The organism is Pseudomonas sp. G2-4 (assembly GCF_030064125.1).
In the GTDB taxonomy this organism is placed as follows: Bacteria; Pseudomonadota; Gammaproteobacteria; order Pseudomonadales; family Pseudomonadaceae; genus Aquipseudomonas.
In genome coordinates, this window is the sequence record NZ_CP125957.1 from 2,111,643 (window position 1) to 2,336,437 (window position 224,795).

A 224,795-nucleotide genomic window follows, 5' to 3' on the forward strand; every position below is an offset into this window, starting at 1 on the left:
GGAAGCCAGTCACTGCGGTACTGCTTGGCGTCGCGCTGGATGTGCATCGCGATCGACTTTTGCAACGTCTTCAGGCGCAGCTTGCCGAATTCGAAAAAGTCTTCTTTGTTGACCTGGCTGATTACGCCATTGCGCACTGCGAGGTCGCCGAACACGTAGGCGCCGTGTTCTTTGCTGTAGCCCACGTAGTCGATTGTCTCCACGGTTTTGAGGCCGTAGAGCTGGTCTTTCATGATTTTGTCGAGCTGCTGGCCGCTACCGGTGAACACCGCACCAGCCGCCATGCTGAGCAAGCGTTTCTTGAACTCGCTGGCCGCTGCGACCTGACCACCGGTGAAGGTGTTTTTGACGCTGCAGCCGTCATGCGGGAAGTCCACCCGGAAGTAGTACCAGGATTCATCGGTCACTTCGTTGCGCTGAAAGTACAGAGCCTGTGGGTAGCAGTTGGCAATTTCGACCACGCCGCCGCACTGCCGCAGAGCCTTGTCTCTACGCTGTTTATCGTTGAGCAACTGGTCTTCTTGGCGTTCGGACGATTCCAGTGACTGCATGGCCTTGTGGAATTTCTCCAGGTCCATTTTGAACCAGTACATCCGGCTTTCGAACCCGAAGAAAAATTCGTGGCGCTCGCTCCAGTCGTACATCAGGACGCCTTTTTCCGAGGCGCTTTCGGCCAGCAGCAGGTCGCCGTGATAGCGGGCTGTTTTGAGGTCTTTTTCGATTTGCTGGGCGCGTTGCTCTTCGCCTTCGACAAACTGCCAGCGCTGATGGAGGTCGTTCCAGTCAACCTTGCGGCTGTCGGGCTGAGGGATTTGCGCCGCTTCGCAGACGTAACCCAGGGCTCGTGCCTGACGCACCCAGCGCTTTGTATAGCGGTGAGCACCTGGCTCGTTGTCCAGGGCCCAAATCAGCTTGGGCAGTTTGCCGCCTCGCTGGCGGGCCAGCTCTTTAAGCGATTCCTCGGGATAGGCCCCGGATGACATCGCAGACACCGCCGCAATGCCGTTGTGCACCAGAGCGATGGCGTCAAAGATACCCTCGACAATCCACAGCTCTTTGACATCCAGCAGCTCGACGCACGGCGGGCACCACCAAACGCCACGGGGGCTGCCACCAGGTTTGAAGCGGGCTTTCATCTTGCCGAAGCGGTGCGGGCGGTCAATCAACCGCTCCCAGTAGCCACCTTTATCGAGTGCAAACCGCACCGTGGCGCTGCCTTCGTTCAGATCATTGGAAAAGTAGGAGTCCTGGGTAAACCAGCCTTGAATAACATCGAAACGAAAGCCCCGTGCGAACTCTAGGTACGCGCGGGCAGTGGCGTTCGGGTGCAGCTCAGTGGCCGGTGCGCGAGTGCTCCAGTCGTTGAAAAGATCCTCGTAGAGTTCTTTTACGTGCCAGGTTTGGCCGCATTTACCACGGCCACATCGGATGACCCAGGGATCATCGTGGAAAGCGAATAGCTCCTTTTTATTGCAGGCAGGGCACTTGCCTTCCCGCATGTATTTGCCGGCCTTGTGCTTGAAACCGTAATCGGACTTCAGGCGGTCAAGAATGTCGGCGCGTAACTCGTATTCCATTTTCATCGGGGCTTACTTCACTTCGCCGAGACTGTGTTTAAGGGCGCCAATCAGGCGTTTTTGCGCGGCCATAACCGGGAAGGCCGCGAGCAACGAGCCATGCCGCAACCCCTCGGGGATCATGCGAAAGCGGTCGTCGTACCAATGCTCGTTGAACTGCTGGGCGTACTGGCTCCGTAGCGCTTGCAGCAGCGCTTCGGCCTCTTCGCGTGGCAGTTTTGCGGTGATGGCGACGTCGATTTGCATGGTCCACCTCGGATTTCGGGCAAAGCTCACCCAAACCCACGGGAAGCGGGGCAGGGCGGGTTGTTTAAACGGGGGTTACTGAGGGTGTTGCTTCAGCGCGTCATCGCGCTGGGCGAGCAGGGTCTGCGGCAGCAGCCTTGCCGGAACCGGGTACCGAAGGTCGGCCCGGGTATCGATCAAGTGGACGACAGTGCTGCCTGGGCTGTTGCCCCAGTCCACGCCGATCCACTTGCGCTGGTTGATGACCTGCAATTCAGTCCAAGCGTTGTGCACCAGCTTCTGCGCCATGAACACCGGCACTTCCAGCGCGGTGGTCATGTGCCGAACGCAGTTCTCGTACAGCAGGTCTGAGCCCACCAGGTGCTGCGCTTCGTGCCGTTGCAGGTAGGCGAATGCCACCCGCTGCATGCTGCTGCGGTAGTCGTGGTCAAGCTCTTCATGGTTCATTGCGCACACTCCATTTCCATTTGGTCGAGCAGGTCGGGTTGATCGTTGGCGGATTTCATCGCGGCACGGCGCAGGGCAATGTCGGCGATGGGCAACTTGACGGAGGGGTTAGCCATACCGCTGGGGCTCATTTCATGAGTCATTTCGAACTCAGCCCGCACCGACCAGCCGCAGGCCTCGTTGGTGCATTGCAGGTAGGCCACCCGCAGAAAAATGTGTGTGCCTTCGCTGGTACGGATACGCATGCGGTCTTGGCAGTGAGGGCAGACCAGCTTGTAAGTGCTCAATGCTTGCGCTCCTTGCTGTGCAACTGGATGGTGGCCAGCACTTCGGAGTGGCGCGCAGCCATGTAGCGATTGTGAGCACCGAGAATTGCCGCAGCCTCGCCTGGCTCAACTACCCCGTCCTCTAGCGCCTTCGCGATGATCTGATCGACATAACCACGCTTCGCAGCGGCATGTACTGACCGGCTGTACAGGTCGATGTTGTCCAGAGTCTCGGGTTTAGCAAGTGGCACGAACATGCCGCCGTACATGGCTGCGATGTATTCAGGCAAGTGAGTTGTGCCAGCATCCTGCTCGAGCAAATGAATCTGCTCATCACTGAGAGGGCGGCTGCCTGCGTTCTCGTAAACATGGTTGTCGAACTTCTTGAGTTCATAGCCGAGCCGGGCAGCGGCACACTCGCGCCCGCCGGGGTAAGCGCAAATGACTGCGCTCATGACTTGGCGCTTGGTCGCTAGTATTGGGCGTTTCATCTTCTGGTTTTCTCCCAGAGCCCAAGGCCCTAATTTGTAGGCTCAGAAGCTTTAATGCCCAGCAGGACCGCTGCCCTATGAGCTGCTCCGCGCAGACATTTCTTCTGTCCATTCAGCACCGCGTAAACGGTCGAAGGATGAAGGCCGTTCTCAATGGCGAAGTCCTTTACGGAAATGCCTCGAAGCTCCAGGCGCTTTCTAGCGGCCTGGCAGGCTTGCTCGGGTGCGTAGGTGGCGTGCATAGTTCAGATTCGTGTGATTTCGCGTAATGGTGCGAAGATATTGGTTCAGATATTTGAACCTGTCAATGCTTGAGGTTCAAAAAATATGACCATTGGCGAGCGGCTGAAGGAAGAAAGGTCGCGCTTGGGACTTAGCCAGACTGATTTAGGCGCTGCTGGTGGCGTCGGCAAAACCACTCAAATCAATTACGAAAAGGGCGCGGGAACACCGGATGCCAAGTATTTGGCTGCTGTTGAGGGATTGGGTGTGGATGTTCTCTATGTGGTGACCGGCCAACGTTCGTCTATGGGCGAAAATCAGCTGTCGAACGATGACTTGGAAATCGTGAAGCACGTACGCAACCTGGGCGATGAGGATAAGGGGGCGGTGATGCGCCTTCTCAGGGCTTTTACAGTTAACAAATAAGGAGTTTTGGCATGAAAAGGATAACGTTATCGGTAGTGGCGCTGGCAATGCTCGCTTCGGGTGTGTGTGGTGCCAAGGAAAGGACTCAGGAGGTTTCGAGTAAGGACTACGGAGACGCTTGGCCGTTTACGGTTGATAGCGTTGACCTGTTGTGCTTTGGACCCTCGCCCAAGGCGTTGGCCCGAACGTCAGATGGGACCGTCTATGCCTTGAGTGGTAGTGCACGGAGTCAGGCAAAAGATCGCGGTTGGTCGGACGGCCAGGACATCACCAAGCCCAATCCTACGATGCCATCCATCAAGATGGACTATAGCGATATTGTCCAACGTGCTCAGGCGCTCTGCGATGGGGCGTAATTTGCAATAAAATTTTTTGCGATGGGCTGGTGACACACCCAAACATGCTGAGAATGACTCACTCCCCGGGCGCTTTGGTTGGTACCGATGTTGGTGCCGGGCGCCCGAACGTGTTGAATGGAGTGACACATGTCGGTGATGAAAAAGGTAGATGTCGATCAATCTGAAGCAATTGGATGGTCTGAGTTGAATGAGCGTGAACGGAAATTTGTTCAGCTATTCAGGCTGCTCGACGAGGTTAGTCAGAAAGACTTAATTCGCTTTCTCGATGTGCTCCTAGCCTCCCAGTAAAATGAACCCGGCCATGTGCCGGGTTTTGTTTTTTTAGTCAAACACTCAAGAAAATTATCCCTTTGTCGACAGATACACGGAGGAGGTTTTTCCGAGACAGGGTTGTTTCGCCCGCCATATGGCAGACGTTTCGAATCAGATCGGCTAGGCCTTCATTATCTGTCAGGCTCAGTTAAGGGTGAAATGTTTGGACGTCGATAAAGAAACAAAATCTGCTAAAAAATTGTGGCTTTGGGGCCTCATTATCATGGCTGTAAGCGGCGTGATCATTTTGGTCTCGCTGCTCCTTTCGATATACGGTTACGCTGACTATCAAGGGTGGGATCGGGTAAAACACCTTGTGGGCGTTATCTATTCAAGTACGCAGCTCCCTGTTCTGAGCACCATCTGGAAACTCGCGGCTCAAATGGATTTCAATGACCCATTGAAACTGCAGAACCTTGGTTTCTTTGGTGAGGTCATTGTTTTCATGGTTGGCGCTGCGATGATGGGCACTGCGAATAGAACCCTTACTGATATCGCCAAGGCGTCTCACGAAGCTACGCAGGAACGCCGGAAGGAACAGTTAAAAAAGCAGCAGGAACAGCAAAGTGAACAGCAGCGCATGAAGCAGAAAGAAAAAGATCTTTCTTGATGGCTTCCAAAGCCTAAACCCAGTTCCGTAAAGGGTTTAGGCTTTATCTGCTTGCATTCGCTTCCACTCCCGATCCACCGCCCGCTTGGCCGTCTTCTCGGTCGCATACAACCACCGCAACCGCTTCGGCTTGCTCTGATCCCCAGCCGTTACCGTCTTTTCCTTCCCGGTTTTCTTGTCGCGGTAGTACGCGATGATCCCGGTGTAATCGCCTTTGTTTTCCTCCGCCAGATCCTCAACCGTATCCTCGGGCAGCTTGCTTTCCAGCTCCAGGCTCACGGTGTACCCATTATCCGGGCTCAGGGTGTGCTGCACGTTACCGCCGTACCAGATGATTTCGTCGATTTCCGGCTTCACGCCCTGGAGCGTGTAGGTCAGTTCGGGAATCAGGTCAGGCCTGCCCCGGGCGAGGGTGTAGCTAAGCGTTGCGCTGCCACGCTGCAATCGATTGAGTTCCGCCCGGGCAGCGCGCAGGGCGGACTGGCGGTCGCTGAAGGTATGACGCAGATCTTTCAGATTTTCACCGCCGCCGGCAATGGCCTCCTGTTTCTTTGCGCTGTTCACGTCGTAGAAATAGGCACGCACACCGTCGTAGCTGTCGCGGTCGGCTTGCAGGTATCGGTGTTGGTCACCGTCGCCTCGGGTGAGCGTGATATGCGGCAGCTCGGCGCCGGTGGCCGTCTTGCCGCCGCCGGCCGGCAGACACAGCAGGCACCCGGCCTTGACGGTGACCACCGCGTCGAATTCTTCCCCCATGCGGCTGATCAGGTTGGCGTCGGATTCGTTGGCCTGATCGAGCTGGAGGATGGGTAGACCGTCCAGGGCGCCGGCGATGGTGGCGGTGAGGCCGTTGCCCAGGGCGATGTCGCCCAGGACGTCGCCGAGGGTGGTGTTGCTCCAGCTGCGTTCGCGTTTGGTCTTGAGGCCCTTGCGCAGGTCCGCAGAGCGAGCGCGGATGCTTAGCACGTCCGGCGCGCCGCTGTGCTCGGTTTCGTCGACGGTATAGCTACCTTTGTCCACCAGGCCGGTGTCACTCCAGCCCAGCCATAGACGGATGACTGCCCCCTTAGGTGGGATGGCCAGCAGCCCGTCGTGGTCGCTGAGGGTGATGCTGAGTTGGTCGGCCTCAATGCCGCGATTGTCGGCCAGGTCCAGGCTCATCAGCCGCGGGCTGATCAACTGGGCGATGTCGTTGCCGTCGACTGTGATTCGGAATGCTGGCACAGGGTAGGCGGCGTCGCGGCGGTAGCGTTCGGCCAAGTCATCCAGATAACCGGTGACGCGGGAGAGGACTGCGTCGATCACAACAGCGTCCTCATGATGTTGACTCCGGCGCTGGTACCCGCGCCGAGCAGGTCGATACGGTCATCATCGATACGCTTGAGGCTGAGGGAGAACTCAATCCGTCGTGGCGTGCCGTCACGGAAGAAGATCGTTTTGGTTTCGCTCAGGCTCTCAATGATCCAGAGGCCGTAGATTCGGCCGCTGCCTTCGACCATCGGCCAGGCTTTGCCGGTGTTGGCCATCAGGCGCAGGGCGTCAAGGCTCAGGGAGCTGCCGGCCAGCTCCGGTAGGATGACGCCGGGCAGTGTGATGGAATCGTCACCACGTCCGACAAACTGCCGCGCCGGGGCTGCGCCGACGCGGCTGTTGCTCGCGTGGCGCCATTCGGTTTGGCGTTGCAGTTCCTGGTATGCGGCGGTAGATAGGCTAAACACGAACATGCCCAAGGCAAGCATCATGGGGGTTACTCCAGATCGGACAGTTTGCTGCGCTGGCGGGCGCCTTTTTCACTGGCAATGCGTGCCAGCTCGGCACGCACGGCACGGCTGATCGCCTGCGCGTCCATCCCCGGCGTGGTGTGGATGTTGATTTCGTAGTTGTCATGGCTGTCGTAGGTCGATGCCGGGGTAGGGCTGAGAGGCGCACGGTCATCGATGGCGAAGGACGGTAGAGACATCGAGCCGAACGCCAATGCCCCGGCAGCCAGTTGCTTGCCTAGATTGATGATGCTCGGCAGTAGACTGCTGCCTTCGTTCATCGCTGGTCGTTGTTCGGCGATAGGTCCAAGTGCGGCCGCTCGGGTTTCTTTGGTCTGTGCGGCTGACGTAAATGGTTCAGCCAGCGCCGTACTGTCAAATAGTGGGGCGGGTACCGCCGGAGCGCCAAGAGCGAAGGCCCCGGCCTCAGTGATTTGCTTGCTGAGCTGGTTCACCGCCTGGAGTGGTCCTTTCTGGCCACCTTCCAACCCCTGCGCCAAGCCTGCCATGGTAAAGCCGCCCAGCTCCGCGAACACCCGCGAGGGGCTGTGAATATCGAGCTTTTCCTTGAACCACCCAATCACTGCATCACCAGCCCCGGTGATGGACTCTTTGGCTACCGTCAAGCTGTTGGTGATGCCATTTGCCAGGCCTTGGATCATCTGCGAACCCAGTTCGGCGAAACGTGCAGGTAGGCCTAGCAAAAGGCTGAGCGTGCCGCCGATGACGGAACCAAAACGTTGCCCCATGGATTGAGCGGCGCCGCCGACGTCTTCGACGGGCGCAAGTAGCTGACCAAACCAATTGATCAAGCTGCTGACGCCGTTCGCGATCAGGCTGAATAAGGGGCGTGCAATGCTGCCCAGAAGCTGTAAGGCAGTGCCGATACCTGGAAGCGTCAAGACTACTTGACCCAAGCTCAGCAGAGATTGGCCCAGGCCCGCGAAACTATCGAGTACGGGTTGTAGCGCGCCGACAAGGCCTTGCCAGAAACCGAGGAAAAACCCTTTGATGGGGTTCCAATACTTGTAGACCAACACACCCGCAGCAACCAGAGCCGCGATGGCCCCCAGCAACCAGCCTATGGGTGTCGCCATGATGGCGGCACCGACCGCGCTGATCGCACCGCCGAGCATTGGCAGCACGCTCGCTGCTGCCAGGCGGGCGCTGCTGACGAAAGCAGGTAAGGCACTGAACAAACCGCCAGCCGAGCGGGTAACCACCAACGTTCGCCAGACTCGCCCGAGCCGACCAATGCTTGCCCCTGCGCCTATAGCTGCGGTGCGGGTACCAATCAATTGGGCTCGTACCGCGCCCAAGCGTATGCCGAACATCGCCATACCGTAGCGCACCACCGCAAATGGGCCGATCAGACCCGCAAGGGTTAACGCCAGGCCACCGAACGCGAAGGACAAGCCGGCGACCAGCGCCACGACTTTGACCAGGCCGCCCGCCAGCTTGGGATTCTCGCGAGCCCAGGCGCCGACGTTGTTGGCGACCTCTCCCAAGGTTTGGATCACCTCTTTCAGCTCAGGCGCCACGGCGGCGCCAAACTCAGCCATGGCATTGGTCCAGCTGCCTTGAGCGGCCTCCATGACATTGGTGAGGGTACCGAGTTGTTCGTTGACGCGCTTGCGCAGGTCGGCCTGGTTTTGCAGCTTCTGCTGTACCTCCTGATAACCTGCGAGCCCCTTGTTCATCATGGTGTTCAAGGTGGTCATGGTTTCGGAGTCGTCACCAAACAGATCCTTGATGGTGGCGGTGCGGTCTTCGTCGTTCAGGGTCTTGAGTTTTTCGACCTGGGCGAACAGGTTTTCCAGGCCGGCGAAGTTGCCCTTGTCGTCGGTAAATTTGAAGCGGATGGGCTTGCCTTCCAGCTCCATGATTTTGTTAACGTCCTTGACCCCGTCTTTGTCCAGGCCAGCCTGGAAGATTTTCCGGTAGGCGTTGCCGGCCGCACCGCCCTCCATGCCTGCCTGGTCCATCATGACCAGCAGCGGGGCCAGTTCAGCAGCGGCGTCGATACCGGATTTTTTGATGGTGTCCATCACCGGCGCGATCTTGCTAAAGCCCTGGAGCATGTTGGTCGGGTCTACACCTGCGTAGAAGCCACGCTGGATCGTGTCCATCAGCGACATCATGTCTTTTTCGGAAGTGCGGGTAGCGTCCTGCATCTTGGCCGCAAATTCGGCCGCCTCGGCCACCGGCATTTTCAGCTGTACGCCCAGGTACGCGGCCGCCTCACCAGTACCGCCGAGAATGCTCTGCGCGCTGAGGCCTTGACGCCGCAGCATGGTCATCATTTCCTGAAAATCAGCCGTGGTGCCGGGCAGGCGGTCGCCCAGCCGGGTCGCCAGATCGGTGATTTTCTGGAAGTCCTCAGACACCTTGCCGGTGCCGTCCATCATTGAGACCTTGAGTTGTGTGGCCGAATCTTCATTCGGTGCAAAGGCGCCCAGAGCCTTGGCCACGGGGCGGCTCGCCGCATAGCCCACGCCCAGGCCGGCGGCGCCGTTCGTGGCCAGGTTGCCGGCGAGATTCTGGGTTTTCTCCATCTTGGAGCGCTCGATAGCGAAACGCTTCTGCTGGGCATTCAACGCGACCAGGCGTTTGCCCTGCTCGCTGATGCTGGCGTTGGTGGCGCCGATCTGCTCGCGTAGCTGACGTTCGTGGCTGCTCAGATTTTTGGTGCTGATCCCAGCGCCGTGCAGCTTGCTCCGTAGCGCCTGGAGCTGTTCGCCCTGCTGCTGGTGTTGTTCCTTGAGCTTTTGCGCTTCACGCACGGCAGCCCGGAAGTCCTTGGCCATAGACTTGGTTGGCACACCGGTAGCAGCAAACTGTTGGGACAGCGCCCGAACCTTGTCGCGGGCGGCGCCTAAGGCTTTTTCGGTTTGTTCGGCGGCAGCGCGCTGGGTGCGCCAGGCACTGATGTCTTTCTGTTGGGTGTTGAGTTCCTTGAGGCGGTCGCGGGCTTCCTTGAGGGCGCGGGCGGCACCGATGCTGTTGTTGTTGATGGCCTTCAGTGGGCCGCTCGCCTTGTCGATGGCGTTGAGCAACACCTGAAGTTTTAAGTCATTCGCCATCGGTGGAACTCCGCACCCGGGCGCGCTCGCGCCACTCCATCAGTTCAAGCAGGCCCAACTGGTCCATGTCAGTCGGTGCCCAATGAAAAACCACGGCCAGATCGGCCATGGCTTCTTCTACGCAACGAGGGATGCGTCCGTCTTCACCGACTTCTGCAACAAAAAACCGGAAATCTTGCTGCCACAGGCGAGGAGGTCGGCCGGGTCCATGCATGCGGCTTCGGGTGCGGTGATGCCTGGGTTGCTGATACGCGGCAGGATCTTGATGAGGGTGGCCACGTCCATGTTCAGCAGTTCGACCAGTTGCACACCGCGCAGCTCACCGGACTGCGGTTTACGCAAGGTAATGCTGTCGATGACGGACTTGCCTCGGATAATCGGGGTGTCGAGGATGACGGTGTTGTCATCCACTGGGGGCAGGGCTTCAAGGGTGTCGTCAGTTTTCATGTAAGGCTCCAGTTCGCGGGGTTAATCGCCCAATAGGGCAGGAATGATCAGATGCCAAGGGCTTGGCGCTGTTCGGCCAGCATGTCCACGCCATTGACGATTTCGATGAAGTTGAGCAGGTCGATTTCGATGATTTCTTCGTTGTCGACGATCAATTTGTAATAGGTGCAGGTGGTGGTGATGCTGTGTTCAGTGTCTTCGCCTGCCTGCCCGTCACCCATTTCAATGGTCTCGTGGCGGCCGCGCATGACAACCTCAACGGCGGTGATTTCTTCAGTGTCGTCTTGCTGGAACGAACCGGTGAAGCGCAGGGCAACACCTGAGGCGTTGATGGCGCCGAACTGCTTCAGGGCAATCAGATCCAGTCCGCCGGTTTTCCATTCGAATTGGATACCGTCGTCCGAGAAGCCGAGGTCGACCTTGACCGGGCCGTTCATGCCGCCGCCGCGATAGGCTTCCATCTTGCGGCCGAGCGGGGGCAGGGTGACGGTCTTGACTACGCCCAAATAGCTGTTGGCGTCGTTGAAGAGGTTGAGGTTTTTAAGTTTGCGGGGCATGGCCATGGCGGTGTTCTCCGTTGCGCAGGCGCGGGGTCAGCTCCCCTTGCGGGGAGGCCCGGTTTAACTGTTGATCTTGCTGGCGAAGTCGATCAGGTAGCGGTCGGTGATGCGTTGGCGCAGCGTGAGGTCTTCCAGCGGTGGCACGGGCGTGTAGTCGTAATCGAGGAACAGCTTGCCGGCCTTGAGGGTGTCCTTATCGTTGGCGTCATCCGGGTACCAGCACTTACCGCCGATCAGGTACCCCGCCGAAACCATCTCGCGGAACTTGGCGTTCACCCCTTCGATGATGTCCCGCACCAGGGACGCATGCAGGGGCTTGTCCACGGCCCACATGTGCGCCTCGGCCATGGTGTCAGCGAGAATCTGCGCGGTGCGGGTGTAGTTCTCGAAGGCAAACAGTGGATCGGCACTGGTCGTGCGGCTACCCCAGAAGCGGAAGCCGCCTTCATTGATAAGCGTGGTGACTTCGTTGCTGTTGAGGTAGTTGGCGTCCGTGGCCGGGTTTTGCAGATCCCAGAACACATCGGCGCTGATGCCCGTAACGCCATTCACCGGGACGTTGGAGAGCGTTTTGTGCCAGCCAACCTCCTGGTCGATCTTGGCGCGCAGGCCCAGGGCGCGTGCCACGGCCGAGGCGGTGTCGGTCTGGCTGGTGACGGTGTTCCAGCTTTGGAACTCCGGCCAGATAACCATCGTCTCACGGGCACCGAAGTTATCCCGGTACGCGACCACTTCTTCCTTGGTTTTGCAGCCCCAAGCGCTGACATAGGCGAAGCCGCGCAGCTGCTGGGCGGTGGACACCAGAGCGGTGGCCACCGGAAGGCTGTCGAGGCCTGGCACGCCCAAGATGCGCGGCACCATGCCAACGCGAGCCTTGGCGGCGAGCAGGGCTTTCATGCCGGTGTATTTGCCCTCGGCCGTGGTGGTGCCGATCAGGGCGCTGGTGGTTTCTGCCTCGGTCTCGCCTTCTTTCACCCGCACGACGATGGTGTAGGGCTTGGTCTGGTCGGCGATGGCCTGAAGGCTCTTCGCCAGGGTGCCTGTGGTGCCGGCCTTGCCGATGGCGGTTTGTACGTTGGTCAACAGTATCGGTATGTCGAATGGAAAGACGGTGGCATCAGCGTCGTCGGCCGTGCAGACCATGCCGATAACAGCGGTGGGGATGGTGCGAATGGGGCGGGTGCCGTCGTTGAGTTCGATGACCCGCACGCCGTGAAGATAATCGGCCATGGGTTTGCCTGCGCAGTGATTGGGATGACAGTGCACAGGCTGCCGCGCGCGCGCCGGTTGGGCGAGCGCGGGGGCTTGTAGGGGAGGGGGTTACAGGAGGAGGTAACGTGAGGTGTTCACTGAACCTGTTCGGCAATCCATGACGGCGCCACTGGTCGGGACTCAATATTTGGGAAGGTATCGGTTTGAGGCCATTCCCTCAACGACTGGCGATAGGTGAGCAGCTCTGCAAACTGCTCAGTCGCCAGCGTAGGAACCAACGCCAAATCCTGTTCATCACGATGGCGCGTGACAAGCCATTCAGTTGCTTGCAATTCTAGGTTGCGCCATACCCGCTCGGCATTCACCTGTTCGGAGGCGTCCCCTGCCGGTGGCGGGGAGAAGTTGCCATCCACTACGGTCCAGTCTGGCCGCGTATCCGTAGGACAAGCTTGCCACAACAGATCCGGGTGGAAGCGTTCCGTTGGATCAACGTCGGTAGTTTCGACTACCGTCCCGTTTTCGATTCTTGCCCACATGCTGATCACCACTGAATAATTACGTTGCCGGCGGCACCTGCACCACCGTTGTACCCGTAGAACGCACCTGACCCGCCGCCGCCAGGCCCAACACCGGTATTACCTGGGACCTGCCCTTGCGTGGATCGACTACCGGGGCCACCACCTGAACCACCGTATGGCCCATAACTGGGATGTCCGACCCCAAGTGACGTGTTGAAGTCCCCGCCAGTGCCGAGCCCACCACTCCCCGGGCCATTTGCATAACCGGACGAGGCGTTACCAAAGCCCCCGGCCCCGCCAGTAGCAGATAGATAGGTCCCAAATGAAGACGTCGCACCGGTTTCGCCAACACCCGCTTCTACGGTAGCGCCAGCGCCACCAGCGCCAACGGTCACCGTGACACTGGTCACGCCTGAGAGATCAACTAGCTCTTGTGCCAAGCCACCGCCACCACCGCCACCTGATCCTGCCCCGGAGACGCCTGCACGACCGCCGCCGCCTCCCCCCCCGATAACCGTAACCCAAGCCTTCTTCACGCCAACAGGCACCGCCCAGGTGAAGACACCTGCGGTTTTGAATACTTGGGTACCGCGAAAAGGCGCTTGCTCACTGGTGATGCCGAACTGCCAAGGCGTCCATTCGCCTTCGCTTTGCATGGTGCGCGAGGCAAAAACCGGCGTGCGACCGCTCGCTAAGCCACCGGTGATTCGCTGCACCAGATAGTTGGTGCTCATGTAGCCTTCAACAACAAGGCTGTAACGGGCCGCCGGAGGCCAGTCGGGCGGGAGGTTTAGCAGACCGGCAGCAGGGGTCAGATAATTACCGGGTACCCGATAATTGTTCATGTCCACTTCGGTGCTTAAGATGGCTCGCCCAGCCCCGAAAGCGCCTACCGCCAACATCGCCCCAGTGGTCAGATCCAGCGGGGTTGCCTGTTTTGGCGTGTTGAGTTCATCCCACAACTGCGCCCAAGCGGTCCATACACCGTTACTCAAGCGAGAGCGCTTAAACGTCAGAGCAACACCGGCATTGACCGATTCCCACATCTGTAGCGCCGAGAGCGTGTTATCACGCTCCATGTGAAAGAACACACCCCTCGGAATATCAGCCCCGGTCGTAGGATTCTTGGGTCGCGTTCCAGATGAGCCGTCGCTGAAGGTGTAAACCCCCGTTTCGTTAATCAGGTCGATGTTGCCATTCCACACATAGCCATAGCTGGCTATGCCATAGCGGGCCAAAACGTTTCTAACAAACGCGGTCGTCGCAATGGACGTATCGTTATCCGTAACGACCGGCGTCGGGGCCGTTGGGTTTCCCTGGAAGGCCGGGGAATTGATCGCCGCGAATCCCTGTGTCACGTTCTGTAAAGTCAGAGCCGTGGTGCCCAGCACAATCGCCCCGTCCGTGATCAGTTGCCAGCGGGTGTCGGCCTGGGCGGCGCCTTGCTCGACCGACAGGATCATCGCCGAAGTCACTTCAGCATTGGTGTCGGCATCAGGCGCACGCTTCCATGCAGCACTTGCGGCAATGTAGATGCCGTTGTCCTTGGCCGCCGTCTGGTTCTTTACCAGCACTCGGTCGCCCGCGAGCAGCGTCACTCCGTCGATGACCTGAAGGCCCGACAGCACAATGTTGGCCGTGGTCGCTACGCGTACCGATTGCTTATTGTCGAGCTTGTACAACTCCTCAAGGATTTTCGAATCAACGTACTGACGGGTTGCCAACACAATTGACGGATCAATCTTCAATTCGACATTGGCAGTGTTGGCGATAATGAGGTTCATCCGTACCACTTGGGTGCGGCCCGAACCCTGGGTTAGAAGCGGCTTGTAACTGGGGGCGCAGTTGGCCACCGCCACCAGGTCGCCGTCGGCGTCATACAGACCCACTTCACGAATCCACCACCCACCGACGTTCTCGGGGATAACCTGTTCGGCAATGATGATGTTGGGGTTGGTTGGGTCAACCTTCAGCTGGTTCAGTGGGGCACGTCGACGTTCATTGATCAACTGCGTTTGCTGTTCGCCGGGGATCGGATCGGTGTCGTTGGCATCACCGACACCCATTTGCGCGAACGTCCAAGGAACGCCCAAGGCGTCCGCGTTGGCCTGCTTGGCCTTGCCGACGGCGGTGAGGATGGCAAAAAACTGGCTGTTTTGGTCTGTCATGGGTAGATGTCCATGGTGTCGATCTGGTGTTCACGGCCACCCTGGTGGATGAAGCCCGTGACCTCGATGTCCCGCTGTGTGGGTGGGTAGATATCAATCTCGTCGCCTTCGGTGATGCAGGCGCCGATATGAACAAGGCCGGTGGTTTCCAGGCTGATGGCAAGCCCGGTGAGGTGCCGTGTCAGAGGCCTGGCGTCGTCGATCAGCCAGGTCAGCTCCTGATACATCTCTTCGGTGATACCGGTGTCCAGCACGCCGACCTTGAGCCTGAAAGTGGCACGGGGCCCCACCGGAACGGTCTGCCACCACTCAATGATTTCAATCAGGTAGCCGAGCGGTTCAACAACGCGGCGCAGTGAGCCGATAGTGCCCTTGCGCGAGTGGATGTAGTACGCACTGCGGATGGCGGCGCGCTTGGCCGCTTCGGTCCACTTGCTGTCCCAGCGATCCACGGAGAAGGCCCAGGCCAGGTAGGGCAAAAGGGGCAGCGGGCACAGGTCTGGGCTGTACAGCGTGCGCAATGGAATCGGCACACGCTGGATCTGAGCCAGCGCCTGCGCCGCTTGGCGCTCCAGCGGCGTCGAATTGCTTGGAAGAAGGGGCGCGTCTGCCATCACTCGACCCCCAGAGCCAAATCGACGGCCGTGCAGTACGGGGCCTGGTATTTCGTGGCAACGATGTCTGCCCAGTTCTCCAGCACGACCTTGCGCACACCCTCGACGTGCAGTGAGGCGTGGATAATCGATTCCGAGACCTCCAGGCCCAGGCGACGTCGTTGGTGCAGGAAGGCCAGCAACTGCGCATTGGCCGCCGCGAGAATCAACTCGCTCTCAGGGCCGGACGTCGAAAGAAACAGCTTGGCCTTGACCTGGTAGTTGATGATCTGCGCGCTTTGTACGGTGAGCCGATCCGCGACAGGACGGCGGTCGTCGTCGCTGAGGTAGGCCTTGACCTTTGCCAGCAGCGCGGGCGAGGCGGTGCCGTCTCCCAGGATCGATTGCACAGTCACCACCGCCTCGGCCGGGGCGGGACTCTCGGCAGTGGCGTCGGCAACCTGGCCGTCAGCCGAGCGCGCATGAAAGATGTAGCTGTTACGCGGGCCGGCGGTGCTCAGGCCTTCCCACGCCATCTGCGCACGTTCTCGCAGGCTGTCGTCGCTTTCCATCAGCAGCGGAATGGGCGGAACGGCAGAGGGTTTGGCGGCCTGAATGACCAGGCGTTTGACGTTGTAGTTGGCGGCGAGGTTTTCCAGGTCGGTGCCCTTGGCCAGGGCCAGCATGTTGGCGACGGAGGCCTCATTGACGCGCTGACGCCAGACCGTTTCGCGGTAGGCGTTTTCCTGGAGCAGCTTGGTCAGCGGCTCCGACTCAAGTTCGAGACGAGCGGCGATTTCGGCTTGCTCCTCGGCGGGCCAAAGGCTGATGGCGTAGGCCTTGCGCTCGGTGAGAATCTGCTCGTAATCGAGCTGTTCAACGACCTGCGGCGCCGGGAGCTGGCCCAGGTCGATGGCGACAAACGAATTCATGCGCTAGCCCCCAAGTGCAGGGGCACACTTAGGCTCAGCGGCTCGTTGTTGTCCACGATGCTGCCCTCAATGTCCAGGAACGACTGGCCTTGCAAGTTGGCGCCGAGAAACTGCACGCGGCTGAGGCTGACTCGAGTCTCCCAGCGCATCAGCGCCATGACGGTGGCCGCATACACCTGCAAGCGGGTAATGTCATTGAACGGATGGTCCACCAGCTCGGGCAACAGGCTGCCGTATTCGCGACGCATGACCCGGGTACCGAGGCGCGTGCTCAGGATGTCGCTCATTGACTGGGCAATACTTTCCACTGTGGTGATGGCGGCGCCGGTGTGTCGGTTCATTCCGGTTTCCCCGTCTTGCCGCTGCCAGGCATAACGCCGCCGTGCAGGTGTTTGACCAGGCTGATGCCTGCCGCGACCACATCCACCGAGACGGTGACCTTACCGGTGACGTTCTGGTCGCCAGTCTGGGTGTAATTGCCCTTGTGCGTGATGTTGCCGACGATGTTGATGCCGCCGGTGCTGATCAGGTTGGTGGTCCCGCCATCGGCGAGCGTGGCGTTGAGATGGTGGGCGACGCTGTCGTACTCGATCACCGTGCCGTCGCGGTAGGTGACGCGGTGCAGGCCTTCGCGGTCGCCGTTGGCGGGGATCTGGTCGCTGAAAAGGCCGGTCAGGGCGACACCGTTGCCGAGCTGGCCCGAGGGGCTGAACAGCAAAACCTGTTCGTTGACGGTCGGCGGGTTCCACTCCCGGTCTGCACCTGCGCGCAGGGCGATCCACGGCAGCCAGGCAGTGGTCAGAGTTCCGGTTTTGACCTGCACACGCGGGGGCTGCATCTGGACGGCAGCGACGGTGCCGAAGCGGATGAGGTTTTCGATCAGGCGGGCAAGGGTGGCTAAGTCGTTCATGGCGCCGATGGTGGCGCCACGCGTGCGGGAGTGCAGCTTCGCAGAGTTGTGTGTTGACGCGCTACAAGCCTAAGGCTGCTCGTTTGGTTTCGGCTTGGGTTTTGGTATTTTTGGAGGTCGCTTGGGAATGGTGTTTGCTATTTCCAAGGCCGATTTGCCACTCACAACTGTGCGACGGATAAACTGTTCGAGTGTAGTTAACAATATTTGAAATCCATCAAGAGTTGGACTCCATGCACGGTGTGCGGCGGCACTACCAGCATCTGTTACTACTTCAAGTGTTTTTGACTCTGTTTCGCCTATATAGCCTTCATCTAGGAGTAGGGCGACCTTTTGTTTTAATGTAAGCTCTGGGTCGATCTTAAGTACTGTGGTGGTACGATCAAAAGCGGTTCTCAAACCGACCGCCGCAAGAATTAACGCGCCATGCTCATATGCTTGGTACATTTCCTCTAGAATATGAAATAGCTGAGGGTCGATTTTCGCTATAGCCCAAACCCAATCCGGTTTTTCACTTTTCTTTTCAGGCGCTGGAAAAGTAATAACAGTTACCGGGTTCGTGATGATTTCCTCTCTTGTGACCGGGTCGTAACTAATGTCCCAATCTTCTGAGTCCCAGCCACTTTTGTGGAAGAACACCACCTCGCATCCACAGCATTCCGCTATTTTGTAATCATTCTGTCCGTGCTGTGAATTATACCCATCGTGCCAACTCCATGGTTCCTCATGTTCACCATGTATAAAACAAGTTCTTTCGCCGTCGCAGCGAGGACAGTGCGCCTTAAAAGTTTTAGACATGACCCACTTGCTCCTATCGGATCCATCCTTGTTTAGATTGCATCTGGGTAAGCTTTTACCTGTTATTTGTTGAAATGGAAACCCATCGGTAAAGCTACGTTCGGGTGGTGAAGTAAGTGAGCATCGAATCCCGAATCAGATCCAAGTCGGTATCCGTTAGCCCAAGGACCTTCCTCTGCTCATATCTCACATCAGGAGCCCCACGTTCGGCGCGATCTTTCAATCCGTACTGGTGCACCCGGGCAATGCGTGCAATTCGTCCTGTGAACCCGACGCTTATGGCATTTCCATCACCTTGAACCTTCAAAAAGCTCGCCGTGCGCAGCTTCTGAAACATCTGCACCTTTCGCTTCACTCGACCTTGCTTCCCCCGCAGGTTGCGTTGCTTTCGGGGCGCGTATTTGCTCCCGTCCGGGTTACGCTGGGCGATGATCCGCTGTTGCTGGCTGCGCCGTAGGGCCTGGCCGATGCTGCGGGCCAGTTTGTTGCGCGATGCCGGTTCCAGTTGTCCCAGCAGGCCGGCGGCCCAATCCTCCAGCGTTTCCAATCGGTTGGTCATTTCGGCACGACCCATTCACTGCCGGTGCCTTGGGTACCAGGTATCCACGCCGGGTCAAGGAATGCAGCCACCTGCTTAGGTTCGCCAGGATGGTGGATGGTGGTATTGCCGTCGGCGTCTTTCCCCACAACCACACGCTCGGTTAACGGCAGTGTCAGGCTCAGGTCCACCTTGCTGTTGTCCAGGATGTCGGCCTCGAACTGGATGCCCTGGGCCGACTTGTTCAGGTTCTCCAGCAGCTCGGATTGGTTCACGCTCAGCCAGCCCAGCAACGGCAACATGACGCTGTCGGGGTGACCGGCGTAATCGGTGAGGATGACCTGTAAATCAAAGCTGTATTCGAACGACAGCGAGGCAGCCGCGGTGCAGCGGATTTTGCCGTTGTCGATGAAGATCAGCAGCCGGTCGGGGTTGTGCTTAAGTTCTGCCACGGTCGCCAGCAGGTGGGCGCGCAGGCTTTCGGGTTTGTTCATGGGGCCGCCTGTTGATGGTTGAACACCATGTCTACCTGGCCGGCGCATTCAGCCCATGCGGCCTCGACGCGGTCCTGGTCGGTGAGCTGATCGCCGTTATTGAGTGGGCTTGTCGCCGGCAGGGTGCAGGGCACCACGGCCGGACAACCACTGATGATAAGCGTCGGCGCCGGTGAGGGCGGGGCGCTCGCGCAGCCGGCGAGCAAGCTCAGGCAAAGGCTGGACAGCCCAGTTGCGAAGGTCTTCGTTCTCACGTTTCAGCGCCTCGATGGTTTGCTCGCGCTTTGCCAGGCCCTGGCGCAGTTGAGCCTGCTGGGTTCGCAGGGCAGCCTGGGCGATGCGCTCGTCGTTCAGAGTGTTTTGCAGGGTGCTGAGATTGGCGCGTAGCCTGTCAGCTTCATCGCGGGCGATTTTGATGTCCTTCCCCGCCAGTTCGGTGTTCTTCTCGGCCACGGTGATGCGTTGTTCCTGGCCCCAGATGAGCAGTGCCAGGGCACCCAGCAGGGCGATGCCGTACAGGGCCTGGCGCAGGGTACTCATGCGCGGTACCAACCCAGTTTGTTCATGGCTCCGACGTCCAACTGCTCGACGGGGCCGCGAACGATGACAACCCGGCAACCGGGCGTCATGTAGGCAAGGGCTTCGCACAGCAGCTCCATATCGACTTGCTCGGTATTTTCGGGCACCACCAGCAAGTTGCCGTCCTGCACGTTCAACTGTTGCACGCGTTCAAGGTCGATCATTTTAGGAACTCTCCAAGGTAGAGCAGCCGGAATTCTTCCGGGCTGTGCGAAGCTCGGGCCTCTTCGAGAATGTCGGGCATATGGATCGGCCAGGTGTATCGGCAGAAGTGCCGGTTATTGGCTTCGATCAGGCGTAACAGCAGATCGTTTTCTGCGGTATGTACGCCCGCCGTCCGCTGGAATCTCGGTGTGGTTGCGTAAAAGGCGTCGGGCCGAATTCTGGTCGAGTTGAGCCAATCGAACTCGTCGTAAAACCAAATAGCGTCTCCATCGCACGGCACGTCTTCGCCATCTTCCAGAATCACCGCATCAGGCAAGCGGCGGCGCATGTCTTCGACCAGCCCCTTCAAGGTAACGAAACAAACCTTCCTTCCCGCTACAAGGTAGGGTTTCGCACGTTGAATCAGCCGTTCGGTTTTCCCGGTTTGTCTCGGACTGATCTCAAGATGAGCAATTCGAGGAGGAATCATGCCGCCACCGCCTGGCCGCAGCCGCACTCAGCGTGCCGCTCGTAGGCGCGCTGGAGCTTGATGTCGTACAGGTTCCGCTGGTAGTCCGGGCCGTTGTAGAGCTTGGCGAATTCGGCCCATTTACGGCCTTTCAACGCTTTGTGCAGCACCGGGTCGGTCTGGATGAAACGCATGAAGGCGGCAAACTGTTGAGACTCGCCTGCGCTCATGTCCTCGACGAACGCCTGCACGCTGGCATAGCCCAGGCGCTGCCAGTGGAAGCCCATGATCTGGAACGCGCCCCAGGAAGCGGATTCCAGCGCGGCGGTGTCGTCGATCAGGCGCGCATGGCCCAGGCGTTGATGCTCAGCAGTGCCGCCGGCATAGCCCCCGGACTTCGGATTGACGATGGCCGGATTGGCGGCGGCCAGCTGGTCGGCGTGGCGCTTGAGTTCGTCGGGGTTGTCGCCTTCGTGGCGCGGTGTGGCGAGCTGGCGGTACATGATGTGCCGCTCGAACAGAATCACCGGCTTGCCATTCGCCAAGAAGCCCTTGCCCTTGGATTCAACCTCGTTGACGGCGTAGACGCTCGCCAGCGGTACGTCGAGGATCTGTGCGGCCTGCACCAGGTCTTCGTTTTTCAGCAGGGACAGGCAGTCACCGTCGGCCAGGCTGGCCTGGGTCTTTTCGCCGGCAACGCCATCGGCGACCAATCCGACTTTCAACTGATACGCCCGTACAACCGCTTCAGTGGAATCGCCATAGTCGCCGTCCACCACCAGCCCGGCGCCGTGGTCGTTCAGGTTTTTTTGCAGGATGCGCACCGCTTGTGAGCGGTCGCCGTGACGAAGCGTCGTCATAGCTGTTCTACCTTGCGAGTGAAAAACTTCTTGGCAGCGGCGCGAGTCCCCTCGACCCCGAGCAAGCCGATCACCCCACCGAAGAACGGTGCGGTTGAGGCGGGGATACCGAGCAGCGCCAAACCATGGCTGGCGGCCAACGCCAGGGCACCGCAAAGGGGGGCCTCGACGGCCATCCGCCTCAAGGTGCCACCGCCATACATGATCCGTAGGGCTGCGATGGCCACGGCGAGAATCCCCGCGTACAGGGCAGGCCAGTTCTGTTCGAGCCAGGCGACGAGCCAGGCCCAGGTGTCGGGACGTTCAGGCATGCGCTTCATTCCGTAATCCAGGGTGGGTGGGTTCGTGGGATCGCTGCAGGTTGATCAGTCCCATAGGTTCACCATCTGCCGCTGTGGCGCGGCCGTCTGGGCTTCGGGCATTTGCACGGCCAGGCCTTGGGGCAGGATCGGCCCGTAGTCGGCCAGGCCGGGGTTGGCTTCGAGTACCGCTTCGGTTACGCCGGCGGTGCGGCCGTAGTGACGCCAGCACAACGCGTCAACGGTGTCGTTCTGGAAGGCGCGGACGGTGACGGGCATCAGATCAGCTCCACGGTGGTGCGGTTGATACCGAGGAAGTCACGCACGGTCCAGCGCAAGTCGCGGCGGTAGTCGTCGATGTTTGGCGTGAGGTCTTCGGCGTTCTGGTTGCCGCTGTTGGTGGTGTCGTAGGATCGGTAGCGCTCACACACTTCGGCTCCGGTGGCGGCTTCGATGGCCCGGCGGTAGAGGTGCACCAGGACCGGAACGTCGTTGATCCTTTCGCTGGGCACGTCGGCCAGTTCGGCATGGCCAGCGGCTTGTTGAGCGGTGCGCCATTTGCCCAGCTCGCGGTTGACGCTGATGGCTGCTGCAATGGCGGCAGTCTCCAAGCGCGGCGCGGTGACGCTGGCGTCAATCCTCAGTGTTGCGCGCAACTGATCCAGGTCGATCGAGGGCCAGAAGACGTCGGTGTTGATATGGCCGCTGGCGACGGTGCCGCTGGCTACGAATCCGCTCATGAAACAGCACTCAGAAATGGGTCGCCGGTGGTCGGGGCTTCACGTTCAGGAGGAGCGGCCTGGCCGATCCGCCCCGAGCCGGCGGGGTGCGTGGGGACGCTCGGTCAGCTGCTTGGAGCAGCGAATTTCTTGAGGAGGCGTTCGACGCGCTCCAGATCCTTCTTGCCGCCGCAGCTGGTGTTCAGCTCAATAGCGCGGGCCAGATGTTTCTTCGCGGAGTCCAGGTAGCCGAGGACGATCACCTGATTTTCGGAGGTGTCATCGTCAGCAACCTTTTCGGCGAATGCCTTGCCCAACGCCAGGTGCAGCTTGGCTTTAGCCTGGTCGGGCATGTCTTCTTCACCCGCGATCTGCTCGGTGCGCAGCAGCAGATCCAGATCAAAGGTGCCACCAGCCTTTTGCGCCTTCAGGGCCACTTCGGCGATTTCTTCCGCGACGATGGTGCCGGTGGTGCGTTCGAAGCGGTCAGGCATCAGTAGCGCGTGGTGGATCACGTATTCGGCAATATCAAGGGCGCCGGCAAAGTCCGTGGCGTCCATCCGCCAAACCATCAGCGTGGTCAGCACCTGGTCCTGGGCGCCTTTGCCTTCGGCAAGAACACCCTCCACATAGGGAACATACTCAGGCAGCAGTTGCCGTTTCAGCTCCGCTTTGCCTTCGGTCGACTGCACCTGTTTCAGGCGCAGGTAGTCCTGTTGGAGCTTGGCGAGGTGCAGCTCGTAAACGGTTGAACCTTCCATGGTCATGGCAGGACCGGCCACGGCAGCCGCTGCAACGGCTGCTGTGACGCGCTGGAAGTGACGACGGCAAGGGTTGGTCATGATTGCCGGCCTCAGCTCAGGGTGATGTTTTCGGCCATGGCAGCGCAGCCCAGGTCTTCAATCACGTAGCTTTCATTGACCGATTCGAAGTTCTCGATGCGGTCGCGTTTGGCGTTGTCGACGACGGTGCGGCGGCGGGTGTTTTCCTGCCAGTAGATCGACAGGTTGTCGAGGCGGGTCACCAGCAGCCCGTTGGCCGGAAAGTGCGGCACACGTACGGCTGGCAGGTTGCCGATGCGCTTTTGGCTGGTGACGATATCGGCCGCAAGCATTTCGGTGGGAGCCTGGGTTTTGTTAATGATCGGGAAGTACTTGTCGGCCAGCAGTTGGCGACCGCAGATCACGACCAGGTCGGTGTCCTCCTGGTACCAGGGTTCGATGAACTCGTTGACCATGCTCACGACCAGGGCGTCGATGTTTTCGAAGTCCTTGCCGGCGCCGATCTGGATTTTTCCGCTGCCGTCGACCACTTCCTTCATCACACGGGCGGGGTTTTCCAGACGCATTTTTTCCAGCCAGCCGACGTTGACGTCCTGCAACAGTTGGTTGATTGCCGGGTTGGAGGTTGCTGCACGGCTGGTACCGTTCCAACCGATCATGATCCGGTTGAGCGCCTGGGCCTTGATGATGGCGTCACGAATTCGTGCCTGGAAGTCCTTGAACTTGGCCCACTGGTCCAGCTTCTGGTAACGAATGCCCGTGTCGAAGTTGGTCTGTGTGCAGACGTACCCTCGGTTATCCAGGCCGCTTGGGTCGCGGGGTTCACGGTCTTTGACGGTGGTGTCGGTAGTACTGGCAATGGTGCCGTCGATACCAATGCCGATTTTTTCACCCGACTGCTCGGAGACGCCAAACACGTTGATGGCGCTGAGGAACGCGCTGGATTCCTGAATTCGGGTTTCCAGAGTCTGCGCGACGCTTGGGGCGGCGGTAAATTTGGTGGTGACGTCGCCCACCCCGTGCAATTGCGCGAGTTGTTGCAGGTAGGCGTTGAAAAGGACGCGAGTATCGTTACGCATGGTGTTCTCCGATGTTCCTTGGCTGGGTGTTGTCCGTGATGTGGATCAGCAGTCGGTGACGAGCTTCCCGTCACCGCCCGTAGCAGCAGGGCGAGCGGCGAACTGCGTTTTCGTGCCGGTGTTGTCCGGGGTGTTTTCGAGCTTTTTGACCAGGTCGCTGAAGTCAGCAGACAGCTTTTCGTGGGCTGCCTGCAGCTTCTCGCGAGCGGATTTTTCAGCGGCAAAGGCTTCGCCTTGGCTGGCAACATGCTCGGCCATGGCCTCAACGGATTCGCCGAGTTCCGCAAAAATGGCGGCGTCCTTGCCTTCCTTGTCCTTGCTTTTGCCGAGGGCTTCGAGAACGCGGCTGAAAATGCCTGCAACTTTGCTGCTTTCGTCCTCAACGTCTTCGAATTCAAGTGCGACCTCGATAGCCTCGGAAAAAAGGTTGTCGGGGTTGCTTTTGCGACTTGCCAGCGGGTTTTTGTCCGGGTGCTGGGAACTGAAGGCAAGCATTTCAGTACCCAAGCTCGCTGGGCTGTCGGTGACCGCGATACCGTCCAGATAGGCGCGGCCGGTGTCAGCGAACTTCGGGCGAATCTCGATGCTGGTAAACATTTTCTGCCGGGCCTTGTTCATGGTGATCAGGTCGGCAGTCGGTTCGATTTGGGCAAACAGCGCCAGCTTTTTAGCCCCGGCGATTTCGATTTCTTCAGTCTTCAGCGCAACCACATCGCCGTAAGCACGGAAGGGGCTGTCGGGCAGCATGCTGCGCATGTGCTCGATCCAGACTCGTGCCCCGTAGGTGTTTTGGCTGTAGGTCTCGGCAGCATCGACCAGCCATTGCCGTTCGATCTGGCGACCGTCAGTGGTGGCGCCTTCAACGGCGACGCGGAAAAACTTGGAGCGTTGTTTCTTGGCTGGGGTGTCGGTTTTGCCGGCCATGCGTGAATCCTCAGTGCGGTGGCTGTGTGCCTTGGCGATGAGCGCATGTTGTTGAGCGCGAGCGTGACGGGCAACGACGTGCTCTTGTAGAACGGGCTGTTACAAGGACGGGCGCGGGTACTGTACGCGCGCGGGCGGCAGCATCTGCGCCATGAATGCCATCGTCGAATTACCCACCGATCACCGCCGCCATGCCAAGCACCTGTATTGGCAGGGCTATCGCGTGTGCGAGATCGCCGAACTGATCGGGGAGAAGGAAAAAACCCTGCACAGCTGGAAGGCCCGTGACGAATGGGACCGGGCCACGCCTCTGGAGCGTATTCAGGCCGCGACCGAAGCGCGGTTGGTGCAGTTGATCCTCAAAGACCCCAAGTCAGGATCGGACTACAAGGAAATTGACCTGCTGCACCGCCAGCTTGAGCGGCAGGCGCGCATTCAGCGCTTCAACGAGGGCGGTACCGAAACCGAACTGAATCCGAACCTGGCCAAGCGCAACGAAGGGCCGAAGAAGGCGCCGAAACGCAACGAGTTCGACGAAGAACATATCGAAAAGCTGACCGAGGCCTTCATTGATGGTTGTTTCGGCTACCAGCTCGATTGGTACAAGGCCGGCAACCAACGCACCCGCGCAATCCTCAAATCCCGACAGATCGGCGCCACTTACTATTTTGCTCGCGAGGCACTGATTGATGCGCTGACCACGGGGCGCAACCAGATTTTCCTGTCGGCTTCGAAGAATCAGGCGCACATCTTCAAAGCCTACATCCAGGCGTTTGCCCGTGAGGTGGTCGGTGTTGAACTGACTGGCGATCCGATCATCCTGAGCAACGGCGCCGAGCTGCACTTTTTGGGCACCAACGCCCGCACGGCCCAGGGTTACCACGGCAATTTCTACTTCGACGAATTCTTCTGGACGTTCAAGTTCAAGGAACTGAACAAGGTCGCCAGCGGCATGGCGATGCAGAAGCAGTACCGCCGAACCTACTTTTCGACGCCTTCCAGCATGGCGCACGAAGCCTATACGTTCTGGACGGGGGAGCGCTTCAACAAGGGCAAGCCAGCGGCGCAGCGCGTCAAAATCGACGTTTCCCACGACTCGCTGCAACAGGGCCGGCTTTGCGAGGACCGTGTCTGGCGGCAGATCGTCACCATTCTGGATGCGGAGGACCGTGGCTGCGACCTGTTCGACCTCGACGAACTCCGCCAGGAGTACGACGCCGAGGCCTTCCAGAACCTGCTGATGTGTCAGTTCATCGACGACGGCGCCAGTATTTTCCCGTTGGCAATGTTGCAGCCGTGCATGGTCGACAGTTGGGACCTGTGGGCAGAGGACTACAAACCGTTTGCCGCTCGGCCGTTCGGGGATCGTCAGGTCTGGGTCGGTTACGACCCCGCCGAGAATGGCGACAGCGCGGGGCTGGTGGTAATCGGCCCGCCCACGGTGCCTGGCGGCAAATTCAGGGTGCTGGAAAAACACCAGTTCCGGGGCATGGACTTTGCGGCCCAGGCCGAAGCCATCCGCCAGGTCACCAGGCGCTATTGGGTGACATACATCGGGATCGACATCACTGGCATGGGCTCCGGCGTGGCGCAGTTGGTGAAGCAGTTCTTCCCTAACATCACCACTTTCAGCTATTCGCCCGAAGTCAAAACCCGCCTGGTGCTGAAGGCTTACGACGTCATCAAAAACGGCCGCCTGGAGTTCGATGCCGGCTGGACGGACATGGCGCAGTCACTGATGGCTATCCGCAAAACAATCACCGCCTCCGGGCGCATGTTCACTTACACGGCCGGTCGCACAGACGAGACGGGCCATGCCGACTTGGCATGGGCGCTGTTCCACGCATTGCACAACGAACCCCTTGAAGGGCAGACCACGGCGAATACCGGATTTATGGAGTCTTACTGATGAGCAGACGCAAGCGCGCAACCCAATTAGCCAATGCCAAGCCGCCAATTGAGGGGGAGCTGCTGCCGCCCGAGGCTGGACCCGTTGAGGCGTTCACCTTTGGCGACCCGACGCCGGTACTCGATGGCAGGGAAGTCCTGGACTATCTGGAGTGCTGGGCCAATGGGCGTTGGTTCGAAACCCCCATGTCCATGGATGGCCTGGCGAAGACGACGCGGGCCAGCGTGTACCTTCAATCGGGGCTGAACTTCAAACGCAACATGCTGGCCCGCACGTTCGTTCCGCATCGGTTGTTGAGTCGCCAGGCCTTTGAGCAATTCGCCCTGGATTGGCTGTGGTGCGGCAACTGCTACCTGGAGAAGCGCAGCAACATGCTGCGCAGCACCATGGGCCTGCTGCCACCGCTGGCGAAGTACATGCGCCGGGGCGTCGACTTGGAGACCTATTACCAGGTGCGTGGATGGAAAGATGAGCATGAGTTTGCTCCGGGTTCGATCTGCCACTTGCGGGAAGCTGATATCAATCAGGAGATCTACGGCTTGCCAGAGTGGCTAGCTGCGCTGCAAAGCGCGCTGCTCAACGAGAGCGCCACGCTGTTCCGCCGCAAGTACTACAACAACGGCAGCCATGCCGGTTTCATCCTGTACATGACCGACGCGGCGCAAAAAGAGGAAGACATCGACTCACTGCGCACCGCGCTGAAGAACTCCAAAGGGCCTGGTAACTTTCGCAACCTGTTTGTCTACGCGCCGGCCGGGAAGAAGGACGGCATCCAGCTCATTCCTGTCAGCGAGGTGGCTGCCAAGGACGAGTTCAGCTCAATCAAGAACATCAGCCGCGACGATCTGCTCGCGGCGTTGCGCATTCCGCCACAGTTGATGGGCATCGTTCCGCAGAACGCTGGTGGTTTTGGGTCGTTGCGAGAGGCTGCCCAGGTCTGGACGGAGAACGAGCTTGAGCCGCTGCAGGCGCGTCTGGCCCAGGTAAATGAGTGGCTGGGTGAAGAGGTGGTGCGCTTTACACCATTCGAACCAGACTGAAGCCCTCATGAAAACAACGAAGCCGCCCGAGAGGGCGGCTTGCATCATCATTGATTGGTGAAGATTATCAGGCTTTGACTAAGCGGAGATTTGGCTTTCGCTTCGGGATGGAAACAGGCGAAGCCCCATAGTCGCCACTTATGACAACAGGTGCCATGCTGAAGAGGATTGGTATCAAATCATCCACAGACACATCCAGCTCTTTTGCGATTCCAGTGAGGGAGCGCCCAGTATCCCTAGCAAGGCCGAGAACCTTCTGAAGCACCTGAGAGGTTTCCCTCTGAGATGGCTCAGGCTCCTGAGTCCGAGCCCCCATAGAGGACAGCTCAATACACATGCTTCTGTAAACCCATTCTGACAGCACGCCTGTTTTGTGAAGGCGATAGGCCAAGGCCATAGCTGAAACGTTCCAGATCTTCTTTGCGCGGATAACGCCCTTAACCGAATTAACACTCCAGCCGTGGGCCAGGATGCTCTGATAAGGCATCAGGAAGGCGGACGCGAAAGCGTTGGCTTCGCTCTCAATCTCTTTCCCTTTGTTGCTGCCATGTCGGTGCAAAACCAAATGGCCAAGCTCATGGGCTGCGTCAAACCGGCTTGCTTCTGCAGACTTTTGTGTATTCAGAAAAACGAAAGGTGTTGTTCCCTTCCGCCAACATGAAAAGGCATTGACCTGATTGGTTTCTTCAGCAAGTGAGAAGACTCTGACTCCTTTTAGCTCAAGCAAATGGACCAGATTTTTTATGGGAAGCTGCCCAAGCCCCCATTCTACACGCACTGCCTCTGCTGCAGCTTCTGGGTCCATCCCCGAGCAGTCAGGAACTAAAGGGGCAGGCAGATGGTACTTCGAATCGATCCAGTCACTGAGCATGTACGCGATACCGCCCGCTGCAAGAGCTGCATCACGCTGACCAGCGGTCATTCGTGAAAATGATCTGAAGCTCGCATTCTCCTCGGTAGGGGCTTCCGGATCACGACCGGAAAAAAACGGAATCGGAAAACCCAAAGCCTGCGCGATGCAGGCCAAGCTCTCCTCAGTTGGCAACTGGTCTCCGTTCTCGTAGAGAGAAATCGTTTTACTGCTGAGCAATGTTGCATCCGCAAGCGATTTCTTCGTCCATCCTCGGCGTTGACGAGCTAGTACTAAACGGGCCGGATTGAAATCGCTTATGTCGTTCATGTTCTCGGTGTTACAGGAATATCGATAGATGGGCCTGCATCTGATCCACCGAAATCATCGGGGGCGTTCAGGTTCAGGGGCGGCATGATAAAGCGCGGTAGCCATCCGTCAACCTTACCGTTGTCGGCCATGTTGATCGGCCTCGAAAGCTCGTAGTGTACGACTTGGTTTTCCAGGTCAACGTAGAACAGGAGCATCCAGAAAATCTGCTCTGCCGAGGAGTCCAAAGGGAGTCGCTGCCTGTCGCTTCGGTCCACCGGGAACATGTCCATCTGACGAACGTTGTAGTGCACGCTACGGCTGGTCCTATTACCCCGCTTGTTGCGTGTCAGGGGGTCAGCGTGCGGATTGCCAGTGTTTTCGTCGCCACAGCACACAGTCACGGCATGCTTGTTGTCAGGGGAGATAATGCGAGGCTGGTTACTCGGGTCCGTTGGTTTCCATCCTTTCGGAAGGGTGAGGGCGCGAAGAGCCTCTGTCCCATAGATCCAAGCCAGGGTGCCACCTGAACCCTTTGGCTGGAGCGGACCTGCGTTAGAGGTCACACGGTAAAACTGAAGGGCTACAGTACGTAGGTCCTCAGCGGTAATCCCCAGTAGGCGTTCTACAGCCTGTTCGGGCGGTAAGCTTTCAATCTGGTTCAGAAAATCATTGGCCATTAGTGAAACTCTTCTTGTCGGGTTCCGCTTTTTATACATCATTTGATGTTAAAAAAAAAGAACTGCGTAAGAGGCCTTGGGGGTTACGTACGCCCGAGGGGGGTGCACAAGGACCATCCGGCTTCCCACCTATCAAGTCCTCCAGCCATAGTTAACGATGATCGTTATGTCCAACCCTTGTGCGGGTGATTTATTGTGGGTACAGTAATGGCATGCAGATTACTTATGACCCAGCCAAAGACGCTCGCAACGTTGAAGAACGTGGACTCCCATTTGCCCAAGTACGGGACTTTGAATGGTCTACGGCCTTGATCGTGGAAGATGATCGCTTCGACTACGGCGAGTGCCGGTATCGGGCGATGGGGTACATAGGTGATCGGCTGCATGTCGTGGTGTTCACCCCTCGGGGCGATGCGGTTCACGTCATCAGTTTTCGTAAAGCCAACAAACGGGAGGTCAAAAGCTATGACCAAGAAACTCAATCCTGAGATGGTCGATACGGCAAACCCTGAATGGTCGGCCAAGGACTTTGCCAAAGCCAAGCCAGCCAGCGACGTGTTGGCGGGGCTGTTTGGCAAGGCTCAGGCAAAGGAAATGCTCAAACCAAAGCGTGGTCGGCCAAAGTCGGCAGCCCCTAAAGAACACGTCAATGTTCGCTTTGATCCTGAGGTGCTGGAGCAATTCAGAGCCTCTGGGCCTGGCTGGCAAACGCGAATGAACGCTGCCTTAGCTGACTGGCTCAAGACACATACGCCAGATGAATTGAAGGCGTAGTCACCCGAGTTCATCGCCGAAACAATGAGCCGTCCACGTGACGGCTTTTTGCTGTCTGGGGATTGGCTTTTCCCATGGCAAAAGTCTGGCGCGGAACGATGAAGTTTTGCCTTTCAATAGCATGAAAAAACCCAGTTCAACATAGCATTTGAAGGGTGTCACGGCAAGCCTTAAGGGGCGTTCGGTCCAGTGAATACGGGGCCTTCAGGTGTGTGAGGCTCAGTCGGAGCGGGAATCTGCTGGGGCGGTCGATTGGCTTTGGGGAGTTGGCGTGCCACACATCTGGGCCAGTGACGTGCTTCAGCACCTGGCGCGCGCCGTCGTCCCCCCACCTCGCCTGCGGGCTAAATGGGTCGTTTTTTCTGCGTACCTGCGGATGCCTCGGAGCGGCCCAGGCTGGGCGCTTGCTTGGCGTTTTGGAATGGGCAAAAGCCTGCGGAACCCTGCGAGGGTAGGAGTAAAGCGGGATGGTGCCGGGGGTGGCTGTGGTTGTTTTCAGGAAAGGCGTCGGAAAAAGGTAATTAGGAAATGTGGTGCATGGCAAGTGCCTGAAGGCCCCGGTTTCATTGGCTTCCGTTGATTACTTGGGAAAGTTATTTTTAGTAATCTCTCAGGTATTTTTTTTGTAAGTCATTGATTTATAAGGGGTAGATCAATTCCATATATTACCTTTAAGAATAGTAATTACATAACCTATTTATTACTTGGATATTACCTTTCCGCTTTCGTCTCAACCCTTGGAAAATAAGGGCTGTAGCTAGTTCAGCCTCCTATATTACCTATATTACCTTCCTCCGATGCCTCACCCAAAAAAAACACTACTACTTACGCACGGTGCCGTGCGCTCGCCTCACTGCGCACTCATGACAATGATGTACGGACGCTCTCGCATACACAGTTGGGACGCGTGGATGTGCATGTCGATAGTGCTGGGATTGGAGCGACAGAATCTTGGACCAGGGGATAGGCGCGGTAGGTTGTACGGCTCGCCGGAGATGTCGTTTTAGGTGATGGGTGGTACGAAAGTGGTACGGGGTTTTATGGTCTGCTCTGTAACCACCGGATTACGTGGTCTGCGGGATTAGCCGTTCCAATCCATCATCGGGGCAACGGAGAAGCGGCGAGAGAGTGGAGCAGGTGCGACGAGGATTGGGGACATGGGCGTTTCTGAAATGGGCAAGGCTGGGAGGTGGGGAGTTTATCAGGATTGGGGGAGAGGTTGAGGCTCGTATTACGTGGATGGCATTTGGCTACTCATCGGCTACGCTTGGATTGATCCTGTGCAGGAGAATACTCATCTAGCGGTGCTGAAGTTTGCATCCAGATCACTCCAAGTGTCGAAGTCAATGAGGCTTTTATCGTACAAGCAATGAGGAGGAGGGTATGTCGTTCAATGATATTTCTTGCCATGTCTGGGCTATCGCTGGGTACTCTGATGATGACATCGCAAGGGCAGTGAACACGGCGTACACGGCGGCAATTCAGCAACTGGGTGCAGTTGCTAATAATCAAGGCGCCCGAACAGCCGCCTTGACCCATATAGTTATCACTGTTCGGGCGAATCAGAATTCCGTTATAACTGCTGACCCCTGCATCATATACGGAGGGTTTCGCCGAGGGCAGAGCGGTCCTGAACATATGTGGTTGGAATATAACGGTAGAATATATGAGACCATGCCGGGATATAGCATGTACTCTGAGCTGGCTAGTAATGCCAGTAGGAACAATCCACAGCTTGAAAATGATCATTTCACGGCAGCGCAGGTGGGTGTTGTTCGCTCCCATCTAACGGACGATCAGAGATCAATGATTGACGATTATCATATGTTGTTGGATGCGGGAGATCCGATGGAAGATGATTAGCGATAGAGAGCAACCGTTTGAATCCAAGTAGCAAAGAGTTGATGTGCAGTTGATTTTCTTGGTTTCTGGGCGTGAATTTAAGCAATGGGTCATGAGCGTTTGAGGGGTGGAAGGTGTGGGCGATCAGAAAGACATGGCCTCCTAATCAAAGGGACGATCGCCGGTTGTTTGCCTTGCGCGGGGAAAATTTTTATCAGGTGCGGAATGGGGAATGCCGCTTATCACGTACTCACCGGCTCATGCCGATGCTGGTGATGGTTTCGGTTTTGATCTCTACGAGGCTTAATGCGCCATCGGAAAATGAGCAGCCAGTGTCGATGTAGACGACGTTACCCAAGCGCATGACACTGGGTACTGTTGAGTGACCCACATAGAGTCGAGTTATTCCTCCGATGGAAGTGTGGTCTTCTCGCTCGATTTTTTCCCTGGCATACAGTGCTGTTTTCAAGGCTTGTTGTTGATTTGGTTTTCCGAGTCTTCCAGTAATAGCGTCTTTCGCTTCCGGCCAGCCATCGTTACTCTTGGTGGCAGGGGCTTCGGCATGGACTATTCCGATGACTTGATCGTTTGATAAGTTGATTTCAATGATCAATGGAAGCTCTTGCAAAACTTTTAAGAGTTCACGCTGGGCGACGGGCTGTAACTCGTAGAGCCAAGCCCCACCATTTCGAATATGCCTGGATATGTCGCCGTGGCCCGAGATGCATTCAATAAGCATATGTTCATGATTGCCGCGAACCGCATGAAACCACGGTTTTTCAAGCCAGTTCAGTACCTCTATAGAGTCGGGGCCTCGGTCGATGAGGTCTCCCACAGAAAAAATGCGGTCCACTTCGGTATTGAAGTCCAACTTATCCAGGGCTTTTGTTAGAAGCTTGAAATGCCCGTGAATGTCGCCCACCACAAAATCACGACCTGCTTTGTTGGGTGGGAATGATTTCGTCCGGTACATTTTTTGTGCTTTAGCAGATTTTAATGGGTGGCAACTTTATCACTCGGTGCAATGAACCGTAAGGCGCTGAACGTGGGAAAATCGTGTGATCAAGGTTGAATCGCCTGCCCGATACACTTCTCGAAAACCTGCTCCATCGGCGCCAGGGCGCAGTTGTAAGCCGCAATGTTGGCAAAAATCCATTCTTCCTTTTCGATCCCCCACCAGCTGATTTCAAATCCGGCATTCATGATCAGGTGTTCAAAAAGAATGCGCTGCGCCCGGCCATTGCCCTCGCGGAAGGGGGGGCGACGTTGATATCGGAATAGACTTCGGCGACAGCGACGATCAGGTCCGCACGGTTTAGCCCCTCGACCAGTTCGCCGACGCCATATTTGTCTGGCATCAGGCCTTGGTCTTGGCGAAAGTCTTCAAGACCTCTTCACGGGTCGGCATTTTTTTTCTTCGCCGTCCGCCAAGGTCATTTTGAAGCCTTCCAGGCGCAGGCTGGCCACATAGTTGGAGCGACGTGTCCGGGCTGCGTAGGCTTTTTTGGTTTCAAGGCTGATATTGCCCATGGGGCTGGACCTCAATCGCGTTGGTGTGCCGATTATAGCCCATCCCGCTGGCATGGCCTATGTCGCGCCTTGGACGGGTTGGCCGTCCTCGGTTCAGAATTGACCAATGGCGCTTGCATCGGCGTGCATCTCAAAATACTGTGTATATATCCAGTATCGAGAGCGCTCCCATGCAACTGATCGCCAAGCTCGGCATTCTCGCCGACGCTGCCAAATATGATGCCTCCTGCGCCAGCAGTGGTGCTCCCAAGCGTAGCTCCCGCGGCCGCGAGGGGCTGGGCGCCACCGATGGCATGGGGATCTGCCACAGCTACACGCCGGATGGGCGCTGTGTCTCGTTGCTGAAGGTTTTGCTGACCAATTTCTGCCTGTACGACTGCCAGTACTGTGTCAACCGGCGTTCCAGCAATGTGCCAAGGGCGCGCTTCACGCCGGAGGAGGTGGTGCGGCTGACCCTGGATTTCTATCGCCGCAACTGCATCAGCGGCCTGTTCCTGAGCTCCGGCATCATTCGTTCGGCGGATTACACCATGGAGCAGTTGATACGAGTGGCGCGGTTGCTGCGGGAAGAGCACCAGTTCCGTGGCTATATCCATCTCAAGACCATTCCCGACGCCGATCCGCTATTGATCGAGGAGGCGGGGCGTCTGGCTGATCGCTTGAGTGTGAATATTGAACTGTCCTCCGAGATCAGTCTCAAGCGCCTCGCACCCGAAAAGCAGTTGACGACGATCCGCCAAGCCATGGGCACCATCCACCTGGGTCAACAAGCGGTGGCCGGGGAGGCGAGGGCGCCTCGTTTCGCTCCGGCCGGGCAGAGCACCCAGGTGATCGTGGGGGCGGATGCCACCGATGACCACGCCATCCTGAGCAACGCCGAGTCGCTCTACCAGGGGTACGGCTTGCGGCGGGTCTACTATTCGGCATTCAGTCCGATTCCCGACAGCCCTGCCAGCGTGCCCCTGGCGGCGCCTCCATTGCTGCGCGAGCACCGGCTCTACCAGGCCGACTTTCTCATGCGCGGTTACGGTTACACGGCGGGTGAGCTTTTGAGCAAAACCAGTAACCTGGACCTGGACATCGACCCCAAGCTGGCTTGGGCGCTGGCCAACCGTGATGTTTTTCCACTGGACGTCAATCGCGCCGAGCCAGCTTTGCTGGCGCGTATTCCGGGAATTGGGTTGCGTAGCGTCCAACGTCTGGTTGTCCTGCGCCGGGAGCGGCGCGTTCGCTATGACGACTTGGTGCAGTTGCGTTGCGTGCTGGAGAAGGCACGGCCGTTCATTGTCACCAGCGACTACCGGCCACCTGAAGCACAGGTGCGAAGCGGCCTGCTGCGGGCGCGCTTGCGCGATCCCCAGAGGCCGGTGCAGATGGGGTTGTGGTGATGATCGCCTTGGCGTGTGATGACGATTTTTCTACCTGGCGCGATCAGGCACGGACGCTGCTCGGTCATGGAATAGACCCCAGCGATGTCACTTGGGCTCAAGGCCCTACAGCCGATTTGTTGGCCGAGCCAACGCCGCTACCACAAGATCCGGGACCGTTCCGCACGCGGGTGCCCGCGGCTTTGTTAGCGCTACTTGAACAGGCCGGACGCTACCAGGGTGAACAACGTTGGAACCTGCTGTACGAAGTGCTCTGGCGCGTCGCCCATGGCGACCGCACCGCGATGCTGGCTGGTGATCGCCTGGGCAGCGAATTGCAGCGCAGGATCAAGCAGGTCCAGCGTGAGGCTCATCACCTGCACGCCTTCGTGCGCTTCATCCCGTTGCCGCAGGCAATCGCCGAGTCATTACAGCTGGATCTGGTGTCCTTTCACCAGCCAGCCCATGACATCCTTGAAAGCGCGAGCGGGCATTTTGCCGATCGACTTGGCAAACAGCGCTGGCTGATCGCAACGTCTCGCGACGGCATCCGCTTCGACGGCCAGAGGTTGGACTACCAGCGCCATTGTCCGGAGCAATGGCGACAATGGGCGCGTCACGCCGAAGATCCTGGCGCCGAGCTGTGGCGGACCTATTACCGACACATTTTCAACCCGGCGCGGCTCAACCCCCAGGCGCTGCGCCAGCACATGCCCGGGCGCTTCTGGCGGCACCTGCCGGAAGGGGATCTGATTCCTCAACTGGTGGGCCAGGCGCGGCAGGGTAAGCAGCGGGATGGGCAAGCGCTGGAGGTGAGGGAGAAGAAAGGTAAGCGGATAATGAGCCCCTGAGTTTTGAGGCCCCCCTTATTCTTCTTCCTTCACAAGATTGCCATCGGCGTCATAGACCAGGTACTCGTCAGAATTGTTCGGATCCCTCACGCTGTAACGGGCTTCGTTGCCGTTATCAGGGACGGTCATGCTGGTGTAGGAGCCGAGCTTCTTGAATTGTTCGTTGCGTTGACTGATCAGCACTAGCCCAGATCCACTTCCGGCCGGGATGGCGGCGGCGTAGCGAGTCTGGAACGCGTTGATGCTGTTGTACTCCAGCGGAATCCGCAATCTACCGGTCAGGTCGATGGCCCCATAGCTCTGGTCACGGCCGACCACTGCCATACCATTGGAAAACGGCTCCACCTCGTCATAGGGCAGTTTGATGGGAAGCAGCGTGCCCTGGCGGTTGATAAACGCAAACTTCTTACTTTTAGCGTCCTGCACCAACAACGGTTGCTCGCCAAAAAAACGGCCGATCACGTTGTAACCCTGGGCGTTGATTCGCTTGCCTTCCAGGTTGAAGACGTCCTGGCGACTCTGGTCGGCTGAGTGGGTGTAGAGGTAATCACCGCTTTGCTCAATGTTGGAGAACTGCGGTGGCAGAATCTCCTTGCCGGCCAGGGTATAAGCGCCGTAGTGGCCTTCCGTGGCATAGGTTTTAGTGCCGAGACGGGCAATGAACACGTTGCCGGTGACCGTGGGATTGACGAACTTCATTGGCAGCGTGAAGCGGTGCGCCTTGGCGTCGTAGATCCCATAGGGGCCGTTGGTTTCACGCTCTACCAGCAGCAGGTCATTGTCCAATGTTTGCGATATGTATTCGAACGGCAGGTTTATGAGTTTATTGCTGCCGGCGGCGAAGTAAGCGAGTTGGCTCCGCACCTCCTGCACGTCCCGTTGCGGCTCGCTGGATTTTTCCAGCGTAAACAACGTGTAGGTATCCGCCACTCCGCCATCCTGCACTTCTGTCCAGCGCGGTTTGATCAACCACTGTCCGGCCTGATCGATGAAGCCGTAAAGACCGGATTTCCGCTCGCGGGCGATGTAACGCGTTTGCTCCGCCAGGAGGTTGTGCACCTCGTCGATAACGACTGTGTTGTCTTCCATCGGATCGAGCACATGAATGACGATACGCTGCGGCGCGGCCTCGAACTGGTAGTCGACCTCGGTGTTTTTCAGCGGCCCCGCCTGGGTGGAAAGATTGTTCGCCAGTTGCTCCACGTGTTGTTGCACAGCCTGACTGGTCTTGAACCGATCGAGATCCTCCTTGGTCTGCAGCAGGGCTTTGTAAAAAGCATGCATCGCCGCAATATCGCCGTCCGAAGGGAAGGAGCGGGAGCTGTTGCCATTGCTGTAAAGCGCCTTGCCCGAGTCGGTCAAACCCTGCACTACGAAGGTCGACATTTTGGGCGTGCTCAGCCGTATCGAGGCGCTGGCGTCACCCAGGGCCGTGAGCTGAAAGGATTGGCCGTCTTCCAGGGTCACTCGCGGATGGTCTTTGTCCAAGACCACTTTTTTGAACGCCGGGTAGCTGCGGTATGCGATCGTCAGGCTGAGGCTGGCCAAGGGTTTGTTGACCGCCAGGGTGATGGGGGCATCGAACGACTCGCTCTCATCAGGGCCTGATTTGGAGGACACCTTGATATCGGCGAACGCTTTCTCGCTGCCGTCTCGAAAACGCAAGCGTTCTGGACGGTACTGTTCGGCCGCCGGCTCATCCGGCGTGGCGGCACGCTTCCAGAGGGGGTCAAGGTTGCTGGTATCGAACCGCACTTCGGAACTGTCGGCAAACAGCCTCTGGGCAAAGCGCAGGTCCTGGCTCGCTGCCAGCGCCGTTTTCACCTGTGTGCTGGTGACAGGAACAAACAGCTCCTCGTATTGCAGGTCTTGCTTGCTGGCCGACTCGGTCTTGTCAACGGTCAGGCTAAATTCTGAGTCAATGACCACGTCCAGGATTCTTAGGGTTTCGCCGGTGTCGTGGATCAGGTAATTCAGACGCTTTTGCGCCTCAGGCAGCGTCAACGTGCCGATGTCCTCTATGCCTCCTTCGTTCATGTCCTCGGGGGTGAAGCTTTCATCTGCCCACGTAGTGCTCTGGCGAAACAGGTAGTAGGACGCAGCGCCCACCCCTAACAGGATCGCGCTCAGTATCAACAGCAATCTCAAACGAGGCTGGGTAAGGTTCATTTTTGGCTTCGGCGGCTAAAGGGCGGGGAAAGTGCCGGTAGCTAACCACACCGCATTGCGGCCTGCCAATGGTCTGGATAGCTTTAATTGCGTGATGAAATCCAGGCGTGTCGAGCCGCTAAGGTTGGACACGCGGCACAATCCATCGCCGGACACCCCCATCGGAAATTTCCCTCAAGCTGCGTCGCTCCCCGCTGACTGTTCACCCGATCGCTCCATACGCTACATTCCCTCCGTCGCTGTAATTAGCGACAGGGTGTGGAAGCCCTAAGCACCTAGGATTTGTTCAATTAATCCTGAGAACACTCAATGAAAAAAGGTTACAGCTATTGCTTTGAAACATGTGTCCGTAAGGTGCACGTCATTTCAACCTCGCTCGAATCATTCGCCATTCCATCAAGCTCCACCTCTATCTCCTGCTCACCCCCTGAGCCCCCAGCCTGGATTCGGCCCCCTAGTCAGTGGCTCCTCAGTACCGAACTCGCTACTGATCTTCCATCCCCGCAGGAGTAACCCCTCATGTCCCGCTACATGCCCATTACCGGAATCGAAAACAATTTCCACGCGCTCCTGATCGACACCGAAGCGCCCCTGGACGTGCTGCACGACACGGCCGCCTACCGCATCGCCGCTGTCACGCAATTGCTGGAAAACCTCGCAATGCGTTCAGACATCAGCACGGACGCCGTGGTACTGCATGATTTCGCCCAGGTGTTGGCGATTCCGTTGCGAGCCGGTTGTGATTTGCTGGATGTGATCGGGAGGCGATTGCAGGCACCGCTTCTGGCGTCGTAAGGGAGGTGGGCGATCCTCGGGGATCGCCTACTCAATGGCGCCGCGGCTCCCACAGGGTTTGTATCAGCCCAACAGCGGAGCAAACTCCACCACCGGCATCTGTCGCTTCATCAGCACTTCACCGTTGCGAATCGAGTAGAGCGGCAACCCCTGGCTGCGGATCACTTCGTAATCACTGTCGGCCGACAGGATCAGCAGGTTCGCCGGGCGTCCGGGTTCCAGGCCGTAGCGCTCGCCCAGGGCCATGGCCTTGGCGCTGTTGTCGGTGACCAGGTCGAGGGCGCTTTGCAGGTTGCGGTAGCCGAGCATGTGACAGATATGCAGCCCAGCTTCCAATACCCGCAGGATGTTGCCATTGCCCAGTGGATACCAAGGGTCGACGATGGAGTCCTGGCCGAAGCACACGTTCATGCCGGCTTCGAGCAGTTCATTGACCCGGGTGACGCCGCGGCGCTTGGGGAAGTTATCAAAACGCCCTTGCAGGTGGATGCTTTCGGTGGGGCACGAGACGAAGCTGATGCCCGAGTGCCCGAGCAAGCGAAACAGTTTGGCGCAGTAGGCGTTGTCGTAGGAGCCCATGGCCGTGGTGTGGCTGGCCGTGACCCGTGCGCCCATATCGCGGCTGCGGGCTTCTTCGGCGAGCACTTCGAGGAAGCGCGAATGCGGATCGTCGGTTTCGTCGCAATGCACATCCACCAGGCAACCGGTACGTTCGGCCAGGTCCATCAGGAACTTCACCGAGCTGACGCCCTGGTCGCGGGTGTATTCGAAGTGTGGGATGCCGCCCACCACGTCGGCGCCCATGCGGATCGCTTCTTCCATCAGTTCGCGGCCGTTGCGGTAGGACTCGATGCCCTCCTGGGGAAACGCGACGATCTGCATATCAACCAAGTGACGGCTTTCCTCGCGCACTTCCAGCATCGCCTTGAGGGCTGTGAGTTCAGGGTCGGTTACGTCGATATGGGTGCGCACATGCTGGATGCCATGGGCGGCGAGGGTCTGGATGGTTTTCTTGGCGCGGGTCTTGGTGTCTTCCTGGGTGATGGTGGCCTTGCGTTCACCCCAGCACTCGATGCCTTCGAACAGCGTACCGCTCATGTTCCAGCGCGGTTCGCCGGCGGTGAGGGTCGCGTCCAGGTGGATGTGTGGCTCGACGAAGGGTGGCACCACCAGGTTACCGCCGGCATCGAGGTCTTCCGGGCCCAGGCTGGGGGCCTCGGTCTGACGGGCTATGTTGGCGATCAGGCCATTTTCCAGGTGCAGTTCATGCAAGCCTTCGCGGTTGCGCAGGCGGGCGTTGATGATGTGCATCAGGCGAATCCTTTATAGGTCTTGTAGTGGTGCGTCGGCGGTGCGAGTACCCATTACGCCGATCAATAGCACATACGTTAGCGCGCCGGTGGCGATTCCTACCAGTGGCGCGACCCAAGGCGAATTGAACGCAGCGACGGTGCCGACTCCGTAAGCAAACAGCCCGGGCCAGTTGAACGCTGGCAACTGCGCTTCGGCCAGGCGGGGATAGCGACCGCGCCAGCGGAAGAAGAAATCGGCCATGATCACGCCGCCGATGGGCGGGATCACGGTGCCCAGCAGAATCAGGTACGGCACCAACAAATCGTACATGCCCAGCAGGGCCAGCAGCGTGCCGATCACGGCGCCGCCCAGGGTTACGGTTCTACGCCGACGGGTGCGCAGCAGGTTGCAACCGGCCACGGCGAAGTTGTAGATGGTGTTGTCCTGGGTGCTCCAGATGTTGAGCAGCAGCATCGCCATCGCCGCCATGGCAAAGCCCTGCAACAGCAACATTTCGACCACGTCCGGCTGTTGATAGACGATGGCCCCGTAGGCGCCGATCAGCACCATCAGGCCGTTGCCGAGGAAGAAACCGATCAGACTCGCCAGCACCGCGACTTTCGCCGAACGGGAGAAACGCGTCCAATTGGTCGCCTGGGTCGCGCCGCTGACAAAGGTGCCGAACACCAGCGTAATGGCGGTGGACCAGTCGAGGCTGCCCGTTGGCACTACCGCCAGCAAGCCGTCGAGACCACCGACCTTCACCGTCGCCACCCACATCGACAACATCAGCAGCAACATCATGGCCGGCACGGCGATGTACGACAGGATTTCCAGACCGCGATATCCGATGTAGGCCGTGGCGCAGAATCCCAGGCCGAACAGCACCATCAAGCCCAGCACGGTGCCCTGGTCCAATTCGAAATACTTGCCCAGCACCACCGCGGCAGTCGCGGTGCCCCAGGCGTACCAGCCGATCTGGGTGAAGCCCAGGATCAAGTCGCTGAGCTTGCTGCCCACCTCGCCGAAACAGAAGCGGCCCATCAGTACCGAATTGAGCCCGCTCTTGAACGCGATGTAGCCCAGGCCCGCGGCATAGAGGCCCAGCAGCAGATTGCCGATGATGATGACCGTGAGCATTTCGGCAAAACCGAACGCGACCCCCAGCTTGCCCCCGGCAAACATCGTGGCGGTGAAAAAGGTGAAACCCAGCAGCACCATGGCCGTGGACGCCAGGCCCTTGCGGGCATGCATCGGGACTTCGCTCAAGGGGTAGTCGTTGCCCGGATCGTTCTGAGTCATGTGGCGGTCCTTGCGGATGAGGGGGAGTATCGCAAGCGTGCAGCGGCCGTGCCAAACGAGTGATCGCGAGGTTATGTATAGACAATCTTTGGGATTGGGGGGACGAAGGGATCAAAAGCGGTGCGCGGGTGATTCAAGTTGGAACACAGATCTCATCGCGCATGAAGATCCCCTGTGGGAGCGAGCTTGCTCGCGAATGCGGTGAGTCCGGTAGGAATGTATTGGCTGACACACCCCTTTCGCGAGCAGGCTCGCTCCCACAGGGGAGTGCAGTGTTTTTCAGGTCGGGGAGGGCAATGCCAGAAACCGCAACAGCGCCGCCACGATGGCTTCCGGCGCGTCTTCCTGGACCAGATGCCCGGCATTCCGAACAGGGTGAAATTGCGCCTTGGGGATCAGCCGTTGCAGAGCTCGGCCGCGCTCGATGGGAATCCACTGGTCATCCTCCCCCCAAAGGATCTGGGTCGGGCAGCGCACGTTCGGATACAGGCCCTCGGCTTCACGGGTATAGCGTTCGTCCATCTGCGCGATCTGTCGATAGAACGCCGCCTGGCCCGTCTCGCCCAGCCACGGCTGCACGTAGGGCGCCAACTCTTCGTCGGGGATGTCCCGTTTGATTGCGCCGCGGATATAGGTGGGCACGATGGCCCGCTGAATGTAGTCGGGCAGGCCGCTGAAGGCCGTTTCATGCTGGCGTACATGTTGCACAAAGGGTGAGCCCCAGGGCGACAGCGCCACCGGGTCGATCAGCGTCAGGCTGCGGTAATTCTTGCCGTTGAGCAGGTGCGTACGCAGAGCGGTGGCGCCGCCAAAGTCATGGGCCACCACGTCCGGGTAGTCCAGGCCCCAGTGCTCCAGCAGTTGCGTGAGCAGCTGGTTTTGCACGCCGAGGGACACGTCGGCATCCGGTTGCGCGGATTGGCCATAACCCAGCAGGTCGAAGTAATGCACCCTGTGGGTGGCGAAGAACAGCGGGGCGATTCGGTGCCACACGTAGGAAGAGAAGGGCGTGCCGTGGACAAACACCAGCGGCGGGCCATCGCCCTGGATGGCGTAGCGAATGCGGTGCCCGTTGAAGTCGAATTGCTGATCCAGCGGCCAGTTGGTCATGATCGGCGCTCCCCTGAAAATGGCTCAGGGAATAGAGCATAGGCCAACGCAATTCACTTGGGAGAAACACAGTTGTGGCGAGGGAGCTTGCTCCCGCTGGGCTGCGAAGCGGTCCTCAAGCCTTAGATTGCGATGTATCAGGTTGAATCGAGTCGCTGCTTTTGGGGCTGCTGCGCAGCCCAGCGGGAGCAAGCTCCCTCGCCACGGGAAACTCCCTTGCCACAAGAAAAGTGGTTATTCGCCGTGATAGATGCAACCGCTGGTGCACGTTTCGTGGATACGAATGGCGCTGAGTTCCGGCAGCAACGGCTTCAACTCATTCCAGATCCACTTGGCCAGGACTTCGCTGGTGGGGTTTTCCAGGCCGGGGATGTCGTTGAGGTAGTTGTGGTCCAGACGCTCGTAGAGCGGCTTGAAGATCGCCTTGATCTCGGAGAAGTCACGAATCCAGCCGGTGTGCGGGTCGATGTCGCCGCTCAGGTGGATCGCCACCTTGAACGAGTGACCGTGCAGGCGGCCGCACTTATGGCCTTCCGGCACGTGGGGCAGGCGGTGGGCGGATTCGAAGGTGAATTCTTTGAAAATTTCCACAGGTTCGGGCTCTTTAAGGTAGCGGTCGCGAGGCAGGCGGCGGAGTTTATCAGTTTGATCCTTGCGTTGCGCGAGCGTGCTGACTAAAGGGTCAGCAAACGCTCGCCCAGCCCACCGTTGGCCGCCAGTTCGAGGAACTCGTCGCCGAGCCGGCGGCTCTCGTCCATTGCCGTGCGCCAGTATTTGCGGCGGCTCGGGTCATCGCCCATGAAGCGCTTGAAATCGTTACGGTCCGGCAGTTTGCCGAAGGGCAGGCGCGCCAGGTACTCACGAGACGGCGCCAGCAACAGCACGTCCTGCAGGCGTTCGACGTTACCGCGGCGCCACGGCAAACCTTTGTCGAACCAGCCGGGAATGACCCGGTCGGTGAAGTGCGGGTACAGCACGATGTCCTCGCCGCTGTAGGGCAGGTCCAGGTGGTAGTCCAGCAAACCGCCGTCGCGGTAGGTGCCGACACCGGCGCCCGGCAGGTCGCGCACGCCTTCCATCACCATCGGGATCGAGCCCGACGCCAACAGGGCCTGACGCAGGTTGGCGGCCGCCAGCGGAACGAAACGTGACGGAAAGTCATTCAGCGGATGCAGTGGCGGGGCCAGGCGTGGATCGTGGATGATCAACCGTTCGAAATGCCGTGCCAACCGCGCACGGCCGCGCAGGTTGTCGGCGATCACTGACGACAAGCCCAGGCCCAGCCGCCCGCGATGATCCAGGGCCAGCAGGCCGTGGCTCTTGACCACCATGATGTTGAGTCGGTAATGCGGGTTATCGAGGATTGAAGCGTCGCGACCTTCGAGCAAATCATCGAGCATGCGCTGCGAGCTTTGGCTGACCCCGGCCATGGTCACGCCTTTGGCGAAGCTCTGCTCGTTGTACAAGGTGCCCAGGCGCCTGATCCCCTCGGCGGCATCCGGCAAACAGGCGCTGGCGAAGCGCCAGGAACCCACCGAAGCGCCGATCAGCGAGCGCTCCCGGGGCGCGGCGGGCAGCCATTCACCAAACAGCGCCAGGTCCAGCCCCTGGATGCCCAAGGCCTTGGGGCCGCCAGCGGCGCCGGGCAGAATGCCGACGTCGGCAGCGTTCAGGCCGGCCTGGCGGATTCGCGCAAAGGCACGGGGGCCGGCCTTGAGGGTGAGGGCGGGGAACTTGATGTGGATGGCGGTCATACCGGTCTCGAATGCGTACAAGCGGATGATTATAGCGACACAAAACCCTGTGGGAGCGAGCTTGCTCGCGATGGCGGTGGGTCAGCTTGTAACGATGCTGGATGTGCCGTCGCTATCGCGAGCAAGCTCGCTCCCACATTGATGTGGGTTCCATGATGGCAATTCAGTTTCAGTTAAGTTCACCCCGATACAGTCACCCGGCAAAACCTATAAAAGGAGACAAACCATGAACCGCCTGACTGCCTTTTTCCTCGCGACCCTCATGGCCCTCAGCACTGGCCTGGCTCACGCCCGAGACCTCAACGATGACGAAGCCCGCAAACTGCAAGACGCTGGTACCATTCTGTCGGTTGAAAAACTCAACGCCATTGCCCTGGCCGAACACCCTGGCGCCACCTTGACCGATACCGAGCTGGAAGAAGAGTACGGTCGGTACATCTATCAGGTGGATCTGCGTGATACCCAGGGTATTGACTGGGATCTGGAAGTGGACGCCGTCACCGGCAAGGTGCTCAAGAATCATCAGGATACGTAATGAAGCTTAATCTATGCGCCCGCAGTCGATGGACGCTGGCGCTGCTGGCGTTTTGTTCGCTGGCCATGGCCCGGGACCTGGACCAGGACGAAGCGCTGCAACTGCGCCAGCAGGGTGTGATCCTGCCGCTGGAACACTTGCTGCAGCAGGCGCTGGATCTGCATCCCGGCGCCAAACTGCTGGAAGCCGAGCTGGAGGAAAAGCACGGCGTCTATATTTATGAGGTCGAGCTGCTGGACACCGACGGCGTCGTGCGCGAACTGGACCTGGAGGCCGCCACCGGCCGCTTACTCAAAGATAAGGAAGATTGATGCGCCTGCTTCTGGTGGAAGATCACGTTCCCCTGGCCGACGAACTGATGGCCGGGCTGACACGACAGGGGTACGCCGTCGATTGGCTCGCCGATGGTCGCGATGCGGTGTATCAGGGCAGCATCGAACCCTATGACCTGATCATCCTCGACCTCGGCCTGCCGGGCGTGCCGGGGCTCGACGTGCTGGCCCAATGGCGCGCTGGCGGCCTGGCGACCCCGGTGCTGATCCTGACTGCCCGCGGCTCATGGGCCGAGCGTATCGAAGGCCTCAAGGCCGGAGCCGACGATTACCTGACCAAACCGTTTCACCCTGAAGAACTGCACCTGCGGGTCCAGGCGTTGTTGCGCCGTTCCCATGGCCAGGCCAACCAACCGACACTCAAGGCGGCTGGGCTGCATCTGGATGAGGGGCGGCAATGCGTGATTCGCGACGGCACGGAGATCCAGCTGACCGCCGCTGAGTTTCGCCTGCTGCGCTATTTCATGCTGCACCCCGAGCAAATTCTTTCCAAAAGCCATCTTGCTGAACATCTGTATGACGGTGAAACCGAGCGCGATTCCAACGTGCTGGAAGTCCACGTCAATCACCTGCGGCGCAAGCTGGGACGTAGCGTGATCGAAACCCGTCGCGGCCAGGGTTACCTGTTCGGCGGGCAGGCGCCGTGATATCCATCCAGCGGCGCCTGAGCCTGGGCCTGATTGGTGTGATGGTGGTGGTCGGGCTGGTCCTGGCGCAGACCAGTTTGTGGCTGTTCGAGCTGGGCTTGCAGCGTTATCTGGAAGCCGGGCTGCGCAACGACAGCGAGAACCTGCTGGTGGCCCTGGTACGTGGCCCCCAGGGTTTGCAGCTGGATGAGCGACGCTTGTCGCCGGCCTATCAGCGGCCGTTTTCCGGGCATTACTTCCGCATTGATTTTGCCGATGTGCATTGGCGCTCCCGCTCCCTGTGGGACCAGGAACTGCCCCGGCTCGACCATCCGGGCCTGCACAGCAACCTGCAATTGGGGCCAGATGGGCAGAAACTGCTGGTGCTGCGCACTGACTATCGGCGCCTGGGCCAGGCGATTTCCATCAGCGTGGCCCAGGACTACACGCCGGTGCGTGACAGTTTCCGGCGGATGCAGCAGATCGGCCTCGGCCTCGGCTTGGCGGGGTTGCTGTTGATTCTGTTATTGCAGCGCATCACCGTACACCGCGCCTTGCGTCCCCTGGATCGGGCCCGCGAGCAAATCGCCCAGTTGCAGCGCGGCCAGCGCTCGCAGCTCGACGAGCAGGTGCCACGGGAACTGGAGCCGCTGGTAGCGCAAATCAACCATTTATTGGCCCACACCGAAGACAGCCTCAAACGCTCCCGCAATGCGCTGGGCAACCTGGGCCATGCCCTGAAAACCCCGCTGGCGGTGCTACAAAGCGTGGCTTCGAACGAAAAACTCGATCCTTATCCCGAGTTGCGCAAGCTGTTGCTCGAGCAATTGGAGCAGGTCAGGCAGCGCCTGAACCGCGAACTCAACCGTGCGCGCCTGTCCGGCGATGCGTTGCCCGGCGCGCACTTGGACTGCGACGCCGAACTGCCGGGGTTGCTGGCCACGCTGAACATGATCCACGGCGAACACCTGCACTTGAGTTACCTCGCACCGCCTGGCTTGCACCTGCCCTGGGACCGGGAAGACTTGCTGGAACTGCTGGGCAATCTGTTGGACAACGCCTGCAAATGGGCAGACGCCGAAGTGCGCCTGACGGTGAACGAGACGGCCGAGGGTTTCAGCCTGGCAGTGGAAGACGACGGCCCAGGCATTCCCGAGGATCGCCGCGAACAGGTGTTCAGCCGTGGCACGCGACTGGATGAGCAGACCGATGGACACGGCCTGGGGCTGGGCATCGTCCGGGACATCGTCGACACCTGGGGCGGGACACTGGCGCTGGCCGACAGTGAGTGGGGCGGGTTGAAGGTTGTGATTGAACTGCCTAAACGCTGAAATCTGCACCAACCTCTGTGGTGGCTGCAAATATTGCGAGACTTGAAAACCCGCCGCATGACGCTTGCAGCTTGCCGCCGCTTCCTGCAAAGTCGCGACCTTTTTGTCCGGTGGCTCTCCATCGCTGAGCTTTGAGGTAACGATGATAAATGCAGTAATTGCCGCGGTTGGCGTCATGCTGGTGCTCAGCCTGTCCCGCGTGCATGTGGTGATCGCGCTGATTGTGGGGGCGTTGGTGGGTGGTCTGGTCGGCGGCCTGGGCATCGAGGCGACGCTCAAGGCGTTCAATGCCGGCCTTGGCGGGGGCGCTACGGTGGCGTTGTCCTACGCCTTGCTCGGTGCTTTCGCAGTGGCGATCGCCAAGTCCGGCATGGCTCACGCGCTGGCCGACAAAGCCCTGGCCATGGTGGATCGCCAGGACGCCGCCGGTGGTTCGGCGGTCAAATGGGTCCTGATCGGCTTGCTGGGAACGGTCGCGGTCGCCTCCCAGAATATTTTGCCGATCCATATCGCCTTTATCCCGCTGTTGGTGCCGCCGCTTCTCTACGTGCTGACCAAGCTGCAGTTGGACCGCCGGTTGATCGCCTGCGTCATGACCTTCGGCTTGATCACGCCCTACATGTTCCTGCCGGTGGGCTTCGGCAACATTTTCCTCAACGAGATCCTGCTGGCCAACGTCGCCCGCAGTGGCGTGGACGTCAGTGGCATCAACATCACCCACGCCATGGGCATCCCGGCGCTGGGCATGGTGTTTGGCCTGGTCATGGCGTTTTTCACGTATCGCAAAAAGCGCGTCTACGACCTGAAAAAAATTGCCAGGGTCGAGCAGGTGGCCACGCGCTACAACCCTTTGAGCCTGCTGGTGGCAGGGCTGGCGATCGCGGCAGCGTTTGTCATTCAGCTACTGCTGGACTCAATGATCATTGGCGCCCTGGCCGGGTTCCTGATTTTCTCGGTATCGGGTGTGGTGCGCTGGCGCGAGACCGATGACCTATTCACCGAAGGCATGAAGATGATGGCGATGATCGGCTTCATCATGATCGCCGCCTCAGGCTTTGCCGAGGTGATGAAGGCCACTGGTGAAGTCCAGAGCCTGGTGGAGACCTCGGCGGCTTGGATCGGCCACAACAAGGGCGTCGGCGCGCTGCTGATGCTGCTGGTGGGCCTGCTGGTGACGATGGGTATCGGCTCGTCGTTTTCCACGGTACCGATCCTGGCGACGATCTTTGTGCCGCTGTGCCTGCAACTGGGTTTCAGCCCGCTGGCAATCGTCTGCATCGTCGGCACCGCCGGCGCCCTGGGCGATGCCGGTTCACCTGCGTCGGACTCGACCCTGGGCCCGACCTCCGGCCTGAACATCGACGGCCAGCACCACCACATCTGGGACACCGTGGTCCCGACCTTCATCCACTACAACCTGCCGTTGCTGGCGTTCGGTTGGGTGGCGGCGATGGTGTTGTAACTCAAGACCGAGTCGTCTGCATCGCGAGCAAGCTCGCTCCCACATTGATCTGCTGTGAACACAAAACCTGTGAACACCATCAGTCCCATGTGGGAGCGAGCTTGCTCGCGATGGGCCTTCCATTCAGCGACTCTGCTCCAGACCGTTCGCGAAAGCCTTTTCACCTTGTCCTACAGTTTTACCGCGCTGTGCCGTTAATACAGTTAACCACGCCATAAAACAGACAAGAGTGAATAGCATGCGCCTGAGCCTGAAGGCTAAAGTCCTGTCCCTGGCAATACTGCCCGTATTACTGTCCGCGGTGATCATCAGCCTGACCACGGCGTTCATTTTGAAAGAGCAGGCCAGTAAAGAGGTGCAGCAGACCCGCGAGCGTCTGCTAGCCGACGCCAAGGCCACGTTGCAGAACTACGTGGCGGTGGGGCTTACCGCCATCAAGCCGCTGTACGACGCGGCCGCTGCGGGCGATACCGAAGCACGCGCCCAGGCGATCAAGCTGCTATCGAACGTCAGCTACGGCAAGGATGGCTACTTCTTCGGCTACGACTCTGAAACCGTGCGCCTGTTCAAGGCCAACAGCCCCGACGGCGTGGGCAAAAGCTTCAAGGACAACCGTGATCCCAACGGTGTCTACGTCAACCGTGACCTGGTGAAAGTCGCCAAGGACGGAACCCACTATCTCGAATACAGCTCGCCACTGCCCAACAGCAAAGACCTGGTGCCTAAGCTCGGCTACACCGAATACCTGGCCAAGTGGGACATGGCGGTCGGCAGCTCGGTCAACCTGGACGGTATCGAAGCTCAAGTGGCGTTGGTGGAGACCAAAGTCAATGAGCGCCTGCAAGGTGTGGTGCTGAGCATTGTCGGGATCGCCGCGGTGGTGTTGCTGGTGATTGCGGTGGTGGGGATCGTGCTGGCCAATACCATTCTGCGGCCGCTGCACCTGATGAAGAACAACCTCGATGACATCGCCGCGGGCGAGGGCGACCTGACGCGTCGCCTGGCCATCACCAGCCAGGACGAACTCGGCCAACTGGCCGGCTCCTTCAATCGTTTCGTCGACAAGATCCACGGCCTGGTCCGGCAGATCACCGAGATGACTTCACAACTGACCGGGCTGGTGACGCAGGTTTCCGAGCAAGCCCAGCGCTCCGAACAAGCCATGGAGCGCCAGCGTCACGAAACCGACCAGGTCGCCACCGCGATCAACGAGATGTCTTCGGCCGCCCAGGAAGTGGCCCGCAGCGCCCAGGGCGCTGCCGTCGCGGCCCAGCAGACCGACGAAGAAGGCCAGTCCGCCAAGCGCGTGGTGGCCGGCAGCATCCAGCAGATTCATGCGTTGGTGAACGATATTCGCAGCAGCGGCGTGTCCCTGGACAGCTTGCAGCAGGACGTGGCTTCAATTGTCAGTGTGCTCGGGGTGATTCGTTCGATCGCCGAGCAGACCAACCTGCTGGCCCTCAATGCCGCCATCGAGGCTGCGCGTGCTGGGGAAGCGGGGCGAGGGTTCGCGGTGGTGGCCGATGAAGTGCGGGCCCTGGCCAGCCGGACCCAGCAAAGCACCCAGGAAATCCAAGGCATGATCGACCGCCTGCAATCGGGTACGCATGCGGCGGTAGAAGCAATGCGCCGCTCCAGTGAGGCCGGTGAGGGCACTTCGGTGCGGGCCAACGAGGCCGGCGCGTCCCTGGACACCATGGCGCAGTTGATCGGCACCATCAACTCGATGAACGCCCAGATCGCCAGCGCCGCTGAAGAGCAGACCGCTGTAGCCGAAGAAATCAACCGCAGCGTGCATCAGATCGCCGTGGCGGTGGACAGCGTCGCCGACGAAACCCAGCTCGGCGCCCAGACCTCCCGTAGCCTGGCCGACTTGGGCCAACGCCTGGGCAAACTGGTAGGGCAGTTCCGGATCTGACGTTCAGGAGCTGCCGAAGGCTGCGATCTTTCGCTCTCGATCCAGATGTTTTCACCTGGGCAACCGGGTCTTATCGGGAAAGAAGGATCGCAGCCTTCGGCAGTTCCTGCCGAGGGCTGAAAACCTGTTAGTTCGCAAATCCTCTATTCACCACAAATCTCTGTGGGAGCGAGCTTGCTCGCGATAGCGGTCGACCAGCCACCACCTGTGTTGAACATGAAGCTGCCGGTCTTACTTCTCGCCCACATCCCGCATCAACAATCCAAACCGCAAATCCACCGCATCCGGAATCGGCACGTACACCACATGCCCATCCCCCGGTGCCACGTCGATGCCCTGGCCCTTGATGTTCTGCAACTGATGCAGATCGAAGTGAAAGTTGCCCTTGGGCGTCATCAGTTCCAGGTGATCCCCCAGGCCGAAGCGGTTCTTGACCCGCACTTCGGCCAGGCGTTCGCGCCGTTCGCCGGTCAGTTCGCCGACGAACTGCTGGCGCTCCGAGACCGAGCTGCCGTTCTGGTAGTTCTGATACTCATCGTGCACATGGCGCCGTAGAAAACCTTCGGTATAGCCGCGCTGGGCCAGGGATTCCAGGTCGGTCATCAGGCTTCGGTCAAACTCGCGGCCAGCCACCGCGTCATCGATGGCCCGGCGATACACCTGGGTGGTGCGGGCGCAATAGAAGTGCGACTTGGTCCGGCCTTCGATCTTCAAGGAATGTACGCCCATGCGCGCCAGTCGCTCGACGTGCTGCACGGCGCGCAGGTCCTTGGCATTCATGATGTAGGTGCCATGCTCGTCCTCGAAGGCCGGCATCAATTCCCCAGGGCGGTTCGCTTCCTGAAGCAGGAACACCTCATCAGTGGGCGCCCCGAGGCCCAGGGTCGGCTCAGGCTGACAGGTTTGCACGATATCGCCCGCTGCGTTCTCCACAGCCGGCTGCGCTGAGTATTTCCAGCGGCAGGCGTTGGTGCAACTGCCTTGGTTGGCGTCGCGCTTGTTCAGGTAGCCCGACAGCAGGCAGCGCCCGGAGTAGGCCATGCACAGTGCGCCATGGACGAACACTTCCAGCTCCATGGCCGGCACCTGTTCGCGAATCTCGGCGATTTCCTCCAGGGATAATTCCCGGGACAGGATGATCCGGCTCAGGCCCTGTTGTTGCCAGAACTCGACGCTCGCCCAATTCACGGTGTTGGCTTGCACCGACAGGTGAATCGGCATCTGCGGGAAGTGGCGGCGTACCAGCATGATCAAGCCCGGGTCGGACATGATCAGGGCGTCCGGCGCCATGGCAATCACCGGCTCCAGATCTTTGAGGAAGGTGCGCAACTTGGCGTTGTGGGGAGCAATGTTCACCACCACATAGAACCGCTTGCCCATGGCCTGTGCCTCGCCAATACCCAGGGCCAGGTTGGCGTGGTCGAATTCATTGTTGCGCACCCGCAGGCTGTAGCGCGGCTGGCCGGCGTAGACCGCATCGGCACCGTAGGCGAAGGCGTAGCGCATGTTCTTCAGGGTGCCGGCGGGAGCGAGCAGTTCGGGGGCGGCGAGAATCATGGTGGCGTAGGGTCGCAAAAAGCGGCGAGGGTACGCCACGGTTGGCCTGGCGGTATTGATTTGGATCAACGCCGGGGGCAAACGCGAAGGCACTCTGGCGAGTCCTGGCTGACTAATGTTTATCCCGCCTTTGGACATGGAAAGCTGATGAATCGAAAGATGCTGCAAAACAAATCCCAGATGCTGCTGCTGATCCTGGTGACCATCGCCTTCATCTGGATCCTGTTGCCCTTCTACGGCGCGGTGTTCTGGGCGGTGATCCTGGGGATTGTCTTTGCGCCCATGCAGCGCCGCCTGCAATTGAAGTTCGGCTGGCATCGCAACGTCACCTCGCTGTTCACCTTGAGCATCTGCGTGGTGAGCGCGATTTTACCGGTGATCATGATCAGTGCCTTGCTGGTCCAGGAAGGCGCGGCGTTGTACAAGAGCCTGGAGAGTGGGGAGCTGGACATCGCCGATTACCTGGCCCGTTTCAAGGATGCCTTGCCACCTTATTTCCAGCACCTGCTGGATCGCTTCGGCCTGGGCGACCTGAACGGATTGCGGGACAAGATCGTCAAGAGCGCGATGCAGGGCAGCGAATTTTTCGCCACCCAGGCCTTCAGCTTTGGCCAGGGGACCTTCCAGTTCCTGATCAGCTTCTTCGTGATGCTCTACCTGCTGTTCTTCTTTCTGCGCGACGGCGCGGAGCTGGTGCGCAAAGTGCGCATGGCCATTCCTTTGGCCGAACATCAAAAACGTCGCCTGCAGTTGAAATTCAATCGGGTGGTGCGGGCCACCGTGAAAGGCAACCTGCTTGTCGCCATCAGCCAGGGCGCGCTGGGCGGGTTGATTTTCTGGATCCTGGGGATTCCGACGGTGTTGCCATGGGCGGTGCTGATGGCGTTCCTGTCGCTGTTGCCAGCTGTGGGGGCTGGGATCGTCTGGGCGCCGGTGGCCGTGTATTTCCTGCTTTCCGGGGCTATCTGGCAGGGGGTGGTGCTGACGCTGTTCGGGGTGTTCGTGATCGGCCTGGTGGACAACTTCCTGCGTCCGATCCTGGTAGGCAAAGACACGAAAATGCCCGACTACATGGTGTTGGTCTCGACGCTCGGCGGCCTCGCGGTGTTTGGCCTGAACGGGTTCGTCATCGGGCCGTTGATCGCCGCGCTGTTCATGTCGAGTTGGGCGCTGTTCGTCGAAGCCAAGCCTCGGGTGCAGCTGCCTTAGGCGCTCAGCAGGTAAGGGCCGATACGTTGCGACAGGGCCTGGGCGTCGGGCAGGGAAGTCAACGGGCCGCTGATGGTCACGCCGTCTTGCACTAGGTACCAGCAGGCCAGCAGGCCTCGTGCTCTGAGTGAAGCGGGAACGGCGCTGCCAATGACAGACATGATTTGAACTTTGGGCATGGGAACCTCCATCTATCGATGGGGTTACCTTACGACTCAGCGGTGAGGACGAAAAATCAACAGCCTCAATAGTAGGAATCGATGCCGCTCAATCGACGACCAGGTCGAGCATGTGCACCACTTCCTGCTCGTTGAGCAGGCCCTTGCGAACCAGGTTTTCCGCCAGCAGCGAAAGGAACTTGGCGCTGCGATGGCCTTCCAGGTGCCTGAGCTCCGTCAATACGTTGTACACCTTGCTGGAGGTGCACAGGCCGACAATGCGGTGAGGATTTTGCGTGGGCATAGCTTCGTCCTTGTTGTTATGAAGCTGTTGTTGACGGACCGAACCAGTTTGCGGCGAGGCCATGACACTCACGTGACAGCTTGGGTTGTAGGAAAAAGAAAGCAGGATTCAGACCATAATGCCTTTTTGGCGCCGGATTATTGTTCCGGCAGCGACCTCGACAGGCTTTTTCAACCAGCACTGCTATTTTTTGCCCACAAAAAAGCCCCTGAATCTTTCAATTCAGGGGCTTGATGTGTTGCTGTCTGGCTCCACGACCTGGACTCGAACCAGGGACCCAGTGATTAACAGTCACTTGCTCTACCAACTGAGCTATCGCGGAATGGCGCGTATGTTACTGATTGGAAAAGAGAAGTCAAGCTTCTATTGGCGATCGGTAGATCCCTGATGTCATTTGACGGTCAATCGGCGATTGGCAGTTACCGCCACGGCAGGACAGGGCTACCATGGTCGTCCGGAAGTGGCAGGACGCGCTGCCGGCCATTCGCCGACCAAGGTACGTGCCATGAACCCTCTGTTACCGCTTCACCCAGCCAACCGCACCGAGGTGTCGTTATGAGCACCGCGCAGATCAGCTTGCCCAAGGGCGTGGGACCGCACGCCGAGAAGCTTTACGACGCGATCGCCCAGGCGAGCACGGCCGAAGAATTGAACCGTGCCGGGGGCAAGGCCGAAGGCTTCGTTCTGGGGCTGGAAAGCGCCAAGGCCATCAAGAGCCAAGTCGCTGAGTCGTTGTATGTCGTGTACGACGATGCGGCGAGCCAGCGGGCGACGGAGTTGTAGGCATCGATCACATTTCCGTGGCGAGGGAGCTTGCTCCCGCTGGGCTGCGTAGCAGCCCCAAACAGTCAGCGCATTCGGCCTGGCACACCGCGCTGCTTGGTTTAGGGTCGCTTCGCGCCCCAGCGGGAGCAAGCTCCCTCGCCACGGGGCGGTGTGCACGCTCAAAAAAAACGGGAAGCTCAATGGCTTCCCGTTTTTTTCATCCCAGCGACCTTCAGATCACCTGAACAATCGCCTTGGTCACCGCATCGATGTTGTTCTGGTTCAGTGCGGCCACGCAGATGCGGCCGGTGTCCAGGGCATAGATGCCGAACTCGTTGCGCAGGCGCGTCACTTGTTCAACGGTCAGGCCGGAGTAAGAGAACATCCCGCTCTGGCGTGCGACGAAACTGAAGTCGTGTTGCGGCGCAGCCTTGGCCAGCATATCTACCATCTGGTTGCGCATGCCACGAATGCGCAGGCGCATTTCGGCCAATTCTGCTTCCCACTGGGCCCGCAGCTCAGGGCTGTTGAGCACGGCGGCGACGATGCTGGCGCCATGGGTCGGCGGGTTGGAGTAGTTGGTGCGGATCACGCGCTTGACCTGGGACAGTACGCGGGCACTTTCTTCTTTCGACTCGCTGACGATCGACAGCGCACCGACGCGCTCGCCGTACAGGGAGAACGACTTGGAGAACGAGCTGGACGCGAAGAAGGTCAGGCCCGACTCGGCGAACAGGCGCACCGCTGCGGCGTCTTCGTCGATGCCTTCGCCAAAGCCCTGGTAGGCCATGTCCAGGAAGGGTACGTGGTTCTTGGCCTTGACCACGGCCAGCACGTTTTTCCAGTCTTGCGGGCTCAGGTCCACGCCGGTCGGGTTGTGGCAGCAGGCGTGCAGCACAACGATCGAACGGTCGGGCAGGGCGTTGAGGTCTTCCAGCAGGCCGCTGCGGTTCACGTCATGGGTGGCGGCGTCGTAGTAGCGATAGTTCTGTACCGGGAAGCCGGCGGTTTCGAACAGTGCGCGGTGGTTTTCCCAGCTCGGGTCGCTGATGGCCACGACAGCATCGGGCAGTAGTTGCTTGAGGAAGTCTGCGCCGATCTTCAGTGCACCGGTGCCGCCCACCGCCTGGGTGGTGATGACGCGACCGGAAGCGATCAGTGGACTGTCCTTGCCAAACAACAAGGTCTGGACCGCTTGGTCGTAGGCGGCAATACCGTCGATTGGCAGGTAGCCACGGGAAACGTGCTGAGCCACGCGAGTCGTCTCGGCTTCGACAACGGCGCGCAGGAGTGGAATGCGCCCCTCCTCGTTGCAGTAAACACCCACGCCCAGGTTGACCTTATTGGTACGGGTGTCGGCGTTGAATGCTTCGTTGAGGCCCAGGATGGGGTCGCGTGGTGCCAATTCGACAGCGGAAAACAGGCTCATTATTGCGCGGCTCTGAATGGAGTGAGGGGGACGTGTCGCGCTCCAGCCGGATGCACTAGAGCGGTGCACAAACGGGGAGCTAGTATAGAGGCCATCACGGGGCAGGGCGACAGCCGAATCGGCTTTTACGGTAAGTATTTTCGATTTTTTTCGACCGTTAGTCCCTTCGCCGCGTCAAAGTCTTCAAGGCGTGTAGGACGTTCGTCTTGAAAGCGAAGGCATTCACCTCCACATTGTGTGCATCCCAGCTTTTTCCTCGGACGGCATCAGTCGTTTCGGTCTTTCTCGTTCCTGTCGGCTGGCCGACAGGGGTGAACCCAGAGGTTATGTTATGTCTGAATTCCAGCTAGTCACCCGATTCGAGCCCGCCGGCGACCAGCCGGAAGCCATCCGCTTGATGGTCGAAGGCATCGAGGCCGGGTTGGCGCACCAGACGCTGCTTGGTGTGACCGGCTCGGGCAAGACCTTCAGCATTGCCAATGTGATCGCCCAGATCCAGCGCCCGACCCTGGTGCTGGCGCCGAACAAGACCCTGGCAGCGCAGTTGTACGGCGAGTTCAAGGCGTTTTTTCCGAATAACGCGGTGGAGTATTTCGTCTCTTATTACGACTACTACCAGCCCGAGGCCTACGTGCCGTCGTCGGACACCTTCATCGAGAAGGACGCCTCGATCAACGATCACATCGAACAGATGCGGTTATCGGCGACCAAGGCCTTGCTCGAACGCAAGGACGCAATCATCGTCACCACCGTGTCGTGCATCTACGGCCTGGGCAGCCCGGAAACCTACCTGAAGATGGTGCTGCACGTGGATCGCGGCGACAAGCTCGACCAGCGCGCCTTGCTCAGGCGTCTGGCGGATTTGCAGTACACACGCAACGACATGGATTTCGCCCGGGCGACGTTCCGGGTGCGTGGCGATGTGATCGACATCTACCCGGCGGAATCCGACCTGGAAGCGATCCGTATCGAGCTGTTCGATGACGAGGTCGAGAGCCTTTCCGCGTTCGACCCGCTGACCGGCGAAGTCATCCGCAAGCTGCCACGCTTCACCTTCTACCCCAAAAGCCACTACGTGACGCCACGGGAAACCCTGCTGGATGCGGTTGAAGGGATCAAGGTCGAGCTTCAGGAGCGCCTGGAATACCTGCGTTCGAACAACAAGCTGGTGGAAGCCCAGCGTCTGGAGCAGCGGACCCGCTTCGACCTGGAAATGATCATGGAGCTGGGCTACTGCAACGGCATCGAAAACTACTCGCGCTACCTGTCGGGCCGCCCGTCGGGGGCGCCACCGCCCACCTTGTATGACTACCTGCCGGCCGATGCCTTGCTGGTGATCGACGAGTCCCATGTCAGCGTGCCCCAGGTCGGCGCCATGTATAAAGGCGACCGTTCGCGCAAGGAAACCCTGGTGGAGTATGGTTTCCGCCTGCCCTCGGCCCTGGACAACCGGCCGATGCGTTTCGACGAATGGGAAAGTGTGAGCCCGCAGACGATATTTGTCTCGGCCACCCCCGGCAACTATGAGGCCGAGCATGCTGGCCGGGTGATCGAGCAATTGGTGCGACCGACCGGGCTGGTGGATCCGCAGATCGAAGTGCGCCCGGCGCTGACCCAGGTGGACGACCTGCTTTCGGAAATTTCAAAGCGCGTGGCGTTGGAAGAAAGGGTGCTGGTCACCACGCTGACCAAACGCATGTCCGAGGACCTCACCGATTACCTGGCCGACCATGGCGTGCGGGTGCGTTACCTGCACTCGGACATCGATACGGTGGAGCGGGTCGAGATCATCCGCGACCTGCGCCTGGGCACCTTCGATGTGCTGGTGGGCATCAACCTGCTGCGCGAAGGCCTGGACATGCCGGAAGTGTCGCTGGTGGCAATTCTCGACGCCGACAAGGAAGGTTTCCTGCGCTCCGAGCGCTCGTTGATCCAGACCATCGGCCGTGCGGCGCGTAACCTCAATGGCCGGGCGATTCTCTACGCCGATCGCATGACCGGCTCCATGGAGCGGGCCATCGGCGAGACCGAACGCCGTCGCGACAAGCAGATTGCCTTCAACCTGGCCAACGGCATCACGCCCAAAGGGGTGTTCAAGGACGTCGCCGATATCATGGAAGGCGCCACCGTGCCCGGCTCGCGCAGTAAAAAGCGCAAGGGCATGGCCAAGGCTGCCGAAGAGAGTGCTCGCTATGAAGCCGAACTGCGCTCACCGAGCGAAATCACCAAGCGTATCCGCCAGTTGGAAGAGAAAATGTACCAACTGGCCCGGGACCTGGAGTTTGAAGCGGCGGCGCAAATGCGCGATGAGATTGGCAAGTTGCGGGAGCGGTTGCTGACTGTCTGAGGTTTTTCGGCGGCTTTAAGGGCGCCATCGCGAGCAAGCTCGCTCCCACAGGTTGATCGAGTCGCCCAATGATCCCTTGTGGGAGCGAGCTTGCTCGCGATGGGCGCGACTCGGTCTGACGACTGGCCACTCAAATCCCGCTCTCACTGGAGCCCGCCCACCATCGCCTGTTACCATTCGCCCCCTGTTTGATCTTCGCTTTTATATTCATTCCGAGACATGCCATGACCACCGTCCGCACCCGCATCGCGCCTTCGCCTACTGGCGATCCCCATGTCGGCACCGCTTACATCGCTTTGTTCAATTATTGCTTTGCCAAGCAGCACGGCGGTGAGTTCATCCTGCGGATCGAGGACACCGACCAGTTGCGCTCGACGCGTGAGTCCGAACAGCAGATTTTCGACGCCCTGCGCTGGCTGGGTATCGACTGGAGCGAAGGCCCGGATGTCGGCGGCCCCCATGGGCCATACCGCCAGAGCGAGCGCGGCGATATCTACAAGCAGTATTGCCAGCAACTGGTGGACATGGGGCATGCGTTCCCCTGCTTCTGCACCGCCGAAGAGCTGGACCAGATGCGCGCCGAGCAGATGGCCCGTGGCGAAACCCCGCGCTACGACGGCCGTGCGTTGCTGCTGTCCAAGGAAGAAGTGGCCCGTCGCCTGGCGGCTGGCGAGCCCCATGTGATCCGCATGAAGGTGCCGACCGAAGGCGTCTGCGTGGTGCCGGACATGCTGCGTGGCGATGTCGAGATCCCGTGGGATCGCATGGACATGCAAGTGCTGATGAAGACCGACGGCCTGCCGACGTACTTCCTGGCCAACGTGGTCGACGATCACCTGATGGGCATCACCCACGTATTGCGCGGTGAAGAATGGCTGCCGTCGGCGCCGAAACTGATCCTGCTCTACGAATACTTCGGCTGGGAACAACCGCAGCTGTGCTACATGCCGCTGCTGCGTAACCCGGACAAGAGCAAGCTGTCCAAGCGCAAGAACCCGACCTCGGTGACGTTCTACGAGCGCATGGGCTTCATGCCCGAAGCGATGCTCAATTACCTGGGTCGCATGGGCTGGTCGATGCCGGACGAGCGCGAGAAGTTCTCGCTGCAGGAAATGGTCGAGCACTTCGATCTGTCGCGCGTCTCCCTGGGTGGGCCGATCTTCGACGTTGAGAAACTGTCGTGGCTCAACGGCCAGTGGCTGCGGGACCTGCCGGTGGAAGAGTTCGCCGCACGGGTGCAGAAGTGGGCATTGAACCCCGAGTACATGATGAAAATCGCCCCCCATGTACAGGGCCGGGTGGAGACCTTCAGCCAGATCGCCCCGCTGGCCGGTTTCTTCTTTGCCGGTGGCGTGACGCCGGATGTGAAGCTGTTCGAATCCAAGAAGCTGTCGGGCGACCAGGTCCGCCAGTTGATGCAGTTGATCCTGTGGAAGCTTGAAAGCCTGCGCCAATGGGAAAAAGACAGCATCACCGCCACCATCCAGGCGGTTGTCGAACATCTGGAGTTGAAACTGCGTGACGCCATGCCGCTGATGTTCGCCGCCATTACCGGCCAGGCCAGCTCAGTGTCGGTGCTCGATGCCATGGAAATTCTCGGGCCGGACCTGACCCGTTTCCGCCTGCGTCAGGCCATCGACTTGCTCGGTGGCGTGTCGAAGAAGGAAAACAAAGAGTGGGAAAAACTGTTGGGCGCGATTGCCTAAGCGGTCGATGGAGCAGGGCATACCCCGGTTTTCCGGGGTTTGTCGGTAAGTGATTGTTATCCCGGCAAAAAACTTTCAAATTTGTTGAAAATAAATTTGACAGCCCTCCGATACGCCCTTAAGATTCGCCCCGTCCTCAGCGATGAGGGGCTATAGCTCAGCTGGGAGAGCGCTTGCATGGCATGCAAGAGGTCGACGGTTCGATCCCGTCTAGCTCCACCAATTTACACTTCAAGGCCTGGCCACACGGGGCTTGAAGCGATCAACACTCAGCGTTGATCAGTTGTATAGAAGGGTTTGCGTCCCCTTCGTCTAGTGGCCTAGGACACCGCCCTTTCACGGCGGTAACAGGGGTTCGAGTCCCCTAGGGGACGCCAGTTTTACAGAAGCGATGTTGCAAGATGTCGCTCCGCCGCGAGGCGAAAAATCCGGGGCTATAGCTCAGCTGGGAGAGCGCTTGCATGGCATGCAAGAGGTCGACGGTTCGATCCCGTCTAGCTCCACCAATTTACAGGTTCAAGGTCTGGCCACACCGGCCTTGAGTCGATCAGTTCTCAGCGCTGATCATGTACAGAAGGTTTGTGTCCCCTTCGTCTAGTGGCCTAGGACACCGCCCTTTCACGGCGGTAACAGGGGTTCGAGTCCCCTAGGGGACGCCACGATTACCCGCTCTGCGGGATTTTATAAGGGTCATTCAATTCTTGAATGGCCCTTTTGTTTGTCTGGCGTTCGGCCATTCTCCTATTTCTCGAAAAAATGCTTCTGATCAGCGGTCGGGATTTCCGCTTGCATAAAATTATTATGCAGATAATATTTCAATCGTAATATTCGGAGGCGACGATGAGCGATAAAAAGGCACTAACCCGTGAACGCATTCTCAAGGCCGCCAGCGATGCGCTGATCCAGCGTGGCCCGGCGGAGCCGAGCGTGGGCGAGGTGATGGGCGCAGCCGGGCTGACGGTGGGCGGCTTCTATGCCCATTTCGAAAGCAAGGATGCCTTGATGCTGGAGGCATTCAAACATTTGCTCAGCCGGCGTCGCGGCCTGATCGCCGACATGGACGCCGAACTGACCGGTGAAGAGCGGCGCGCTTTGGTCGCGGCGTTCTATCTGTCGCGCAAGCACCGCGATTCCACCGAAAATGCTTGCCCGATCCCCGCGTCGATCGGTGAGCTCGGACGGCTGCCGGATGCGTTCCGTGAGGTTCTCAATGAGCATGTCGAGCTGATGACCGCGCAGTTGGCGGCCAGCCCGGAAGACGCCGACAAAGTCTTGGCCGACATCGCCCTGATGGTGGGTGGCCTGGCTTTGGCACGGGCCTTGGGCCCGGGCGAGTTATCGGATCGTTTGCTGCGCGCCGCCAAGTCGGCGGTGCGATGAGCTAAGGCGCGAGCCTGGGAGATGAGCGATGAACAGGTTGAGCTGGATTCGTGGCGTCAATGGCACGCTTGGCCGACTGGCTCCGCGTCTGGTGGCGAAGAAGATGCGAGGGGTGTTCATGCGTCCCCGAAACCTGCCGCCGCGGGACTGGGAGTTGCCGCTGCTGGCCAGTTCTGAGCGCATCACCTTGCGTTTCGGTCTGTCCGCCTTGCGGTGGGGCAAGGGCCCGACCGTCTTGCTGATGCACGGCTGGGAAGGGCGACCCACCCAGTTCGCGGCGTTGATCACTGCGCTGGTGGACGCCGGCTACACAGTGGTGGCGCTGGACGGTCCGGCCCATGGTCGCTCTCCTGGCCACGAGGCAAATGTCTTGTTGTTCGCCAGGGCCATGCTGGAAGCCGCAGCCGAGCTGCCGCCGTTGCAGGCTGTGATCGGGCATTCCATGGGCGGTGCCAGTGCCCTGTTGGCCGTCCAGTTGGGGTTGCGTACCGAGACGCTGGTCAGTATCGCTGCGCCCGCCAGGATTCTTGGTGTCCTGCGCGGTTTCTCCCGGATGATGGGCCTGCCGCCCAAGGCGCGTTCGGCCTTCATTCGCCAGGTAGAAAGTGATGTGGGCATGCCCGCCTCGAAAATGGATGTCACGCATTATCAACTGGACGTACCGGGGTTGATCGTTCATGCCGAGGACGACACATCGGTTTCGGTCAAGGAGTCGCAACTGATCCACGAAGCCTGGTTCGACAGCCGCTTGCTGCGTTTGCCTGAGGGCGGGCACCAGCGGGTGCTGGCCGATCCCCGTGTCATTGATGGCGTGTTATCACTGCTGGCCGGGCGCAGCCTGCAAGCGCGGCAATCGGCTTGATCATCCGTTACACTGCCCCGATCCACATTCGACCGGGAGAGGGGCATGGGCTGGGATCGGGCAACGCCATTCATCATTGATCTTCAAGTCAATGCCGAAGACATCGACGGGCTGGGCCATGCCAACAACGCGGTGTACGTCACCTGGCTCGAGCGCTGTGCCTGGCGCCATTCCCAGCGACTGGGGCTGGATTTAGTGGAGTATCGGCGGCTGGACCGGGCCATGGCGGTGGTGCGACATGAAATCGATTACCTGGCGGCGGCCTACGAAGGCGACGAGCTGCAACTGGCGACCTGGATCGTCGACTGGGACCAGCGGTTGAAGATGACCCGGCATTTCCAGCTGATCCGCCCCCGTGACAACACCACTCTGCTGCGCGCCCAGACCACATTCGTCTGCATCGAGCTGTCCACCGGCAAGCCCAAGCGCATGCCGCCGGAATTCATTGAAGGCTATGGCGTGGCGCTGAATCCATCTGGCATCTTCATAGACTGACCCACCGCTATCGCGAGCAGGCTCGCTCCCACAATAGATTGCGGGACGCCGATGCTATGAGCGCCCCCAACCCCCTGTGGGAGCGAGCCTGCTCGCGAAGACGGCGGTACATTCAACATCTCCGCAAGCAGACCCAGCGCCATCGCGAGCAGGCTCGCTCCCACAATAGATTGCGGTGGACGCCGATGCTATGAGCGCCCCCAACCCCCTGTGGGAGCGAGCCTGCTCGCGATAGCGGCGGCACATCCAACATCTCCGCAAGCAGACCCAGCGCCATCGCGAGCAAGCTCGCTCCCACAAGGATTTGTGGTGAATGCCGGATATGTGGGCAAAATCCGGTAAACTGCCGCACGTTTTTTCGTTGAGTGTGTTTTTCCATGCAAATTGCCCTGGCGCCCATGGAGGGGTTGGTCGACAACATCCTGCGGGACGTCCTGACTCGTGTTGGCGGCATCGACTGGTGCGTCACCGAGTTCATCCGCATCAATGACCGCCTGCTCACGCCTGCCTATTTCCATAAGCTCGCCCCTGAGCTGCTGACCGGTGCCCGGACCGCTGCCGGGGTGCCGTTGCGGGTGCAGTTGCTGGGGTCCGATCCGGTGTGCCTGGCGGAAAACGCAGCGTTGGCTTGCGAGTTGGGCTCGGAGGTGATCGATCTGAACTTCGGTTGCCCGGCCAAGACCGTGAACAAATCCCGGGGCGGAGCGGTGTTGCTCAAGGAACCGGAGCTGCTCAACCAAATCGTCGAACACGTGCGTCGCGCGGTGCCCAGGCACATCCCCGTCACCGCCAAGATGCGCCTGGGCTTTGACAGCCCGGACGGCGCACTGGTCTGCGCCACGGCGCTGGCTGAGGGTGGTGCGGCGCACATTGTGGTGCATGCGCGGACCAAGACCGATGGCTACAAACCGCCGGCTCACTGGGAATGGATCCCCAGGGTCCAGGAAGTGGTCAAAGTGCCGGTGTTCGCCAACGGCGATATCTGGAGCGTGGAAGACTGGCGTCGTTGCCGCGAGATCAGTGGCGTCGAAGACATCATGCTTGGTCGCGGCCTCGTTTCCCGCCCTGACCTGGCCCGGCAGATCGCAGCGGCGCGGGCCGGTGAAGAAGTGGTCGAGATGTCCTGGGCCGAGCTGCAACCAATGCTCCAGGACTTCTGGGTGCAGGTGGTCGAGCAACTGACACCCCGTCAGGCGCCCGGTCGCTTGAAGCAATGGCTGGCGATGCTGACCCGCAATTACCCCGAGGCGGTGGCGCTGTTTACCGCCCTTCGGCGGGAAACCGAGCTGGATGCGGTGGGCCGTTTGCTGGGTGTACAGCGCACCGAAGCGGCCTGAAAAAATTTCAAAAAAAGCTCTTGAAAAGTATTTGGCGGACCCTAGATAGGGGTTACGCGATGCCGAATTCGGGTCGCGGAGACAAAAAAACTTGCTGAATTTTTCAGGAGATTTGAATCATGAGTACTGCATTTTCACTGGCCCCTCTGTTCCGTTCCTCGGTGGGTTTCGACCGTTTCAACGACCTGTTCGAAACTGCCCTGCGCAACGAACCGGGCAGCAGCTATCCACCCTACAACGTGGAAAAACATGGTGATGACGAATACCGAATCGTGGTCGCCGCCGCCGGGTTCCAGGAAGAAGACCTGGACCTGCAGGTGGAAAAAGGTGTGCTGACCATCAGTGGCGGTAAGCGTGAAGCCAGCAACGACAGTGTGACCTTCCTGCATCAGGGCATTGCCCAGCGTGCGTTCAAACTGTCCTTCCGGTTGGCGGATCATATCGAGATCAAGTCCGCCGGTCTGAGCAACGGTCTGTTGAGCATCGACCTGTTGCGAGTGATCCCGGAAGAGGCGAAAGCCAAGCGCATCCCGATCAATGGGGCGCAGCAGCAACCCGCGTTGCAAAACTGATGCATCGCAACTGAAGAAGGGCGCCAAATGGCGCCCTTTTTCATTGTGCAGCACCGAGAATTACTGTGGCGAGGGAGCTTGCTCCCGCTGGGTTGCGCAGCAGCCCCAAAAGCAGTCAATCGCATATCGGCAATTGATTGGGACTGCTGCGCAGTCCAGCGGGAGCAAGCTCCCTCGCCACAAAAGCCTCCTGCCTGGCTGCATAGGCTACGGCAACAACCGCTCAAACGCCTCCAACGGCAACGGCCGGCTATGCAAATACCCCTGGTACAAATGGCAATCAAGCCCTTGCAGGAATTGCAGTTGCTCCAGGGTCTCCACGCCCTCGGCAATCATCTTCAGGTTGAGGCTGCGGGCCATGGCGACGATGGCACGGATGATTTCGGCGTCGTTGGGGTCGCTGGTGGCGTCGCGTACGAATGACTGGTCGATTTTCAAGGTGTCCACCGGCAGGCGCTTGAGGTAGGTCAGCGACGAATAACCGGTGCCGAAGTCATCCATGGCGAAGCTCACTCCCAGTTTCTTGAGCCGGCGCATCTTGGCGATGGTGTCGTCCAGGTTCTGGATCACGATGCCTTCGGTGATTTCCAGCTTCAGCATGGAGCAGGGCAGGCCGTGGGTAGCGAGGCAGGTTTCAATGCGTTCGACGAAGTCGCTCTGGCGGAACTGCCGCGGGCTGATGTTCACGCACAGGCTGAATTGCTGTGGATCGACCTTGCCCCTGGCGATCAGTTGCTTGAAACCGTCGCAGGCTTCATCGAGGATCCAGGTCCCGACTTCCAGGATCAGGCCACTGTCCTCCAGCACTTTGATGAATTCGGCGGGTGACTGGGCGCCCAGGTCCGGGTGATGCCAGCGTACGAGGGCCTCGGCGCCGACGATGCGGTTGTCCCGAGCGTCGACCTGCGGCTGGAAATGCAGACTGAACTCACCGCGTGCCAGAGCCTGGCGCAGGTCGGTTTCCATGCGCAGTCGTTCGCTGGCAGCTTTCTGCATGGTGGCGTGGAACATCTGCGAGGTGTTGCGGCCCGAATCCTTGGCGCGGTACAGCGCGATGTCGGCGCGCTTGAGCAGGTCGGTCGGAGTGGAACCGTGGTCGGGAATCAGCGCCATGCCAATGCTCGGCGTGACTTGCAGGCGCTGGCCATCGAGGAACATCGGTTCCGAGAGCAAATCGCGCAGGGTATTGGCCAGGCTCTGCACTTGCTCGCTGACGGCTGCCCGGCTGCCCTCCAAGCCACTGAGCAACACGACGAATTCGTCGCCGCCCAGCCGCGCCACGGTGTCTTCCAGGCGCACGCTGGCTTCAAGGCGTGCGGTGATGATTTTCAGCACCGTGTCGCCCACCGGATGACCGAGGGAATCGTTGATGTGTTTGAAGTGGTCCAGGTCGAGAAACAGCAGCGCGCCACGCAGGTTGTGGCGCTTGAGCAGGGCGATTTGCTGGCTCAGCCGGTCCATCAGCAAGGCCCGGTTGGGCAGGTTGGTCAGCGAGTCGTGATAAGCCAGGTGGCGTATCTGGGCTTCGGCGTTGCGCAGCAGACTCACGTCCCGGGCCGTCAGTAGCAAGCAGGCTGTTTCGTTGAGTGTGATGGGCTCCACCGAGACCTCCACCGTGAGCATTTCCCCACGTTTGTTGCGTCCGAGCATCTCCAAGTGATGCACACGGCCCTTGAGCTGCAGCTCGGCCAGCAATGTCGCGCGCTGTTTTTCTTCAGCCCAGATTCCCACCTCGTAGACCGTGTGCCCGATCACCTCGTCGGCGCGGTAGCCGGTCAGGCGACAGAAGCCGTCGTTGACTTCAAGGTAACGGCCACTTTCGCGTTCGGTGATGGTGATCGCGTCCGGGCTGGAGTGAAACGCCTTGGCGAATTTTTCCTCGCTGGCCTTGAGGGCCGCTTCGGAGCGCTGTTGTTGGGTGATATCCCGCAAGGTGGTGACAATGCAGGGCTGGTTGCTGACGTTGATTTGCCGGCTGGAGATCACGCAGGTCAGTGGCTGGCCGTTTTTATGATGGACGACGATGGCGACGTTGTTCAGGGATTGCTCGCGGATCACTCGCTCGATGCGTTGCAAGCTGCTGCCCGAGGCATCCCACAGCCCGATTTCGTCGGCGCTGAGGCCGATCACATCGCTCGCCGCCCAGCCGAAGGTCTGGGTGAAACTGGAGTTGATCTCGAGGAATCGGCCGCTGTCCTGGTGAGTGACGCAGATCGGGTCGGGGCTGACCTGGAACAGCGTGGCGAATTTTTCTTCCGATGCCGCCAGGCTTTGTTCGCGCTCCACCTGATCGGTGATGTCCAGCAAGGTACCGGCCATGCGCAAGGGGCTGCCGTCGTCATTGCGATAGAGGCGGGCGCGGCTTTCCAGGTAGCGGGAGCTGCCGTCCGGCAGTTGTACACGGTAGGTCAGCTGATAGTTGCCCGCCGGGCCTTCCCGCAGACTGCGGTAGGCATTGCGCATGTTGTTGCGTTCTTCAGTGGGTACTCCGTCGAAAAACGCATCGAACGACTCATGGAAAGGCTTGGGCTCCAGGCCATGGAGCTGCGCGGCCCGCGCCGAACCATAGAGCATGCCGCTGGGAATGTGCCAATCCCAAGTGCCCAGTTGAGCCGAGTCGAGGGCCAGGTCCAAGCGTTCCTGGCTGTCCTTGAGGGCCTGTTCGGCGAGTTTGCGTGCGGTGGTGTCGAGGAAGGTGCTCAGCAGATAAGGCTGGCCTTCCAGTTCGACTTTTTGCGCGCTGAGAAGACCGCTATGGATTTGCCCATTGCTGGCCCGCAGCTCCACCTCCATGCTCACCAACTCGCCCTGTTTCTTGATCGCTTCAAGCAGTTTTGCCCGCTGTGCGGGATCGACCCACAAGCCCAGTTCCAACGTGGTCCGGCCAATCACATCGTGCAGCGGCCAGCCAAACAGGCTCTCGAAATACTGGTTGGCCTCGCTGATCATCCCGTCTTCCTGGCGGGTCAGCAGCACCATGTTCGGGCTGAGGTGAAACAGCGTGGCGAAACGCTTTTCAGAACTGCGCAGCGCCTGTTCCCGCTCGCGCTGATGGGTGATCTCGCGGATCACCCCGATCATTCGGGGCCGACCATGCTTGTCGGGCAGCACGCTGCCGTTGATTTCGAGCCAGTGCAGGCTGCCGTCAGGCCAGACGATGCGGTGGTGCATCGCCTGTTCCAGCGGCACACCGGCCACGGCGGCGTGAAAGGCACGCATGGCTTTGGCCCGATCTTCGGGGAGTAACAGGTCCAGGTAATCCACGTCCGCCGGCAACGGTTGGCGCGGATCGAAGCCGAACAGCGCCTGGGTGCCCCGGGACCAACTGATCTGTCCGGTATCGATGTCCCACGACCAGGCCCCCAGTCGCGCCCCATTCAGGGCGGCCAGCAACTGCGGTGCGCTGTCCCAGCTTTGCTCGGACCGTTTCGGGTCGAGCGCCTGGATGCGCGGCAGGGGCGGGAGGTGGTCAGCGGGTTTGGGCATTATCTAACGAGCCTTGGCAGATTGGGCGTTAGGCACGGGTGTTGCGGCTCTATAGGAGTAGCACAACCTATGCCTTTGTCCCTGGCAGATCGATTTGTGCGTCCAGTAAGGCCATGAAAGCCCGTGCAGCATTCGACAGCGTCCGTTCGGTGTGCAGGATATAGCCTAGCTGGCGACTGAGCTGTATGCCCGGCAAAGGAATGCGTGCCACTTGTTCATCGAGCATGGTGCGCGGCAGGACGCTCCAGGCCAGGCCGATGGAAACCATCATTTTTATGGTTTCCAGATAATTCGTGCTCATCGCGATGTTGGGCGTCAGGCCCTGGGCCTCGAACAAGCGTCGGACGATGTGGTGGGTAAAGGTGTTGCCGCCCGGGAACACCGCTGGATGTAAGGCAATGTCTGCCAGGCTGACCGCGCCGTTGTCCAGCAGCGCATGTTCCGGGGCCACCACGAAGTCCAGCGGGTCGTCCCACACTGGCGTGGCGCGCACCAGCGTGTGAGGCTCGGGGGCGAGGGTGATGACGGCCAGCTCTGCCCGCCCGTGGAGGATTTCCTCGTAGGCCACTTCCGAATCCAGGAACTGAATATCCAGCGCCACCTGTGGGTAGCGCCGGGTGAACTCCCTTAATAAAGGCGGCAGGCGGTGCAGGCCGATATGGTGACTGGTGGCGAGCGTCAGGCGGCCGGTCACTTCGCCGGTCAGGTTGGTCAGGGCGCGGCGGGTGTCGTCCAACACGTTGAGGATTTGGTAGGCCCGTGGCAGCAGGGCCCGGCCGGCCTCGGTCAGGCTCACTTCACGGCCCAGGCGATCGAACAGGCGCACCTTGAGTTGTTGCTCCAGGCCCGCAATGCGCTTGCTGATGGCCGGCTGGGTCAGGTGCAGGCGTTCGCCAGCGCCGGAGAAACTGCCGGTCTCGGCGATGGCAATAAAGGCATTGAGATTGGCGAGGTCCATGGCGCTTCCGGTCGGATTCCAGTTGGTTATGCAAAGTATGAAAAATATGAATTTGAGTTATTTAATGTAACCCCATAGGATCAGCCTCACAAGCCAAGGGGTTATTGATTCGCTCAGGGCCCGGGGCATAGAAACAAGCTGATGAGGAAACCGTCTGATGGCCGGCAAAACGCTCTACGACAAGCTCTGGGATTCGCATTTGGTCAAGCAGCGCGACGATGGCTCGGCGCTGATCTACATCGATCGTCACATCATCCACGAGGTGACTTCGCCGCAAGCCTTCGAAGGCCTGCGCCTGGCCGGGCGCAAGCCGTGGCGCATCGATGCCAACATCGCGACCCCGGACCACAACGTACCGACCACACCGGAGCGCAAGGGTGGCATCGAAGCCATTGCCGACGAGGTCTCGCGCCTGCAGGTCCAGACCCTCGACGATAACTGTGACGAATACGGCATCGTCGAATTCAAGATGAACGATGTGCGCCAGGGCATCGTCCACGTCATTGGCCCTGAGCAAGGCGCGACCTTGCCGGGCATGACCGTGGTCTGCGGTGACTCCCACACCTCGACCCACGGCGCTTTCGGCGCCTTGGCCCATGGTATCGGCACCTCCGAGGTCGAGCATGTGCTCGCCACCCAGTGCCTGGTCGCCAAGAAAATGAAAAACATGCTGGTGCGCGTCGAGGGCAAGTTGCCGTTCGGCGTGACCGCCAAGGACATCGTCCTGGCTGTCATCGGCAAGATCGGCACTGCCGGCGGTAACGGCCATGCCATCGAGTTTGCTGGCAGTGCGATTCGCGATTTGTCCGTCGAAGGCCGCATGACCATCTGCAACATGTCCATCGAAGCCGGTGCCCGTGTCGGGTTGGTGGCCGCCGATGAAAAAACCGTTGAGTACGTCAAGGGCCGTCCGTTCGCCCCGAAAGGCGCCGAATGGGACATGGCGGTCGAAGCCTGGAAAGACTTGGTGTCGGACGCCGACGCCAAGTTCGACACGGTGATCGAACTCGACGCGACCCAGATCAAGCCGCAAGTCAGCTGGGGCACTTCTCCGGAAATGGTCTTGGCGGTGGACCAGAACGTGCCGGATCCAGCCAAGGAAATGGACCTGGTCAAGCGCGACTCTATTGTCCGCGCCTTGAAGTACATGGGCTTGAGCGCCAACCAGGCGATCACCGACATTCAACTCGACCGCGTATTCATCGGCTCCTGCACCAACTCGCGGATCGAAGACTTGCGCGCTGCGGCGGTGATCGCCAAGGGCCGCAAGGTCGCCTCGACCATCAAGCAGGCCATCGTGGTGCCGGGTTCGGGCCTGGTGAAGGCCCAGGCTGAAGCGGAAGGGCTGGACAAGATTTTCCTCGAGGCCGGTTTCGAATGGCGCGAGCCGGGGTGCTCGATGTGCCTGGCGATGAACCCGGACCGCTTGGAGTCGGGCGAGCATTGCGCCTCCACCTCCAACCGTAACTTCGAAGGCCGTCAGGGCGCCGGTGGCCGTACGCACCTGGTGAGCCCAGCCATGGCCGCGGCGGCGGCTGTCAACGGTCGTTTCGTCGACGTCCGCGAATTGATCTGAAGGAGCGCAGCATGAAAGCTTTTACCCAGCACACTGGTCTTGTCGCGCCTTTGGATCGTGCCAACGTCGACACCGACCAGATCATTCCCAAGCAGTTCTTGAAATCCATCAAACGCACCGGCTTCGGCCCGAACCTGTTTGACGAGTGGCGCTACCTCGATGTCGGCCAGCCGTACCAGGACAACTCCAAGCGCCCGTTGAACAAGGATTTCGTGCTCAACGCCGAGCGTTACCAAGGCGCCAGCGTGTTGCTGGCGCGGGAGAACTTCGGCTGCGGTTCGAGCCGCGAACACGCGCCATGGGCGTTGGAAGAGTACGGTTTTCGCAGCATCATCGCGCCGAGCTACGCCGACATCTTCTTCAACAACAGCTTCAAGAACGGTTTGCTGCCGATCATCCTCAGCGACGCTGAAGTGGACGAGCTGTTCCAGCAGGTCGAAGCGAACCCCGGCTATCAGTTGCAGATCGACCTGGCGGCCCAGACCGTGACCCGTCCCGACGGCAAGGTGCTGAATTTCGAGATCGACGCGTTTCGCAAGCATTGCCTGCTCAACGGCCTGGACGACATCGGCTTGACCTTGCAGGACGGTGAGGCGATTGCCACGTTCGAAGCCAAGCACCGGGCGAGCCAGCCTTGGTTGTTTCGCGATGCTTGATTGATTTGAGATTGAGGTAGGCAGTACCGGCCTCATCGCGAGCAAGCTCGCTCCCACAGGTGTTTTGTGAACACCACAAATCCCCTGTGGGAGCGAGCTTGCTCGCGATGGGGACCGCTCAGGCGATACAAACTTCAAGGACATCCCATGACCAGCACCGCCCACAGTCAGGTCGTACAAAAGCAATTCGGTGAACAGGCCTCGGCCTATCTGAGCAGTGCCGTGCACGCCCAGGGCACCGAGTTCGCGCTGCTGCAGGCGGAGCTGGCAGGGCATGGCAATGCCCGGGTGCTGGACCTGGGGTGTGGCGCCGGTCACGTGAGTTTCCAGGTCGCGCCACTGGCCGGTGAAGTGGTGGCCTACGATCTGTCCCAACAGATGTTGGATGTTGTGACCGCAGCAGCGGCCGAGCGGGGCCTGGACAACATCACCACGGTGCACGGCGCCGCCGAGCGCCTGCCGTTTGCCGACGATGAGTTCGACTTCGTGTTCAGCCGTTACTCGGCGCATCATTGGAGCGACCTGGGCCTGGCATTGCGGGAAGTGCGCCGCGTGCTAAAGCCGGGCGGGGTGGTGGCGTTCATTGATGTCCTGTCCCCTGGCGCGCCCTTGCTGGACACGTACCTGCAAAGCGTCGAAGTGCTGCGTGACACCAGCCATGTACGCGATTATTCGGCCGGTGAATGGTTGCGCCAGGTCAGCGAAGCGGGGTTGCACACCCGCAGCACTTCGCGTCAGCGCCTGCGCCTGGAATACCGCTCCTGGGTCGAGCGCATGCGCACCCCCGAGGTGATGCGGGCGGCGATCCTCGAACTGCAGCGCTCGATGGGCAATGAAGTGCGTGAATATTTTGAGATTGAGGCCGATGGTTCGTTCAGTACAGATGTACTGGTGCTGTGGGCCGAGCGATAGCATTTTTCCCGGCCAGGCCCAGAGGCGTGTGCCGACAAAGCAAACGAGGAAAACATGAGCAAGCAGATTCTGATTCTCCCAGGCGACGGCATTGGCCCGGAAATCATGGCCGAAGCGGTCAAGGTCCTGGAACTGGCCAACGACAAGTACGGCCTGGGCTTTGAGCTCAGCCACGACGTGATCGGCGGCGCGGCCATCGACAAGCACGGCGTGCCCCTGGCCGATGAAACCCTGGACCGAGCCCGCGCAGCCGATGCCGTGCTGCTGGGCGCCGTGGGCGGCCCGAAATGGGACAAGATCGAACGCGACATTCGCCCCGAACGCGGCTTGCTGAAGATCCGCGCGCAATTGGGCCTGTTCGGCAACCTGCGTCCGGCGATCCTCTACCCGCAACTGGCCGACGCCTCGAGCCTGAAGCCGGAAATCGTTTCGGGCCTGGACATCCTCATCGTCCGTGAGCTGACCGGCGGTATCTACTTCGGCGCCCCACGGGGCACCCGTGAGTTGGATAATGGCGAGCGTCAGGCCTACGACACCCTGCCGTACAGCGAAAGCGAAATCCGCCGTATCGCCCGGGTCGGTTTCGACATGGCTCGCGTGCGCGGCAAGAAGCTGTGCTCGGTGGACAAGGCCAACGTATTGGCGTCCAGCCAACTGTGGCGCGAAGTGGTCGAGCAGGTGGCCAAGGATTACCCGGACATCGAACTGAGCCACATGTACGTCGATAACGCCGCCATGCAACTGGTGCGCGCGCCGAAGCAGTTCGATGTGATCGTCACCGACAATATGTTCGGCGACATCCTGTCCGACGAAGCATCGATGCTCACCGGCTCCATCGGCATGCTGCCGTCGGCCTCCCTGGATGCCAACAATAAAGGTATGTACGAGCCGTGCCACGGCTCGGCGCCGGACATTGCCGGGCAGGGCATTGCCAACCCGTTGGCAACCATCCTGTCGGTGTCGATGATGTTGCGTTACAGCTTCAACCTCCACGACGCCGCCGAGGCGATCGAGAAGGCGGTCAGCGTGGTGCTGGATCAAGGTCTGCGCACGGGCGACATCTGGTCGGCCGGTTGTACCAAAGTCGGTACGCAGCAAATGGGCGATGCAGTAGTCGCCGCGCTGCGGAATCTGTAATCTTTGCGGCCCACCGCTTCGACGGTGGCCCACTTTTGTATAGGTGTAGTTGCGATGAAACGTGTAGGTCTGATCGGTTGGCGCGGCATGGTCGGTTCCGTGCTCATGCAGCGAATGCTGGAAGAGCAGGATTTCGATCTCATTGAGCCGGTGTTTTTCACCACGTCCAACGTGGGTGGCCAAGGCCCGTCCGTGGGCAAGGACACCGGCGCGCTCAAGGATGCCTACAGCATTGACGAGCTCAAGACCCTCGACGTGATCCTGACTTGCCAGGGCGGCGACTACACCAGCGAAGTCTTCCCCAAGCTGCGTGAAGCCGGCTGGCAGGGTTACTGGATTGACGCCGCTTCCAGCCTGCGCATGCAGGATGACGCGGTGATCGTCCTCGACCCGGTGAACCGCAAGGTTATCGACCAGCAACTGGACGCGGGCACCAAGAACTACATCGGCGGCAACTGCACCGTCAGCCTGATGCTGATGGGCTTGGGCGGTCTGTTCGAAGCCGGTCTGGTGGAGTGGATGAGCGCCATGACCTATCAGGCGGCTTCCGGTGCCGGCGCGCAGAACATGCGCGAGCTGATCAAGCAGATGGGCGCGACCCACGCTGCTGTCGCCGATGACCTGGCCAACCCGGCCAGCGCCATCCTGGACATCGACCGCAAGGTCGCCGAGGCGATGCGCAGCGATGCGTACCCGACCGAAAACTTCGGTGTGCCGCTGGCCGGCAGCCTGATCCCGTGGATCGACAAAGAGCTGCCCAACGGCCAGAGCCGTGAAGAGTGGAAGGCCCAGGCCGAAACCAACAAGATCCTCGGGCGCTTCAAGAGCCCGATCCCGGTGGACGGCATCTGCGTGCGTATCGGCGCCATGCGCTGCCACAGCCAGGCGCTGACCATCAAGCTGAACAAAGATGTGCCAATTGCAGACATCGAAGGGTTGATCAGCCAGCACAACCCTTGGGTCAAGCTGGTGCCGAACAACCGCGACATCAGTATGCAGGAGCTGAGCCCGACCAAGGTCACCGGCACCCTGAACGTACCGGTGGGGCGTTTGCGCAAACTGAACATGGGCTCGCAATTCGTCGGTGCCTTCACCGTCGGCGACCAACTGCTGTGGGGCGCGGCCGAACCGCTGCGTCGCATGTTGCGGATCCTGCTCGAGCGTTGATCGATTGCTGTTGTGAAAGAGCCCGTGCCTTGTGAGAGGTACGGGTTTTTTATTGGGCGACAGTTGTGTGTCAGGGCTGGCCTCATCGCGAGCAAGCTCGTTCCCACAGGTTTTGCGGTCATTGAAGATCCCATGTGGGAGCGAGCTTGCTCGCGATGGGGCCAATCCAGGCGCTGCAAGTCCCCCAGCCAATTGCCTGCATACCCACCACCCGGTAAAGTGCCGCTCCCCACGTTTTACCCGAGGTAGACCCATGAGCCAGTCCTTTGATATTGCCGTGATCGGCGCCACCGGTACTGTCGGCGAAACCCTTGTCCAGATTCTCGAAGAGCGGGACTTCCCGGTTGGCAACTTGCATTTGCTGGCCAGCAGCGAATCGGCAGGCAGTTCGGTGATGTTTCGCGGGAAAAACGTGCGGGTGCGTGAGGTCGATGAGTTCGACTTCAGCAAAGTGCAGCTGGCGTTCTTCGCCGCCGGTCCGGCGGTGACCCTGAGTTTCGCCCCGCGCGCCACGGCTGCCGGTTGCGCGCTGATCGATCTGTCCGGTGCCCTGCCGCCGGAACAGGCGCCGCAGATCGTGCCCGAAGCCAACGCCCAGGTGCTGGTCGGCCTGGGCAAGCCCTTTCAGGTCAGCAGCCCGAGCTCGTCGGCTACCATACTGGCGGTTGCCCTGGCACCGCTGCGCGACGACCTGGATTTGCAACGCGTCAGCGTGACCGCCAGCCTCGCCGTCTCAGCCCAAGGCCGCGTTGCCGTGAGTGAATTGGCGCGTCAGACCGCCGAACTGCTCAACGCCCGCCCGGTGGAGCCGAAGTTCTTTGACCGGCAGATGGCCTTCAACCTGCTGGCCCAGGTGGGGACCCCGGACGAGCAGGGTCATACGCAACTGGAAAAGCGCCTGGTCGGCGAGTTGCGCCAGGTGCTGAATCAACCTTTATTAAAGATTTCCGTTACTTGCATTCAAGCCCCGGTGTTTTTCGGCGATAGCTTTAGCGTGACGGTGCAGTCTGCCCGCGCCATCGACCTGGCGAAAGTCAACGCTGCCTTGGAAGCGGCACCCGGTATCGAGCTGGTGGAGGCGGGGGATTACCCGACGCCGGTGGGCGATGCGGTGGGGCAGGATGTGGTTTACATCGGTCGTGTGCGCGGCGGTATCGACGATCCGGCGGAACTAAATATGTGGCTGACGTCAGATAACGTGCGCAAGGGCGCGGCGCTCAATGCAGTGCAGGTGGCGGAGTTGTTGATAAAAGACCTGCTGTAAAAGATACTTGGCAACAATTTGTCGAATGATTCTAGCTGGGCGCTATGCTTGGTCAGAGCGTTGAAGGCGAACATCCCTGCGGGGGGCTTGCCCCGGGGCATGAGTGAAACGATCGCGCGCACCGTCGCTTCGGGGCTGCGCGCAATGCCTTACGGCAGCGGCATCAACACCTTCTCGCTGGCCGAGGAATGTTCAAACAAAGGAAGAGGCTATGGTTCAAGTTCGCAAACTGGTGTTAGCAATAGCGGCCGCCTCGGCGCTGTCCTCCGGTATGGCGCAAGCGCTCGGGCTCGGGGAATTGACCCTGAAGTCGCCGCCGAACCAGCCTCTGGTCGCCGAAATCGAGCTGCTCGATGTCCAGCAACTGACCGCCGCCGAAGTGGTACCGAGCCTGGCCTCGCCCGACGACTTCGCCAAGGCAGGGATCGACCGCCAGGCCTTTCTCAATGACCTGACTTTTACCCCGGTGATCAACGCCAATGGCAAAAGCGTGCTGCGAGTGACCTCCAGCCAGCCGCTGTCTGAGCCGATGGTCAAATTCCTCGTGCAGGTGATGTGGCCCAATGGCCGTCTGCTGCGCGACTACAGCGTGTTGCTTGATCCGTCCAAATTCTCGCCGCAGGCTGCTGATGCGGCGCGGGCGAAGCCAGGCCAGGTTGTGTCCACGCCGGTCACCGGGGCTACCAAGCCTTCCCAATACACCACCACGCCGCGCGATACCCTGTGGGAAATCGCGGCCAAGGTGCGCAACGGCGGGTCGGTCCAGCAAACCATGCTGGCGATCCAGGCGTTGAACCCGCAAGCCTTTATCAATGGCAACATCAACCTGCTCAAGACTGGCCAGGTGCTGCGTCTTCCAGACCCTGTGCAAAGCACTGCGCTGCCGCAACCCCAGGCCATCGCCGAAGTGGCTGCGCAGAATGCCGCCTGGCGTCAGGGGCGTTCCGGCGGGGCGCGCAATGGGCAGCAGCAGTTGGACGCGACCAAGCGCGGTCGTGGTGAAGGTGCACCGGCACAGGCGGCCGGTCGCGATAATTTGAGCCTGGTCTCGGCCGAATCTGCGAAAGCGGGTGGCAAGGGCAAAGGCGCAGCCGGGGATGCCCAGGCCCTGAGCAACAAGCTCGCGGTCACCCAGGAAAGCCTCGACTCGGCTCGCCGGGATAACGAAGAACTGAAAAGCCGCATGGCGGATCTGCAAAGCCAGCTGGACAAGCTGCAGCGCCTGATCGAACTGAAGAACAATCAACTGGCCAAGATGCAGGCCGACGGCAGTGCTGTTCCGCCTGCCGGAGAAGCGCCCCCGGCGATGTCCGCAGAATTGACCCCGGCGCCAGCGGCACAAACCCCGGCGGCGGCTCCAACCCCTGCGCCTGAAGCGTCTTCCGAGGCGACGCCGCCTGCTGCACCCGTCGAGCCGACACCCGCTGCTTCCAACGAGCAAAAATACAATGACCTGCTGACCAACCCGATCCTGCTGGGATTGATTGGCGGCGGCGCACTGTTGCTGCTGTTGCTGCTGTTGTTGCTTGCCCGTCGTCGCAAGGCCCAGCAAGAAGCCGAGAAACACTTGCGCATGGCCCGAGCCCTCGAGGAGGAGGCCGACTTCTCCCCGGAGCTCGATCTGCCCCCGAGCAGCTTCGAGGGCATTGATGTCCCACCGCCAAGCGTAAAACTTGACCCAACACCGCCTCCAGCGCCTAAGCCCGTACCCAAGCCGGTCCCGTTGGTCGCTCCTGTGATCGTCACGCCGCCTATCGCGGCGCCATTGGTGGCGCCAGCCGCCGAGCGTTCTGACGATGTGCTGCCCCAGGCCCAGTCCCATATCGACCGCGGTCGCTTGAACCAGGCGGCGGACCTGCTTGAGCAAGGCATCAAGGCCGAGCCTCAGCGCAGCGACTTGCGCCTCAAGCTGATGGAAGTCTACGGTCACCAGGGCGACCGCGACGCTTTCGTCGCCCAGGAGCGTCAATTGGTGGCCAATGGCGACAACTACGCCCAGGTCGAACAGCTCAAAAGCCGCTTCCCGGCCATGGTGGTCGCCGCCACCGCAGGCCTGGCTGCTGCGGCCGTGGCCGCGGAACTGGACGCGCAGTACGTCAAGGACCTGCTGGAAGACAAGTCGCCGACCGATGAGGAGCTGGACAGCGCTTTCGACTTGAGCCTGGATGACATGGAGGCGACCCCCGTCGCGCCGGCCCCCGAGCCTGTCGCCGAGCTGGACGCGTTCCCGGAAGACGACGACCTGAGTTTCGAGTCGGTGCTCAAGCAGCAGACCGAAGCCAACGAAAGCCTGGACGACCTGTCGGAGTTTGATTTGGACCTGGGGGCCGATGCCCCGGCGCCAGCCCTCGACGACGAAGACTTCCTGCTGGACCTGGATGACGACCTCAAAGGCTTGGACCTGCCCGCTACCGACACACCAGCCTTGACCGACACGCCAGCCGACGACCTCGAACTGCCGGCGGATTTCGATCTGTCCCTGGCCGATGAAATGGACGCCCAGGACAAGCCAAAGGATGCTTTCGAGGCCGAACTGGATGATGTCAACGCCGAGCTGGATCGACTGTCTGACGACCTGAGCATGCCGACCTTCACCGCGGAAGACGCCTTGGTCGGCGCTGAAGACGAGCCGGACTTCGACTTCCTCAGCGGCACCGATGAAGTGGCGACCAAGCTCGATCTGGCCCAGGCCTACATCGACATGGGCGACAACGATGGTGCCCGGGACATCCTTGGTGAAGTCCTCAGCGAAGGCAATACCACGCAGAAGAGCGAAGCGCAGGAAATGTTGTCACGCCTGGTCTGAGAGGATCGGGTGAACAAAAGCGGCAGCCGATGAGGCTGCCGTTTTTGTTTGGGTCGGGAATTTGAGGGGGCTTTGCGGGCCCCATCGCGAGCAAGCTCGCTCCCACAAGGGGCTGACAAATAAATGTGGGAGCGAGCTTGCTCGCGATGGCGTCAGCCCATTCACCACTGGATCAACGGTTGCACTGGCATCCCAACCCGCCCGCCTTATAATGCCCGCCTTTGCGTACCTCAGCAGGCTGTAATTCCTTGGCAAACATAGACAACCCGGCCGCCGAAATGGCGGCCGACGGCTTTTTCCGGATCGCCCTGGGCGTTGAATACAAAGGTTCGCGTTATCGCGGCTGGCAGCGTCAGGCCTCTGGTGTACTGACGGTGCAGGAAACCCTTGAAAATGCGCTGTCCAAAGTCGCCGATTCGCCCGTGTCGCTGCATTGCGCCGGCCGTACCGATGCCGGTGTGCACGCCTGCGGCCAAGTGGTGCATTTCGACACCCAGGTCGAGCGTTCGATGAAGGCTTGGGTGATGGGCGCCAACATCAACTTGCCTCACGACGTCAGCGTCAGCTGGGCCAAGGCGATGCCGGCACATTTCCACGCCCGCTTCAAGGCCATCGCCCGGCGCTATCGCTATGTGATCTACAACGATCAGATACGCCCGGCGCACCTGAACGAAGAAATCACCTGGAACCACCGTCCGCTGGACGTCGAACGCATGGCCGAGGCCGCGCAATACCTGGTCGGCGTCCATGATTTCAGCGCCTTCCGCGCCGGCCAGTGCCAGGCCAAGTCGCCGATCAAGGAACTGCATCACTTGCGCGTGACCCGTCACGGCAAAATGATTGTGCTCGACATCCGCGCCAGCGCGTTCCTGCATCACATGGTGCGCAACATCGCCGGTGTACTGATGACCATCGGTGCCGGCGAGCGGCCGGTGGAGTGGATCAAGGAGGTGCTCGAAAGCCGTATCCGCCGTTCCGGTGGCGTGACGGCGCATCCGTTTGGCCTGTATCTGGTGCAGGTCGAATACCGCGACGAATTCGAGCTGCCGCAGCGCTATATCGGGCCACATTTCCTCACGGGCTTCTCGGAACTCGACGGCTGACGGCCTGCGCAGCATTTGCTACCATCCGGGACTTTCACGGATTTACCTGAGGTTTTAACGACATGCCGGTCGTTCGCAGCAAGATTTGCGGGATCACCCGCGTCGAGGACGCGTTGGCGGCGGTCGAGGCTGGGGCCGATGCGATCGGGCTGGTGTTTTATGCCAAGAGCCCACGAGCGGTCACGGTGCAGCAGGCGAGGGCGATCATCCAATCCCTGCCGCCGTTTGTGACCCCGGTGGGCCTGTTCGTCAACGCCAGCCGTTGCGAGCTGGGCGAAATCCTCGATGCGGTGCCACTAGCCCTGTTGCAGTTTCACGGCGACGAGACGCCGGCCGATTGCGAAGGCTGGCATCGCCCGTACATCAAGGCATTGCGGGTCAAGGCCGGGGATGACATTGCGGCCAGCTGCGAGGCCTTTGCCGGTGCCAGCGGCATTTTGCTGGACACCTACGTGGAAGGTGTTCCCGGCGGCACCGGCGAAGCGTTCGATTGGTCATTGGTGCCGCAAGGCCTGGGCAAACCGATTATCCTCGCCGGTGGCTTGACGGCGGAAAACGTGGCCGAGGCCATTCGCCAGGTTCGCCCATACGCGGTGGACGTGAGCGGCGGCGTGGAGCAGGGCAAGGGCATCAAGGATCCGGCAAAGATTCGTGCGTTCATGGCGGCTGTACGCGGCAGCCAGTCGTCAATGTGACGGCTGGCAGACTGCCGCCGTCCATACCAGCACTGTACAAAGCAGGCAGGCACCGCCTTCGGGTGGGCCGATAGCGAAGTGGTAGCCGCGCTGCAGCGGTTGTCGGGATGGCTGAGGAAGGTTGGGTTGCACGCAGGTCATGTTTCGCACTGACCGTGGTGGCCCCTCGACTCGCCGCACAATGAATTTAGCTCAAGGGCATACGCGGGGCCGCGAACCAAAGCGTTCGGGCCGCCGGTACTGGAGAAAGAAAGCATGAGCAACTGGTTGGTAGACAAACTGATCCCTTCGATCATGCGTTCCGAGGTGAAGAAAAGCTCGGTGCCTGAAGGTCTGTGGCACAAATGTCCATCCTGCGAAGCGGTGCTGTATCGCCCAGAGCTGGAAAAGACCCTGGACGTTTGCCCCAAGTGCAACCACCACATGCGCATTGGTGCGCGTGCCCGTATCGACATCTTCCTGGACGCCGAAGGCCGTGTTGAGCTGGGCGCCGACCTGGAGCCCGTGGACCGTCTGAAATTCCGCGACGGCAAGAAGTACAAGGATCGCCTGACCGCAGCCCAGAAGCAGACCGGCGAAAAAGACGCCCTGGTGTCCATAAGCGGCACCTTGCTGGGCATGCCAGTGGTGGTCTCGGCCTTCGAGTTCTCTTTCATGGGCGGTTCCATGGGTGCCATCGTCGGTGAGCGCTTCGTTCGCGCCGCCAACCATGCCCTGGAAAATCGTTGCCCAATGATCTGCTTCGCCGCTTCCGGTGGTGCGCGGATGCAGGAAGCGCTGATCTCCCTGATGCAAATGGCCAAGACCTCTGCGGTGCTGGCGCGTCTGCGTGAAGAAGGCATTCCGTTCATCTCGGTACTGACCGACCCGGTCTACGGCGGCGTTTCCGCCAGCCTGGCGATGCTGGGTGATGTGATCGTCGGCGAGCCGAAAGCCCTGATCGGTTTCGCCGGCCCGCGCGTGATCGAGCAGACCGTGCGGGAAAAACTGCCGGAAGGCTTCCAGCGCAGTGAGTTCCTGCTTGAGCACGGCGCCATCGACATGATCATTCATCGCCAGGAGCTGCGTCCGCGTCTGGGCAATCTGCTGGCTCAACTGATGGGCCTGCCGACGCCGAAATTCGTCGCCGCACCGATCGAGCCGATCGTGGTTCCGCCGGCGCCTGCTGGTCTATGACCCAACGTACCCTGGGCGACTGGCTGGCCTACCTCGAGCAGTTGCATCCATCGGCCATCGACATGGGGCTGGAGCGCTCGCAAGCGGTAGCGTCCCGCATGGGACTGGTCAAGCCGGCGCCCCGGGTCATCACCGTCACCGGCACCAACGGCAAGGGTTCGACCTGCTCCTTCGTGGCCTCGCTGTTGCGGGCCCAGGGGCTGAGCGTCGGTGTCTACAGCTCGCCGCACCTGCTGCGCTACAACGAGCGGGTGCAAGTCAATGGTGTCGAAGCCACTGACGCCGAGTTGTGCGAAGCCTTTGCCGCGGTGGAAGCCGGGCGGGGCGAGACGTCCCTCACGTATTTCGAGATGGGCACCCTGGCGGCATTCTGGCTGTTCGCCCGTAGTGGCCTGGATGCCGTGGTGCTGGAAGTCGGTCTGGGCGGACGACTGGATACGGTCAACCTGGTGGATGCCGACATCGCGCTGGTCACCAGTATCGGTGTGGACCATGCCGATTACTTGGGCGACACCCGCGAATCCGTGGCCTTCGAGAAGGCCGGCATCTTTCGCCAGGGCGCGCCTGCGCTCTGCGGCGATCTCAATCCCCCTCAACCGTTGCTGGACAAGGTCCGTGAACTGAGCTGCCCGTTCCTCCTGCGCGGTCGGGATTTCGATCTGGCGATGACCGAGCAGCACTGGCAGTGGCGGGGCAGTGATGCCCAGGGCAATCCGGTGGAATTGCACGATCTGCCGCTGCTGGACCTGCCGATGGAAAACGCTGCACTGGCGCTGCAGGCCTACCTGTTGTTGGGCTTGCCGTGGGAGGCCGGACAAATCGTCGAGGCCTTGCAAGCGACCCACGTTGTCGGGCGTCTCGATCAACGGCAGGTCGATTGGCAGGGCAAGCGCCTGAACCTGTTGCTGGATGTCGGCCACAACCCGCACGCGGCGCAGTACTTGGCCGAGCGCCTGGCACGGCGGCCGGTAGAGGGGCGGCGCCTGGCGGTGTTCGGGCTGTTGTCCGACAAGGATCTGGATGGCGTTGTCGACGCGTTGAGTGCTAGTGTCCAGCATTGGGCGGTGACGCCGCTGGATTCGCCGCGCTCGCGCCCGGCGGCTGAGTTGCAGGCAGCCTTGCAGCGTCGCGGTGCTTCGGTGCAAACCTACGACAGTGTGGCTGCCGCGCTGGAAGGTCAATGTACCCTGGCGACGTCCGAGGACGAGGTTCTGCTGTTCGGATCATTTTTTTGTGTTGCCGAGGCCCTTCAATGGGTGGCCCGGCGCGCCACGGAGGAAGCTGCAGATGGCATTGCTGGATAAAGCGTACAAGCAGCGCATGGTGGGGGCCTTGGTATTGGTGGCCCTGGCCGTGATTTTCCTGCCGATGCTGTTTTCCCGTCAGGATGAACAGCGCCAGGTAACGGTCGATGCACCGGCCGCGCCCCAGGCACCGTCCGTGTCGCCTGTGCAGGTCGAGCCTGTTGCGGTGCCCGAGCCGGAGGCGCTGCCCCAGGAGCCTGTTCCCAGCGATGAGGAGCTGGCCGAGCAGCCGGCACCTTCGATGCCGATTGCACCGGCGCCCGCAACGCCTGCCGCACCGAGCAAGCCGCCCGTCGCTCCAACTCCAGTCCCTGCCACTCCGGCGGTCAAGCCGCCCCCAAGCCAACCGATTACCGCCGCAACTACCAAGCCGGACACCACGCAAAACCGCGTGGATGCCAACGGCCTGTCGATCAGTTGGTCGGTGCAACTGGCCAGCCTGACCAGCCGTGAAAGCGCCGAAAGCCTGCAGAAAACCCTGCGCAGCCAAGGCTACAACGCCTACATTCGCTCCGTCGATGGCAAGAATCGGGTGTTTGTCGGCCCGTTGATCGAGCGTGCCGAGGCCGACCGTCTGCGCGACCTGCTCAGCCGTCAGCAAAACCTCAAGGGTTTCGTGGTGCGCTTCCAGCCAGAGCGCGGTTAACAGCGATTTACCTGATTTGAATCGTGCAGCTTACCGACAGCCCTGCGCTCTGCTAAAATGCGCCGCCTTATCCGTCTGTAGGCTGCACCGTGCCATTTACCTGGGTTGACTGGGCGATCGTTGCGATCGTCGCCATCTCCGCATTGATCAGTCTGAGCCGCGGCTTCGTCAAGGAAGCCCTCTCGCTGCTGACCTGGATCATCGCGGGAGTCGTAGCCTGGATGTTTGGTGGTTCGCTGTCCCAGTACCTCGCCGGATACATCGAAACTCCATCGGCTCGCGTGATCGCGGGCTGTGCCATCTTGTTTATCGCCACCTTGCTGGTCGGCGCAATGATCAATTATCTGATCGGCGAACTGATTCGCGTCACCGGGCTTTCCGGGACGGACCGGTTCCTGGGCATGGCCTTCGGCGCGGCGCGTGGCGCGTTGCTGGTGGTCGTGGCCGTCGGGCTCCTGAGCCTGGGGCCGGTGCAGCAGGATACGTGGTGGCAGGAGTCCCGGCTCGTGCCACAATTTCTATTGGTCGCAGACTGGTCCAAAAACCTGATCCTGGGTTGGAGCAGTCAGTGGCTTGCCAGCGGTATCAGCGTACCCGCTGAAATACCGTTCAAGGAACACCTCTTGCCGACGGCCAAAACGCCGCAGTGAGTGTTGTTCAGTTCAGATCCATTAAGTAGGGGTTGCGTCGCATGTGTGGCATCGTCGGTATCGTCGGTAAGTCGAACGTCAATCAGGCGCTGTATGACGCGCTAACCGTGCTCCAGCACCGCGGCCAGGACGCTGCCGGTATCGTGACCAGCCATGACGGCCGGTTATTCCTGCGCAAGGACAACGGCCTGGTGCGCGACGTGTTCCACCAGCGTCACATGCAGCGCCTGGTCGGCCACATGGGCATTGGCCACGTGCGCTACCCGACCGCGGGCAGCTCGACGTCGGCCGAAGCCCAGCCGTTCTACGTCAACTCGCCGTACGGCATCACCCTGGCGCACAACGGCAACTTGACCAACGTCGAGCAGCTGGCCAAGGAGATCTACGAATCGGATCTGCGCCACGTCAACACCAATTCCGACTCGGAAGTGATGCTCAACGTGTTCGCCCATGAGCTGGCCCAGCGCGGCAAGCTGCAGCCGACCGAAGAAGACGTGTTCGCTGCCGTGACCGACGTGCATAACCGTTGCGTCGGCGGCTACGCGGTGGTGGCGATGATCACCGGCTACGGGATCGTCGGTTTCCGCGATCCCCACGGCATCCGCCCGATCGTGTTCGGCCAGCGTCACACCGACGAAGGCGTCGAGTACATGATCGCCTCCGAAAGCGTATCCCTGGACGTACTGGGCTTCACCCTGATTCGCGACCTGGCTCCGGGCGAAGCGGTCTACATCACTGAAGACGGCAAGCTGTACACCCGTCAGTGCGCGACCAACCCGTCCTTGACCCCCTGCATCTTCGAACACGTCTACCTGGCGCGTCCGGATTCGATCATCGACGGTGTCTCGGTCTACAAGGCCCGCCTGCGCATGGGCGAGAAGCTGGCCGACAAGATCCTGCGCGAGCGTCCGGATCACGACATCGACGTGGTCATCCCGATTCCGGACACCAGCCGTACTTCGGCCCTGGAGCTGGCGAACCACCTGGGCGTCAAGTTCCGCGAAGGCTTCGTGAAGAACCGCTACATCGGCCGGACCTTCATCATGCCCGGCCAGGCCGCACGGAAAAAATCCGTACGCCAGAAGCTCAACGCCATCGAACTGGAATTTCGCGGCAAGAACGTGATGCTGGTGGACGACTCCATCGTGCGCGGCACCACCTGTAAGCAGATCATCCAGATGGCCCGCGAAGCCGGTGCCAAGAACGTGTATTTCTGCTCCGCGGCCCCGGCCGTGCGCTACCCGAACGTCTACGGCATCGATATGCCGAGCGCCCATGAGCTGATCGCTCATAACCGCACCACCCAGGAGGTGGCTGACCTGATCGGTGCCGACTGGTTGATCTACCAGGACCTGCCGGACCTGATCGAAGCGGTCGGTGGCGGCAAGATCAAGATCGAGCAGTTCGACTGCGCGGTGTTCGACGGCAAGTATGTTACCGGCGACATCGACGAGGCCTACCTGAACAAGATCGAGAACGCGCGTAACGATGCGTCCAAGGCCAAGACCCAGGCGGTCAGCGCGATCATCGATCTGTACAACAACTGATGAACGAACCGGCCCTGAGGGGCCGGTTTGCGTTTAAACCGATTTCAGGAGTGACAGCATGAGTCAGGATTGGGATGCCGGTCGGCTGGACAGCGACCTTGAAGGCGTAGCGTTCGATACCCTGGCGGTTCGCGCTGGTCAGCACCGCACGCCGGAAGCCGAACATGGCGATCCGATGTTCTTCACCTCCAGCTACGTGTTCCGCACCGCTGCCGATGCGGCGGCGCGGTTTGCCGGCGAAGTGCCGGGCAACGTTTACTCGCGCTATACCAACCCGACTGTGCGGGCGTTCGAAGAGCGCATCGCCGCCCTGGAGGGTGCCGAGCAAGCCGTGGCCACCGCCACCGGCATGGCGGCGATCATGGCCGTGGTGATGAGCCTGTGCAGCGCCGGCGACCATGTGCTGGTGTCCCGTAGCGTCTTCGGCTCGACCATCAGCCTGTTCGAGAAGTACTTCAAGCGCTTTGGCGTGGAAGTCGATTATGTACCCCTGGCGGACTTGTCCGGTTGGGATGCCGCGATCAAGGCCAACACCAAGCTGCTGTTCGTCGAATCGCCTTCCAACCCGTTGGCCGAGCTGGTGGATATCGCGGCGCTGGCGGAAATCGCCCACGCCAAGGGTGCCATGCTGGTGGTCGATAACTGCTTCTGCACCCCGGCGCTGCAACAGCCGCTGAAAATGGGCGCGGATGTGGTGGTGCATTCGGCGACCAAGTTCATCGACGGCCAGGGTCGTTGCATGGGCGGTGTGGTGGCCGGTCGTGGTGAACAGATGAAAGAAGTGGTGGGCTTCCTGCGTACCGCCGGGCCGACCCTCAGCCCGTTCAACGCTTGGATCTTCCTCAAGGGCCTGGAAACCCTGGGCCTGCGCATGAAGGCGCACTGCGCCAACGCCCAAGCCCTGGCCGAGTGGCTGGAGCAGCAGGACGGTATTGAGAAAGTGCATTACGCCGGCCTCAAGAGCCATCCGCAACATGACCTGGCCACGCGTCAGCAACGCGGCTTCGGTGCGGTGGTGAGCTTCGAGGTCAAGGGAGGCAAGGAGGGCGCCTGGCGCTTTATCGACGCCACCCGGTTGATCTCCATCACTGCCAACCTGGGTGATAGCAAGACCACCATCACCCATCCGAGCACCACCTCCCACGGCCGCTTGTCGCCCCAGGAGCGTGAAGCGGCGGGCATTCGTGACAGCCTGATCCGCGTCGCGGTCGGTCTGGAAGACGTAGCCGACCTGCAAGCCGACCTGGCCCGCGGGTTGGCGGCCTTGTGATCGAGCTGGCAACGCCGCCGAGCGGCACCCATGGCCGGGTTGCCCTGGTGACGGGCGCCGCACGGGGCATCGGCCTGGGCATTGCCGCCTGGTTGATCTGTGAAGGCTGGCAGGTGGTGCTGACCGACCTGGACCGCGAGCGCGGTTCCAAGGTTGCGAAGACGTTGGGCGATAACGCCTGGTTCATCGCCATGGACGTCGCGGACGAGTCGCAAGTCGCCACCTGCGTTGCTGAAGTACTCGGGCAGTTCGGGCGGCTCGACGCGCTGGTGTGCAACGCGGCCATCGCCGACCCGCACAACATCACCCTGGAAAGCTTGGACCTGGCTTACTGGAATCGCGTCCTGGCCGTGAACCTTGGCGGGCCGATGCTGCTGGCCAAGCATTGCGCGCCGTACCTGCGCGCCCACAATGGCGCCATCGTCAACCTGGCCTCGACCCGTGCCGCACAATCGGAGCCCGACTCCGAAGCCTATGCGGCGAGCAAGGGCGGCTTGCTGGCCCTGACCCATGCCCTGGCGATCAGCCTGGGGCCGGAGATCCGGGTCAATGCCGTCAGCCCTGGCTGGATCGATGCCCGCGACCCATCCCAGCGTCGTGCGCAGCCACTGACCGACGCCGATCACGCCCAGCATCCGACGGGCAGGGTTGGCACGGTAGAGGACGTGGCGGCGATGGTGGCTTGGCTGTTGTCGCGCAATGCTGGTTTCGTCACGGGCCAGGAGTTCGTGGTGGACGGCGGCATGACCAAGAAAATGATTTATGAGTGAGGAGCAGCTGCAAGTGGCGAGCTGCAAGCTGCAAGCGATTATGTGGTGTTGGCGCTTTTGACTTGCAGCTTGCGGCTCGAAGCTGTTTTTGAAAAAAATCCAACCCTGCTATTGACTTAGCTTCGGTACCTGCGTAAATTTCGCGGCCTCAACGAAGCAAAGGGTGATTAGCTCAGCTGGGAGAGCGTCTGCCTTACAAGCAGAATGTCGGCGGTTCGATCCCGTCATCACCCACCATGTTTTACGAGAGTTTTGCGAAAGCAAGACGGAAGCTGTCAAAAGCCTCCACCGACGCGCAGCGGTAGTTCAGTCGGTTAGAATACCGGCCTGTCACGCCGGGGGTCGCGGGTTCGAGTCCCGTCCGCTGCGCCATATTTTCCGAAGCAGGTTCGCCTGGTTCGAGATCCAGACCCAAGGGTTTTGATCAGACGAGTTAACTGGACGCAAGTCCATAGCGATACGCAGCGGTAGTTCAGTCGGTTAGAATACCGGCCTGTCACGCCGGGGGTCGCGGGTTCGAGTCCCGTCCGCTGCGCCATATCTGCTTCGAGGCCCACTGAACGCCTTGAAGCTAAGAAGAAGGCTGAAAAGCTATCTTCTAGTCGATAGCAAAGACCCTGGTCGAAAGACCGGGGTTTTTTGTTTTTGTGGTTTGGGTTTTCTTCCCCCCTCATTCGCACTTTGTCAGCTCTGACGGCACGTTTGACGATGCGTTCTTATTCAGTATGATTAACTTTAAATCGAATCGCCGAAGAGTTGCGTAGAATCAGGCGACCTGAACTCAAGAAGACGTAACGATTTGGAGCAATCCTGACATGGCTACCACCACGAAAACCCGATCTGTCACGGCTCACGTCCCTGAGCAACTGGCCCAAAAAGTCGATTTGATGGCGGAGCGTCTGGAACGCTCCAAAAACTGGATCGTTAAACAGGCACTGTCGGCTTGGATAGATCAGGAAGAAGAGCGTAGTCGCATGACTCATGAGGCCCTGGCTGATGTTGACGCTGGTCGGGTGATTGACCAGCAAGCTGTCCAAGCCTGGGCTGATAGCCTTAGTACCGACACTCCGTTGCCGGTGCCGCGCTGATGGAGTTGAAGTGGACGAGCAGGGCGCTCTCTGATATATCGCGGCTTTACGAATTTCTGGCGGCAGTGAATCAGCCTGCGGCGGCACGAACGGTGCAGCAGCTCACCGCTGCACCGATCACGTTGCTGACCAACCCGCGTATCGGTGAACGCCTTGAAGAGTTCGAGCCGCGGGGTGTGCGCCGAATTCAGATCGGCCACTATGAGATGCGTTACGAAATAATAGATTCCACCGTTTACCTGCTACGCCTGTGGCATACCCGCGAGAATCGATAGCAGGGTTAGCCGGCTGCGGGTGATGAACCGCGAGTCTCAAAACCCAAGCTTATCCCTCAACCCGTAGTACCAAGCCCCCATCGCCGCGAACGGTGTACGCAACAGCTGCCCGCCAGGGAAAGGGTAGTGGGGCAGGTCCGCAAACGCATCAAAACGCTCAGCCTGACCACGCAGCGCCTCGGCCAGGACCTTGCCCGCCAAGTGCGTATACGTCACGCCATGGCCGCTGCAGCCCTGGGAATAATAGATGTTATCCCCCAGGCGCCCGACCTGCGGAAGACGCGACAACGTCAGCAGGAAATTTCCGGTCCAGGCGTAATCGATCTTCACATCCTTGAGCTTCGGAAATGCCTTGAGCATCTTCGGACGGATGATTGCTTCGATATTCGCCGGATCCCTCGCGCCATACACCACGCCGCCGCCGAAGATCAGGCGCTTGTCGCCCGTCAGGCGGTAGTAATCGAGCAGGTAGTTGCAGTCTTCGACGCAATAATCCTGCGGCAGCAGACGGCGAGCCAGCTCAGCATCCAGCGGCTCAGTGGCGATGACCTGGGTGCCGCACGGCATCGACTTGGCCGCCAGCTCCGGCACCAGGTTGCCCAGGTAGGCATTGCCCGCCACGATAATGAACTTGGCCCTGACCTTGCCCTGCGGCGTGTGCACCACCGGGCTGGCGCCACGCTCGATACGCACCGCCGGCGACTGTTCATAAATCACCCCGCCAAGGGACTCCACCGCCGCCGCTTCGCCCAATGCCAGGTTGAGCGGATGAATATGCCCACCGCTCATGTCCAGCATGCCGCCCACATACTCCTCGCAAGCCACCACCTCGCGAATACGCCGCTGATCCAGCAGCTCCAGCTGGGTATGGCCGAAACGCTCCCATAAACGCTTTTGCGACTCCAGATGGCCCATCTGTTTAGCGGTGAGGGCGGCGAATACACCGCCGTCCTTCAAATCGCACTGAATCTGATACTTCGCCACCCGCTCACGAATGATCCGCCCGCCCTCAAACGCCATGTTGCCCAGCAATTGCGCCTGTTGCGGACCGACACTGCGCTCGATCACATCGATGTCGCGGCTATAACTGTTAACGATCTGCCCGCCATTACGGCCCGAAGCCCCAAAGCCCACCTTCGCCGCCTCAAGGATCGTGACCTTGAAACCGTTCTCCAGCAAAAACAGCGCAGAGGACAGGCCCGTGTAGCCAGCACCGATCACGCAAACATCCGTCTCGACGTCATCCTGCAGGGCGGGGCGCGGAGGAACCGGATTGGCCGACGCGGCGTAATAAGACTCTGGATACGGTGTGTTCGCCATTCTGGAACCTCTGTTTTATATTTTTTACGAATGCGCCGATCCTACCCGAGATAAAAATTGGCCGCCAGCCACCCCCTGAATCTTCGTCGTATTGATGAAATTAAATATTTTGCATATTCATAGGGTTAGGTGAAAAAAAGGTATTGACACCCCTTTGGAATTCCGTAGAATGCCGCCTCACAGCAGGCACGTAGCTCAGTTGGTTAGAGCACCACCTTGACATGGTGGGGGTCGTTGGTTCGAGTCCAATCGCGCCTACCAAACAAAATCCGCTCTGCTGGGCGGTCTAGAAGGGCTCACCGAAAGGTGGGCCCTTTTTTGTTGGCGCACATAAGGACATGGTCATGCGGGTTGTCATTTTCGTAACTTTTCTTTCTATAGCACTCGCTGGTTGCTCTGGAATACCTTCAGTTCCATACGAAGAGCCTACTCAATCAGAGGGAATGGCGCGTGTTCGCGTTATCACGAACTCCGATGTGTATGGAGATAGCATCGTCGGCAGTTGTGCTCCTGCTACCCGGCATAAGATGGCTGAAGCCGGACGTTTCGGGTCGGACGGTACGGCGAGCGTCAATTATCCGCAGTATCCCCTGAAGTCGGCGAGCATTGGCATACCGAAAAGAGTTTGGCCCAGCCTTATCCAGTACATCCCTGCAATTCGGATGGGGGAAGGGGCTTACAAAGAGGTCGTAACCGAGTATCGCGTTAGGGCGGATCTGCCATTCCAAATTGCAACCTGGGGCGCGACCATTGCGGGCAACGGCAGCTCTTACCGGACCTGTGGTGGCCAGGCGCTCGTTTACAAGTTGGAACCAGGGAAAGACTACGAGGCGGTGGTAGGGGTGGATAGCAGACCAAGCAAAGATGGCGAGCCAGCGCTAATTTGCATGTTGGCGGTTCTCGAACTTACCACTTTGCCTGGTACTTCGATTGTGATTCCCCAAAAGCTGACGCCTGCTGCGCCTCCGCAGGTGCTCTGCAAAAACTAATAAGCACAGCCCGCCATCGAGTGGGTTTTGCGTCTGGCAGAAACGAGAAAGCCCCGACTTAGGTCGTAATGCAGTTCACTTAAGGCAATCGAGAAACCCGTGGCGAGGGAGCTTGCTCCCGCTGGGCCGCGAAGCGGCCCCAAAACCGGCCAAATGCGGAGCATCAGACACACCGCACCCTCCGGTTTACGACTGCTTCGCAGCCGAGCGGGAGCAAGCTCCCTCGCCACAGGTCCATCATTTTTCTTAAATGAACCGCATTGCGACTTAGGTCGGGGCTTTCTTGTTGCGGCGAATAAAGAGAGGGCGACCTCAGGTTGTGCGCGACACGTCCTGAAGCCACCAGATCGCAGAACCAGCCTGCAAGCAGCCAAGGCCCCACTGCGCGAGCGAGCAGGAGGCGGTACCGTGGTTCTCCTTTCAGAAGGAAAACGGGGATAGGCCACGATTATTAGATGGGGCGATTACAAGTGAGCTCAAATCGTGGTCTCCCCCCAGTCTCTTCGGTCGGTTTTTTGTGGGAGGGGAGGTAGCCCGCAATCTTGATGCCCCTTGGGAAAACGGCTGCCTACACTGGATTAGCTCACTAATAAAAGGACATGGAATGCTCATCGTCTTCAGCGGCCTTCCCGGCACCGGAAAAACGACTATCGCCTATGATCTCGCCGCTACAACAGGCGCCGTGTACCTGCGGATCGATACGATTGAGCAGGCGATTCGAAACTCGGGCGCTCTTGCGCAAGATGTGGGAAGCAGTGGTTACCTGGTCGCCAATGAGCTTGCGCTGAGTAATCTTCGTTTGAGTCGCACGGTCATCGTTGATGGTGTCAATCCCGTCATCGAAAGCCGAATCGCGTGGAGCGGCATCGCCTCACAGGCGGGTAGTCGATTGGCAAACATCCAAGTGATTTGCTCCGATAAACATGAACATCGGCGCCGGGTGGAAGCAAGGATGGCTGATATTTCCGGGCTGACTCCACCCACCTGGCAGTCGGTACTGGATCATGAGTATGAGCAGTGGGATGAAGCTCCGTTTTGCATAGACACAGCCTTGACCTCTCCGGTGCAGGCGGTCTCGATGATAATCAACCGATTCCTGTCCAGTGAGTAAAGTTGTCGCGCCAGCGGCATCGACGCAAATTCCTACGTAAACCTCGGAAACCAGTGCATTGCAGTATCAGGATGTCCAACTTATTGTCTCTCTGTCGCCCAGATGGCGATTCGGGTTTGGCGACTCGATTGAATGAAGCGCAGAAGTCCTGCTCCTTATCAATTGAAAAGGTACTACCCATGACCCGATACATGCCCATCACCGGGATCGACTGCATCCCCGCAACCCTGCTTATCGACACCGAAGCCCCTCTAGACGTCCTCTTTGAAACGGCCGATTACCGCATCCGCACGGTGACCCAGCTCTTGGAAAATATCGCGTTTCGCTCGGACATCAGCTCAGACACGGTGGTGCTGACTGATTTTTGTAAATTGCTGACGACATCGCTGCGCGATGGATGTGATGTCATGGATGTGATTGGAAGGCGATTGCGGGCGCAGGCGGCGGAATAATTAAGACGGGCAACTTATAAGCTGTCCGTTTCAAAAGAGGAAAGCGGATACAGACTACGATTACAAGTGAGCTCAAATCGTGGTCTGTACCCGTTTTCCCGTTTTCATCAATTTTGTCCGTCATTACATCGTCGATGATACTCACAGGCGCACTTGTCCTTGCCGCTATAGCGGCAGGCCTTGAAGGAGGAGGGTTAAGGGGGGCGGAGGCAACTCAGCTATGATTTATGTGAATCAATTATGCGGTGGCGCAGATGCTCAATGAGACCGATACGGTAGGACACACTTTTAGGCGGGCCTTTTTCCGCATTGATGGCGTGACGATGTACTTTTTCTGGGCAATATGGGGAGGGCTTTTGATTTGGGCTCTGTTTGACCCGGCCAAACCAGGCGCTGAAGCGTTGGCCTTGTTCATGATTGGCATGCTGAACCCATTTCTCTACATTTTTCTGGGTGTGATGCGCTCACCTGGCCTTTTAACAGCGCTGGTTCTGATTTTCCTTAACGTTAGGTTCCTATGGGCCTTTATCTAATGGAAGGGGAGTGATTACGGGTAGTTCTGGCTGATGCGCTTGGCGATGGCTTCGAGTTGTTCGGCCATGCCGTACATGCCATTGTCGTCACGGCGGGGCACCACGGCCGCGCGGTGAACGTTGCGACCGCTCAGGATCCAGGCGACCAGCAGGATCAGCCAGGCCTTGGCCTTACGGCGAATCAAATGGGTTGCGCCGCCGGCAAGTCTAGGGACAGACCACGATTATGCAGGCTCCACCAAGCTTGGTCCTTCAAGGGGCCGCGTCCTGTTCGCTCGTTACCTTGATCCATGGCAAATTGACGCTACGTATTTTTTGCGAAGCTTAGAAAGGTTGCGCGGTAGATGCTCCGCAACCGTCTTTCTATTTCACATCGAAATCAATTTGCGGACACAAGGGAATGCATGCTAACCAACATCAAACCGGGGCCTAAGCCAGCGCGCGACGATGGTAAGGATGATAGAAGGCGCCACGTAAACCCAGAAATAAGCCGAAACATCCAACCCTGCCGGTGCACAAACCTTCTAAATAGAGAAAACCGGGGGCCGGCCATGATTGTGAGATCCAAGTAAGTTATTTTAAATCGTGGTCTGTCTCCGATTTCCCGTTGCATACGTCGATGATGGCTCTGGAAGACTGAAGAAGTTAGTCGGCCAACGGTGAGGTTCCCAGCGCAAGCAAGCAAACGCAGCCCTGTTCAAGGCACGTCCCCGCGCATTGCGGGCCAAGTCCTATAAGTTAGCGCTCTGTGAGTGATAACCTATGAGTTCTTCTATAAATGATATTGGATACAGTTATGAAAAGCGGTTTGAGGACGCTCGGAGCTAGCCTCGCTAACCGTATAGTGATCCCCGCCGCTTGGTTATCGGGGCTTGCGACGACAGGACTCTTGTGGGGCGTGATACAGTTTTGGCCCGCCGAGCTTACAGTCGAAGGACGTCAGCTCTTCGTGGCTTCTTTTTCTATTTTTTGCCTCGCCATAGGGTACTTGATATGGCGCAAGAGACGGGCAAAAGTACTTGTAGCATCCATCAACCTAAAAGAAGGTCTGAGCCTTGACGATACTCAGATGCTGGGCTATCCAAGCCCCCTATTTTTTGTCTTTGACCTCTCCAACAAGAAACTCGCTCAATGCCAAAGCGCCACCGGCGACTATCAAGTTCGAGACTTCACGTGGGTAACAGGCTGGCAGTATGAGTGGCAGCAGGTTGACAGCAGGGTGTCGGGCGGCGTTCTTCGAGTAGTCGATGGGGCAGGCATGAGCGTTCCAGCCGACGCGCTTCGGCGTAGATTCATAAACTTCTCTCTGGTTTTGACGGTTGCCGATACAAGTCATCCTCCCCTCCGTTTTCCAATGAACCGGACCGTAGCTGAAGAGTGGTGTACCCGGTGCAATGTACTTTTCAAGTGCTAAACCCGAAGGGGAAAACGGAGGCAGACCACGATTATGAGGCGGGCCGATAACAGGTGAACCCAAAAATCGTGGTCTGTCCCCGGTATCCGGCGTCTAATCCGCTCTTCAGACCGGTGAATGATTAGCTGCATGCCCAGGCTGCGCATGAAGATCAATACCTAGCGCATGAATGACCTTGAGTACGGTATCGAATCTCGGTTTTGATCCGGGTGCGAACGCCTTGTACAAGCTTTCTCGTCCCATGCCAGAGTCTTTAGCGATCTGCGCCATGCCTCGGGCCTTGGCTACATAGCCGATCGCTCGGAGAAACTCCTCGCTATCACCATCAGCCAACACCTGAGAAAGGTATTCACTGATCGCTTCATCGCTATCGAGTAGTGCCGCCATGTCAAATGTCGTCAGGTGTTGGCTCATGCTCAAATCTCCTTTGCCAATTTCTTCGCTCGCCGGATATCAGCACTCTGTGAAGACTTGTCACCACCAGCCAATAGCACGATGACCACTCCACCGCGCAGGGTGAAATAGACCCGGTAGCCAGCGCCTACATCCACACGCAATTCTGAAATACCATCACCGACAGGTTTTACATCGCTCAGGTTACCTGCTGCAGCGCGATCAATGCGGCGGGCGATAGCGATTTTTGCTCGCAGATCACGGATCGATGAATGCCAAGCAGTGAACGTCTGCGTTTGTTTTGATGAGATAGTTCATGGGTGGGCCGTATCCAGTTGGATACTGGAAGTCAAGATGCTGATGCTGCTCACCCCTCCAGTAGCATCAATTCGGGTGCTGGCTTGTGCTGTCCCGGTGTCAGGACAGTTGTTGCCAATCGAATTTTCCTGAAAACACCACTCCGGGCGAAGAGACTGCTCGTGCCGTGCTATTGACCGGAACGCAAAGCCGCATTGTCGAAGATGCGAAGCGTCCGAGCCACACCGTCTTGCAGCTCAGACCTTAATCCGTTTAAACCACTGATTCACGCGCTCGCACTCAAATGCGGTCGGATCAAAAGCATCACCATGCCATTCAACCATCGCCTCATGCTCTGAATGATTGGGGTTGGCCATCGCCTCTAGAAATTCCTCATAACCAGGCCCGCCACCCACGTCTTCCGGTGGGCAAGCATTGGCACCGTCGATGCAATACGGCACCTGAGGGCAGGCAATCGCGGGTAGCGCTTTTTCGACCTTGATGCGGTGATGCCAACTGTCACCGAAGTCATAGAGATAATTAAATGTCCGTCTTCCGTTCAGCGCCTTGATCAGCGTTTTACGGGCTTCCGGGTTCACCGTCGGCCCCCAGCCATCAGGATCAGGAATACCGTAATTCTCACCGGCAATTTCAAACTCATGCAGATGACTGTCATTCCAGCCCATCACGATCTGGATGACACCGTGCAGTTTGCCCAAGGTGATGTTTTCGGGCACCGCGAACCGACGCCAAATCGTCGGAGTGATCCACTTCAGCTCAACATACAGCAGCAACAGATCGGGGGCGGGTTTGGGTAAACGGACTGTTTTAACCATGGATCAGGCGGCCTCACGGTGTTCGGTTCAAGGAAATATTACAGGGCAGCAACCCCGGTTCGCCAACCCGAGCACAGCTGCCACCCATTCGTTTGGCGACGCTTGAGTGGTAGTCCTTATCAATTGAATGAAGGTACTACCCATGACCCGATACATGCCCATCACCGGGAGCGACTGCATCCCCGCAACCCTGCTTATCGACACCGAAGCCCCTCTAGACGTCCTCTTTGAAACGGCCGATTACCGCATCCGCACGGTGACCCAGCTCTTGGAAAATATCGCGTTTCGCTCGGACATCAGCTCAGACACGGTGGTGCTGACTGATTTTTGTAAATTGCTGACGACATCGCTGCGGGCACAGGCGGCGGAGTAATGAAGATGGGCGGCTTGTAGTCGCCCGCTTCATAAGATTTGGGAAGAGCCAGGAGAGCAAGACATCTAAGTCCCTTATCGAGTGATTAGCCCCATGCACTGGCTGCGCATCAGTATCAATGCCTAGCGCATGAATCACCTTGAGTACGTACTGCGGCGCGACCAATGGGGCGGGCGATAACGATTTTTGCTCGCGCAGATTACGGATCAAGCAGAGAACGCCTGCGTTTTTTGAATGTGATGATTCATTGGTGAGCCGCTTATCCATTGGATATAGAAAGTCAAGGCGCTAATTTCTTCTCGAAATTCCTAGATCTGTCCGAATTTCACTGCTTCAAGCCCCCGACATTCCTGGACGCATACTTTCGCACCGCAGGCGTTCGAAAGGGCGCAGTTCACCACATGATGGCAATTAAGTGGCATTATTAGGTCACACCTAAGGAGAGACGCATGCAGTTCTTACAAAAGGAAAAACGCCATTACTTGACTGACGAATTCATAGGCACGGAGGAGGGGTGCGGCATATTCATACCTGCCAACAAAGCGCTCTATGGGTTTGTGCGAGAGAATCCCAGTCATACGGATCATGCGCAGGTGGCTTCAAAGGCGCTGATCATTGGCCGCAGCCTGGCTGCATCGGTCGAGCGCCGCAAAAAGGGCGACGAGGACGACGAGGATGGTTATGAAGGCTCCACGGGGGGCTTTTATGAGCGGTTGGCTAAATCTATTTGTAGCTCGGACGTAGGTTTGGAATCGTCCTTTCTCCCGGCGGGGGAACGGCTTGCTGGATCTGTCTGTACTGCGGTGAACAAAGTGCATTCCCGGCTCTGCGAGGCCATCAGTGCCGTCACTAATAAGGACGCGAGCAGCTTCGCTTCGAAGTATCTGCACTTCCATTTTCCGACTCTGTTCCCAATGGTTGATTCGCGAGCCAGGGAAGCGCTGAAGTGGATCGCGAATGAGGAGGGGCTGGTTTTCGCTCCGACCACGGCGGGTATGTCAAAAAACTACGCGACTTACATAGACTTCTACACACGCGTTCGTAGTCTGTTCGAAGAAGAACTTGGCCGGGAAATCAGCCTTAGGCAGATGGATAACATTCTGCTTAATCGCTACGACAACTGGGTTTAGAGTTGCTAGTTTAAACCCGCTTCGGCAGGTTTTTTTAGAAAGGAAGAGGACAGGTTTGCCGTTGGGTTCTTAAGTGCGGAAGGCCGTTTTTATCGGAGTATCTGAAACGCTAAGGTCATCCTGTGGGTCTTTGTCTCGTAGTGGTGAAGTAATGGTGCTAATTCTACGCATTCCATGTCTTCGCTCATCTGGCTCGGCGGGAATGTCTACTCCGCCTCAATCAATTTTATGGATATGGAAACTCAATGAAAAAAAAAGCGCTTGATTTCGCTATCTAGCGCTGTTGCCATTTTGATGCTGGGCGGTTGCACGGGGCCCGCCTGGAAGGTATTCAGCGAAACAGATATACTTCCCACACGAACTACCCTGATAGTCACTACTGGAAATTACACTGCGGGTACTTCGATCCTTAGTGCTTCGAACATATTTCCAGTTGTCCGTAAAGAAGAAGGGGTGATCTACGTCGGATTGATGTCCAATGGGGAGGTTCGGATTCCGATTGTAACAGCTCAAATATGGATTGATCAGAACGAAGTATGGACAATCTCGGCTCAGGAGACCCCTATCATCTTGGCGAAGCCATCCCTGGCATATTTCTTGGGCCCAACTCCGAAGCTTATAAAGCAGGCCCAGGCGCAGGGTCTTAATGTCAATAAAGTGATCGGTGGTTGCGCAGTTGCTGGGGGGGACAAAGCCGAGGCAATGCTTAAACAGATGCATACGGGCCGAGTTTTAAAATTTAGGACGATAGATATCGATAACGCTGCGTCTTCGACCCAAGAAGTGGTCCTGGACGAGTCGTTTTCCCAATCGCTTAGAGCGGTAGGGGTCGATCCGAGGATTTTATAAGCCCTCGCATAGCATCTGGAGTGGGTTGTATTTTGGGTATTGAAGGGAAAGATTTATTTTTTCTCTACTGCGCTCCTCCATGAGAGGTGGAGTCAGGTTGGCCCGGGACAGCTACAGGAAATAAATTTGTTCCTTTTTCGTACCGTATTATTTTTTATAGGCTATAAATTAATACTGAGAAGTTGTGAAGTGCTCGTTAAGGAGAGTTTTTATGCCTGTTATTGCGTATCACGGGACAAGCTCTCGCCATAGAGCTTCGCTGACAGCTGGTCTTCAGCCTGTGCCAAATAATTGGGGCGGGGGAGAGCTTGGGCATGGCTTTTATTGCGTGACAGCAGCCAACATTGAAACCGCTAGAGTCTATGGCGGTCAAGCTTGTAATGATGTTAATGAGCAGATAGATATTTGGTCTGTCTCTTGCGCAGAGAACTTGATACAGCTAACAGGTGGAGCGGTCGGAGTCACAAATCAGTGGGCTGGTATTACTGATTTTCTGTTGACAAATTATGATTATTTATACAATCAAGCTGAAGCTGGAAATATTTCGCAAGTTAAGTTTAATCCTCGCTTCTACGATCGGTTAACGCTTAGTTTGGTAGAGTCGAATCCGTATAATTAGTGTTGTAAGCGTGCTCAATTTGCTTTTTCCTCTTTCCAATGCGCCCAGGTAACCAGATGCATCAGGGTAAAGTCAGGGACAGGCCTCGATTATGAGACGGGCCGATTCCACGTGAACTCAAGACCGTGGTCTGTCCCTAGTTTCCTCCTGCTCGTTGGAGAAATTCTCGAACCTTTTCTACCTGATATTTCTTGGCTTCGTTTTCAGGGTGCGCATTCCACGGTCATTTCCCATTCAACCGTTGCTCTGCCCCAATAACCACTCACTAAAAGCCCGCACCGCTACCTGCCGCTCCCGCCCCGGCACGCACACCACCGTATATCTAGCACCCGCCAGACGAACCTCAGGCCGATAGCCCATCAATTCCCCACGCGTAACCGTCTCAGCAACCAGCACATTGCTGGCAAGCACCAACCCATGTCCGGCAATCGCCGCCTGCAGTGCATGCTGTTCCTCGTCATAACGCCGGAAACGCGCATTGTCCAGCCAGCTCAAGGTGCCGGCCTTGGCGCACCAGGCAGGCCAGTCAACCGCGACATTCGCGCTACTCAGCCACGGCACATCGATCAGTTCCACGGGCGCTCCCGGTGCGGGCGGTTGCCAGCCGGGGCGGCAATAGACGCCAAAGTACTCGTCCAGCAACGGCTGCTCGAACAGCTGCGGGTCGGGTGTGAAGAGGGCGCGGATCGCCAGGTCGACGCTTGCATCACGCTGCAGGTCTACCACGTCGTTGCTGCTGTGCAGGCTGATGTCGATCTCCGGGTGCAACCGATGGAAATCGCCGAGCCGCGGTATCAGCCACAGGCTGGCGAACGCCGGTGTGGTGCTCACGACCAAGGACTGCGCAGCACACGGTGGCGACAGCGACTGCAGGCCGTGCTGGATATCCAGCAGGGCGCGGTGCAGTTGCGGGTGAAGGCGCGCACCGTCGGCGCTCAGGCGCACGTTTTGGCTGGAGCGTTCGAACAATCGCAAGCCAAGGAAGGCTTCAAGGTTTCTGATCTGGTGGGAGATCGCCGCGGGGCTGACATTCAGTTCCAGGGCCGCTGCCTTGAAGCTGCCTAGCCGTGCGGCAGACTCGAAGCCACGCAAGGCGGTGAGGGGCAGTTTGGCGAACATGGGCGGGTAGGTGACTCAAGTTGAGCGTGGCTCAATTTAGCTCAATTGTGCGCGTGCGCTCAACTTGCCAGGCTGGGGTCTTCCAAGCCAACCCAGGAGTCCATCGATGCAAGGGGCGCCCCGCAAAATTCTCCAGGCCGTACTCTACGAAGCCGGCGGCGTGCTGTTCGTGGCGCCGGCACTGGCGCTGATCTACGGCCAAGGTATGGGCTATTCAACCCTGTTGTCGCTGGTGATTTCTGCCGTCGCGCTGGCCTGGAACATGCTTTTCAACGGTCTGTTTGAGTGGTGGGAGCGCCACCAGCGCAGTCGCCATCGCAACTGGCAGCGACGACTGCTGCATTCCTTGGGATTTGAAGGCGGCTTGACGTTGATTCTGACCCCAGTGATTGCGGCGTGGCTAGGCATCAGCCTGTGGCTGGCACTGGTGACCAACTTGGGGTTGTTTGTGTTCTTCTTTTTTTACTCGCTGGTTTTTCAATGGGGGTTTGATCGGGTGTTTGATGTTCCGCTTTCGGCGCAGCCCGATCAGGCGCCCCTATCTAACGCCCCTTGAATCGGTTGCATGGACTGCAATCTGGACACGCACGTTCAATGAAGCACTCTTCGGCTCTCTCCAATCCGGATCCGATCGAGTGCCCTGTTTAACGCATCCAAGGCATCGAGGAGGGCTTTCGCCTCAGCTTCCCGACCATCGCCCCAAAGGCGTTCGGCCATTTTGTTCAGTGCCTGGATAGAGCGTTCAATTTCAGCAGCCGTCGCTGCTTTGGTTTCCTGATGTTTTTTTGGCATCGATTAACACTTCGTCAGGGCATGGTTCATTTGCTTTGGCGTGATTACATCATCCCGGAAGTCGTTGCAATTCTGCTGGCAACGGCAAGAACGAAATGAGAACCGATGGAGTGCGTCTGCCAGATGTCTACACCTACGAGTTGATTGATGCCGACACTGTGCACTACGTCAACGTGGCGTCAGACCCTTCCGGCGATTGCCAGGAAGATTATGACTTCACTGAGCGCCGCATTCGCGGTTGAGGGTAACAACCGGGCTGAGCCTTTTACGCAGTAATTGCATGTTTCGCACGGAGGAGAGACGGCTGTTGCGAGTCCCCTTTCAAGGTTTCTCCCGTTCATCCATTGCTCGGCACTTGCGGTTTTCCGCCGCCTCTTATGTATAAGCGTGGATATTCTGCGCCTCAGAACGGAGAGCCAACATGGAAATTGACGAAAATGCTCCTGGCAACAAATCCCAACAGGACGTGACGCGCGGCACGGATAATGAAACAGGCCATGATCCAAAAAAGGATGGCCCTGAAGTTCCGCTACCCCCGGACGATGAGGCCCCTCTCGAGGAGGATATGTCAGATGTGGATGCCGCCGATTCGGTGGCGAAAGAGTATCCCGATCCTCGATAATCATTCCCTGCGCGAGGGATGTGATGGGCGTGAAACGTTGGGCTTCGGTGGTCTGTAGGCTGGGCTATCTCACATTTCCACGACTCAGAAACAACGAGCCCGCACACTCATCTTAATGAGGTGCGGGCTCTTGGTTACCCTAGCCTGCAATCAGAAACGCATGCCTTGGAACGGATTCCAGCTTTGTTCACCTTTCACTTCTTTGAGGTAATACGAGTAGTTGGCGATAAGCGCATAGGTCATGGAAAAAGCCACGCTCAGGCCCGTGCTCAACGGCCTTGGAAAGTCCATGCCCACGATCGCGAAAATCACACTCAGCACGATATTGATCGCCAGCATGATGCCGATCAGGGCCAGGTTTTTCTTCCATAGGCCCAGGACGAACAAGTAAATAGGGCCGAAGAAAAACGCAATCACGTTGGCGTTGATGAGCAGTTTTTTCTTGAAGCCAGGCAGCGCCTTGAGGGCCGGCTTGAATCGTGGATCGCTTGGCGCACCGTAAGTGTCGAAGAAGTTAAAGCGTTCCTGCCACTTGGCGCTGTATTTGCCGGTGGTTTGGGTTTGTTCAGTGGTGCTCATTTTTACGGCTCCTGGTGTTCCATGAGGTGATTTTTTCTTCCGAGATGTCCTGGGCTTCGGTCTTTCTTATCTTGGCGTGCGGATTCTATTGGTTTCTCGATCGGTTGAGCCCAGAAAATTGTTCGAAGCGTTTGGTCTGCCCGCTTTATAAGTGTTTACGTGAAGAAAAACCGCACTGGCTGCTTAAGTGCCCCACTGATCTGTGACGTGCATCACTGTATGAAAGATCTGGAGCCTGCGTCCAAGAGGGGATTGTTGAGTCCCTATCGCTCTAAGGCTGCCAGGTAATCAATAGCCTTCCGATATTTTTCAAGTCGATCCAGGTCTTTCTGGCTTGGGTTTTCTATGCGTGACAAGTCGCTGTTTTCTGCGAGGTCAGCCAGCTTCACCCGGCGGGCGATAGGGTCGCGTGCCGCCCGCTCGATAAAGGCTTGGTACGTTTCGCCTTCTCGTTTGGTGAGGGCATCGATGGCGGCCAGAACGGCCTCGCTGAAACCCTCATCGCGCAGGTCGGCAAGGGTGATGGCGGTATCTTCGACCACGTCATGCAGCACAGCTGCGATGCGCTCTTCGTCATGAGACAGGCGCAGCATGACTTTCAGTGGGTGCAATATGTAGGGGCCCCCCCCCTTATCGGCTTGCCCCTCATGGGCAAGCGCGGAAATCGATATGGCTTTCTCCAGTGTACTCATGTCACCCGCTCTCCCTTCGATCGATACTCGACGCAAATCAGCGCCTTCGGTTCGTGCGTTCTCGCCTTAGTTGATCTTGCGTGAATCAATGATGCTGGTATGGTGGCGCCTCGTTTAAATCAGCGTTCTAGAGGGATCTTCTATGCACTCATTTTTTGCCAAGACCTTTGGTGGTCTTACTACCAGCTATTACATCCGCCAGTTCCTTTTTGGATTGGTCTTCGCTGTAATGATCATCTCCCTGGCGGCCAATGGCCCCGGAGGGATTGGCGCGAAGCCTGGGCTGATTGTACTGGCGGTCATCAACACCTTGCTCTATCCATATTCCCGGTTCGTCTACGAAAGCGTTGTTGGATACATCATGGGCAACAATGTCTTCTTTGTGAACGCACTGTTTATGTTGATGGTGAAGGCTTTCACCATGGCCATGTGCTGGTCGTTTGCAATTTTCGTCGCGCCGGTAGGGCTGGCGTATCTGTTTTGGCGCAACAGTCGTTCGGCTGTTGAATAAGCCGCCATTACACTAGGGCTATTTTAAGGAGGCGATGTCTTGTCGAACGTTAAAACGCATCTGCACGACTTAACGCTTCAACACATTTATGACGGCTTCAGACAGTTAATTCCGATCTCTCTGTTCGTCATCGTGTTCGGCGTCGCCTTCGGCCTGGCTGCTGCGCAAACAGGCTTGAGTGATACGTCGGCCGTGCTCATGAGTACGCTGGTCTTTGCCGGCGCGTCTCAATTTGCCGCGCTGGACCTGTGGGGGCAGCAAGTCCCTGTCGTTCCGCTGATGATCACGGTCTTCGCCATCAACGCCCGTCACCTGTTAATGGGCGCGACGCTTTACCCGTGGTTGCGAGAGTTATCCGTTGCCAAACGCTACGGAGTGATGCTGGTCGTCTCGGATGCCAACTGGGCCATGGCGATGCAAGCATTCAGTCGCGGCAAGCCGGGGCTCGGGATTTTATTCGGCGGCGGCATAGCGCTCTGGATCACCTGGATCCTGGGCAGTTGGCTGGGCCTTCATTTTGGCAGCGCCATTGAGGACCCGGTCAGTTTAGGGCTCGATATGGTGATGGGCTGTTTCTTGTTGGCGATGGTCGTTGGCGGGAAGAAAAACCCGCGCATGTTCATTATCTGGACTGTGGCGGCCTGTTCATCGCTGTTGGCCTACTGGTACTTGCCGGCGAACAGTCACGTCGTGGTGGGCGCGTTGGCGGGGGGCGTTCTGGGCGCGCTGTGGATGGAGAAACCACAATGAATATTGAAACGGCGGGTTATGGCACGTTGCTTGTCATATTGATCATGGCCGTCGTGACATTGGCGACTCGGTGGGGCGGGGTTTTCGTGATGTCGTTCGTGCCCATCAACTATCGGGTGCAGCAGTTCATCACGGCCATGTCCGGCTCGGTGTTGGTGGCGGTTCTGGTTCCGCTGGCCGTTAAAGGTGATAGCGGCGCACGGCTGGCTCTGCTGACCACCGCAATTGTCATGTTGCTACTGAAAAAGCCGCTGCCTGCGATTGCCGCCGGAATACTGGCAGCCGCGTTAGTCAGGCATTTTTAAAGCGCCAAGTCGCCCGCTCACACGCGGGCGAAGCGTTTCAATCAACATCCGCTCAATAACTCAGGGCCGCCGCCTCCCCAAACGAGTGCTCCTGAACCCCAGCCATGAAGTGCAGTGGAATCTGCGGTTTCGCCTCGGGGGGCGAAATTTCGAAACTCCCCACGACCTGACCGTGAAGCGCACTCAGCCGTATCGACTCTTCTTCCTTTGCCTTTGCCATTCTCGCGTGGTTCGCTGCGATTTCGTTGAGAGTTGACACGGTACATCTCCATTGGCTGACTAAGCATTGATAAATTTGCCGCCGCGTCAGAATTGCGTCGTTCTTGGCTGCTCACACAAGCCAGTGCAAACCCTACGCCAGACTGACCGTCCATTCGGCGGTGCATTTAGCAGGCGACGAATGGCGGGCCAGCTGTCCAGAGGCACTCGTGCGGACGTTCAACAGCGCCGGCAATGTTTCAACCATGCCTCAACAATAAGTCACTGATAATACACAGCTCGACGACCGTTGCTCAGTCAGCGTCTGCGCCGCAGATCTGCGGCACAACGGGCGCTTTTTTATGCAACACCACCACTGCAATGCCGATCACGCTGGTGGTGAACGCGAGCAGCAAAATCACCCGCTGTGTTCCAACAGGCGCAGCCAGCACCGCGACCAGCAAGCCCGCCAGCGGTTGCGACAGGTTGTTGAGTAGCGTAATGACGCCGACCGTCTTGCCGAAATCCTTGGGTGGAATGACTTGTTGGCGCAACGTGCGGAAGTAGACGTTGAACATCTTGTCGAACCCGACGATCAGCAGGAAACCAATGACATAACCCCCGATGTTTGGACTGAGTGCGGTGATGAAGGCTCCAGCGGTAATCAACGTGTAGGACACCGCCCCGAGGAATTTCAAGGGCAAGCTCACCCGCGCCAGGAAGAACAGGATGATGATGGTGGTGACCGCCCCGGCCGCCTGCAACCCGGCGTAATAGTCCTTCCCAGCGGCGTATTGGCCGATCACCATGGCGGCCGAGGTGGCGAGGGTGACGCCGATAATCAAGTTGACGCCCACCGCCAGGCCGATGATTTTTTTCAACTCTGTAAGGCGCAGGATGTGGCCGAAGGCAATGCGCAGCGGGTTCAGCCAGACATCGTGATGTTGCTCGAAGGTTTCCAGCGTGACCGAGCTGGTGCGTTGCCAATATCTCATGGCCAGGTCCGCCAGCAGGAACAGCCCGGCAATCGCCAGTACCACCCAGTGCCACGCCCACACCTCGAGCATCAGCGCGGCGATCAGCGGGCCCAGTACCAACCCGGTCTGGTCGGCAATTTGCGAGTAGGACAGGGTCTTGGTGTAGGTGTAGTGCTTGAAGATGTAGGGCATCACCACTTCGCGCGCCATGATGCCTTGGGTGGTGAGTACGCCGCACAGGGCCGAGACGGCGACGATCCAATAGAGACCGCCAAAGATTCCGTAGAGCATGACCGCCACGCCACAGGCCACGGCGCGATAGACCTGACTGATGTGCAGGAGACGAATGGGCGCAAACTTGTCGCACAACGCTCCGCAGATCGGGAACGATAGATAACGTGGCAAGGATTCTACGAAGAAGGCCAGGCCTGCCCAGGACACGCTGTTGGTGCTCTGGAAAACAATCAGCGGGACGATGAACAGCAAAATCTGGTCGGCCAGTCGAGAGAGGAACATCGAGGCGAAAAAAGCCAGGTAATCCTTGCGCATGAAATTCCTTGATTGCGGTGTTCAGGTGTTACTCGGTCCAGGCACGGACGCGCAGCGTGATATGGAACTAACATCACCGGTAGTCTCTATATCTTTACAGGGACATCCCTTTTTTTGAGAGAACTGCCATGTTCAAATCTCGCTCGTTGATTGCTGCAGTTACCTGTTTCGCCCTGGCGGCGGGCCCTGGCATTGTTGTCGCGGACCCGGGCAACGGCAAGGGCAACGCTCAGTTCGATCAAGGTCAGGGACAAGGAGGCAAGGGCGGGCAGGGCAACAACAAGGGGGGCGGGCAAGGAAATCCCGGCAATAAGGGGAATCAAGGCGGCAAGGGCAACCCTTCCGGTGGCGGTGGTGGCGGCGATTGGCATAACGGCCCCAGCATCGACCGCGGCGGTATTCTCGGTCTGCTCGGTGGCCATCGTGATTATTGGAGTCCCGGCCCGGCGCTGCCGCCGGGCATCCAGAAGAACCTCGCCCGGGGCAAACCGTTGCCCCCGGGCATCGCCAAGAAGTTGGACGGGCGCCTACTGGGACGGTTGCCGCACTATGACGGCTATGAATGGCGCCAGGCGGGCACCGATTTGATTTTGGTGGCGATCGCCAGCGGCATCATCTATGAAGTGCTCAACGGTGCGTTTGATTAACCCGGTGTCCAAGCGAAATGGCAGCCTCTTCGGAGTAATGCCAGTCAGTTAAGCGAAACGCCTGTGGGAGCGAGCTTGCTCGCGAAAGCGGTGTGTCATTCAACATTGATGTTGGCTGGCCCGACGCCTTCGCGAGCAAGCTCGCTCCCATAGGTTTCGTATCAGTTTTCGAGTTGCCGCAGGCGTTTGTACAAGGTATTGCGGCTGACCCCCAGCCGTCGCGCCAGATGCGATATGTTGCCGCCCACCGCCTGCAACTGGCGGTTCAGATCCTCGACATCGTTCAGGTCCACCGTCAGCGGTTCGGGCGTTTCCACCGGCTCCATTTCCAGGTCGACAAAGAAATCGTCGGGCAGATGCTCCGGGCGGATCGGTTGTTCCTCGGCCATCGCCAGGGCCACTTGCAGCACGCTGCTGACCTGGCGCAGGTTGCCTGGCCACGGATGGCGGTCGAACAGGTCCAATACTTCACGGCTCAAACCGGCCCACTGGCTCGGTTCGCGATGGTGTTCCCAGAGGCGTTTGAACAGGGCCTGTTTGTCGCTGCGTTCGCGCAACGGTGGCAGTTCCAGGGTCAGGCCGCCAATGCGGTAGTACAGGTCTTCGCGAAACCGGCCCAGTTGCACCTGTTCGCGCAGCGAGCGGTTAGTGGCGGAAATGATGCGGATGTCCACCGGGAACAGCTCGGCGCTGCCCACCGGTTGCACGCAACGTTCCTGCAAGACCCGCAGCAGCCGGGCCTGGGTCGGCAGGGGCATGTCGCCGATCTCATCGAGGAACAGCGTGCCACGGTCGGCCTTGCGGATCAGGCCAATGCTGCCCTTTTGGTTGGCGCCGGTGAAGGCGCCTTTTTCGTAACCGAACAATTCCGATTCCACCAACTCGGCGGGGATCGCCGCGCAGTTGACCGCGATGAACGGCTGCTTGCAGCGGGAACTGGCCTGGTGCAGGGCTTTGACGAACACTTCCTTGCCGACGCCGGTCTCGCCGTGGATCAGTAGCGGAATATCTTTTTCCAGCAAACGCTCGGCTTGGCGCACGGCCTTTTCCACCCGGCTGTCGCCGAAGTGCAGGGTGTTGAGGCTGATGACGTGGCCGGCCGGGGCTTGCGCGGGCGATGGTTCGGCGAAGACTCGCGCCTTGATCGTTATTTGGTTCGGGCGCCTGAGCAAGCACTGGAAACGATTGCTGCCGGACGCTTGCAGGGCGAACGGCAGGCCGTCGGGCTGGTTCAGCAGTTCCAGCAGTGACACTTTGAACAGGCTTTCAATGCTGACCCGCGACAGGCTCAGGCCAAGCAGGTTGTCGGCCCGGCGGTTGGCGGACAGCACCTGGCCGCTCTCATCGAAGATCAGCAGCCCGGCCCATTGGCTGTCGAGGTTGTTCAATCCGGTGTTGAAGGTGAGCTGGAAGTGTTCACCGCGAAACAGATTGAGGATCAGCCGGTTCTCCACGGTCTGGCTCATCATCTTGACCATGCCCAGGGTGTGGGAGGGCGGCAGGTAGCTGTCGCTGGAAACATCCAGCACCGCGATGACCTTGCGCTCGGCGTCGAAAATCGGCGCGGCGGAGCCGGTCATGAAGCGGTTGGCCTTGAGAAAATGCTCATCGTGTTCGATGTGTACCGCCTGTTCACAGGCCAGTGCGGTGCCGATGGCGTTGGTGCCGCTGCAGCGCTCCATCCAGCTCGCCCCGGCGCTGAAGCCATGGGCCAGTTTCGGCTCGATGAAGCGCTGGGTACCCCAGGAAGTCAGCACCTGGCCCTGATTATCGGCCAGCATGATCAGGCAATTGGAGTTGCTCAGGATGTTCTCGTAATACGGCAGGACTTCCTGGTGGGTGGTCTGTACCAGCGAATGCTGGCTCTCCAGCAGTTGGGCGATGCCTTCGGCGGGCAGTTGATCGAAGGCCGGCGCGCTCTGATGGCTCAGGCCAAAGGCGCGGCAACGGGACCAGGAGGCCTGGATGATGGCGTCGTGGGACAAGGCGGGGGCAGGTGCGGCCATGGGGGCACTCTCGCAGGTGCTGTTTTTATTGTTGTGGGCAGTCTCGCACATCCTCCTTGTGCTGGGGCAGATCCAGGCACTACTTAATATGCACAGACCCTGTGGGATCGAGCTTGCTCGCGATAGCGGTGGATCAGTCACCTTGGTTCAGCTGACCCACCGCTATCGCGAGCAAGCTCGATCCCACAGGTCCTATTCAGTGTTGTTCAAATTTGTTCATTGTCAACCGGGTAATTGTTCAGTTGTTCATTTACGGCTGTTCATTTGTGTTCATCAACGAATGCGTTTTTTTGAATAAACAAAGAAAAAACCAATCCGATCAAAGGCTTGTGATTTCTGGCACGGCTTTCGCTTTTAGGTTCGGGTCGCTTGACTCCAAATAATAAAAAGGCCGAGCCATGTCATTACAGCTTGAGCACATCTGTCGCACCGTCGAAGGCCAGACCTGGATCGACGATGCCAATCTGAGTTTCGAACCCGGATCCTTCAACGTCCTGCTGGGCCGCACACTGTCCGGCAAGACCAGCCTCATGCGGCTGATGGCCGGACTGGATAAGCCCGACAGCGGTCGCATCCTGATGAACGGCGTCGACGTCACCAAGCGCCCGGTGCGCTTGCGCAACGTGTCGATGGTCTATCAGCAGTTCATCAATTACCCGACCATGACCGTTTTCGAAAACATCGCCTCGCCGCTGCGCCAGGCCGGTGTGTCCAACGAGGTGATCCAGAGCAAGGTGCTGGAAACCGCCAGGATGTTGCGGATCGAAAAATTCCTGCAGCGCCATCCGCTGGAATTGTCCGGCGGCCAGCAGCAGCGCACGGCCATGGCTCGGGCACTGGTCAAGGACGCTGAACTGATTCTGTTCGACGAGCCGCTGGTGAACCTGGACTACAAGTTGCGTGAAGAACTTCGCCAGGAAATGCGCGAACTGTTCGAGGCCCGCCACACCATCGCCGTCTATGCCACCACCGAGCCCAACGAAGCGTTGGCCTTGGGCGGCACGACCACGATTCTGCACGAGGGTCGGATCATCCAGAGCGGGAAGTCGTCTTCGGTGTATCACCAGCCGCAGACCGTGCTGGCTGCCGAGCTGTTTTCCGAACCGCCCATCAACCTCATGCCGGGACGCATCGCTGGCAATGAGGTGAGCTTCGCCAATTTCGTGCACTTCCCGCTGAACGTCGACTTGCGTCCGGTGGGCGAGGGCGAGTTCCGTTTCGGTGTGCGCCCCAGCCACATCTCCCTGGTGCCCAGCAACGACGATGACCTCGAACTGGCGGTGACCGTCGAGGTGGCCGAGATCAGCGGTTCGGAGACGTTCCTGCACGTGCGCAACGAGCATTTCCTGTTGGTGCTGCACTTGCCCGGGGTGCACGAGTACGACGTGGACGCGCCGATCCGTATCTACATCCCGACCCACAAACTGTTTGTCTTCGATGCCCAGGGCAAGTTGGTCCAAGCCCCCGGCCAGCGTATTGCGAGGGTTGCCTGATGGCTGAAATTCGTTTGCAGAACCTCGCCCACAGCTACACCAGTACCCCGGCGGGCCCGGAAGACTACGCGATCCGCGAGATGAACCACATCTGGGAGCAGGGCGGCGCCTACGCGTTGCTCGGGCCTTCGGGCTGCGGTAAATCCACGTTGCTCAACATCATTTCCGGACTGCTCAGCCCCTCCGAAGGACAGGTGATGTTCGACAGTAAAGTCGTCAACGACCTGACCCCGGAGCGGCGCAACATTGCCCAGGTGTTCCAGTTCCCGGTGGTGTACGACACCATGACGGTGTTCGACAACCTGGCGTTCCCGCTGCGCAACCAGGGCATGGCCGAGGCGAAGATTCATACCAAGGTGCAGGAAATCGCCGAGGTCCTCGACCTGCAGAGCCTGCTGGACAAAAAGGCCCGCAACCTCACCGCCGATGAAAAACAGAAAGTCTCCATGGGCCGTGGCCTGGTGCGCGACGACGTGTCGGCGATCCTGTTCGACGAACCACTGACGGTGATCGACCCGCACCTGAAATGGAAGCTGCGGCGCAAGCTCAAGCAGATCCACGAGCAGTTCAACATCACCATGGTCTATGTCACCCACGACCAGTTGGAGGCGTCCACCTTCGCCGACAAGATCGCTGTGATGTATGGCGGCCAGATCGTGCAGTTCGGCACGCCTCGGGATCTGTTCGAGCGCCCGAGTCACACCTTTGTCGGCTACTTCATTGGCAGCCCGGGGATGAACCTGATCGAGGTCACGGCGCAACCCGGTGGTGTCGGCTTCGGCTCGACTCATTTGCCCCTGTCCTCGACCTTGCAACAGCGTATCGCCGAGGCGGAAGGCAAGAGCCTGAAGGTCGGTATTCGTCCGGAGTTCGTCCATGTCTGGGATGGGCCTTACGACGACGCGATGCGGGCCGACGTCGTCCACGTCGAAGACCTGGGCACCTACAAGATCCTGACCCTCAACCTCGATGGCGCGCCGCTGAAGGTGCGCCTGGCCGAAGACAAACCGGTGCCGGAAGGCACCGCGTACATCAGTTTTCCGGCCCAATGGCTGATGGTCTATGCCGATGAATACTTGCTGGAACCGTTGAGCGAGGTACAGCCATGAATAAGGTGCAGAACAACAAGGCCTGGTGGCTGGTGTTGCCGGTGTTCCTGCTGGTGGCTTTCAGCGCGGTGATCCCGATGATGACCGTGGTCAACTATTCGGTGCAGGACATCTTCGACCAGTCCAGCCGCTACTTCGTCGGTGCCGACTGGTACCGGCAAGTGCTGCTGGACCCTCGGTTGCACGACTCGCTGTTGCGCCAGTTCATCTACTCGGCGTGCGTGTTGCTGATCGAGATTCCCTTGGGCATCGCCATTGCCCTGACGATGCCGACCAAGGGCAAGTGGTCGTCCCTGGTGTTGATCATCCTGGCGATTCCGTTGCTGATTCCCTGGAACGTGGTGGGCACCATCTGGCAGATTTTCGGCCGCGCCGACATCGGCTTGCTGGGCTCGACCCTCAACGCCATGGGCATCAACTACAACTATGCGGCCAACACCATGGACGCCTGGGTCACCGTGTTGGTGATGGACGTCTGGCACTGGACTTCGTTGGTGGCGCTGCTGTGCTACTCAGGGCTGCGGGCGATTCCGGATGTGTACTACCAGGCCGCGCGGATCGACCGGGCGTCCAGTTGGGCGGTGTTCCGGCACATCCAGTTGCCGAAGATGAAGAGCGTGCTGCTGATCGCCGTGATGCTGCGCTTCATGGACAGCTTCATGATCTACACCGAGCCCTTCGTGCTCACCGGCGGCGGCCCGGGGAACGCCACGACGTTCCTGAGCCAGACCCTGACGCAGATGGCCATCGGTCAATTCGACCTGGGCCCGGCGGCGGCGTTTTCCCTGGTGTACTTCCTGATCATTCTGTTGGTGTCGTGGCTGTTCTACACCGCCATGACTCACTCCGACGCCAACCGTTGAGGCCCGTACGATGAGCAAGAGAAAACTGATTCCGCTGCTGATCTACATCCTGTTCCTGCTGGTGCCCATCTACTGGCTGCTGAACATGTCGTTCAAGAGCAATACCGAGATCCTCGGTAGCCTGACCCTGTGGCCCCACGATTTCACCTTCCAGAACTACAAGGTGATCTTCACCGACCCGAGCTGGTACACCGGTTACCTGAACTCGCTGTACTACGTGAGCCTGAACACGGTGATTTCCTTGGGCGTGGCGCTGCCGGCGGCTTATGCGTTTTCCCGCTATCGGTTCCTGGGGGACAAGCACCTGTTCTTCTGGTTGCTCACCAACCGCATGGCGCCACCGGCGGTGTTCCTGCTGCCGTTCTTCCAGCTGTATTCGTCCATCGGGCTGTTCGACACCCATATTGCCGTGGCGTTGGCCCATTGCCTGTTCAACGTGCCACTGGCGGTGTGGATCCTCGAAGGCTTCATGTCCGGGGTGCCGAAAGAAATTGACGAGACTGCCTACATTGACGGCTACAGTTTCCCCAAGTTCTTCGCCAAGATCTTCATTCCGTTGATCGGTTCCGGCATCGGTGTCACGGCGTTCTTCTGCTTCATGTTTTCCTGGGTCGAACTGCTGCTGGCACGCACGCTGACCTCGGTGAATGCCAAGCCGATCGCGGCGGTCATGACCCGCACCGTGTCGGCATCCGGTATCGATTGGGGTGTCCTGGCGGCGGCGGGAGTGTTGACCATCCTGCCGGGTATGCTGGTGATCTGGTTCGTTCGCAACCACGTGGCCAAGGGCTTTGCCCTGGGCCGGGTCTGAGGAGTCGATGATGGAATGGATGAACTGGACCGCCCCCACGGCGGCTTTCTTTGGGGTCATCGGCTTGCTGCTGGCAGGCATGACCACGTGGGAATTGCGTTCGCCGAGTATCCCTCGGCGTGGTTTCCTGCCGATTGCCACCACCCGTGGCGATCGGTTGTTTATCGGTCTTCTCGGTAGCGCCTACCTGCATCTGCTGGTAATTGGCGTTACCGACTGGAGCATCTGGATAGCGTTCGCGTTGTCTTTGGTGTGGCTGTTGGCAGTGATGCGGTGGGGCTAGTCGCGAGTGTTCGACGATCAGGCTCTTAAACCCAAACAGGAGGTCTCTATGTTCGATAAAAACAATAAGCTGCGACATAGCGTTTCATTGGCAGCCGTGCTGGCGCTCAGCGGATTGAGTGCTGTGGCCTGGGCCGACGCCTATGAAGACGCCGCTAAAAAATGGATCGGCAGTGAATTCAAGCCGTCAACCCTGACAGCCGATCAGCAGCTCGAAGAACTCAAGTGGTTCATCAAGGCGTCCCAGCCGTTTCGCGGCATGAAAATCAACGTGGTGTCGGAAACCATCGCCACCCACGAGTATGAATCCAAGGTGCTGGCCAAGGCCTTCAGCGAAATCACCGGGATCCAGCTGACCCACGACCTGCTGCAGGAAGGCGACGTGGTGGAGAAGCTGCAGACCCAGATGCAGTCGGACAAGAATATCTATGATGGCTGGGTCAACGACTCGGACCTGATCGGTACGCACTTCCGCTACGGCAAGACTGAATCGATCACTGACCTGATGGCCAACGAAGGTAAGGATTTCACTTCGCCGACCCTGGATCTCAAGGACTTCATCGGTACCTCGTTCACGACCGCGCCGGACGGCAAGCTCTATCAACTGCCCGACCAGCAATTCGCCAACCTGTACTGGTTCCGCGCCGACTGGTTCGAGCGTGCGGACCTGAAGGCCAAGTTCAAGGAAAAATACGGCTACGAGCTGGGTGTCCCGGTGAACTGGTCGGCCTATGAAGACATCGCCAAGTTCTTCTCCGAAGACGTCAAGGAGATCGACGGCAAACGCGTCTACGGGCACATGGACTACGGCAAGAAAGACCCGTCCCTGGGCTGGCGCTTCACCGATGCCTGGTTCTCCATGGCCGGTGGCGGCGACAAGGGGCTGCCCAACGGCTTACCGGTGGACGAGTGGGGTATTCGCGTCGAAGACTGCCATCCGGTCGGTTCCAGCGTGACCCGTGGCGGCGACACCAACGGCCCGGCGGCCGTGTTCGCGACCACCAAATATGTGGAGTGGATGAAGAAGTACGCACCACCGGAAGCGGCGGGCATGACCTTCTCCGAGTCGGGTCCGGTGCCGTCCCAGGGCAACATCGCCCAGCAGATTTTCTGGTACACCGCCTTCACCGCCGACATGACCAAACCAGGGCTGCCGGTGATGAACGCCGACGGCACGCCAAAATGGCGCATGGCGCCGTCGCCGCGCGGTCCGTACTGGGAAGAGGGCATGAAGCTGGGTTATCAGGACGTGGGTTCCTGGACCTTCCTCAAGTCCACGCCTGAGAAACAAAGACTGGCGGCCTGGCTCTACGCGCAGTTCGTGACGTCGAAAACCGTGTCGCTGAAGAAAACCATCGTCGGCCTGACGCCGATTCGTGAGTCGGACATCAACTCTCAGGCGTTGACCGACCTGGCGCCGAAACTCGGTGGCCTGGTGGAGTTCTACCGCAGCCCGGCCCGCGTGCAGTGGACCCCGACCGGGACCAACGTGCCGGACTACCCACGTCTTGCGCAACTGTGGTGGAGCCACATCGCCGAAGCTGCCAGCGGCGAGAAGACTCCGCAACAGGCCCTCGACGGTTTGGCGAAGGATCAGGACGCGATCATGACCCGTCTGGAACGCTCCAAGGCCCAGGCCACTTGCGCACCGAAAATGAACCCCGAGCGCGACGCGCAATACTGGTTCGACCAACCGGGCGCACCGAAGCCGAAACTGGCAAACGAGAAGCCTAAGGGCGAAACGGTGAACTACAACGAGCTGCTGAAATCGTGGGAGGCGGCCCGCAAATAAACCTGTATCTGCAATGAATGAACGGCACCGAAAGGTGCCGTTTTTTTTGGGCGCGCCAGGGACGCTAAGACTGCTTGTGGTACCCCCATACCTGTGGGAGCGAGCTTGCTCGCGAAGGCGTCAGCACATCCACCTCCCTGCAAACTGACCCACCGCTATCGCGAGCAAGCTCGCTCCCACAGGGGATTTGTGGTGCACGCAAGGTCATTGAACGACTCGAAACCAGTGTGGGAGCGAGCCTGCTCGCGAAGGCGTCAGCACAGTCAACATCTCTGCAAACTGACCCACCGCTATCGCGAGCAAGCTCGCTCCCACAGGGGATTTGTGGTGCACGCAAGGTCATTGAACGACTCGAAACCAGTGTGGGAGCGAGCTTGCTCGCGAAGGCGTCGGCACATTCAACCTCCCTGCAAACTGACCCACCGCTATCGCGAGCAAGCTCGCTCCCACAGGGGATTTATGGTGCACGCAAGGTCATTGAACGACTCGAAACCAGTGTGGGAGCGAGCCTGCTCGCGAAGGCGTCGGCACATCCAACCTCCCTGCAAACTGACCCACCGCTATCGCGAGCAAGCTCGCTCCCACAGGGGATTTGTGGTGCACGCAAGGTCATTGAACGACTCGAAACCAGTGTGGGAGCGAGCCTGCTCGCGAAGGCGTCGGCACATCCAACCTCCCTGCAAACTGACCCACCGCTATCGCGAGCAAGCTCGCTCCCACAGGGGATTTGTGGTGCACGCAAGGTCATTGAACGACTCGAAACCAGTGTGGGAGCGAGCCTGCTCGCGAAGGCGTCAGCACAGTCAACATCTCTGCAAACTGACCCACCGCTATCGCGAGCAAGCTCGCTCCCACAGAGATCAGCCAGCCTTGGCTGAACTGGCCTGGGCGCGTCTTGCCACTGGCGAGGGAGCCGGTTTCATCAGGGCATCCAATGCCTGCCGGTAGGTTCGGCCCGCCAGACTCATGCTGTTGTTGTGCGTCGCGCCGGGCACCAGCAACAGACGCTTGGGCTCCTGGGCGGCGTTGAACAGTTGCTCGCTGAAGCGCGGAGGGACGTAGCGGTCGGCGGAACCGTGCACCACCAGCAACGGCATGTTGATCTCATGGATTTTGTCGATGGAGTCGAACTTCTGCGACAGCAGCCAGCGCACTGGCAGCGAGGTGTTCGCCATGGCGGTTGCCACATCGCCCAGGGACGTGAACGTGGATTCGATGACCAAGCCTCGGGCTGGCACGACGCTGCCGTCTTTTGCTGCCTTCTGGCCAAGTTCGGCAGCGAGGTCCACGGCCACGGCGCCGCCCAGGGAATGGCCGTAGATCAGCCGCCGGGCCGGGTCCGGTTGCAGTACTTCAAGGCGCTGCCAGGCGATGCGCGCGTCTTCGTAGACGCTGGCTTCCGATGGTAGATTGCCCTGGCTTTTGCCGAAGCCGCGGTAGTCGATAGCCAGCACCGAAAAACCCAGGGCTCGCAACTGCTGGATACGAAACAATTAGCCGGTCAGGTTCCAGCGCACACCGTGCAAATACAGAATCGCCGGCGCGTTTTTTTGTTCGGCCGGCCACCACCAGCCATGGATACTTTCTCCGGCCTTGAAGCTTTTGGGCTTGAGATCGAATTCTTGCACGCCGCTGGGAAGCCCGCTGAACCAACGGGCCGTCCCCGGCTCGATGCGAAACACCAACTCGCGCTCCTTGTGCTGCAAAACGGCGCAGCCCACCGGTAGGCCGACCACCATCGCTGCCATGAAAAACCAGGCCAGCCAACGCTGTTTGAGGCTAGAGAGTAAGGATGAAGGCATCGACGCAATTCGCTACGAGAGTCAGAAGCTGCCTTTTAACAGATTCCTTCCAGGATGCGCTGGAATTTCGGACGGTGTGCCTGTGGCGAGGGAGCGTGCCCGGCCCTCAATCTTCCGAGGCGCAACTCGATCGAATTCTTGCCGTTTCACCCACTCGAAATTCAGCACTCATCACTCTCGAGGACGATGCCATGACAAGCGAGCATTCCAAACGGCAGGCCCAATAGGCATCACTGCACATCCCCCAGTTCAACCAGCTCAAACCTCCGTCCATTCTCGCCATACCCGACCTTCGGCACCCCCGCCAGACGCCTGTGCAGCACGTGGCTCAGCGAGTTGCCGGGCATCAGGCTGGCATCGCCAAAATCCCCGTCCATTTGCAGCGGATGGACGATGACTTCAAGCGAACCGTGGTCCGGTGGTGCAGCGTGGTGCAGGTCGGCCGGTGTGCAGACGTAGTCGGCCGTTGCACCGCAGAGTCGGCGCAGGCGCCGGTTGAGCAAGGTCTTGAAAATCCTTTTGGGCGTGTTCAGGTTCGGTCCAAGGTTGCGCGCCAGTCGCACGGGCACACCGTGCCGGGCGGCGAAGCGTGCCACCAATGCGCCGATGGGCCAGATGTTATGCACGTGTTGGTGCGAATCCAGATGGCTGGGACGTAGGCCACGGTCCAGGCAGTGTTGCCACTGTGCCTGGAGTTCTTCTTTCACCGCCGCCTGATCTTTAGCGCTCAGGCGCAGGCAGTAGCGCGACAGGTTGAGGTCGAATTCGCCGTTGATATCGCAGAAGGCCGCCCGTGAGGTGATCGATTGGCTCAGCGGCGATCCATAAGTGAGGTTGAAGTGCAGGCCTATACGTCCTTCGAGCAACGGGTGCCGGGCCAGCTCGCACGCCTGATCAAACGCCGGCATGTTCGCCATGGCCGTGGCGGAGCTGATCACGCCTGCTTCGAAGGCCCGCAGGATCAGTTCGTTTTCACTGAGGCTAAGCCCGAAGTCGTCAGCGTTGACGATCACTTGGCGAGGCATGCGTGTTCTCCGAAGGCTGGGTGGGAGAAGATGGTGTCGTCGCGGTCGGTTTGGCCCGGCGCTTGCCAAGCCACGGCTTCAAGCTTTTCCATAGCCGCAGGGCGAAGCCCAGGAGCAAGCCATCGGGCTGCCAGGAATAGAAGCTCCAGCGCCAGTGCTCCAGTTGTCCGGTCATGCGTTCATGCAGTTGATGGCTGGAGTTCTCCAGGCTGACCCGCGACGCATCGATCCAGCGCCAGTTCTCGTCCAGCCCCCAGCGAATCCACTCCTCAAGCAATACCCGGCCGCTGCCCAGGTCTGCGTGCTGCGGCAGGAAGGCCAGGTTGTAGTCATACAGCCGCCCCTGGTCCAGCAGGCCAAGGCGATAGCTGATGCATTCGCCGTTGAGCTCCAGCATCACCACCCGCACCTGGCCTTGGGCGGCGAGGGCGGTAAAGGCGTGGTTCATCCACTGCCGGCGCCTCGGGTCGGCGAAGATGCCGACGCCTTCCTCGCCTTTCCAACTGACGGCCTCGACTTCAGCGAGGGCCCGCAACAACTGGCCCATGCTAATGGCGTCTGGCGTCACCCGGCGGATCTCCGCTCCGCAGGCAGCAATCCGCTTGCGCGCCCGGCGCAATTTGTAGCGTGGATCGCCGGATATCTCTTGACGGTCACTGTCGCTGATCAAGTGCACCGGAACCCGGCAACTGAGGCGCCGCTCCCCGGTGGAACTCAGCGCCATCCAGGCGCTGAGGACGCTTTGCTCACCGACCGGCTCGATCACTTCATTCAATTGCAGCAACGCGTGAGGCAGATGCTGACGGATCTGCATCAATGCCTGGCCCATGCCTTCGGCGTCCAGAAGCGCCAGCAAGGCGATGCGGTCTGTCATTGGAAAACCCAAGTGATGCAACACCCGGAACCGCAGCCCGCCGATACGTTGAAATCCTGATATCAGGGGCAGGCAAAGGCACAAGGTCTGGTCCTGCCAGCCCAGCAGCATATGCAATTGCTGCTCGGGCAACAGCGCGAATTCCGCCGCTTGTAGCCAGGCCAGGTTGTTGAACGGCGTTGCGTCGGCCACCTGGGTCAGCAGCTGTTCATAAGCTGATACAGGAAAGTCCGCCGCGCCCAGGGAGCGACACCATTGGAACCGGATCGTCATGGGGATCAGGCCGCCGAAGTCGAGGCAGCCGGCTGGGCCGGTTTACGAAAGGCGTCCAGTGCCGTGCCGGTGTAAGACGTATTGCGCAGGAACCGCCAATGACCGAGCAAACGGTATAGGTGGGTGATCTGGCCGCGCTCCTGGAAGCCCATGCGGATATGCATCTTGATCGCTTGGATGTTTTGCAAATCGCAGACATCGACCATTGTGTTGCAACCCTGGTCCGCCATGACTTTCCACACCTCCAACTGCATGTCCGCCGAGATACTGGTACCCCAGTATTGACGAATCGCCTCGCCACCGAACTGAAAGTACTCGCCAGGCTTGATCGGAAAGTTGCAGCGGTAGAAATGGCGGTCGAAATAGTCCCGTGTACTGGCCCAGGCGAAGCCCACGGTGTCGCCCTGATCATCCAGGTACATCAAGCCTGTGTAGCCTTCGGCCGCCAGCTCGCGCATGGTGTCGACGCGGTCGCCGAAGTGCCGGGCAAAAGCATCGGCATTGCTGACCGTGATGAACTCCAGGCGCATCGGTGGGTAGGGCTTGAGGTTATGTGGGGGGAGCGGGGTCCGTATGTCATGCTCCAGCCACACCAGTCGGGTGTGGGAAAATACGTAGCGTCTGCATAGCTGTATTAGAACGGCGCGCAGACCTTTTTTCTGAATGCGATCACGCAATGTTTGCAGAGCGTTCATGGTGCCTCCTGACGGTTGGCAGGGTGGGGGGAAAGAGGAGCTGTCCAACTGAGGGCGAACACGGTTTCCCCTGGCAGGAGAAACCCGACCTGGCCGGCCTTGCAATCAAACGGAACGCTGTGGCTGCGGTTGTCTGGGCCGAAATACATCAGGGTCATGCCTGACTGAGGGCAGACCGTGCCGTCGAGGCTGACCTGGTGGGCTCGCGTGCTTTTGTTCACGCCCAGCAGATTGCGTTGCGTTCCAGTGGCCATGGCCAGCGCGTCGACTTCAAACGCATCGTTGTCCAGGCGCAGCACCTGATCGAGCCAGTGCTGTTGAATAAACTGCTGGGCCAGGCCCACGGGCTTGAGCTCGAAGCGCTGATTGTCCAGCACCCGCACCATGCCTTTGGGGTATTCAGGTTCGTCGGCGAGCATGAACCAGTTGAGCATGTCGAGCCAACCATCCGCAGAGGCGTTGATCGCCACCGATGTCCACCACAAAGCGGCGTAATGGGTTTCCTGGTCGTAAGGGCTCAGGCTCGAGCCGCTGGACATGTTGGTCTGGTCCAACAGCAAAGCCTTGCGGGGCCGGCCCTGGCTGTCCAGTCCCACCAGGTTGGCGGCCTGACGGACACTGTCGCGGTAGACCCGGGTCGCCAGCAGATCGCGGATCATCCATTCATGCCAGGCCAGGGCGTCGATCTGGTCGTCGGACGTCGCGAGCAGGCGCCGTGCCCAGTCGATCCCGCGCTTGTCAGCTGCATTTTCGGTGAAGGGGCCGTTGGTGAATCGGGAGCTGGCGGGTATGGCGATGCGGACACCGGCGCGTGCGTTGGCGGGATCGGCGCGGACCTGGGCAGCCATGGTCTGGAACAGTTGCTGGAAACTGGCGAAGTCTGGGTAGTTGAGGTTTGGCTCATCGGCAAAGCTGAGGTAATGAATGCCGTTGTCGCCCGAAGCCCGGGTCGACATGAGCCAGGCTTGCAAACCGCTGAGACTGGTCCGGTCGGCCTGCAGATCCGCACGGCGCTGGGTGGCGGCCAGCAGGGTGATGTCTTGGCTGATGCCGAAGCGGCCCCGGTACAAGCGTCGGAAGGCATCTTCATGATTGACCTTGGCGGCCATGACGTCGACGAAGCTGTAGAGGGTTGCCGCCTGGGGTTTGAGCGCATCGAGCATAGCGTAGCTGGATGGCGGCAGTAGCTCATAGGGCATGTATATGCCCAGCTTGGGGGTCTTGCCGAGCGCTTCGTCGTACAACGTCAGGTGGGTCTGCCCCGGCTCCTGGCGCACCGGTTGCAGGTGCGCCGGGTCCTGGGCGAACAGGTTGGCCGTGCCGTCCAGCCAGAACGCCAGTTTGCCATTGCCCTGCACATGCAGGCGCCAGATTTGATCGACGTCCGTGACCGGCAGGGCCACTTGGTCGAACTGCCAATAGGCGCGGTACGGCTTGAGGTTCAGTTGGAGCTGTTTGCCGTCGGCGACGCGCCGGGCTTGCAATGCGCGTGCGCCGTTGTGGAATTTGCCTGCCAACACCGCCTGCTCACCGGCCGCCACTTTGAAATACAACTCGTCGCCGTCGTGGGCTTCGGCGCTGAAATGCACCTTGGCCGGGGCAAACAGGGCACGGGTGCGCGCGTCGTGTTCGACGCTATAGCGCCGGAAACTGTAGCCGGGAATTTCCAGCCGATAACTGGCGGCACCCGGCAGCAGCGGCCATTGCTGTTCGCCACGGGTCTGATCCGCCTTGACCACGCGTTCACCCGCCAATTGCCCGTGGCCGTCGAGCAGATACAGATGTTCGGCATTGGCCTCGGCTTGCCAGGCAGGCACCCAGCGCACGGTGACAGAGGCCGGGCGGTCGGTTTGCAGGTACAGGCTGCCGTCGCGGATACCGGTCCATTGCATGGACGCTGCTTGGGCCAACGTCGCCAACAGCAGGAAACACAGGCAGCCGCCGATTTTGAGCATGCGCTGCACTGCCCCCATCGCGAGCAAGCTCGCTCCCACGGTAGATCTGTCATGTCCAACACCGGACCCTGTGGGAGCGAGCCTGCTCGCGATGGCGGTATGACTGGCAATGGTGTTCACGCGGATTTCCCCAACAGCATCTGACGCATCGGCAGCAAATCGCTGGGCAGGATAATCAGCGTCTGCCACACCGCCACGCCGCTGAGGCGGCAATACAATGCGAGCATCGCCAGGGTCACGCCCAGATAGGCGATTGACGAAGCGGCGGCAGCGCCGACGATCCCGTAGCGCGGAATCAGAATCAGGTTCAGCGCCAGGTTCAATAGCGCACCCACGCCCATCAGCAACGAAACGCTACCGGGACGGTTCTTGCCCAGTAGATCCAGGCGCAGGATGCTCGCGTAGCACAACCCGAACACCCCTGGCAGCAGCGCCAGCAGGGCCGGGTACGCCGGTTGATAGGCGATGCCGAACATGGTAACGATCAGCCATTCGCCGATCAGTACCATGCCCAGACAGGCGCCCAGCATGGCCGTGGCGGTCAGGCGCAAGGCCAGCGGGGTCAGGCGCTTCATGTCTGAGTCTTGCTGCAGCAGGCGTTTCATCAGTGGCGTGGTGACCGCTTCCGGCACGATATGCAGCAGTTCGGCCGCCGCGCTGGCCATGGCGTAATGCCCCAGCGCCGTGCTGCCCAGCAGTGCGCCGATGAAAAGGTAATCCGAGCGCATCATCAGTTGCTGGAACAACAGGTCCGGATGACTGCGGACACCGTAACGCAACAGTTCGTTCTGGCCGGTGCGATCCCAGCGCAGGGTGACAACATGGTCGCGACGCAACCACATCCAACCCGCCAGTACCACCAGGCTCAGGCCCGCCAGCCAGCTGATCAGTGCCGCTTCCAGCGCTTTGTCTTTCCACATCCAGAACAGCGCCACGAACAGCAACAGCGGGACCAGGGACTCCGTCAGCCGCAAGGCGTTGAACGCGCCGACGCCGCCGGAGGCGTTGTGCAACGTCAGCAGGCCACTCTTGAGCACCGCCAGTGGCACGGCCAGCAACAGCAGCCAGGCCAGCAGTCCCAGTTGGGTGGTGATGTCCAGTTCGGCGCCGAACTCACGCACCAGCGCCACCACTAGCAGCGTCAGCAACCCCGCTAGCAGGCAACCAAAGACCAGCACGTGGCTGAGCAACAGGCTCATCGAGCGGTGCTGCGCCGCCTGATAACCCACGGCGGAATTCAAGCCCCCACTGGTGGTGGCGCTGATCAGGTCCGGCAGGGTGCTGAGCAGTGCCAACAGCCCGCGTTCGCTGGGCCCCAGGATCCGTGCCAGCAACACGTTGCGCAACAGGCGCAGGCCAATCATCGCCAGGCTCGTGCCCATGCTCAGCACCAAGAGCCTGAGGTAGCGTGCGCGGTTCATGAACGGGCTCCTCGGCGAATGCGCCAGGCCAGTAATTCAGGGTGGCAGGCGTTGCGCTGGCTGACGCCGAAACGTGGCAGGTTCAGAGGGTCGCCGTCATGGCGATACAGTCCGGCCTCGGTGCCCAGCGCGAACGGAAAACCGTGGGCTGCCACCTGTTCGCGCACACGGGCATCCTGGTCGCCGTTGGGGTAGCAATACACCGGCAGGGGTTGGGCGCAGCCGTTTTCCAGGGCGGTCCAACTGCGGGTCAATTCTTCATGCAGGCGCTGGTCATCCAGCCCGGTCAGGATCGCATGGCTGGCGCCGTGGGGGCCGAAGCGCACCAGCCCGGAATCTTCGAGCATGCGCACTTGGGTCCAGTCCAGCGCCTGGGGTTGGGAACCTTGCGGGCAGGCGTCGGTAAGGTCGCTCAAGGTATGTGGATCGAGGCTCTTGAGGCTTTGCAGAAAATGCAGCAGCGCCACGCTGCGGCGCTCGTCATCGATGTCATCGAGCAACACCGGCAGCGGCCGGCCGATGTGGTGCAGGTGTTCGATCAAGGCATGCCGCGCCACCTGCCCATGGCTGCCCCACAGGGTCTCGCCGATGCTTTCCCACCAGAAGTGCTGGCGGCTGCCGACGAAATCAGTGGAGAGGAAAATGCTCGCCGGCACCTGGTACTGGCGCAGCAGCGGGAAGGCATTCATTGCGTTGTCGCGCCAGCCGTCGTCGAACGTCAACGCCACCCGTGGACGGTTCGGAACGCTTTCGGGGTCGGCCAGCAACAAGCTCATCAACGGCACGCATTCAAAATGCCGTAGCAGCCAGATCAACAGGTGTTCGAACGCATCCGGACCCACGCACAGCTCGTTGCGATGGGGCAGTTCGGCGGCGCGGTCGTTGTTCAGCACCCGGTGCAACATCAGGATGACGCCAGCGCCACGCAACGGGTGGCGGCCCAGGGACGTGTTCAGGTACAGCCAGCCGCCGGTGCGCTTGAAAACGTGTTTGATCGACATCGGCCTCACTCCTTAGCGATTCTGCTCGGGGTTCCATTGGCTGTAGCGCTGGCCGCGCAGGAATTGCCACAGGCCGATGCTCATGCCCGCCAGCGTGACCAGCACGAACGCGGCCAGGCGAAAGGGGCGGGGCAAGCGATGGCCCGCGTCCATCAAGCCGATCAGCGCCATGGCATAGCCGAGCAATTGCGCCAGCAGGCTCAGGCGATAGAACGGATGGTCGTTCCACAGCCAGGCATTGCTCAGCAACAGCGGCAAGAGCAACACCGGCGCCAGGCGGCGGATCAACTTGTGGCTGATCAGCCCGATGGCGTAGAGCCCATGGCGCAGCGGGTTGAGCAACTCCCGGCGCTGGGCCAGGCTCTGCAAACCGCCGACGGTGACCCGCTGGCGACGGCGAAACTGCTTGTTGGCTTCGTCCACGCCTTGATCGGTCACCCGGGCCCGTGGCGCGTAGACGATGGACTTGCCCATCGCCGGCGCGCAGGTACTGAGGAAAAAGTCATCGTTGACTTGCGCCGGTATCGGTTGGAACAGCGCCCGGCGCAGGGCCAGCAGGGCGCCGTCGGCCGAGACCATGCAGCCGGTGCGGCTTTCCACCCGGCGCAGCCAGCCTTCGTAATGCCGGTACAGGCTGTCGCCCAGGCTCAGGCCCTTGCCCGGCACGGGGATTTCCATATGGCCGGCACAGGCGCCGACTTCCGGATCGCCCAGCGGCGCCAATAAATGGCCGAGAGTGTCCTGGGCCCATTGATTGTCGGCGTCGGTGAACACCAGGATGTCGCCCCTGCTGTGGCCCACGCCGGTATTGAGCGCGGCGGCCTTGCCCTGGCGTGGCAGGTCGAGCACGGTGATGCGCGGGTCGACCACTTTGTGCGCACAGGCCACCGTGTCGTCGGTGGAGCCATCGCTGGCAAGGATGATTTGCAACGAGCGGGCCGGGTAATCCTGGGCCAGCAACGTGCGCAGTTTCTCTTCGATGTGACGCGCCTCGTTGTGGGCGGCAATGACAATGCTGACGTCCATCGGCAAGGCCGTGCCGTAGCGCCGGACAGGGAACAGCGGAGCCATCAGGCTCAGCATCAGCGGGTAGCCGAGGTAGGCGTAGACGGGCAGCAACAGACAAGACCAATAAATGAATTCAGCCACGGGCGGGTCTCCTGACGTTCCATTGACATAGATTGAGTAGCAACGCGGCGCCGGTCAGGTGCAGGCGCACCCCATGCAGGATCCACAATTGCAAGGCCAGGTGCGGGTCGCGTTGGCTCTGGCGCAGGCTGAGGATCAAGGCCGGCAACGTGGCGATGAACAGCAGCATCAGTCCCAGGCGCGCCTGGCCCTGGAGCAGCGCGACCAGTGCCAGGAGATCCACCCCCCAGGCGCCGATGGACAGCGCGGGAAAGCGCAACAGGCGCAGGCTCGGTCCATGGCTGCGCAGCAACTGCCAATGACTGCCCTGGCGCCACAATTCCTTGCTCATCCATTCGCGCCAACTGCGTTCGTAGCCCCAGTGCAGGGCCACGCTTTCGTTGACCAACAACAGCTGTGCACCGGCCTCGCGCAAGCGCAGGGAAAAATCCTTGTCTTCGCCGGTGCGCAGGGTTTCGTCGAAGCCGCCAACCTGATCGAACCAGGTGCGGCGCATCAGTAGGTTGGCGCTGGGCAGCCACTGCACCCGATGCAGGGGACGCGACCCCGGCCGCCGGCTGCGGCGCTGCCAGGCTCGTGCGAACCATGGCGCTTGCCCGGGCGTGTCCAAATCAAGCCCCAGTACGTCGCCCTGGCAGCCTGCCATTTCGACCAACAGCTTGAGCCAGTCGGCCGGCATCTCCATGTCGGCGTCGATGAACGCCAGCCAATCACCGCTGGCGACCGCCGCGCCACGGTTGCGCAGGGCACCGATGTGCACGCCGGGCACGATCAGCACCCGCGCGCCGAGCTCATTGGCGATACGCGGGCCATGGTCATCGGAGCCGTTGTCCACCACGATCAGCTCGCAGTCCAGTTGCGCCTGGCGCGCGGCTTCCCACGCCGCCAAGAGGGTGCGGCCGATGTGCAGGGCCTCGTTGTACATCGGGATCACGATACTGACGCGGCTCATGTGCGAGCCTCCTGCGGCGCGGCCTGTTCGGCGTCGTAGCGCAACACGCTGGTCAGGGCGAGCATGATCCACAGCAACTTGTGATTCGGCGCGCTGAGGAACATCAGGAACAACGCCAGCGACAGGAAGCTCATGCCCAGGTGCGTCAACAAGTCCGCTTGCGCCCAGTCCCGGCGCTGTAGCCAGAGTTGCCGCGCGCGCAGCAGGTTGTAGAGGCCCAGCCCAATCGTACCGACAAACATCAAGCCGCCCGGCACGCCGATTTCGCTGAAGATTTCCAGGTAGGTGTTATGGGCCTGGCGGTACAGATCCCCTCGTTTGCGATTGGCCGAGAACGCCTTCGCGTAGCCGGTGGGGGCGTAGTGCTGCGGAAACGTCCCAGGGCCTGAACCGAGTATCGGGTTCTCTCGGATCATCTGGCTGCCCACCACAATGTACGAGGCGCGGCGACCCAAGGATCCGTCCTTGTGGGCGTTGGTGCCGGAACTGAGGATGCTCAATGACTGGATGCGTGCCACGTAGCCAGCAGGCATCAAGGCAACTGTCGCCGGGACCATGAGTGCTAGGCCGAGCATCGCGAACCCCAGGTGCCGAGGACGTACGCGTGGTAGCTGCGCCCGATAGTGATACAACCCGATCATCAGGCTGAGCAACAGCACAACCAACCCTGAACGCGATTCGGTCTTGGTCATTCCACCCAGCAACAGGATGAAACCGCCACCCCAGAACAACCGGTGCAACAGGTTCTGGCTGCGTATTGTCAACAACAATGCCAGCGGTACGGTAAACGCAATCAACAGCGCAAAGGCGTTCGGGTCTTCCAGCAAACCCGAGGCGCGGCCCTGATCCTGGTACCTGGCTGAAAACATCGCGAGCAAGCAGGCCGTGGCGACGCTCACTGTCATCAGCCGGGCGAACATGTCCAGGTTCAGCTCGCGACCGATCAGCAACGTGATCACGAACAGAATCAGCCCTACTGCGAGTTCACGCAGATGCGTCAGGGACACGCCCACGTTTTCCGAGATCAACAGGCTCAGGCCATACAGGGCCATGAAGCCGATCAACGGCTTCCAGATATTGCTCCGCAAGCGCGTCGCAGGAATTTGGTGCAAGGCCAACTGCAGCATCAGGATCAGGATCAGCGCCACGCCGAAGAATTTGCTGCCGGAAAACGCGTTGTCCTTGAACAGGCCTTCGAACGGCAGCAGCGCGGCAATGCCCAGCAAACCCCAGCCGGGCTTGCGGTAGAGCATGGCAACACCCACCAGGCCGAGCACCGCGCCGGGCGCCAGGAACGGATAAGGACTGGCCAGCAGTGCCAGGCACACCAGCCCCAGCAGACTGACGATCGAGAGCGGGACGATCATCGCCGAGCCTCCCGTGCCGTGCGGATATAGAGTTGTGACCAGCGTTCGGCCAGCGTGCGCAGGTCGTAGCGGTCGCGTTGGGTGCACCGTGCGTTGTCGGCGAGGATCCGCGCCAGGGGCGGTTCGCTGAACAGCGTTTCGATCTGGCGGGCCAGCGCGTCGCTGTCCGCCGGCGTAGCGAGCAGGCCGTTGTGACGGTCTTGCAGCACATCGGGTATGCCGCCGACGCCGAATGCCACCACCGGCACGCCGGCTTGCATGGCTTCGAGCAGGATCATCGGCGTGCCTTCGGTACGTGAACTGATCACTAGCGCATCGAGGCGGCTCCACCACTCATTCATGTCGGTCTGGTAACCGGGCAATTCGATGCGGGTGGGCAGCCCGGCGTCGGCGATGCGCTTGAGCAAGGGCTGGCGTTCCGGGCCGTCGCCGAGCATCACGGCGTGCAGCGACGCGTGGCGCTGGCACAGCGGGATCATGGCGTCGAGGAACAGATCCGGGCCTTTCTCGCTGCTCAAGCGCCCCACGTAGCCGACCCGCCAGCGCTGCCGATCGTCGCGGTGGGGCAGCAGCGTCGTGCTGGCCGGCAGGCCGTTGGGGATCACGTCGAGTTTTTCCGCCTTCACGCTGGCCTGGCGGTGCAGAGCGGCGATGCTTTCGGCCACGCATACCACCCGCTTGACCGGCGCGGTACGGCACAGTTGCAGGCTCAGCCACGTATAGAACCGCTGTTTTGGACTGCGCGGCGTGAAGCCGTGCTGGGTGATCACCAGCGGCAGGCGCAGCATCGTTGCTGCGGCCCAGCCGAACAACAGGCCCTTGAAGTTGTGGGTGTTGATCAGCGGTCCCTCGGCGCGCCGTCGCCGCAAATGCTGCAACAGGTCGGCCCAATTGGCGCAGTGGTGGCAATCGACCCCGGCCTGGCGGAACCGCGTGATCAAGGTCGGTGGCGCCGCCAGAAACACCACTTGATGCTGGCCGGGTGTCGCCAGGCAATGATCGAGCAGCATCCGCTCGGCGCCATAGAAGCCGCCGCTGTCGAGCAGATGAATGATCGACAGGGGGCTGTCTTGGCGGGACGGGCCGAACGGCGCGTTCAATTTTTCACCCAATGGACAAGGCTGGGCAGGCTCCAGTTGCGGTGCGGATTGACCTGCGTGGGTGATTGCTCGTTGATCACCAGCAAGACCGGCAGATCCAGTTGCTGGCTGATTTGCGCTGGGTGCTTGAAGCGATGGTCGAAGAACTCACGCACATAGACCAGGGCGATCGCCAGCAGCAGGCCACTGAACATGCCGAAGACAATAATCAGCATCGGCTTGGGAAAGGCCGCGGCGGTCGGTTCGAACGGCGGGCTCAGGACCCGGGCGTTGGACAGGTCGTTGTCCAGCGAGCGCACGGAGCTGGCCTCGGCGAAGCGCTGGGCATAAGTCGAGAAGGCCGCATGCAGCGCGTTGATCTCGGTGTCCATCTGCCGCAGCTTGCTCTGGGTTTCCTGCAACTGATGGATCCGGTCCTTGAAGTCGGCGATGCGCTGGGCCTTTTGATTGATCACCGAACTGACCACCGCCAGGTCGGTACTGCGTTCCTGGATGCGGTTGTTCACCACCTTGAGAAATTGCTGGCGGGTGCGCATGATCTGTTCGCGAGCCAGCAACATCGGTTCGCTGCTGGGTTGGAAGATCGCCAGGTCGTTCATGTAGCGGCTGACCTGGCTGGTCAATTGCTCTCCCAGTTGCCTGATTTCCCGGTCTTCGAAGGCAATGTTGTCCACGGTGGTGGTGAAGGTGAACGGGAAGGTGTAGTCGTTGAACCGCGAGCTGTTCGCTGCCGCCAGGGCGGTCTTGAGGTAATCGAGCCAGCGTTGGCTTTGCAGCAGGCGATCCTGGTACAGGTTCAGGGCCTGCTCCTCGGTGTTGATCGCATTCAAGCGAAAAGTGATTTCTTCCTTGGGATCGGAAGATCCGATGCCTTCAAGCAGTGTCAGGCGATGGCCTTCCAAGCCGTCAAGGCGCGTCTGGTACTGGACTTTTTTCTGCTCGTAGAACGTCTGGGGCAACTCGATCGATTGCAAGTCCTGGCGGCCGGTGAGGTAGTTCTGCAGCAGTTGCGCCACGAACCGGGTGCCCTGGGCAGGGTCGCCGAAGCTGTAGACGATCGAAATGACGTTGGAGCCAGGCAGGGTTTCGATCTTCAGGTTTTCGATGGCCTGATCGGTCAGCGTATCGAGGACGGTGTCGCGTACTGGATCCACCTCCAGCCCCAGGCCGTCGCGCAGCGGATTGATGACGTATTCGCGCAAAGGCTGGGTGATGTAGCGCTTGAGCGGTTCGCTCACCCACTTGTTGAGGGCGCCCGGGCTTGGGGTGTATTCACCCTGGTCGCGCAGGGTCTTGATGGTTTCGCGAATCAACGCCGGCGAGCGCAGGATGTTGCTCTCGGTTTCCATGTCCGCCAGGGACGGTGGAACGAACGTCGCGTTTTCCTGGTTCAGCGACGTGGTGGCGTCGCCCTGGGAGAGCTTTTTCGACTGGACGATCACTTGGGCGGTGATATCGAAGCTCTGCTTGAGCATCAACGGCAGCACCAGGGCGATCACGGCGAAAATCAGGAAGACGCGCTTCACCCACTGCTTGTTGGCGAAGAAGATCCTGAAGAACTCGTGCAGATAGTTTTCCTTGGGGTTCATGATCGGTCACCTGGGTCAGTTACTGCCGCTGCTATTGTTGTCGAGGTCGTAGCCGAAGCTGACGCCAACGCCCTGGAACAGCACCACGTCGGCCAGTTGCCGAGCCATTTCACCCGCTTTGGCCAGGCCGGTCTTGGGCACGAACAGCATGTCTTCCGGTTGCAGGTAGGCGATCTGCGAGGCGTCACCGCTCAGGGCTTTTTCCACGTCATAGTGGCGGGCTTCGACCTGGTTGCCGTTGCGACGCATGATCACCACCGAGTCGAGCCGGGCCTTGACGTTCGTGCCACGAGCCAGGGTCAGGGCCTCGAGGACCGAGATCGGCCGGCGGATCGGATAGGAACCGGGCTGGGCCACTTCACCGAGGACATAGATCTCGTTGCCGGCGGTGGACTTGAGCAGCACATCCACCGTCATGTGGCCGGGCAGTTGGGCGTAGCGCTCGTTGAGGAAGGTCTCCAGCTGGGTGACGGTCATGCCTTGCAACGGCACGGAACCGATTTCCGGGAAGCTGGCGTAGCCATCCCTGCCCACGATGATTTCCCGGCTCATGCCCGTGGCCGGGTGGGTCAGGGTGTTGCGCAAGTTCGTCTCGCCGGACAGCGGGCTGGTCACCAAAACGGTCAATTGGTTGCGGTTGGGCTGGAACAGCATCTTCTGGTTGTAGGCACGCTGTACCTCCAGGCGCGCCTCGTCGGTGGTCAGGCCGGCGACTTTCACCGAGGTGTTGGCGCCCGGCAGTTCGATACTGCCGTCGGGCATCACCTGCTGCGTGCCGTTGAGCTGGCTGGCGGCGGTGAAGTTCAGGGCAATCTGGTCGCCTGGCTGCACTCGATAAGCCTGGGAAGAGGTCGTGTCGATGTGAAAAATCACATCCAGCACATCCTGCGGCCTCAGGGTCTGTTCGACCCTGGGCATGTCGGTGGCCTGGGCGTTGGCCGGTGCAGCCGTGAGGATCTGCACCGGCATCGAGCGGGTATCGGTGGTGCTGGAGCAACCGGCAAGCGGCAGCAACAGCAGGACAAGCATTCTGGCGTTCATCTCGTCATCCTTTTGCAGGCTTACAGGTTGTTGTAGAGCCACTTGGGCATGTAGTACTTGCGGCGGTTGAAGACGCTACCGACCACTTTCGCGCCGGCTTGGGACAAGCGCTGGCGGGCGGCCTGGGCCACTTCCCAGCGCGTGTCTTCACCGCGCACCACCAGCACCACACCGTCCACCTGGGTGCTGAGCACCAGCGTGTCGCTGGCCGAATACACCGCATCGGCGTCGACCACCACAAAGCGGTACTGCGCCGCCAGTTGCCTGAACAGCGGGCGCAATCGCTCGGGGCTCAGGTGCTCGGCATTGCGGCCCAGGCGACCGTGGGGCAGCACATCGAAGGGCAGGCTGGACGCCTGCACCACGCAGTCCTGCAATAGGGGAGGGGCGAGGCTGTTGAACAGCAGGTCGGTGAAGCCGCGCTCCTTGTGCAACGACAGTTGCTGGCTGAGGTTGCGCGGTGACTGGCTGGCGTCCACCAGCAGCACACGACCGCTGCTCATCTGCGCCAGTTGAGCGGCCAGCGCCATGGTGCTGGTGCTGGTGCCGGTGCCGGTGTTGGCGGCCGTCAGAAGAAGGATCCGCAGATCCGGGTCGAGCACGGTCGAGGTCAGGTTGGTCTCGCTCGGGCTTGCGATAGTCGGGATATTTGTTGAGCCGTCCATTTAACTCGCTCCGTGGCCGCTGAAAACTTTGAAGGGGGTAATCATCAGGATCTTCAAATCCAACAACAGGCTTTGCTCAGCGATGTAGCTGAGGTCCAATTCCACGCGCTGGTCGAAGTCGATATTGCTGCGCCCGGAGATCTGCCACAGGCCGGTCAGGCCGGGGTAGATGCTCAGGCGCACAAGATGGTTGTCCTTGTAGCGATAGGCGTTGAACGAGGTCGGCCGCGGGCCCACCAGGCGCATGTCGCCGGTCACCACATTGATCAGGTTCGGCAGTTCGTCGAGGCTGCTGCGTCGCAGGAACCGGCCGATGGGGGTAATGCGCGGGTCGTTGTCGATCTTGAAGTCGATAGCGTCGGCACCGTGCTTGTTGAGGTGGCGCAGCGACTCCTTGAGGGCTTCGGCGTTGGCGACCATAGTGCGGAACTTGTACATGCCGAAAACCCGCCCCCTGTAACCGGTGCGCTTCTGCACGAAGAGCACCGGGCCGGGGCTGGAGAACTTGACCAATAGGGCCAGACCCAGCAGCAGCGGGCAGAGCAGCAGCAGGATCGCCAATGCGCCGAGGCACGCCACCACGCGGTTGGTGCGCGAGACGGTCCAGGGCCGACCGCCGTCGCGGCCGGTCAGCCAGCCACGGCCTTGTCGGTGGATGGCGGCGTCCAGGCGCCTGCGGTGGTCGGGGTCGACACGTTTGTCGCGTCCGAGGGTGTTGATCGGAATATTCTGCTCATGTCGGGTCATAGGTTCCTCCGCTGGAGTTCAGCCGCGTGCGGCGCGTGGGCGATGGGCAGTGCGTAGTAATCGAGGAACCACTGGACGAAGCGGCCCAGGCCGTCCTCCAGCTCGATGCCGGGCCGGAAACCGGTGGCCCGTGCCAGGTCGCTGGCGTCGGCGCAGGTATTGAGCACATCCCCCGCTTGCAGCGGCAGCAGCTCGATGCGGGCGGTTCGGCCCAGGTGTTTTTCCAGCAACGCCACGTAGGTGCGCAGTGCCACCGGGTGCTGGCCGCCGATGTTGTAGACCCGCCAGGGTGCACGGCTGGTGGCCGGGTCCGGTTGTGCGTGATCCCACAGCGGTGTGACGTGGGGCGGTTGTTCGATCAGCCGGGCGATGCTCTCGATGATGTCGTCGATGTAGGTGAAATCACGCTGGTGCTCGCCATGGTTGAACAACTGCAGCACACGGTCTTCGGCGATGGCGCGGGCAAACTGGATGGGCGACATGTCCGGCCGGCCCCAAGGGCCGTACACCGTAAAGAACCGCAGGCCGGTGCAAGGGATGCCGAACAAATGGCTGTAACTGTGGGCCATCAGTTCGTTGGCTTTTTTGCTTGCCGCGTACAGCGACAGGGGATGGTCCACGTTGTCCTGCACCGAGTACGGCGTGCGCTGGTTGGCGCCATACACGGAGCTGGAGGAGGCGTAGACCAGGTGCTTGACCGGATGCCGGCGACAGCTTTCCAGGATGTTCAGGAAACCGGTGAGGTTGCTGTCGACATAGGCCCGCGGATTTTCCAGGGAGTAACGCACACCGGCCTGGGCGGCGAGGTGAATCACCACCTCCGGGCGGCGGGTCTGGAACAGTTCATCGATGGCCGAGGCGTCGGTCAGGTCGATCCGGGCCAGGGGGAACTCGCCGGCCTGGTCTTTCACCCAGGCCACGCGATCGTGCTTGAGCTGCGGGTCGTAGTAGTCGTTGAAGTTGTCCAGCCCGCACACCCGATGCCCGTCGCGCAACAGTCGCAGCACGCAATGGGCGCCGATGAATCCGGCCGCGCCGGTCACCAGGACATTCACGCTTGCGGCCCTTGGGTTGGCAGGCTTGGCAGGGTGTGCCGCAGCCCGATGCCGCGATACAGCAGTCCGGCGGCCGCCAGGTGTTCAGGGTTGTACAGGTTGCGGCCATCGATGATGACCCGGGCGCGCAGTTTGCTGGCCAGCAGGTCGAAGTCCACTACACGAAAATTTTTCCACTCGGTGCAGATCACCAGGGCGTCTGTGTCTTCCAGGGTGTCATCACGAGTGGCGCACAGGTTCAGGTCTTTGCGATAGCCATAGAGACGGCGGCATTCGGACATGGCTTCCGGGTCATAGGCGTGGACCCGGGCGCCTTCGCGCCATAGCGCTTCCATCAGGTAGCGGCTGGGTGCTTCACGCATGTCGTCGGTGTTGGGCTTGAAGGCCAGGCCCCAGATGGCAATCGATTTGCCGGCCAGGCCGTCGGGGAATTGCTGCGCCAGTTTCCCGAACAGGATGTGTCGCTGGCTGTCATTGACGTCGGTGACACTGCGCAACAGGCGCAGTGGCATGCCGTTTTGTTCAGCGGTGTGCAGCAGGGCGCGCAGGTCCTTGGGAAAGCACGAACCGCCGAAGCCGCAGCCGGGGTAGATGAAGTGATAGCCAATGCGCGGGTCCGAGCCGATGCCCTTGCGCACCGCTTCGATGTCGGCGCCCAGGCGTTCGGTGAGGTTAGCCAGTTCGTTCATGAAGCTGATGCGGGTGGCGAGCATTGCATTGGCAGCGTACTTGGTCAGTTCCGCGCTGCGGTTGTCCATGAACATCAGTTTTTCGTGGTTGCGGCAAAAGGGTGCGTAGAGCTCCGTCATCTGGTCGCGGGCCAGCGGGTCGGCGGTGCCGATAATGATCCGGTCCGGGCGCATGCAGTCGGCCAGGGCGCTGCCTTCCTTGAGAAACTCGGGGTTGGAGACCACGCGTACGGTGAGCTTTTTCAGGCCCCGGCGTTCAAGGACCTGGCGCGCGCACTCGGCGACTTTGTCGGCCGTGCCCACCGGCACCGTGGACTTGATGATCAGGGTGCGGTCGCTGTCCATGAAATCAGCGATTTGCCGGGTGACTGCCAACACATGGCTCAGGTCGGCCGAGCCGTCTTCATCGGCGGGGGTGCCGACGGCGATGAAAATCAGTTCGCCGTGATTGACCGCGTCGCTGGCCTGGGAACTGAACAACAACCGTCCGGCCTTGATGTTGTCTTCGAGCAACACGGAGAGCCCCGGCTCGCTGATGGTCGGGACCGCTTGTTGCAGCTGCCGGATCTTGTTGGGGTCAATGTCGATGCACAAAACGCGGTGTCCGACGTCGGCCATCGCGGCGGCTTGGATCAACCCCACATACCCCGTACCAAATACGCTCACGTCCATCTTTGGCGCGCCTCATGAACCGAATGATGTAACTCGGATGAAACTGTTTAGAGGGGTATAGCGCAGCTTCAGAAAAGCGTGTCAGCAAAATGACAGTTGTCAGTGTTGGCAATTCAAGTGAAGTCGGGCCTTTTGATATCAAGTCATTGACTGACTTAGGGAAGTGGCGGTTTTATTGGGTATTTATGGGGTTTAACAAAGCGATGAACGGTAGTTATCCATAGTTTTTTACATTTTGTGACGGTAATTCGTGTCATTTTTGGGGTAACTATTTTTTGACGCGTGGTTGGGGAAAGGCTTTTCTTGCGCTTTGAAAGCCCGCTGCTAATGTGCAGAAACGAACCCCTCTTCAACGCCGTGCTACCGCCGAGAAAGACATGCTCCGATACCTCAAGGAACTGCTGCTGGTGCTGTACCTGGTGCGGGGGTATGACTATTACCTTGACCGTCTGGGGGCACTGGGTTTTGGTTTCGCTACGCTGTTGTTCGCAGCGATGTTTGGCGCGTTGGTGGTGGCGTTGTGGATGAGCGCCCACATTCGCCAGACCCTGGTGCGGCATCTGTTCGCGCTGGCGATGTTTGCTTCGGCGGTGTTCTTCGAGGTGTACACCCGGGTGACCGACAGCTACCTGACGTACAGCCAGTTCGTGTCACTGGTGTACTCCGGTGGTTTCATCCAAGAGGCGGCCTATCAGTACCGCGAGGTGATCATCAGCGCTGCGGCCGGTGGCTTGTTGCTGTTGTTGGGGCTTGGCCTGAAGCCTCGCCGCTCGGTGTCGTTGCCCGGTTTTCTGCCCATCGCCGCGCCGGTGATGGGGGTGTTACTGCTCAGCGCTGTGCTGTTCGTGCGGGCGGGCGAGGGCGCGCGCGGCCTGCCGGTGATGTACACGCCGTTGGCCTATTTGAATCTCTTTGCCTACGAGTCCTTGCACAACACCATCGGCCCCCGGGAGCCGGTCACCCTGACGCGGCGATCATCTTTGATCGAGCAGGACATCGTACTGATCATCGATGAAAGCATCGGTGGCAATTATCTGGATATCAACACGCCGTTTGGCGTACACACCGGTCTGAAGACGCCGCCCGAGGGCGTGGACGTCTTCAATTTCGGCTACGCAGCCTCCATCGCCAACTGCAGCGCCGACACCAACGTCACCCTGCGTTACGGCGGCACTCGCACCGACTACATACGCATCAACAGCACCCGGCCGTCGATTTGGCAGTACGCCAAGAAGGCCGGCTTGCGTACCGTCTACATCGACGCCCAGCGCACCGGCGGCCACCTGCAGAACCTGATGAGCGACCTTGAAAAACAGGACATCGATGAGTTCGTCCAATTCGACGCGGTCAGCGTGCGCGACCGCGACATGGCGGCGGCGGCGAAGTTGATCGAATTGCTGGGCGACCACCAGGCCGAACTGGTGGTGATCAACAAGGTGGGGGCGCATTTCCCGGTACACGACAAATACCCCGATGATTTCATGAACTACCGCCCGGCCTTGCCGCGCGGGCAGTTCCAGGAAGTGGCCGATACCGGCAGCCGCGAAGGCTTCAATGGGCAGAAAGATGATTGGCTGTTGTACCGCAACGCCTACCAGAACACCTTGCTGTGGAACATCGGCGAGTTCTTCAAGCGGATTTTTCAGCAGGCCAATCTGAGCAACGCTGTGCTGATCTACACCTCCGATCACGGCCAGGATCTGCACGAGCGCGGCAACCCTGGGCTCAACACCCACTGCGGCGGGGAACCAGTGGCGGAAGAGGGGTTGGTGCCGTTGGTGGTGATTCAGGGCAGCCAACTGCGCACCCTCGATTGGCGCGATGCCTGGGCGCAAAACAAGGACCGCTCGAGCCACTACAACATTTTTCCGACGCTGTTGCACCTGATGGGGTATGACCCGGCCGGAGTCGAAGCGGTCTATGGAAAATCCCTTGACCAACCGACCGATGATGACTTCACCTTCAACTACCGTTTCAACGCACGGTTGGGCGCCAAGCCAGCGTGGAAACACATCGATCTGGGCAGCATCGTGACACCGCCACCTGGGCAGGCTGAAATGGCGGTGGGGCATTGATCGGCGTGGACGCAATTGCACACTCGACACCGCCAACACGGCCAGCCCGGCGTCCGCAACGCTTCATCCCCCTGGTGGAGCCGTCACGTAACTCCGCTATCCTGAGCCTCACGTTTATCCGTCGAGCCTTTTCATGCTGGAAGTTCGTGCTGTTTTTAAAAGCTACGCCACGCCCCAGGGCCCGTTGCCGGTGCTGCAGGGCGTCGACCTCACGCTGAAGCCGGGCAGCAGCCTGGCGCTGATGGGGGAGTCGGGCAGTGGCAAGAGCACGTTGCTGCACCTGGTCGCCGGGTTGGACAAGGTGGATCGCGGCAGCATTCGCAGCGGCGAGTATCGTCTCGATGGCATGAGCGAAAGCCAGTTGGCGAACTGGCGACGCACGGAAATCGGCCTGGTGTTCCAGCAGTTCAACCTCATCAGCAGCTTGCCGGTGGAGGACAACTTGGCGTTCCAGGCGCGGCTGTGTGGCCGCTATGACCCGGTCTGGCAGGCCCATCTGGTGCAGAGGCTCGGGCTGAAAGACCTGCTGCGACGGTATCCCGAGCAGCTGTCCGGCGGACAGCAGCAACGAGTGGCGCTGGGTCGGGCGCTGGCCTCGCGACCGCCTCTGTTGCTGGCCGACGAACCCACCGGCAGCCTCGACGAAGCCACCAGCGACGAGGTGTTGCACCTGTTGTTGGAGTTGCTGGACGGCAGCCCCACCAGCCTGCTGATGGTCACCCACAGTCCCCGGGTGGCGGCCCGCCTGGCCCATCGCGTGGAGTTGCACCATGGACGCCTGGCTCAGGTGGCCCAAGGGTGATGATCTTTCGTCAGACCCTCAAGGCGCTGCTCAGCCATTGGCGTCAGCACCCGGTGCGGTTCTTCAGTGTGTTGACCGGGCTCTGGCTTGCCACCAGCCTGCTCACCGGCGTGCAGGCGCTGAACAGTCAGGCCCGGGACAGCTATGCCCGGGCCAGCCAGCTTATCGGCGGCGAACCCCAGGCCAGCCTCAGTGCGCCCGGCGGCGGCACCTTCCCGCAGCAATGGTTTGTCGACCTGCGGCGCCAGGGCTGGCCGGTGTCGCCGGTGTTGCAAGCGCGGGTGACGCTCAAGGAACACGAAGACCAGCGCCTGCAACTGATGGGCATCGACCCGGTGTCGCTGCCTCCCGGTGCGGCGCTGGCCGGTCAGGCACGGGAGATCACCGAGGTGGTGGAGTTCTTCAGCGATCCAGGCCGCACCTGGATCGCTCCACACACCTTGCAAGCCTTGGGAATGGGCGAGGGCGACCGGCCTCAAACCGTCGATGGACAACACCTGCCGCCACTGCACGTCCAGGCGGACATGGCGCCGGGCGTGCTGTTGATGGACATCGGTTTTGCCCAACAGGTGCTCGGGCTGCCGGACCAACTGTCACGACTGCTGTTGCCTGCCACGTTCACTGCGGCGTTGCCGGAGGCGTTCAGCGGCCGGCTGCAATTCAAGCACGCCGATGAAGAAAACAACCTGTCGCGCCTGACCGAAAGCTTTCACCTGAACCTCGACGCCTTGGGGTTTCTCTCCTTCGTGGTGGGGCTGTTCATTGTCCATGCCGCCATCGGCCTGGCCTTGGAACAACGTCGGAGCCTGCTGCGAACCCTGCGGGCCTGTGGTGTCAGTGCGCGGGTGCTGATCACCAGCCTGACCCTTGAATTGGGGGCACTGGCTTTGTTGGGCGGGATCGCTGGAGTGCTCAGCGGTTACTGGCTGGCGAGCCTGTTGTTACCCGATGTCGCGGCGAGCCTGCGGGGTTTGTACGGTGCCGAAGTGGCCGGGCATCTGAACCTCAGCCCATGGTGGTGGCTCAGTGGCGTGGGCTTGAGCCTGTTGGGGGCGTTGTTGGCCGGGGCCGACAGTTTGCTGCGGGCCGCGCGCCTGCCTTTGTTGGCGCTGGCCAATCCCCAGGCCTGGCATCAGGCCCATGCGCGCTGGTTGCGACGCCAGGGTTGGGTGGCGACATTGGCGGCGCTGATCGCCATGTCGGCGTTGATCTGGGGCGATAGCCTGGCCAGCGGTTTTGTCTTGATGACCACCTTGTTGCTGGGGGCGGCGCTGGCCTTGCCGGTGTTGCTCAATCGCGCGCTGAACCTGCTGTTGCGCCGCAGCCGCTCGGTGCTTGGGCAATGGTTTCTTGCCGATTGCCGCCAGCAGCTGCCGACGTTGAGTCTGGCGCTGATGGCTTTGTTGCTGGCGCTGGCGGCCAATATCGGCGCCGGCAGTATGACTGCAGGCTTCCGCCAGACTTTCAGCAATTGGCTCGAACAACGGCTGAGCGCCGAGTTGTACATCAACCCGCAAAACCCGGCCCAGGCGGTTGAGTTGCACGCCTGGCTCAAGCAGCAACCGGTGATCACTGCCGTCGTGCCTATCTGGCAGGTATCGATCCCGCTGCAAGGCTGGCCGACGGATATCCACGGCATCATCGATCATCCCCACTATCGCCAGCATTGGCCGCTGTTGGAATCGGCCAGTGACGAGCCTTGGGCACAACTCACCCACGCCGACACGCTGATGCTCAGCGAACAGCTGGCCCGCCGCCTCGAGGTGAGGATTGGCGACCGGTTGAATATCCCGACGCCCACCGGGCCGTGGGCGCCGCGGGTCGTCGGGATCTATGCCGACTATGGCAACCCCAAGGGGCATGTGCTGGTCAATGCCGATCATTTGCTGGCGCACTGGCCGGACCTGACGCCGAACCGTTTCAACTTGCGTATCGAGCCGTCTGCGATTCCTGCGCTGCTGAAGGCGCTGCAAGAACGCTTCAACCTGGATGACAGCCGCATCGTCGATCAGGCTCGACTCAAAGGCTGGTCGACCCAGGTGTTCGAACGCACCTTCGCCGCCACGGCCGCCCTCAACAGCCTGACTCTGGCGGTGGCCGGGGTGGCGTTGTTCATCAGTCTGCTGACCCAGAGCCAGAGTCGCCTCGGGCAATTGGCGCCGTTGTGGGCGTTGGGGGTGACGCGCCGGCAATTGATGCTGCTCAACCTCGGCCAGACCTGGCTGCTGGCGCTGTTGACCCTGGTGCTGGCCTTGCCGCTGGGCATCGCCCTGGCCTGGTGCCTGGACGCGGTGATCAACGTGCAGGCGTTCGGTTGGCGCCTGCCGTTGCGGGTGTTCCCGTTGCAGCTGGCGCAGTTGTTGGCCCTGGCGATGCTCGCCACGCTGCTGGCATCGGCCTGGCCGCTGTATGCGTTGTACCGCACGCAGCCGGTGGATTTGCTGAGGACCTTTGCCCATGAAGATTAGAGTCGGCCTGATGGTGCTGGCGTTGCTCAGCGGTTGTGATGACTCGCCACCGGCGCAAAAGGGCTTTGCCGGCCTCGGCGATCAGGCTGTGGCATTCACTCCGGTGGTGCCCGGACGGGTGTTCAGTTTTCCCGCTGATCACGGGATTCATGAGGGCTTTCGTATCGAGTGGTGGTACGTCACCGCCAACCTCATGGATGCCGAAGGGCGTGAATTCGGTGTGCAATGGACGCTGTTTCGCAGCGCCTTGAACGCGACTCCCCAGGCCAGCGGCTGGCGTAACCAGACGATCTGGCTAGGCCACGCCGCCGTCACGTCCGCCACCGTCCACCATGCCGCCGAGCGTTACGCACGGGGTGGCGTGGGGCAGGCCGGGGTACAGACGACACCCTTCGAGGCCTGGATCGACGACTGGCGCTTCGGCACTCAAGCGACAGGTGCTGACCCGCTGGCGCAGATGCAACTGACGGCCCGGGACCCGCATTTCAGCTATGCGTTGCGGCTCACGTCGACCCGCCCGCTGGTGTTGCAGGGCGATCACGGTTTCAGCCAGAAATCCGAACAGGGCCAGGCGTCGTACTATTACAGCCAGCCGTTTTTCCAGGCCAGCGGCCAACTGGAGATCGACGGCCAGCGCTACACAATCAGCGGCCCGGCCTGGCTTGACCGCGAATGGAGCAGCCAGCCCCTGACGGCAAACCAGACCGGGTGGGACTGGTTCTCCCTGCACCTGGGCGGCGGTGAACACGTGATGCTTTATCGCATGCGCCACAAGGAGGGGGCGCCGTATCTGACGGGCACCTGGATCGATGCCCAGGGCCAAGCGCAAACCTTGCACGCCGGGGAGATCAGCCTCGAGCCGCTGGACACCGCCAAGGTCGCCGGGCGGTCGATGCCGGTGCGCTGGTCAATCAAGATCCCCGGAAAGCAGCTCGAGGTCACCACCCAGGCCTTGAACCCCAACGCCTGGATGAACCTGCGGATTCCCTATTGGGAAGGGCCAGTGCGGTTGAGCGGCAGCCACGCCGGCAACGGCTATCTGGAAATGACCGGCTACTGAGAATTGCCGGAACTCCCCGCGGACGTCAGCCCTCATACCTTATGAATGCCTCGCAGGAGCCCGTCATGAGCGATGACCTCAAACCTCCGTCGCTGGCCGATTGGCAGCGGCTGTTCGACGACAAGGCCTATTGGCAACAGTCACCTGATGCACACTTCAGCGAGCTGATGCGGGTGAATGATGATCTGTTCGGCCAAGGTGCTATCGACCTGGCGCAGTGGCAGGCGCTGAAGGCCAAGGCTGAGCAACTTCACCAGCGTTCCCCGGATGCCAATGTCGCTGAAGAAGTCGCCGACCCTGACGCCTGATCGCCAGGCCTGAAACTCAAGGAGTTCGCCATGAAGCACAGCCCTGATCCAACGCCGAAAAACCCTGACGAGCCGGCGATGCCTGGCGAAGTGGAACGCGACAACGACGCCCTGCGCCCTAACGATCCGGCCAAGCGCAAACAGCAGCAGGGGGACCCCGAAGCGGGAGAGACCGATGCGCAGAAAACCGGCCGGCGCGGTTGAGGGCGCGCGGCAAAGATGAATAATTATTTAAATGAACTCGCGGAAATATCCTGCAAGTTCCACTAGTATTGTGCCGTTCGCCCAGTGTCAGGCTCTTTACCAGTGCATGGAATGCCGAGGCCGTCGCACTGGGCGAACACCCTCTGGCATCAATCATTACCGTTTACTTCGATGCATCGGCCAGTGGGCCTGGCCGGTGCGTGGGCGGGGCTTTCGAATTAACTAACGACCGGCGAGCGCCAGTCATCGGAACCCGAGGTGCCGCTCACTTCGTGGGTCCAGGTGATCTTGCGGTACGTGAAGTGAACATCTTCCAGGTGGGTAAAGTGTGCGTTTGCCGGGTCCTGGCAGTTGAACATGTAGTCCTTGATTTCGACGATGATCGCGTCCCACAGCGTCGTGGTGAAATAATGCTCCTGGGTACCCGCAGCGGATGTCCGGAACCATTGAATCGCCACTTCTTCCATGCGCTCACCGCTGGTAAGAGCCCCCAGCAGCAGCGGCGTAGATTTGTCGAACACTTTGGTGATGATGAGAGGGTGATGCACGCGTTGGCCGGTTGGCTGGCCGGATTGAGCATCGCGCGGAATGGTCACTTGGTGTTGGAAGCCTTGCACCATGATCCTGTCTTCACGACCTTCCTGAAAGATATTGCCAACCGAGTCGGCTGTAAACGCGCCGGCAGTGATCAAACCTTGTTTGATCCCGGTAATGGTCATATACGCTGGGGTAGCCAATGGATGCTCTCCTTCCTGGATAACTTAAGGGCCTGGAACGGGGAATCGTTCCGAGGTGGCCTGACGGTTATCAAGAGCCGTGCCATTCCATAAAAAAACATACAGTTCAAAGAGTTAGATCTATTCTTTGTGAACTATTGCCTCGGGCAGGCAGAAATGCGCGCCAGGTGCCGCCCAGTGCAGTGCATTCTCTTGCGCACAGCACCGGCGCCACGGCCTTTCAGGGGGAACGGCTTAATTGTTGAGCTTCTAGCAGCAAATCTGTAGCGCAACTTCTTACACGGCCGACCTTCAGCCCGTTCCTACACGCCCAACGCAGCCCGGCATTCATCAATGGAGCGCTGCTGCGTCTCGGCATACAGCCCCAACTCATCAATGGTCGCCCGCCCCAGCGCCTCTTCAAAGGCCTGGCGATTGGACTGCCCGGCGTAGTGACTCTGGGCGGCGTCGCCAAGGTTGGACTGGAAGATGCCGGCGGCGCTGACCGGCAGGAAATCTTCGTACACCAACGGTTCGGCGCGCAGGTATTGCTGCTCCAGCAAATGTTCCAGTGAGGCTGTTTGCTCAAGGGTGCCCTTGGCGGCGAGACCCTTCGGCGTCACGAAGTAACGGAAGTACGCCAGTGCCTGTCGACGCAGTTCATCGTGGGTATCCGGGAGTTGGGCAAAGTGTTCGCCCATCAGCGTGTTGTAGCGTTCGGCGTTGGCTTCGTTGGGAAAAGCCCCCAGCGCATCCCGTGCAGCATTCAGCAATTGATCGTAGAGCGCGCGGCCCTTGGGCGTGAGGGCGGCGCCCCGTTGCTCGATTTCGCCAAAGCGGGCGCTGTGGCTGCCTTGGGATTGACCCTGGTCGGTGAAACTGACCGGCTCATCGAGCGCCTTGAAACTGGTCTGGCGCAGCAGGATCGGGCAATTGCGACGGGGCGGCCCTTCGATCACGGCTTTGGGTGTGATGCCGTGCACGGGCATCTGCGCCTGGACGATGTCGATGTCCAGGGTGCGCGGTGTCAGGTGATTGATGTGCGGGCCCTTGAAGGCAACCACGTCGGCGATCAAGCGATGTTGGCTGCTCAGCTGTCGATATTGCTCGGCCGTGACCGTCGCGCTGTGGTGCCAGCGAAATGTTTCCAGCGCCTGTAGGACGAAGTCCTCGGCTTGCGGTGCCGTCAGGCCACCCTGGCGTTCGGCGAGGTCGATGAGCTCAAGCGCGGTGGGGGTAAAGATCTGCCGCTTATCCAGTACCGATTTGGCAAAGGTGCGAAGCTCGGCGTTTTCGATCAGCTCCAGGCGCAGCAGCGAGGTGAACACTCGGAACGGGCTGACCTGCAAGGCGGTTTCATGCACGGCGCGAAATGCCGTGGAATGCACCGGCACCCCGGCCGGTGTGAGGTCGTAGTAGCCCACCGGCTGCATGCCCATGACCGCAAACAGGCGACCCAGGGTGGCCAGCTCCGCGGCGGTGCCAACGCGGATCGCGCCGTGGCGTTCCAGGTCCAGGCGCTGGAGTTCGCCGGTGCTGCCCAGATGTTCGGCCAATGGCGGATTCTCTGCCAGCACCCGGGCATTGGTTTGCTCCACCAGCTTCATCAGGGCGCCGTACAGGGGCACCTCGTCGCGGTACATGTCGGACATCGCTTTGGAGAAGCGTTGGCGGATCAGGTCGGGACTGACGAAGCTCATTGTGAAAGTTCCTGGTTCGGGCGGCGAGAAAGTTGAACGAAAGATCGCAGCCTTCGCTAACGCCGACAAACGAAGAATCTTCAGGACTTCATTCTGCCAGGGACTGATCCACCCACTCGATCCCGTGCCGCATGGGCAGGCATCCTGTCACTGCCCCAGCCCTTTGAGGAAATCGCGATACAGTGCGGCAGTTGCCCCCGGTTTTTCAATCATGGGCAGGTGGCCGACCCCGTCCCAGATTTCCACCCGCAAATCCGCGATGCCCTTGCTCCACAGCGGCACGCTGCTGACGTCGATCACCCGGTCCTGGCGACCCCAGAGCAACAACGACGGTGCACGGATGTCAGCCAAACGGGGTTCCATCGGCGGGCTGGCGCGAAAATCACGGTATATCTCAGCCAGTTCTTCCCGGCGCTGTACATAACGCTCGGCCAATGCCGCCATCACCATGCTCGGCACCCAGGGCGGGGAGGCCATGGTCATGGCGTAAAACGGCGCGAAATCCTCCCGCGATTGCACGAGGGACGGGTTATGGCCGGCGGCGAGCTGGCGGTCCATATCGCTGGGCTGGGGTGAAGTGACACCGGCCGGATTGAGCAGCGCCAGGGTCAGCACGCGTTCCGGCGAAGTGGCCGCCAGCCACGCGGCGAGTTGACCGCCCATGGAATTGCCGATCACATGGACCTTGTCCAGGCCACAGGCGTCGAGCAACTCGATCATCCGCCGGGCCTGGGTCGGGATGTCATAACCGCCGCCAGCCTTGAAGCCGGTTTCGCCGTGGCCGGGCAGGTCGGGGATCACCACCCGGTAATCGCCGACAAACTGCCGGGCAACGCGCAGCCAAAGTTCCTTGTCGCCGCTGTAGCCGTGCAGCATCAGGATACTGCCGGGTGCCTCATAAGGCCCGCCTTGCCAGGTCGACACCGTCATTTCGCTGATGGGCACGGTGATTTTTCGCAACCGATAGAGGCGTGCCTCCAGGGCCATGCTCGTGTCGTACAGCACATGGCCGATGCTTGGGTACGTCAACCAGCTCCAAGCGATAAACACAGCAAGAACAACCAACAACACCAGCATATTTTGCCCTCCATGGGTCACGAAAAAATGTGATCGGCCAGTCTGAGTCGACGGGTCAGACAGTGATAAGTGAAGCTGAAGCCGGGGAACATCGCGATGATCTTTTCCTCATCCGGTAGGTGCCCACGGACATCCTCTTGGATGATTGGCTGATTCCCCTGTCATGTATAGCCAAAATCCAGGCAGAGCCCCGGTTTCGAAAAAAGAAAATACCCCTTCATTGAGTAGTGGCTATTTGATGCTGCCCTGATAGACTCCAAGCAACCCTATCCCAATGTCTTGGGAAACCCCGGTGCAGAGGCCTCTATGCAGAAAACCGGAAAAAAGGGACGCACGCTCGCCAGGAGGCTCTATATATCTCGCACCCTGGGCTTGGCGCTGGGGTTACTGCTGGTCAGTGCCGCCCTTTATCCTCTCGATCCTCCGCGGTGGGTCTGGGTTTTCATGCTGTTCAACGGCCTGCTCTGGCCACACTTGTCCTATCTATGGGCCCGGCACAGCACGGTACCGTACCGCGCAGAGCACCTTAATTTGCTGATTGATGCGCTGCTTGGAGGTTTTTGGGTCGCGGCGATGCAGTTCAACCCTCTGCCCACCGCCGTCACGCTGGCCATGATGGCAATGAACAACGTCGCCATAGGCGGCTTGCGTTTCCTGCTCATCGGGGCGGTGGCCCAAGTGGCAGGCATTGTCGTAGGCGTGGTGATTTTCCCGCTGGCCAGCGTACCCATGACCAGCCCGGCGCAGATCTACGCCTGTTTGCCGCTGCTGTGCCTGTACCCGATGGTGCTGGGTTGGTTCTGCTTTCGCCAGGCCCACGTTCTGGGCCGGCAAAAGCGCGAGTTGCTGGCCCTGAGCCGTACCGACAGCCTGACCGGGTTGCTCAATCATGGCGCCTGGAAAGATCGGCTCAACGAGGAATTCGAACGCTGCCTGCGTCACCCAAAAGACGGGGCAGGGCGCGGCGCGATTGCATTGATCGACATCGATCATTTCAAAGCCATCAATGACACCTACGGCCATGTGACGGGCGACATCGTGCTGCGCCGGCTCGGCAAGATGCTCAAGCACAACCTGCGAGCCGCCGATGTGGCCGGGCGTTATGGTGGTGATGAGTTCTGCGTGATTCTGCCGGACCTGACACTGGCCAATGCCGTACAGGCCATGGACGGTTTGCGCGAGCGCTTCTCGATGCTCGGCTATGAGAACCCGACGTTGAAGGTGAGCCTGAGCATTGGCCTGGCGGCGTTCAACCCGGACTATGACGACGCGACCCTCTGGCTCAACGATGCCGACCAGGCGCTTTATGAAGCCAAGACCACGGGGCGCAATCGGGTTACTTGCTATCGGCCTCGAGCGGTATTGGAAGCGTCGGCCATTCCTCTTTGATGTGAGGGATCCATGGACGCCGGATTCAAGAGCAGAGGTGCGAGCATAGGAGCGGTGCCCCCGACTTGCGCCGGGGGGCGTTGCTTCTTTGTTAGAGCCGCTATGGCAAAGTTCGAGGTCATGTGGATTAAGGCATGTCTGAGGTTAAATCTAACTTGACCCGTTTCCACTCGCCGTTTGTTTCATAGTAGGCGGTATTTCTGTATTCGTAGATCATGTCTAATGTTCTGAGTTTTACTCTTCCGGGCAAAATTTCTCGAACGGCGCCAGAGCTTTTGGTTACAAGGAATGGATGGGCTGACTTTATTTTATTAAGCGCCTCGGTGTGGTTGTCATCTCTTTTCATGAGGAAATACCGGTAGACGATTGGGACAGTAGCTCCTCCTGAATTATAAAGCACCTCGTAAATTGCACCTGTTGAGTTGACTGGTATTACGGAAATTATCTCCGTTGGTTCTGGTGAGGCGGGGGCGGTCATGTAAATGTATATAGCCTGCGCGACGCAGAGTGTTGATATCGTAAAAGAAAACCACCTAGAAGCCCTTGGTTTTTGCATACGCTATACCTGCTTTTATCCATATCTGATCAATCTTATCATCGCCGTAAGGCGACTCTGCCCACCATTTTCCAAATTCTTCCTTTGATGTTCCCGCTATGGATTGAGCCGCTCCTGCCGCTCTTAGTAAAATCTGCTCTGAAATGCCTGCCGCTGTGCCAGTGGCACCATAATTGAAATTGCCAAACTCCTCAAACTCTCTGCCATGCTGTTTATAGTCCCATTCGCCTTTGTTTCGAACTTTGGTGTAAAAAATTCCAAAAGTAACAGCGTCACCTCCCACAATGATTTTTGAGGCATCTTTCAATTTTCTCGCCTCCTCCATATTTGCGATAAGCATGATGTTGGGTGGGGAGAGGGGAGGTACTCCGGAGTTGGCGCGTTGTTCGATTAGTTTTTCTTGCTCGGGAACTAATCTTATAAGTCGAGTTTCAAGGTTGTTAATCTCGGCGTTCAATATGTCGCTCTGATAGGTGGCATAGAGCGCGGAAAGTTCCTTTTTCAGAGACGCCTCAGGGTCGAGGTGATTAAGTCGTGTGTGCTCAACGAATGCTTTGCTATCTTGGTTTATTAAGTCTTTACCTGGGTGGCCAGCTAAGAGCGAGAGATGCCGTTGCAGTTCTTTTTGTTTCATCTCCACTAGCTTTTCAATGATGGATATGGTTTTGGTGAGCCTCTGCTCCTGTGATATATCAACCGTCGAGCCAGCCTTTTTCTCGGCAGTATTCAGTTCGGTCTGAAGTCTTTTTTCTAAACTGCCTTTATCCAATTGATATTGACTGGTGATAGCTTTTTTTTCTTGATTGTATCGATTGGACCAAGTGTCTAAGTATTTTTTTTCTTCGGCTTCTGTAGTTGTGATGGTTGAGGCTAGCTGTTTGGATTTTTCAGCAAGGATTTTTGTTTTTGCAGCTAGCATTTTGGCTGTATAGGCGGCGGTGATGGAGGTTAACCATTTGTTATAGGTCGTGAGAGAAGGCTCTCTGCTTTTATGAAAAATGTTCACAAAGTCAACTGCATTTTTTTTGATATCTTTGTTAAAAGGATTTCTTCTGTAAAAAAGGTTGGCTGTTGCAGTGCTCTGTTGGAGTTCGGATTTCTTTAGTTCAAGAAGTTGATCGGCGATAGATTTTTCAAGCTTGTACTGCTCCAGTGCAGTTGGCTTGCCAGGGCCTGATTTGTGTGCGATTTCTTCGTCAAGCTCACGCCTGAAAAACGGGGTGTGTGCGTTATAGGCTTTGTCTAAAATATCTTGTTGGGTGGCGATAGCAACGATTATTGCTATTGTCTGATCCGGATGTTTGATGTTTTTTTTGCTGAAGAGTGTTTTGATTTCGCGTGTTTCAATAATTTTTCCGTTCCAAGGCAGGGGTTTTGCAGTATATACAGGTGGCAGCGGAGCGGATGGCAGTCGTGGCAAAGGCTGGTCCGGTTTTATAATAATGGGCGGAAGATTGATTTTATCAGGTGGGCCGTTCGGGTTTTTCATGGTGCCTCCTGGCAGTGTGTCGATTATGTACAGCGTTGGATGGTTTTATTCGCATCAAGCGTCGGTTGTGTCGATTGTGTTTTTTATAATTCGATTTTATGAGTGTGCGAGTTGTTATCAATGTTTCGGGCAGGTATGACAGGCTGTTTGCTGGACGCTATCACGGACAAGCACTTGTATTCTGCGAAACAAGATCAGGCTAGGGGCGCCACTTCCGAGCAGCAACCTGAAAAAGTTGTCGGAAAATTATTAACGATCTATCGGCTTGTGCATTTTTCCATGCTTCGGCTGCGCTATTTCCTACATGGTGATAAGAAATATGCTTTCAGGAGTGTCGCTACTAGAGTGGCGTATGGCACCTTGCGTAGTGGCTGGAGCCTTGGCTCATTGTCGGGTAGGGTTGCCAAAGCACTCTCCCGCTACGGACAAGGATGAACTCATGACGATTACTCCTCTTCGCTCCCGTCTGGCCGTCAGTCTCGGCCTGAGCCTGGCCCTGGGCGCCTTCGCCCCCGTTGGTTTCGCGCAGCCCCATCAACAAGTACTGAGCGACGCCGAACAGTACAAGGGTGAGGCCCTGAAATTGCTCGAGCGACTGGTGAACATCGACTCCGGCTCCGGGTATGTGCCGGGGCTGACCCAGGTCGGCGACATAGCCATCGATGAACTGAAGAAGCTGGGCGCGACCATCGAGAAGGTGCCTAACTCCGACGGCACCGAACATATCCTGGCGACCTTCAAGGGCACCGGTAAGGCGAAAATCCTGCTGATGGCGCACATGGACACGGTGTTCAAGGAGGGCTCGGCCGCCGAGCGTCCTTTCCACATCAAGGATGGCCGGGCCTATGGGCCGGGGGTGATGGACGACAAGGGCGGCATCGTCGCCGGGATCTACGCGTTGAAGGTGCTCAAGAATCTGGACTTCAAGAACTACGCACAGATCACCTTCTTGCTGGATGCCAGCGAAGAAACCGGCTCGGATGCCGCCACTGATCTGATCAAGAAAACCGCCAAGGCCCATGACGTAACACTCAACCTGGAACCGGGTCGTCCGGCCGACGGTTTGGTGGTCTGGCGCAAGGGCAGCGCCACGGCATTGGTGGAGGTCAAGGGCAAGGCGTCCCACGCTGGTGTCGCGCCGGAACTGGGGCGCAATGCGGCGATGGAAGCCGCGCACCAGATCCTGCAACTGGGCAAGCTCGGTGATGCGGAGAAGAAAACCACCATCAACTTCACCGTGCTCCAGGCCGGCGACCGGACCAACGTGATCCCCGCCGAGGCCAGCGCCAAGGCCGATGTGCGGGCGGCGGTGCCGGAAGAATTCGACCGCATTGAAAAAGACCTGGCCCGCGTGTCGCAAGACAAGCTGATTGCCGACACTGAAGTCACCACCAGCCTGAAACGTGGCTTGCCGCCGATGCCGCAGACGGCGGAGTCGGATCGCTTGATGGCCATGGCCCAAGGCATCTATGGCGAGCTGGGGCGCAAGCTCACCGAAGAAGGCAGCGGCGGGGCGGCGGACGCCAGCCTGTCGGCCGGGGTCGGCACACCGACGCTGGATGGCTTTGGCATCGTCGGCGGGAATATCCATACGCCGGAGGAATATGCGGAGGTTGAGAGTGTGGTGCCACGGATTTATCTGTTGTCGAGGATGATCATGGAGTTGGCTAATCGATAGCAGTCAGCCCTGCACAACCTGCGGCAAGAACACAACCTGATGGCAAGAACACAATCCTGTGGCGAGGGAGCTTGCTCCCGCTCGGCTGCGAAGCAGTCGTAAAACCGGCTGATGCGGTCCACCTGAAAGACCGCGTCAGTCCATTTTTGGGGCGGCTGCGCCACCCAGCGGGAGCAAGCTCCCTCGCCACAGAAGCTCGGTTCGCGTTGGCCTCTGGAGGTGTTATCCAGAGGCCAGTTTCATTGGGTGAGTCGGCTAGCGCGGATCGACGTTATCCAGCGCCCGGTTCGCCAACAAACCGCTTAGTTCGATCAACTGCTGGATACCCAGGGCCACGTGCCGCTTGGAACCCTCCAGATCAAACGCCAGGTCGCTGACCATGGCGTTGGCCGAGGCCAGGGTTTCGCTGAGGTTGGCGAGCAAGGACTCGGTGTCGATGCCGTTGACCACCGTGAACAGTTGGCTGGGATCGGCTTCGGGTTTGTCCGGTTTGGGATTCAGGTAATAGTCGAGGGCTCGCTCGGCGGCTTCGTCGAGTTTTTTGGAGTTCGGTTTTTTGCGTGGTGAAGTCGGATCGGTGTCCGGAGGGTTAGGTGTTGGTTTGAACATAGATGAAACTCCTTGGTAAAGGGAGCCGCAACCTATTGCTACCAAACATTAGGTGGCGGCTATACGCAGGTTGGTAGACCGGGTACCAAGGCAAACCCAGCGCGCCACAAGGGCGCCCCGCGCACAGCCGCCATAACAAACCTGCCGACGAAAATCGTCAACGGCTGTATTTGACGGAGCTGTGCGCCTTAGTTTTACCCGGGCTACCAAACCCGATCGCTGATTCGTCAGCGACCGGGAAACGATAAAGCCGGGCCTCCAGGCGCACAAGCCGGCGGATTCTGGCGTAGTTGTAGGCAATGGCGCAAGGCGGCGGGGCTTGGTCCTACATCGAAATCAGCGGGATAAACACATGGCTCTTGTGGCGAGGGAGCTTGCTCCCGCTCGGCTGCGAGGCAGTCGTAAGGCCGGCTGATGCGGTCCACCTGAAAGACCGAGTCAGTCCATTTTGGGGCGGCTTCGCCACCCAGCGGGAGCAAGCTCCCTCGCCACGGGAATGAGGTTTGCCGTGGGAGATGTATCCGGCCTTTGGATGCTAGTAAACCCAAACCTCCACCCGCCGATTCCTGATCCTTCCTTCATCTTCATTATTGGCCGCTACCGGCATCAGCGCGCCGAAGCCGCGCACTTCTCGCAGGGTCACGCCGTGCTTGACCAGCTCACGTCGCACCGCCATGGCCCGTAGTTTGGACAAGAGATCCGCCCGCGCCGGGTCGTCCTTGGCATCGCCAAAACCCACCAGCGTCACGCGGCGCTCGGTCTTGCCGTGTTTCCGGATGTAGTCGAGCACTCGGCCCAGATCATGATGGGCCTTGCTGTCGAGGCTCGCGCTGCCTTCTTCAAAGCGAAAATTCACGGTCAGGCGCTGGGCATGACGGCTCAGGGCTTGATAACCCTCCGGCATCAGCGCATTCGGCGTAACGGCCATGGCCTGGACGGTTTGGGCAATGAACCCGTTGGCGGCGACGATGGCCTGGCCTTTGTCACTTTGTGTGAACTCAACCAGTGCCGCGGCCCACGGGTTGGTTTCCCGCGAAGGCAAATAAAAGAACAGGCGCCGGGACAACGGGTAATCCTCGGTGGCGATCAGGGGACTCAGCGGCAACATGGGTTGGGAATAGCCGTCGATAATCGCCAGGGCCTTGGCTTGGCGCACGTAGGGCAAACCGATGAAGCCGATGCCTTGCGGGTCCTGGCTGACGGAGTCGGACAACTGTTCGCTGGATTCGAAGCGCCGCGCTGTGGGATCCAGCCGTTTTCCCTGTCGGTTAAGCACCAGCTCCTTGAAGGTATCGTAGGTTCCGGATTGTTCATCCCGGGCGTACAGATGAATCGGCCCGCCAACGCTGCCGACCATTTCCCAGGTTTTTGCCTCGCCGCTGAATATCCGTGCCAGTTGCCCGGTATCGAGCTGACGCAGCGGGTTTTGCGGATGAAGAATAATCGCCAGGCCGTCGATGGCGATGACCTGCTCGGCGGTGGGACTTTTCAGATCGCCGAGGGACGATAATTCCTTCAGTTCACTGTCCTTGATCGGGCGGGACGAGGCCGCCAGGTCGGCGCTGCCTTGTTTGAGGGCGGCGAACCCGGTGCTGGAGCCATGGGCGGCAATGTCGATTTGCACACGCCGGCCGTCGGCGGTCTGGCCGACGACGCGCTGTTCGTTGTCCCGACCGGTGATTTCAGCGCTGACCTTGAGCAGGCCCTGATCCTCCATCAGTCCTCTGATCAGGGCCGGCCCCAGGGCTGCGCCAATGGTATTGGAGCCCTGGAGACGCAGGGCAGGGCCGTGATCGGGGATGAGCAAGCCGCTGGCCCAAGCCACGAGCGGCAAGCAAAGCCCCACGAAAAAAACAACGCACAGCCGCATGCTGGTACCTTCTGACCCTGAGGAAGTGTCGGAAGATTAAGTCAGTAGGGTTACCGAAATATGACGAGGTTGCGACCGTGAACCCCTGTGGGAGCGAGCTTGCTCGCGATGACGGCGGCACATTCAAAATCAATGTGGCAGATACGCCGCTATCGCGAGCAAGCTCGCACACAACTGGATGGCGGATGTTCACAAATTTTGTGCGCGCCTTGGCCTCAGCTCAGTTGCAACCAGATCGGCGCATGGTCCGAAGGCTTCTCCATGCCCCGCAGCTCATAGTCCACGCCGGCGTCCTTGATCCGTGGCAGCAGGCCATGGGAGGTGAGGATCAGGTCGATGCGCAGGCCACGCTTGGGCTCGTCTTCGAAGCCGCGGCTGCGGTAGTCGAACCAGCTGAAGCGGTCGGCGACGTCCGGGTTCAGGTGGCGGAAACTGTCCACCAGGCCCCAGTTCTTCAGGCGGGCCATCCACTCGCGTTCTTCCGGCAGGAAGCTGCATTTGCCGGTTTTCAGCCAGCGCTTCATGTTGTCCGGGCCGATGCCGATGTCGCAGTCTTCCGGGGAAATGTTCACGTCCCCCATCACTACCACGGGCTGGTCATTGCTGAAGCGGCTTTCCAGCAGTTGCTGCAGATCGTTGTAGAAACGTTCCTTGGCCGGAAATTTGGTCGGGTGGTCGCGGCTTTCACCTTGTGGGAAATAACCATTCATGATGGTCACCGGCACGCCGTTGGCATCGGCGAAGGTGCCCCAGATAAATCGCCGCTGGGCGTCTTCGTCGTCGCCCTCGAAGCCTTTGTGCAGGGTCAGTGGCGCCTGACGGGAGAGCAGGGCGACGCCGTAGTGGCCTTTTTGCCCGTGGTAATGCACGTGGTAACCCAGGGCTTGAACCTCGGCCAGGGGGAATTGTTCGTCGTGGACCTTGGTTTCCTGCAGGCCGATCACGTCCGGCTGATGCTTCTCGATCAGCGCCGCCAGCTGATGGGGACGGGCGCGCAGCCCATTGATGTTGAAGGAGACGATCTTCATGGTCGGCAGTCCTGGCAAAACTGCGATGCTAGCTGACATGTCGGAACTGAGCCAGCGTGGCAGTAGGACAAATGCGCTGCTAATGTCCTTTGCTTGTAGGAACGATCACAACCCAATCGGGTTCGTACTCAATAAGAGCAGGGCCTCATCGAGCCTCGCCCCAGGAGATCTACCGTCATGCCTGAAACCGCCACCGCCATTGCCGACATTCATATGCTCGACAGCGGTTACTCCCGAGAAGCGCGTTCATTGCTGTATCAGGCTTATCGACATGAGCCGACCTTCAGCTTTCTGTTTGAATCCGAGCGGCCCGGCTATGAGCATCGGGTACGGGCCACGGTGCGTGAGCTGGTCAAGCAGCATTTTCTCCAGGATCTGCCGGCCATCGGCCTGTTGGTCAATGACCGTTTGATTGGCATCGCCCTGATCGCTCCACCGCAACGGCGACTGGGTATCACCGAAAGCTGGGCCTGGCGCCTGCGCATGGTGTTGAGTACCGGTTTTCGCTGCACCCGGCGCTACCTGGACTACCACGCGGCGGTAGCGGCCTGCCTGCCGTCGGACGCAGTCCATGTGTTGCCGCTGCTGGGGGTTCATCCACAGTTTCAAGGCCAACACTTTGGCGAACAGCTACTCGAGGCGGTGCACAACTGGTGTGCGGTGGACGAAAACTCCCAAGGCGTCGTGCTAGACACCGGCAACCCACGTTACCTGGAGTTTTATAAACGCCAGGGCTACGAAGAAATCGGTGAAATTGCGGTAGGACCCGTCCGCGAACATGTGTTCTTTCACGCCAATCCCCAAGTCTTGCAAAGCGCAACAGCGTAATCGGCCGAACTTTTGGGAAATGTCCGGCTCTATCAGGCTTCCAAGCCCGTGATAGCATCCGCGCCATGAATTTCCCAGGACGAATAACCAGTGGCGCGCTCTTGCTGTCCCTCAGCTGCGCGGCACTGGCACAAAGTGAATTGGATGTACGGGTCAAGCCGTCCAACGACGAACTCAAGGCCAACGTAGAGGGTTACATTGGCGGCGTGGGCGATCGTGACGAAGAGGCCTTGCTGCGCTTCAGTCGTGGCGCCGAGGAACAAGCGCGCAAAGCCGCCCAGGCGCTGGGCTATTACCAGCCGCAGATTGACAGCGAGGTCAAGGGCGGCAAGGTCCCGCGCCTGGTGCTGACCATCGACCCCGGCGAGCCTGTGCATTTGCGCGATGTCACGGTGCGCATCGATGGCCCGGCGGCATCGCTCAAAGCCTTTCGCGTGCCTGATAATGCCGCCCTCAAGCCCGGCGCGGTGCTCAACCATGGCCGTTACGAGGACGCCAAGCGGTTGATCCAGAACCAGGCTTCGCGTTACGGCTTTTTCAGCGGGCGCTTCGTCAGCCAGAAATTGCGCGTGGATCCCCAGGCGGGGATCGCCGACATCGAGTTGATCTACGACAGCGGCCCGCGCTATACCCTGGGCCCCGTGCACTTCGAAGGCGACACCCCACTGGACGAAGACCTGCTGCAACGCATGGTGCCGTTCAAGGCGGGCACCGCGTACGATTCCGAACTGATTGCCGAGCTCAACCAGGACCTGCAATCGAGCGGTTATTTCGAAGGTGTCCGGGTGGATGCGGCGCCCACTGCGGCCACCGATAACGTGATCCCGGTGGCGGTCAAGCTCGACACCCGCAAGCCGCGCACCATGGGCCTGGGCTTGGGGTTCTCCACCGACGTTGGCCCACGGGCCAAGGCCAATTGGACGCGCCACTGGGTCAATGCCCAGGGCCACAGTTACGGCTGGGAGACGGAAGTGTCGGCGCCCCGGCAGAACGTCGGCCTGTGGTACGACGTGCCGTTGGACCCGCCGCTGACCGACAAACTGCGCTACGCCGGCGGTTATCAATATGAAGAACTGGCCGACACTGACAGCCTCAGCAAACTGCTGACCGTGGGCCCGGAATGGCATAGCAAGTTGCCCAGCGGTTGGCAACGGGTCGTGTCGCTCAAGTGGCAACGAGAAGAGTATCGCCTCGGCGATGATGCGGGCCTGAGTACGCTGCTGATGCCCGGCGTCAGTTATTCCTACCTGCGCAGTGACAACCGCATCGACCCCCATAACGGGTATCGCCTGCAATTCGATACCAAGGTGGCCAAGGAAGGACTTGGGTCGGATAACAACCTTTTGTATGGCACCGCCATGGTCAAGGGCCTGACCACGGTGTTTGACAAACATCGTCTGCTGGCCCGGGCCCAGGTCGGCGGCAGCGCCACCAATGGCTACAAATCCATTCCGCCGTCCCTGCGCTTTTTCGCCGGTGGCGACCAGAGCGTGCGCGGTTACGACTACCAGAGCCTGTCGCCGGAAAACTCCGAAGGTGATCGTATCGGCGGTCGCTACATGGTGGCCGGCAGCCTCGAATATCAATATTCAATCGCCGAGAAATGGCGGGTGGCGACCTTCGTCGACCAAGGCAACTCCTTCAACAGCCTTGAACTGCCGAGCCTCAAGACTGGCGTCGGCGTTGGTGTGCGTTGGGTGTCGCCGGTGGGCCCGATCCGCCTCGACCTGGCCCATGCGCTGGACGACGAGGGCGGCATTCGCTTGCACTTTTCCATGGGGCCCGAGCTGTGAAACGTGGTTTGAAGATAACGTTGCTGGCGCTCGCCGGGTTGCTGGTGGCGCTCATGCTGGCCTTGAGCGTTGTGCTCGGCACAGCCGTCGGCAGTCGTTGGGCCCTTGGCCTGGTGCCAGGGTTGAGCGTGGAGAATTTCCAGGGGCGCCTGGGGGGACAGTGGAGCGCCGATCATCTGTTATGGCAGCAGGACAGCAGCCGGGTGGAGCTGGATCGGCTGATATTCGCCTGGTCGCCGTTGTGCCTGGCGCGCATGACGCTGTGCATCGAGCAGCTCAAGGCCGACGAGGTCAGCCTGCAATTCCCGCCGTCTGCCGATGAGTCAAGCAGCGGGCCGATCACCTTGCCGGACCTGGACTTGCCGGTCGCCATTGAATTGGGCGAGGTGCAGATTGGCAGCCTGTTGTTCAACGGCAGCGAACAGCTCAAGGGCCTGCAACTGGCCGCCCACTGGACCGCCCAGGGCCTGCAGATCGACTCGGTGCAATTGCAACGTGATGAGCTGAGCCTGAAGCTCTCCGGGTTGCTGAAACCGGGCGGCGACTGGCCTTTGAACGCCGAGGGCCAGCTCACGTTGCCGGCACCGGGTGCCACGCCCTGGCGGCTGGACCTGAAAGTCGACGGCAATCTGCTCAAGACCCTCAACCTCAACGCCGACAGCAGCGGCTACCTGCAAGGCCGTTTGGTCGGTGAGCTGCAACCGTTGGCCGACAACTTGCCGGCCAAGGTGCGCATCACCGCCGACGGCTTCAAGGCCAGTGCCGACCTGCCCGATACCCTGGTGCTCAATCAGGTGGAGCTGACCGGCGAGGGCGATCTGAAAAACGGCTATCAGCTGCTCGGCAAGGCCACGCTGCCCGCCGAGAAAGGGCCGGTGGCGTTGTTGCTACAAGGCAAGGTGGATGCCAATGGGGCCCAGATCGCCGGTCTGGACCTGAATGCCGGTGACCAGCAAAGCCTCAAGCTCACCGGTGAGTTGGACTGGCGCGAAGGCCTGAGCGCCGAAGCGAAAATCGCCTGGCTGGATTTTCCCTGGCATCGCCTTTATCCGCTGATCGACGAGCCGCAAGTGACGCTGCGCAGCTTCAACGGCGAGGTGTCCTATACCGACGGCAAATACCTAGGCAATTTCCAGGCTGCGTTGGACGGCCCGGCTGGGGCCTTCAGCCTGGACAGCCCGTTCAGCGGTGACCTGACGCAGATTTTCTTGCCGCAGCTCAAGCTCGCCGCCGGGCAGGGCAAGGCTGAAGGGCACCTGAACCTGCAGTTCGCCGACGGCATCGCCTGGGACACGGCGCTGCAATTCTCGGCGATCAACCCGGCGTACTGGCTTGGCGAGCTGCCCGGCACCCTGGCCGGACCGCTGCGCAGCAAGGGCTCGATGAAAAACGACAACCTCAGCCTCGATGCGGACCTCGACCTCAAGGGCAAACTGCGCGGCCAACCGGCGTTGCTCCAGGCCAAGGCCAGTGGTGCGGGTGAGCAGTGGAACCTCAGTACGCTGGATATCCGCCTGGGGGATAACCGCATCAACGGCACCGGCAGCCTGCAACAGAAACTCAGCGGCCAGATCGACATCAAGCTGGCGCGCCTGGCCCAGCTCTGGCCGCAATTGCGCGGCCAAGTCATGGGCCGTGTCGACGTGGCCGGAACGCTCAAGGCCCCCCAAGGCAAGCTCGGCCTGCAAGGCACGCAACTGGCGTTCCAGGACAACCGCCTGCAAAGCCTGAACCTGGACGCGAGCCTCGACAGCGCGCAGCGCGGCAAGGTCGACCTCAAGGCCAGCGGTATCCGCGCTGACGAAACTTCACTGGGCGTCCTGACGGTCAGCGGGCAGGGCGACATCAAGCAGCAAAAGTTGAACCTGGACCTGCAGGGACCGCAACTCGACACGACCCTGGCGCTCGATGGCGCGCTCGACCAAGGCAACTGGCGCGGACGCCTGGCCAGCGCAAACGTGCAGGCCGGCGGTCAAGCCTGGCGCTTGCAGGCCCCGGCGAAGCTGGAACGCCTGGCCAATGGCACACTTAACGTGGGCGCCCATTGCTGGCGTTCCGGCCAGGCCAGCCTGTGTGGCGAAGACCAGCGTCTGATGCCGGAGCCGAAGCTGCGCTATCACCTCAAGCAGTTTCCCATCGAAAGCCTGGCCCAGTGGATGCCCAAGGATTTTGCCTGGCAGGGCCAGCTCAACGCTGACCTGCAATTGGATCTGCCGGCCAGCGGTCCGAACGGTCGGATCCAGGTGGATGCCAACGGCGGCACCCTGCGGATCCGGGACAAAGAGCAGTGGCTGGATTTCCCGTATCAAACCTTGATGCTCGACAGCCGCCTGACCCCCAAGCGCATCGACACCCAGCTGAATTTCGTTGGCGCCAAGCTTGGCGAATTGATGCTCCAGGCGCAGATCAACCCGCTGCCGGCCAGCAAGCCTTTGAGCGGCTCGTTCCGCCTGACGGGCCTGGACTTGTCGGTGGCCCGGCCGTTCCTGCCGATGGTGGAAACCCTCACCGGCCATCTGAACGGCAGCGGGACGTTGTCCGGTGGTTTGCTGGCGCCCCAGGTCAACGGCAACCTGGTGCTCAGCGACGGCGAAGTGTCTGGCCCGGAACTGCCCATCAGCCTCGAAGCCTTGCAGGTACGGGCGATGATTACCGGCGAAGCGGTGCAACTCAACGGTGACTGGAAAAGTGGCAAGAGCGGTCGGGGCAGCCTGAGCGGGCGCATCGCCTGGGACGAGGCGCTGACGATGGACCTGGCCCTCAAGGGCTCGCAACTGCCGGTCACTGTCGAGCCTTATGCCATGTTGGACGTGGCGCCGGACCTTCATATCACGATGCAGGGCGAGCGGCTCTCCATCGCTGGCAAGGTCCTGGTGCCCAAGGGCGAGATCACCATCCGTGAACTGCCGCCGTCTACCGTCAAAGTGTCGGATGACACGGTGATCGTCGGCCACCAGACCGAAGAGGGCAAAACGCCGCTGGCCATGGCGATGGACATCGACGTGATCGTCGGCCAGGAGAAGCTCGCGTTTTCCGGGTTTGGGCTGACGGCCAATGTGCAGGGACAAGTCCACATCGGCGACAACATGGACACCCGCGGCGAACTCTGGCTCAACGACGGTCGCTACCGGGCCTATGGGCAACGGCTGACGGTGCGGCGGGCGCGGCTGCTGTTCGCCGGGCCCATTGACCAGCCCTATCTGGACATCGAGGCGATCCGCCAGACCGACGACGTGGTTGCCGGTATCCGCTTGAGCGGCAGCGCCGAACAGCCGACCACGCAAATCTTCTCGGAACCGGCCATGAGCCAGGAGCAGGCCTTGTCCTACCTGGTGCTGGGCCGGCCGCTGAGCACCACGGGCGAGGACAACAACATGCTCGCCCAAGCCGCCTTGGGCCTGGGGTTGATGGGCAGCTCGGGCGTGACCACCAGCCTAGCCAGTAACCTGGGGATCGAGGACTTCCAGCTCGACACCCAGGGCAGCGGCGATACCACCAGCGTGGTGGCCAGCGGCAATCTCTCGGAAAAACTCAGCCTGCGCTATGGCGTCGGCGTGTTCGAACCTGCCAACACCATTGCCCTGCGCTACAAGCTGAGCAAGAGGGTCTACCTCGAAGCCGCCAGCGGCGTCGCCAGCTCCCTGGATATCTTCTACAAGCGCGACTTCTAACCCTTTCCCAAATCCCATGTAGGGCCAATCCCCTGTGGGAGCGAGCTTGCTCGCGATAGCGGCGTGTCAGTCAACGACGATGTTGAATGTCATAGCGCTATCGCGAGCAAGCTCGCTCCCACATTTGTTCCCCACAGACTTTCTGCGTTCGTCTGTTAGTACGTAGCAACCTATCTATTTGTTTGACATTTGCTGCCTAAGCAGTAATATCTCGACACACATTCACTGCCTAGGCAGCAAACGGTGGTCAGATGAAGCATTTCACCCCAGACGATTTCCACAATTGCCATCTCGGCATGCTGCTCGGCCGCGCCGCGCTGCTCAAGGACCGGATCATCGATACCCACATGGAACCCGTCGGCATCACCGCCGCGCAGTTCAAGGTATTGATCATCATGGCCCAGCACGGCATCGACACACCCGCCGAGCTGTGTCGGTACCTGTCCCTGGACAGCGGCTCGATGACCCGGATGCTCGATCGCCTGGAGCAGAAAGGTTTCCTCGCCCGCCAACGCTCGGTGGATGACCGTCGGCAAGTGCTGCTGGTGCTGACCGAAGCCGGCCAGGCCCTGGCGGATCGCCTGCCGGTGATCGGCGCCGATGCCATGAACCAGTTGGCCAACGCCATCAGCCGCGAGGAGCTGCAAACCCTCGAACAGATCCTCAAGAAAATTCTGCTTGCCGCCGGTGATCCCATCACCGTGTTGCGAATGGGGGACAAATGAAGCGTAAGACCTTGCGTGCCCGCCTGAGCCTGGTGGTGTTGGCCATGAGCCTGGCCGGTTGTGCCAGCTACAGCGGCCTGCAGACCGAAGGCGTCAGCCTTGAAGCCCAGAGTCTCAAGGCTGGGCAATCCCTGAACGGCGTCACCTTGTCGCCGGCCTCATGGCCGAAAAGCGACTGGTGGAAAAGCCTCGGCGACCCACAACTCGACGGGCTGATTCGCGAAGCCTTGCGTGACAGCCCGGACATGCAGATCGCCAGCGCCCGGGTGCATCAGGCCAGTGCCGCGGCTTACGCCGCCAACGCCGCGCGCATGCCGACCCTGGATGCCAGCGGCAGTGTCAGCCGTTCGCGCCTGGCTCGGGATCAGGATCCGCAGGGGCAGGGCGGTGCCTACAGCACCTTGCGTTCGCTGAGTGTCGATTTCAATTACAACTTCGACCTCTGGGGTGGCCAACGGGCCGCCTGGGAAGCCGCCCTGGGCCAGGCCCGTGCCGCCGAGATCGATCGCCAGGCCGCGCAACTGACCCTGGCCGCCGACGTGGCCCGGGCCTACAGCGACCTCGGCCAAGCCCACATCATTTATGACTTGGCCTCCGAAGACCTCAAGCGCACTCGGCAAATGCTTGACCTGGGCAAGCGCCGCCTCAACGCCGGGATCGACAGCGAATACCAGTTCCAGCAGACCGAAAGCCTGGAAGCCAGCGCCGACGCGACCCGCATCGACGCAGAGAAACGCCTGCAAAGCGCCAGGATTGCCCTGGCAGTGTTGCTGGGCAAGGGCCCGGACCGTGGCAATGAAGTCGCCCGGCCCAACGTGCTGCAAGCCAGCGCGGTTGCCCTGCCGTCGAACCTGCCGGCCGAGCTGCTGGGCCGCCGTCCGGACCTGGTCGCGGCGCGTTGGCGGGTCGAGGCGGCGGGCAAGGACATCGAGGCCGGCAAGACCAACTTCTACCCCAACCTCAACTTGGGCGCGGCGGCGGGAGTGCAGTCGCTGCTGGGGGATGCAATGTTCGGCTCGGCCAGTCGCTTCTTCAATGTGGCGCCAACCGTGTCGTTGCCGATTTTCGATGGCGGACGCTTGCGAGCGGACCTGGATGCCCGGGACGCCGACTACGACATGGCGGTGGCGCAGTACAACAAGAGCCTGGTCAAGGCACTTGGGGATGTCAGCGACACCATCAATCAACTGCGCGACATCGCGCGGCAGATCGGCGCCCAGCAACATGCCACCGATATCGCACAGCACTCCTACGACACCGTGGTCCAGCGCTACGGCTCCGGCATCGGGAATTACCTGGACGTGCTGAGCATCGAGCAGCAATTGCTCCAGTCCCAGCGCCAACTGGCGAACCTGAATGCCGAACAGATCGATTTGTCGATCCAGCTGATGCAGGCCCTGGGCGGTGGTTTCGAGCCCCAGGCCCTGGCTGCGGCCACGCCGGCCTCCACCACGCCGAATAACTGATTCGAGGTACTTGTCATGGCCACTGCCGAAACGACTCAATCCGAACCTACTCAAGACAACAGCAACCCGCGCAAGCGCAAGGTCATGCTGGTGGCACTGGCGGTGATCGTCATCCTCGCAGGCGTAGGCGTCTGGGGTTGGCATGAACTGTATGGCCGCTGGAACGAAAGCACCGACGATGCTTATGTGAACGGCAACGTGGTGGAGATCACGCCGCTGGTCACCGGCACTGTGGTGAGCATCGGCGCCGACGACGGTGACCTAGTGCGAGAAGGCCAGGTGCTGGTGCAATTCGACCCAAGCGACGCCCAGGTCGGGCTGCAAAGTGCCCAGGCCAATTTGGCCCGGACCGTGCGTCAGGTGCGTGGCTTGTACAGCAACGTCGACGGCATGCGGGCGCAGGTCAACGCGCAAGAAGCCGAGGTGCAGAAGGCCCAAGAGAACTACAACCGACGCAAGAACCTGGCGGCCGGCGGGGCGATTTCCCAGGAAGAGCTGTCCCACGCCCGGGACGACCTGACCTCGGCGCAAAACGCCCTGGCCAATGCCCGGCAACAGCTCAAGACCACCAGCGCGCTGGTGGATGACACGGTGGTGTCATCCCATCCCGATGTGCAGGCCGCTGCCGCGCAATTGCGCCAGGCGTACCTGGCCAATGCCCGTAGCACCCTGATCGCGCCGGTCACCGGTTATGTCGCCAAACGCACCGTGCAACTGGGTCAGCGGGTGCAGCCGGGCACGGCGCTGATGGCGGTGATCCCGTTGGACCAGCTGTGGATCGACGCCAATTTCAAGGAAACCCAACTGCGCGACATGCGCATCGGCCAACCGGTGGAGATTGAAGCCGACCTGTACGGCAGCGATGTGAAGTACAGCGGCACCATCGACAGCCTCGGCGCCGGGACTGGCAGCGCGTTTGCCTTGCTGCCGGCGCAGAACGCCACCGGTAACTGGATCAAGATCGTCCAGCGGGTGCCGGTGCGCATCCATGTCAATGCCCAGGAGCTGGCCAAGCATCCGTTGCGGGTGGGCCTGTCGACCCAGGTCAACGTCAACCTGCACGACCAGAGCGGCCCGGTACTGGCGCAACAACCACCGCAGAAAGCCTCGTTCAGCACCCAGATATACGACCAGCAACTGGCCGACGCCGACGCGATGATCACGCGACTGATTCACGACAACAGCGCGGGTGCCGGCAAGACGGTGCAGCGCTAGGCCGTTACGGCGTGAATCTGTGGGAGCGAGCTTGCTCGCGATAGCGGCGGGTCAGTTTGCATCAGTGGTGACTGATACACCGCTATCGCGAGCAAGCTCGCTCCCACAGGTTTTGTGTTCACCCCAGTTCATTCAAGCGACCTTGATGAACGGCAGTGTGTTCCCACAGGTTCTGTGCCTTGCCCCGAACGATTCACCACCTTCGCTCCATAGGATTTCGCAATGAGCAATAACGCGTCTTTCACGCCGCCCAGCCTGTTGCTCAGCACCATCGGGCTGTCGCTGGCGACGTTCATGCAGGTGCTCGACACCACCATTGCCAACGTCGCCTTGCCGACCATCTCCGGCAACCTGGGTGTCAGCTCGGAGCAGGGCACCTGGGTCATCACTTCGTTCGCGGTGAGCAACGCTATCGCGTTGCCGTTGACCGGCTGGCTGGCCCGGCGGTTTGGCGAAGTGAAGCTGTTCTTGTGGGCGACCCTGCTGTTCGTGCTCGCCTCGTTTCTGTGCGGTATCTCCACCTCGATGCCGGAGCTGATTGGTTTTCGCGTGCTCCAGGGGCTGGTGGCCGGGCCGTTGTACCCGATGACCCAGACCTTGCTGATTGCCGTGTATCCGCCGGCCAGGCGTGGCATGGCCCTGGCGTTGCTGGCGATGGTCACGGTGGTGGCACCGATTGCGGGGCCGATCCTCGGTGGCTGGATCACCGACAGTTACAGCTGGCCGTGGATCTTCTTCATCAACGTGCCCATCGGGATCTTCGCGGTGATGGTGGTGCGCCAGCAGCTCAAGGCGCGGCCGGTGGTCACCAGTTACCAGCCGATGGATTACGTGGGGTTGATCACGCTGATCATCGGCGTCGGTGCGCTCCAGGTGATCCTCGACAAGGGCAATGACCTGGACTGGTTCGAGTCGAACTTCATCATCATGGGCGCGGTGATTTCGGTGATTGCCCTGGCGGTGTTCGTGATCTGGGAGATGACTGACCGGCATCCGGTGGTCAATCTCCGGCTGTTCGCCTACCGCAACTTTCGCATCGGCACCATCGTGCTGGTGGGCGGCTATGCCGGATTTTTCGGCATCAACCTGATCCTGCCGCAGTGGTTGCAGACCCAGATGGGCTACACCGCCACCTGGGCTGGTCTGGCGGTAGCGCCCATCGGGATCCTGCCAGTGCTGATGTCGCCCTTCGTCGGTAAGTATGCGCACAAGTTCGACCTGCGCCTGTTGGCCGGGCTGGCGTTCCTGGCCATCGGCCTGAGTTGCTTCATGCGCGCCGGGTTCACCAATGAGGTGGATTTCCAGCACATCGCCCTGGTGCAGTTGTTCATGGGCATCGGTGTGGCGCTGTTTTTCATGCCGACCTTGAGCATCCTGATGTCGGACCTGCCGCCCCACCAGATTGCCGACGGCGCGGGGCTGGCAACGTTCCTGCGGACCTTGGGTGGCAGCTTTGCCGCGTCCCTGACCACCTGGATCTGGATCCGCCGGGCCGACCAGCATCATGCCTACCTGAGTGAAAGCATCAGCACGTTCGAGCCCGCCACCCGCGAGGCGCTCAACCAGCTCGGCGGCGCGAGCACGCCGGCCTATGCCCAGCTTGACCAGGTCCTCACCAGCCAGGCGTACATGCTCTCCACCGTGGATTACTTCACGCTGATGGGGTGGGCGTTCATGGGCTTGATCGTGTTGGTGTGGCTGGCGAAACCGCCGTTTGCGGCGAAGGCGGGGCCGGCTTCGGCGGGGCACTGATCCAGAAGTGAAATGCAATCCAATGTGTGGGCATGCTGTTCACTTGAAATTCACCTGAATCCCTGTGGCGAGGGAGCTTGCTCCCGCTTGAGTGCGAAGCACTCATATAAAAAAGGGGCTGCTGCGCAGCCCAGCGGGAGCAAGCTCCCTCGCCACAGGGGGAATTCAGGTTGGGTGGGGTGCTGGCAGTTGCGGCGGCGGGGCAAAACCAAACGGCGCCAACGCAAACCCCTGTTCATCCACCTGCAATGCCCACCCTTGCTTGTCCCAGTCCCCCAGCACGATGCGTCGGGCAGCGTGTTCGCCCAGTTGCAGCTTATGGATGGCGGGGCGGTGGGTGTGGCCGTGGACCAAGGTCTTTACGCCGTATTGCTGCATGATCCGCGGGATCTCTTCGGGCGTGACGTCGACGATGTCATTGGCTTTCATCCGCGTCTGCGCACGGCTTTCGTTGCGCAGTTTGCGCGCCAGTTTCTGGCGACTGCCCAGCGGCAGATGGCGGAGGATGAACAGCGTGACCGGATTGCGCAGCCAGCGCCGCAGCTTCATATAGCCTTCGTCGCGGGTGCAGAGGCTGTCGCCGTGCATCAGCAGCACCGGTTCGTCGTTGAACTGCACGACACTCGGGTCCTTGAGCAGGGTGCAGCCGGCCGCTTTGCAGAAGGCCTGCCCCAGCATGAAGTCGCGATTGCCGTGCATCAGGAAAATGGCCGTGCCGCTGTCGCTCAACTCGCGCAGGGCCTGGCAGATGGAACGCTGGAACGGCGTCATGGCATCGTCGCCGATCCAGGCTTCGAAAAAGTCGCCCAGAATGTACAACGCTTGCGCCGAGCGGGCGCGTGTGGCGAGTAAATCCAGAAACGCCCGGGTGATGTCCGGGCGCTCCTCTTCCAGATGCAAGTCTGAAATCAGCAATATCACCCGATGATCTCGGCTTTCTCGATGATCACGTCTTCTGCCGGGACGTCCTGGTGGCCAGCCTTGGACGTGGTGGAAACGCCTTTGATCTTGTCGACGACGTCAGTGCCTTCAATCACTTTGGCGAACACCGCATAGCCCCAGCCCTGGGTGGTCTTGCTGCTGTGGTTGAGGAAGCTGTTGTCGGCCACGTTGATGAAAAACTGCGCAGAGGCCGAATGCGGCTCCATGGTACGAGCCATGGCAACGCTGTATTTTTCGTTCGGCAGGCCGTTGTCGGCTTCGTTCTGGATGCTCGGGCGCTTGTCTTTCTTTTCTTTCATGCCAGGCTCGAAACCGCCGCCCTGGATCATGAAGTTACCGATGATCCGGTGGAAAACGGTGTTTTCGTAGTGGCCGGCCTTGACGTACTCAAGGAAGTTGGCAACGGTCAGCGGAGCCTTCTCGGCGTTCAGTTCCAGGACGATGTCGCCATGGTTGGTGGTCAGTTTGACTTGAGTCATGATCGGTACTCTTTCAAGGAATTCGTGGGTTTCGGGGCATTAATGCCCGCAACCGGTCTGGCTGCAACGGCCAGGCTGGGCAGTTTAGCGCGCCAGGCACGAATTTCGAGGCTGTTTTTCATCTGGTCGTCGATTAAATTCAATCGTTTACCGGCCTGGCCTGTCAGCTGCTTGACAGCATCGGCTATGATACGGGCTTTGATTTATCAGGCCGCACCCGGCCGCGCACTTGTCTGTTCAAGGATCCTATGAGCAAGCCCACTGTCGACCCTACCTCGAATTCCAAGACCGGCCCGGCCGTGCCGGTCAATTTCCTGCGCCCGATCATCCAGGCGGACCTGGATTCGGGTAAGCACACACAGATCGTCACTCGCTTCCCGCCGGAACCCAACGGCTACCTGCACATCGGCCATGCCAAGTCGATCTGCGTGAATTTCGGCCTGGCCCAGGAGTTCGGCGGCGTCACGCACCTGCGTTTCGACGACACCAACCCGGCCAAGGAAGACCAGGAATACATCGACGCGATCGAAAGCGACGTCAAGTGGCTGGGTTTCGAATGGTCCGGTGAGGTGCGCTACGCCTCGCAATATTTCGACCAGTTGCACGACTGGGCGGTGGAGTTGATCAAGTCCGGCAACGCCTACGTCTGCGACCTGACCCCCGAGCAGGCCAAGGAATACCGTGGCAGCCTGACCGAGCCGGGCAAGAACAGCCCGTTCCGGGATCGCAGCGTCGAAGAGAACCTCGACCTGTTCGCCCGCATGCGCGCTGGCGAATTCCCGGACGGCGCACGGGTGCTGCGGGCCAAGATCGACATGGCCTCGCCGAACATGAACCTGCGCGACCCGATCATGTACCGCATCCGTCACGCCCATCACCACCAGACCGGTGACAAGTGGTGCATCTACCCGAACTATGACTTCACCCACGGTCAGTCGGACGCCATCGAAGGCATCACCCACTCGATCTGCACCCTGGAGTTCGAAAGCCATCGTCCATTGTACGAGTGGTTCCTCGAGCACCTGCCCGTGCCGGCCAACCCGCGCCAGTACGAGTTCAGCCGCCTGAACCTGAACTACACCATCACCAGCAAGCGCAAGCTCAAGCAACTGGTGGACGAGAAGCACGTCAACGGCTGGGACGATCCACGGATGTCGACGCTGTCGGGCTTCCGCCGTCGTGGCTACACGCCGAAATCGATCCGCAACTTCTGCGAGATGGTCGGCACCAACCGTTCCGACGGCGTGGTGGACTTCGGCATGCTGGAATTCAGCATCCGCGATGACCTCGACCACAGCGCCCCGCGCGCCATGTGCGTGCTGCGTCCGCTGAAAGTCGTCATCACCAATTACCCGGAAGGCCAGGTCGAGAACCTCGAGCTGCCACGCCACCCGAAAGAAGACATGGGCGTGCGCGTCCTGCCGTTCGCCCGGGAAATCTACATCGACCGCGACGACTTCATGGAAGAGCCGCCAAAAGGCTACAAGCGCCTGGAGCCTGCCGGCGAAGTGCGCCTGCGCGGCAGCTACGTGATCCGCGCCGACGAAGCGATCAAGGACGCCGACGGTAACATCGTCGAGCTGCGTTGCTCCTACGATCCCGACACCCTGGGCAAGAATCCGGAAGGTCGCAAGGTCAAGGGCGTGATCCACTGGGTGCCGGCCGCCGCCAGCGTCGAGTGCGAAGTGCGCCTGTACGATCGCCTGTTCCGTTCGCCGAACCCGGAAAAGGCCGAAGACAGCGCCAGCTTCCTGGACAACATCAACCCTGACTCCCTGCAAGTACTCACTGGTTGTCGTGCCGAACCCTCGCTGGGCAACGCACAGCCGGAAGACCGTTTCCAGTTCGAGCGCGAAGGTTACTTCTGCGCAGATATCAAGGACTCGAAACCCGGTGCTCCGGTGTTCAACCGTACCGTGACCTTGCGCGATTCCTGGGGTCAGTGATCAAGTCTTAAGGGAAACCCTGTGCTTACGATCTACAACACGCTCACCAAGAGCAAAGAAGTCTTCAAGCCGCTGGATGGCAACAAAGTCCGCATGTACGTCTGCGGGATGACCGTGTACGACTACTGCCACATCGGGCATGGCCGCAGCATGGTCGCCTTCGACCTGGTGACCCGCTGGTTGCGTTTCAGCGGTTATGACCTGACCTACGTGCGCAACATCACCGACATCGAAGACAAGATCATCAATCGTGCCCGCGAAAATGGTGAGCCTTACGATGCGCTGACCGAGCGCATGATCCAGGCCATGCACGAGGACGAGGCGCGCCTCAATATCCTCAAGCCGGACCTGGAACCCCGTGCCACGGACCACATTCCGGGCATGCTGAGCATGATCCAGACCCTGATCGACAAGGGCTACGCCTACGCGCCGGGCAATGGTGACGTGTACTACCGCGTCGCCAAGTTCATGGGCTACGGCAAGCTGTCGCGCAAGAAAATCGAAGACCTGCGCATCGGCGCACGCATCGAAGTCGACGAGTCAAAACAAGACCCGCTGGACTTCGTCCTGTGGAAAGCCGCCAAGCCGGGCGAGCCGAGCTGGGAGTCGCCGTGGGGCGCCGGGCGTCCGGGCTGGCACATCGAATGCTCGGTGATGTCCACCTGCTGCCTGGGCGAGACCTTCGACATTCATGGCGGCGGCAGTGACCTGGAATTCCCGCACCACGAAAACGAAATCGCCCAGAGCGAAGCCGCCACCGGCAAGACCTACGCCAATGCGTGGATGCATTGCGGCATGATCCGGATCAACGGCGAGAAGATGTCCAAGTCCTTGAACAACTTCTTCACCATCCGCGACGTGCTCGACAAGTACCACCCTGAAGTCGTGCGTTACCTGCTGGTGTCGAGCCATTACCGCAGCGCCATCAACTATTCGGAAGACAACCTCAAGGACGCCAAGGGTGCCCTGGAGCGTTTCTATCACGCGTTGAAAGGCCTGCCGAGCGTGCCGGCTGCCGGTGGCGAAGCGTTTGTTGCACGGTTTACCGAAGTGATGAACGACGACTTCGGCACGCCGGAAGCGTGCGCGGTGCTGTTCGAGATGGTGCGCGAGATCAACCGCCTGCGTGAGAGCGATCTCAATGCCGCGGCAGGCCTGGCGGCGCGCCTGAAGGAGTTGGCCAGCGTATTGGGTGTGTTGCAGCTCGAGGCTGACGACTTCTTGCAAGCCGGTGCCGAAGGCCGTGTGGACGCCGTCGAGGTCGAAGCATTGATCCAGGCGCGCCTGACCGCGCGGGCCAACAAGGACTGGGCCGAATCCGACCGCATCCGTGACCAGCTCACCGCCATGGGCGTGGTGCTGGAAGACGGCAAGGGCGGGACGACCTGGCGTCTGGCGGACTGAGTCCACCCCGGCCTATGTGGGAGCGAGCCTGCTCGCGAAGGCGTCGGCACATTCATCATTGATGCAAGCTGACCTACCGCTTTCGCGAGCAAGCTCGCTCCCACAAGGGTTCTGCAGTGTCCACAGATCCGGCATTCGCCCCAAATCCCTGTGGGAGCGAGCTTGCTCGCGATAGCGTCGGATCAGTCAACACTAATACTGACTGAACGATTGCCATCGCGAGCAAGCTCGCTCCCACATTTTTTTGTGTCCAGCCTGGCAATCATTCTTTTATGAGCTAGTACTGTCAGGTCAATTCGACGTTCTCTGAAAGGACTCTTCCATGTTGGCTCATTGGTCTCTGGCGGCCATTCATCTTCTGGCGTTAGCCCTTGGATTCTGGGCGGTGCTGACGCGCGGCACGGCGCTGCGACGCCTGGCGGGCGGCGTGGATACGGTTCGGAGTGTGTTGATTGCGGACAATGTGTGGGGGCTGTCGGCACTGGTATTGCTGGTGACCGGTGGGATGCGGGCGTTCGGTGGCTACGAAAAAGGCTCGGACTATTACCTGCACCAACCCCTGTTTCACCTGAAGATGACCTTGTTCCTGCTGATCCTGCTGCTTGAAATCGCGCCAATGATCACCTTGATCAAATGGCGGATGGCGTTGGGCAAGGGTGCCTCGATCGATCCCTCAAGGGCTGGCCGGTTTGCCCGGATCAGCCACATCGAAGCCTTGCTGCTGGTATTGATGGTGATCGCCGCCACCGGCATGGCCCGAGGTGTGAGCTTGGGCTGACCGGCCACATACACCTGCTTCGTAGCCATTAAAACGAAACGTCTGACAGCCATGCTACTAGCCATGCCATTAGTATCGGTTTCACGGGCTGGACGAAAATCAAAGGCGGGGTGGAGCAGGGTACGGCTCGGTCGGCCTGAATCTTTAGCCAGCCATTGCGGCGATGCAAACGGGCTGGCTACGGACTGCTGCAAGGCTCAGGGAGTTTGCGGTTTATCAGGGGCGGTAAGGCCTGCCTGAATACGCTGATAAATCTCTTCGCGATGCACCGCAACGTTTTTCGGGGCATTGATGCCGATCCGGACTTGTTGGCCACTCACGCCCAGAATGGTGATCGTGATGTCGTCACCAATGTTTATGCTTTCACCGACTTTGCGGGTGAGTATCAGCATGGTGTTCTCCTTGATTGCTTTATAGGGCACCTGATTCAGACAGTGCAGATGTCGGTACTGCTTATAGATTAGTGCTAAGTGTCACAATGTGGGTGCCTCTTTCTGACGCGCAGACGCAGCATTAATTCCCAGGGTGCGACTATACAGAGACGCCGGGCAGGATTCTCGTGTTTTGAGCACTGTTTGCGGCGTTCTGGGTGGGTGTGAGTGTTAAAATCCGCACCTCATGTCTTCCAGGGGAAACGTTGTGCGCAAATTGGCTTGGGTTATTGCGGTATTGGTATTGGCAGGGTGTGGTGAAGGACGTGATGTCAAGGCACCGAAACCGACCGCGACTTCCGCACCTGCAGCCGTTGCTGCGCCGCAGTGGGGGGTTGAGGTTCGAGGCGAAACGCCGCAGGCCGTCAGCGACCTGACCGGCTGGCTGATCGAGCACAGTTTCATGTCGAGCGTGGTGCGGGAAAATGGTAAGGATCGGGTCTTGGTTGGCCCTTTCAGCTCCAAGGCCGAGGCCGAGGCCAAGCAGGAGCAAGTCGCGGCTGCCCTGGTTCGGGCGAAAAAGCGCAATATCGAGGCGTTGGTGGTGGATTATCCGACGGCCCCGTAACGCGGCTGGATGCTAATCGGGCAGATGGACGGAAGGTCTCGTATGTCCGGGCGATGCTGTCCCGTTAAGAAAAACGCGGCTTCTTCCTGTGGGGCGCGGGCGGTTTTTTGGAGCTCGTCTTTGTGAAGGGTGGTTTATGGTTTGTGTGTATATCCGTTGCTGCGGTAACGGCGGCTTACGGTTCCGCTCTTACAGCGGGTCACTTTTGGAAGAGCGCCAAAAGTAACCAAAAGCGCTTTTGCCCCACCACTTGGTGCCTCGCCTAGGCTCGGCATGCCCTCTCTCCGGCATTGCTCCGTGGGCCGCCGCGAAGGGCCCTCCATGGCCCAGCGCGGCTATCCCGGCATCCATGCCGGGATGCCCACGGAGCAATGTCTGCGTTCGGCCATCGTGGTTAACGGGGCGCCCCAGATCAAAAGCCGAAGCGAGGCGGCCTTATAGCCGACCTGGCTTCATGGGGGCGTGTTCATCCTGTGGGAGTGTGCTTGCTCGCGATAGCGGTTCAGCTACATAGATGCTGGATGTGCCCTGCTCTTGCCGTTGCTCTTGCCGTTGCTCTTGCCGTTGCTCTTGCTCTTGCTCTGGACGTTGATCTCGGCGCCCCATTAACCACGCTGGCCGAACGCAGGCATTGTGGAGTGGGCATCCCGGCATGGATGCCGGGATAGCTGCGCTGGGCCATGGATGGCCCTTCGCAGCGGGCCCACGGAGCAATGCCGGAGTGAGGGCACACCGAGCCTAGGCGAGGTGCCGAGTGGTGGGGCTGTACGGGACAACCACATGGGTTACAAAAAAGAGCATTCACATAGGTGACACTTTTATTGAAACATAACCGTTCTTCGCGTCCCTGGCATTGACGTGACCTAGGATCACCGGACCGAAGATCACATTCCATACCCCGTCTTTGATCATCTCCATTCCAATGTTCTGATGCCTGAGCAGATTCCCCACGTATATCCGCAGGCCAGCTCGATTAATGATGCCGCTACCATCTGCCAGGTAACACTCAATATGGCTCGCATATCCCATTTCCGGTAGCTTCTCCGGATAAGATCGAGTTGAGGGCATATAGCAGGTCGCCGGGGTTTTCTGGCCGAGCGCCTCGTGTCCTCGCTCATAATTGTAGTGCTGCATAAATCGATCAAAGTGTTTTTGCTGAGCCTCCCAAGCAATTGCCGGCGGTTGGGGAAAGGTACTTTTCAAAGTCCGATGCATGCGCTCATGTCGTCCATTTTGGTCTGGCCGACCGGGCTCAATTCGCTCAGGAATAATCCCAAGCCGCAGCCACCAGATCGACAACTGCGACAGCCCCGCACGCCCTGTACTGGCAAACGGCACGCCGTTATCGGTGCGGATGCGCTCAGGCATCCCATACTCACGAAAAACGCGCTCGAAGGTTTGCTGGGTCTCCTTGAGATTGGTATTGGCCATACTCTCGCAGGCCAGCAGGAAGCGACTGGCATGATCCATGATCGTCAGCGGATAGCACCAAACGCCCGCCCCGGTAAGGAACTGGCCCTTGTAATCTGCACTGAAGATCTGATTAGGCGTTTCTGCCTTACGCAAAGGCTTGGGATAGACAGCGACACGCTGACGCGACGGTCGAGGCGTGATCAGGTCAGCTGCCTTAAGTATGTTGTAAATGGTCGTTTTCGACGGAGGATCCTGGCCGGGGAAACGCGTCATCAAGTCGTTCTGAATCTTTTTAGGTCCCGGAACCGTTTCGCCAACAGAACGAAGCTCAATGATCGCCTGCCTCACGGCCAGCGGCACCACATAGGTTTGGTTGATCCGTCGGCGGCTACGTTCGTCAAGCCCGCTGGGGCCCTCCCGCTCATAGCGTTCAACCCATTTGTAGCCAGTCTTTCGGCTGATCTGATAGTCCTGGCACAGCCGGCTAAAGCTGTGCTTTTCAGACAGATACTCAGCGATGAACATCACTTTAAGGTCCATAGGTTTCAGCTCTTTCCAGGGCATGGTCAGATCCTCGCGAAATCGACCCTGCCAGTTAAAAACTGTTACCTATGTGCGTGAACTGATTTGTAACCCATGTGGGTGAGTCATACCGGGCAAAGCGCTTTGGTTACTTTCGCGCTTTTCGAAAGTGACCCGCCGTAAGGGCGGAACCGCCAGCCGCCGTTACCAAAAAAACGGATATACACGCGACCGTAGTGCTGTTTACTTAAAAAAAACGGTGCTTCTTCTAGAGGGCGGGCACCGTTTTTTTGGGGGGCTCATATTGTATTTGGGCGGGGGTTTATGGGTCGTATGTCCGGGACCATTTGTATTCCCATTCAATCACCCGCAGGTCTTCATATCGACCGGGCCTACAAACTCATTTCCACGCCCCATGACGCACGCCACGCTCTGGTTGCGCTGACGCTCCCAGACCTGAACCGGGTAGGTCTTGTCCCAGGCTTCATACAAGCGCCGATCCTGTTTCGAGAGGCGCAGCCCGTACTGCTTGCTCATGTAGAAATACGTCCGGGCGATCATTCCCCGGATCGAAGGGCGGGGCATGACCTTCTTGGCCTTGAAATCCACCTGGGTCAGGCAAGAGCCGTACTGGCCCGTTTGCACCGGCAGCCAGCCAAAGCTGAAATTGCTGCGATCGCCATTCACTTCGCCGATGCTGGGCACCAGATTGTGCAGGTCGGCCTCGGCCCGTTGATAGATCGGATCATGGCGGGTGCAGTTTTTGCGCCCCCCTTGTTGCCAACATTGGCGCTGATGACCGATCTGCCACGCCGGGACAATATGCTCCCACTCGATGCGGGCGGCGCGCTTGGCATTCTTGCGGGGTACATAGCCGCAGGCGGCCAGGTCCACGCGATTGCCGGTGTATTTGCAGCCACAGTAGAACTCGGTGGATTGCGGGGCATAGAGTTTCCAGGCGACTTTCTTGGCTTCGTTGAAGGTGCGGGGAGCGCCGGCCTGTGCTCCCAGTGCGACGAAGACGAGCAATAAAGCAACACAACGTACGATCATCTGGCTCAATCTTCCTTCGGCACAACCCAGAAAACCTGCACGCCACCATCGTCGCGATAGGCGAGGGTCACATTGTCGTTTTCGTCGATTTCTTCCAGGAGGCGCTCCCACTCATCCACCGGTTCGTCGGGAAGGCGGAAGATCAGGGCGGCCTTGGCCTTTTGGGCGGTGGGTGCATTGATGATTTTAGAGACCCGAAGGCCCAGTCGTGTATAGGAATCTAAAGGGGCAGTTGCAGCGGAGGGCGTGGCCACAGGATTATCCTTATTAAGCTGTACGTGTATACAGTATTTAACCGTAGGGATTTACGCAACTGCTTAAAATTCAAGAAAATCGTCTGACAGCGCTTTTTCTATTTTGATGTAGGAGAAATGATTTTTTTATTGAGCGATGAAAACAGGGAGCCACCCGCTCAAGTAAGCGGGGGACGAAGAGGCGCCCGACCGGAGTCGGTCGGGCGAGGCGATCAATATTCCCAGAACATCCGCTGCAACTCTTTGCTGTCCTGGGTCTTGGTCAGGGCAACCATGGCCAGGATACGGGCCTTTTGGGGATTCAGGTCATGGGCTACGACCCAGTCGTATTTGTCGTCAGGCTGTTCGGCGTTGCGCAGTACGAAGCCACCGGCATTGGCGTGGGAAGAGCGAATGATCTGCACACCGTCCTTGCGCAAGGCTTGCAGGGACGGCACGACGCGCGACGACACCGAGCCGTTACCGGTCCCGGCATGAATGATCGCCTTGGCGCCGGACTGCGCCAGTGCCTTGTAGGCTGTGTCGCTGACATTGCCGTAGGAATAGGCGATTTCTACGTCTGGCAGGCTCTTGATGGTCTTGATATCGAACTCCGAGTCCATGGTGTGTCGTTTGGCCGGTAGGCGAAACCAGTAGGACTTGCCTTCGATCACCATGCCCAGCGCGCCCCAAGGGCTTTTGAAGGCTTCGGTCTTGAGGTTGATCATCTTGCTGACATCGCGACCCGATTGGATTTCATCGTTCATGGTCACCAGGACACCTTTGCCGCGTGCTTCCCGGCTGCTGGCGACCGCCACCGCGTTGTACAGGTTGAGCATGCCATCCGCTGACATTGCGGTACCGGGACGCATCGAGCCGACAACGATGATCGGTTTCTCGGTTTTTTCCACCAGGTTCAGGAAGTACGCGGTTTCCTCAAGGGTGTCAGTACCGTGGGTGATGACGATGCCATCCACGTCCTTGCTGTCGGCCAGTTCGGCGACCCGGCGACCCAGTTGCAGCAGGTTGTCGTTGGTGATGCTCTCCGACGCGATTTGCATGACCTGTTCGCCGCGCACATTGGCCAGTCGGCTGAGCTCCGGTACGCCGGCAATCAACTGTTCGATACCGACCTTGGCCGCCTGATACGTGGCGCTGTTGGCCGAGCTCGCACCGGCTCCGGCAATGGTGCCGCCGGTGGCGAGGATGACGACGTTGGAGAGTTTCTGTTCAGCCTGGGCTTCTTTTGCCTGGAGGGGGAAGGGAGTGAGCAGCAGCAGGGCCAAAGCGCCCGGAATAAGAGTCTTGAACGCAGATGTCATTATTTTTCTCTCTAGTCATGATGGAGTTCATCTAGATGCACCGGGCAGACCTGATTGCCGGGTGCATACCTGTGAGAGCAGGATCTGTACCAGAGCTGGGATGGCGGATGATGCTTTTTAATGTGTTGATTTATAACGATATGTATTCGGATGCGGCGTCACCCTGAACAAACACCGCACGGGTTTCCGAATGTTGTGGTGTTTAGTGTTCGGATCTCCGAAAGATTCGTGGGGGGCATGGATGATTGCGCGGCGGCTAAAGAAACTGCCCCGGCGGACGATGTCCTTTGTAGGAATCCCATTCATGGAGTTTTGATATGTCGTTTTCTGTCGGCTTCGCCAATGCGGCAGCCGTGACCATCGGCGGTAAATCTGCAGCCACTCTCAAGGCTTTGAGTGAGGCGGGCACCGAGGCAGCCGATGAAGCCTTGGGCGAAACGCAAGCGTCCGGCAAAGTCCGCACCGGCATGGCGCCTGTAGCGAAGGACGAAGCGCAGGAGAGCGGCGGCAGCACCCAGAGCGTTGCCATCCAGGTGTTGCTCAAGCGCATGCAAGAGCTTCAGCAACAGCTTCGGGAACAGCAGCAGCAATTGGCCGTTGCGCAGACACGCGCCTATCCGACACCGGAGTCCAAGACCGCAGCGGTCATGGCGGTTCAGGGCCAGATTGCCGACACCAGTGGCGCGTTACTGGAGGTCACTGGCCACCTGGTCACAGAACTGGCGAAGGGCTCAAGTTCCGGCTCGGTGGTCAACACCACGGCCTGACCCTTCGAACGTTGCGGGTGAAACCGCACCGTTGACAAATCCGCGAAGCCTTACCATAGTTCACTTCACGCAAACGTTTGCGCGGCGTTCCGTGCATTGATTTGCTCACAATAATCATAAGATCGGAGTGAACCCATGAAGTTGCCATTCGCTGGACGCCTTCTCGCTGTTGCCATGCTCGCGGCCGCATCCGCTGCGCTGCCTATTTCCTCGGCATTCGCCCAGACCGCAGAAAAACCCAAGGTCGCCCTGGTCATGAAATCCCTGGCCAACGAATTCTTCCTGACCATGGAGGACGGCGCCAAGGCTTATCAAAAGGAACACTCCGCCGATTTCGACCTGATCTCCAACGGGATCAAGGATGAAACCGACACCGCCAACCAGATTCGCATCGTCGAGCAGATGATCGTGTCCAAGGTCGACGCCCTCATCATCGCGCCCGCCGATTCCAAGGCCATGGTGCCGGTGATCAAGAAAGCCGTCGACGCCGGCATCACCGTGATCAACATCGATAACCAACTCGACCCGGCCGTGGTCAAGAGCAAGAACATCACCGTGCCGTTCGTAGGCCCGGATAACCGCAAGGGCGCGCGACTGGTGGGTGAGTACCTGGCCAAGCAGCTCAAGGCCGGTGACGAAGTCGGCATCATCGAAGGTGTCTCCACCACCACCAACGCCCAGGCGCGGACTGCCGGCTTCAAGGATGCAATGGAAGCGGCGCAGATCAAGGTCGTCTCCCTGCAATCGGGCGACTGGGAAATCAACAAGGGCAACCAGGTTGCCGCGTCGATGCTCAGCGAATACCCGAACATCAAGGCCCTGCTGGCCGGTAACGACAGCATGGCAGTTGGCGCGGTCTCGGCCGTGCGGGCGGCGGGCAAGGCGGGCAAGGTGCAGGTGGTCGGCTACGACAACATCAATGCGATCAAGCCCATGCTCAAGGACGGTCGTGTCCTGGCGACGGCTGACCAGTTTGCCGCCAAACAAGCGGTATTCGGCATCGAGACTGCGCTGAAAATCCTCAAGAAAGAAAAAGTCGACAACGGTGCCAACGGCGTTATCGAAACTCCGGTCGAGCTGGTGACCAAGTAGTTATCCTGGCGACACAACGGTGCTCGCCCATCCGGGCGAGCGCATGGAGAGTTTTTTATGTCCGTTTTCGACCCGAACGCTGTCCTGTCTGTCAGCGGCATCGGCAAGACCTATGCCCAGCCGGTACTGACCGGCATCGACCTGACGTTGATGCGCGGTGAAGTGCTGGCGCTGACCGGCGAAAATGGTGCCGGCAAAAGCACGCTGTCCAAGATCATCGGTGGGTTGGTGACGCCGACGACCGGACAGATGCAATTTCAAGGACAGGATTACCGTCCCGGCAGCCGTACCCAAGCTGAAGAGCTGGGCGTGCGCATGGTGATGCAAGAGCTCAACCTGTTGCCGACCCTTTCCGTGGCCGAGAACCTGTTTCTCGACAACCTGCCCAGCCACGGTGGCTGGATCAGCCGCAAGCAATTGCGCAAGGCGGCGATAGAGGCCATGGCCCAGGTGGGGCTCGATGCGATTGATCCTGACACCCTGGTGGGTGAACTGGGCATCGGTCATCAGCAGATGGTCGAGATCGCCCGCAACCTGATCGGCGATTGTCATGTGCTGATTCTCGACGAGCCGACGGCCATGCTGACGGCCCGCGAAGTCGAGATGCTCTTCGAACAGATCACCCGCCTGCAGGCTCGGGGCGTGTCGATCATCTACATTTCCCATCGCCTCGAAGAATTGGCACGGGTAGCCCAACGCATTGCGGTACTGCGCGACGGCAACCTGGTCTGCGTCGAGCCGATGGCCAACTACAACAGCGAGCAACTGGTGACGCTGATGGTCGGCCGGGAGCTGGGCGAGCACATCGACCTTGGCCCGCGCCAGATCGGCGCGCCGGCCCTGACCGTTAAAGGACTGAGCCGCTCTGACAAGGTCCGCGATGTGTCCTTCGAAGTGCGCAGCGGTGAGATCTTTGGCATCTCTGGCCTGATCGGGGCAGGGCGCACCGAACTGTTGCGGCTGATCTTTGGCGCCGATGCGGCCGACAGTGGCACCGTGGCGCTGGGCTCGCCGGCCAAGGTCGTGAGCATTCGCTCCCCGGCCGATGCGGTGGCCCACGGCATCGCGTTGATTACCGAGGACCGCAAGGGCGAAGGCCTGCTGCTGACCCAATCCATCGCGGCCAACATTGCCCTGGGCAATATGCCGGAGATTTCCAGCGCCGGTTTTGTCGACGGCGGCCAAGAGCATGCGTTGGCGAAGCGGCAGATCGACGCCATGCGCATCCGCAGTTCCAGCCCGACACAATTGGTGTCCGAGCTGTCGGGCGGCAATCAGCAGAAAGTCGTGATCGGCCGCTGGCTCGAGCGCGATTGCTCGGTACTGCTGTTCGACGAGCCGACCCGTGGCATCGACGTCGGCGCCAAATTCGACATTTATGCGCTGCTCGGTGAGTTGACTCGCCAGGGCAGGGCGCTGGTCGTGGTGTCCAGTGACCTGCGGGAATTGATGTTGATCTGTGACCGGATCGGCGTGCTGTCCGCCGGACGCCTGATCGACACCTTCGAGCGCGACACCTGGACCCAGGATGACTTGCTTGCCGCCGCATTCGCCGGCTACCAGAAACGTGATGCGTTGCTCAACGAAGCAGCGCCTAGGGATCTTTCATGAAAACCGCATCTGCCGTCGCTAAATCGAATGGCAACTTCTATGGCCTGGGCACCTACCTGGGTTTGGCCGGCGCGCTGCTGGCGATGGTTGCGCTGTTCTCGGTCCTGAGCAGCCATTTCCTGTCCTATGACACCTTCAGCACCTTGGCCAACCAGATCCCGGATCTCATGGTGCTGGCGGTCGGCATGACGTTCATCCTGATCATTGGCGGCATCGATCTGTCGGTGGGCTCGGTGCTGGCGCTTGCGGCATCGACCGTAAGCGTTGCCATTCTCGGCTGGGGCTGGAGCGTCTGGCCGTCGGCCTTGCTCGGCATGGCCGTGGCGGCGCTGGCCGGTACCGTCACCGGTTCGATTACCGTGGCGTGGCGGATTCCCTCGTTCATCGTTTCCCTCGGCGTGCTGGAAATGGCCCGGGGCCTGGCGTACCAGATGACGGGCTCGCGGACGGCCTACATCGGCGATTCCTTCGCCTGGTTGTCCAATCCGATCGCCTTCGGCATTTCGCCTTCGTTCATCATTGCCCTGCTGGTGATCTTCATTGCCCAGGCGGTGTTGACCCGTACGGTGTTTGGCCGCTACCTGATCGGCATCGGCACCAATGAAGAAGCTGTGCGTCTGGCCGGTATCAACCCAAAGCCCTACAAGATCCTGGTCTTCAGTCTGATGGGGTTGCTGGCCGGTGTGGCGGCGCTGTTCCAGATATCCCGCCTGGAGGCGGCGGATCCGAACGCCGGCTCGGGGCTCGAACTGCAGGTCATCGCGGCCGTGGTGATCGGCGGCACCAGCCTGATGGGCGGGCGCGGTTCGGTCATTAGCACCTTCTTTGGCGTGCTGATCATCTCCGTGCTGGCGGCCGGCCTGGCGCAGATCGGCGCCACCGAGCCGACCAAGCGCATCATTACCGGCGCGGTGATCGTGGTGGCGGTCGTACTCGATACCTATCGCAGCCAGCGCGCCAGTCGGCGGGCCTGAACCATGGCGACGATCAAGGATGTGGCGGCGCTCGCGGGGATTTCCTACACGACCGTGTCCCATGTGGTGAACAAGACGCGCCCGGTGAGCGAAGAAGTGCGGCTCAAGGTCGAGGCTGCGATCAAGCGCCTGGACTACGTGCCCAGCGCCGTGGCTCGTTCGCTCAAGGCCAAGACCACGGCGACCATCGGCCTGTTGGTGCCCAACAGCCTCAACCCCTATTTTGCCGAGTTGGCCCGGGGGATCGAGGATCATTGTGAGCGCAACGGCTATTGCGTGATCCTGTGCAACTCCGACGACAACCCGGACAAGCAGCGCAGTTATCTGCGAGTGCTGCTGGAAAAACGCATCGACGGCCTGATCGTTGCGTCCGCCGGTGGCGACGTCGGCCTGGCCGAGGGGTTGGCCAATGTGCGCACGCCCATGGTCATCGTCGACCGCGGGCTCGACGGCGTTGATGCGGACCTGGTGCGCATCGACCATGAGTACGGCGCGTACCTGGCGACCCGGCACCTACTGGAGCTGGGGCACCGTGATATCGCCTTTATCGGTGGCCCGGCCGACACCAGCGTGGCGCAAATGCGCTTGGCCGGTTATTGCCGCGCGCTGAAAGAGGCGGGGATCGAATTGCCCGTCGAGCGCATGCTTGAAAGTGATTTCACCAGTACCGGCGGTTACCGCGCAGCCGCGCAACTGCTTGAGCATCAGCCGCCCAGCGCCATTTTTGCCGCCAACGACATGATTGGCATCGGTGTGCTACGGGCCGCCGCCGAGCGCAATGTGCGCGTGCCCAGCGAACTGTCGGTCATTGGTTTTGATGACATTCAAATGAGCCGTTATGTCTACCCGGCGTTGACCACGGTGGGACAATCGATCCTGCAACTGGGCGAGATGGCGGCCCAAGTGCTGCTGCGGCGTATTGCTACGCCGGGGCTTGCCACCGACCAGCGCATCGTGACGCCCAGTATCGTCTTGCGAGAGTCGACTGCGCCGCTCTCCGGTGCATTCGCCCAATACCGCTGAACCGAATTGAAGAGTAGTGACGTATGCCAGCAAAAGTAGTGGTAGTAGGCAGCCTGAACATGGACTTGGTGACCCGGGCGTCACGTCTGCCCCGGGGCGGTGAAACGCTGATCGGCAAGTCGTTCTCCACCATCCCGGGGGGCAAGGGCGCCAACCAGGCAGTGGCCGCCGCACGCCTGGGTGCGCAGGTGTCCATGGTCGGCTGCGTGGGCAATGATGCCTATGGCCAGCAATTGCGCGGTGCGTTGCTGGCCGAGGGCATCGATTGCCAGGCGGTCGGCATCGTGGACGACTCCAGCGGTGTGGCGTTGATCGTTGTCGATGACAACAGCCAGAATGCGATCGTTATCGTCGCCGGTGCCAACGGTGCGCTCACTCCTGACGTGTTGGACAGTGTCGATGAGGTGCTGCAAAGCGCCGATGTCATCATCTGTCAGCTCGAAGTGCCGGACGCCACCGTTGGCCATGCCCTCAAGCGAGGCCGTGAGCTGGGCAAGATCGTGATCCTGAACCCGGCGCCGGCCTCCCGGGTGTTGCCGGCCGATTGGTACGCCTGCGTCGACTATCTGATCCCCAATGAAAGCGAGGCGGCGACCCTGAGCGGGCTGACGGTTGATTCCCTGGAGACTGCCGAAGCCGCCGCGACGCACTTGATCGCGGCGGGTGCCGGCAAGGTGATCGTGACCTTGGGCGCCCAGGGACTGATATTCGCCAACGGCTCGAGCTTCGAGCACTTTCCGGCCCCGCGGGTCAAGGCGGTGGACACCACGGCGGCGGGGGACACCTTTGTCGGCGGTTTCGCGGCCGCCCTGGCCAGTGGTCAAAATGAGGTCGACGCGATTCGTTTCGGTCAGGTCGCCGCCGCCTTGTCGGTTACCCGTGCGGGGGCGCAGCCCTCCATTCCCACCTTGCTTGAAGTACAGGCTTTCAAATCATGAAAAAGACGCCGTTGTTGAACGTGGCACTGTCGCGACTGATCGCCTCCCTCGGCCATGGCGACAAAGTGGTCATCGGTGATGCTGGCCTGCCGGTACCGCCCCAGGTCGAGTTGATCGACCTGGCCCTGACCCATGGCATTCCCGATTTTGTCAGCACCTTGAAGGTGGTGCTCAGCGAAATGCAGGTGGAAAGCCATGTGCTGGCTGAGGAAATTTTCGATAAACAACCGGCGGCCCTGACGACGCTGGAAGCGCTGCATGCCGAAGGGGCGCTCGGGGCGCGGGAGCTGGTCAGCCATGAACAGTTCAAGATGCTTAGCCGTGACGCCCGGGCGATTATTCGCACCGGAGAGTGCTCGCCGTACTGCAACATTGTGTTAATCGCTGGAGTCACCTTCTAACCCTGTCAACCTTGCACAAGGAGTGCGCCATGCACCGCTATGCTCAGAAAATGCATCAACTGTTCCGGAGTCTGCTGCTTTTGTCATTGATCACCGCTACAAGCGCCCAGGCGGCGGAAAAAATCGACCTGATCATCGACACCGATCCAGGGGCCGATGACGTGGTTGCCTTGCTGTTTGCCCTGGCATCCCCTGAAGAGCTGCATATCCGCGCGCTCACCACCGTTGCTGGAAATGTGCGCCTGGACAAGACCTCCCGCAATGCTCGCCTGGCGCGGGAATGGGCCGGGCGCGAAGAGGTGCCGGTGTACGCCGGGGCGCCGAAACCGCTGATGCGCACGCCCATCTATGCCGAAAACATCCATGGCAAGGAAGGCCTGTCGGGTGTCACCGTGCACGAGCCGAAAAAGGGGCTGGCCGAGGGCAATGCCGTCAACTACCTGATTGACACGCTCAAGGCTGCCAAGCCCCACAGCATCACCATTGCCATGCTCGGTCCGCAGACCAACCTGGCCCTGGCGCTGATCCAGGAGCCTGAGATTGCCCAGGGCATCAAGGAAGTGGTGATCATGGGCGGTGCGCACTTCAACGGTGGCAATATCACGCCGGTGGCGGAATTCAATCTGTTCGCCGATCCCCAAGCGGCCGAGGTCGTCGCCAAAAGCGGCCTGAAACTGACGTATCTGCCCTTGGACGTGACCCATAAGATCCTCACCAGCGAGGCGCGCCTGAAGCAGATCGCCGCCCTGAACAACAACGCCAGCAAACTGGTGGGCGATATTCTCAACGAATACGTCAAGGGCGATATGGAGCACTACGGCATGACGGGCGGGCCGGTGCATGATGCGACAGTGATCGCTTACCTGCTCAAGCCGCAATTGTTTACCGGGCGTTCGGTCAATGTCGTCGTGGACAGTCGCGAGGGCCCGACTTTCGGCCAGACTATCGTTGATTGGTACGACGGCCTGAAAGCTCCAAAAAATGCTTTCTGGGTGGAAAACGGCGATGCCCAGGGCTTCTTTGACCTGCTGACCGAGCGTCTGGCGCGTCTCAAGTAATCGCCTTGCCGCGCTCGCAGGCTGGTCTGCGGGCGCTTCAATCCACAGCGTCAACGATGCTTGGATATCGTTCGAATGCCTGCTGGATGAAGTTGCGGGCGACCTCCGTCCCCAGCTCTTTCACCAACAGTTCTATACCGATGATTGCCAGTTCCTCCGGGCTGCCCGGGCTATAGGAGCTGTGACCCTCCGACCATTTGGCATTGATGGTGGCTTCGATGCTGACGGTGCTCATGGTAGGGCTCGCGAGTTGGAGGTCTGTAGGTTGAGTTAACCATTTTTGCCTCGGGTTTGGCACTGCGACTTAGGCATCAGGGGGAGGGCTGTGCGACACTTGTTTCTTTGAATTCTGAAGGAGCCCTGCCGTGCAGATCGATTTGAACGCGCCTGATGGGCTCACCCTCGAAGCGGTTCGTCAGTTGCTGGCTTCTGCCAGTGATGACGAGCACACCCAGTTGCGGGTGACCAGGGAGGGGATCGCCTATTTATCATCGGGCGTGGTGGGCGGCGTCGACATCGACGGCTTGCTGTTTCGTCTCGAGACGTGGGCCAAAGGTTCGGGGTACGTCGGACGGGTCGCTGCCAGTGACGAGGTCTGGGTCATGCAGATCTACAATGCGCTTAAAGAAAACTGGCCGAATCCGCCTTTTGATTACATTGACGTTTACTGACTGTTGTTCATATTCAGTCACGATTCATGTCTGACCGCGGCTGTCATGCTCAGGCAAACTGCCATTTTTCCGGACGAAGGCAGGCCGATAGCCATGGTGTTGAAACCTGGCGCCGTTTGGGCTGTCGCACGCTCTCTGTTTATTTTATTTATCGAAAAAAGGAGGCTTCATGCCTTGGAAGCTCGCGTCATTGAGTACTTTGCTGGTCACCGCGTTCTTGAGCGGTTGCAGCAGCGGCCCTTCTGAGTCGACCCCTGACCCTGTGGCAACCGAGACCGGTAGTGGTCGTTGCGAAGCCAAGGCCGCCGAGTTCGCCATTGGCAAGCAGGCCTCTCCGCAACTGTTGGAGCAAGCTCGCGCCCGTGCCGGCGCGCAGAACGCCCGGATCCTCAAGCCCAACGATATGGTGACGCTGGAGTACCGCTCTGATCGCCTGAATCTCAGCACCGATGCCAACCTGGTGGTCAATCGGGTGAACTGCGGCTGATCATGGGTTTCAATCGTCCATAAAAAACCCCGTCACATGGACGGGGTTTTTTAGTGCGGCAGAAAATTACTCTGCGCGGACTTGTGCAGCTTGCATACCCTTTTGGCCTTTCTCAGCCACGAAGGAAACGGTCTGGCCTTCTTTCAGGCTTTTGAAACCGTCGCTTTCGATAGCTTTGAAGTGTACGAACAGGTCGTCACCGCCACCTTGAGGAGTGATGAAGCCGAAGCCTTTTTCATCGTTGAACCATTTAACGGTGCCGGTTTGGCGATTAGACATGGTGTATCTCCAAGAAACATATATTTTCAGTGTACTGTGCTGCTCAGGCCAACTGGGCACACCCGGGTATCATAGTCGAAATGTTCGATTTGGGAGCCCCCCGGACGCACTGTTTGCCAATCAGTCGTGTTTTCTTTACCCGCTTGTCCCGCTGGAAGGCCCGGTTTTAAAGGCTTTCAGCCGAACGTAAAGACGATAAAAAAAGCTGTAGAACCTGCAAAAATTGTTTGAAAAAGCCCTTTTCAGGGGCTTTTCAGGGGGTGCAACGGCGGCAATCGCCTCGGCCCATCACTGTTTTTTAGCGTCGGGGTTGGCCTTGCACGCGGAGATTTGAGTCAGCGCCTTTCGCTGCAGATCCTCGCTTGCCTTATTGTCCATCAGGGCCTGGATGTCCTTGGCTGGGTAGGACTTGATTGCATCGGCGCCACAAGCGCAATGGGCTTTGGCCGCCGCCGCGCCGATCTGGGGCGTCGCCGCCTGGGTGCACTGGGCCATGTATTTGTCGCGCTCACCCTTGGGCCAGTCGGCGTGGGCGGTCAGCGGAAGCAGCAGGGCAAGGGGGGCGACTACGGCGAAAAATGTATTCAGACGCATGCGAAGATGCTCCTTTCGGGTCAATGTCTTGTTATCTGAGGCGTTGCGCTCGCTTCAGTTCAGCACTCTGGCATAAAAAGCCTGGATTTACGCGCGCTTGAATCCGGATGCGGCGATGACCGTTCATCCGTGCTAGCATGCCGGGCTCGGGTATTTTCAGGCTTCCCAGGACGACACGTCCCGGCAGCGGCAAATGTTCGAATAACCCTGATTTGAATCCCAGTCACTCTGGTTCGGTTTCCCCGGTTGGCCGCAAGGCTCCTGCCGCTGTAAGGCAGGCGTTCGTCATTGAATGGCCTGGACTGGATCTTGTACTGGCTCATCCCAACCCACGTGACCTTTGGTAGGGGTCACCACTAGGAGAGGAGGCGCCATGCCAACTATTACTCTTCCCGACGGCAGTCAACGTTCATTCGATCACCCGGTTTCCGTAGCCGAGGTCGCCGCATCCATCGGCGCGGGGCTGGCCAAGGCCACCCTGGCCGGCAAGGTCAACGGTAAATTGGTCGACGCCAGTGACGTCATCGACAGCGACGCCACGCTGCAAATCATCACGCCCAAGGATGAAGAGGGGCTGGAGATCATTCGCCACTCTTGCGCGCACCTGGTCGGCCACGCCGTCAAGCAACTGTACCCGAGCGCGAAGATGGTCATCGGGCCGGTCATTGATGAAGGCTTCTATTACGACATCGCCTTCGAGCGGCCTTTCACGCCGGACGACATGGCCGCCATCGAACAGCGCATGCAGCAGCTGATCGAGAAAGATTACGACGTCATCAAGAAAGTCACCCCGCGCGCCGAAGTCATCGAAGTGTTCAAGGCCCGTGGCGAAGACTACAAGCTGCGTCTGGTGGAAGACATGCCGGACGAGCAGGCCATGGGCCTGTATTACCACGAAGAATACGTCGACATGTGCCGTGGCCCGCACGTGCCGAACACGCGTTTCCTGAAATCCTTCAAGCTGACCAAGCTGTCCGGCGCCTACTGGCGTGGCGATGCCAAGAACGAGCAGCTGCAGCGCGTCTATGGCACTGCCTGGGCCGACAAGAAGCAACTGGCGGCCTACATCCAGCGGATCGAGGAAGCCGAGAAGCGCGATCACCGCAAGATCGGCAAGCGCCTGGGCCTGTTCCACACCCAGGAAGAGTCCCCGGGCATGGTGTTCTGGCACCCGAACGGCTGGACCCTGTACCAGGTGCTCGAGCAGTACATGCGCCAGGTCCAGCGTGAAAACGGCTACCTCGAGATCAAGACGCCGCAAGTGGTGGACCGCAGCCTGTGGGAGAAATCCGGGCACTGGGCCAACTACGCCGACAACATGTTCACCACCCAGTCGGAAAACCGCGACTACGCCATCAAGCCGATGAACTGCCCTTGCCACGTGCAGGTGTTCAACCAGGGCCTGAAAAGCTACCGCGAGCTGCCGATGCGCCTGGCCGAGTTCGGTGCCTGCCACCGCAACGAGCCTTCGGGTGCGCTGCACGGCATCATGCGCGTGCGTGCGTTTACCCAGGACGATGCGCACATTTTCTGTACCGAAGAGCAGATGCAGGCCGAATCCGCCGCCTTCATCAAGCTGACCATGGACGTCTATCGCGACTTCGGCTTCACCGAAGTCGAAATGAAGCTGTCCACTCGTCCGGAAAAGCGTGTTGGCTCCGACGAGCTGTGGGATCGCGCCGAAGCAGCCCTGGCCGCTGCCCTTGATAGCGCGGGCCTTGCGTACGACCTGCAGCCGGGCGAGGGGGCTTTCTACGGTCCGAAGATTGAATTCTCGCTGAAAGATTGCCTCGGTCGCGTGTGGCAATGTGGTACCTTGCAGCTCGATTTCAACCTGCCGATCCGTCTGGGCGCCGAATACGTGTCCGAAGACAACAGCCGCAAGCACCCGGTCATGCTTCACCGCGCGATCCTCGGTTCCTTCGAGCGTTTCGTCGGGATCCTGATCGAACACTACGAGGGTGCGTTCCCCGCGTGGCTGGCACCGACCCAGGCAGTGATCATGAATATCACTGATAAACAGGCAGATTTTGCCGCCGAAGTCGAAAAAACTCTCAATCAAAGCGGATTTCGTGCCAAGTCCGACTTGAGAAATGAAAAGATCGGCTTTAAAATCCGCGAGCATACTTTGCTCAAGGTTCCCTTTCTCTTGGTTATCGGAGATCGGGAGGTCGAGATGCAGACTGTCGCTGTGCGTACTCGTGAAGGTGCTGACCTGGGCTCGATGCCCGTCGCCGAATTTGCTGAGTTTCTCGCGCAAGCGGTTTCCCGGCGTGGTCGCCCAGATTTGGAGTAATTACTATTAAGCGTGAAATGAGACAAGATAAACGAGCTGCACCGAAAGCCCCGATCAACGAGAATATCTCGGCACGCGAGGTTCGGTTAATTGGGGCTGAGGGTGAGCAGCTTGGGATTGTGTCAATTGAAGACGCGCTTCTTAAGGCTGAAGAAGCCAAGCTCGATTTGGTGGAGATTTCCGCCGATGCTGTACCTCCTGTCTGCAAGCTGATGGACTACGGCAAATCGATCTTCGAGAAGAAGAAGCAGGTTGCCGCAGCCAAGAAGAACCAGAAGCAGATCCAGGTTAAAGAAATCAAGTTTCGTCCAGGGACGGAGGAAGGGGATTACCAGGTAAAACTGCGCAACCTGGTACGTTTCCTGAGTGATGGGGACAGGGCCAAGGTATCCTTGCGATTCCGCGGCCGTGAGATGGCCCACCAGGAGCTGGGGATGGAACTCCTCAAGCGGGTTGAACAAGACCTGCTCGAGTACGGTTCGGTCGAACAGCATCCTAAGATGGAAGGACGCCAGCTGATCATGGTCATCGCCCCGAAAAAGAAGAAGTAATCAACAGGGCACGGCAGGCCTTGCGATTATGTTTATCAACTGAATGCGGAGTATCCGAACATGCCAAAGATGAAAACCAAAAGTGGTGCTGCTAAGCGGTTTCTGAAAACTGCTAACGGTATCAAGCACAAGCACGCTTTCAAGAGCCACATCCTGACCAAAATGTCGACCAAGCGTAAGCGTCAACTGCGCGGTAGCAGCTTGCTGCATCCGTCTGACGTGGCAAAAGTCGAGCGCATGCTGCGCCTTCGTTAATTTTTGGATCTGGAATAGAGGAAGTAACTCATGGCTCGTGTAAAGCGTGGCGTCATTGCCCGTAAGCGTCACAAAAAAATTCTGAAACTTGCTAAAGGCTACTACGGCGCGCGTTCCCGCGTATTCCGTGTTGCCAAGCAAGCGGTAATCAAGGCAGGCCAATACGCCTACCGTGACCGTCGTCAGAAAAAACGTCAGTTCCGCGCTCTGTGGATCGCTCGTATCAATGCTGGTGCTCGTGTTAACGGTCTGTCCTACAGCCGTTTCATCGCTGGCCTGAAAAAAGCGTCCATCGAGATCGACCGTAAGGTTCTGGCTGATCTGGCAGTGAACGAAAAAGCGGCGTTTGCTGCGATTGTCGAGAAAGCTAAAGCCACCTTGGCTTAAGTACCCCCGACAGTCACCAGGGCCCACCTCTGTGGGCTCGGGTGTTAAACGTCATAAATAGGGGAAGAGCCTTAAAGCTCTTCCCCTATTTTGTATCTGGAGTCTGTACATGGAAAACCTGGATGCGCTGGTCGCTCAAGCACTAGAGGCTGTGCAAAGCGCTGAAGATATCAATGCCCTGGAGCAAATCCGGGTTCTGTACCTTGGCAAGAAGGGCGAGTTGACCCAGGTGATGAAGACCCTGGGGAACCTGCCGGCCGAGGAGCGTCCGAAAGTCGGGGCGCTGATCAACGATGCCAAGGAACGTGTCACAGAAGTCCTGAATGCGCGCAAGGCGTTGTTCGAGGAGGCGGATCTGGCTGCCAAACTCGCCGCCGAGTCCATTGACGTGACCCTGCCTGGCCGTGGCCAGACTTCCGGCGGCCTGCATCCGGTTACCCGGACGCTGGAGCGCATCGAGCAGTTCTTCACCCACATCGGCTACGGCATTGCCGAAGGCCCTGAGGTCGAAGACGACTATCACAACTTCGAGGCGCTCAACATCCCAGGCCATCACCCGGCCCGGTCGATGCACGACACCTTCTATTTCAATGCGAACATGCTGTTGCGCACCCATACCTCGCCGGTACAGGTCCGCACCATGGAATCGCAACAGCCGCCGATCCGCATCGTCTGCCCAGGCCGTGTGTACCGTAGCGACTCCGATATTACCCACTCGCCGATGTTCCACCAGGTCGAAGGCCTGCTGGTTGATCGCGACATCAATTTCGCCGACCTGAAAGGCACGATCGAAGAGTTCCTGCGGGTGTTCTTCGAAAAAGAACTGGCGGTGCGTTTCCGCCCTTCGTACTTCCCATTCACCGAGCCATCCGCTGAAGTCGACATGGAATGCGTGATGTGCAGCGGTAAAGGCTGCCGCGTCTGCAAGCAGACGGGCTGGCTGGAAGTCATGGGCTGCGGCATGGTTCACCCGAACGTGCTGCGTATGTCCGGGATCGATCCGGAAGAATTCTCGGGTTTTGCTTTCGGCATGGGCGTCGAGCGCCTGGCCATGCTGCGTTACGGTGTGAATGACTTGCGCCTGTTCTTCGACAACGACTTGCGGTTCCTTGCGCAATTTCGCTAGGTCGCAGGCCCGTAACGAATCTATTAGGAGAGCAGGATGAAATTCAGTGAACAATGGCTGCGCGGCTGGGTAAGCCCGCAGGTAAGCCGGGACGAGCTGGTTGCTCGCCTGTCGATGGCCGGACTTGAGGTCGATAGCGTAACGCTGGCCGCTGGTGAATTCAGTGGTGTGGTGGTGGGCGAGGTGCTGAGCACCGAGCAGCACCCGGATGCCGATAAGTTGCGGGTGTGCCAGGTCAGCAATGGCGCGGAGACCTTCCAGGTGGTCTGCGGCGCACCCAACGTGCGCCCGGGCCTGAAGATCCCGTTCGCCATGATCGGTGCCGAGCTGCCGGGCGACTTCAAGATCAAGAAAGCCAAGCTGCGTGGCGTCGAGTCCAATGGCATGTTGTGCTCCCAGGCCGAACTGCAGGTCGGCGAAGGCAACGATGGCCTGATGGAGCTGCCGGCTGATGCGCCGGTGGGCCAGGACATCCGTGAGTACCTGGGCCTGGACGATGCGAGCATCGAGGTCGACCTGACGCCGAACCGTGGCGACTGCTTGTCCCTGGCTGGTCTGGCCCGTGAGGTTGGCGCGCTGTATGCCGCTGCCGTGACGCGTCCTGTGGTCGCGACCGTGCCGGCTGTGCATGATGAAGTGCGTTCGGTGGAAGTCCTCGCTCCGGCCGCGTGCCCGCGCTACCTGGGCCGCGTGATCCGTAACGTCGATTTGTCGAAGCCGACGCCGCTGTGGATGGTCGAACGCCTGCGCCGCGCCGACGTGCGCAGCATCGACGCCGCCGTCGACATCACCAACTATGTAATGCTGGAGCTGGGTCAACCACTGCATGCGTTCGATCTCGCCGAAATCAACGGCGGCATCCGCGTGCGCATGGCCGAGGAGGGCGAGAAGCTGGTCCTGCTCGACGGCCAGGAAGTGGCCCTGCGCAGCGATACGCTGGTAATCGCCGACCACTCCCGGGCACTGGCGATTGCCGGCGTGATGGGGGGCGAGCACAGCGGTGTCTCCACCACGACCCGCGATGTCTTCCTTGAAAGCGCGTTCTTCGACCAGATTGCGGTCGCTGGCAAGGCCCGCTCCTATGGCCTGCACACCGATGCTTCGCACCGTTACGAGCGTGGCGTGGACTGGCAACTGGCCCGTGAAGCCATGGAGCGCGCTACTGGCCTGCTGCTGGACATCACAGGCGGCGAAGCCGGCCCGATCATCGAAACCGTCAGCGAACAGCATCTGCCGAAGATTGCACCCATTACCCTGCGTGCCCAGCGCATCACCCAGATGCTGGGCATGGAAATGGATGCCGCCGAAGTCGAGCGCCTGCTCAGTGCCCTTGGCCTGGGGATCAGCGCTGACGGAGCAGGGCAATGGCGTGTCGAAGTGCCAAGTCATCGCTTCGACATCAGCCTGGAAGTCGACCTGATCGAAGAGCTGGCCCGCCTGTACGGCTACAACCGCCTGCCGGTTCGCTACCCGCAAGCTCGCCTGGCCCCACAGGCCAAGGCTGAAGCCCGTAGCGACCTGCCGGAACTGCGCCGCCTGCTGGTGGCCCGTGGGTATCAGGAAGCGATCACCTACAGCTTCATCGATCCGCGCCAGTTCGAGCTGTTCAACCCAGGTGTCGCGCCGCTGTTGCTGGCCAACCCGATCTCCAATGACATGGCGGCCATGCGCTCGTCCCTGTGGCCGGGCCTGGTCAAGTCGCTGCAGCACAACCTGAACCGTCAGCAGGATCGCGTGCGTCTGTTCGAGAGCGGCCTGCGCTTCGTCGGTCAACTGGACGGCTTGAAGCAAGAGCCGATGCTCGCCGGTGTTGTCTGCGGCAGCCGCCTGCCGGAAGGCTGGGCACAAGGTCGCGATGTCGTCGATTTCTTCGACGTCAAGGCTGACGTGGAAGCGGTGCTCGGCTTCGCCGGTGCGCTCGACGCGTTCACTTTCGTGCCGGGCAAGCATCCAGCGCTGCACCCAGGACAGACCGCGCGGATCGAGCGAGACGGGCGTGAAGTCGGTTATGTTGGTGCCATTCACCCTGAATTGTCGAAAACCCTGGGCCTTGATCGTCCGGTCTTCGTTTTCGAGCTGGTTCTGGCTGAAGTCGCCCTGGGAAAAATGCCGAAATTCCAGGAGTTATCGCGCTTTCCTGAAGTGCGTCGAGACCTTGCGTTGCTCGCTGATCGCGACGTTGCATCCAGCGCTGTGCTGGACGTAATCCGTGAAAATGCAGGCGAATGGCTCACGGACCTCAGGCTATTTGACGTGTATCAGGGTAAAGGCATTGATCCGCATAGAAAAAGCCTTGCAGTCGGCTTGACCTGGCAGCATCCATCGCGCACTCTTAATGACGATGAGGTGAATACCGCAACGCAAAACATCCTCACCTCGCTCGAAAACAGGTTGAACGCCACGTTAAGGAAGTGACGTATGGGGGCTCTGACGAAAGCTGAGATGGCGGAACGTCTGTATGAGGAGTTGGGCCTGAATAAACGGGAGGCCAAAGAATTGGTCGAACTGTTTTTTGAAGAAATCAGGCACGCTCTGGAAGACAACGAGCAGGTCAAATTGTCCGGTTTCGGCAATTTCGACCTTCGGGACAAACGCCAGCGGCCTGGCCGCAATCCGAAAACGGGAGAAGAAATCCCGATCACGGCTCGCCGTGTGGTCACCTTTCGTCCAGGGCAGAAGTTGAAGGCCCGAGTTGAGGCTTATGCTGGAACCAAGTCATAACGACGAACTACCCGTCATCCCGGGCAAACGCTACTTCACCATCGGTGAAGTCAGCGAGCTGTGTGCGGTAAAACCGCACGTGCTGCGCTATTGGGAGCAGGAGTTTCCTCAACTCAACCCGGTCAAGCGCCGCGGAAACCGCCGGTATTATCAGCGCCAAGACGTGCTGATGATCCGGCAGATCCGCGCGCTGCTGTACGATCAGGGGTTCACCATCGGCGGCGCACGCCTGCGCCTCTCTGGTGATGAAGCCAAAGACGACACAACCCAGTACAAACAAATGATCCGCCAGATGATCGCCGAGCTTGAAGATGTACTGGTGGTGCTCAAGAAATAAAATTTCTGCTTTTAAATCTTCCAGTTTTCAAAAGCTTGCGATATATTCCTGAGCGTTCCGTTGAGAGACGGAACAAGATTCACGCCTAGTCGGGGCGTAGCGCAGTCCGGTAGCGCACTAGCATGGGGTGCTAGGGGTCGAGTGTTCGAATCACTCCGTCCCGACCATATACTTCAATGAGTTAGCCCAATCTTCGCCGGTTGGGCTTTTTCATGTCTGAAAAAATACTCCCACATTTACTCCCACGGATATTCTGGATCTAGGTAGCTTCGTGTGAGCTAGTGTGAGTTCACGCCGCTTTTGGCCCTTTTTCGCGCTGCCTTTGGCACCAATCCTGTCTGATATTTCTCTCCTTTTCTCCGCTTTTTCGCATGTCAGATAGCCTTGCCAAACGCCCTATTTTCGGGCGATTAGGGCGTTTTTCCTCACCCGCTCCGCAGCGATGCACTTAAGCAGATCCGTGAACTGAAACGTACGCTGGGCAAAAAACGATGAAAGCAGAAATCCTCAAAGAGGCCGTGGAGATCGCCCGGTCGCGAAAATGGATTCCGCACTCACACTTGTTGCCCATTCGATCGTAAGGCAGCTTATGGTACATATAATGCGCTTGTTTAGGTGGCCGCTCGCTTGCTACGTTCAGCATCCTCAAGCAACCAGTCACGAAATATCAGGCCTGACTGCGACAGCGGCTTGCTCTTGGAATACACCAGGTGGTCGTCGAAACCCGGCTTATGAGAGTACTCGCTGATGCGCCGAATTTCACCGTTTTGCAACATAGATTCTGTCATATGCACCCATCCCTGGCCTATGCCCATGCCGTGCTGCATCGCATTGATGGCAAGGGTTACCTGGTTGAATAGCTGGGCGTTCTTGGGGATCTCGTACTTCAGGCCAAAATTAGAAAACCAATCGATCCAGGTTGGCCACGGCCAAGTAGACGGGTCCAAATGCACCAGTTTCTGCTCCAATAACTGTTCGGGGGTCAACAGTCCTTTGACCGGATAGTCATGTCGGCAGATTGGATAGATTTCTTCCTCGAACAGATGATGTGTGTGCAGCTGTGTACGCCAGTGCCCGTCACTGTTCAATATGCCCAAGTCAAAGCGGTGGCATGAGGTTTCGGAGATTTCGTTGGTGGCGTAGATGTTGATGGTGATATCCGGGTACTGGATATTAAAGCGCGCGATCCGAGGAAATAGCCAATAGTAGGATACCGACTGCGTACAGGTAACAGTCACACTCTGGTTGTTGGCCCAGTTGCGGATGCGTTTAACGCTGTCTCCCAACTGCTGCAGTATGCCATTCACGTCGCTGTGAAACTCCTTTCCTGCATCTGTTAATAGCAGTGACCGCCCCTCACGGCGAAATAACTCGAATCCCAGACTTTCCTCCAACATGCTTATCTGTTTGCTCACCGCGCTCTGAGTGATGCACAGCTCGTCTGCGGTCTTAGTGAAGTTCTTGTAGCGCGCGGCCGCCTCGAAAAATATCAACGAATTCAAGGGCGGCAAGTGAGGGAAGTTGGTCTTCATCGGGTACCGTCGAGGGCTGTTATTGGCGGGTCATTATGATTCCATAATGGAATCTATCTGTTCCGACAAATCCATTGTGGGTCAAGGGGTGGAACGGCAATATTAGCCCTGAAACCCGGGGTTATCCAGCCGTTGAAAGCGTGACTGGACCATCGGTCAAATCAGCTGACCCATCAAGTGTGGAATGACTACGTTCCCTTGTTCGGGTACTTTCTTCCTGGGAAGGCTATGCACTATTCAGCTTGGCGCTTGTTCAAAGAAGGCTTGTCCAACCATCAGAATTGGCCTGAAACCTGGCCGGACGCCTCTCCCAAGCGTCGTTACGACGTGGTCATCGTCGGTGGTGGGGGGCACGGTCTGGCGACAGCCTATTACTTGGCGAAAAATCATGGTGTGCGCAATGTTGCGGTACTGGAAAAAGGTTACATCGGCGGCGGCAACGCGGGGCGTAACACCACCCTGATCCGCTCCAACTACCTGTGGGGAGAGTCCTCCAAACTCTACGAGCATTCCCTGAAGTTGTGGGAGGGGCTGACCCAAGATATCAACTACAACGTCATGTTCAGCCAGCGCGGCATTTACTCCCTCGGCCACAGCCTACAGGAGATGCGCGACTTGGAACGCCGCGTCAACGCAAACGTCTTGAGCGGAGTAGATGCCGAGATCATCTCCCCAGCCGACTTACGCGATCGTATTCCGTACCTGAACTTGAGCTCTAAGGCCCGCTACCCGATCATGGGTGCGGCCTATCAGGCGCGCGGCGGTACCGCCCGTCACGATGCAGTCGTCTGGGGCTTCGCCCGTGCCGCCGCACAGTATGGCGTCGACATCATCCAGGGCTGCGAAGTACTGGACATCGAGCGCGAGGACGGCGTGGTCAAGGGGGTGCTCACCAGCCGCGGCGAGATCAAGGCCGACAAGGTGGCGTTAGTGGTCGCCGGCCATACCTCGGTCATGGCTCGCAAGGCTGGCGTGCGCTTGCCCATCAGCAGTCACCCATTGCAGGCGTTCGTGTCCGAGCCGATGAAGCCAGTGCTCGACACTGTGGTCATGTCCAACGCCGTGCACGGATACATCAGCCAATCCGACAAGGGTGATCTGGTTATCGGCGCCGGCTTGGACCCCTACAACGGTTACTCGCAGCGCGGCAGCCCACACATCATCGAACACGCCGCCCAGGCCATCATCGAAATGTTCCCGTGCTTCAGTCGCGTACGTATGAATCGCCAGTGGGGTGGCATCGTCGATGTCTCACCGGACTCATGCCCGATCATCAGCAAGACCGAAGTCAGGGGCTTGTACGTCAATGGCGGCTGGGGCACCGGTGGCTTCAAGGCGACCCCAGGCTCGGGCCACGTGTTCGCGCACACCATTGCCCACGATCAACTGCACCCGCTGGCCGAACCCTTCAGCTTGGCGCGTTTCACCAGCGGCCACCTCATCGATGAATACGGCGCAGCCGGTGTCGCTCACTGATCCTTCTGGCGGAAAAATCCATGCTCAAGATCCACTGTCCCCACTGCAATGAAGTTCGCGAAGAAGAAGAGTTCACCTATCGAGGTGAAGCCTTTATCGCCCGACCCGCCGATGCCGCACTGAATACTCTCGACGACGCAGGCTTTGGCGACTACCTGTTCATGCGAGTCAACCACAAGGGGCTGATGTATGAGAACTGGTATCACGGCGGCGGCTGTCGGCACTTTCTCGTGGTCGCTCGCGACAACGTCACCAACGAAATCTCGGGAAGCTGGAGCATGACCGGCGCACCCAAGGGGGTCACTTATGAGTAATGCTACAGTGCGCTTCAGCCAGCCCGGCGGTCATGAGGTCATTGACCGCGACAGCCGCATCAATTTCACCTGGGACGGTGTCGCCATGAGTGGCTTCCAGGGCGACACCCTGGCATCGGCGCTACTCGCCAACGGCGTGCGCGTCGTCGGTCGCAGCTTCAAGTACGGCCGTCCGCGGGGCATCGTCTCGGTCGGCGTCGAAGAACCCAACGCGCTGATCGCGCTGGAAACTGGTGGCTATTTCACGCCCAACATCAAGGCCACCGAAATCGAGCTGTACGAAGGCCTGAACGCACGGCCGGCCACAGGCAAGCCGTCGATCAGCTCCGACTACAAGACGCTGTTCAAGCCGTTCCACAAGTTCATGCCCGCGGGCTTCTACTACAAGACCTTCCAGCAGCCCAAACGACTGTGGCCGCACTACGAGGAGCTGCTGCGCAAGATGGCTGGCTTCTCGGTATCGCCGGTGGAGCCGGACGCCGAAACCTACGAGCACAACAACCTGCACTGTGACGTGGCGGTGATCGGCGGCGGTGTGGCGGGTCTAGCGGCGGCACTGGCGGTAGCCGAGGGGGGCGCGGGCGTAGTGTTAATAGAAGAGCGCCCGGCGCTGGGTGGCAGCTGGTTCACCAATGCCGGTGCGGAAGTCGATGCCGAGCCGGTCAAGGTGTGGATCGAACGCATCGAGCAGCGCCTGCAGAGCATGCCTAATGTGCAGATCCTCACCCGCACCTGCGCCTATGCCTTGCACGACTACAACCTGATCCAGGCGTTGGAACGGGTGCAGGATCACTTGCCCCTGAGTTTGCGTCGCGGCAGCGTGCGTCAGCGCCTGCATAAGATCCGTCCGGCGCGGGTGATCCTTGCCACCGGCGCCCACGAGCGCCTGATCGCGTTCGACAACAACGATCTGCCGGGCATCATGCAGGCCAGCGCGGTGCAGGGCTATGTGCAGCAGCATGGTGTGCTACCAGGCGAGAAAATCGCCATCTTCACCAACAACGACAGCGGCTATGCGCTGCTCAGAGATCTGCACGCACTGGGGCGCCGGGTTGAGGCCATCGTTGATGTACGCGCACAGATTTCCGGGGCGATGCGTAGCATTGCGCACCTGAGCAATACCCGATTGATCAGCAGCGCGGCCGTCGTCGCGGCAGTGGGCAGTGATCAGCTCAAGGCGGTAATCGTTCAGGGCGTCAGCCACAACGGTGACTGCAGTTGGCGCGAACAGGGCGAGCGGATCACATTAGCGGCCGATCTTCTGGCGGTGTCCGGCGGTTGGAGCCCGGTGGTGCATCTGGATTGCCACACTGGCGCCAAGCCATTCTGGTCTGACGAACACTGCGCATTCATGCCAGCGGCACAGGGCAAGTATCGGCATTATGCCGGCTCCCTACTGGGCTTTAGTGCCGCGCGCGACTGTCAGCTTTCGGGCCGCCTGGCGGCACGCGAGGCGCTGCTCAGCCTGGAATTGAGGGCCGCCGATGCGGTCCTCATAGATGCGCCCACCAGTCTAAAGTGCGCGCCGTTCTTCCGCGCTCCGGACTGGAAGGGTAAGCAGTTCGTCGACTTGCAGAACGACGTCATGGCCAAGGACATTGCCCTGGCCATCCGCGAAAACTTTCGCAGCATCGAACACATCAAACGCTACACCGCATTGGGCTTCGGCACGGACCAGGGCAAAACCGGCAACGTCATCGGCGTCGCGATCGCCAGCGAGGTCATGCAAAAGCCCATGACCGCCGTGGGCACCACCACTTACCGTCCGGCCTACACGCCGGTGACCTTCGGTGCCATGGCCGGTGAGTTTGTTGGCGAACTGTTTGAGCCCGAGCGCCACACGCCGATGCATTTCTGGCATCTCCATCACGGCGCTGAGTGGGAAAACGTTGGCCAGTGGAAGCGCCCCTGGTACTTCCCGCGGAAGGGCGAGTCGATGCCCGATGCGCTCAAGCGCGAATGCCTAGCGGTGCGTCGCAAGGTTGGCATGATGGACGCTTCGACCCTGGGCAAGATCGATGTGCAGGGGCCTGACGCCCGCGAGTTCCTCAACCGCGTGCTGCCCAACGACTGGACCGCGATCAAGCCTGGCAATTGTCGCTATACAGTGATGCTCGATGACAACGGCATCGTCAAGGATGACGGCGTGACCGCATGCCTCGGCGACCAGCACTTCCTGATGACCACCACCACGGGTGGCGCGGCGAACATGTTCGTCACTCTCGAAGCCTGGCTACAGACCGAGTGGCCTGACCTAAAGGTATTCCTGACCTCGGTCACCGACCACTGGAGCACGACCGCGGTGGTCGGCGAGTACAGCCGCCAAGTGTTGCGCAGCGTATGCAGTGACATCGACTTTGATCACGAGGCGTTCCCGTTCATGCAATGGCGCCAGGGCACGATCCATGGCGTGCCGGCGATGATCATGCGCATCAGCTTCTCCGGTGAACTGGCTTATGAGGTCAATGTCCAGGCCAACTATGGCCACGCGGTCTGGGATCTCATCCACAAGGCCGGCCAGCAGTGGGGTATGACTCTCTACGGCACAGAAAGTCTGCATGTGCTGCGCGCCGAGAAAGGCTTCGCTATCGTCGGCCAGGACTCCGACGGTGCGGTCAGTCCGGTAGATCTGGGCATGCAATGGCTGTTATCGAAGAAAAAGCCACACAACTTCCTCGGCAAACGCGCATTAGCGCGGCCGTACATGAACGGCACCAACCGCAAACAATACGTCGGCTTGCTGACCCTCGACCCACAGGAGGTACTCCCTGAGGGCGCGCAACTGATCGCCGAACCGAGCAGCAAGCAGACCCAGGGCTACGTGACCTCCAGTTACTACAGCCCGATTCTCGACCACTCCATTGCTCTTGCGATGCTCGAAGGCGGACGGGAGCGGGAAGGGGAAGTGCTGTACGCCGCGCATCACAGCGGCAAGCGAATCGCCGTGCGGGTATGCGGCACTGTGTTTTACGACAAAGAAGGGGCGCGGCAAAATGTCTGATCTGGCCAACGAGCAACTGCAACTGCAGTATCGCACCGCCCTAGAACCCTTCCAGGGTGCCTTGATCGGTGCCAAGCCTTCGCGCCTCAACCTGCGCGAGATTCGCCTGCAGGCTTACATCACTGTGCGCGGAGTCCTCGCCAGCGCCGAGGTCAGCGAGGGGCTGGAAAGCGCTGGCCTGAGCACCCCGGCGAAGCTGAGCTCGACTGCGCATTACGCCACCGATGGCGCCGATGTGCTGCTGTGGATCTCGCCTAACGAAAGCCTGCTGATCAGCCCGATGAGCCAGCGCGATCACTGGGTACAGACCCTACAGCGCACCTTGCAGGGCTCATTCGCGGCGGTGATTGATACTTCCGGCAGCTTCAATTGCCTGGAGTTGCAAGGCCCGGCGGTTGAGGCATGCCTGGCCAAACTCAGCCACTACAACTTTGCCGAGCGCGAGTTCCCGGTAGGCAAGGTGGTGACCACGACGCTGAAGGGTATTCCCTGCCACTTCGTGCGCATGGACCGGGATTGCTTCCGCATCCTCATGCGCTTCTCGTTTTCCCATTATCTGTACCGCCTGATCAGCCACGCGGCTGCGGCGTACCAAGCCTAGGGCGAGCAGATCGTCTATGAGCCGTAAAAAACACTCACAGATCCAAACGCTGGAGAAGGCAATGAGCGCCAAGAAATTCGTCCTCACCCTGGCTTGCAGTGACCGCAAGGGCATTGTCGCAGCGGTAGGCAACTGCATCGCCGCACAGAGTGGCAACATCATGGAGAGCGGCCAGTACGTGGACCCCGACAACATGCGTTTCTTTATGCGCGTGTGCTTCGTGGTCGACGAGCGCACCACCATGGAAAGCTTCCGCGAAGGCTTCGCTCCGGTAGGACTGGCCTATGGCATGGATTGGCAGGTCTATGACCTGGACGTAAGGCCGCGGGTGATGATCCTGGTCTCACAACTGGGCCACTGCCTGAACGATCTGCTTTACCGCAACAGTATCGGTCAGTTGCCTATGGAGCTGGTATCGCTAGTCTCCAACCACCAGAAATTCTCTCGTCGCGCCGAGCACGAAGGCATCCCCTTCGTGTATATGCCGATCACCTCGGAGAACAAGCTCGACCAAGAAGCTGTGATGCTAACGCTGGTGCGCGAGCAGAAAATCGATCTGATCATCCTTGCCCGCTACATGCAGATTCTCTCTGATGACCTGTCACGTGAACTGACCGGCAAGGTCATCAACATCCACCACTCGTTCCTGCCCAGCTTCAAGGGTGCACGGCCCTATCACCAGGCTCACAAGCGTGGCGTAAAGCTAATCGGCGCCACCGCGCACTACGTCACTGCGGATCTCGATGAAGGCCCGATCATCGAGCAGAACGTGCACCGAGTCGATCACGCGGCCACCGCCGACGACATGGTTGCCATTGGCCGCGACACCGAATGCCAGGTGCTGGCCAAGGCCGTGAAACTCCACCTCGAACATCGGATTCTGCTCAATGAAGACCGTACCGTCATTTTCCACTAAAGCTGCGCCCGTGATTATCGATGGCAAGGCTGCCAGCCAGGCTATCGTCGAGCAAGTCAAAGCGGCTGTTGTTGCCGAGCATCTGCGTCCCGGCCTCGCCGTGTTGCTGGTGGGCAGCGATCCGGCTAGCGCTGTGTACGTGCGCAACAAAGGGCTGCGCGCTAAAGAGTGCGGCTTTCACTCGGAGCAGATCGACCTCGACGAGAACACCAGCGAGGGCGAGCTGCTGGCGGTGATCGGCCGGCTCAACAGCGACGAGAACATCCACGGCATCCTCGTGCAGCTGCCACTGCCTCGGCATATCGACGCGCACAAAGTGATCCAGGCTATCCACCCGATGAAGGACGTCGACGGCTTTCACTACGTCAACGTCGGCCACTTGGCCAGCGGCGCGCTGGGCGATGCCCTGGTGCCCTGTACCCCGCTGGGTTCTTTGCACTTGATTCAGCAACACTTGGGCAATGACTTAAGCGGTAAGCATGCAGTGGTGATCGGCCGTTCCAACATCGTCGGCAAACCCATGGCCAGCCTGCTGCTGCAGCACAACTGCACGGTCACCGTGTTACACAGCCGGACCTTCGAGCCGGAGAAGCTCTGCCGACAGGCTGACATTGTTGTCGCCGCGGTGGGCGTTCCGGGGCTGGTCAAGGCCGATTGGATCAAACCGGGAGCGCTGGTGATTGATGTCGGTATCAATCGCATCGAACTGGCAGACGGTAACTCGCGCCTAGTCGGGGACGTTGCCTTCGACGAAGTGGCGCCGCTGACCTCGGCCATTACCCCGGTACCGGGGGGGGTTGGGCCGATGACCATCGCCTTGTTGATGCAAAACACGCTATCGGTGGCACGACGCTTCAAGAAGGTCGGCCTGACGATGCGTTGAACACTGCTTTGCCCTTGGAAACAACTGCCATTCAAACAATAACAAGAGCCTGCGAGTGCTTTTGACTGCTGCCTTAAAACCTTACCAATAAAACAGGAGCGACAAGATGCAAATCTCAAATAAATGGCGTTTGGCTGCGGCAGTTTCCGTGGCAATGGGTTTTTCCAGTGCGGCCTTTGCCGACATCGTGGTCGGAGTTGCCGGACCTTATACCGGTGCTAATGCATCCTATGGCACGCAATTCTGGCGCGGCGCTTCACAGGCTGCGGCGGATATAAACGCGGCCGGAGGAATCAACGGCGAGAAGATCAAGCTGGTACAAGCTGATGACGCCTGCGAACCCAAACAGGCGGTGGCCGTTGCCAACAGACTGGTGGACACTGAGCATGTCAAGGCGGTAATCGGTCACTTTTGCTCATCCTCGACCGTGCCTGCCACGGAGATCTATGACGAAGCGGGCATCCTCTCCATTACACCATCGTCCACCAGTCCAGCGGTCACCGATCGTGGCCTGGTGGGCATGTTCCGCATGTGCGGGCGTGATGACCAACAAGGCATCATCGCCGGTAACTATCTAGTGGATAAACTCAAGGTCAAGAAAGTCGCGGTCATCCACGACAAGGACACTTACGGTCAGGGCCTGGCTGATGCTACTAAGGCGCAGTTGGCCGTGCGCGGCGTCACTCCCGTGGTGTACGAAGGCTTGACCCGTGGCGAAAAGGACTTCAGCTCGCTGGTCACCAAGATCCGCGCGGCCAGCACCGAAGCAGTGTATTTCGGTGGCTGCCATCCGGAAGCAGGTCCGCTGGCTCGTCAGCTGCGCGAGCAGGGCTATAGCGGAATCTTTATGTCCGGCGACTGTATCGTCACCGACGAGATGGTCACCACCGCAGGCGGCCCGCAGTACACCAAGGACATCCTGATGACCTTCGGCAAGGATCCACGCTCGCTGCCGGAAGGCAAGGCGGTGGTCGAAAAATTCCGCTCCAGCGGTTTCGAACCCGAGGGCTACACCCTGTACTCCTACGGCGCCATGCAGGCTATCGCCGCCGCGTTCACCGGTATTCAAGGCACGGACGGTGCCAAGGCCTCAGCCTGGTTGAAGTCGCATAAGGTCGGCACCGTGATGGGCGATAAGGAATGGACCGCCAAGGGTGACCTCAAAGTCTCCGACTATGTGATGTACAAATGGGACGACAAGGGCAAGTACTCACCCGTCGAGTAATCCTGGCGCCCACGCGCGTGTTGGGTGGCATGCCCAGTGTGTGCCACTTTTAACTTTCAGCATGAGTAGCTTTTATGGACGGTATCTTCCTACAGCAGCTGATCAACGGCCTGACCCTCGGGTCGGTCTACGGTCTTATCGCCATCGGTTACACCATGGTCTACGGCATTATCGGCATGATAAATTTCGCCCATGGTGACGTGTACATGATTTCGGCCTACCTTGCCGCTATCGGCATGGCCGTGATGGCATCCTTCGGGATTCATTCGTTCCCGTTCCTGATTTTCGGCACCCTGTTGTTCACCATCGTCGTCACCGGGGTCTACGGTTTCGTCATAGAACGCGTGGCCTATAGGCCGCTGCGCAATTCCACGCGTCTGGCCCCGTTGATCAGCGCGATCGGTATTTCGCTAATTCTGCAGAACTACGCTCAGATCAGCCAGGGCGCCAAGCAGCAGGGCGTGCCTACGTTGCTCGAAGGTGCCTGGCGCTTCAGCCTCGGCGGCAGCTTCGTGCAGCTCACCTATACACGTATTTTCATACTGGTCGCGGCCTTTTCGGGTATGGCGATTCTCACTTACGTAATCAAGTGCACGACCTTAGGACGCATGTGCCGGGCGGTGCAGCAGGACCGTAAGATGGCCTCGATCCTGGGCATCAACACTGACCGCGTGATTTCCTACGTTTTTGTCATTGGCGCCGCTATGGCCGCTCTGGCCGGCGTATTGATCACCATCAACTACGGCACATTCGATTTTTATGCCGGCTTCATCATCGGCATCAAGGCCTTCACCGCGGCGGTGCTGGGCGGTATTGGCTCGTTGCCGGGGGCGATGCTCGGCGGCCTGATCCTCGGCGTGGCGGAGTCGCAGTTTTCCGGTCTGGTCAATACCGACTACAAGGATGTCTTCAGCTTTTCGCTGCTGGTACTGATTCTGATCTTCCGACCTCAGGGTCTTTTGGGGCGGCCACTTGTGGCGAAGGTGTAAAGTATGACAGCAGCGATCAGTAAAACCGTACCACTCAACAAACCCATTTGCCTCAAGAAAAGCGTGATCGACTCGGTGGTCGCCGGTCTATTGGCACTAATCGTGTTTGGGCCGATCGTCGGGGTCGTGCTCGACGGTTACAGCTTCAATTTGGAACCAGCGCGGGTGGCCTGGATCGTCGCGGTAGTGATGGTCGGTCGGCTGCTGCTCAGCCTGTTCCTCCAGACGCCCCGTGGCCTGGCGATTTCTCAGAGCTTCGAGAATCCAGGGGCAGGGGTGCATGTGCTACGCCACGACCACAAGTCGCGAATGCCCTTCATCATCCTAGCTTTGATCGTGGTTGCTCTAGTGTTTCCGGTGTTCGCCAACAAATACGTTCTCACTGTGGTGATCCTAGGTCTGATCTACGTGTTGCTGGGCTTAGGCCTGAACATCGTAGTCGGCCTGGCCGGGCTGCTGGACTTGGGCTACGTGGCTTTCTATGCCATTGGTGCATACGGCCTGGCGCTGGGTTATCAATACCTGGGGCTGGGGTTCTGGTCGGCCTTGCCGTTGGCAGCCATCGCAGCGGCGTTGGCGGGTTGCATTCTCGGATTCCCGGTATTGCGCATGCACGGCGATTATCTGGCAATCGTCACCCTGGGTTTTGGCGAAATAATTCGCCTAGTGCTCAACAACTGGGTGTCGTTCACTGGCGGCCCCAATGGCGTACCGGTGCCGTCGCCGACGCTGTTCGGCCTGGAGTTCGGCCGGCGGGCGAAGGAAGGCGGTGTTCCAATCCACGAGTTCTTCCACTTCGAATACAACCCTGATCTCAAATTCTTGTTCATCTACGCCGTGCTGTTTCTAGTGGTAATGGCCGTGCTCTACCTCAAGCACCGCCTGACCCGCATGCCGGTAGGCCGCGCCTGGGAAGCGTTGCGCGAGGATGAGATCGCATGTCGATCCATGGGCCTCAATCACGTACTGGTCAAGCTCTCGGCGTTCACCATCGGCGCTTCCACGGCGGGCTTGGCAGGGGTGTTCTTCGCCAGCTATCAGGGTTTCGTCAATCCGACGTCCTTCACATTCTTCGAGTCCGCTCTGATCCTCGCCATCGTGGTCCTGGGGGGATGGGCTCGACCATCGGTGTGGTCATCGCCGCGTTTGTGCTGACTGTGATGCCGGAGCTGCTACGCAGCTTTTCAGAATATCGCGTGCTGCTGTTCGGCATCCTTATGGTCCTGATGATGATCTGGCGACCCCGCGGGCTGATCCGCATCAGTCGTACCGGCGTAACCCCACGCAAAGGAGTGGCACCATGAATAACGCGATCATTCTTTCGGTCGAACACCTGATGATGCGGTTCGGCGGCATCAAGGCCTTGAGCGACGTCAACCTCAAAGTCCGGCGCAATTCCATCTTCGCTCTGATTGGCCCAAACGGAGCCGGCAAGACCACAGTGTTCAACTGTCTGACTGGCTTCTACAAGGCCAGCGGTGGGCGCATCGAGCTCAACGCTCAAGGTAAGCGCACCGACGTCATCAAGCTGCTCGGCGAGCCCTTCGCCCCTACCGACTTCGTCTCGCCCAAGGCGTTCTGCAGCCGGCTGTACTACAAGATGTTTGGCGGTACCCACTTGGTCAATCGTTCTGGCCTGGCGCGGACGTTCCAAAACATCCGGCTGTTCCGCGAGATGTCGGTGATCGAAAACTTGCTGGTGGCACAGCATATGTGGGTGAACAGGAGCATGCTCGCCGGCCTTCTTAATACTCGCGGTTACCGCAAGGCCGAACAGCAGGCGCTGGACGCGGCGTTCTATTGGCTTGAGGTGGTCGACTTGGTTGATTGCGCCAACCGCCTTGCCGGCGAATTGTCCTACGGCCAGCAGCGCCGCCTGGAGATCGCCCGTGCCATGTGTACGCGCCCGCAGATCATCTGCCTGGATGAGCCAGCAGCTGGCCTCAACCCCCAGGAAACCATCGCCCTCAGCGGCATGATCCGTCGTCTGCGCGACGAGCACGACATGACTATTGTGCTGATCGAGCACGACATGGGTATGGTCATGGGAATTTCCGATGACATCGTGGTGCTCGACCACGGCAATGTGATCGCCAGCGGCAAGCCCGAGCAAATCCGCAACGACCCTAAAGTTATCGCCGCTTACCTGGGTGCCGAAGAGGAGGAGCTTGTATGAAGACGCCGATTCTTGAAATGTGTGGTATCGATGTGTTCTACGGCCCGATTCAGGCGCTGAAGAAGGTCTCGCTGCATATCCATTCTGGCGAGACCGTCAGCCTCATAGGCTCCAACGGTGCAGGCAAGTCGACGCTGCTGATGTCAATCTTCGGCCAGCCGCGTGCCAGCTCGGGACAGATCCTCTACGAAGGCATTGATATCTCACAGAAGTCCTCACACTACATAGCCTCCAACGGTATTGCCCAGTCGCCGGAGGGCCGCCGGGTGTTTCCCGACATGTCAGTAGAAGAGAATCTGATGATGGGTACTATTCCCATCGGCGACAAGCATGCCAATGAAGACATGCAGCGCATGTTCGATATCTTCCCCCGGCTAAAGGAGCGGCGTAACCAGCGCGCCATGACAATGTCAGGTGGTGAGCAGCAAATGCTAGCTATTGCCCGTGCTTTGATGAGCCGGCCGCGCTTGCTGCTGCTCGATGAGCCGTCACTGGGGTTGGCGCCAATCGTGGTCAAGCAGATCTTTGCTACCCTGCGCGAGTTGGCGCAGAGTGGCATGACAATTTTCCTGGTTGAGCAGAACGCCAACCATGCGCTCAAGCTCTCGGATCGCGCCTATGTGATGGTCAACGGCGAAATCTGCATGACCGGTAGTGGTCAGGAGCTGTTGAGCAACAACGAGGTGCGCAACGCGTACCTGGGTGGTCATTGATCTGGAGGGCTGAATGTCCCGCGCTTATTACCCTATGTACGACTGTATGAGCTCGGCGGCGCCGCTGCCGCAACAGGCCGACGTGGTCATCGCCGGTGCCGGAATCATGGGTTGTGCCGCGGCCTATTACCTGAGTAATCGGGGTTTGAGCGTAGTGGTCTGCGACAAGGCCGGGATCGCTAGCCAGCAATCGAGCCGTGCCTGGGGCTTTGTGCGCCAGCAAATGCGCGATCCGGCCGAAGTGCCGCTTATGAAAGCGGCCATTTCGGTGTGGCAAGGGCTGGAGGTAGAATTGCAGACGTCGCTAGAGTGGATCCAGGCCGGATGCCTTTACAGTGCCGACGACGAGGCGCAAATGGCGCGGTTCGATAGTTGGTTGGCTATTGCCCGTGAGCACGAACTGGACACCTGTCTGCTAGCAAGCAAGCAGGTCAATGCGCTGATGCCAGCGCTAGGCAAGCGCGCTCTTGGTGGCCTCTATACGGCCAGCGATGGCCAGGCAGAACCTCGGCGGGTCACGGCGGCGTTCGCGCAACGGGCACGAGAACGAGGCGTATACTTCGCCGAGGGCTGCGGGGTAACTGGCATCGATACCCAAGCAGGCTTCATCAGTGGCGTTGAGACTGAGCGCGGATACATTTCCACCCGGCGGCTGGTGGTCGCAGCCGGTGCCAGCAGTTGGCGGCTATTGAAGGCGGTGGGGTTGATCATTCCCCAGCAGGTGGTGCGCTGCACCGTGTCGCGTACCAGTGCCGGACCGCAGGTAGGTGGAACAACCTATATCGGACATGGCGTTGGCTTTCGCCAGCGTCGTGACGGGAGCTTTAACATTGCCGACGGTACCCGTGCAATCCTTGATGTGAGCTTCGACCTACTACGCGGGGCTCGATGGTACCTGCCATTGTTAGCTAGGCATGGGGGTATGTTCAATCTGAGCTTCAAGAATGATGTGGTCCGTGACCTGAGCCAACGCTGGCGGTCAGGTCCGCCGCTGCTGGGCGAGCGAGACCCACACGCGCGGCCTGACCCCACCAGTGTCACATCGGCAATACGGTCACTGATCGAAGCGTTCCCCGAGCTCAAGGACGTACGCGTGGTTGAGAGCTGGGGAGGTATGATCGATGTGCTGCCGGACGGGATCCCGATCATCGACGCAACACCTGAGGTACCTGGGTTAGTGATTGCCACCGGCTTTTGTGGTCATGGTTTTGCCCTAGGGCCGATGGTGGGGCAGGTCATTGCCGAGCTGGTAGAAAAAGGCGCAAGCAGTTTTGACTTGCATCGGCTGAGATTGCGCAGGTTCATCGAGGGCGACATCGGGCGGCCGATGTCGCTCTACTGATACAGTGCGCTATGCGCAGCCCTTCCTACAAAACAGCCCGGAAAAGACTTCGTCAGGCTGGAGGTGGCGGAATCAGCACTCTACGAGGTTCACCGCAAGTCCTCCTCGTGAGGTTTCTTTGTACTTATCGAGCATGTCAGCTCCTGTATCTCGCATTGTTCTGATGGCATGATCCAGGGTGATAAAATGATCCCCGTTCTGCTCCGGATCGATCCAAGCTCGCTGGATGGGTCCACATTGCCAGTGGAGGTGCACCGGGCATGGGTAAACGTCGATAGCTGCTCCACAGTTGGCTTCCGAAACCGCCTGATTCAGGCGCTGAAGTGAAATTCTGCTGGCCGGCTTCCTGCTACTGGCGTCAGTCGCCGGCCCAATCACATGTTCCTCCAGCCGCGGGCCTTTCGGCTTGTTCTACGGCCCTTGCGATAGTGCGCATTTCTCTCATGAGTTTCGCGCCCGTTTCGCCCAGCGCCACGGAAGTGCCAGCGTCGGGAACGCTCGGATTGATCAACCTCAACCCGCAGAACATGCCACAGCGGCCCTGCGGTTGGCTACGCGAGAAACCGTGAGCCAGCCAGATGCTAGGGCCAGTATCAACGCTGCCGTGGAAAGCAGGCCGCCTGCCCAGTTGGGCGAGGCGTAGCCGAAATCTTGGGCGATTACCCAGCCGCCCAGCCACGCACCGATGGCGTTGCCCAGATTGAGCAGGCCGATGTTGAAGGAGGCGGCGAGGTTGGGTGCACCGGCGGCGCGGGCTTTGTCCATCACCAGCCGCTGGATCGGTGACACGCTGGCGAAGCCGAAATCGGCCATCAGCAACACGCAGATGGCGGAAGCAACGCGGCTTTCCACTACGGAGTAAAACGCGAACGGCGTTGCGGCTCCAGCAGATCGAGCAGGGTGAACAACCCATCATCCTGCAACACCCAACCGCTACCGATTCACGGCCTCAGGCCCCAGCAGCAACCCCGAAGCCAACGCGACAAAACTCTCCACCACCTGCTCAGACGCCCTATGCGGATCATCAGCATTGGCGATCCACAAGGACGCGCCGAGCAGGGCGCCCATGATCAGGCGTGCCGTCGCTTCGGTGTTGACCGGGCGAATCGTCCCTTCGTCGATCAGCCGTTGGATGCTGCGTTGGGTGCTGCGGATACACGCGTTCTGGCTGGGCCATTGCGAAGGATCGCCCAGCACTGACGGCCCGTCGAGGAACACGATGCGTTGGATTTCAGGTTCCAGGGACATCTTGATGTATGCGATGGATTCATCGATGAAGCCGTCCCAGATCGTGGCCGCCTCTTCGATGATGACCGACAGGCGCGCCATCATTTCTTCGTCGATCTGGGTGATGACGGCCTGCAGCAACCCTTTCTTGTCACCGAAGTGATGGTATAGCGCGCCCCGGGTGAGCCCCGCTTGCGCGGTCAGATCGTCCATCGAACTGTCCGCATAGCCTTTCGTCGCGAAGGCTTCCCGTGCTGCCTTGATCAGCTTGCCGCGGGTCTCCGAAATCATGTCCGCACGCTTCTGCGCCATCGAGCGTTTTCCTCATCAAAATTTAACATGCATGGCGTATGTCAGTTGACATACGCTGCGTATGTCGTATTGTTGCTCACATACGAGGCGTATGCAATCGGCATGGAGATCTGTTTCTTCAGTGCCGGTGACGCCGCTCTTCAGCACAGGATACCGAGCAATGTGTGAGCCGCGCGATCCCGAGAGTTCAGTCACTAGCGTCGGCCAGGGCAAAACCCTCGGGCTGATCGTCAATCCTGTTGCGGGCATGGGCGGTCCGGTGGGTTTGAAGGGCACCGACGGCCCCGACGTCCTGCTAGAGGCGCGACGGCGTGGTGCGCGGCCGGTCTCCAGCGAGCGCGCCGTGCTCGCGCTCAAACGCCTGGCTGCCTCGTCCATGCCTTTTCGCTTGCTCACCGGCTCTGGCGCGTTGGGCGAAGACGTTGCACGCGCCGCCGGTCTCGACCCTATCGTCGTCTACCGCTCAACCTCCGAATCGAGCCAAGCCGATGACACGCGAAGCGCGGCGATTGTCATGGCCTACGCCAATGTTGATCTACTGCTTTTCGCCGGCGGTGATGGCACGGCGCGGGATGTGCTGGGAATGGTCGGTGACCGGGTGCCGATCCTCGGTATCCCGACGGGCGTGAAAATGTATTCCGCCGTCTTCGGTACCAATCCCGAAAACGCTGGAAACCTCGCCGCACGCTTTGTTGCCGGCGAGCCTTCGGTGCGCTTTCGCGAGGCCGAGGTGATGGACATCGATGAAGCGGCCACGCGAAATGACCAGGTGTCGGCGCAACTCTATGGCTACGCACGCAGCCCTTATGAACGTCACCTCGTACAAAACGCCAAGTCCGGCTCTATCGCCAGTGACAACCTGGCGCTGGACGCCGCCTGCCGGCAGGTCGTTCGAGAGATGCAGCCAGGCTGCCTGTACCTGTTGGGTCCCGGCACCACCACGCGGCGCGTGATGACCGAACTCGGCCTGCCATCGACGCTGCTGGGTGTCGATGCCGTGCTGAACCGCGCGCTGGTGGGCTCTGACCTCAACGAATACCAGTTGATCCGGCTGATGGAGGGCTATGAGACCCGCATCATCGTCGGCGTTCTTGGCGGGCATGGCAGCTTGTTCGGCCGTGGCAATCAGCAGATCAGCGCCGAGGTCATCCGCCGGGCAGGGCGCGAGCACCTTATCGTGATCGCCTCGATGGACAAGCTGCTTTCCCTCGACGCCGGTTGCTTGCGCGTCGACACCGGCGACGCCCAAGTCGACGCCGCGCTCAGCGGCCATATACGCGTGCACACAGGACCTGACCGGTCCGTCGTCTTCAGGGTTCGATCCTGACCATTTGTTCCATCCGAAAAAACCGAGGATAACCCCATGAGCAATCATGTCGCCCACCCCTACATGGCGAACTCCGTACCCGCCCTCAAGCAGGAGATGCTGGACTCCATTGGTGTCGACAGCATCGAGGCACTGTTCCAGCAAATCCCCGAGGGACATCGCCTGCAACGGCCGATCAACCTGCCGCTGGCACTGAACGAAAGTGAGCTGCGCCGACACTTGGTCAGTACGTTGTCGAAGAACAAGACCTGCGAGCAGAACCTCAACTTCCTTGGCGCCGGCTGTTGGCAGCATCACGTTCCGGCGGCCTGCGACGAGGTGGTACGGCGCAATGAATGGCTGACGTCGGTATTCGGCGAGCCGAGTTCCGACCACGGGCGCAACCAAGCCTGGTTCGAGTTCTGCAGCCAGCTCGGCGAGTTACTGAATATGGACCTGGTGGGCCTGCCCGTGCGCAGTTGGGGTTGTGCCGCCGGCCACGCCATCCGCATGGCCACACGCATCACCGGGCGCAACGAAGTGGCGGTGGTCCGTGCCATCGACCCGGAGCGGCTGTCGATCATTCGCAACTACTGCGAACCGGTCGACATGCCGAGCCACATCGTCGTACGCCTCGTCGACTATGACCCGAACACCGGTTTGCTCGACCTCGATCACCTGCGCGCCTCGATCGGTGCGCAAACCGCCGCCGTCTATTTCGAAACCCCGTCCTACTTCGGAGTGATCGAACAACAAGGCGCCGAGATTGCGGCGATTGCCCATGCGGCGGGCGCCGAAGTGATCGTCGGTGTCGACCCTATCTCTTTGGGCGTGCTGGTGGCACCCATCGATTTCGGCGCGGACATCGTGGTCGGTACCACGCAGCCGCTCGGCGTGCACATGAATTGCGGCGGTGGCGTCAGCGGCTTCATTGCAACCCGCGACGAAGAACTCTATGCGCATCAGTATCCGACGCTGTTCATCAGCATCGCCGAGACCACCAAGCCCGGCGAATACGGTTTTGGCCTGAGCCTGTTCGAGCAATCGTCCTACGGCTTGCGTGACAAGGGTAACGACTGGACCGGCCACTCGGTGTACATGTGGGCCATCGCCAACGCCGTGTACATGGCGATGATGGGGCCACAGGGCTTTGAAGACGTGGGCAAGGTGATCCTGCAACGGGCTCACTACGCCGCCAGGCGGCTGGCTGAAATTCCTGGGGTAGGCGTGACATTCCCGTCCGGTTTCTTCAAGGAGTTCGTGGTCAATTTCGAGGCCACCGGGCTCAGCGTGAAAGACATCAACAAGCAGTTGCTCGCACTGGGGATCTTCGGCGGCAAAGACCTGACGCAGGACTTCCCGGAGCTGGGCGCCAGTGCCCTGTATTGCGTCACCGAGATTCACACCCAGGCAGATATCGGGCGTCTGACCGCTGCACTCAAAAAGGTAATCGCACAATGAGCACCCCACTCAAGGAATACCATGCCCCCGTCTGGAGCGAACCGGTCATCATGGAGATGGGCTATCCCGGCCGCCGCGGTGTGATTTTTTCCGAGGTCGAAGCCGACGTTCAGACAGTGGTCGGCAGCGCCGCTGATTTGATTCCCGCGACCATGCGCCGCTCGCGCAAACCGGCGTTGCCGGAAATGTCCGAGCCCGAAGTGCTGTATCACTACTTGCGCCTGTCGCAGCAGACCCTGGGCATGATGAACATCAGCCTGTTCGGCACCTGCACCATGAAGTACAACGCGCAGATCAACGAGGCCATGGCCTGGCGTCCGGAAATCACCCACGTGCATCCCTATCAGGACGAAGATACCCTGCAAGGCGCGCTGGAAGTGGTGCATGGCATGGATACCATCCTGCGCGAGTTGTCCGGGATGGATCAGTTCATCTTCCAGGCTGGCGGCGGTGCCGACGCGGCCTACACCAGTTGCGCCGTGACCCGCGCCTACCATGCGTCCCGTGGTGAGCTGGCCCAGCGTGACGAGATCATCACCACCCTCCAGGCACACCCCAGCAGTGCCGCGACGGCTGCGGCGGCGGGGTTCAAGGTCATCACGCTGATGATCGAGGAGAACGGCTATCCGTCGCTCGAATCGCTGAAGGCTGCCGTGTCCAACCGCACTGCCGCGTTGATGGTGAACAACCCCGACGACATGGGCGTCTACAACCCCGAGATCCGCGAATGGGTGCGCGTGGTGCATGAAGCCGGCGGCCTGTGCTTCTACGATCACGCCAACTTCAATGGCGCGATGACCAAGATCCGCGCCCGCGAACTCGGCTTCGATGCCTGCATGTTCATGCTGCACAAGACCTTCGGCGCGCCCAAGAGTGGCGTCGGCGGCCCCGCTGTCGGGGCTTATGGCTGCTCGGCGGAACTCGCACCGTTCTTGCCGGCGCCGGTGGTCGCCTTTGACGGTGAGCGCTATCGCCTCGACCATGACCGCCCACAAAGCTGCGGCAAGATCCGCGAGTTCTGGGGCAATGTCCCGGTGATTCTCAAGGCCTACGCCTGGTCCCGCGCCATGGGGGCAGCGGGTATGGCCGAGGCCTCGGACATTTCCGTGCTGGCCAACAACTACATGGAAAAAGGCCTGTTGGCCATTCGCGGTGTCACCCGTTCCCATCCCGAGGCCACGAGTCCGCGGATGGAAATGACGCGCTACAGCCTTGAGCAACTCAAGGAAGACACTGGGGTGGATGTCCACGATGTGCAGAACCGCATGAGCGATTTCGGTATTGATCCGATGTGGAGCAGCCACCACCCGTGGCTGGTGCCCGAGCCGTTCACTCCGGAGCCGGGCGAAATGTATGGCAAGGAAGCGCTGGACACCTGGATCGCGGTGCTCGCGCGAATCTCCGACGAGGCCTACTCTAATCCCGAGATCGTCAAAACCTCGCCGCATAACCAGGCGATCCACCGGCTCAAGAGCGCGCCACTGGAAGACCCGCAACACTGGGCCATGACCTGGCGCTCGTACGTGCGCAAGAACGATAAACGTCCGGCTTGAACCAGCGGTTGCATCGATGCAGCGCCCCCGTCGATCAGGCGGGGCCGTGATCCACACCTGTTCAGAGCCAACAATCAGCCATTGGAAGTGCCCAGGCGTGCTACGCGGCTAGGGACTTCCCCACAGGAAAACCTCATGTCGATTTTCGAAACGGGCCTGGCGCCTTCGCCAGTCAATCATGTCGCGCGCTCGCCACTGAGCTTCATCGAGCGCACGGCCTCGGTCTACGGTGAGTATCCGGCGGTGATCCACGGCGCGGTACGGCGCAACTGGCAACAGACTTATGAGCGCTGCCGGCGCTTGGCCGGCGCGCTCAGTGGGCGGGGTATCGGCAAGGGTGATACGGTCGCGGTGATGCTGCCCAACATCCCGGCCATGCTTGAAGCGCACTTTGCTGTGCCAATGATTGGCGCCGTTCTCAACACCCTCAATGTACGGCTGGATGCGCCCGCCATTGCCTTCATGCTGGAGCACGGTGAAGCCAAGGTGTTGATCACCGACCGTGAATTCCACGAGGTGATTCGTGAGGCCCTGAGCCTGCTGTCCAAGCCGCCCCTGGTGGTCGATGTGGACGACCCCGAGTATGGCGAAGGCCAAGCGCTCAGCGATCTGGACTATGAAGCCTTCCTCGCTGAAGGCGACCCGCAATTCGCCTGGCAATGGCCTGAGGACGAGTGGCAAGCCATTGCCCTCAACTACACGTCCGGCACCACCGGCAACCCGAAAGGCGTGATTTACCACCACCGTGGCGCTTATCTCAATTCACTGGGCAACCAGATGACCTGGGCCATGGGCAACCATCCGGTGTACCTCTGGACGCTGCCGATGTTCCATTGCAATGGCTGGTGCTACCCGTGGACCGTCACCGCGCTGGCCGGCACCCATGTGTTTTTGCGCCGTGTGGACCCGGCAAAAATCCTCATGCTGATCAACCAGCACCAAGTCAGCCACCTGTGCGGCGCGCCCATTGTGCTCAACGCGCTGGTCAACCTGCCGGACTCGGCCAAGGTCACTTTGGATCACCCGGTCAACACCATGGTGGCGGGCGCCGCGCCGCCGGCCAAGGTCATCGGTGCGGTCGAGGAGATGGGCATCAAGATCACCCACGTCTACGGGTTGACCGAGGTTTACGGCCCCGTAACCGTTTGTGCCTGGCACGCACAGTGGGATGAGCAACCGCTCGACGAGCGGGCGAAGATCAAGTCACGCCAAGGCGTGCGCTACCCGACCCTGGAAGGCCTCATGGTCGCTGATTCGCAGACCCTGGCGCCGGTGCCTTGCGATGGCATCACCGTCGGCGAAATCTTCATGCGCGGCAACACGGTGATGAAGGGTTACCTGAAGAACCCCGAAGCCACCCGTGAGGCGTTCAAGGGCGGCTGGTTCCACACCGGCGACCTCGCGGTCCGGCACCCGGACGGCTATGTCGAAATCAAGGATCGGCTCAAGGACATAATCATCTCGGGCGGGGAGAACATTTCCACCATCGAGATCGAGGACGTTTTGTATCGTCACCCGGCGGTATTGGAAGCGGCGGTGGTCGCCCGCCCGGACGAAAAATGGGGTGAAACCCCGTGCGCCTACATCACCCTCAAAACCGACTGCCAGGCCACTCGGGAAGCCGATATCATCCGCTTCTGTCGTGAGCATCTGGCAGGGTTCAAGCTCCCGAAAACCGTGGTATTCAGCGAGTTGCCGAAAACCTCGACGGGCAAGATCCAGAAGTACGTGCTGCGGGGCTGGGCCAAGGCACTCTGAAAGGAGCCCGCTTGATCGATAGAACGCCAGCACATCACGCTATCGGCAAGCGCGGCTACTCCACTGCCTCAGCCACGCCCTGGTCCTCACCCAGAAACCCACCGCTCTGGTGGTGCCACAGCCGCGCGTAAGTGCCGTTTCTCGCCAGCAGTTCGGCGTGGGTGCCTTGTTCGATGATGCGCCCGTCATCCATGACAATCAGCCGGTCCATGGCCGCGATCGTTGACAGTCGATGGGCGATGGCGATGACGGTCTTGCCCTCCATCATTTCATCGAGGCTTTCCTGGATGGCGACTTCGACTTCCGAATCCAAGGCGCTGGTGGCCTCGTCAAGCAACAGGATAGGCGCGTTCTTGAGCATAACCCGGGTGATGGCAATGCGCTGGCGCTGGCCGCCCGACAGTTTGATGCCGCGTTCACCCACCAGGGTGTCATAGCCGCAATGACCTTGTCGGTCGCTCAGTTGGCTGATAAAACCATCGGCCTGGGCGTTGGCCGCAGCCCTACGGATTTGCTCGTCGGTCGCATCCGGGCGGCCGTAGGCGATGTTGTCGCGTATGGAACGGTGGAGCAGGGAAGTGTCCTGAGTGACCATGCCGATGGCGCTGCGCAGGCTCTCTTGCGTCACTTGGGCAATATTTTGACCGTCGATACGAATCTCACCGCTGTCCACGTCGTAGAAGCGCAGCAGCAGGTTGATCAGCGTGGATTTGCCCGCGCCGGAACGGCCCACCAGACCGATCTTTTCGCCTGGGCGGATGTCCAGGCTCAGGCCATCGAGCACCTGGCGTTCACCGTTGTAGTTGAAGCTGACATTGTCGAAGGTCACCGCGCCGCCAGCGGGCACCAGCACGCCGGCACCTGGAGCATCCACCACCTTGGGGCCAAGGGTCAAGGTCGCCATGCCATCCTGCACAGTGCCGATGCTTTCGAACAGCGAGGTCATTTGCCACATGATCCAGTGGGACATGCCATTGATACGCAACGCCATGGCGGTAATTGCCGCTACTGCCCCCGTGCCGACTTCGCCCAGGTGCCACAGCCACAAGGCATAGCCGCCGGCGCCAACGATGAGCGCGACCACCAGTGCCTGGTTGACGATCTCGAACTGGCTGACCAGGCGCATCTGGCGAAAGCCGGTGAGCTTGAAATCCTCCATGGCCGCGCGCGCGAAGTGCGCCTCGCGTTTGGAGTGCGAGAACAGCTTCACGGTGGTGATGTTGGTGTAGGCGTCCGAGATGCGCCCGGTCATCGACGACCGCGCATTGGCCTGTTCCTGGCCGACTTGCCCCAAGCGTGGCACGAAGTACAGCATGGCCAGGCCGAACAATGCGATCCAGGCAATGAACGGCAGCATCAGTTTCAGAGCGAAGCCGCCAGCCAGGGCGATGATCGCGATGAAGTACACCCCGATCCCGGGTGCGATTTCAATGAGGGTGAACAGGACTTCGCGCACCGCGAGCGCCGTCTGCATCACCTTGGTCGTCACGCGGCCGGAGAACTCGTCGGAAAAAAATGAAAGGCTTTGCCGCAGCATGAGGCGATGGAAGTCCCAGCGCAGCCGCAGTGGAAAATTGATCGCCAATATCTGGTGCTGCACCATGGTGCGCAGCGCCACCAGCCCGATGCTGGTGAGCAAGACGATGCCGATACCCCACAGTACTCGACTTTCCTGACCTTGCGCATCACCACCCGCTTTCCAGGTCGAGAGCAGGTCCACGACCTGCCCGAGGAAGGAAAACAACCAGGCTTCATAAATCGACACACAGGCACTGAGCAGCGCAAACACGAGGATGTAGCCGCGTGCGCCTCGGGTGCAGGCCCACAGGAACTGCATCAGGCCGACCGGTGGCGGTGGTGCTTCATCGGGTGGGAAAGGGTCGAGCCTTCGTTCAAACACACGAAGCATTGTGGTCTCCAAAAGATACATGATCGGGAGATTCTGCCATTTAATGGCTGCTTTGAGGGTATTGCCGAAGGACGCCGCGTGGTGGGTGTCAGGAGGGCCTGGACGAGTTCGTCAATGATAAGGGTGCAAGTTACAACGCCGGACGCTGCAGATTGACCCACTCCTGAACAGACGGTCGTTGCCATTGGCGCCGCGCGTATTCCACCAGTGCGGTGGGCACGGAGTCACCGTTGAGGATCAGTCGGTTGAGCATCAACGCCAGGTCAACATCGGCAATCGACCATTGACCGAACAGGTACTCTGGGCTTTCGGCCAACAGCGTTTGTGCGGCACCGACCAGCTTGTGCACCGCCGATTCGGCAAGGGACGACAAGGGCGCTGATTTGAGGCCATAAAACACCACCAAGGTGGAACGCTCCTGTCGGATCGGCAACAGATCACTGCGCAACCATGCCTGGACTTGCCGTGCCTTCGCACGCTGCAGTCGGTCTTGTGGGTAAACCGGCGTCAGAGGAAATACCTCTTCCAGATACTCCGTGATCGCCGAAGATTCAGACAGGGCGAAGTCCCCATGCACGAGTGTAGGCACGCGTTGCGTCAGCGAAAGATTGGCATAGTCCTCTGTCTGGTTTTCGGATGCTTCCAGGTCTAGCGGGCTCATTTCAAATTCGATGCCCTTTTCGCGAAGCACCACGAAAGCCGACATGGCATAGGGGCTGGTGAACTGAGAGTCAACGTACAGGCGCAGGCGGGAATTGTTCACGGCGGTCATCTCCATATGCATTGAAGGACACACCCTACGAGTTCCACGGTGATAAATAAAATGCAGGTTTTTCATGGGTGTATTCCTGGTCGGAATACCTTATTGCTAGCCTTGCGCATCCGTGACGGGGGGCTAGAACTGATATTAGGTAGCATGGGTATCGTTACTAGGCAGTTCCTGATGGGCGCCCGGCCAATTCTGACAAGAATGTCAGGAAGCGGTCAGCCTCAGGACACCTTTGTCCTATAGGCTGGCGAATGGTCTACACGTCTGCCCGGACCGCTTGAGGCATAAATAAGGGACTCAGGACCCGCGCTGCTTCCACAGAGGAGTTACCCGATGCGTTTGCTCATCATTGAGGACGAAGAAAAGACGTCCTCTTATGTGCATCGTGGCTTGAGCGAGCTCGGCTACATTGTTGATGTCGCGACTAATGGCATCGATGGCCTGCACTACGCGCTGGAGATGGATTACGACGTCGTGATCCTGGATGTCATGTTGCCGGGCAAGGACGGCTACGGCGTGCTGCAGGGTTTGCGCCTGCACAAGAAAACCCCGGTCATCATGTTGTCGGCAAGGGGCACGGTGGATGATCGCGTCCGGGGCCTGCGCGAGGGCGCCGATGATTACCTGGCCAAGCCCTTTTCCTTTGCCGAACTGGTCGCGCGCGTCCAGGCATTGATCCGGCGTCGTGCCGATGACTCAGCCGACCCGACGCACTTGCGCATCGATGACCTTGAGGTCGACCTGCAAGCACGCAAGGTCACCCGGGCCGGGTTGCGGCTGGATCTGACGGCCAAGGAGTTCTGTCTGTTGAGCCTGTTGGCGCGGCACCAGGGTGAGATTCTTTCCAAGTTGATGATTGCCGAGCAGGTCTGGGACATGAATTTCGACAGTGACGCCAATGTGGTCGAAGTGGCGATCAAGCGCGTGCGATCCAAGGTGGATGCGCCTTATCCACGCAAGCTGCTGCATACCGTCCGTGGCATGGGTTATGTATTGGAGAGTCGTGAAGCCGATAGCAGGCAAACGGGTACGCCATGATGAAAAGATCGATCGCCAAGCGACTCGCCCTGATGTTTGCGCTTGCAGTCCTTGTGATCACCGCGATCAGCGCGACACTGTTGCGCTGTTCTTTGAAGCAGTCGCTCGAAGATCAAATGCAAAACGAGCTGATCTTGCGCCATTCCGTCCTTGACCCCGTGCTTGCAAAATATGATTCGGCGGCGTTCTGGGTCGGCTTGCGGCAGAAGCTCGACGGCCTGACACCTACCGATGAGCGGGTGCGTTATTGGGTCCTGGTTGACAACCCGGACTACACCTATGGCGGGCCGATGCCGGACGGCCAGGATTGGTCGAAGCGCCCGGATGGATTTTTCAGCGTCGAGATACCTGAGCGAGATCGTCCCATGGTGCTGTTGGTCAAGACCATTGCCGCCATGGGTAGCCGTCCGGAGTTGCGCTTTATCGTGGGGCTTGATTCAACGCCGTTCATGAGGACTCTGGACCACTTCACCAAGATCCTGATCCTGACCTCGGCGTTGGGCGTCGTGCTGGTCGCGCTGCTCGGATACTGGATCGCGCGTTTCGGCCTGGGGCCGGTCAGGCGGCTTAGTCGTCAGGCCAACAGCCTGCCGCCGGGCGATTCGAAACAGCGACTGGACACCGAGGCGCTGCCAGGCGAATTGCAGGAACTGGCGGTGTCGTTCAACGGAGCCCTGGCTCGTCAGGAAGCCGCCTGGTGCCAGCTCGAAGGGTTCAATGCCAATGTGGCCCATGAGTTGCGAACGCCCCTGACCAACCTGATCGGGCAGACCCAGGTCGCGTTGGCCCACGGACGTGACGTGAATGAGCTCCAGGATCTGCTGCAGTCCAACCTCGAAGAGCTGGAACGAATGGGCACCATCGTCAATGACATGCTGTTCCTGGCGGGTGCCGAAAGTGGGCAGCGGGCAACAGAGCTGAGTGATGTCTCGCTTTATGAAGAGGCGTCGAAGACGGTGGAATACCTGGAGCCGGTCTTGCACGACAAACAGCTGAGCGTGGTGATCAACGGCGACATGCGCGTATGCATCGATCGGCGGCTTTTCCACCGTTCCCTGGCCAATCTGCTGCAGAACGCGGCGCGATACGCAGTGCCGGCAAGCACGATCACGGTGAGCCTGGAAAGCCATGGCCTGCAGGCCGAGGTGAGTGTTTCCAATGCCGGGGAGCCTATTGATAACGTGCACCTGGAGCGCTTGTTCGAGCGTTTCTATCGCGCTGACGCCGCCAGGGCGCGAAGCGACGCGCATCATGGCCTGGGGCTCTCCATTGTGCGGGCGGTGGCGTCCATGCACGGTGGACGCGTGTTCGCCCACAGCAAGAACGGGCGCAACACCTTCGGATTCTCCCTGACGAACCAAGCGGCGCGCTAGGCGCCGCTGCACGCTCCGGTCCAGCACTGCTGGGTCTGAGTGAACCCCCGGCGTTTCCCCGACGCTGGTGTTTGACATGTTCCTGTCAGTCAGCAGTCACCTTGACGACAGTGTCCCCCTCCTAGAGTGCTACGACCATCCCGGTAAGGACAGTCGTGGAGTCCACTATGAACATTCAAAACTTATCGATCGCCAGCTTGCTGGCAATCATCGCTTTGAGCGGTTCGCCTTTGTTCGCCAAAGAACAAGCGGATCCCCCTGATTACGAATATGGCATGCCGCTGGACGTAGCCCAGGTCGTTCGCATCGACGAGCCGAGATCGCAGGTATGCGAGGTCGTGCGAGCAAAAATGACTTACGTGAACACCCACGGGGCAACACAGCACATCAGCTTTCTGAAGTTGGCTGAGGCCTGCGTGCTCCAGTGAGCGTCCGGTCATGCCGGTTCATCATTCAAATCGAGAACTCAACCATGTGGAATAAAACTACAACACCCGTTATTGGCCTTGGCAAAAACTTCAACCGCCTCGTGCGATGGGCTCGTACCTTTGGCGCCAGCGTCGTCCTGTTGAGTGTGGCAAGCATTGAAGCGTCCGCTCGTGTGGCACCGAAACCCGACTGGTCGACCCAAGACATACCGTCCCAGATGGGCCGGATCGTCTTGATCACCGGCGGTACTAGCGGCATGGGATATGAGGATGCGCTGGCGCTGGCACGTGCCGGCGCCGAGGTGATTATCGCTGCACGCAATCCGGAACGCGGCGCGGAGGCCATCGCACGCATTCAGCAGTCTGTGCCCAACGCCAAGGTGCAGTTCGAGGCCGTGGACCTGGCCAATCTTTCATCCGTGCACGGCTTGGCTCAGCGTCTGAACCAGCGCCTGCCGCGTCTTGACGTATTGATCAACAATGCCGCCATTATGGCGCCACCCGAGCGAGGTGCATCCGCGGATGGCTTCGAACTTCAACTGGCAACCAACTACCTGGGACACTTTGCGCTGACCGGCCTGCTGGTACCGCTCCTGCGTCAAAGCGATGACCCTCGCGTGGTAAGCCTTTCAAGCATTGCCGCCAGTCGTGGCACCCTGAACTTCGCTGATCTTCAGGCCGAGCAGAAGTACGACCCGTATGCGGCATACGCGCAATCGAAACTGGCCATCCTGCAGTGGGCGTTTGCGTTGCAGCGGCGCAGTGACGCCGAGAAGTGGGGTATTCGCAGCATTGCTGCACACCCTGGTGTCGCCGTTACCGAGTTGATCGCGCGCGGCCCCGGCCTCAACAGCGAGTTCGGCCAACGTTGGGCAGAGGGGCGTGACGCGTACCACTCCGCAGCGCAAGGGGCATTGCCCACGCTATATGCCGCCACCGCGCCGGAGGCCGTCGCCGGTGCTTATTACGGCCCGACTGGTGATGAGGAAAAACGGGGTCCGCTGGGCTTTGCCAAGACACCCGCCGCCGCAACCGAGGTGGCGGATGCCGAACAGCTTTGGACCGTCTCCGAACGACTGACCGGCGTGACCTATCGCTGATGCACCCTGGGCGAATCCGTCCCGTGCCCGCCTTTTGGCCTGTAATCGTCTCTCAGGAGTTCCCATGAGTACGCCTTCCTACCTGCATCGTTTGAGCCTCGCGCTTAATGCGCAAGACGATGAACTGCGTCCGGCACTGTGCGGGTTTCTGCTGTTCCTCTGCCTTTTCACTGGCTACTTCATGCTCCGCCCGATCCGTGAATCAATGGGGATCACGGCGGGCGTGGAAAATCTGCAATGGCTGTTCACCGCGACCTTCCTGGTCATGTTGGCGGCCGTTCCGATGTTTGCCTGGCTCAGCTCTCGGGTACCACGCTTGCGCCTCGTTGATTGGGTATACAGCTTCTTCGGCATCAACTTGCTGATGTTCGTTGAGCTGTTTCAGTTCCAGTCGGATAGCGTGTGGCTAGCCCGTACCTTTTACGTCTGGATCTCGGTGTATAACCTGTTCGTTGTGTCTGTGGCCTGGAGCTTGATGGCAGATGTCTTCGACGGTGAGCAGGCCAAACGTCTATTCGCTTTCATTGCTGCGGGGGCCAGTGTCGGGGGCCTGCTGGGGC

General features: G+C 59.7%; 223 protein-coding genes, 10 tRNA genes and 7 pseudogenes (2 of these 240 cut by a window edge). 133 read left to right on the plus strand and 107 right to left on the minus strand.

Going from position 1 to position 224,795, the window contains the following annotated elements; all coding sequences use genetic code 11:
• From QNH97_RS09395 to QNH97_RS09420, 6 genes are all read right to left on the minus strand, one after another.
• Positions 1-1,583 carry the 5' portion of a toprim domain-containing protein gene (locus tag QNH97_RS09395; RefSeq protein ID WP_283556572.1) on the minus strand. The gene continues 1,132 nt to the left of window position 1, outside the view, so 1,583 of the gene's 2,715 nt are visible here — the first part of the coding sequence; the start codon lies at positions 1,581-1,583; its stop codon lies beyond the left edge, outside the window.
• A 6-nt stretch (positions 1,584-1,589) separates the two neighbouring features.
• A complete protein-coding gene (locus QNH97_RS09400) occupies positions 1,590-1,823 on the minus strand; it encodes a hypothetical protein (protein WP_283556573.1) in 234 nt (77 codons plus the stop codon).
• 75 nt (positions 1,824-1,898) lie between these two features.
• Positions 1,899-2,270, minus strand: coding sequence for a hypothetical protein (locus QNH97_RS09405; RefSeq protein WP_208667033.1), 372 nt, complete (start codon positions 2,268-2,270; stop codon positions 1,899-1,901).
• The gene (locus tag QNH97_RS09410; protein WP_283556574.1) at positions 2,267-2,557 is read right to left on the minus strand and encodes an Ogr/Delta-like zinc finger protein; all 291 of its coding nucleotides are present in this window, start codon (positions 2,555-2,557) and stop codon (positions 2,267-2,269) included. Before QNH97_RS09410 ends, QNH97_RS09405 begins: the two co-directional genes overlap by 4 nt.
• Entirely contained in the window at positions 2,554-3,027 is a 474-nt protein-coding gene (locus QNH97_RS09415; protein WP_145132741.1) for a YmfL family putative regulatory protein, read from the minus strand. Before QNH97_RS09415 ends, QNH97_RS09410 begins: the two co-directional genes overlap by 4 nt.
• 29 nt (positions 3,028-3,056) lie before the next feature.
• On the minus strand, positions 3,057-3,269 hold the full coding sequence (locus tag QNH97_RS09420; RefSeq protein ID WP_283556575.1) for a DNA-binding protein: 213 nt from the start codon (positions 3,267-3,269) through the stop codon (positions 3,057-3,059).
• 85 nt (positions 3,270-3,354) lie between these two features.
• Here QNH97_RS09420 and QNH97_RS09425 point away from each other — a divergent pair, with 85 nt between their 5' ends.
• From QNH97_RS09425 to QNH97_RS09440, 4 genes are all read left to right on the plus strand, one after another.
• A complete protein-coding gene (locus QNH97_RS09425; RefSeq protein ID WP_283556576.1) occupies positions 3,355-3,675 on the plus strand; it encodes a helix-turn-helix domain-containing protein in 321 nt (106 codons plus the stop codon).
• An 11-nt stretch (positions 3,676-3,686) separates the two neighbouring features.
• Positions 3,687-4,031, plus strand: coding sequence for a DUF2511 domain-containing protein (locus QNH97_RS09430; protein ID WP_283556577.1), 345 nt, complete (start codon positions 3,687-3,689; stop codon positions 4,029-4,031).
• A 129-nt stretch (positions 4,032-4,160) separates the two neighbouring features.
• Positions 4,161-4,322, plus strand: a complete 162-nt coding sequence (locus QNH97_RS09435; protein ID WP_283556578.1) for a hypothetical protein — start codon at positions 4,161-4,163, stop codon at positions 4,320-4,322.
• Positions 4,323-4,509: 187 nt separating this feature from the next.
• On the plus strand, positions 4,510-4,956 hold the full coding sequence (locus QNH97_RS09440; RefSeq protein WP_283556579.1) for a hypothetical protein: 447 nt from the start codon (positions 4,510-4,512) through the stop codon (positions 4,954-4,956).
• A gap of 36 nt (positions 4,957-4,992) precedes the next feature.
• On the opposite strand, the gene QNH97_RS09445 is transcribed toward QNH97_RS09440, so the two are convergent.
• From QNH97_RS09445 to QNH97_RS09575, 27 genes and pseudogenes are all read right to left on the minus strand, one after another.
• Positions 4,993-6,261 carry a phage late control D family protein gene (locus QNH97_RS09445; RefSeq protein ID WP_283556580.1) on the minus strand — a complete coding sequence of 423 codons (1,269 nt, stop codon included), beginning with the start codon at positions 6,259-6,261 and terminating at the stop codon, positions 4,993-4,995.
• On the minus strand, positions 6,258-6,698 hold the full coding sequence (locus QNH97_RS09450; protein ID WP_283556581.1) for a phage tail protein: 441 nt from the start codon (positions 6,696-6,698) through the stop codon (positions 6,258-6,260). Before QNH97_RS09450 ends, QNH97_RS09445 begins: the two co-directional genes overlap by 4 nt.
• Positions 6,699-6,703: 5 nt before the next feature.
• Positions 6,704-9,799 carry a phage tail tape measure protein gene (locus QNH97_RS09455; RefSeq protein WP_283556582.1) on the minus strand — a complete coding sequence of 1,032 codons (3,096 nt, stop codon included), beginning with the start codon at positions 9,797-9,799 and terminating at the stop codon, positions 6,704-6,706.
• Positions 9,789-9,908, minus strand: a complete 120-nt coding sequence (locus QNH97_RS09460) for a GpE family phage tail protein (protein WP_283556583.1) — start codon at positions 9,906-9,908, stop codon at positions 9,789-9,791. Before QNH97_RS09460 ends, QNH97_RS09455 begins: the two co-directional genes overlap by 11 nt.
• An 8-nt stretch (positions 9,909-9,916) precedes the next feature.
• Positions 9,917-10,246 (minus strand): phage tail assembly protein, encoded by a 330-nt coding sequence (locus QNH97_RS09465; protein WP_283556584.1) that lies wholly within the window; start codon positions 10,244-10,246, stop codon positions 9,917-9,919.
• A gap of 47 nt (positions 10,247-10,293) precedes the next feature.
• Positions 10,294-10,809: a phage major tail tube protein gene (locus QNH97_RS09470; protein WP_283556585.1), complete on the minus strand. Its 516-nt coding sequence runs from the start codon at positions 10,807-10,809 to the stop codon at positions 10,294-10,296.
• Between the two features lie 57 nt (positions 10,810-10,866).
• Positions 10,867-12,036, minus strand: a complete 1,170-nt coding sequence (locus QNH97_RS09475) for a phage tail sheath protein (protein ID WP_283556586.1) — start codon at positions 12,034-12,036, stop codon at positions 10,867-10,869.
• A 116-nt stretch (positions 12,037-12,152) separates the two neighbouring features.
• Complete coding sequence (locus QNH97_RS09480) at positions 12,153-12,554, minus strand: phage tail assembly chaperone (RefSeq protein WP_283556587.1); 402 nt, start codon at positions 12,552-12,554, stop codon at positions 12,153-12,155.
• Between the two features lie 5 nt (positions 12,555-12,559).
• Positions 12,560-14,704: a phage tail-collar fiber domain-containing protein gene (locus QNH97_RS29450; protein ID WP_502944517.1), complete on the minus strand. Its 2,145-nt coding sequence runs from the start codon at positions 14,702-14,704 to the stop codon at positions 12,560-12,562.
• Positions 14,701-15,318, minus strand: coding sequence for a phage tail protein I (locus QNH97_RS09490; RefSeq protein WP_283556588.1), 618 nt, complete (start codon positions 15,316-15,318; stop codon positions 14,701-14,703). Before QNH97_RS09490 ends, QNH97_RS29450 begins: the two co-directional genes overlap by 4 nt.
• Entirely contained in the window at positions 15,318-16,229 is a 912-nt protein-coding gene (locus QNH97_RS09495; protein ID WP_283556589.1) for a baseplate J/gp47 family protein, read from the minus strand. The genes QNH97_RS09490 and QNH97_RS09495 overlap by 1 nt, the downstream gene beginning before the upstream one ends.
• Positions 16,226-16,570: a GPW/gp25 family protein gene (locus QNH97_RS09500; RefSeq protein WP_283556590.1), complete on the minus strand. Its 345-nt coding sequence runs from the start codon at positions 16,568-16,570 to the stop codon at positions 16,226-16,228. Before QNH97_RS09500 ends, QNH97_RS09495 begins: the two co-directional genes overlap by 4 nt.
• Positions 16,567-17,139: a phage baseplate assembly protein V gene (locus tag QNH97_RS09505; RefSeq protein ID WP_283556591.1), complete on the minus strand. Its 573-nt coding sequence runs from the start codon at positions 17,137-17,139 to the stop codon at positions 16,567-16,569. Before QNH97_RS09505 ends, QNH97_RS09500 begins: the two co-directional genes overlap by 4 nt.
• Positions 17,140-17,208: 69 nt before the next feature.
• The gene (locus QNH97_RS09510; protein ID WP_283556592.1) at positions 17,209-17,937 is read right to left on the minus strand and encodes a DUF4145 domain-containing protein; all 729 of its coding nucleotides are present in this window, start codon (positions 17,935-17,937) and stop codon (positions 17,209-17,211) included.
• A 94-nt stretch (positions 17,938-18,031) separates the two neighbouring features.
• Entirely contained in the window at positions 18,032-18,496 is a 465-nt protein-coding gene (locus QNH97_RS09515) for a phage virion morphogenesis protein (RefSeq protein ID WP_122567990.1), read from the minus strand.
• The gene (locus QNH97_RS09520) at positions 18,493-18,969 is read right to left on the minus strand and encodes a phage tail protein (RefSeq protein ID WP_283556593.1); all 477 of its coding nucleotides are present in this window, start codon (positions 18,967-18,969) and stop codon (positions 18,493-18,495) included. Before QNH97_RS09520 ends, QNH97_RS09515 begins: the two co-directional genes overlap by 4 nt.
• Positions 18,966-19,154: pseudogene (gene lysC / locus QNH97_RS09525) on the minus strand (Rz1-like lysis system protein LysC); the annotation flags it as partial. The gene QNH97_RS09520 and the pseudogene lysC, both read right to left, overlap by 4 nt.
• Positions 19,066-19,509, minus strand: coding sequence for an Rz-like lysis system protein LysB (gene lysB, locus QNH97_RS09530; protein ID WP_283556594.1), 444 nt, complete (start codon positions 19,507-19,509; stop codon positions 19,066-19,068). The gene lysB and the pseudogene lysC, both read right to left, overlap by 89 nt.
• Positions 19,506-19,712 (minus strand): hypothetical protein, encoded by a 207-nt coding sequence (locus QNH97_RS09535; protein WP_283556595.1) that lies wholly within the window; start codon positions 19,710-19,712, stop codon positions 19,506-19,508. The genes lysB and QNH97_RS09535 overlap by 4 nt, the downstream gene beginning before the upstream one ends.
• Positions 19,709-20,182 (minus strand): hypothetical protein, encoded by a 474-nt coding sequence (locus QNH97_RS09540; protein ID WP_283556596.1) that lies wholly within the window; start codon positions 20,180-20,182, stop codon positions 19,709-19,711. The genes QNH97_RS09535 and QNH97_RS09540 overlap by 4 nt, the downstream gene beginning before the upstream one ends.
• Complete coding sequence (locus QNH97_RS09545) at positions 20,179-21,021, minus strand: N-acetylmuramidase domain-containing protein (protein ID WP_283556597.1); 843 nt, start codon at positions 21,019-21,021, stop codon at positions 20,179-20,181. The genes QNH97_RS09540 and QNH97_RS09545 overlap by 4 nt, the downstream gene beginning before the upstream one ends.
• Positions 21,018-21,341 carry a phage holin, lambda family gene (locus QNH97_RS09550; RefSeq protein ID WP_283556598.1) on the minus strand — a complete coding sequence of 108 codons (324 nt, stop codon included), beginning with the start codon at positions 21,339-21,341 and terminating at the stop codon, positions 21,018-21,020. Before QNH97_RS09550 ends, QNH97_RS09545 begins: the two co-directional genes overlap by 4 nt.
• 45 nt (positions 21,342-21,386) lie before the next feature.
• Complete coding sequence (locus tag QNH97_RS09555; protein WP_003199765.1) at positions 21,387-21,599, minus strand: tail protein X; 213 nt, start codon at positions 21,597-21,599, stop codon at positions 21,387-21,389.
• Positions 21,599-22,060 carry a head completion/stabilization protein gene (locus QNH97_RS09560; RefSeq protein WP_283556599.1) on the minus strand — a complete coding sequence of 154 codons (462 nt, stop codon included), beginning with the start codon at positions 22,058-22,060 and terminating at the stop codon, positions 21,599-21,601. Before QNH97_RS09560 ends, QNH97_RS09555 begins: the two co-directional genes overlap by 1 nt.
• 104 nt (positions 22,061-22,164) lie before the next feature.
• Positions 22,165-22,881, minus strand: a complete 717-nt coding sequence (gpM, locus tag QNH97_RS09565; protein WP_283556600.1) for a phage terminase small subunit — start codon at positions 22,879-22,881, stop codon at positions 22,165-22,167.
• Between the two features lie 11 nt (positions 22,882-22,892).
• Positions 22,893-23,900, minus strand: coding sequence for a phage major capsid protein, P2 family (locus QNH97_RS09570; protein WP_169851705.1), 1,008 nt, complete (start codon positions 23,898-23,900; stop codon positions 22,893-22,895).
• 45 nt (positions 23,901-23,945) lie between these two features.
• Entirely contained in the window at positions 23,946-24,824 is an 879-nt protein-coding gene (locus tag QNH97_RS09575) for a GPO family capsid scaffolding protein (protein ID WP_283556601.1), read from the minus strand.
• A 151-nt stretch (positions 24,825-24,975) separates the two neighbouring features.
• Between QNH97_RS09575 and QNH97_RS09580 the strand changes: the two genes are divergently transcribed.
• Together QNH97_RS09580 and QNH97_RS09585 are read left to right on the plus strand one after the other, a co-directional pair.
• A complete protein-coding gene (locus tag QNH97_RS09580; protein WP_169851707.1) occupies positions 24,976-26,733 on the plus strand; it encodes a terminase ATPase subunit family protein in 1,758 nt (585 codons plus the stop codon).
• Positions 26,733-27,773 carry a phage portal protein gene (locus tag QNH97_RS09585; RefSeq protein ID WP_283556602.1) on the plus strand — a complete coding sequence of 347 codons (1,041 nt, stop codon included), beginning with the start codon at positions 26,733-26,735 and terminating at the stop codon, positions 27,771-27,773. The genes QNH97_RS09580 and QNH97_RS09585 overlap by 1 nt, the downstream gene beginning before the upstream one ends.
• 67 nt (positions 27,774-27,840) lie before the next feature.
• Here the strand turns inward: QNH97_RS09585 and QNH97_RS09590 are convergent, their stop codons facing one another.
• Both QNH97_RS09590 and QNH97_RS09595 read right to left on the minus strand, forming a co-directional pair.
• Entirely contained in the window at positions 27,841-28,953 is a 1,113-nt protein-coding gene (locus tag QNH97_RS09590; RefSeq protein ID WP_283556603.1) for a helix-turn-helix domain-containing protein, read from the minus strand.
• Positions 28,950-29,612 carry a hypothetical protein gene (locus QNH97_RS09595; protein WP_283556604.1) on the minus strand — a complete coding sequence of 221 codons (663 nt, stop codon included), beginning with the start codon at positions 29,610-29,612 and terminating at the stop codon, positions 28,950-28,952. Before QNH97_RS09595 ends, QNH97_RS09590 begins: the two co-directional genes overlap by 4 nt.
• A 212-nt stretch (positions 29,613-29,824) precedes the next feature.
• On the opposite strand from QNH97_RS09595, the gene QNH97_RS09600 reads away from it, so the two are divergent.
• The 3 genes from QNH97_RS09600 to QNH97_RS09610 all read left to right on the plus strand — a co-directional run bounded on the left by QNH97_RS09600 (position 29,825) and on the right by QNH97_RS09610 (position 32,249).
• Positions 29,825-30,100, plus strand: coding sequence for a BrnT family toxin (locus tag QNH97_RS09600; protein ID WP_259746517.1), 276 nt, complete (start codon positions 29,825-29,827; stop codon positions 30,098-30,100).
• Positions 30,078-30,386: a BrnA antitoxin family protein gene (locus QNH97_RS09605; protein WP_283556605.1), complete on the plus strand. Its 309-nt coding sequence runs from the start codon at positions 30,078-30,080 to the stop codon at positions 30,384-30,386. The genes QNH97_RS09600 and QNH97_RS09605 overlap by 23 nt, the downstream gene beginning before the upstream one ends.
• A 1,383-nt stretch (positions 30,387-31,769) precedes the next feature.
• Positions 31,770-32,249, plus strand: a complete 480-nt coding sequence (locus tag QNH97_RS09610) for a hypothetical protein (protein ID WP_283556606.1) — start codon at positions 31,770-31,772, stop codon at positions 32,247-32,249.
• Positions 32,250-32,478: 229 nt separating this feature from the next.
• Here QNH97_RS09610 and QNH97_RS09615 read toward each other — a convergent pair whose 3' ends face one another.
• The 4 genes and pseudogenes from QNH97_RS09615 to QNH97_RS09630 form a co-directional block, all read right to left on the minus strand.
• Complete coding sequence (locus QNH97_RS09615; protein WP_283556607.1) at positions 32,479-33,201, minus strand: metallophosphoesterase; 723 nt, start codon at positions 33,199-33,201, stop codon at positions 32,479-32,481.
• 89 nt (positions 33,202-33,290) lie between these two features.
• A complete protein-coding gene (locus tag QNH97_RS09620; RefSeq protein WP_283556608.1) occupies positions 33,291-33,431 on the minus strand; it encodes a hypothetical protein in 141 nt (46 codons plus the stop codon).
• Positions 33,432-33,433: 2 nt separating this feature from the next.
• A complete protein-coding gene (locus tag QNH97_RS09625; RefSeq protein ID WP_283556609.1) occupies positions 33,434-33,586 on the minus strand; it encodes a hypothetical protein in 153 nt (50 codons plus the stop codon).
• A pseudogene (locus tag QNH97_RS09630) lies at positions 33,586-33,758 on the minus strand (YhfG family protein). The gene QNH97_RS09625 and the pseudogene QNH97_RS09630 overlap by 1 nt, the downstream one beginning before the upstream one ends.
• Before the next feature lie 170 nt (positions 33,759-33,928).
• Here QNH97_RS09630 and QNH97_RS09635 point away from each other — a divergent pair.
• Both QNH97_RS09635 and QNH97_RS09640 read left to right on the plus strand, forming a co-directional pair.
• The gene (locus QNH97_RS09635; RefSeq protein ID WP_283556610.1) at positions 33,929-35,146 is read left to right on the plus strand and encodes a putative DNA modification/repair radical SAM protein; all 1,218 of its coding nucleotides are present in this window, start codon (positions 33,929-33,931) and stop codon (positions 35,144-35,146) included.
• The gene (locus tag QNH97_RS09640) at positions 35,146-35,976 is read left to right on the plus strand and encodes a TIGR03915 family putative DNA repair protein (RefSeq protein ID WP_283556611.1); all 831 of its coding nucleotides are present in this window, start codon (positions 35,146-35,148) and stop codon (positions 35,974-35,976) included. The genes QNH97_RS09635 and QNH97_RS09640 overlap by 1 nt, the downstream gene beginning before the upstream one ends.
• 15 nt (positions 35,977-35,991) lie before the next feature.
• Here the strand turns inward: QNH97_RS09640 and QNH97_RS09645 are convergent, their stop codons facing one another.
• Positions 35,992-38,145 (minus strand): WG repeat-containing protein, encoded by a 2,154-nt coding sequence (locus tag QNH97_RS09645; protein WP_283556612.1) that lies wholly within the window; start codon positions 38,143-38,145, stop codon positions 35,992-35,994.
• Between the two features lie 519 nt (positions 38,146-38,664).
• On the opposite strand from QNH97_RS09645, the gene QNH97_RS09650 reads away from it, so the two are divergent.
• A complete protein-coding gene (locus QNH97_RS09650; RefSeq protein WP_283556613.1) occupies positions 38,665-38,940 on the plus strand; it encodes a hypothetical protein in 276 nt (91 codons plus the stop codon).
• A gap of 63 nt (positions 38,941-39,003) precedes the next feature.
• Here QNH97_RS09650 and codA read toward each other — a convergent pair whose 3' ends face one another.
• The 5 genes from codA to QNH97_RS09675 all read right to left on the minus strand — a co-directional run bounded on the left by codA (position 39,004) and on the right by QNH97_RS09675 (position 44,399).
• Positions 39,004-40,251, minus strand: coding sequence for a cytosine deaminase (gene codA, locus QNH97_RS09655; protein ID WP_283556614.1), 1,248 nt, complete (start codon positions 40,249-40,251; stop codon positions 39,004-39,006).
• A 12-nt stretch (positions 40,252-40,263) separates the two neighbouring features.
• A complete protein-coding gene (codB, locus tag QNH97_RS09660; RefSeq protein WP_283556615.1) occupies positions 40,264-41,535 on the minus strand; it encodes a cytosine permease in 1,272 nt (423 codons plus the stop codon).
• Positions 41,536-41,814: 279 nt separating this feature from the next.
• Entirely contained in the window at positions 41,815-42,645 is an 831-nt protein-coding gene (locus QNH97_RS09665) for an alpha/beta fold hydrolase (RefSeq protein ID WP_283556616.1), read from the minus strand.
• 234 nt (positions 42,646-42,879) lie between these two features.
• Positions 42,880-43,236: a 6-carboxytetrahydropterin synthase QueD gene (queD, locus tag QNH97_RS09670; protein WP_025212792.1), complete on the minus strand. Its 357-nt coding sequence runs from the start codon at positions 43,234-43,236 to the stop codon at positions 42,880-42,882.
• A gap of 83 nt (positions 43,237-43,319) precedes the next feature.
• On the minus strand, positions 43,320-44,399 hold the full coding sequence (locus QNH97_RS09675; RefSeq protein ID WP_283556617.1) for a patatin-like phospholipase family protein: 1,080 nt from the start codon (positions 44,397-44,399) through the stop codon (positions 43,320-43,322).
• Positions 44,400-44,625: 226 nt separating this feature from the next.
• Here QNH97_RS09675 and QNH97_RS09680 point away from each other — a divergent pair, with 226 nt between their 5' ends.
• The 6 genes from QNH97_RS09680 to ctpM all read left to right on the plus strand — a co-directional run bounded on the left by QNH97_RS09680 (position 44,626) and on the right by ctpM (position 50,603).
• The gene (locus tag QNH97_RS09680; protein WP_283556618.1) at positions 44,626-44,934 is read left to right on the plus strand and encodes a PepSY domain-containing protein; all 309 of its coding nucleotides are present in this window, start codon (positions 44,626-44,628) and stop codon (positions 44,932-44,934) included.
• On the plus strand, positions 44,934-45,245 hold the full coding sequence (locus tag QNH97_RS09685) for a PepSY domain-containing protein (RefSeq protein ID WP_123414427.1): 312 nt from the start codon (positions 44,934-44,936) through the stop codon (positions 45,243-45,245). The genes QNH97_RS09680 and QNH97_RS09685 overlap by 1 nt, the downstream gene beginning before the upstream one ends.
• Positions 45,245-45,913, plus strand: a complete 669-nt coding sequence (locus tag QNH97_RS09690; RefSeq protein ID WP_283556619.1) for a response regulator transcription factor — start codon at positions 45,245-45,247, stop codon at positions 45,911-45,913. Before QNH97_RS09685 ends, QNH97_RS09690 begins: the two co-directional genes overlap by 1 nt.
• Positions 45,910-47,223: a sensor histidine kinase gene (locus tag QNH97_RS09695; protein ID WP_283556620.1), complete on the plus strand. Its 1,314-nt coding sequence runs from the start codon at positions 45,910-45,912 to the stop codon at positions 47,221-47,223. The genes QNH97_RS09690 and QNH97_RS09695 overlap by 4 nt, the downstream gene beginning before the upstream one ends.
• Before the next feature lie 145 nt (positions 47,224-47,368).
• On the plus strand, positions 47,369-48,685 hold the full coding sequence (locus QNH97_RS09700; RefSeq protein ID WP_283557452.1) for a Na+/H+ antiporter family protein: 1,317 nt from the start codon (positions 47,369-47,371) through the stop codon (positions 48,683-48,685).
• 238 nt (positions 48,686-48,923) lie between these two features.
• Positions 48,924-50,603: a methyl-accepting chemotaxis protein CtpM gene (gene ctpM / locus QNH97_RS09705; RefSeq protein WP_283556621.1), complete on the plus strand. Its 1,680-nt coding sequence runs from the start codon at positions 48,924-48,926 to the stop codon at positions 50,601-50,603.
• A gap of 231 nt (positions 50,604-50,834) precedes the next feature.
• Here the strand turns inward: ctpM and trhP are convergent, their stop codons facing one another.
• Positions 50,835-52,160 carry a prephenate-dependent tRNA uridine(34) hydroxylase TrhP gene (trhP, locus tag QNH97_RS09710; RefSeq protein WP_283557453.1) on the minus strand — a complete coding sequence of 442 codons (1,326 nt, stop codon included), beginning with the start codon at positions 52,158-52,160 and terminating at the stop codon, positions 50,835-50,837.
• A gap of 147 nt (positions 52,161-52,307) precedes the next feature.
• On the opposite strand from trhP, the gene QNH97_RS09715 reads away from it, so the two are divergent.
• On the plus strand, positions 52,308-53,369 hold the full coding sequence (locus QNH97_RS09715; RefSeq protein WP_283556622.1) for an AI-2E family transporter: 1,062 nt from the start codon (positions 52,308-52,310) through the stop codon (positions 53,367-53,369).
• On the opposite strand, the gene QNH97_RS09720 is transcribed toward QNH97_RS09715, so the two are convergent.
• From QNH97_RS09720 to QNH97_RS09730, 3 genes are all read right to left on the minus strand, one after another.
• A complete protein-coding gene (locus QNH97_RS09720) occupies positions 53,366-53,548 on the minus strand; it encodes a hypothetical protein (RefSeq protein WP_025212802.1) in 183 nt (60 codons plus the stop codon). The two genes, QNH97_RS09715 and QNH97_RS09720, sit on opposite strands and share 4 nt — an antisense overlap.
• A gap of 88 nt (positions 53,549-53,636) precedes the next feature.
• Entirely contained in the window at positions 53,637-53,831 is a 195-nt protein-coding gene (locus QNH97_RS09725; RefSeq protein WP_025212803.1) for a hypothetical protein, read from the minus strand.
• 246 nt (positions 53,832-54,077) lie between these two features.
• A tRNA-Asn gene (locus tag QNH97_RS09730) sits at positions 54,078-54,153 on the minus strand.
• 233 nt (positions 54,154-54,386) lie between these two features.
• On the opposite strand from QNH97_RS09730, the gene QNH97_RS09735 reads away from it, so the two are divergent.
• Entirely contained in the window at positions 54,387-54,614 is a 228-nt protein-coding gene (locus QNH97_RS09735; protein WP_283556623.1) for a hypothetical protein, read from the plus strand.
• A gap of 214 nt (positions 54,615-54,828) precedes the next feature.
• Here the strand turns inward: QNH97_RS09735 and QNH97_RS09740 are convergent, their stop codons facing one another.
• A complete protein-coding gene (locus QNH97_RS09740) occupies positions 54,829-56,025 on the minus strand; it encodes an amino acid aminotransferase (RefSeq protein WP_025212805.1) in 1,197 nt (398 codons plus the stop codon).
• 331 nt (positions 56,026-56,356) lie between these two features.
• On the opposite strand from QNH97_RS09740, the gene uvrB reads away from it, so the two are divergent.
• From uvrB to QNH97_RS09795, 11 genes are all read left to right on the plus strand, one after another.
• Positions 56,357-58,372 (plus strand): excinuclease ABC subunit UvrB, encoded by a 2,016-nt coding sequence (gene uvrB / locus QNH97_RS09745; protein WP_283556624.1) that lies wholly within the window; start codon positions 56,357-56,359, stop codon positions 58,370-58,372.
• Between the two features lie 224 nt (positions 58,373-58,596).
• Positions 58,597-60,078: a glutamate--tRNA ligase gene (gene gltX, locus QNH97_RS09750; RefSeq protein WP_123341916.1), complete on the plus strand. Its 1,482-nt coding sequence runs from the start codon at positions 58,597-58,599 to the stop codon at positions 60,076-60,078.
• A gap of 146 nt (positions 60,079-60,224) precedes the next feature.
• A tRNA-Ala gene (locus tag QNH97_RS09755) sits at positions 60,225-60,300 on the plus strand.
• 79 nt (positions 60,301-60,379) lie between these two features.
• Positions 60,380-60,455 (plus strand) — tRNA-Glu (locus tag QNH97_RS09760).
• Between the two features lie 53 nt (positions 60,456-60,508).
• A tRNA-Ala gene (locus QNH97_RS09765) sits at positions 60,509-60,584 on the plus strand.
• A 77-nt stretch (positions 60,585-60,661) separates the two neighbouring features.
• A tRNA-Glu gene (locus QNH97_RS09770) sits at positions 60,662-60,737 on the plus strand.
• A gap of 181 nt (positions 60,738-60,918) precedes the next feature.
• Entirely contained in the window at positions 60,919-61,458 is a 540-nt protein-coding gene (locus QNH97_RS09775; protein ID WP_283556625.1) for a TetR/AcrR family transcriptional regulator, read from the plus strand.
• A 28-nt stretch (positions 61,459-61,486) separates the two neighbouring features.
• Positions 61,487-62,320: an alpha/beta fold hydrolase gene (locus tag QNH97_RS09780; protein ID WP_283556626.1), complete on the plus strand. Its 834-nt coding sequence runs from the start codon at positions 61,487-61,489 to the stop codon at positions 62,318-62,320.
• Positions 62,321-62,365: 45 nt separating this feature from the next.
• Positions 62,366-62,815: an acyl-CoA thioesterase gene (locus QNH97_RS09785; RefSeq protein ID WP_283556627.1), complete on the plus strand. Its 450-nt coding sequence runs from the start codon at positions 62,366-62,368 to the stop codon at positions 62,813-62,815.
• 377 nt (positions 62,816-63,192) lie between these two features.
• On the plus strand, positions 63,193-64,152 hold the full coding sequence (locus QNH97_RS09790) for a tRNA dihydrouridine synthase (RefSeq protein WP_283556628.1): 960 nt from the start codon (positions 63,193-63,195) through the stop codon (positions 64,150-64,152).
• Positions 64,153-64,271: 119 nt separating this feature from the next.
• Positions 64,272-64,724 carry an Hsp20 family protein gene (locus tag QNH97_RS09795; protein WP_283556629.1) on the plus strand — a complete coding sequence of 151 codons (453 nt, stop codon included), beginning with the start codon at positions 64,272-64,274 and terminating at the stop codon, positions 64,722-64,724.
• A 207-nt stretch (positions 64,725-64,931) separates the two neighbouring features.
• Here the strand turns inward: QNH97_RS09795 and QNH97_RS09800 are convergent, their stop codons facing one another.
• Both QNH97_RS09800 and QNH97_RS09805 read right to left on the minus strand, forming a co-directional pair.
• Positions 64,932-68,210: an EAL domain-containing protein gene (locus QNH97_RS09800; protein ID WP_283556630.1), complete on the minus strand. Its 3,279-nt coding sequence runs from the start codon at positions 68,208-68,210 to the stop codon at positions 64,932-64,934.
• A gap of 67 nt (positions 68,211-68,277) precedes the next feature.
• Positions 68,278-69,168, minus strand: coding sequence for a LysR family transcriptional regulator (locus tag QNH97_RS09805; protein WP_283556631.1), 891 nt, complete (start codon positions 69,166-69,168; stop codon positions 68,278-68,280).
• 157 nt (positions 69,169-69,325) lie between these two features.
• Between QNH97_RS09805 and leuC the strand changes: the two genes are divergently transcribed.
• The 21 genes from leuC (at position 69,326) to QNH97_RS09910 (ending at position 89,210) form a co-directional block, all read left to right on the plus strand.
• A complete protein-coding gene (leuC, locus tag QNH97_RS09810) occupies positions 69,326-70,744 on the plus strand; it encodes a 3-isopropylmalate dehydratase large subunit (protein WP_283556632.1) in 1,419 nt (472 codons plus the stop codon).
• 11 nt (positions 70,745-70,755) lie between these two features.
• Positions 70,756-71,400 carry a 3-isopropylmalate dehydratase small subunit gene (gene leuD / locus QNH97_RS09815; protein WP_186657457.1) on the plus strand — a complete coding sequence of 215 codons (645 nt, stop codon included), beginning with the start codon at positions 70,756-70,758 and terminating at the stop codon, positions 71,398-71,400.
• 147 nt (positions 71,401-71,547) lie between these two features.
• A complete protein-coding gene (locus QNH97_RS09820; protein WP_283556633.1) occupies positions 71,548-72,312 on the plus strand; it encodes a class I SAM-dependent methyltransferase in 765 nt (254 codons plus the stop codon).
• A gap of 54 nt (positions 72,313-72,366) precedes the next feature.
• A complete protein-coding gene (gene leuB / locus QNH97_RS09825; protein WP_283556634.1) occupies positions 72,367-73,449 on the plus strand; it encodes a 3-isopropylmalate dehydrogenase in 1,083 nt (360 codons plus the stop codon).
• A gap of 54 nt (positions 73,450-73,503) precedes the next feature.
• Positions 73,504-74,616: an aspartate-semialdehyde dehydrogenase gene (asd, locus tag QNH97_RS09830; RefSeq protein WP_025212819.1), complete on the plus strand. Its 1,113-nt coding sequence runs from the start codon at positions 73,504-73,506 to the stop codon at positions 74,614-74,616.
• A gap of 253 nt (positions 74,617-74,869) precedes the next feature.
• Complete coding sequence (locus QNH97_RS09835; protein WP_283556635.1) at positions 74,870-75,880, plus strand: aspartate-semialdehyde dehydrogenase; 1,011 nt, start codon at positions 74,870-74,872, stop codon at positions 75,878-75,880.
• Between the two features lie 211 nt (positions 75,881-76,091).
• On the plus strand, positions 76,092-78,686 hold the full coding sequence (locus QNH97_RS09840; protein WP_283556636.1) for a FimV/HubP family polar landmark protein: 2,595 nt from the start codon (positions 76,092-76,094) through the stop codon (positions 78,684-78,686).
• 278 nt (positions 78,687-78,964) lie between these two features.
• Positions 78,965-79,789 (plus strand): tRNA pseudouridine(38-40) synthase TruA, encoded by an 825-nt coding sequence (gene truA, locus QNH97_RS09845; RefSeq protein WP_283557454.1) that lies wholly within the window; start codon positions 78,965-78,967, stop codon positions 79,787-79,789.
• A 62-nt stretch (positions 79,790-79,851) separates the two neighbouring features.
• Entirely contained in the window at positions 79,852-80,484 is a 633-nt protein-coding gene (locus QNH97_RS09850) for a phosphoribosylanthranilate isomerase (RefSeq protein WP_283556637.1), read from the plus strand.
• 255 nt (positions 80,485-80,739) lie between these two features.
• Entirely contained in the window at positions 80,740-81,660 is a 921-nt protein-coding gene (gene accD / locus QNH97_RS09855) for an acetyl-CoA carboxylase, carboxyltransferase subunit beta (protein WP_283556638.1), read from the plus strand.
• Positions 81,657-82,964 (plus strand): bifunctional tetrahydrofolate synthase/dihydrofolate synthase, encoded by a 1,308-nt coding sequence (gene folC, locus QNH97_RS09860; protein ID WP_283556639.1) that lies wholly within the window; start codon positions 81,657-81,659, stop codon positions 82,962-82,964. Before accD ends, folC begins: the two co-directional genes overlap by 4 nt.
• Entirely contained in the window at positions 82,948-83,610 is a 663-nt protein-coding gene (locus QNH97_RS09865; RefSeq protein WP_283556640.1) for an SPOR domain-containing protein, read from the plus strand. Before folC ends, QNH97_RS09865 begins: the two co-directional genes overlap by 17 nt.
• 89 nt (positions 83,611-83,699) lie before the next feature.
• The gene (locus QNH97_RS09870; RefSeq protein ID WP_030142022.1) at positions 83,700-84,260 is read left to right on the plus strand and encodes a CvpA family protein; all 561 of its coding nucleotides are present in this window, start codon (positions 83,700-83,702) and stop codon (positions 84,258-84,260) included.
• 41 nt (positions 84,261-84,301) lie between these two features.
• On the plus strand, positions 84,302-85,807 hold the full coding sequence (gene purF, locus QNH97_RS09875; RefSeq protein WP_025212828.1) for an amidophosphoribosyltransferase: 1,506 nt from the start codon (positions 84,302-84,304) through the stop codon (positions 85,805-85,807).
• 58 nt (positions 85,808-85,865) lie between these two features.
• Positions 85,866-87,077 carry an O-succinylhomoserine sulfhydrylase gene (locus QNH97_RS09880; protein ID WP_025212829.1) on the plus strand — a complete coding sequence of 404 codons (1,212 nt, stop codon included), beginning with the start codon at positions 85,866-85,868 and terminating at the stop codon, positions 87,075-87,077.
• Complete coding sequence (locus QNH97_RS09885; protein ID WP_283556641.1) at positions 87,074-87,847, plus strand: SDR family oxidoreductase; 774 nt, start codon at positions 87,074-87,076, stop codon at positions 87,845-87,847. Before QNH97_RS09880 ends, QNH97_RS09885 begins: the two co-directional genes overlap by 4 nt.
• A gap of 161 nt (positions 87,848-88,008) precedes the next feature.
• A tRNA-Val gene (locus QNH97_RS09890) sits at positions 88,009-88,084 on the plus strand.
• A 58-nt stretch (positions 88,085-88,142) separates the two neighbouring features.
• Positions 88,143-88,219: transfer RNA gene (locus QNH97_RS09895), tRNA-Asp, on the plus strand.
• A gap of 89 nt (positions 88,220-88,308) precedes the next feature.
• A tRNA-Asp gene (locus QNH97_RS09900) sits at positions 88,309-88,385 on the plus strand.
• 277 nt (positions 88,386-88,662) lie between these two features.
• Positions 88,663-88,935: a CopG family ribbon-helix-helix protein gene (locus tag QNH97_RS09905; RefSeq protein WP_003179778.1), complete on the plus strand. Its 273-nt coding sequence runs from the start codon at positions 88,663-88,665 to the stop codon at positions 88,933-88,935.
• On the plus strand, positions 88,935-89,210 hold the full coding sequence (locus QNH97_RS09910; protein ID WP_283556642.1) for a type II toxin-antitoxin system RelE/ParE family toxin: 276 nt from the start codon (positions 88,935-88,937) through the stop codon (positions 89,208-89,210). Before QNH97_RS09905 ends, QNH97_RS09910 begins: the two co-directional genes overlap by 1 nt.
• A 36-nt stretch (positions 89,211-89,246) precedes the next feature.
• On the opposite strand, the gene QNH97_RS09915 is transcribed toward QNH97_RS09910, so the two are convergent.
• Positions 89,247-90,530, minus strand: a complete 1,284-nt coding sequence (locus tag QNH97_RS09915; protein WP_283556643.1) for an NAD(P)/FAD-dependent oxidoreductase — start codon at positions 90,528-90,530, stop codon at positions 89,247-89,249.
• Positions 90,531-90,714: 184 nt separating this feature from the next.
• On the opposite strand from QNH97_RS09915, the gene QNH97_RS09920 reads away from it, so the two are divergent.
• The 5 genes from QNH97_RS09920 (at position 90,715) to QNH97_RS09940 (ending at position 93,615) form a co-directional block, all read left to right on the plus strand.
• Positions 90,715-90,791: transfer RNA gene (locus tag QNH97_RS09920), tRNA-Val, on the plus strand.
• Positions 90,792-90,874: 83 nt separating this feature from the next.
• Positions 90,875-91,519, plus strand: a complete 645-nt coding sequence (locus tag QNH97_RS09925) for a hypothetical protein (protein WP_025212832.1) — start codon at positions 90,875-90,877, stop codon at positions 91,517-91,519.
• Between the two features lie 604 nt (positions 91,520-92,123).
• Positions 92,124-92,630, plus strand: coding sequence for a P-loop nucleotide/nucleoside kinase family protein (locus QNH97_RS09930; RefSeq protein ID WP_283556644.1), 507 nt, complete (start codon positions 92,124-92,126; stop codon positions 92,628-92,630).
• A gap of 179 nt (positions 92,631-92,809) precedes the next feature.
• Entirely contained in the window at positions 92,810-93,082 is a 273-nt protein-coding gene (locus QNH97_RS09935) for a hypothetical protein (protein WP_283556645.1), read from the plus strand.
• A gap of 254 nt (positions 93,083-93,336) precedes the next feature.
• Positions 93,337-93,615 (plus strand): hypothetical protein, encoded by a 279-nt coding sequence (locus QNH97_RS09940; protein ID WP_283556646.1) that lies wholly within the window; start codon positions 93,337-93,339, stop codon positions 93,613-93,615.
• A gap of 14 nt (positions 93,616-93,629) precedes the next feature.
• On the opposite strand, the gene QNH97_RS09945 is transcribed toward QNH97_RS09940, so the two are convergent.
• From QNH97_RS09945 to QNH97_RS09965, 5 genes are all read right to left on the minus strand, one after another.
• The gene (locus tag QNH97_RS09945; RefSeq protein WP_283556647.1) at positions 93,630-93,800 is read right to left on the minus strand and encodes a hypothetical protein; all 171 of its coding nucleotides are present in this window, start codon (positions 93,798-93,800) and stop codon (positions 93,630-93,632) included.
• A 905-nt stretch (positions 93,801-94,705) separates the two neighbouring features.
• Positions 94,706-94,951, minus strand: coding sequence for a hypothetical protein (locus QNH97_RS09950; protein WP_283556648.1), 246 nt, complete (start codon positions 94,949-94,951; stop codon positions 94,706-94,708).
• Positions 94,952-95,134: 183 nt separating this feature from the next.
• Positions 95,135-95,443 carry an addiction module antidote protein gene (locus tag QNH97_RS09955; RefSeq protein WP_072409893.1) on the minus strand — a complete coding sequence of 103 codons (309 nt, stop codon included), beginning with the start codon at positions 95,441-95,443 and terminating at the stop codon, positions 95,135-95,137.
• A gap of 2 nt (positions 95,444-95,445) precedes the next feature.
• The gene (locus QNH97_RS09960; RefSeq protein WP_283557455.1) at positions 95,446-95,733 is read right to left on the minus strand and encodes a type II toxin-antitoxin system RelE/ParE family toxin; all 288 of its coding nucleotides are present in this window, start codon (positions 95,731-95,733) and stop codon (positions 95,446-95,448) included.
• A gap of 243 nt (positions 95,734-95,976) precedes the next feature.
• A complete protein-coding gene (locus tag QNH97_RS09965; protein ID WP_283556649.1) occupies positions 95,977-96,555 on the minus strand; it encodes a plasmid pRiA4b ORF-3 family protein in 579 nt (192 codons plus the stop codon).
• Positions 96,556-96,697: 142 nt separating this feature from the next.
• Between QNH97_RS09965 and QNH97_RS09970 the strand changes: the two genes are divergently transcribed.
• From QNH97_RS09970 to QNH97_RS09980, 3 genes are all read left to right on the plus strand, one after another.
• Positions 96,698-96,928: a hypothetical protein gene (locus QNH97_RS09970; RefSeq protein ID WP_283556650.1), complete on the plus strand. Its 231-nt coding sequence runs from the start codon at positions 96,698-96,700 to the stop codon at positions 96,926-96,928.
• 449 nt (positions 96,929-97,377) lie between these two features.
• A complete protein-coding gene (locus QNH97_RS09975; RefSeq protein WP_283556651.1) occupies positions 97,378-98,058 on the plus strand; it encodes a hypothetical protein in 681 nt (226 codons plus the stop codon).
• A gap of 1,060 nt (positions 98,059-99,118) precedes the next feature.
• Entirely contained in the window at positions 99,119-99,526 is a 408-nt protein-coding gene (locus QNH97_RS09980) for a hypothetical protein (protein ID WP_283556652.1), read from the plus strand.
• Between the two features lie 234 nt (positions 99,527-99,760).
• Here the strand turns inward: QNH97_RS09980 and QNH97_RS09985 are convergent, their stop codons facing one another.
• Complete coding sequence (locus QNH97_RS09985) at positions 99,761-100,645, minus strand: LysR substrate-binding domain-containing protein (RefSeq protein WP_283556653.1); 885 nt, start codon at positions 100,643-100,645, stop codon at positions 99,761-99,763.
• A 106-nt stretch (positions 100,646-100,751) separates the two neighbouring features.
• Between QNH97_RS09985 and QNH97_RS09990 the strand changes: the two genes are divergently transcribed.
• The gene (locus QNH97_RS09990; RefSeq protein WP_283556654.1) at positions 100,752-101,201 is read left to right on the plus strand and encodes a PACE efflux transporter; all 450 of its coding nucleotides are present in this window, start codon (positions 100,752-100,754) and stop codon (positions 101,199-101,201) included.
• Between the two features lie 35 nt (positions 101,202-101,236).
• On the opposite strand, the gene QNH97_RS09995 is transcribed toward QNH97_RS09990, so the two are convergent.
• On the minus strand, positions 101,237-101,437 hold the full coding sequence (locus tag QNH97_RS09995; protein ID WP_135846276.1) for a hypothetical protein: 201 nt from the start codon (positions 101,435-101,437) through the stop codon (positions 101,237-101,239).
• A 95-nt stretch (positions 101,438-101,532) separates the two neighbouring features.
• Between QNH97_RS09995 and QNH97_RS10000 the strand changes: the two genes are divergently transcribed.
• Both QNH97_RS10000 and QNH97_RS10005 read left to right on the plus strand, forming a co-directional pair.
• Positions 101,533-101,679: a hypothetical protein gene (locus QNH97_RS10000; protein ID WP_283556655.1), complete on the plus strand. Its 147-nt coding sequence runs from the start codon at positions 101,533-101,535 to the stop codon at positions 101,677-101,679.
• 179 nt (positions 101,680-101,858) lie between these two features.
• Positions 101,859-102,059, plus strand: a complete 201-nt coding sequence (locus tag QNH97_RS10005; RefSeq protein ID WP_283556656.1) for a hypothetical protein — start codon at positions 101,859-101,861, stop codon at positions 102,057-102,059.
• Positions 102,060-102,209: 150 nt separating this feature from the next.
• Here QNH97_RS10005 and QNH97_RS10010 read toward each other — a convergent pair whose 3' ends face one another.
• Complete coding sequence (locus tag QNH97_RS10010) at positions 102,210-102,638, minus strand: DUF2628 domain-containing protein (protein ID WP_283556657.1); 429 nt, start codon at positions 102,636-102,638, stop codon at positions 102,210-102,212.
• 263 nt (positions 102,639-102,901) lie between these two features.
• Positions 102,902-103,330: an HD domain-containing protein gene (locus tag QNH97_RS10015; RefSeq protein WP_283556658.1), complete on the minus strand. Its 429-nt coding sequence runs from the start codon at positions 103,328-103,330 to the stop codon at positions 102,902-102,904.
• A 142-nt stretch (positions 103,331-103,472) separates the two neighbouring features.
• Here QNH97_RS10015 and QNH97_RS10020 point away from each other — a divergent pair, with 142 nt between their 5' ends.
• Genes QNH97_RS10020 through QNH97_RS10030 form a run of 3 tightly spaced genes read left to right on the plus strand, consistent with a single transcriptional unit; the run spans position 103,473 to position 104,896 of the window.
• On the plus strand, positions 103,473-103,841 hold the full coding sequence (locus QNH97_RS10020) for a hypothetical protein (protein ID WP_283556659.1): 369 nt from the start codon (positions 103,473-103,475) through the stop codon (positions 103,839-103,841).
• A gap of 39 nt (positions 103,842-103,880) precedes the next feature.
• The gene (locus QNH97_RS10025) at positions 103,881-104,591 is read left to right on the plus strand and encodes an AzlC family ABC transporter permease (RefSeq protein WP_283556660.1); all 711 of its coding nucleotides are present in this window, start codon (positions 103,881-103,883) and stop codon (positions 104,589-104,591) included.
• A complete protein-coding gene (locus QNH97_RS10030) occupies positions 104,588-104,896 on the plus strand; it encodes an AzlD family protein (protein ID WP_283556661.1) in 309 nt (102 codons plus the stop codon). Before QNH97_RS10025 ends, QNH97_RS10030 begins: the two co-directional genes overlap by 4 nt.
• 52 nt (positions 104,897-104,948) lie before the next feature.
• Here QNH97_RS10030 and QNH97_RS10035 read toward each other — a convergent pair whose 3' ends face one another.
• Both QNH97_RS10035 and QNH97_RS10040 read right to left on the minus strand, forming a co-directional pair.
• Positions 104,949-105,155 carry a hypothetical protein gene (locus QNH97_RS10035; protein ID WP_283556662.1) on the minus strand — a complete coding sequence of 69 codons (207 nt, stop codon included), beginning with the start codon at positions 105,153-105,155 and terminating at the stop codon, positions 104,949-104,951.
• A gap of 253 nt (positions 105,156-105,408) precedes the next feature.
• Complete coding sequence (locus QNH97_RS10040) at positions 105,409-106,620, minus strand: MFS transporter (protein ID WP_283556663.1); 1,212 nt, start codon at positions 106,618-106,620, stop codon at positions 105,409-105,411.
• 128 nt (positions 106,621-106,748) lie between these two features.
• Here QNH97_RS10040 and QNH97_RS10045 point away from each other — a divergent pair, with 128 nt between their 5' ends.
• Entirely contained in the window at positions 106,749-107,267 is a 519-nt protein-coding gene (locus QNH97_RS10045) for an anti-virulence regulator CigR family protein (RefSeq protein WP_283556664.1), read from the plus strand.
• Positions 107,268-107,328: 61 nt separating this feature from the next.
• On the opposite strand, the pseudogene QNH97_RS10050 reads toward QNH97_RS10045, so the two are convergent.
• Both QNH97_RS10050 and QNH97_RS10055 read right to left on the minus strand, forming a co-directional pair.
• Positions 107,329-107,418: pseudogene (locus tag QNH97_RS10050) on the minus strand (metal ABC transporter ATP-binding protein); the annotation flags it as partial.
• 10 nt (positions 107,419-107,428) lie between these two features.
• Positions 107,429-109,273: a sigma-54-dependent Fis family transcriptional regulator gene (locus QNH97_RS10055; protein WP_283556665.1), complete on the minus strand. Its 1,845-nt coding sequence runs from the start codon at positions 109,271-109,273 to the stop codon at positions 107,429-107,431.
• 398 nt (positions 109,274-109,671) lie between these two features.
• Here QNH97_RS10055 and QNH97_RS10060 point away from each other — a divergent pair, with 398 nt between their 5' ends.
• The 6 genes from QNH97_RS10060 to QNH97_RS10085 are packed head-to-tail and all read left to right on the plus strand — an operon-like array spanning position 109,672 to position 115,623.
• A complete protein-coding gene (locus QNH97_RS10060; RefSeq protein ID WP_283556666.1) occupies positions 109,672-110,766 on the plus strand; it encodes an ABC transporter ATP-binding protein in 1,095 nt (364 codons plus the stop codon).
• Positions 110,766-111,875 carry an ABC transporter ATP-binding protein gene (locus QNH97_RS10065; protein ID WP_283556667.1) on the plus strand — a complete coding sequence of 370 codons (1,110 nt, stop codon included), beginning with the start codon at positions 110,766-110,768 and terminating at the stop codon, positions 111,873-111,875. Before QNH97_RS10060 ends, QNH97_RS10065 begins: the two co-directional genes overlap by 1 nt.
• Complete coding sequence (locus QNH97_RS10070) at positions 111,872-112,738, plus strand: carbohydrate ABC transporter permease (RefSeq protein WP_186639844.1); 867 nt, start codon at positions 111,872-111,874, stop codon at positions 112,736-112,738. The genes QNH97_RS10065 and QNH97_RS10070 overlap by 4 nt, the downstream gene beginning before the upstream one ends.
• Before the next feature lie 10 nt (positions 112,739-112,748).
• Positions 112,749-113,549 carry a carbohydrate ABC transporter permease gene (locus tag QNH97_RS10075; protein WP_135846261.1) on the plus strand — a complete coding sequence of 267 codons (801 nt, stop codon included), beginning with the start codon at positions 112,749-112,751 and terminating at the stop codon, positions 113,547-113,549.
• A gap of 10 nt (positions 113,550-113,559) precedes the next feature.
• Positions 113,560-113,832 carry a DUF2160 domain-containing protein gene (locus QNH97_RS10080; protein WP_283556668.1) on the plus strand — a complete coding sequence of 91 codons (273 nt, stop codon included), beginning with the start codon at positions 113,560-113,562 and terminating at the stop codon, positions 113,830-113,832.
• A 48-nt stretch (positions 113,833-113,880) separates the two neighbouring features.
• On the plus strand, positions 113,881-115,623 hold the full coding sequence (locus tag QNH97_RS10085; RefSeq protein WP_283556669.1) for an ABC transporter substrate-binding protein: 1,743 nt from the start codon (positions 113,881-113,883) through the stop codon (positions 115,621-115,623).
• Positions 115,624-116,483: 860 nt separating this feature from the next.
• Here the strand turns inward: QNH97_RS10085 and QNH97_RS10090 are convergent.
• The 17 genes and pseudogenes from QNH97_RS10090 to QNH97_RS10170 all read right to left on the minus strand — a co-directional run bounded on the left by QNH97_RS10090 (position 116,484) and on the right by QNH97_RS10170 (position 135,695).
• Positions 116,484-117,425: pseudogene (locus tag QNH97_RS10090) on the minus strand (alpha/beta hydrolase).
• Between the two features lie 230 nt (positions 117,426-117,655).
• Positions 117,656-118,450: a ChbG/HpnK family deacetylase gene (locus QNH97_RS10095; protein WP_283556670.1), complete on the minus strand. Its 795-nt coding sequence runs from the start codon at positions 118,448-118,450 to the stop codon at positions 117,656-117,658.
• Positions 118,422-119,597, minus strand: a complete 1,176-nt coding sequence (locus QNH97_RS10100) for a GNAT family N-acetyltransferase (protein ID WP_283556671.1) — start codon at positions 119,595-119,597, stop codon at positions 118,422-118,424. The genes QNH97_RS10095 and QNH97_RS10100 overlap by 29 nt, the downstream gene beginning before the upstream one ends.
• A gap of 5 nt (positions 119,598-119,602) precedes the next feature.
• Positions 119,603-120,292 (minus strand): GNAT family N-acetyltransferase, encoded by a 690-nt coding sequence (locus QNH97_RS10105; protein WP_283556672.1) that lies wholly within the window; start codon positions 120,290-120,292, stop codon positions 119,603-119,605.
• Positions 120,289-122,247, minus strand: a complete 1,959-nt coding sequence (locus QNH97_RS10110; protein WP_283556673.1) for a hypothetical protein — start codon at positions 122,245-122,247, stop codon at positions 120,289-120,291. The genes QNH97_RS10105 and QNH97_RS10110 overlap by 4 nt, the downstream gene beginning before the upstream one ends.
• Positions 122,248-122,363: 116 nt before the next feature.
• Positions 122,364-123,668: a lipopolysaccharide biosynthesis protein gene (locus tag QNH97_RS10115; protein ID WP_283556674.1), complete on the minus strand. Its 1,305-nt coding sequence runs from the start codon at positions 123,666-123,668 to the stop codon at positions 122,364-122,366.
• Positions 123,665-124,669, minus strand: a complete 1,005-nt coding sequence (locus QNH97_RS10120; RefSeq protein WP_283556675.1) for a polysaccharide deacetylase family protein — start codon at positions 124,667-124,669, stop codon at positions 123,665-123,667. Before QNH97_RS10120 ends, QNH97_RS10115 begins: the two co-directional genes overlap by 4 nt.
• A gap of 12 nt (positions 124,670-124,681) precedes the next feature.
• Positions 124,682-125,818 (minus strand): glycosyltransferase family 2 protein, encoded by a 1,137-nt coding sequence (locus QNH97_RS10125; protein ID WP_283556676.1) that lies wholly within the window; start codon positions 125,816-125,818, stop codon positions 124,682-124,684.
• The gene (locus QNH97_RS10130; protein ID WP_283556677.1) at positions 125,811-126,770 is read right to left on the minus strand and encodes a glycosyltransferase; all 960 of its coding nucleotides are present in this window, start codon (positions 126,768-126,770) and stop codon (positions 125,811-125,813) included. Before QNH97_RS10130 ends, QNH97_RS10125 begins: the two co-directional genes overlap by 8 nt.
• The gene (locus QNH97_RS10135; RefSeq protein ID WP_283556678.1) at positions 126,767-128,137 is read right to left on the minus strand and encodes an O-antigen ligase family protein; all 1,371 of its coding nucleotides are present in this window, start codon (positions 128,135-128,137) and stop codon (positions 126,767-126,769) included. The genes QNH97_RS10130 and QNH97_RS10135 overlap by 4 nt, the downstream gene beginning before the upstream one ends.
• Positions 128,134-129,237: a glycosyltransferase family 4 protein gene (locus tag QNH97_RS10140; protein WP_283556679.1), complete on the minus strand. Its 1,104-nt coding sequence runs from the start codon at positions 129,235-129,237 to the stop codon at positions 128,134-128,136. Before QNH97_RS10140 ends, QNH97_RS10135 begins: the two co-directional genes overlap by 4 nt.
• A complete protein-coding gene (locus QNH97_RS10145) occupies positions 129,234-130,826 on the minus strand; it encodes a GumC family protein (protein ID WP_283556680.1) in 1,593 nt (530 codons plus the stop codon). Before QNH97_RS10145 ends, QNH97_RS10140 begins: the two co-directional genes overlap by 4 nt.
• 15 nt (positions 130,827-130,841) lie before the next feature.
• Entirely contained in the window at positions 130,842-131,867 is a 1,026-nt protein-coding gene (locus tag QNH97_RS10150) for a polysaccharide biosynthesis/export family protein (RefSeq protein WP_283556681.1), read from the minus strand.
• 20 nt (positions 131,868-131,887) lie between these two features.
• Positions 131,888-132,532, minus strand: a complete 645-nt coding sequence (locus QNH97_RS10155) for a CpsD/CapB family tyrosine-protein kinase (RefSeq protein WP_283556682.1) — start codon at positions 132,530-132,532, stop codon at positions 131,888-131,890.
• A complete protein-coding gene (locus QNH97_RS10160) occupies positions 132,533-133,279 on the minus strand; it encodes a sugar transferase (RefSeq protein WP_283556683.1) in 747 nt (248 codons plus the stop codon).
• On the minus strand, positions 133,276-134,334 hold the full coding sequence (locus QNH97_RS10165; RefSeq protein WP_283556684.1) for an NAD-dependent epimerase: 1,059 nt from the start codon (positions 134,332-134,334) through the stop codon (positions 133,276-133,278). Before QNH97_RS10165 ends, QNH97_RS10160 begins: the two co-directional genes overlap by 4 nt.
• Positions 134,331-135,695: a UDP-glucose dehydrogenase family protein gene (locus tag QNH97_RS10170; RefSeq protein ID WP_283556685.1), complete on the minus strand. Its 1,365-nt coding sequence runs from the start codon at positions 135,693-135,695 to the stop codon at positions 134,331-134,333. The genes QNH97_RS10165 and QNH97_RS10170 overlap by 4 nt, the downstream gene beginning before the upstream one ends.
• A gap of 377 nt (positions 135,696-136,072) precedes the next feature.
• Here QNH97_RS10170 and QNH97_RS10175 point away from each other — a divergent pair, with 377 nt between their 5' ends.
• The 6 genes from QNH97_RS10175 to QNH97_RS10200 all read left to right on the plus strand — a co-directional run bounded on the left by QNH97_RS10175 (position 136,073) and on the right by QNH97_RS10200 (position 142,612).
• Positions 136,073-137,770, plus strand: coding sequence for a sulfatase-like hydrolase/transferase (locus tag QNH97_RS10175; protein WP_283556686.1), 1,698 nt, complete (start codon positions 136,073-136,075; stop codon positions 137,768-137,770).
• 133 nt (positions 137,771-137,903) lie between these two features.
• Positions 137,904-138,572: an ABC transporter ATP-binding protein gene (locus tag QNH97_RS10180; RefSeq protein WP_283556687.1), complete on the plus strand. Its 669-nt coding sequence runs from the start codon at positions 137,904-137,906 to the stop codon at positions 138,570-138,572.
• A complete protein-coding gene (locus tag QNH97_RS10185) occupies positions 138,572-141,040 on the plus strand; it encodes an ABC transporter permease (RefSeq protein ID WP_283557456.1) in 2,469 nt (822 codons plus the stop codon). Before QNH97_RS10180 ends, QNH97_RS10185 begins: the two co-directional genes overlap by 1 nt.
• Entirely contained in the window at positions 141,030-142,100 is a 1,071-nt protein-coding gene (locus QNH97_RS10190; RefSeq protein ID WP_283556688.1) for a lipocalin-like domain-containing protein, read from the plus strand. The genes QNH97_RS10185 and QNH97_RS10190 overlap by 11 nt, the downstream gene beginning before the upstream one ends.
• Positions 142,101-142,165: 65 nt before the next feature.
• Positions 142,166-142,408, plus strand: a complete 243-nt coding sequence (locus QNH97_RS10195; protein WP_283556689.1) for a hypothetical protein — start codon at positions 142,166-142,168, stop codon at positions 142,406-142,408.
• Between the two features lie 30 nt (positions 142,409-142,438).
• Positions 142,439-142,612 (plus strand): hypothetical protein, encoded by a 174-nt coding sequence (locus tag QNH97_RS10200; RefSeq protein WP_283556690.1) that lies wholly within the window; start codon positions 142,439-142,441, stop codon positions 142,610-142,612.
• A 218-nt stretch (positions 142,613-142,830) separates the two neighbouring features.
• Here the strand turns inward: QNH97_RS10200 and QNH97_RS10205 are convergent, their stop codons facing one another.
• The 3 genes from QNH97_RS10205 to QNH97_RS10215 all read right to left on the minus strand — a co-directional run bounded on the left by QNH97_RS10205 (position 142,831) and on the right by QNH97_RS10215 (position 146,105).
• On the minus strand, positions 142,831-143,349 hold the full coding sequence (locus QNH97_RS10205; RefSeq protein WP_283556691.1) for an Hcp family type VI secretion system effector: 519 nt from the start codon (positions 143,347-143,349) through the stop codon (positions 142,831-142,833).
• Between the two features lie 302 nt (positions 143,350-143,651).
• Positions 143,652-145,028 carry a 2-oxoadipate dioxygenase/decarboxylase HglS gene (gene hglS, locus QNH97_RS10210; protein WP_283556692.1) on the minus strand — a complete coding sequence of 459 codons (1,377 nt, stop codon included), beginning with the start codon at positions 145,026-145,028 and terminating at the stop codon, positions 143,652-143,654.
• A 147-nt stretch (positions 145,029-145,175) separates the two neighbouring features.
• Positions 145,176-146,105: an alpha/beta fold hydrolase gene (locus QNH97_RS10215; RefSeq protein ID WP_283556693.1), complete on the minus strand. Its 930-nt coding sequence runs from the start codon at positions 146,103-146,105 to the stop codon at positions 145,176-145,178.
• A 306-nt stretch (positions 146,106-146,411) separates the two neighbouring features.
• Here QNH97_RS10215 and QNH97_RS10220 point away from each other — a divergent pair, with 306 nt between their 5' ends.
• Entirely contained in the window at positions 146,412-147,494 is a 1,083-nt protein-coding gene (locus QNH97_RS10220; protein WP_283556694.1) for a diguanylate cyclase, read from the plus strand.
• Between the two features lie 127 nt (positions 147,495-147,621).
• On the opposite strand, the gene QNH97_RS10225 is transcribed toward QNH97_RS10220, so the two are convergent.
• Positions 147,622-148,050, minus strand: coding sequence for a hypothetical protein (locus tag QNH97_RS10225; RefSeq protein WP_283556695.1), 429 nt, complete (start codon positions 148,048-148,050; stop codon positions 147,622-147,624).
• A complete protein-coding gene (locus QNH97_RS10230; RefSeq protein WP_283556696.1) occupies positions 148,028-149,539 on the minus strand; it encodes a polymorphic toxin type 44 domain-containing protein in 1,512 nt (503 codons plus the stop codon). The genes QNH97_RS10225 and QNH97_RS10230 overlap by 23 nt, the downstream gene beginning before the upstream one ends.
• A 439-nt stretch (positions 149,540-149,978) precedes the next feature.
• On the opposite strand from QNH97_RS10230, the gene QNH97_RS10235 reads away from it, so the two are divergent.
• Positions 149,979-151,217 carry a M20/M25/M40 family metallo-hydrolase gene (locus QNH97_RS10235; protein ID WP_283556697.1) on the plus strand — a complete coding sequence of 413 codons (1,239 nt, stop codon included), beginning with the start codon at positions 149,979-149,981 and terminating at the stop codon, positions 151,215-151,217.
• A 255-nt stretch (positions 151,218-151,472) separates the two neighbouring features.
• Here QNH97_RS10235 and QNH97_RS10240 read toward each other — a convergent pair whose 3' ends face one another.
• The 3 genes from QNH97_RS10240 to xthA all read right to left on the minus strand — a co-directional run bounded on the left by QNH97_RS10240 (position 151,473) and on the right by xthA (position 154,724).
• A complete protein-coding gene (locus tag QNH97_RS10240) occupies positions 151,473-151,826 on the minus strand; it encodes a DUF6124 family protein (RefSeq protein WP_283556698.1) in 354 nt (117 codons plus the stop codon).
• 535 nt (positions 151,827-152,361) lie between these two features.
• Entirely contained in the window at positions 152,362-153,696 is a 1,335-nt protein-coding gene (locus tag QNH97_RS10245) for a substrate-binding domain-containing protein (RefSeq protein WP_283556699.1), read from the minus strand.
• A 215-nt stretch (positions 153,697-153,911) separates the two neighbouring features.
• Complete coding sequence (gene xthA / locus QNH97_RS10250; RefSeq protein ID WP_283556700.1) at positions 153,912-154,724, minus strand: exodeoxyribonuclease III; 813 nt, start codon at positions 154,722-154,724, stop codon at positions 153,912-153,914.
• A gap of 177 nt (positions 154,725-154,901) precedes the next feature.
• Between xthA and QNH97_RS10255 the strand changes: the two genes are divergently transcribed.
• The 7 genes from QNH97_RS10255 (at position 154,902) to QNH97_RS10290 (ending at position 166,174) form a co-directional block, all read left to right on the plus strand.
• A complete protein-coding gene (locus tag QNH97_RS10255; protein ID WP_025212895.1) occupies positions 154,902-155,552 on the plus strand; it encodes a GNAT family N-acetyltransferase in 651 nt (216 codons plus the stop codon).
• 65 nt (positions 155,553-155,617) lie between these two features.
• Positions 155,618-157,345 (plus strand): autotransporter assembly complex protein TamA, encoded by a 1,728-nt coding sequence (locus tag QNH97_RS10260; RefSeq protein ID WP_283556701.1) that lies wholly within the window; start codon positions 155,618-155,620, stop codon positions 157,343-157,345.
• Positions 157,342-161,016 (plus strand): translocation/assembly module TamB domain-containing protein, encoded by a 3,675-nt coding sequence (locus QNH97_RS10265; RefSeq protein ID WP_283556702.1) that lies wholly within the window; start codon positions 157,342-157,344, stop codon positions 161,014-161,016. The genes QNH97_RS10260 and QNH97_RS10265 overlap by 4 nt, the downstream gene beginning before the upstream one ends.
• Positions 161,017-161,267: 251 nt before the next feature.
• Positions 161,268-161,741 carry a MarR family winged helix-turn-helix transcriptional regulator gene (locus tag QNH97_RS10275; RefSeq protein WP_283556703.1) on the plus strand — a complete coding sequence of 158 codons (474 nt, stop codon included), beginning with the start codon at positions 161,268-161,270 and terminating at the stop codon, positions 161,739-161,741.
• The gene (locus QNH97_RS10280; protein ID WP_283556704.1) at positions 161,738-163,207 is read left to right on the plus strand and encodes an efflux transporter outer membrane subunit; all 1,470 of its coding nucleotides are present in this window, start codon (positions 161,738-161,740) and stop codon (positions 163,205-163,207) included. Before QNH97_RS10275 ends, QNH97_RS10280 begins: the two co-directional genes overlap by 4 nt.
• A 15-nt stretch (positions 163,208-163,222) precedes the next feature.
• Entirely contained in the window at positions 163,223-164,422 is a 1,200-nt protein-coding gene (locus QNH97_RS10285) for an HlyD family secretion protein (protein WP_283556705.1), read from the plus strand.
• Between the two features lie 222 nt (positions 164,423-164,644).
• Positions 164,645-166,174, plus strand: coding sequence for a DHA2 family efflux MFS transporter permease subunit (locus QNH97_RS10290; RefSeq protein ID WP_283556706.1), 1,530 nt, complete (start codon positions 164,645-164,647; stop codon positions 166,172-166,174).
• Positions 166,175-166,339: 165 nt separating this feature from the next.
• Here the strand turns inward: QNH97_RS10290 and QNH97_RS10295 are convergent, their stop codons facing one another.
• Both QNH97_RS10295 and QNH97_RS10300 read right to left on the minus strand, forming a co-directional pair.
• Complete coding sequence (locus QNH97_RS10295) at positions 166,340-167,095, minus strand: UDP-2,3-diacylglucosamine diphosphatase (RefSeq protein WP_283556707.1); 756 nt, start codon at positions 167,093-167,095, stop codon at positions 166,340-166,342.
• Positions 167,092-167,595 (minus strand): peptidylprolyl isomerase, encoded by a 504-nt coding sequence (locus tag QNH97_RS10300; protein WP_283556708.1) that lies wholly within the window; start codon positions 167,593-167,595, stop codon positions 167,092-167,094. Before QNH97_RS10300 ends, QNH97_RS10295 begins: the two co-directional genes overlap by 4 nt.
• A gap of 248 nt (positions 167,596-167,843) precedes the next feature.
• On the opposite strand from QNH97_RS10300, the gene QNH97_RS10305 reads away from it, so the two are divergent.
• The 3 genes from QNH97_RS10305 to QNH97_RS10315 all read left to right on the plus strand — a co-directional run bounded on the left by QNH97_RS10305 (position 167,844) and on the right by QNH97_RS10315 (position 171,723).
• The gene (locus tag QNH97_RS10305; protein WP_283556709.1) at positions 167,844-169,541 is read left to right on the plus strand and encodes a glutamine--tRNA ligase/YqeY domain fusion protein; all 1,698 of its coding nucleotides are present in this window, start codon (positions 167,844-167,846) and stop codon (positions 169,539-169,541) included.
• Between the two features lie 21 nt (positions 169,542-169,562).
• Positions 169,563-170,945, plus strand: a complete 1,383-nt coding sequence (gene cysS, locus QNH97_RS10310; protein WP_283556710.1) for a cysteine--tRNA ligase — start codon at positions 169,563-169,565, stop codon at positions 170,943-170,945.
• 322 nt (positions 170,946-171,267) lie between these two features.
• Positions 171,268-171,723, plus strand: a complete 456-nt coding sequence (locus tag QNH97_RS10315; RefSeq protein WP_283556711.1) for a DUF2214 family protein — start codon at positions 171,268-171,270, stop codon at positions 171,721-171,723.
• Between the two features lie 197 nt (positions 171,724-171,920).
• Here QNH97_RS10315 and csrA read toward each other — a convergent pair whose 3' ends face one another.
• Positions 171,921-172,115, minus strand: coding sequence for a carbon storage regulator CsrA (gene csrA, locus QNH97_RS10320; protein WP_003179932.1), 195 nt, complete (start codon positions 172,113-172,115; stop codon positions 171,921-171,923).
• Positions 172,116-172,362: 247 nt separating this feature from the next.
• Between csrA and QNH97_RS10325 the strand changes: the two genes are divergently transcribed.
• Entirely contained in the window at positions 172,363-172,722 is a 360-nt protein-coding gene (locus QNH97_RS10325; RefSeq protein WP_283556712.1) for an SPOR domain-containing protein, read from the plus strand.
• Positions 172,723-173,523: 801 nt separating this feature from the next.
• On the opposite strand, the gene QNH97_RS10330 is transcribed toward QNH97_RS10325, so the two are convergent.
• From QNH97_RS10330 to QNH97_RS10345, 4 genes are all read right to left on the minus strand, one after another.
• Complete coding sequence (locus QNH97_RS10330) at positions 173,524-174,699, minus strand: integrase core domain-containing protein (protein ID WP_283553383.1); 1,176 nt, start codon at positions 174,697-174,699, stop codon at positions 173,524-173,526.
• 321 nt (positions 174,700-175,020) lie between these two features.
• Positions 175,021-175,710, minus strand: a complete 690-nt coding sequence (locus tag QNH97_RS10335; protein WP_283556713.1) for an endonuclease — start codon at positions 175,708-175,710, stop codon at positions 175,021-175,023.
• A gap of 5 nt (positions 175,711-175,715) precedes the next feature.
• Positions 175,716-175,964 carry a DUF1654 domain-containing protein gene (locus QNH97_RS10340; RefSeq protein ID WP_283556714.1) on the minus strand — a complete coding sequence of 83 codons (249 nt, stop codon included), beginning with the start codon at positions 175,962-175,964 and terminating at the stop codon, positions 175,716-175,718.
• A gap of 212 nt (positions 175,965-176,176) precedes the next feature.
• A complete protein-coding gene (locus tag QNH97_RS10345; RefSeq protein WP_283556715.1) occupies positions 176,177-177,265 on the minus strand; it encodes an asparaginase in 1,089 nt (362 codons plus the stop codon).
• 317 nt (positions 177,266-177,582) lie between these two features.
• Between QNH97_RS10345 and QNH97_RS10350 the strand changes: the two genes are divergently transcribed.
• From QNH97_RS10350 to QNH97_RS10385, 8 genes are all read left to right on the plus strand, one after another.
• Positions 177,583-178,032 carry a hypothetical protein gene (locus QNH97_RS10350; RefSeq protein WP_283556716.1) on the plus strand — a complete coding sequence of 150 codons (450 nt, stop codon included), beginning with the start codon at positions 177,583-177,585 and terminating at the stop codon, positions 178,030-178,032.
• 135 nt (positions 178,033-178,167) lie between these two features.
• Positions 178,168-179,124, plus strand: coding sequence for a sugar ABC transporter substrate-binding protein (locus tag QNH97_RS10355; protein ID WP_283556717.1), 957 nt, complete (start codon positions 178,168-178,170; stop codon positions 179,122-179,124).
• Positions 179,125-179,181: 57 nt separating this feature from the next.
• Complete coding sequence (locus QNH97_RS10360; RefSeq protein WP_283556718.1) at positions 179,182-180,735, plus strand: sugar ABC transporter ATP-binding protein; 1,554 nt, start codon at positions 179,182-179,184, stop codon at positions 180,733-180,735.
• A complete protein-coding gene (locus QNH97_RS10365; RefSeq protein ID WP_025212914.1) occupies positions 180,732-181,709 on the plus strand; it encodes an ABC transporter permease in 978 nt (325 codons plus the stop codon). Before QNH97_RS10360 ends, QNH97_RS10365 begins: the two co-directional genes overlap by 4 nt.
• 3 nt (positions 181,710-181,712) lie before the next feature.
• Positions 181,713-182,732: a LacI family DNA-binding transcriptional regulator gene (locus tag QNH97_RS10370; RefSeq protein ID WP_283556719.1), complete on the plus strand. Its 1,020-nt coding sequence runs from the start codon at positions 181,713-181,715 to the stop codon at positions 182,730-182,732.
• Positions 182,733-182,755: 23 nt separating this feature from the next.
• A complete protein-coding gene (rbsK, locus tag QNH97_RS10375; RefSeq protein ID WP_283556720.1) occupies positions 182,756-183,670 on the plus strand; it encodes a ribokinase in 915 nt (304 codons plus the stop codon).
• Positions 183,667-184,071, plus strand: coding sequence for a D-ribose pyranase (rbsD, locus tag QNH97_RS10380; RefSeq protein ID WP_283556721.1), 405 nt, complete (start codon positions 183,667-183,669; stop codon positions 184,069-184,071). The genes rbsK and rbsD overlap by 4 nt, the downstream gene beginning before the upstream one ends.
• 29 nt (positions 184,072-184,100) lie before the next feature.
• Complete coding sequence (locus QNH97_RS10385; protein ID WP_283556722.1) at positions 184,101-185,129, plus strand: nucleoside hydrolase; 1,029 nt, start codon at positions 184,101-184,103, stop codon at positions 185,127-185,129.
• 37 nt (positions 185,130-185,166) lie between these two features.
• Here the strand turns inward: QNH97_RS10385 and QNH97_RS10390 are convergent, their stop codons facing one another.
• Complete coding sequence (locus QNH97_RS10390; protein ID WP_283556723.1) at positions 185,167-185,364, minus strand: hypothetical protein; 198 nt, start codon at positions 185,362-185,364, stop codon at positions 185,167-185,169.
• A gap of 130 nt (positions 185,365-185,494) precedes the next feature.
• Between QNH97_RS10390 and QNH97_RS10395 the strand changes: the two genes are divergently transcribed.
• Positions 185,495-185,800 (plus strand): hypothetical protein, encoded by a 306-nt coding sequence (locus QNH97_RS10395; protein ID WP_283556724.1) that lies wholly within the window; start codon positions 185,495-185,497, stop codon positions 185,798-185,800.
• Positions 185,801-185,969: 169 nt separating this feature from the next.
• Positions 185,970-186,287, plus strand: a complete 318-nt coding sequence (locus QNH97_RS10400; protein WP_283556725.1) for an I78 family peptidase inhibitor — start codon at positions 185,970-185,972, stop codon at positions 186,285-186,287.
• 66 nt (positions 186,288-186,353) lie between these two features.
• Here QNH97_RS10400 and QNH97_RS10405 read toward each other — a convergent pair whose 3' ends face one another.
• Both QNH97_RS10405 and QNH97_RS10410 read right to left on the minus strand, forming a co-directional pair.
• Positions 186,354-186,566, minus strand: coding sequence for a cold-shock protein (locus QNH97_RS10405; RefSeq protein WP_007905882.1), 213 nt, complete (start codon positions 186,564-186,566; stop codon positions 186,354-186,356).
• Positions 186,567-186,854: 288 nt separating this feature from the next.
• The gene (locus QNH97_RS10410) at positions 186,855-187,160 is read right to left on the minus strand and encodes a hypothetical protein (RefSeq protein WP_283556726.1); all 306 of its coding nucleotides are present in this window, start codon (positions 187,158-187,160) and stop codon (positions 186,855-186,857) included.
• A 373-nt stretch (positions 187,161-187,533) separates the two neighbouring features.
• Here QNH97_RS10410 and thrS point away from each other — a divergent pair, with 373 nt between their 5' ends.
• The 10 genes and pseudogenes from thrS to QNH97_RS10460 form a co-directional block, all read left to right on the plus strand.
• A complete protein-coding gene (thrS, locus tag QNH97_RS10415; RefSeq protein WP_014337550.1) occupies positions 187,534-189,456 on the plus strand; it encodes a threonine--tRNA ligase in 1,923 nt (640 codons plus the stop codon).
• Complete coding sequence (gene infC, locus QNH97_RS10420) at positions 189,456-190,007, plus strand: translation initiation factor IF-3 (RefSeq protein WP_283557457.1); 552 nt, start codon at positions 189,456-189,458, stop codon at positions 190,005-190,007. The genes thrS and infC overlap by 1 nt, the downstream gene beginning before the upstream one ends.
• A 60-nt stretch (positions 190,008-190,067) precedes the next feature.
• Positions 190,068-190,262 carry a 50S ribosomal protein L35 gene (gene rpmI / locus QNH97_RS10425; protein WP_002553160.1) on the plus strand — a complete coding sequence of 65 codons (195 nt, stop codon included), beginning with the start codon at positions 190,068-190,070 and terminating at the stop codon, positions 190,260-190,262.
• Between the two features lie 30 nt (positions 190,263-190,292).
• The gene (gene rplT / locus QNH97_RS10430) at positions 190,293-190,649 is read left to right on the plus strand and encodes a 50S ribosomal protein L20 (RefSeq protein ID WP_002553161.1); all 357 of its coding nucleotides are present in this window, start codon (positions 190,293-190,295) and stop codon (positions 190,647-190,649) included.
• A 109-nt stretch (positions 190,650-190,758) separates the two neighbouring features.
• Positions 190,759-191,775 (plus strand): phenylalanine--tRNA ligase subunit alpha, encoded by a 1,017-nt coding sequence (gene pheS / locus QNH97_RS10435; protein WP_283556727.1) that lies wholly within the window; start codon positions 190,759-190,761, stop codon positions 191,773-191,775.
• A 36-nt stretch (positions 191,776-191,811) separates the two neighbouring features.
• Positions 191,812-194,190, plus strand: a complete 2,379-nt coding sequence (gene pheT / locus QNH97_RS10440; protein WP_283556728.1) for a phenylalanine--tRNA ligase subunit beta — start codon at positions 191,812-191,814, stop codon at positions 194,188-194,190.
• Positions 194,191-194,193: 3 nt separating this feature from the next.
• Positions 194,194-194,496 carry an integration host factor subunit alpha gene (gene ihfA, locus QNH97_RS10445; protein WP_002553164.1) on the plus strand — a complete coding sequence of 101 codons (303 nt, stop codon included), beginning with the start codon at positions 194,194-194,196 and terminating at the stop codon, positions 194,494-194,496.
• Positions 194,477-194,833 (plus strand): MerR family transcriptional regulator, encoded by a 357-nt coding sequence (locus tag QNH97_RS10450; RefSeq protein ID WP_003179985.1) that lies wholly within the window; start codon positions 194,477-194,479, stop codon positions 194,831-194,833. The genes ihfA and QNH97_RS10450 overlap by 20 nt, the downstream gene beginning before the upstream one ends.
• A 90-nt stretch (positions 194,834-194,923) precedes the next feature.
• Positions 194,924-195,000: transfer RNA gene (locus QNH97_RS10455), tRNA-Pro, on the plus strand.
• Between the two features lie 277 nt (positions 195,001-195,277).
• Positions 195,278-195,399, plus strand: a pseudogene (locus tag QNH97_RS10460) (IS3 family transposase); the annotation flags it as partial.
• 45 nt (positions 195,400-195,444) lie between these two features.
• On the opposite strand, the gene QNH97_RS10465 reads toward QNH97_RS10460, so the two are convergent.
• A complete protein-coding gene (locus QNH97_RS10465; RefSeq protein WP_283556729.1) occupies positions 195,445-196,365 on the minus strand; it encodes a LysR substrate-binding domain-containing protein in 921 nt (306 codons plus the stop codon).
• Between the two features lie 228 nt (positions 196,366-196,593).
• On the opposite strand from QNH97_RS10465, the gene QNH97_RS10470 reads away from it, so the two are divergent.
• From QNH97_RS10470 to QNH97_RS10525, 12 genes and pseudogenes are all read left to right on the plus strand, one after another.
• The gene (locus QNH97_RS10470) at positions 196,594-197,841 is read left to right on the plus strand and encodes a sarcosine oxidase subunit beta family protein (protein ID WP_283556730.1); all 1,248 of its coding nucleotides are present in this window, start codon (positions 196,594-196,596) and stop codon (positions 197,839-197,841) included.
• Positions 197,842-197,861: 20 nt separating this feature from the next.
• Positions 197,862-198,155, plus strand: a complete 294-nt coding sequence (locus QNH97_RS10475; protein WP_283556731.1) for a sarcosine oxidase subunit delta — start codon at positions 197,862-197,864, stop codon at positions 198,153-198,155.
• Complete coding sequence (locus QNH97_RS10480; RefSeq protein ID WP_283556732.1) at positions 198,148-201,156, plus strand: sarcosine oxidase subunit alpha family protein; 3,009 nt, start codon at positions 198,148-198,150, stop codon at positions 201,154-201,156. Before QNH97_RS10475 ends, QNH97_RS10480 begins: the two co-directional genes overlap by 8 nt.
• The gene (locus tag QNH97_RS10485; protein WP_283556733.1) at positions 201,149-201,757 is read left to right on the plus strand and encodes a sarcosine oxidase subunit gamma; all 609 of its coding nucleotides are present in this window, start codon (positions 201,149-201,151) and stop codon (positions 201,755-201,757) included. The genes QNH97_RS10480 and QNH97_RS10485 overlap by 8 nt, the downstream gene beginning before the upstream one ends.
• Before the next feature lie 61 nt (positions 201,758-201,818).
• Complete coding sequence (gene purU / locus QNH97_RS10490; protein WP_283556734.1) at positions 201,819-202,673, plus strand: formyltetrahydrofolate deformylase; 855 nt, start codon at positions 201,819-201,821, stop codon at positions 202,671-202,673.
• Entirely contained in the window at positions 202,645-203,556 is a 912-nt protein-coding gene (locus tag QNH97_RS10495) for a bifunctional 5,10-methylenetetrahydrofolate dehydrogenase/5,10-methenyltetrahydrofolate cyclohydrolase (RefSeq protein ID WP_283556735.1), read from the plus strand. The genes purU and QNH97_RS10495 overlap by 29 nt, the downstream gene beginning before the upstream one ends.
• 106 nt (positions 203,557-203,662) lie before the next feature.
• Positions 203,663-204,781 carry a branched-chain amino acid ABC transporter substrate-binding protein gene (locus tag QNH97_RS10500; RefSeq protein WP_283556736.1) on the plus strand — a complete coding sequence of 373 codons (1,119 nt, stop codon included), beginning with the start codon at positions 203,663-203,665 and terminating at the stop codon, positions 204,779-204,781.
• A gap of 74 nt (positions 204,782-204,855) precedes the next feature.
• Positions 204,856-205,770, plus strand: coding sequence for an ABC transporter permease subunit (locus QNH97_RS10505; RefSeq protein ID WP_283556737.1), 915 nt, complete (start codon positions 204,856-204,858; stop codon positions 205,768-205,770).
• A 3-nt stretch (positions 205,771-205,773) separates the two neighbouring features.
• Positions 205,774-207,074: pseudogene (livM, locus tag QNH97_RS10510) on the plus strand (high-affinity branched-chain amino acid ABC transporter permease LivM).
• On the plus strand, positions 207,071-207,946 hold the full coding sequence (locus QNH97_RS10515) for an ABC transporter ATP-binding protein (RefSeq protein WP_283556738.1): 876 nt from the start codon (positions 207,071-207,073) through the stop codon (positions 207,944-207,946). Before livM ends, QNH97_RS10515 begins: the two are co-directional and overlap by 4 nt.
• Entirely contained in the window at positions 207,943-208,659 is a 717-nt protein-coding gene (locus QNH97_RS10520; RefSeq protein WP_283556739.1) for an ABC transporter ATP-binding protein, read from the plus strand. The genes QNH97_RS10515 and QNH97_RS10520 overlap by 4 nt, the downstream gene beginning before the upstream one ends.
• A 13-nt stretch (positions 208,660-208,672) precedes the next feature.
• Positions 208,673-210,001: an NAD(P)/FAD-dependent oxidoreductase gene (locus QNH97_RS10525; RefSeq protein ID WP_283556740.1), complete on the plus strand. Its 1,329-nt coding sequence runs from the start codon at positions 208,673-208,675 to the stop codon at positions 209,999-210,001.
• Positions 210,002-210,073: 72 nt separating this feature from the next.
• Here QNH97_RS10525 and QNH97_RS10530 read toward each other — a convergent pair.
• From QNH97_RS10530 to QNH97_RS10540, 3 genes and pseudogenes are all read right to left on the minus strand, one after another.
• A pseudogene (locus QNH97_RS10530) lies at positions 210,074-210,199 on the minus strand (L-serine ammonia-lyase, iron-sulfur-dependent, subunit alpha); the annotation flags it as partial.
• 315 nt (positions 210,200-210,514) lie between these two features.
• Positions 210,515-210,814, minus strand: a complete 300-nt coding sequence (locus QNH97_RS10535) for a hypothetical protein (RefSeq protein ID WP_283556741.1) — start codon at positions 210,812-210,814, stop codon at positions 210,515-210,517.
• A gap of 120 nt (positions 210,815-210,934) precedes the next feature.
• A complete protein-coding gene (locus QNH97_RS10540; protein WP_283556742.1) occupies positions 210,935-211,540 on the minus strand; it encodes a TetR/AcrR family transcriptional regulator in 606 nt (201 codons plus the stop codon).
• A 160-nt stretch (positions 211,541-211,700) separates the two neighbouring features.
• Here QNH97_RS10540 and QNH97_RS10545 point away from each other — a divergent pair, with 160 nt between their 5' ends.
• The 4 genes from QNH97_RS10545 to QNH97_RS10560 all read left to right on the plus strand — a co-directional run bounded on the left by QNH97_RS10545 (position 211,701) and on the right by QNH97_RS10560 (position 217,618).
• A complete protein-coding gene (locus tag QNH97_RS10545; protein WP_283556743.1) occupies positions 211,701-212,867 on the plus strand; it encodes an ATP-NAD kinase family protein in 1,167 nt (388 codons plus the stop codon).
• Between the two features lie 36 nt (positions 212,868-212,903).
• Entirely contained in the window at positions 212,904-214,307 is a 1,404-nt protein-coding gene (gcvPA, locus tag QNH97_RS10550; protein ID WP_283556744.1) for an aminomethyl-transferring glycine dehydrogenase subunit GcvPA, read from the plus strand.
• On the plus strand, positions 214,304-215,860 hold the full coding sequence (gene gcvPB / locus QNH97_RS10555) for an aminomethyl-transferring glycine dehydrogenase subunit GcvPB (RefSeq protein ID WP_283556745.1): 1,557 nt from the start codon (positions 214,304-214,306) through the stop codon (positions 215,858-215,860). The genes gcvPA and gcvPB overlap by 4 nt, the downstream gene beginning before the upstream one ends.
• A gap of 135 nt (positions 215,861-215,995) precedes the next feature.
• The gene (locus QNH97_RS10560) at positions 215,996-217,618 is read left to right on the plus strand and encodes an acyl-CoA synthetase (RefSeq protein ID WP_283556746.1); all 1,623 of its coding nucleotides are present in this window, start codon (positions 215,996-215,998) and stop codon (positions 217,616-217,618) included.
• Positions 217,619-217,673: 55 nt separating this feature from the next.
• Here QNH97_RS10560 and QNH97_RS10565 read toward each other — a convergent pair whose 3' ends face one another.
• Positions 217,674-219,527: an ABC transporter ATP-binding protein gene (locus tag QNH97_RS10565; RefSeq protein WP_283556747.1), complete on the minus strand. Its 1,854-nt coding sequence runs from the start codon at positions 219,525-219,527 to the stop codon at positions 217,674-217,676.
• Between the two features lie 130 nt (positions 219,528-219,657).
• Positions 219,658-220,290 (minus strand): glutathione transferase, encoded by a 633-nt coding sequence (gene yfcF / locus QNH97_RS10570; protein WP_283557458.1) that lies wholly within the window; start codon positions 220,288-220,290, stop codon positions 219,658-219,660.
• Between the two features lie 339 nt (positions 220,291-220,629).
• On the opposite strand from yfcF, the gene QNH97_RS10575 reads away from it, so the two are divergent.
• The 5 genes from QNH97_RS10575 to QNH97_RS10595 form a co-directional block, all read left to right on the plus strand.
• On the plus strand, positions 220,630-221,334 hold the full coding sequence (locus QNH97_RS10575; protein WP_283556748.1) for a heavy metal response regulator transcription factor: 705 nt from the start codon (positions 220,630-220,632) through the stop codon (positions 221,332-221,334).
• Positions 221,335-221,366: 32 nt separating this feature from the next.
• The gene (locus QNH97_RS10580; RefSeq protein WP_283557459.1) at positions 221,367-222,707 is read left to right on the plus strand and encodes a heavy metal sensor histidine kinase; all 1,341 of its coding nucleotides are present in this window, start codon (positions 221,367-221,369) and stop codon (positions 222,705-222,707) included.
• A 167-nt stretch (positions 222,708-222,874) separates the two neighbouring features.
• Positions 222,875-223,135, plus strand: a complete 261-nt coding sequence (locus QNH97_RS10585; RefSeq protein WP_283556749.1) for a DUF2790 domain-containing protein — start codon at positions 222,875-222,877, stop codon at positions 223,133-223,135.
• Between the two features lie 44 nt (positions 223,136-223,179).
• On the plus strand, positions 223,180-224,235 hold the full coding sequence (locus QNH97_RS10590) for an oxidoreductase (RefSeq protein WP_283556750.1): 1,056 nt from the start codon (positions 223,180-223,182) through the stop codon (positions 224,233-224,235).
• 64 nt (positions 224,236-224,299) lie between these two features.
• On the plus strand, positions 224,300-224,795 hold the 5' end (the start) of the coding sequence (locus QNH97_RS10595; protein WP_283556751.1) for an NTP/NDP exchange transporter. It continues 827 nt past the right edge of the window; only the first 496 of its 1,323 coding nucleotides appear in the window; the start codon lies at positions 224,300-224,302; its stop codon lies beyond the right edge, outside the window.

Bases quoted from the DNA above. Each gene is read 5' to 3' on its own strand.
- QNH97_RS10095 (WP_283556670.1), bottom strand. From the start codon at position 118,450: ATGCCTCGCCAAGTGATCGTCAACGCTGACGACTTCGGGCTTAGCCTC.
- QNH97_RS09510 (WP_283556592.1), bottom strand. From the start codon at position 17,937: ATGTCTAAAACTTTTAAGGCGCACTGTCCTCGCTGCGACGGCGAAAGA.
- QNH97_RS09985 (WP_283556653.1), bottom strand. From the start codon at position 100,645: ATGTTCGCCAAACTGCCCCTCACCGCCTTGCGTGGCTTCGAGTCTGCC.
- QNH97_RS09505 (WP_283556591.1), bottom strand. From the start codon at position 17,139: ATGAACGACTTAGCCACCCTTGCCCGCCTGATCGAAAACCTCATCCGC.
- QNH97_RS09635 (WP_283556610.1), top strand. From the start codon at position 33,929: ATGCAACTGATCGCCAAGCTCGGCATTCTCGCCGACGCTGCCAAATAT.
- QNH97_RS09450 (WP_283556581.1), bottom strand. From the start codon at position 6,698: ATGATGCTTGCCTTGGGCATGTTCGTGTTTAGCCTATCTACCGCCGCA.
- QNH97_RS10175 (WP_283556686.1), top strand. From the start codon at position 136,073: ATGCTCCGATACCTCAAGGAACTGCTGCTGGTGCTGTACCTGGTGCGG.
- QNH97_RS09490 (WP_283556588.1), bottom strand. From the start codon at position 15,318: ATGGCAGACGCGCCCCTTCTTCCAAGCAATTCGACGCCGCTGGAGCGC.
- QNH97_RS10565 (WP_283556747.1), bottom strand. From the start codon at position 219,527: ATGCTTCGTGTGTTTGAACGAAGGCTCGACCCTTTCCCACCCGATGAA.
- QNH97_RS10475 (WP_283556731.1), top strand. From the start codon at position 197,862: ATGCTCAAGATCCACTGTCCCCACTGCAATGAAGTTCGCGAAGAAGAA.
- QNH97_RS10000 (WP_283556655.1), top strand. From the start codon at position 101,533: ATGAGAACCGATGGAGTGCGTCTGCCAGATGTCTACACCTACGAGTTG.
- QNH97_RS10225 (WP_283556695.1), bottom strand. From the start codon at position 148,050: ATGCAAAAACCAAGGGCTTCTAGGTGGTTTTCTTTTACGATATCAACA.
- ihfA (WP_002553164.1), top strand. From the start codon at position 194,194: ATGGGGGCTCTGACGAAAGCTGAGATGGCGGAACGTCTGTATGAGGAG.
- leuC (WP_283556632.1), top strand. From the start codon at position 69,326: ATGGCCGGCAAAACGCTCTACGACAAGCTCTGGGATTCGCATTTGGTC.
- QNH97_RS10120 (WP_283556675.1), bottom strand. From the start codon at position 124,669: ATGTCGATCAAACACGTTTTCAAGCGCACCGGCGGCTGGCTGTACCTG.
- QNH97_RS09625 (WP_283556609.1), bottom strand. From the start codon at position 33,586: ATGCCAGACAAATATGGCGTCGGCGAACTGGTCGAGGGGCTAAACCGT.
- QNH97_RS09435 (WP_283556578.1), top strand. From the start codon at position 4,161: ATGTCGGTGATGAAAAAGGTAGATGTCGATCAATCTGAAGCAATTGGA.
- pheT (WP_283556728.1), top strand. From the start codon at position 191,812: ATGAAATTCAGTGAACAATGGCTGCGCGGCTGGGTAAGCCCGCAGGTA.
- QNH97_RS10515 (WP_283556738.1), top strand. From the start codon at position 207,071: ATGAATAACGCGATCATTCTTTCGGTCGAACACCTGATGATGCGGTTC.
- QNH97_RS10470 (WP_283556730.1), top strand. From the start codon at position 196,594: ATGCACTATTCAGCTTGGCGCTTGTTCAAAGAAGGCTTGTCCAACCAT.
- QNH97_RS10390 (WP_283556723.1), bottom strand. From the start codon at position 185,364: ATGAGCACCGTCAGCATCGAAGCCACCATCAATGCCAAATGGTCGGAG.
- QNH97_RS10500 (WP_283556736.1), top strand. From the start codon at position 203,663: ATGCAAATCTCAAATAAATGGCGTTTGGCTGCGGCAGTTTCCGTGGCA.
- rpmI (WP_002553160.1), top strand. From the start codon at position 190,068: ATGCCAAAGATGAAAACCAAAAGTGGTGCTGCTAAGCGGTTTCTGAAA.
- QNH97_RS09925 (WP_025212832.1), top strand. From the start codon at position 90,875: ATGCGGGTTGTCATTTTCGTAACTTTTCTTTCTATAGCACTCGCTGGT.
- QNH97_RS09955 (WP_072409893.1), bottom strand. From the start codon at position 95,443: ATGAGCCAACACCTGACGACATTTGACATGGCGGCACTACTCGATAGC.
- QNH97_RS09690 (WP_283556619.1), top strand. From the start codon at position 45,245: ATGCGCCTGCTTCTGGTGGAAGATCACGTTCCCCTGGCCGACGAACTG.
- QNH97_RS10215 (WP_283556693.1), bottom strand. From the start codon at position 146,105: ATGCTGGTGTTGTTGGTTGTTCTTGCTGTGTTTATCGCTTGGAGCTGG.
- QNH97_RS09515 (WP_122567990.1), bottom strand. From the start codon at position 18,496: ATGACCAACCGATTGGAAACGCTGGAGGATTGGGCCGCCGGCCTGCTG.
- QNH97_RS10370 (WP_283556719.1), top strand. From the start codon at position 181,713: ATGGCGACGATCAAGGATGTGGCGGCGCTCGCGGGGATTTCCTACACG.
- QNH97_RS10005 (WP_283556656.1), top strand. From the start codon at position 101,859: ATGGAAATTGACGAAAATGCTCCTGGCAACAAATCCCAACAGGACGTG.
- QNH97_RS10495 (WP_283556735.1), top strand. From the start codon at position 202,645: ATGAAGACCGTACCGTCATTTTCCACTAAAGCTGCGCCCGTGATTATC.
- trhP (WP_283557453.1), bottom strand. From the start codon at position 52,160: ATGATTCTCGCCGCCCCCGAACTGCTCGCTCCCGCCGGCACCCTGAAG.
- QNH97_RS09685 (WP_123414427.1), top strand. From the start codon at position 44,934: ATGAAGCTTAATCTATGCGCCCGCAGTCGATGGACGCTGGCGCTGCTG.
- rplT (WP_002553161.1), top strand. From the start codon at position 190,293: ATGGCTCGTGTAAAGCGTGGCGTCATTGCCCGTAAGCGTCACAAAAAA.
- thrS (WP_014337550.1), top strand. From the start codon at position 187,534: ATGCCAACTATTACTCTTCCCGACGGCAGTCAACGTTCATTCGATCAC.
- QNH97_RS10285 (WP_283556705.1), top strand. From the start codon at position 163,223: ATGGCCACTGCCGAAACGACTCAATCCGAACCTACTCAAGACAACAGC.
- QNH97_RS09975 (WP_283556651.1), top strand. From the start codon at position 97,378: ATGCAGTTCTTACAAAAGGAAAAACGCCATTACTTGACTGACGAATTC.
- QNH97_RS09790 (WP_283556628.1), top strand. From the start codon at position 63,193: ATGCAAATTGCCCTGGCGCCCATGGAGGGGTTGGTCGACAACATCCTG.
- QNH97_RS10055 (WP_283556665.1), bottom strand. From the start codon at position 109,273: ATGGCCGCACCTGCCCCCGCCTTGTCCCACGACGCCATCATCCAGGCC.
- QNH97_RS09420 (WP_283556575.1), bottom strand. From the start codon at position 3,269: ATGCACGCCACCTACGCACCCGAGCAAGCCTGCCAGGCCGCTAGAAAG.
- QNH97_RS09520 (WP_283556593.1), bottom strand. From the start codon at position 18,969: ATGAACAAACCCGAAAGCCTGCGCGCCCACCTGCTGGCGACCGTGGCA.
- QNH97_RS10560 (WP_283556746.1), top strand. From the start codon at position 215,996: ATGTCGATTTTCGAAACGGGCCTGGCGCCTTCGCCAGTCAATCATGTC.
- QNH97_RS10330 (WP_283553383.1), bottom strand. From the start codon at position 174,699: ATGCCCTGGAAAGAGCTGAAACCTATGGACCTTAAAGTGATGTTCATC.
- QNH97_RS09665 (WP_283556616.1), bottom strand. From the start codon at position 42,645: ATGACCAACTGGCCGCTGGATCAGCAATTCGACTTCAACGGGCACCGC.
- QNH97_RS10015 (WP_283556658.1), bottom strand. From the start codon at position 103,330: ATGAGTACACTGGAGAAAGCCATATCGATTTCCGCGCTTGCCCATGAG.
- QNH97_RS10030 (WP_283556661.1), top strand. From the start codon at position 104,588: ATGAATATTGAAACGGCGGGTTATGGCACGTTGCTTGTCATATTGATC.
- QNH97_RS09715 (WP_283556622.1), top strand. From the start codon at position 52,308: ATGAATCGAAAGATGCTGCAAAACAAATCCCAGATGCTGCTGCTGATC.
- QNH97_RS09735 (WP_283556623.1), top strand. From the start codon at position 54,387: ATGAGCACCGCGCAGATCAGCTTGCCCAAGGGCGTGGGACCGCACGCC.
- QNH97_RS09415 (WP_145132741.1), bottom strand. From the start codon at position 3,027: ATGAAACGCCCAATACTAGCGACCAAGCGCCAAGTCATGAGCGCAGTC.
- QNH97_RS09785 (WP_283556627.1), top strand. From the start codon at position 62,366: ATGGGCTGGGATCGGGCAACGCCATTCATCATTGATCTTCAAGTCAAT.
- QNH97_RS09835 (WP_283556635.1), top strand. From the start codon at position 74,870: ATGAGCCAGTCCTTTGATATTGCCGTGATCGGCGCCACCGGTACTGTC.
- pheS (WP_283556727.1), top strand. From the start codon at position 190,759: ATGGAAAACCTGGATGCGCTGGTCGCTCAAGCACTAGAGGCTGTGCAA.
- QNH97_RS09800 (WP_283556630.1), bottom strand. From the start codon at position 68,210: ATGCCCAAACCCGCTGACCACCTCCCGCCCCTGCCGCGCATCCAGGCG.
- QNH97_RS09580 (WP_169851707.1), top strand. From the start codon at position 24,976: ATGAATGCCATCGTCGAATTACCCACCGATCACCGCCGCCATGCCAAG.
- QNH97_RS10590 (WP_283556750.1), top strand. From the start codon at position 223,180: ATGTGGAATAAAACTACAACACCCGTTATTGGCCTTGGCAAAAACTTC.
- QNH97_RS09880 (WP_025212829.1), top strand. From the start codon at position 85,866: ATGAGTCAGGATTGGGATGCCGGTCGGCTGGACAGCGACCTTGAAGGC.
- QNH97_RS09645 (WP_283556612.1), bottom strand. From the start codon at position 38,145: ATGAACCTTACCCAGCCTCGTTTGAGATTGCTGTTGATACTGAGCGCG.
- QNH97_RS09605 (WP_283556605.1), top strand. From the start codon at position 30,078: ATGACCAAGAAACTCAATCCTGAGATGGTCGATACGGCAAACCCTGAA.
- QNH97_RS09585 (WP_283556602.1), top strand. From the start codon at position 26,733: ATGAGCAGACGCAAGCGCGCAACCCAATTAGCCAATGCCAAGCCGCCA.
- QNH97_RS10405 (WP_007905882.1), bottom strand. From the start codon at position 186,566: ATGTCTAATCGCCAAACCGGCACCGTTAAATGGTTCAACGATGAAAAA.
- QNH97_RS10085 (WP_283556669.1), top strand. From the start codon at position 113,881: ATGTTCGATAAAAACAATAAGCTGCGACATAGCGTTTCATTGGCAGCC.
- QNH97_RS10575 (WP_283556748.1), top strand. From the start codon at position 220,630: ATGCGTTTGCTCATCATTGAGGACGAAGAAAAGACGTCCTCTTATGTG.
- QNH97_RS10150 (WP_283556681.1), bottom strand. From the start codon at position 131,867: ATGAACGCCAGAATGCTTGTCCTGCTGTTGCTGCCGCTTGCCGGTTGC.
- QNH97_RS09805 (WP_283556631.1), bottom strand. From the start codon at position 69,168: ATGGACCTCGCCAATCTCAATGCCTTTATTGCCATCGCCGAGACCGGC.
- folC (WP_283556639.1), top strand. From the start codon at position 81,657: ATGACCCAACGTACCCTGGGCGACTGGCTGGCCTACCTCGAGCAGTTG.
- QNH97_RS10235 (WP_283556697.1), top strand. From the start codon at position 149,979: ATGACGATTACTCCTCTTCGCTCCCGTCTGGCCGTCAGTCTCGGCCTG.
- QNH97_RS10355 (WP_283556717.1), top strand. From the start codon at position 178,168: ATGAAGTTGCCATTCGCTGGACGCCTTCTCGCTGTTGCCATGCTCGCG.
- QNH97_RS09400 (WP_283556573.1), bottom strand. From the start codon at position 1,823: ATGCAAATCGACGTCGCCATCACCGCAAAACTGCCACGCGAAGAGGCC.
- QNH97_RS09995 (WP_135846276.1), bottom strand. From the start codon at position 101,437: ATGCCAAAAAAACATCAGGAAACCAAAGCAGCGACGGCTGCTGAAATT.
- gcvPA (WP_283556744.1), top strand. From the start codon at position 212,904: ATGAGCAATCATGTCGCCCACCCCTACATGGCGAACTCCGTACCCGCC.
- QNH97_RS09650 (WP_283556613.1), top strand. From the start codon at position 38,665: ATGTCCCGCTACATGCCCATTACCGGAATCGAAAACAATTTCCACGCG.
- QNH97_RS10145 (WP_283556680.1), bottom strand. From the start codon at position 130,826: ATGAACCCCAAGGAAAACTATCTGCACGAGTTCTTCAGGATCTTCTTC.
- QNH97_RS10275 (WP_283556703.1), top strand. From the start codon at position 161,268: ATGAAGCATTTCACCCCAGACGATTTCCACAATTGCCATCTCGGCATG.
- QNH97_RS10010 (WP_283556657.1), bottom strand. From the start codon at position 102,638: ATGAGCACCACTGAACAAACCCAAACCACCGGCAAATACAGCGCCAAG.
- QNH97_RS10100 (WP_283556671.1), bottom strand. From the start codon at position 119,597: ATGACGATCCGGTTCCAATGGTGTCGCTCCCTGGGCGCGGCGGACTTT.
- QNH97_RS09575 (WP_283556601.1), bottom strand. From the start codon at position 24,824: ATGGCCGGCAAAACCGACACCCCAGCCAAGAAACAACGCTCCAAGTTT.
- QNH97_RS09560 (WP_283556599.1), bottom strand. From the start codon at position 22,060: ATGAGCGGATTCGTAGCCAGCGGCACCGTCGCCAGCGGCCATATCAAC.
- QNH97_RS09740 (WP_025212805.1), bottom strand. From the start codon at position 56,025: ATGAGCCTGTTTTCCGCTGTCGAATTGGCACCACGCGACCCCATCCTG.
- QNH97_RS09980 (WP_283556652.1), top strand. From the start codon at position 99,119: ATGCCTGTTATTGCGTATCACGGGACAAGCTCTCGCCATAGAGCTTCG.
- QNH97_RS09775 (WP_283556625.1), top strand. From the start codon at position 60,919: ATGAGCGATAAAAAGGCACTAACCCGTGAACGCATTCTCAAGGCCGCC.
- QNH97_RS09620 (WP_283556608.1), bottom strand. From the start codon at position 33,431: ATGAATGCCGGATTTGAAATCAGCTGGTGGGGGATCGAAAAGGAAGAA.
- QNH97_RS09615 (WP_283556607.1), bottom strand. From the start codon at position 33,201: ATGTACCGGACGAAATCATTCCCACCCAACAAAGCAGGTCGTGATTTT.
- QNH97_RS10300 (WP_283556708.1), bottom strand. From the start codon at position 167,595: ATGACTCAAGTCAAACTGACCACCAACCATGGCGACATCGTCCTGGAA.
- asd (WP_025212819.1), top strand. From the start codon at position 73,504: ATGAAACGTGTAGGTCTGATCGGTTGGCGCGGCATGGTCGGTTCCGTG.
- QNH97_RS09865 (WP_283556640.1), top strand. From the start codon at position 82,948: ATGGCATTGCTGGATAAAGCGTACAAGCAGCGCATGGTGGGGGCCTTG.
- QNH97_RS10525 (WP_283556740.1), top strand. From the start codon at position 208,673: ATGTCCCGCGCTTATTACCCTATGTACGACTGTATGAGCTCGGCGGCG.
- QNH97_RS10465 (WP_283556729.1), bottom strand. From the start codon at position 196,365: ATGAAGACCAACTTCCCTCACTTGCCGCCCTTGAATTCGTTGATATTT.
- QNH97_RS10135 (WP_283556678.1), bottom strand. From the start codon at position 128,137: ATGATCGTCCCGCTCTCGATCGTCAGTCTGCTGGGGCTGGTGTGCCTG.
- QNH97_RS10190 (WP_283556688.1), top strand. From the start codon at position 141,030: ATGAAGATTAGAGTCGGCCTGATGGTGCTGGCGTTGCTCAGCGGTTGT.
- QNH97_RS09500 (WP_283556590.1), bottom strand. From the start codon at position 16,570: ATGAACCGACACACCGGCGCCGCCATCACCACAGTGGAAAGTATTGCC.
- QNH97_RS10540 (WP_283556742.1), bottom strand. From the start codon at position 211,540: ATGGCGCAGAAGCGTGCGGACATGATTTCGGAGACCCGCGGCAAGCTG.
- QNH97_RS09930 (WP_283556644.1), top strand. From the start codon at position 92,124: ATGCTCATCGTCTTCAGCGGCCTTCCCGGCACCGGAAAAACGACTATC.
- QNH97_RS10160 (WP_283556683.1), bottom strand. From the start codon at position 133,279: ATGACCCGACATGAGCAGAATATTCCGATCAACACCCTCGGACGCGAC.
- QNH97_RS10290 (WP_283556706.1), top strand. From the start codon at position 164,645: ATGAGCAATAACGCGTCTTTCACGCCGCCCAGCCTGTTGCTCAGCACC.
- gltX (WP_123341916.1), top strand. From the start codon at position 58,597: ATGACCACCGTCCGCACCCGCATCGCGCCTTCGCCTACTGGCGATCCC.
- QNH97_RS10585 (WP_283556749.1), top strand. From the start codon at position 222,875: ATGAACATTCAAAACTTATCGATCGCCAGCTTGCTGGCAATCATCGCT.
- QNH97_RS10045 (WP_283556664.1), top strand. From the start codon at position 106,749: ATGTTCAAATCTCGCTCGTTGATTGCTGCAGTTACCTGTTTCGCCCTG.
- QNH97_RS10110 (WP_283556673.1), bottom strand. From the start codon at position 122,247: ATGCTCAAAATCGGCGGCTGCCTGTGTTTCCTGCTGTTGGCGACGTTG.
- QNH97_RS10400 (WP_283556725.1), top strand. From the start codon at position 185,970: ATGCCTTGGAAGCTCGCGTCATTGAGTACTTTGCTGGTCACCGCGTTC.
- QNH97_RS09430 (WP_283556577.1), top strand. From the start codon at position 3,687: ATGAAAAGGATAACGTTATCGGTAGTGGCGCTGGCAATGCTCGCTTCG.
- QNH97_RS09905 (WP_003179778.1), top strand. From the start codon at position 88,663: ATGGCTACCACCACGAAAACCCGATCTGTCACGGCTCACGTCCCTGAG.
- QNH97_RS10105 (WP_283556672.1), bottom strand. From the start codon at position 120,292: ATGAACGCTCTGCAAACATTGCGTGATCGCATTCAGAAAAAAGGTCTG.
- QNH97_RS10255 (WP_025212895.1), top strand. From the start codon at position 154,902: ATGCCTGAAACCGCCACCGCCATTGCCGACATTCATATGCTCGACAGC.
- QNH97_RS10450 (WP_003179985.1), top strand. From the start codon at position 194,477: ATGCTGGAACCAAGTCATAACGACGAACTACCCGTCATCCCGGGCAAA.
- QNH97_RS09940 (WP_283556646.1), top strand. From the start codon at position 93,337: ATGCTCAATGAGACCGATACGGTAGGACACACTTTTAGGCGGGCCTTT.
- QNH97_RS10200 (WP_283556690.1), top strand. From the start codon at position 142,439: ATGAAGCACAGCCCTGATCCAACGCCGAAAAACCCTGACGAGCCGGCG.
- QNH97_RS10485 (WP_283556733.1), top strand. From the start codon at position 201,149: ATGTCTGATCTGGCCAACGAGCAACTGCAACTGCAGTATCGCACCGCC.
- QNH97_RS09460 (WP_283556583.1), bottom strand. From the start codon at position 9,908: ATGGCCGATCTGGCCGTGGTTTTTCATTGGGCACCGACTGACATGGAC.
- QNH97_RS10280 (WP_283556704.1), top strand. From the start codon at position 161,738: ATGAAGCGTAAGACCTTGCGTGCCCGCCTGAGCCTGGTGGTGTTGGCC.
- purF (WP_025212828.1), top strand. From the start codon at position 84,302: ATGTGTGGCATCGTCGGTATCGTCGGTAAGTCGAACGTCAATCAGGCG.
- QNH97_RS29450 (WP_502944517.1), bottom strand. From the start codon at position 14,704: ATGACAGACCAAAACAGCCAGTTTTTTGCCATCCTCACCGCCGTCGGC.
- QNH97_RS09495 (WP_283556589.1), bottom strand. From the start codon at position 16,229: ATGAATTCGTTTGTCGCCATCGACCTGGGCCAGCTCCCGGCGCCGCAG.
- QNH97_RS09455 (WP_283556582.1), bottom strand. From the start codon at position 9,799: ATGGCGAATGACTTAAAACTTCAGGTGTTGCTCAACGCCATCGACAAG.
- QNH97_RS09850 (WP_283556637.1), top strand. From the start codon at position 79,852: ATGCCGGTCGTTCGCAGCAAGATTTGCGGGATCACCCGCGTCGAGGAC.
- csrA (WP_003179932.1), bottom strand. From the start codon at position 172,115: ATGCTGATACTCACCCGCAAAGTCGGTGAAAGCATAAACATTGGTGAC.
- QNH97_RS09680 (WP_283556618.1), top strand. From the start codon at position 44,626: ATGAACCGCCTGACTGCCTTTTTCCTCGCGACCCTCATGGCCCTCAGC.
- QNH97_RS10305 (WP_283556709.1), top strand. From the start codon at position 167,844: ATGAGCAAGCCCACTGTCGACCCTACCTCGAATTCCAAGACCGGCCCG.
- QNH97_RS10065 (WP_283556667.1), top strand. From the start codon at position 110,766: ATGGCTGAAATTCGTTTGCAGAACCTCGCCCACAGCTACACCAGTACC.
- hglS (WP_283556692.1), bottom strand. From the start codon at position 145,028: ATGAGCTTCGTCAGTCCCGACCTGATCCGCCAACGCTTCTCCAAAGCG.
- QNH97_RS09540 (WP_283556596.1), bottom strand. From the start codon at position 20,182: ATGATTCCTCCTCGAATTGCTCATCTTGAGATCAGTCCGAGACAAACC.
- QNH97_RS09720 (WP_025212802.1), bottom strand. From the start codon at position 53,548: ATGCCCAAAGTTCAAATCATGTCTGTCATTGGCAGCGCCGTTCCCGCT.
- codA (WP_283556614.1), bottom strand. From the start codon at position 40,251: ATGCACATCATCAACGCCCGCCTGCGCAACCGCGAAGGCTTGCATGAA.
- QNH97_RS09965 (WP_283556649.1), bottom strand. From the start codon at position 96,555: ATGGTTAAAACAGTCCGTTTACCCAAACCCGCCCCCGATCTGTTGCTG.
- QNH97_RS10240 (WP_283556698.1), bottom strand. From the start codon at position 151,826: ATGTTCAAACCAACACCTAACCCTCCGGACACCGATCCGACTTCACCA.
- QNH97_RS09840 (WP_283556636.1), top strand. From the start codon at position 76,092: ATGGTTCAAGTTCGCAAACTGGTGTTAGCAATAGCGGCCGCCTCGGCG.
- leuB (WP_283556634.1), top strand. From the start codon at position 72,367: ATGAGCAAGCAGATTCTGATTCTCCCAGGCGACGGCATTGGCCCGGAA.
- xthA (WP_283556700.1), bottom strand. From the start codon at position 154,724: ATGAAGATCGTCTCCTTCAACATCAATGGGCTGCGCGCCCGTCCCCAT.
- ctpM (WP_283556621.1), top strand. From the start codon at position 48,924: ATGCGCCTGAGCCTGAAGGCTAAAGTCCTGTCCCTGGCAATACTGCCC.
- QNH97_RS09425 (WP_283556576.1), top strand. From the start codon at position 3,355: ATGACCATTGGCGAGCGGCTGAAGGAAGAAAGGTCGCGCTTGGGACTT.
- QNH97_RS10070 (WP_186639844.1), top strand. From the start codon at position 111,872: ATGAATAAGGTGCAGAACAACAAGGCCTGGTGGCTGGTGTTGCCGGTG.
- QNH97_RS10365 (WP_025212914.1), top strand. From the start codon at position 180,732: ATGAAAACCGCATCTGCCGTCGCTAAATCGAATGGCAACTTCTATGGC.
- QNH97_RS10060 (WP_283556666.1), top strand. From the start codon at position 109,672: ATGTCATTACAGCTTGAGCACATCTGTCGCACCGTCGAAGGCCAGACC.
- codB (WP_283556615.1), bottom strand. From the start codon at position 41,535: ATGACTCAGAACGATCCGGGCAACGACTACCCCTTGAGCGAAGTCCCG.
- QNH97_RS10170 (WP_283556685.1), bottom strand. From the start codon at position 135,695: ATGGACGTGAGCGTATTTGGTACGGGGTATGTGGGGTTGATCCAAGCC.
- QNH97_RS10535 (WP_283556741.1), bottom strand. From the start codon at position 210,814: ATGGCCGATTTCGGCTTCGCCAGCGTGTCACCGATCCAGCGGCTGGTG.
- QNH97_RS09640 (WP_283556611.1), top strand. From the start codon at position 35,146: ATGATCGCCTTGGCGTGTGATGACGATTTTTCTACCTGGCGCGATCAG.
- QNH97_RS10080 (WP_283556668.1), top strand. From the start codon at position 113,560: ATGGAATGGATGAACTGGACCGCCCCCACGGCGGCTTTCTTTGGGGTC.
- QNH97_RS09600 (WP_259746517.1), top strand. From the start codon at position 29,825: ATGCAGATTACTTATGACCCAGCCAAAGACGCTCGCAACGTTGAAGAA.
- QNH97_RS10220 (WP_283556694.1), top strand. From the start codon at position 146,412: ATGCAGAAAACCGGAAAAAAGGGACGCACGCTCGCCAGGAGGCTCTAT.
- QNH97_RS09475 (WP_283556586.1), bottom strand. From the start codon at position 12,036: ATGGCCGATTATCTTCACGGCGTGCGGGTCATCGAACTCAACGACGGC.
- QNH97_RS10185 (WP_283557456.1), top strand. From the start codon at position 138,572: ATGATCTTTCGTCAGACCCTCAAGGCGCTGCTCAGCCATTGGCGTCAG.
- QNH97_RS09595 (WP_283556604.1), bottom strand. From the start codon at position 29,612: ATGGCCAATGATTTTCTGAACCAGATTGAAAGCTTACCGCCCGAACAG.
- QNH97_RS09970 (WP_283556650.1), top strand. From the start codon at position 96,698: ATGACCCGATACATGCCCATCACCGGGAGCGACTGCATCCCCGCAACC.
- QNH97_RS09915 (WP_283556643.1), bottom strand. From the start codon at position 90,530: ATGGCGAACACACCGTATCCAGAGTCTTATTACGCCGCGTCGGCCAAT.
- QNH97_RS09950 (WP_283556648.1), bottom strand. From the start codon at position 94,951: ATGACTTGTATCGGCAACCGTCAAAACCAGAGAGAAGTTTATGAATCT.
- QNH97_RS10335 (WP_283556713.1), bottom strand. From the start codon at position 175,710: ATGATCGTACGTTGTGTTGCTTTATTGCTCGTCTTCGTCGCACTGGGA.
- QNH97_RS10245 (WP_283556699.1), bottom strand. From the start codon at position 153,696: ATGCGGCTGTGCGTTGTTTTTTTCGTGGGGCTTTGCTTGCCGCTCGTG.
- QNH97_RS10580 (WP_283557459.1), top strand. From the start codon at position 221,367: ATGTTTGCGCTTGCAGTCCTTGTGATCACCGCGATCAGCGCGACACTG.
- QNH97_RS10385 (WP_283556722.1), top strand. From the start codon at position 184,101: ATGCACCGCTATGCTCAGAAAATGCATCAACTGTTCCGGAGTCTGCTG.
- QNH97_RS10195 (WP_283556689.1), top strand. From the start codon at position 142,166: ATGAGCGATGACCTCAAACCTCCGTCGCTGGCCGATTGGCAGCGGCTG.
- QNH97_RS10020 (WP_283556659.1), top strand. From the start codon at position 103,473: ATGCACTCATTTTTTGCCAAGACCTTTGGTGGTCTTACTACCAGCTAT.
- QNH97_RS10075 (WP_135846261.1), top strand. From the start codon at position 112,749: ATGAGCAAGAGAAAACTGATTCCGCTGCTGATCTACATCCTGTTCCTG.
- QNH97_RS09780 (WP_283556626.1), top strand. From the start codon at position 61,487: ATGAACAGGTTGAGCTGGATTCGTGGCGTCAATGGCACGCTTGGCCGA.
- QNH97_RS10315 (WP_283556711.1), top strand. From the start codon at position 171,268: ATGTTGGCTCATTGGTCTCTGGCGGCCATTCATCTTCTGGCGTTAGCC.
- QNH97_RS10505 (WP_283556737.1), top strand. From the start codon at position 204,856: ATGGACGGTATCTTCCTACAGCAGCTGATCAACGGCCTGACCCTCGGG.
- QNH97_RS09675 (WP_283556617.1), bottom strand. From the start codon at position 44,399: ATGACCGCCATCCACATCAAGTTCCCCGCCCTCACCCTCAAGGCCGGC.
- QNH97_RS09795 (WP_283556629.1), top strand. From the start codon at position 64,272: ATGAGTACTGCATTTTCACTGGCCCCTCTGTTCCGTTCCTCGGTGGGT.
- QNH97_RS09480 (WP_283556587.1), bottom strand. From the start codon at position 12,554: ATGTGGGCAAGAATCGAAAACGGGACGGTAGTCGAAACTACCGACGTT.
- leuD (WP_186657457.1), top strand. From the start codon at position 70,756: ATGAAAGCTTTTACCCAGCACACTGGTCTTGTCGCGCCTTTGGATCGT.
- lysB (WP_283556594.1), bottom strand. From the start codon at position 19,509: ATGAGTACCCTGCGCCAGGCCCTGTACGGCATCGCCCTGCTGGGTGCC.
- QNH97_RS09465 (WP_283556584.1), bottom strand. From the start codon at position 10,246: ATGAAAACTGACGACACCCTTGAAGCCCTGCCCCCAGTGGATGACAAC.
- QNH97_RS09820 (WP_283556633.1), top strand. From the start codon at position 71,548: ATGACCAGCACCGCCCACAGTCAGGTCGTACAAAAGCAATTCGGTGAA.
- QNH97_RS10180 (WP_283556687.1), top strand. From the start codon at position 137,904: ATGCTGGAAGTTCGTGCTGTTTTTAAAAGCTACGCCACGCCCCAGGGC.
- QNH97_RS09555 (WP_003199765.1), bottom strand. From the start codon at position 21,599: ATGCCCGTCACCGTCCGCGCCTTCCAGAACGACACCGTTGACGCGTTG.
- truA (WP_283557454.1), top strand. From the start codon at position 78,965: ATGGCGGCCGACGGCTTTTTCCGGATCGCCCTGGGCGTTGAATACAAA.
- QNH97_RS09610 (WP_283556606.1), top strand. From the start codon at position 31,770: ATGTCGTTCAATGATATTTCTTGCCATGTCTGGGCTATCGCTGGGTAC.
- QNH97_RS10545 (WP_283556743.1), top strand. From the start codon at position 211,701: ATGTGTGAGCCGCGCGATCCCGAGAGTTCAGTCACTAGCGTCGGCCAG.
- QNH97_RS10155 (WP_283556682.1), bottom strand. From the start codon at position 132,532: ATGGACGGCTCAACAAATATCCCGACTATCGCAAGCCCGAGCGAGACC.
- QNH97_RS10130 (WP_283556677.1), bottom strand. From the start codon at position 126,770: ATGAGCCGCGTCAGTATCGTGATCCCGATGTACAACGAGGCCCTGCAC.
- accD (WP_283556638.1), top strand. From the start codon at position 80,740: ATGAGCAACTGGTTGGTAGACAAACTGATCCCTTCGATCATGCGTTCC.
- QNH97_RS10360 (WP_283556718.1), top strand. From the start codon at position 179,182: ATGTCCGTTTTCGACCCGAACGCTGTCCTGTCTGTCAGCGGCATCGGC.
- QNH97_RS10260 (WP_283556701.1), top strand. From the start codon at position 155,618: ATGAATTTCCCAGGACGAATAACCAGTGGCGCGCTCTTGCTGTCCCTC.
- QNH97_RS10520 (WP_283556739.1), top strand. From the start codon at position 207,943: ATGAAGACGCCGATTCTTGAAATGTGTGGTATCGATGTGTTCTACGGC.
- QNH97_RS09935 (WP_283556645.1), top strand. From the start codon at position 92,810: ATGACCCGATACATGCCCATCACCGGGATCGACTGCATCCCCGCAACC.
- QNH97_RS09470 (WP_283556585.1), bottom strand. From the start codon at position 10,809: ATGGCCATGCCCCGCAAACTTAAAAACCTCAACCTCTTCAACGACGCC.
- QNH97_RS09535 (WP_283556595.1), bottom strand. From the start codon at position 19,712: ATGATCGACCTTGAACGCGTGCAACAGTTGAACGTGCAGGACGGCAAC.
- QNH97_RS10040 (WP_283556663.1), bottom strand. From the start codon at position 106,620: ATGCGCAAGGATTACCTGGCTTTTTTCGCCTCGATGTTCCTCTCTCGA.
- QNH97_RS09405 (WP_208667033.1), bottom strand. From the start codon at position 2,270: ATGAACCATGAAGAGCTTGACCACGACTACCGCAGCAGCATGCAGCGG.
- rbsK (WP_283556720.1), top strand. From the start codon at position 182,756: ATGCCAGCAAAAGTAGTGGTAGTAGGCAGCCTGAACATGGACTTGGTG.
- QNH97_RS09590 (WP_283556603.1), bottom strand. From the start codon at position 28,953: ATGAACGACATAAGCGATTTCAATCCGGCCCGTTTAGTACTAGCTCGT.
- QNH97_RS09990 (WP_283556654.1), top strand. From the start codon at position 100,752: ATGCAAGGGGCGCCCCGCAAAATTCTCCAGGCCGTACTCTACGAAGCC.
- QNH97_RS10350 (WP_283556716.1), top strand. From the start codon at position 177,583: ATGTCGTTTTCTGTCGGCTTCGCCAATGCGGCAGCCGTGACCATCGGC.
- QNH97_RS10345 (WP_283556715.1), bottom strand. From the start codon at position 177,265: ATGACATCTGCGTTCAAGACTCTTATTCCGGGCGCTTTGGCCCTGCTG.
- gcvPB (WP_283556745.1), top strand. From the start codon at position 214,304: ATGAGCACCCCACTCAAGGAATACCATGCCCCCGTCTGGAGCGAACCG.
- QNH97_RS10410 (WP_283556726.1), bottom strand. From the start codon at position 187,160: ATGCGTCTGAATACATTTTTCGCCGTAGTCGCCCCCCTTGCCCTGCTG.
- QNH97_RS09545 (WP_283556597.1), bottom strand. From the start codon at position 21,021: ATGACGACGCTTCGTCACGGCGACCGCTCACAAGCGGTGCGCATCCTG.
- QNH97_RS10480 (WP_283556732.1), top strand. From the start codon at position 198,148: ATGAGTAATGCTACAGTGCGCTTCAGCCAGCCCGGCGGTCATGAGGTC.
- QNH97_RS10230 (WP_283556696.1), bottom strand. From the start codon at position 149,539: ATGAAAAACCCGAACGGCCCACCTGATAAAATCAATCTTCCGCCCATT.
- gpM (WP_283556600.1), bottom strand. From the start codon at position 22,881: ATGACCAACCCTTGCCGTCGTCACTTCCAGCGCGTCACAGCAGCCGTT.
- uvrB (WP_283556624.1), top strand. From the start codon at position 56,357: ATGTCTGAATTCCAGCTAGTCACCCGATTCGAGCCCGCCGGCGACCAG.
- QNH97_RS09570 (WP_169851705.1), bottom strand. From the start codon at position 23,900: ATGCGTAACGATACTCGCGTCCTTTTCAACGCCTACCTGCAACAACTC.
- QNH97_RS09725 (WP_025212803.1), bottom strand. From the start codon at position 53,831: ATGCCCACGCAAAATCCTCACCGCATTGTCGGCCTGTGCACCTCCAGC.
- purU (WP_283556734.1), top strand. From the start codon at position 201,819: ATGAGCGCCAAGAAATTCGTCCTCACCCTGGCTTGCAGTGACCGCAAG.
- QNH97_RS10115 (WP_283556674.1), bottom strand. From the start codon at position 123,668: ATGAACCGCGCACGCTACCTCAGGCTCTTGGTGCTGAGCATGGGCACG.
- QNH97_RS09550 (WP_283556598.1), bottom strand. From the start codon at position 21,341: ATGAAGCGCATGCCTGAACGTCCCGACACCTGGGCCTGGCTCGTCGCC.
- rbsD (WP_283556721.1), top strand. From the start codon at position 183,667: ATGAAAAAGACGCCGTTGTTGAACGTGGCACTGTCGCGACTGATCGCC.
- QNH97_RS09910 (WP_283556642.1), top strand. From the start codon at position 88,935: ATGGAGTTGAAGTGGACGAGCAGGGCGCTCTCTGATATATCGCGGCTT.